This window comes from Bacillus safensis (assembly GCF_039619585.1).
Taxonomy (GTDB): domain Bacteria; phylum Bacillota; class Bacilli; order Bacillales; family Bacillaceae; genus Bacillus; species Bacillus safensis.
On sequence record NZ_CP154909.1, the window covers coordinates 3277434 to 3508119 of the forward strand.

Below are 230686 nucleotides of genomic sequence, written 5' to 3' on the forward strand. Positions count from 1 at the left end.
CAAATCTCTTTGAACACACAAAAAAATGCCTCATTTCTGAGGCACCTTTGCTTTATTTTTTAGCCATATACGTGTTGAGAAAACGATCGGCTGATTCGATTTGAATTCCTTTATAATAATGTTTCACGATGGCATCTACTTTTTTGCCAGCCTGCGCCATATAATGCGCACCATATTGACTCATGCCTACACCATGACCATATCCTTTTGTTGTAATGACAATCTGCTGGCCCTTGCGTTCCCATGTAAAGTCCGCTGAATGAAGGCCTAGTGATTCTCGAATGTCTCGGCCTGACAGTGTTTTACCGTTGATCACGGCTTTCGCTACTTGGTTTCCTGGTGTCCGTTCTACAATCTGTCCGACCTGAGCCTGCTGAGTGAGTGTCACACCTAATTTTTGCTGAAATTCACTGACCGAGATGGTTTTCTTATTTTGAAATTTTGGCGATTTTTCGTCCCATTTACTTGAGACACTTTTCAAATAAGGGATTTCGTTTTTCCAATAGGCTTCGGCATTTTCCGTTTTTCCGTTACTTGTTGAAAAGAATGAAGCATCAATTGGTTTCTCGTCATAAGTCAGCACTTTTCCTTGTGTGCTGGCGACAGCTTCCGTGACCTTTTTTAATTTCCAATTGTACGCTTTCCCCCAAATTTTCTTGAGTTCCTGTTTGTTTTTGTAAACTTGGAACATTTGGGTATCATCTACAAGAGAGCCCTTAGGTGATTTGACAGTCTTATCACTGATCATTTGTCTGACGATATACGTTCTTGCTGCGAGCGCCTGTGCCTTGAGTGCTTCCATTTCAAAATCAGCTGGCATTTCAGATGCTACGACACCGATCACATACTCTTCTAAGGGGATGTTTTCTACCTGCTGATGAGCAGAGCGATAGACGGGGATAGCGACGGGTGATTGCTTCAATTTGACTGAACCCTTTACTTCTTTTTTAACTGATGGTTCCGCTGCTACGTGCTGGCTGGCCGCCGGCTTCCCTTGGAACGTCGGCAACACAAGTAATGTTGGAATCATTAAAATGATGATGCATATTCCTGCGATTGTCCATATCATTGGTTTCATATTTGGCTGCCCCCATTTGTCATTGAATCTCTTTTATCCTATGGGCAGGGACAAGCTAATATGACAGCTTCTTTCATTTAGTGGACAAGTCTTTTATGAAAGCTATGGGCCTGTTCTTAGAATGGATTTTACTGTTCGTCTGTATGAATAAAATTTAAGATGGTTGGATACACTAATGATAAGCTTCGTGAAATGAGGCATTCTATGATTCTAAAAAAAAATCAGCATGCCCCAATGGACACACTGATTTATTTCATGATTAAGCGTTCAGATCTGATACAACTTGTTCTTGTGTCACATCTGCCGATTCATCGTTTACTCTTTCAATATCTGCACCGATTGCTGCAAGCTTTTGGTGGAAGTTCACATAACCACGGTCAATATGCTTCAACTCAGTGACACGTGTATGACCTTCTGCCACTAATCCAGCAAGTACAAGTGCTGCTCCCGCTCTTAAATCAGTCGCTGCCACTTCAGCACCTTGAAGTTGAACCGGCCCATTGATAATGACAGAGCGACCCTCAATTTTAATATCGCCATTCATGCGGCGGAATTCTTCAGCATGCATAAAGCGGTTTTCAAACACCGTTTCTGTGATCATGCTTGTTCCGTTCGCACGAAGCAATAGCGCCATCATCTGAGATTGCATATCCGTTGGGAACCCAGGATGCGGCATTGTTTTTAGATCGATTGGCTTGAGCTCAGATGGTCCAATGACTCTTAAACCTTCTTCTTCTTCAATGATCTGAATACCCATTTCTTCCATTTTTGCAACAAGTGATGTCATGTGCTCTGGCACTGCGCCTTTTACAAGAACATTTCCTTCTGTAATGGCTGCTGCCACCATGAAAGTACCTGCTTCAATTCTGTCAGGGATGATGTTGTGTTTTGCACCGTGAAGTGTTTCCACACCTTCGATTTTGATTGTACCAGTACCAGCACCGCGAACCTTACCGCCCATGGCATTGATGTAGTTTGCTAAATCAACAATTTCAGGTTCTTTTGCTACGTTTTCTAAAATCGTCGTTCCTTCAGCTAATGCTGCTGCCATGATGATGTTTTCAGTTGCCCCTACACTTGGGAAATCCAAATAGATTTTTGCACCTTTTAAACGGCCTTTTACTTCAGCCTCGATGAAACCATTACCTACTTGAATTTTAGCTCCCATTGCTTCAAAGCCTTTTAAATGCTGATCAATTGGTCTTGAACCAATCGCACAGCCTCCAGGTAATGCAACTCTTGCATGACCTGTTCTTGCTAAAAGTGGTCCCATGACAAGCACGGATGCTCGCATTTTACGGACATACTCAAACGGAGCCTCAGTTTCTAGTGCATGAGATGCATCAACTGATACTTCGTTATTTTCAAAATGTACTTCTGCTCCTAAATGACGTAACACTTCATTGATTGTATATACATCGGAGAGCGTAGGTACATCACAAATTACGCTTTTTTCTGTACTTGCTAACAAAGATGCAGCGATAACTGGTAAAACGGCATTTTTTGCGCCTTCTACTTTAACTGTGCCGTTTAACTTTTGACCGCCGCGGACGATGATTTTTTCCAAGGTCTTCCCCTCCGCGTCCCAAATTCTCTATATTAATATTCAGTCGTTACGATTGGTGTGCCAACCGTAATCGTATGATTTTCGTTCATTTCCGAACTTCTGATGGCAATTTGAACATTCATTTTATCATTTGAAGTCATAATGAACTGTTCCCACTTATCTGTGTAAGCGGAAAGCGACACAAAATTAGACTCAACGAGATACTCAACTGGTTTTGCTTGAAACTCATTTGCTAACATTTCAGCTTTTTTTTGCAAAACAACATCCATCATACCATTTACATGACCATCGAGACAAGTAAAAATTACAATTTTCTCTTGTAATATGCTTTTTGCATGACGTACGAACTGATCATATGTATGCTCCCAGGTATTCAGTGGGCGAGCACCTTTTTGCTCATATAATAAATACGACTTTTGATTTGATTTTGTGTCGGTCTTCACGAGTAAAATTTTCGATTCTGTATCATTTTTTTCATCTTTGTAAATTCCTGTGACTTTGGTGACATGTTGTTCTTTTTTTTCGGTCCACTCATACTGTCGTAGTTCGTCTTTCAAACGTTTCACTTTTTTTGAAAATTGTTCGGATGAAATATCTACATTTGTTTTGGCATGAAGGGTCCACCCATCGACTTCGATTTGCTGGTTTTTTAGACCTTCTGCTATTTGAGCAAGCGGAGAAGATTCTTCCGCACGAACGCCTTGAATCATCAGAACAAAAAAAAGAATAAACGCAAATAATGGCCAACCTTTCAAATACTTTCTCACTTGTCATTCCCCCTTGCTACAAGTGTTGCCGCAAGGAGGGCAATGCATACGTGGAAAAGTCAACAAAAGGCGAGCCTTTTGACCCTTCTTTTTACGTTCCCGCAGAAGGCCGTGACCAAACCTTTTATGTTAGAACATATAAGGAATTTGTCTCGAGAAATTTAAGTAATCAAGGAAGAAATTGCTGACCGCAGATGCGATAGCAATGGTAATGAGCATCATCAGCAGCCTTGCTTGAACGATTTTCCCTTTTTTAATGAGTGGATCAATATTTACAGCAAGCAGTGCCCACCATGTAACCGCGATAAAAAATAGGTGGATCACAATGCCCACGATTGCTTGTTGTCCTACGTCTTCCATACAGTTGAATCCTCCTTTTATTTATTTCTGTAAAGGAAAACTCCCTTTCATTATATCCTCGAAAATCGGAAAGATGAATCATTTGGAAAAAAGAGCTACATTTAGTGTAAATCCCCTCTTATCCTGATGCCAAGGAGATGATATACTGCGTGTGGAAGGAGCTGAACACATTGAAAGATTCTTTTCCTGACTTTGTTGATTTGTACGGAGAATTGGTTCCCTCATTTGATCATGAATGGGAGGCCATTGCTTTCTACTTTGATTATAGACAGACACAGCTAGAAGAATTAGCACAATTGTGTCATTTTCATAACATTTCTTTGGATTACTCTGAGGAAAGCCTGTATCAGTTAGAATCACTATACTTTGATGCATTGACCAAGCAGCTGTTCGCTGAGTGGAAAATGCCAATAGATGCATTAGAAGCGATGATGAGTGTGTATATAGGAGAGGTTGTCATCCGTCATCATTCAGATGCTGACTGGGTGGTGCGGCCTTATATGGATTCTCCGCACAAATATACGCTTGGCTTACGCAGAAACAATAAAACATGGCATTGTAGTACGCAATTTTGCGAGCACTTATATCTAGAAAAGCAAGCATCTCATCCTTATGTGTCGATGTATCAATCTCTCATGTCATCCTAAAAAAAATCCTTCTTATCACTGTGATAAGAAGGATTTTCTGTTTTATTTCCCTGCTACATTTAAACGGTTTAACGCCCGTTTTAATGCGAGTTCCGCCCGGCGTACATCACTTTCATTCGGGTGGTTCAAATGCTCTTCAGCACGCTGTTTCGCTGATTTAGCACGATCGACATCAACTTTGTCTGATGTTTCAGCGGCCTGAGCCAGAATTGTTACTTGTTCAGGGCGGACTTCAACAAATCCGCCACTTACTGCAACCAATTCAGTTGATCCACTATGTTTTAAGCGAACTGCACCGATTTTTAGCGGAGCAACCATTGGAACGTGGCCAGCTAAAATACCAAGCTCACCGCTTTCTGCTCTTACACTGACCATTTCCACATCCGCTTGATACACTGGGCCGTCGGGAGTAACGATATTGACTTGAACGGTCTTCATGCTTTTACCCTCCTAAGGACCAGATTAGGCCTCTACACCCATCTCTTTGGCTTTTTCAACCACTTCTTCAATGCGTCCAACTAAGCGGAATGCATCTTCTGGAAGGTGATCGTATTTACCAGATAAGATTTCCTTGAAGCCTTTAACAGTTTCTTTCAATGGCACATAAGAACCCTTTTGGCCAGTGAACTGCTCTGCTACGTGGAAGTTTTGAGATAGGAAGAATTGAACACGACGCGCTCTGTGTACCACAAGCTTATCGTCCTCAGATAATTCATCCATACCTAAAATGGCAATAATATCTTGCAGCTCTTTATAACGCTGTAATGTTTGCTGCACTTCACGCGCAATCGCATAATGCTCTTCGCCAACGATCTCAGGTGCAAGTGCACGAGATGTTGAAGCAAGAGGATCAACCGCTGGGTAAATACCCATTTCAGTCAGCTTACGCTCAAGGTTTGTCGTTGCATCAAGGTGAGCGAACGTCGTTGCAGGAGCTGGATCTGTATAGTCATCCGCAGGTACATAGATCGCTTGAATCGATGTAACCGATCCTACGTTTGTAGACGTGATACGTTCTTGCAGCTGACCCATTTCTGTTGCAAGTGTCGGCTGATAACCTACCGCTGAAGGCATACGTCCAAGAAGGGCTGATACTTCAGAACCTGCTTGTGTAAAGCGATAGATATTATCGATGAAGAACAATACGTCTTGACCTTGTTCATCACGGAAATGCTCTGCCATTGTCAAACCAGTTAGGGCAACACGCATACGTGCACCTGGCGGCTCGTTCATTTGACCGAAGACCATGGCTGTTTTTTCGATAACGCCAGAATCTTTCATTTCGTAGTAAAGGTCGTTTCCTTCACGTGTACGCTCTCCAACACCAGCGAATACAGAAATACCGCCGTGTTCTTGTGCGATGTTGTTGATCAATTCTTGAATCAGAACGGTTTTACCTACACCAGCTCCACCGAATAGACCGATCTTTCCACCTTTGATGTAAGGAGCAAGCAGGTCAACAACTTTGATACCTGTTTCAAGAATTTCAACTTCTGTAGAAAGTTGATCAAAAGAAGGCGCTTGTCTGTGGATTGGATCTCTTTGAGCTTCCACACCAAGTGGCTCATCTAAGTCAATGTTATCTCCCAGTACGTTGAATACACGTCCAAGTGTTACGTTACCAACTGGTACTGAAATTGGTTTTCCAAGGTCTACAGCTTCCATACCGCGCTTCACACCGTCTGTTGATGCCATCGCGATGGTTCTCACTGTATCATCACCTAAATGTAGTGCTACTTCTAAAGTTAAGTCGATATCAACTTCACTTTCGCTTTCCGCTTTATGCGAAACTTTGATCGCATTATAAATCTCAGGCAAGTGACCGTCTTCAAAACGAACGTCTACGACTGGTCCCATGATCTGACTGATGCGTCCTGTTTTCATTGCATTCCCTCCTGACAATTATTTCTATTCTAAGGCAGCTGCACCGCCGACAATTTCTGTAATCTCTTGTGTAATCGCTGCTTGACGAGCACGGTTGTAAGAGAGTGTCAGGCTGTCGATCAATTCTTTTGCGTTGTCTGTTGCACTCTTCATTGCTGTCATTCTTGCAGCATGTTCACTTGCTTTGCTGTCAAGAAGCGCACCGAAAATCAAACTCTCTGCATATTGAGGAAGGAGAACTTCAAGAATTTCTTCTTCAGAAGGCTCAAACTCATAAGATGCGGAACGTTTATTTGGTGTCGCTGCGGCCGAAAGGTCCGTTAGCGGCAATAATTTCTTCTCTGTTACTTCTTGTGAAATCGCACTGACAAAGTGGTTGTAGAACATGTAAAGTTCATCAAACGCTTCATCAGAGAACATTTGAACTGTACTGCTTGCTAATTCTTTAATATCAGCAAACGCTACTTCGTCTCCAAGCCCTGTTACTTCAGAAATAACTGGAATACCACGCTTTTTGAAGAAGTCGCGTCCGATTTTACCAATGACAATCACCGCATATTCATCAGCGGATTGATGACGAGATTGAATGGTTTGGTAAGCGGCACGCAAAATCGAGCTGTTAAAAGGTCCTGCAAGCCCTCGATCAGATGTAATAACGAGATACCCTGTTTTTTTGACAGGTCTTGAAAGAAGCATTGGGTGCTTAGCACTTGTTCCAGTTGCGATTGCAGCAACCACTTCCTGGATTTTCTCCATGTAAGGAACAAAAGACTTCGCATTGTTTTCAGCACGATTCAGTTTCGCAGCTGATACCATTTGCATCGCTTTTGTGATCTGACTCGATTTTTTCGTTGACGTGATCCTTGACTTTATATCGCGTAATGAGGCCAAAGATTTCACCACCTTTTTTCAGGAATCCGTGTTCATTTACGTGAAAAGAGAGAAAAAGAGAATCTTTTTCTCTCGGAAAGATTACTAATTAGTTGCTTGGTGCAAACGTACGTTTAAAGCCTTCGATTGCTGTCTTCCACTCTTCATCAGCAGGCATATTTCCTGTTTGAGAGATTGTGTCAAACAAGCCTTTATGGTTTTCTTCAATGTACAAGAATAACTCAGCTTCAAAACGTTTAACATCAGCAATGGCTACATCGTCTAAGTATCCTCTTGTTAGTGCGTAAAGAATCGCTACTTGTTTTTCAACTTTAAGCGGTTTGTTCAAGTCTTGTTTTAAGACTTCAACTGTTCTTGCACCACGGTTTAATTTCGCTTGAGTGGCTTGGTCTAGATCAGATCCAAACTGAGCGAATGCTTCAAGCTCACGATAAGAAGCAAGATCCAGACGAAGTGTACCTGCTACCTTTTTCATCGCTTTGATTTGTGCAGAACCACCTACACGGGATACAGACAATCCTGCGTTTACCGCTGGACGTACGCCTGAGAAGAAGAGGTCAGATTGTAAGAAAATCTGTCCATCTGTGATGGAAATAACGTTTGTTGGGATATATGCAGAGATATCGCCAGCCTGCGTTTCTACGAAAGGCAATGCTGTGATAGAACCGCCACCCTTTTCGTCACTAAGCTTCGCTGCACGTTCTAATAAACGAGAGTGAAGATAGAAAACATCACCAGGGAATGCCTCACGACCTGGAGGACGACGAAGCAATAATGAAAGCTCACGGTAAGCTGCCGCTTGTTTAGAAAGGTCATCATAGACAACAAGTACGTGCTTGCCGTTATACATGAATTCCTCACCCATCGTTACACCTGCATAAGGAGCAAGGTAAAGAAGTGGAGCCGGCTGTGATGCAGAAGCTGTGACAACGATTGTGTAGTCAAGCGCACCATGCTTACGAAGTGTTTCAACAACACCACGAACCGTAGATTCTTTTTGTCCGATCGCTACATAAATACAGATCATGTCTTGATCTTTTTGGTTTAGAATCGTATCGATTGCAACAGATGTTTTACCTGTTTGACGGTCACCAATGATCAATTCACGCTGTCCGCGGCCGATTGGAATCAAGGCATCAATTGCTTTAATTCCTGTTTGAAGCGGCTCATGTACAGATTTACGATCCATAACGCCAGGTGCTTCACTTTCGATTGGACGTGTTTTGCTTGTTAAGATTGGACCTAGTCCATCAACAGGCTGACCAAGCGGGTTCACAATACGACCGATTAACTCTTCACCTACTGGAACCTCCATGATACGACCTGTACGTTTTACATCGTCACCTTCGCGGATATCTTTGTAAGGTCCTAAAATAACGATACCTACGTTAGACTCCTCAAGGTTTTGAGCCATACCCATTACACCGTTAGAGAACTCAACCAGCTCTCCTGCCATAATGTTGTCAAGGCCATGTACACGCGCGATACCGTCCCCTACTTGAATGACTGTACCGACATCTTTTACTTCAATTTCTGATTGATAGTTTTGGATTTGCTGCTTTATCAGCGCGCTAATCTCTTCAGCTTTGATACTCACTAAGGTTTCACCCCTTCTAACGATTTTCGCCTGCAAGCTGACGTTCAATGCGGGAAAGCTTTCCGCTGACACTGCCGTCATAAATGCGGTTTCCGATACGGATTTTCACTCCGCCTATTAGATCCTTGTCAATCACATTTTCAACACGCAGTGATGTGACTCCGGCTTTTTTGGCAAATACTTCAGATAAAGATTGAATTTCAGCACCGCTCAGCGGTTTCACTGAATACACGACCGCATCGTCTATTTGTTTCGTACGGTTTGCTAGTTTCACAAACTCAGACGTCATTTCAGAGAAAATATTCGTGCGTCCGCGGTCAATCAGTAAATACATTGTGTGCAATACATAAGTAGAAACACCTTTGAAAGCTTCAGCAATCAACTGTTTCTTTTTGTCTGCTGTAATCTTTGGATGAACAAGGAAGTCATTGAGTTCTTGATCAGCCTTTAGAACTTTTTTGATCTCATTCAGCTCTTTTTCAGTTTCGTCTACTGCCGAAGAAGCAAGAACGATGTCAAAAAGAGCAGAAGCGTAACGCTTAGAGACAATAGTTACGCTCATCGGCTTTCACCTGCCTCTTTAAGGTACTCTTGAATCAATTTCTCTTGTGCCTGCTCATCAAGTTCTTTTTCAATCACTTTAGATGCAATCAGCACAGATAGTGATGCAACCTGCTCACGCAGTGCAGCCACAGCTTGTTCTTTTTCTTTCACGATTTCAGTTCTAGCAGACTCTTTCAAGCGCTCTGATTCTTGACGTGCTGCTTGAATGATCTCTTCTTTTTGTTTCTCACCAATCTTTTTCGCATTTTCGATGAGTGTATGTGATTCTTCGCGTGCTTCTTTCAATAAGACACGTTGTTCTTCAAGAAGCTTTTCAGCTTGAACGTGCTTTTCTTCAGCACTTGAGATTTCATTTCCTATATAATCTTCACGCTGCTTCATAATACCTAATAAAGGTTTAAGCGCAAATTTCTTTAAAAGTGCAAGCAAGATGAGCATAGCGATAAGCTGGAATAACATATCACCGGCGTTGAAGCTTAAGCCCCCTGCTCCTAAAACCACTGGTAACTGAGACATTTAGTACGGCAACTCCCTTCTTTAAATAATATGTTAAGAAACAAAACATAAAGGAATGGCGAAGTTTCGAACTAATCTGATCTTCGCCATTAAAATTCATATTAGAACGCTTCTCACATATTAACCAAAGAATGCCAAGAATGCGATAACGACAGCGATAATTGGAAGTGCCTCAACTAAAGCGACCCCGATGAACATAAGTGTTCTTAGTTCTCTACCAGCTTCTGGCTGACGAGCGATTCCTTCAACTGTTTTAGATACGATTAGACCGTTACCAATACCTGCTCCTAGTGCTCCTAAACCGATTGCAATTGCTGCTGCTATTAAATTCATTAAAAAGCTCCTCCTTTAAAATAACGTCCTTTTTGGACTCTCAATTTTTTAGTGTTCGTCGCTGACTTTATGGGAAATGTACACCATTGTCAGCATGGTGAAGATAAATGCCTGGATTGTTCCGACAAACAAACTGAATGCCTGCCATACAATCATCGGCACGATGGCACCTAATGTACCAACGATACCAAGCGCAATGTTTTGCGTGTAGAAATTGGTCGCAAGTCCTGCAAGTAACCCAAGAAGAATCTCTCCAGCGAAAATATTTCCGTAAAGACGCAAACCAAGTGTTAGCGTGTTTGCAAATTCTTCAATGATTTTCAGCGGCACTAAATATGGGATTGGCTTGAAGAAGTCTTTCGTATATTCCTTGACTCCTTTTGCCTTGACACCGTAGAAGTGTGTAAGTCCCATGACCATAATTGCTAGTGTCATTGTGATTGCAGGATCAGCAGTTGGTGATTTCCACCACAAGTTGTGATCGACCGTAATCGAGAACGGCAGTCCAAGCATGTTTGAAACAAATATGTACATGAGTAATGTAACGCCAAGCGCTAGAAATGGGGCTCCTGTTTTCATGTCCATCGAACTACCTATGATATTTCGAACAAAATCAACGATCCATTCCATGAAGTTCTGCGCCTTAGTCGGACGAATAGACAGAACACGAGTAGTCAGCACCGCTATGAGAAGAACGATGATACTAGCAATCGTAATCATGAGAACATTGGATAAGTTGAACGTTAACCCTAAAAATTCTGTAGTTTTTGAACTGTGACCCAAAGAGTATTCACCTCTCTTCCATAGTAGAACGTTTAAGTTGAATGAAGGAATCTATCATAATGACAGGATATATTGTCATTAATCCTATAACAACACCTGCCAGATGAACTTCATTAGGGTAACGCCAAGCAATCGCTACTGCGAGAATCGCGTTGGCCCACCTGGCTGTACTTCCCATTGAACGAATGGATTTTCCTTTTTTAACCGCTCGATCAAAAGCGTGCATTCTCCGTATAAGTAGGAATAAATTAAAGAAAGCAAAAATTGTGCCGATAATGAAACCAAGAAACAGTGGTTTAAAACCAGGCATGGCATAGCCAAACACAAAAATTGCCAATAGATAGAACATGTATTTACTCTGTCTGCGGAAAATCGCGTTTGGATCGTTCATTCATCTGACTCCCGATGAAAAGTATTGTAAAAAAGGTGATAAATGGTGATGAAAACTGCGTAGAAGACGCTTATGATAAGCCGTCCTATTCGAAAAAAATCAATCACCCATCGGTCTAATTGCACAATCAGACTTGAAATCTTTAGATCTATGGGATGCTGCTTCATTCGTTGATACAAACCCTGATTATTAAAGGGTTCACAATGAGGATTAGTAGAGTGCTATAGGCTATGAAAACCTTACCATAATACCCTCGTTTAGCATACAATAGCGTCTATGATGTGTCAATCGGTTGAAAGTTAAAAAACTTTTCTATAGTGATAGAGCACACAAAATGTTCACAATTTCATCAAACTTTAGGAGAGATGTGACAATCATTGAAAAAAACAGCCAATGTTCAGTATACATTGATTTTTCTAAGAACGGTATCAACCGTTTGTCATATATTTCAAAAAGCCCACATGCACGTTTGCATGTGGGCTTTTATTAAGACTTTCTTACTTCGTTCCGTACATACGGTCACCAGCATCACCAAGACCTGGGATGATGTAACCTTTTTCGTTTAGTTTCTCATCTAATGCTGCAATGTAGATATCAACATCTGGATGATGCTTTTGCATTTCCTCTACACCTTCAGGGGCAGCAATCAGACACATAAAGCGAATGTTTTTCGCACCGCGTTTTTTCAAGCTGTTTAACGCTTCGACTGCAGAGCCGCCAGTTGCAAGCATTGGGTCTACTACGATAAATTCACGTTCTTCCACATCAGATGGAAGCTTCACATAATATTCAACAGGCTTTAATGTTTTCGGATCACGGTATAAACCAACATGTCCCACTTTAGCAGCTGGAATGAGTTTCAAAATCCCGTCTACCATTCCAAGACCTGCTCTTAAAATTGGCACAACACCGAGTTTCTTCCCTGAGATCACGTTTGATTTCGCTACTTGTACAGGTGTTTCTACATCTACCTCTTCAAGCGGTAAATCTCTTGTGATTTCAAATGCCATTAATGTTGCGACTTCATCCACTAGCTCTCTAAATTCTTTAGTTCCTGTATGAACGTCACGAATATATGTAAGTTTGTGCTGAATAAGCGGGTGATCAAATACATAAACCTTTGCCATTGCTTGCTACAACTCCTTTTCTGTCATCTTCCGGTGAACTTTGCACACTTCCTACAATTCTACATAAAAAGACATCATCTTTCAATATGATTCGCAAATCCTACAAAAAAACCCACATGCCAAATATAGGCAAATGGGTCTGTTTTTTAATAATCTAATTCGTTATATAGAGGGAAACGGGCCGTAAGATCAGATACACGCTTTTTCGCCTCTTCTAATTTCGCTTCATCTTCATGATGCTTTAGCGCAAGTGCAATAATGGAACCGACTTCTTTCATCGCTTCTTGATCAAAACCGCGGCTTGTTACTGCTGCTGTACCTACACGTACACCACTTGTGACAAATGGTTTCTCTGGATCATAAGGAATTGCATTTTTGTTCACTGTAATACCGATTTCATCAAGAACGTTTTCTGCAATTTTTCCTGTGATGCCAAGAGAACGCAAGTCGATGAGAACAAGATGGTTATCTGTTCCGCCAGATACAAGCTGAATATCTTCAGATAAAAGAGTTTCAGCTAGTTGTTTTGCATTATCAATGACGTTTTGTGCATATGTTTTGAAATCTCCGTTCAATACTTCACCGAAAGAAACAGCTTTTGCAGAGATGACATGCATCAGTGGTCCACCTTGAATACCAGGGAAAATCGATTTGTCGATCTTTTTACCAAACTCTTCACGGCATAGAATCATTCCGCCGCGAGGTCCGCGTAATGTTTTGTGAGTTGTCGTTGTCACAAAATCTGCGTAAGGAACTGGATTTGGATGAAGACCTGCTGCAACAAGACCAGCAATGTGAGCCATGTCGACCATAAAGTAAGCACCGACTTCATCAGCAATCTCACGGAACTTTTTGAAATCAATTTGACGTGGGTATGCACTTGCACCCGCAACGATAAGTTTCGGCTTATGTTCACGTGCTTTTTCAAGTACATCTTGATAGTCGATATGCTGAGTTTCTTTATCTACACCATATTCTACAAAGTTGTACTGTACACCACTAAAGTTTACAGGGCTTCCGTGTGTTAAATGCCCGCCATGTGATAAGTTCATGCCCAGTACTGTATCGCCATGCTCAAGAATTGTAAAGTATACGGCCATGTTCGCTTGAGCACCTGAGTGAGGCTGTACGTTCACATACTCAGCGCCAAAAATTTCTTTTGCGCGGTCACGTGCGATATCTTCCACAACGTCTACATGTTCACAGCCGCCATAGTAGCGTTTACCAGGATAGCCCTCAGCGTATTTGTTAGTTAATACAGAGCCCTGTGCTTCCATGACTGCTTCGCTTACGAAGTTTTCTGATGCAATTAATTCGATTTTGTCCTGCTGGCGTTTCCGCTCTAGTTGAATTGCTTTGAATACTTGTGCGTCTTGCTCAGGTAAATGTTTCATCAGCGAAATCCTCTCCAATCTATTTCCATTCGATGTTTTCACCATCTCATTGTACACGGTTTTTGAGTAAAATGTAAAAGTTTTTTTTGGAAAATCGACTTCTTTTTTATGAAAACCCGAATATTCAAGTGGTAAAGCGTCTTCATCATTCAACATTATATTAGAAATATATCGAAGCTATGATCTTGTATAAACGGCTCGTTCTCCGCCAATCAGCTTCGGACGCGTTTTCGCAAAAGTCACATGTGCATGTCCTAATCGATGACGACTGAGGCGGACAGGTACAGCGACTCTCTTTAAGTGCATCCCAATTAACGTATCGCCGATATCAATTCCAGCATGTGCCTCAATGCATTCGACTAATACAGGATGTTCCATTTGCTGATAAGCATGAGCCGCCATCGAACCACCCGCCTTGCGGACAGGTACTGCAGCTACGATCTCCAGGTTAAAACGGAAAGCCGCTTCTTCTTCAACAACAAGGGCACGATTTAGATGTTCACAGCATTGAAAGGCGAGCTCGATGCCGGTCTCTCGTCTTAACTGATCCAATTCTTGATAGATAGAGGCAGCAATTTGCTCACTTCCTGCAGTACCAATATGCTCACCAGCCACTTCTGACGTACTGCAGCCAATGACTAAGATTTGCCCGGCACGCAATTCAACTGTTTGATGAAACTCTTTTAACATTTCAAGCCAATCTTGACCAATGTTCATGTTAAGCGCTCCTTATAGGTGCTTTTCTTCGTAATCAGCAATTTTGCCAATCCGCACAGCATGGCGTCCTGCTGTAAACTCTGTCGTCAGCCAAATGTGCGCAATCTCACGTGCTAATCCTGGCCCAATCACTCGCTCTCCCATCGCAAGAACGTTCGTATCATTATGTTCTCTCGTTGCTTTCGCACTAAATGTATCATGAGCCAATGCACAGCGAATTCCTTTTACTTTATTTGCTGAGATGCTCATGCCGATGCCTGTCCCACAAATTAAAATGCCGCGGTCGACTTCTCCGTTTGCCACCATATTGGCTACAGGGAAAGCATAATCTGGGTAGTCTACAGAACCTGATCCGCATTCACAACCCATATCAATGTATTCAATCTTCAATTCATCCATCAGTTGTTTGATTTCTTCACGAATATTCGTTCCGCCGTGATCGGATGCAATGGCTACTTTCATCGGGCAATTCCTCCTAAGGGTGAGTTGATCTGTTATGTCTTACATTCATTCTTTATTTACAGTTATATTTTAACCTCTGCCTAGTGATTTGCAAACAATAGCAGAAAAACCGTTGAGGCAACGGTTTTACAGGTTATCTATTATGATGATCTTTTTTCAGCTTCTCAGCAAGCTGATACAGTAAGGCTTCTAGTTCATCTCGTGTTTCCTGATAAACAGAAAGACTTCCTCCAAACGGATCGGATACATCGCCTTCTGTTCCTGTCGCAAATTCCTTTAAAGTGAAGACCTTGCCTTTTGCATGCGCATATTGCTCTGCAATCAACTGTTTATGCTGCATCGTCATCGTGAAGACGTAATGAGCTTCGCGCAGAAGATCCTCTGTCAATTTTGATGATGAGTGATTTAGTGGAATGCTTTTCTCAAATAATGCTTCGATCGCTTGAGGAGAAGCCTTTCCTTCATCGGAGGCAAAAATGCCCGCTGATTTTACAGTGACCTCTAAACCTTTTTCATCTGCAATTGAAGCAAAAAGGGCTTGAGCCATTGGACTTCTGCATGTATTTCCCGTACAAACAAATAAGATTTTCATCTTTCGCCCTCCTTTTCTTCTATTATATAGCATTTCATTCTACATGTTATGTAAGGAGATTGGCTAGAGCGGAAATAATAATTTGATACCAAAGGCTAGTAAAATGATTCCGCCAAGCGCGCCGCTATATGAACCAACCCATGACCGAACCTGTTTACCGAGTAATAATCCGAGCCATGTGAGGAGCATACTAAAAAAACCAAACAATAATATAGTCATCCACACCTGGGAACCGTAAATCCCAAGACTTAAACCAACGGAGAAGCTGTCTAGGCTTACACTTGTAGCAAAAAGAACGAGACCAGCCCCAACAGGTGCGATAAAGGGCTTATCCTCTTTGCGGATAGAAGCAACAATCATTTGCAGTCCCAGCACCAAAAGCAGCGCCCCGCCGATATAGGTGGCAAGTAGACCGAGCCATCCGGATAAGAGCTGACCTGTCAGCATGCCAAAAAGCGGCATAAACATATGAAATATCCCAATGACAAGTCCAATATAAATGATCTGGCGGAACCTCAGCTGAATCATCCCCATACCAAGTCCAACCGAAAAAGCATCCATCCCAAGTGCAAAAGCCATGATGCTGAGTGTCAGCAATTCGCCAGCTAGTTCGTTCATGTAAATCCCCCTTGGACACACATTCTTCTTTAACCTATGTTTGTCCAAGAAAGGTTAGAACTATTGGAACGAAGGGAGTGTACGCCCTCCTGCGGCTTTTTGCAGACGGTTCATAATGGCAGAACCAACTCCCTGCTCTGAGAAGGCTTCTGAAATAATCAAGTCTACATCTGTTTCATCAAATTGTCTCAGTACACGATAAAGGTTTGCAGCAACCGTTTCAGGTTTTTCTCTATATCCACAGCTGTACACAACATCTGCCGCAAACAGCGATTTCTTTTCTTCTGTTGTCAGCACTCCGACTTTTAGACCTTCAGCTTTGTATTTCTGAATGTGACGCTGCATGTCTTCATCACTTCCATGAAAGATATACATCTGGGCTTCAGGTGCATAATGTGTGTATTTCATTCCCGGCGATACAGGCGCTTCGTCCTTTTTTGTCAGCCCTGGGTCCACACTCACCGTCCCCACGACCTCTTCTAATGCTTCTTTTGTAATTCCGCCTGGTCTTAAAATCACTGGGGTCTCACCGGCACAGGATACAACCGTTGACTCAACGCCAATTCCAGTTGAACCGCCATCCACAATCCCAGCGATTCTCCCTTCGAGATCACTCGCTACATGGTCAGCTTGTGTTGGTGAAGGTTTTCCCGAACGATTGGCACTTGGTGCAGCAATTGGCAGACCAGCTGCTCGAATCAGCTCAAGCGCAATGGGATGGTCAGGCATTCTCACACCTACTGTGGATAAACCTGCTGTAACCTGCTTTGATAAAGTGCCCGGCTTACACGGAAGAACGATGGTTAAGGCGCCCGGCCAAAAGGCATCCATCAGCGCCTTCGCTTTTTCGCTTTCTATTTGTGCAAATTCGTGAAGCTGCTGAACCTCCGCAATGTGAACAATCAACGGATTATCACTCGGACGCCCTTTCGCTTCATAAATTTTCATAACGGCTTCTGTCTCTTTCGCATTTGCCCCGAGTCCGTAAACGGTCTCTGTCGGGAACGCAACCACTTCATTTTGCTGCAGCAGATCGGCCGCCTGTTTAATTTGTGGATAGTATGTGGATAAATCCTTTTCTACATCCACAGACCACCTTTTTGTATTTAACATCATACAAACTCCTTTTAAAAAAAGATAAAACTGTTGATATATCTCAATTATCCTTTTGAAAGTATAAAAGATGATGATCAATAAAACAAGCGTTGTCCACAATTTGTGGATAACGCTTGTTTAGTAGTGGATAAGTATGTGTATAAGTCCATCATTTTGTGATTAACTGCCTTTTTTTTGCAGGACCACAGCCTGTTCTTTCCCCAATGTCTCTTTTGCATGTGCTGAGCTCCATATGCTTTCTGGAATTTCCTCTAAAGGCGTAAAGCCCATTAATGCCAAAAAATCATGGGAAGCGGAATGGTTTGCGACGACATAAAAAGTATCCACACCCATTTTTTCACCGAGCGTTTGAACACTTTGGAACAAAGAGACAATGTGTCCCTGACCGAGCTTATCTGATATGACAAGAGACCGCAGCAATCCCTCTTGTTCATTGAGCTGTTCAAGACCTAAGCAGCCTGCCAGCTGACCATCCGCATCTTCCATCACTACAAATGCCGTTCGCTCCGCAAGCGTTACTCCGCCTTTTGCTTGTCCCTTTTCAAGAAAAGCATTGATCGCCGGGACATCTTGTTCTGTGGCTATTCTTAATTGATAATACATGCTTTCACCTCTTTTTGTTCTCTTACTTCAACTCTATGAGGCAAAAACCGATTTATACCTTTTTTAAGAGAAAAGACTAGAGACCCATTCAAACAAAAAGAACTTCACTTCACCTGTCTCTTCTTCCTCTTCTTTCACCACTTCATTAACAGACTCTTTCGTTTGCTGCGCTGTCACTTGTTTATCATCATCCCCTTCTGGTGAGGCGATGGCTTCTCCGTTTGAAAAATCGATAAAGCAGAGCGGCGGAAATAACACACACCACCAGTTGGCTCCGTCTCCTTCTCCAAGCGTAATTAAAATGGCTTCATATTTCCCAGCAGGGTAGACGAAATTTCCATAGAGCTTTGTTGGAAATGAAGCTTTTTGAAAACTGACCGATACGGATTGATCTATGTGCTGTTCCTTCAATTTCGCTTTAGCAATACGATTGATTTCTGGCAGCTTTGATCGAATGACACGTCTTGCTTCTTCAATGGATGTGAGGTCTTTCACCCACTCTGTCATACTCGCATTGACCTCGTCACGAATACTTCTTTTCACATCCTGATCGGCTGAACGATCACTATTTGCTAAAATGCGTAATCGAATCGCTTCATCTGGTATGACAACAGGCTGATTTGCAGAAGCAGCCGCTGTCTCCTCTCTGCCAAGATTTGCAAAAGCACCGCATAATAATAGAAACATATAAAGACAAATCATCGTTTTACTTTTCAACATTGTGTGTTCCCCCCACTTTTTCTCTTCGCTACAAACATTGTGTCCAGGAAACCCATCTCATAAACAGTCAAAATGATTTTTTTAATAGATTATGAGTCAAAAACAAAAAAGCCGTTCTCATTAAGAACGACTTTTGAGTGAGGATTGGTAGTCAGAAGGGTATAGTCTCCCATCCCAATCTCTGCTGATTTTTAAACCAGATTCTGTTTTGATGACAGTCATGGCTCCTTTTTTCTCGATTTCTTTTTTGACTTTTCCTTTTTGATCGATAAATTGGATCACCATTTCATAGTTAAATTCAATTCTGTCATCGCTTTCATCTGAAGGCGTAAACATAATTTTCTTCAGCTTGATTTGACAATCTTGATCCTTTGCCGCTTCTAATATGCTCGGGAACATGCTGTCTTGTGTATATTCTTGATATTCATGTTCGGTTAAATAAACCTTCAGCTTCTCTTTCATGTCAGATAGGTCATCCGTTCGATTCACTGTGTATTGTGCTTTTTTATAGCTTTCTCCAAATGCTGCTGCCTCTTTTTTAAAGCTCGGTTTACCACAAGCACTCACAATCAATAGTACACTGACGATGACCAACACCATCGCATACCTTTTGTTCACACCATTCGCTCCTTCAAAACAAATTTATGTAAAAAATCATGATTAGAATGTTCATTCTTCTATATATACGTTTCTCTTTTACCATAAGTTTCATCTTTACATAATAAAATAGTCCGGCTTTCTTCAGCCGGACTTTCCGTTTTGAATGTGTGCGCAAACAGCTCGATCTTTTCCGTTAATATCTTTGACGATACAGACATCCGCTTTAGGAAATGCCTGCTCAAGAAGCGCTGTGACATCTTGACCTTGCGTATGTCCAATTTCAAAGACAACAACTGCCTGAGCACTCAGCACGCCGGGAAGATCATGAACGAGACGCTGATAAAACCACAAGCCATCACGTCCGTCCGTCAGCGCATTCGCCGGCTCATGCTTTGTCACAACCTCAGACAAACTGTCCATTTCTTCCGCCGCAATGTAGGGTGGATTGGAAATAAATACGTCCACTTTCATGCCTTGAGCTATAACAGGTTCAAGTAAATCTCCATGTAAAAAATGAACGTCTGCACCGAGCGCTTGTTGATTCCGTTTTGCTACCGCAAGTGCTTCTTGCGAGATATCAGTCGCTGTGACAGATAGTGATTTTTTTTCAAGAGCCAGCGTAATCGCAATGGCCCCGCTTCCTGTGCCAACGTCAACTGCTTTGAGCGGCTGATCGGGCGGGAAAACGTCACCTACTAAATGGAGCGCCGCCAAAACAACTTCTTCCGTTTCAGGACGAGGGATGAGAACATGCTTGTTCACCTCGAAAGGACGTCCGTAAAAGAATTCAACTCCCGTTAAATGCTGAACAGGAACACCAGCCTTGTGCTGCGTCACAAATTTGCTGAACAGGTGATCTTGCTCCTCAGGCAGCGAATCATGAAAACGTGCAAGAAGCTCACTTCTGCTCCAGCCAAGTACATGCATCAAAAGAAGCTCTGCTGCATTTTGGTCTCTTCCAGCTTCCGTTAACAAAGAAGAAGCCCATTTAAGGGCTTCAAAAATTGTTCGCTCTTTATTTTGCATTTTGAAGCTTTCTTGCTTGGTCTTCCATAATTAATGCATCAATGACCTCGTCAAGTTTTCCTTCTAAAATTTGATCAAGCTTTTGAATCGTCAACCCGATACGGTGATCTGTTACACGGTTTTGCGGGAAGTTGTACGTACGGATACGCTCTGAACGATCCCCTGTTCCAACCGCAGATTTACGCGTTTGATCATATTCAGCCTGTGCTTCACGCTGGAATTTATCATAAATTCTCGCACGCAGTACTTTCATGGCTTTTTCTTTGTTTTTGATTTGCGACTTCTCATCCTGACAGGATACAACCACACCTGTTGGAAGGTGAGTTAATCGAACTGCAGACATGGTCGTATTGACACTTTGTCCGCCAGGTCCGCTAGATGTGAAAGTATCTACACGGATGTCTTTTTCATGGATATCAATTTCTACTTCTTCAGCCTCAGGCAATACAGCAACTGTCGCTGTTGATGTATGAATTCGTCCGCCTGATTCCGTTTCCGGAACACGCTGCACGCGGTGTGCGCCGTTTTCAAATTTCAGTTTGGAGTACGCGCCTTTCCCGCTGATCATAAAGATAATCTCTTTATAACCGCCTGTGCCTGTGACACTCGCTTCCATCACTTCCGTTTTCCAGCCTTGCATTTCAGCATAACGACTGTACATGCGGTAAAGGTTTCCGGCAAAAAGAGCAGCTTCTTCTCCACCCGCTGCACCACGAACCTCCACAATAACGTTTTTGTTGTCATTCGGATCTTTCGGGATCAGCAAGATTTTCAGCTCGTCTTCTAAACGTTCCGTTTCCTCTGTGAGCTCTGAAATTTCTTCTTTGACCATGTCGCGCATCTCGGCATCCAGCTTCTCTTCCAGCATTGCTTTCGCGTCATTCAGCTGGTCGTATGCCGCACGATATTGTCTATATACCTCAACAGTTTCTTGAATATCGGATTGCTCCTTTGAATATTCACGAAGCTTCGTAGGGTCGTTCACCACTTCAGGGTCACTTAAATATTCATTTAGCTTTTCATAGCGTTCTTCAATTGATTTTAAACGGTCTAACATGGTCTTCACCTCTGTTTTGTGCGTAACAGTCTAATTATAGTATAGCGGGGTATGACAGTCAAAAAAATTTCCAAAACAATTGATTTCCTGCAATTTTTCGCTAGAAAACACGATCTTTGGCGATTGGTTACTTGTTTTGTCTAACGTGAAGGAACAGGTCCTCCTTAAAGAGAATGGTACTTGTAATTGAAAAAAGGGAGGGCATTTGGTTTGAATACAAATGAGGTTGCAAAGGAAATTGGTGTTTCTTCAAAGACGATTCAGCGTTGGGTCAAACAGCTCAACATCCCTGTCGCCCGGAATGAACTTGGACATTATGAATTTCATGAAGACATTGTACAGCTGCTCAAAGAGGTCAAACACCAGATGAGTGAAGGTGTAATCCTCCAAGACATTCAACTGCCAATCCATAAGGAAACCGTCCGTCAATCAGCACCTGCTGCCCAAACTGATGTCTCCATACAACGGATTGAAGCATTAGAAAAACAGGTGAAAGAGCTTATTCAGCAGCAATTACACGTCAATAATGTAGAAGACCGCCTGCAAGAGCTTGAACGGAAATTGGCTAAAAAAGCAGATGAAGGTGTATCGTATCAGCTGCTTCAGCACCGCAGAGAAATTGAAGATTTATCCACTAAATTTGACCGCCTCACCGCAACCTTGAAACAACCATCACAAGTAGAAGAAAAAAAGGAAATCGCACACCCTGACATCAAAAAAAAGCGTGTACTCTTCCCTCTGTTTCATTCATTTCGTTAAGAAAGGCTGCCTCGTTTGGCAGCCTTTCTACTATATTATACGGTAAGTGCAATAATGATCGGTAATGTAATGAGTGACATGATGGCACTGATCACAAATGCGGATGCAGTTTCCGCCTCTTGTTTTTCAAATCGTGTTGCGATCATCGCTGCAACAGCTGAACCTGGGAAGGCAACAAGCAATACAGCTTTTGTAATTTCATCAGCCGAAAGACCCATAAGAACGGCAATGAAATACATAAGTAATGGTTGTACAGCTACTTTTAGCAATGCAATACTAAAGGCTGGCAAGCTTAATTTAATTTTGCGGATACCAACAGTGACACCGACTGCGAATAATGCCACACCTGATGTGACGCTGCCAATTTCCTCTAACATTTCATGTCCGATTGCAGGAAGTTTAAATCCTAAAAGAACAAGAATGATACTGGCTAACGGTGCAAGTGCAAGCGGCTCTGATAAACCGTGCAAAATTGCTTTTGTTGTCATTTTTAGGAAGCTTTCGCCTTCTTTGGCTTTTCCTTTTGTTTTTTCACCGACAGTTGATACAATTATTGCAATTGGATCAAGCAGTGCATTTACAACTATTCCGGTAATCGCAATCGGAATTGCAACCTCTTGAGCTCCAAATAAACTGCCCAAGACCGGAATCCCCATAAATGCAAAGGTCGGTTGTGCTGAGTTTAACGAGAAAACAGAAGAATCTGTTAAATCATATTTAAAAGCAAATTTCGTAACTAAAAGGATAATGATATAAAAACCAACGATTCCGAAAATCAATGCAACGAAAAATGGAATTTGACTATAGAATTTATCTTTTGGTGTTGACAGAATACTGGCGATAAAGTGCGCTGGTAAAGCATACTTTGTAACAAGTGTACTTACACCTTTTGCAGATTTAGCGTCATAGCTGCCGAAGTTCCCTGCGAACCAACCCAGCGCGATAACGAAAAAAATCGGTGCTAGGAGGATCAAAATATTTAAAAAGTCCATCTTACTCTTCCTCCTTAAATCCTTTACATGTTTCTTATTTATTGCGGCATTGCTTAGATTACCCGAAGCAATGCCGCGTTACACATTTTATTATGCTCTTACAATTTTTTTATATTCAGGAATCCACATTGCGTCTTTCACAGCTTGTTCGATGTTGTCAGGCGTTTTTCTTGCGACACCATCTTCAATTGCTGCTTTCGCTACTTCAACAGCCACATGAATTGACACTTCTTGCAATTTATCAATACTTGGAAGAAGACCAGCACCTGGTTTCTCATGATCAACCATTTCAGCAATTGCATTCGCAGAAGCAACGAACATGCCTTTTGTGATGATTTTTGATTCTGTTACGATTGAACCAAGACCAAGTCCAGGGAAAACGAACGCATTGTTTGATTGTCCGATTTCATGTTCAATTCCGTTATACTCAACGTTTTCGAACGGGCTTCCTGTTGCAACAAGCGCACGGCCGTCAGTCCATTTGAATAGATCCTCTGGCACAGCTTCAGCAAGCGGTGTTGGGTTAGACATTGGCATGATCACTGGACGCTCTGTATGAGCTGCCATTTCTTTAATGATTTCTTCAGTGAATGCGCCGCCTTGACCTGATGTACCAATAAGGATGGTCGGCTTCACCCTGCGAACAGTTTCAGCAAATGAGATTTGTCCTTTTTCATCGCGTGCCCAGCCTTCTACTTCATCAGAAGTACGCAGGTATGGTTTTTGGAAATCAAGCACTTCATCTTCAAATTGATCTGTTAGCAATCCTCTGTAGTCTAATGTCCAGAATGCATTGTTTGCTTCTTCTTCTGTTAGACCTTCAAGAACCATTGTGTCACGCATTTGATCTGCAATTCCGATACCAGCTGATCCAGCTCCGAAGATGACAACACGGTGATCTTTTAATTGAGTACCAGTTTTCTTGACAGCTGCAAGAACACCCGCTAAAGTAATGGCACCAGTACCTTGAATATCATCGTTGAACGTTAAGATGTTATCGTTGTATTTTTTCATGATGTTACGCGCATTTTTGTTTCCAAGGTCTTCCCAGTGAAGCAATGCTTTCGGGAAGAATTTAAGTGCTGCTTTCACATAAGCATCAATGAATTCTTCGTATTTTTCACCTTGTACACGTTTGTGATGGTTCCCAATGTATAATGGATCATTCAATAATTTTTCATTGTTTGTTCCAACATCTAATACAACTGGAATCACGCGGCTAGGATCAATACCTGCTGCAGCCGTGTAAACAGCTAATTTACCGATTGCGATGTTGATACCACCAACACCCCAGTCACCAATTCCAAGAATACTCTCAGAGTCAGTTGCAACGATGAGGTCAATATCTCCAGCAGTTGCGTGCAAGTTTTCAAATGCTTTCTCGATTCCGTCAATGTCGTCGATTGAAAGATAGACACCATGAGGTCTTCTGTATTCATGGCTGTATTCTTGAATCGCTTCACCAACAGTTGGTGTGTACACAACTGGAAGCATTTCACGAAGCTTTTCTGTTAGAAGCTTGTAGAACAATACTTCGTTACGGTTTTGCAAATCACTTAAGTATACGTTTTGACGAAGACGATCCGGCTGAGCTAGAAACTGCTTGTACGCTCTTTCCGCTTGCTGTTCTAAAGTTAGAACCGTTGGAGGAAGTAAGCCTTCTAGTCCAAGCTCTTGTCTTTCTTCTTCAGAGAAAGCAACGCCTTTGTTCAACGTTGGAATCGATAATACATCTTTACCTGTCAAAGTGGTTTCGAGGTACCCTTCTTTTGTTTTCTTCACGTTGTTCATCAAAAACTACCCTCTTTCTAAAATATAAATAAAGTGAACTATTAATCCAAAGAACGATTAAGGAGAAAAATCCTTAATCAAAAAAATTATGACAAGAAATCGAACTTTTCGTTTAAATGCTTTACACTACAGTTAGTCATTTTATGCCTGCTTATGACAAAACGCAAGCGTTGAAAATTAGATAATTTAATCGTAGTGTTATTTAATTTATTTAAGTACAAATGATGGGTGTTCAGCCAAAATCTCGAAAAACGAAACACAGCGGCATTTGCTATTTTTTATTTGTCAAGTGTTGTACCAACATCAAGTCTTGGTACTTCATGGTGATGTCTGCATCGTGCTTCGTATGATTCCTGCGCACCTACTAAAATAATAGGATCATCATAGGATGCGGGTTTACCGTCGATCAAGCGTTGTGTTCTACTCGCTGGGGAGCCGCATACCGAACAAACTGCTTGAAGTTTTGTTACAAGCTCTGCACATGCCATTAAATGCGGAACAACACCAAATGGCTCTCCTCTGAAGTCTTGATCCAGGCCTGCAACAATGACTCGGTAGCCTTGGTCAGCCAATTGAGTGACAATGTCAATGATTGTCTCATCAAAAAATTGCACCTCATCAATGCCAATGACATCGGTTCTTTCTGATATGTGCGTTATTATGTCTTTTGGTGAGGCTACTGCAATCCCATCTAATGATGAACCGTTATGTGACACAACTGAGCTTGTACTATATCGGTTATCAATTGCTGGTTTGAATATTTTTACTTCTTGTTTGGCAAAGGTGGCCCTTTTGGCTCTCCGAATCAATTCTTCCGACTTTCCAGAAAACATACTGCCGCAGATGACTTCAAGCCAACCGCTTTGTTTCATCACATACATAAGGTCTTCTCCCCCGTTTTAAAGTTCCATCAATCCACGTAAAAAAACAGGCAAGAACGGATTCCTGCCTGTTTATTGTATCTATTATTACTTAAGACCGTATTTTTTGTTAAAGCGGTCAACACGTCCATCAGCAGAAGCGAATTTTTGACGGCCTGTATAGAAAGGATGGCACTCAGAGCAAATCTCGATGCGTACCTCTTCTTTTACTGATCCAGTTTCAAACTCATTTCCACAAGCGCATTTGACTGTAGCTTTTTTGTAGTTAGGATGAATTCCTGTTTTCATCTACTGTCATCTCCTTCCGCCCTGAATCCAATTCGGAAACAGAGTTAATATCTCAGAAATAAATTCTGAAACGCACATGATAAAATTATAACAGTGTGAGTCTATGATTGCAAATGTATTTTTTCAGGGAAGCTATCTTCTTGATGCAGACATATTGGCTTGTTTCCATTCTTGCGTTAAAATATCGAAAAATTCTTGGTTTGTCTTTGTTTTTCTCATTTTGCGCATGAACTTCTCAGCGAAGTCAGGTGTATCTGACATCGATTTTCTCATCGCCCATAAACGATCAAGATGCTCTTTTGGCACAAGCAGTTCTTCTTTTCTCGTACCAGAACGGCGAATGTCGATCGCAGGGAAAATTCTTCTTTCGGCCAAAGAACGGTCCAAATGAAGCTCCATGTTTCCAGTTCCTTTAAACTCCTCATAAATCACGTCATCCATACGTGATCCTGTATCAACAAGTGCAGTGGCTAAAATCGTCAAGCTTCCGCCTTCTTCAATGTTACGCGCAGCACCAAAGAATCGTTTTGGACGATGGAAAGCCGCAGGATCAATACCGCCTGAAAGCGTTCGGCCGCTTGGCGGAATCACAAGGTTGTATGCACGAGCAAGCCTTGTGATGCTGTCCATTAAGATGATGACATCTTTCTTATGTTCAACAAGACGCATAGCACGCTCTAAGACAAGCTCTGCTACTTTAATGTGGTTTTCCGGTACTTCGTCAAAGGTTGAACTAACAACATCCCCTGCAACAGAACGTTCGATATCTGTTACTTCTTCTGGGCGTTCGTCAATCAAAAGGACAATCAGCTCTGCCTCTGGGTGATTTTCAGAAATGCTGTTGGCAATTTCTTTAAGCAAAATGGTTTTTCCAGCCTTAGGCGGTGCAACGATTAAACCACGCTGTCCAAATCCAACTGGCGCCATCATGTCCATAATTCTAGTAGACAGGTGGTTAGGCTGTGTTTCAAGAATCATTTGGCGGTCAGGAAATAGCGGTGTGAGTGCAGGAAAGTGAACACGTTCCTTTGCTGATTCTGGGTCGTCCCCATTTACCGCTTCTACATGAAGGAGGCCATAGTAGCGTTCATTTTCTTTTGGAGGTCGTACCTTTCCAGACACTTTATCTCCATTTCGTAAATCAAAGCGTCTGATTTGTGAAGCTGAAATATAAATGTCTTCAGAACTTGGGGAGTAGTTAATCGGTCTTAAGAAACCAAATCCCTCAGACTGAATAATTTCAAGAACCCCTTCCATAAATAAGAGATCCTCTTGCTCAGCGTTCGCCTTTAAGATGGCAAAAATTAATTCTTTTTTTGTTAGTTTGCTGTAATAAGAGATTTTGTATCGCTTTGCTAACTCATACAGCTCTTTTAATTTCATATTTTCCAAAGATGAAATCGAAACATCTTTCAATATGGACACCACACTTTTCTAGTCAATGTATTTCTTTACAAATGCATGACCATTGTATTTGATTAGCTTTTAATTCCGTTGTTGTTGGAATGACCTCGCTCTGATGGTAACGCTCCCACTCGTTTTATCGTGAAAGATAGGAACAATGTGAAATAGAGCTTTGTCAACATAGAGAAGGATAATGAGTATATCGTCATGATGCGGCAGTATTTAAACTTGTTGAAGCTTAAAAGAAGTAAATTCGCAGAAAATTTCGCAGCACTCTTTAGTTTTACCTCATTTGCAGAGAATATTCAACTTTTAAAAGAAAATGATATACATTTGACACCTATATGAAAAGCGGGTAATGAATACCCGCTTTCATATTACGGACGAATGACAAGATTCGGTTTTTTCTTTAAACTGTGTCTGCCGTCTACGAAACGAACCGTACCTGATTTCGCACGCATGACAACACTATGTGTTGTTCCAACAGAGCCTTTGAATTGAACACCTTTAAGTAATTCGCCGTCCGTTACACCTGTCGCTGCAAAAATGGCGTCATCTCCTTTTACGAGATCTTCCATTCTGAGGACTTTCCCAACATCCAGCCCCATTTTCTCACAGCGTCTGAGTTCTTCTTCACTTTGAGGAAGAAGCTTACCATGAATTTCGCCACCAAGTGCCTTTAACGCAACAGCAGAAAGGACACCCTCAGGCGCTCCGCCTGAACCAAATAGAATATCAACACCTGTGTGATCAAATGCTGTATTAATGGCTCCTGCAACGTCACCATCGTCGATCAGTTTAATTCTTGCTCCTGCTTCTCTCAGTTCAGCAATAATTTTCTCATGTCGATCTCTGTTTAAAATCGTTGCAACCACATCTTCAATATCTTTGTTTTTTGCTTTTGCAACAGCGCGAAGATTATCAATGACAGGCGCTTCAATGTCGATGCAGCCTACCGCTTCTGGACCTACTGCGATCTTATCCATGTACATATCAGGTGCATTCAGCAGGTTGCCATGATCTGCAACTGCAATAACAGCTAAGGCATTCCAGCCGCCGCTTGCCACAATGTTTGTTCCTTCTAATGGATCAACAGCGACATCCACGCGAGGTCCATATCCGTTCCCAAGCTTTTCCCCAATATAAAGCATTGGTGCTTCGTCCATTTCTCCTTCGCCAATGACCACTGTCCCCTTCATCGGAATGGTGTCAAATACATCACGCATTGCACTTGTTGCAGCATCATCCGCTTCGTCTTTTAATCCTCTTCCCATCCAACGGGCAGATTTTAATGCAGCTGCTTCTGTCACCCGTACTAGTTCCATCGATAAACTTCTTTCCATTTTTGTCCAAATCTCCTCTCACAGTCAAAGCCTTATGAATTTTGAAGTTCTTCTATTTCTTGGTCATTCAGCTTTTCACGCCAGATGGTTGCACCCAAGCCTTCAAGCTTCTTCTCAAGCAAACTATATCCTCTGTCTATATGTTCAAGCCCTGTGATTTCGGTCACACCGTCTGCCATTAACCCTGCGACAACAAGACAAGCGCCTGCACGCAGATCACTTGCTTTAACCTTTGCTCCTTGGAGCTGTGTTTGTCCGGTAATAATAGCAGATCTTCCTTCGACCTTCATGTTTGCACCCATTCGACGCAATTCGTCAATGTGCTTAAAGCGGGCTGAGTAGATCGTATCTGTGACCACACTCGTGCCTTTTGCTTTTGTTAACAGCGCCGTCATCGGCTGCTGAAGGTCAGTCGGAAAGCCCGGATACACAAGGGTTTTGATATCGACAGGCTTGAGTCCTTCGTTTCTGCCAACGATCAGCATCTGATCGTTGCTCGTTTCAATGGTGAACCCCATTTCTCTAAGTTTCGCCGTAATTGATTCTAAATGAGTTGGGATCACATTATCAAGTACAACTTCATCTCCCATCGCTGCACCAGCTATTAAAAATGTTCCTGCTTCGATGCGGTCAGGGATGATTGAATGCTTACAGCCATGAAGAGATTCTACACCTTCGATTCGAATGACATCGGTACCCGCACCTTTGATTTTGGCTCCCATGCTTGCAAGCAGTGTCGCTACATCAATAATTTCGGGTTCCTTTGCAGCATTTTCAATCACGGTTTTTCCTTCAGCCAGTACGGCTGCCAGCATGATGTTGATCGTCGCACCTACACTGACAACATCAAGATAAATCCGGGCTCCGACTAATTTTTCAGCACGCAAATAAATCGCACCCTGCTCGTTTGTCACCTCGGCTCCAAGTGCTTCAAAGCCTTTGATATGCTGATCGATCGGCCTAGGTCCTAAGTGGCATCCTCCTGGCAGTCCGATGACAGCCTGCTTAAATCTGCCCAGCATGGCGCCCATTAAATAATAGGATGCACGCAGTTTCTTCACTTTTCCATTAGGAAGCGGCATACTGATCATGGAAACAGGATTCACAACCATTTCACCTTTTTCAAAAGTGACCTTTCCGCCAATTTCTTCTAACAGATCTCGCAATGTGTCGATATCTGATATATGCGGAAGGCCTTCAATGGTTACTGGAGAATCAGCAAGAATCGTGGCAGGAATCAGTGCCACAGCACTATTTTTCGCACCACTAATATGTACGGTCCCGCGCAAGGGATCACCGCCGGCAATGTTTAACTTTTCCATATTTGTCTCCCTTCTTAAAGAAGATCACTGTTGGAGTTATACTGTTTGTGGATGTCGCGCTTTAAAAGGTCTTGTCCAAAATTTAGCCAATATCAAGAGAAAGAATACAGGTTAAACGAAATTTGTCGGAAGAAAAATAATCGAAGCTTTGCGAGGCTGTGATGTTCTCTTCTTTGCACAAAACATTTCTTAGCGTTTATAAGGAAAACTGCGGCAAACGAGAGACGATCCCGCCTGCCACAATCATTTATTTATTCCAGTCTGCTAAAAATTGCTCAATGCCTGCATCCGTTAATGGGTGTTTCGTCAGCTGCTTGATGACTTTCAGCGGCATTGTGCCGATATGAGCACCTCTAAGCGCAGCTTCTGTCACATGCTGCGGATGACGAATGGATGCAGCAATGATTTGTGTATCTAATCCATGAACATCAAAAATAGTTTTCACTTCGCTGATGAGATCAAGACCATTTTGGCCAATGTCATCTAAGCGGCCAAGGAATGGAGAAACATACGTCGCACCAGCTCTAGCTGCAAGAAGTGCCTGGTTTGCACTAAAAATCAATGTGACGTTTGTTTTAATTCCAAGGTCTGTTAATGCTTTGACAGCTTTAAGGCCATCTGTAGTCATTGGAATTTTGACTGTGATATTCGGTGCAATGGCAGCTAGCTCTTTTCCTTCTTCAATCATTTCCTCTGCTTTTAAGGAAATCACTTCTGCACTGACAGAACCTGATACCACGTCAGTGATTTCGCGAAGGCGGTCGTGGAATGAGACGTCCTTTTCTTTCGCTACTAAACTAGGGTTTGTTGTGACGCCTGCTAAAATGCCAAGCTCGTGCGCCTCTTTGATGTCTTCAATATTCGCTGTATCTACGAAAAATAACATAACTGTGCCACTCTCCTATCAATAAATTGTCTGAAATGTAAATTTGATTGCGCTTTCTCAAGATATGGAGAAAACCGCCTGTGACTCAGGCGGCTTTCGGTTCTCATCAAATTATGCTTGGTTAGAAGAACCAAATTCGCGCATTTTGCCGATAACAGTCGCTTTAATTGCGTCACGAGCTGGTCCAAGATATTTACGTGGATCATACTCTTCTGTTTTTGCAGCAAGTGTTTCGCGTACTGCTTTCGCAGAAGCAATTTGGTTTTCAGTGTTTACATTGATTTTTGCTGTACCAAGTGAAATTGCACGCTTGATGTCAGCAGTTGGGATACCTGTTCCGCCGTGAAGAACAAGTGGAAGACCAGTTGTTTTACCGATTTCTTCCATTTCAGCGAAACCAAGGTTTGGTTCACCTTTGTATGGACCATGTACTGAACCTAATGCAGGTGCAAGGCAGTCAATACCAGTGCGTTCTACAAGCTCTTGGCACTCTTTTGGATCAGCATAAATAACGCCTTCAGCGATGACGTCATCTTCTTGCCCACCAACAGTTCCAAGTTCAGCTTCTACAGACACACCATGGAAATGTGCAAGTTCAACGACTTTCGCAGTTGTTTCCACATTCTCATCGAATGGATGGTGAGAAGCATCGATCATGACAGAAGTAAATCCTGCATGAATCGCTTTTGCACAAGATTCAAAGCTTGAACCGTGATCTAAATGAATCGCAACAGGAACTGTTACATTATATTCTTCGATTAACGCTTTAACCATTGCGACAACTGTTTTGAAGCCGCCCATGTAGCGTCCTGCTCCTTCAGATACTCCTAAGATAACAGGAGATTTCTCTTCTTCAGCAGCTTGTAAAATCGCTTGCGTGAATTCTAAGTTATTTAAGTTAAACTGTCCAACAGCGTAACCTTTTTCCTTTGCGTCTTTCAACATTTCTGTCATTGAAACTAAAGGCATGATGAAAAATCCTCCCTATGTAGCTAATTTGCTTGCTAAAAAAAAGCTCTCCACCCTAGCATGACCAGAATTTCTCGCCATATGTAAACTTTCAAAGTCAGATCGCTTTCTTCTTCCTTTCTAGGATACCAATTATTCGACAAATCGGCAACAGAATGACTCGATTCAATCATTTCCATCTAGCCATTTGTTTCAAGCGGCAGGTATTCTTTGACAGCATCTCGGATTTCATCAATATCAAAAGGTTTAGCGAAGTGCGTCAATGCACCGAGTTCTTTGGATTCTTGGATCATATCTAATTCGCCATAGGCTGTCATAATAATGACACGGATGTCTTCATCAATTAATTTCATCCGTTTTAAAATTTCGATACCATCCATTCCGGGGATTTTCATATCAAGCAGGACAAGGTTCGGTCTATGGTTTTTCACAATATCTAATGCCTGTAGTCCATTGGCAGCTTGGAAGGTTTGATAGCCTTCTTTATGAAACACTTCATTCAATAATATTCTAATACCGTACTGATCATCGACAATTAAAATTTTCTCATTCATCTGTTACACCCCATTGCTTTCATTTTTCGCCATAAAAAGAGCTGTTGTTAAATAATTCTGTTTGATTTTCACATTTCCTTTATTTATAATAGTTTACTTTACGACATTTTCTGAGCATTTTTCCTAATATTCTCTTTATATTCTATTATAAAATGATCTGACCGAAGGAGGAAATGAGTCTTGTTAAAAATTTTTACGACCCAGTTATCAGGTATTTTTTCACGTATTGGAGAAAAACAGGCTGAAGCGATTGAGGACGGTGCACGCCTTCTTGCACAGGCTGTTGTCAGTGGACATGCCGTTTATTTTCACGGAAAGAATGAACTGGCTGCTGTCGCCCTAGAGGCATCTGAAAGCAAGGAGCCGTTTCCCGGTGCGAAGGTGCTGCCGCTCGATCAAAAGGAGCGCAGCTTACTTCATCCAAGTGACAGGGTGCTGCTATTTTATTCAGACCCAGAAGATCAAGAAATTCAATCTCTTGCAAAAGAACTGCACGAACAAGGTACGCCCGTTGTTGGTGTAGGGCCGGCACAAAAGGAGCCGTCTACGATTGAAGAGCATTGTGATGTCCACATTGATTTCCAGCTCAAGAAACCGCTTGTGCCCGCTGAAGATGGGACAAGGTTTGGTTATCCTGCTTTAATGACCTGCTTATACGTCTACCACGCTCTATCGTTTACTGTGAAGGAAATCGTTGAGGAATATGAATAAAAAAACTGCCGAGAAGTGATATTCTCGGCAGTTTTTTGTTTTATTTTGATTCAGATGCTTGGAGTGAAGCACCAACGAAATCTCTAAATAACGGCTGTGGTCTTGTTGGTCTTGAAACAAATTCTGGGTGGAACTGAGAAGCAAGGAACCAAGGGTGATCCTTCAGCTCAATAATTTCAACAAGACGTCCGTCTGGACTTGTACCTGAGAAGACAAAGCCTGCTGCTTCCATTTGCTGTCTGTATTCGTTATTAAACTCGTAGCGATGACGGTGGCGTTCGTAGACCACTTCGTCATTGTATGCAGCAAATGCTTTTGAGTCTTCATTTAATTTACAAGGGTATAGACCGAGACGAAGTGTTCCGCCTAGATCATCTACATCCTTCTGTTCTGGAAGAAGGTCAATGATTGGGAATGCTGTTTCAGGATCAATTTCCGCTGAATGAGCTCCCTCAAGGCCTAATACGTTTCTCGCGTATTCGATAGATGCCACTTGCATTCCTAAGCAGATTCCGAAGAATGGCACTTTGTTTTCACGGGCATATTGCGTAGCAATGATTTTCCCTTCTACTCCGCGGTCTCCGAAGCCTCCAGGAACAATAATACCGTCAACATCTTGTACGAAATCAGCGATATTCTCTGCTGTCACTTCTTCTGCATTGATCCATTTAATTTGAACATCTGCATCAAACGCATAACCAGCATGACGAAGTGATTCAACGACTGAAATATAAGCATCTTGCAGCTCAACATACTTCCCTACAAGACCAATTGTGACTTGTTTCGAAAGGTTTTGCACTTTATCAACAAGCGCTGTCCACTCTGTCATGTCCGCATCTTGGCAGTCAAGTTTCATATGTTCACATACTAGCTTGTCCAGCCCTTGTTTTTGTAAATCAAGCGGAATGGAGTATAGCGTGTCTGCATCCTGACATTCGATAACAGCTTTTGTATCAATATCACAGAATAGCGCAATTTTGTCTTTCATATCTTGCGTCATTGGCATTTCCGTTCTGACCACGATGACGTTTGGCTGAATACCAAGACTGCGAAGTTCTTTTACACTATGCTGTGTTGGTTTTGTTTTCAATTCACCCGCTGCACGGATGTAAGGAACAAGGGTACAATGAATGTACATCACGTTTTCACGGCCGATGTCACTCTTCATTTGACGAATGGCTTCAAGGAATGGAAGGGATTCGATATCTCCTACTGTCCCGCCGATTTCTGTAATGACCACATCTGCACCCGTTTCTTTTCCGGCACGGTACACGCGGTCTTTGATTTCATTTGTAATGTGGGGAATGACCTGTACTGTTCCACCTAAGTAATCACCGCGGCGCTCTTTCTTCAGAACAGTAGAATAGATTTTACCAGTTGTGACGTTGCTGTACTTGTTTAAGTTAATATCAATGAAACGCTCGTAGTGACCTAAGTCAAGGTCTGTTTCAGCACCATCATCTGTGACAAAAACCTCACCGTGCTGGTATGGACTCATTGTCCCTGGGTCTACGTTGATGTATGGATCGAATTTTTGAATGGTAACATCCATCCCTCTATTTTTCAGAAGGCGGCCTAACGATGCAGCCGTGATTCCTTTTCCAAGTGAGGAAACAACTCCTCCTGTTACAAAAATATACTTTGTCATTTCGTATGCTCCTCTCTTTTTTACCCTTGCATGTCTACACATGCACAGCTTCATCCTTTTTAGAGTGTATCCCTAAATCTCTTGAAAAATAAGAAAGCTCCCTTTCAAATAAATGAAAGGGAGCGTAAATGAACGTATCTTTACGTACTCTTTTTTAGAGAGCCCAAAATACATACTACATAGTTCGCTCTCGAAAGTCAAGACGGTTTTGTCCTGTTTTGAAGACCGGTTTGAGAGGGTTATTTGTCTTCCTCATCATCGTCTAAATCGTCTTCATCAATCTCCGTTAAGCCGTCATCATCTTCATCATCATCTTCGTCGAAGTCTTCAAGATCTTCTTCAATTTCTTCATCATCGTCTAGGTCGAGATCATCGTCGTCTTCAACAAGATCAAGATCTTCTTCAAGCTCGTCGATTTCTTCTTCCTCTTCGATCTCATCGAAGTCATCTTCAACGACAGCTGCTTTTGATTTTTTCTTTTTCGCTTTTGTTTTCACAGCTGGCTGAACTTCTTCTTCGATTTGATCAACTGGATACCAGCTGCGAAGTCCCCATCTCTGATCACCTAACGAAATAAAGCGGCCATCTATATTTAAGTCTGTATAAAATTGAGCAAGTCGATCATCAAGATCGGATTTTTGTATTCCTTGCAAACGGACAATTTCATCTATTAACTCGGAAAACGTAATTGGTGTTTTGCTGTCTCTGAAAATTTCATAAGCAAGTTCAACTAAAGACATTTGTTTGAGCTGTTCCTGTGAGTATTCTTTCAAACTCAAGGTCAGACACTCCCTTTCTATTACATGTATGTATCCATTTATCAGTGAAATAATAAGTACTTATACCTTATTCTTACGACAAACCATACCTCTCATTATAAACAAATTAGGGGAGTTTATGCCACCTTTATTGATGTTAATTTTTGATTTTTCTCACGAGTAGCGCCTTTTGGTCTTCCCCTGCGTGAAATTGGACTGTTTCTTGTATACGGCATGCTTTTGTTTGCTGTTCTATTCATTCTAAACGAAAAAATTGGAAAATTAGAGGCGGCACTGTTGAATGAATAAAATTTAGCTATCGTTTGAACAAAGTGATTGTCCATTCTTTATAAAACTTATAAAAAGGTACACGTCAATGGGTTAAGTTTACGTGTACCTATAACGGAAGCTTGTATTCAGTTCATCCTCTAATTATTATTCATTACAGTACAGCGACTATTTCTTTTCCTAGGGAAATTAAAGCATCTATAATAAATGGTGCCGCAAAGAGAATCGATGCTTTCCAATTCTCTTTTTTATATTGAAAAAAGAACAAGATCAACATTGCTCCTATAAGTGCCATGAAGATGTACAGCCATAAGCTATGTATTTGCAAGATCCCCATACATATTACATTAATAAACATAATGATAATTTTAGGAATCAGAGCATAAAACAAATGACTCTTAACCTCGGGAGCAAAGAGCATTAATAGGAATTTAGCGATGAGATATTGTACTAAGAGACTGATGGTGGTGAGAATTGTTGTAATGACAACAATTAGATTCAGCATCGTTTCATAGGACATATCCTCTAACAAAGCTCTTAAATCATCTAGTTTCGAAATGTAGCCATTCAATTCAATAGTAAAAGTAACGAAATAATAATTGGCCAGAATAAAAATGACCAATGATATCAGTGATGTCATTCTTGGACGTTGTTCCATAATAGCCTCCCATCTCCTATACTCATAATGCTTGAATGATCGTTTAAGCGCTTATTCACCATGCTATGGGAAACATAAATGATGGTGGAAATTTTTTCAATAGAAAGATTCACTAGCCTCTCAGATAGCATATCTATACTCTCTGAATCTAGAGATGACATGGTTTCATCAATTAGAATGGTTTTCCAATCTTTTACGAACAATAAAGATAATCCTACCTTCGCTTTCATACCTGTAGATGCTCTGCTATACGAACCATCTAGGTTACCATCAAAAAAATCATTCACAATACCCAATTGTTCTTCAGTCGGTACAATATGAAACGTATTCCACAGAATCTCTAGGTTTTCTCTAATTGTAAATGGGTGAATGCCAATTGGATCAACATTTAAATAAAGAGTCGATTCTTTGTTTATCTCAATATCTCCAGAGTATCTCTTATCTAGACCAGCTATCATTTTAAGGAGAGTGCTTTTACCTGCACCATTTCGCCCCACTAAATGAAAGAGACCTGATGGAACTGAAAAATTCACTTTATCTAGTATGATATTGTCTTTGAACTTCTTCGTACATTCTACAAATTCTAATCCCACTTGAATCCCCTTCTCTTTCATATAGAGTCTTCAATAAAACCATCTATGATTGTTAATGATAGAAAATAATAAAGAATCATACCCTTCAATAAAAGCAGCTATTATTAGGATGACTAACGATAGCAGATAATAAGGAATCATTTTTTTCATGACACCTAAAGCAGCTTTAATTGATTTCGTATAAATTAGTGTGAAAAGCACATACTGGCTTATTCCTTGATAAAACAACATATTCGGAAATTCTAATAGCCCATGAGGAATTAGTTTACCTAAAGCTTCTTGTGCTCCTAGCGTTCGAAAACCCATCGTAATGACGAAGGATGAACCTCCAAAATCCATTATTTGAAATATAGGCGACAACAAGAACCCCAGTAAGTACATGGCAAAGTTCGTTAAGTTATGTGTCAGGACTACAGACATAAATTCCTGGCCCGAACTTGGCGGTGCTGCTTCAAATAAATCTTTGTTGACTATATTCCCAAGATAAATCCCTGTACCTATCAGCAAAATACAGTAGATAGAGTAGTACCACAAAAAATATTTCAATCTTTTATGTATCATTTTCCTCCTCTTTTCATGAAGTGATTGTGAAAATTGTAATACATATGAGTAATAAAATCGGCAAGGATAGCTTCAGTAACTTATGTTCATAATCGTTGATTAATAGTTCTGTTTTTCTGAAATATACGACCCCAATAAAGATGATTAAAGGAAGCGATAACGTATTTTTTAGAATAATTGAGAAATCGGATGTGTTTATCATTACTCCGACAATTCCACACACACTGACAAAAATCAGTACAAGACATAGTAAATAAATCGTACTGGATTTAAATCTCTCGTACGGACTCACAATCAATGAAGCTTGCAGGGTCTCGACTCTTGCTTTATCAAGCACAATCTCTTCCTTTTTCGAACCTATTAGGATTTCTAAGATCGTGATAAAGTTTATATAGACCAAAATGAGTGCAGGCAGATTTTCTAGTTTCGTTAAGAAGGATTGAGCGAAATAAGTAAGCACTGATACTAATACGCCTATTAAGATCATTAATATCTTATTACTAGTGATATAAGATAAAAATAAATACAGAATATTTCCAGACCTATGTTGCTTATTCGCACTTTTTAGAAAGGAAAGTCCAGTTGTCAAAGGTATCCTATGAGAATTACTTATGTAAAAGTAAATAAGAAGAGCCTGTACTATTTGCAGTATCATCACTACTTCAAATACGGACGTTATGATATACCAAAATTGTAACAAAAGGAGTATTCTATTTATGATATTGAATAGACCAGACAATAATTGAGATGCAAAAGAAAGCATTACGACCACAAGAGCTAGTATCATAATGACATATTGTTTTTCTACTAGCAAAAAGGTTAAAGCGATGAAACAAGCAAAAAGTAATTGAACTGAATATCCTTTTTTTATCGTAAAGAATAAATGTTTCAACAACAATTGTTTAGAGATAAAGACCAAGCCTGGTTGCTGTCTTCTATACGGTAATACACAACGATTAATATTAGCTGTAGCTACAATATATATTGAAATAAAAATAAAGCTGTTTAGGTAAGTGCTGGGAATCTCATTCCGATAGAAAATCAAGGCTACCATAACAATGAAAGAAAAAAGAATCATCCCAATATAATTGAGATACCCCATTATACTTTGATCATATATTTTAAATAGCTTATTTATTTTATGCATAAGTCATTTTAAAAAGCAGCAGCCTTGGCTTTTCCTTGTTTTTTAAGTACAGCCAAAATAGCAGCAGCTACACCTGAACTAATGATCCCAACCCCAAAGAAAACGCCAACGCTCGTAATGACTGTCGCTACCGAAGAACCATTACTAACGACTAAAGATGCCATTGTACTTGCAAATAACAATAGTGAGATTAAGCCAAGTTTTTTTACTTTCATCATAAAATTACCTCCTAATTAATGTTTTATTACAATCCACAATGGGCATAAAACGTTAAATTAGCTTTTAAATCATTGTCTATTGAACGCCATTCCACCTGACTTTTGGAAAAAAAATCATCTCAATAAAGATTGAGATGATTTTTTTTTGAGATTAAAAAGCAGCAGCTTTTGCCTTTCCTTGCTTCTTAAGGATAGCTAAAATAGTAGCAGCTACACCTGAACTAATTGTTCCTACGCCAGTGAAAACACCAACGATTGTAATGACTGTCGCTACTGAGGACCAAGTATCTAAGAAATTAACTACTGTTGCCGCAGTTGCAGTACTAACACCAAGATTTGCTGCAATCAAAGAACCATTACCAATCACTAAAGCTACTAATGTTACCGCAAGAAGTGATAGCGATAATAAAGCATAAAACTTAGAATCTGTTGCTTTCGTCATAATATGACCTCCTTCGATTATTTACTACTTCTTTAGTCTAGCAAGAATTAAATTACATTTCAATATTTATTTGGAAAATTTGTAATATTTATTCAAGGTATTTATAATCACCTTTTATCAGAATTTACGTACATTTTCCATTTTTACAGGGCACTTATGTAATAGCATAAAATGCTCTGATTCCATATAATCTAGTCAGAATTTCTGATAATCACTGTCACACATTTCATATCTTCAGTGCTAATCTTAGAGACGGGTAAACTTTCATGATGACTTACTTAAGGAATATCACTTATATTTTTTTAAGAGATGATAGCTTTCTGCTTGTGGTTCTGCGATTATTACTGAGATATTCTTTAACAATCGGAACTCACTTTCGTTAAAGGCAGAGCCAAATTTCAAAAAAATCGCTGAAGATCATGTCATGGATGTAAAAGAGAGTTGATTTTATTTCGGATTCAAGAGAAATGAAATGATGTACAATCATACACATTGTCCTTATGGAGAAAAAAACCGTATCATGTATTTGGAATCGATTAATTTTTGGAAACATATCAGTTCCTAACATAGCTTTTGAAAAATTGTAACATATTAGAAAATGTGATAAACATACTATCCTCTAAAACACAACGTAAGTCCTTTTTTATTGGTGTCAAAAAAGAATAAAGTGGATTAAATTACCTAGTTAAAATGAATCAATTTCCTCAATACCAAAAAGTCGAGACACTCCTATTGAGCTGCCTCGACTTCGCTTTGATATCAAAATAGATACCTTTTATTCAAATCTTTATTTTTGAACGTATGACAAATCATACTAGCTACTTTCGCATTAAACATCTTTATAGTCATTTTTGTATTTTCTTTAATTACAGATAATCAGGCAAAAAAACTTTGTTCATTTATGTAGGTAGAATCATATTCATCATTTTAGAAATCCATTTAATTTAAAACACTTTCTACACACATTTATGAATGAGATGAATTTGTTATATATTTCTCAAGCATTTTAAGAGATGACTATCTCAATTTTTACTTATACTATATAATATTTCAAAAAATTAGATGGTGAAAACTAGAGTTTCTGAAGTAATGAAATGACTATTGCTATGGTCAATATAATACCTGCAAACATTAAAACAATTAATTTTCTACGGCTATTTTCTTTTTCATTGTGATCTTTCTTTGAAGACTTTGAAAGTTCTGCGGAAACCATGATCCATATCACTAAAGTTACAATTGCTAAGATGGTAGTAGTTGTGGTCATAATAACCTCCCATATTTATATTTCCTCAATTTTAACATAATGCCAATATAATATGGATCGAAACTGGAAATGATCTTAAATTCAGGAAAACCTGACTATTACCTTGTATGTAGGTAATAGCTATAAGATGAATGAAGTCTAATACTTTAGTAGTCATATTGACAATTCATATGTATCAATACTCACTACTTTATCAGTTACCAGTCACTCATACGTTAAAGCTCGTTCCCTGTTTCTGACATAATCCTAAGACAAAAAAGACCTTGGAGTATGCTAGTAATTAAACTTAATGAATCACACCCAAAAAACCACCTCACGTCAGGTGGTCTTTTTTGCTTCTACATATCTAGCAGTTTTCTTGAGATGACCAGGCGCTGGATTTCCTGAGTTCCTTCATAAATTTGAGTGATTTTCGCATCACGCATGTATCGTTCGACTGGGTAATCCTTTGTGTAGCCGTACCCGCCGAAGATTTGAACCGCTTCTGTCGTCACCTTCATCGCTGTATCACCAGCAAAGAGCTTGGACATGGCTGATTCCTTTCCATACGGGAGGCCTTTCGTTTCGAGCCATGCCGCCTGGTAAGTAAGCAGCCTTGATGCTTCAATCGCTGTTGCCATATCAGCCAGCTTAAAGGCGATCCCTTGCTGCTGAATGATTGGTTTGCCAAATTGTTTACGCTCCTTGGCATAATCAACCGCCGCATCAAGAGCGCCTTGCGCAATCCCAACCGCCTGTGCAGCAATGCCGTTTCTACCGCCATCGAGTGTCATCATGGCTATTTTGAAACCTTCTCCTTCTTGACCGAGCCGGTTCCTTTCATGAATTCGGCAATCTTCAAATCGAATTTCAGTTGTTGGCGAAGAACGTATGCCCAGTTTGCTTTCCTTTTTGCCAACGGAAAAACCAGGTGTCTCTTTTTCTACAATAAAAGCAGTTGTATTTCGAGACGAAGCTTCTTGGTCTGTTACGGCAAACACAATATAATAATCTGCAATGCCTCCATTTGTAATAAAAATTTTCGCCCCGTTCAGGACATATTCACTGCCTGCCTTGACGGCCGTTGTCTTCATCCCGCCTGCATCTGAACCAGAACCGCTCTCAGTGAGCGCATATGCTCCTATCTTCTGCCCTTCTGCAAGCGGCTTTAAGTAGTTCTCTTTTTGTTCCTTTGTTCCAAATGTATAGATTGGCCATGAAGCAAGAGATGTATGAGCGGACAGGGTGACACCTGTAGAGGCGCACACTCTTGAAAGCTCCTCAACTGCTATGACGTAGGCTAAATAGTCACTGCCGATTCCGCCCACGTCTTCCGGCCAAGGAATACCTGTTAAACCGAGCTCCGCCATTTTGCGAAAAATAGATGGATCATATGTCTCTGTTTCGTCTCGCTCTGCTGCTGTTGGCTCCACTTCATTTTTCGCAAAGTCTCTCACCATTTTTTGAATCATTTCATGTTCATCACTTAATTGGAACTGCATCGTGAGCCACCTCGTTTCATATTAGCTGTTTACAGATGACCAGCCTTTGAATTTCACTTGTTCCTTCATAGATTTCACAAATTTTCGCATCACGAAAGTAACGTTCTGCTTGATAGCGATTCGTATAACCATCCATGCCTAGCAAATGGATCGCTTCTGTACTGATCTCCACCGCCGTTTTTGACGCAAATAGCTTTGCCATTGATGCTTCCTTTGTGACCGGGTGATTTGCCTCTTTGAAAGAAGCCGCTTGATAGACAAGCAGTTTGGCCGCCTCAAGCTTCGCCGCCAAATCGCCCAGTCGAATGGTCGTTTCAAGACCTGCTGGATGCTTCTTTAAATAGACCACTGCCTCGGTTAAAGCGGCTTCTGCAATGCCAAGGCTTTGAGCCGCAATTCCGATTCTCCCTGCATTTAGGCTGGACATGGCAATTTGAAAGCCCTCTCCTTCTGCACCGAGCAGCTGATCTTTTGGAATCCGCACGCCATCAAAATGAAGCGTGACTGTTTTTGAACCGTGCAGTCCCATCTTTTTCTCATCTTTTCCAATCGTAAATCCCGGCGTATCTTTCTCGACAATGAACGCCGATATATTTTTTCTCGCAGAAGCCGGATTGGTCACTGCGAAAACAAGATACAGTTCTGCTTCCCCACCGCTTGTGATAAAGATTTTCGTCCCATTTAATACATAATCGCCGCCCATCCGCTCTGCTCTTAACTGAATACTGGAGGCATCTGATCCGGCCTTTGGTTCAGTCAGACAAAAGGCGCCCAGCTTCTCCCCGGATGCAAGCGGCGGCACATAAGTTTCTTTTTGTTCCTTCGTTCCAAAAGTCAAAATAGGCATCGTCACAACAGATGTATGAACGGACACAATGACACCGATGGTCGCACTCACTTTCGATAATTCATGGATTGCGATGATATACGTTGTAAAATCTGCTCCTAAGCCTTGATACGAAGCTGGTATTGGAATTCCTAGATAGCCTTGCCGTCCCATTTCACTTAAAAGGTTTTTTGGAAACCGGCCTTGTTCCATGGCTTCTACTTCAGGGAATATACGCTGGCGTGCAAATTCTGCTGTCTGTTCTCTCCAGAGACGCTGTTTATCCGTAAGCAAAACATCCATCTTGACTCCCCCTATGAGTGGTCGTGGTATGTGTAAAAACCTCTCTTTGTCTTTTTGCCCAGCCAGCCTGCATTCACGTATTTTTTCAAAAGAGGACAAGGCCGATATTTGCTGTCTCCAAGTCCCTCGTGAAGGGTATTCATAATAAATAAACATGTATCCAGTCCGATGAAATCAGCTAGACGAAGCGGCCCCATTGGATGATTCATCCCAAGTGTCATCACGTCATCAATGCTTTCTGCATCTGCTACGCCTTCATACAGGGTGTAAATGGCTTCATTGATCATTGGCATCAATATGCGATTTGATACAAACCCCGGGAAGTCTTCCACTTCAATTGGGGTTTTGTTTAATGTCTTCGCTGTTTCATAAACAACTTGATATGTGTCATCACTCGTTTGCAGTGCTCGAATGACTTCAACCAGTTTCATGACAGGAACCGGATTCATAAAATGCATGCCAATCACTTTCTCCGGTCTGCTCGTCACAGCTGCTAATTCTGTGATCGACAAGGAAGACGTGTTTGTCGCAAATATGGCCTCAGCCTCTGCAAATTGATCAAGTGTTTCAAAGATTTGTTTTTTCACACTCATTTGTTCTGATGCGGCTTCTATGACTAAATGAGCCTGTTGCATGTCTTTTAAATCTGTGGAAACGGCAAGCCGCTGCGTAATATCTCGGACTGCCTGATGTGCCAGCTTTCCTTTTTCTGCCCGCTTCGTCAGTTGTTTGGTCATGGAGGAAATCGCTCGATGAATCTGCTTTTCTGATACATCATGGAGCAGGACTGTATAGCCTGACTGAGCAAACACTTGGGCAATGCCTGATCCCATTTGACCAGCCCCAACGACCATAACGGTCTCTTCTATACTCATCAATAAACGCCTCCCTTTTCATCTACCTTTATCATGATGGCGTCTCCTTGCCCGCCTCCGCTGCAAATCGCCGAAATGCCAATGCCTCCGCCTCTTTGTCTTAATGCATGAATCAATGTCAATATGACGCGTGTTCCGCTTGCCCCAATCGGATGACCGAGTGCGACAGCCCCCCCGTTGATATTCATTTTCCGCCGGTCGATCCCGGTTATTTTTTCACATGCCAAAGCCACAGCTGAAAAGGCCTCATTGATTTCAAACAAATCAATATCCTCTAGGCGCTTTCCTGTTTTCTTTAAAAGCTTCTCGATGGCAAAGGCTGGTGTTTTCGGAAAATCCTTCGCCTCTACAGCAACCTGAGCATGACCGAGAACGACTGCCATTGGCTTTACGTCATGCCGTGCAGCATACGTGTCTTTCATTAAAAGGAGCGCACTTGCACCATCATTGACACCTGGTGCATTTCCAGCGGTGATGGTCCCCTTCTGATCAAAAACAGGCATGAGTTTAGACAGCCGTTCATATGACGTATCACGCCGCGGAGACTCATCTTCTGTGATCAGCCGTTCTCCCGTTTTTATTTTGACGGTGACGGGGGTGATTTCATGTTGAAAAAAGCCGTTTTTTTGCGCTTCGATGGCCCGTTCATGACTTCTGAGTGCCCACAGATCCTGCTCTTCCCGCGTGATGCCGAGCTCCTTTGCAGCCATACTTCCATACTCACCCATATGAACGCCTGTAAACGAACAGGTCAATCCATCTAAAATCATCGCATCTTGTACTGCAGCATCTCCCATTTTGTAGCCCCATCGCGCTTTTTTTAGCAGATAAGGAGCGTGAGACATAGATTCCATACCGCCCGCTGCGATGACCTCAGCATCTCCGGCTCGAATGCTTTGATCTGCTGCAGTCACACTGCGCATTCCGGATGCACAGACTTTATTGATGGTTTGTGTTGGAACAGACCAAGGAAGATCAGCATATCTTGCTGCTTGCCTTGAAGGAATCTGCCCTTGCCCTCCTTGTAACACACATCCCATGATGACCTCATCTATTTCATGAGAACCCGAAACTCTTTCCAGTGCAGCCTTGATCGCTATACCGCCTAGTTCTGCGGCAGTCAAACCACTGAGAGCACCGCCTAGTTTTCCAAATGGTGTTCTTGCTCCAGATACAATGACCGTCGTACTCATATATGCCCCTCCCCGTTTGTTACCGCTTACATATCATTTAGGCAGCTGATGAAACAGCGCCATGGATAAGCCGATGAACACCTATTCATCGGCCTGTCATGTTTACGACACCTGCTTTCCAGGCTCACCAAACACTGATTTTTCAAGAAGTTCGGCGACATCAAATGTGCCTACCTGCTCCTCTACTTCCTTCGCCTTCGTCCCATCTCCCAGCATCGTTAAGCAATAAGGACACCCTGAGCTGATGATGGACGGCTGTACCTGTAACGCCTGCTCCGTTCGTGCAGTGTTAATCCGGGTACCCGTCTCTTCTTCCATCCACATTAAGCCCCCGCCTGCTCCGCAGCACATACCAGTTTCACGATTGCGCTCCATTTCTTTCAGCGTCACACCAGGAATGGCTTTTAAAATGTCTCTTGGCGGGTCGTACACTTCATTATATCTGCCTAGGTAGCAAGAGTCGTGGAAGGTAATCACTTCGTTTACTTCATGTACAGGTGTTATTTTCCCTTCTTTCACTAACTCTGCCAGTAATTCTGTATGATGATACACTTCTGCCTCAAGCCCGAAGTCTGGATATTCATTTTTAAATAAGTTATAGGCGTGTGGATCAATCGTGACGATCTTTGTGACGCCGTTTTTCTGGAATTCTTCAATGTTTTTTGCAGCAAGCTCTTGGAATAAAAATTCGTTTCCGAGTCTTCTTGGTGTATCGCCTGAGTTTTTCTCTTTATTGCCTAGGATCGCAAAGGAGACCCCCGCTTCATTGAGTAGCTTCGCAAAGGCAAGCGCAATCTTTTGGCTTCGATTGTCATAAGCCCCCATTGAACCTACCCAGAATAAATAATCAAAGGTTTGCTCTGCTTTTTTCAGCTCTTTCACTGTCGGCACATGCACATCTTCTCTCAGTTCACGCCAATTTTCTCTTTCTTTCCGGTTCAGCCCCCACGGGTTCCCTTGGCGCTCAATGCTTGTCATGGCACGCTGTGCATCTGCGTCCATTTTTCCTTCCGTCAAGACAAGATATCTGCGCATATCAATAATCTTATCAACGTGTTCATTCATGACAGGGCATTGGTCTTCACAGTTTCGGCACGTCGTACATGCCCAGATTTCTTCTTCTGTAATGACCTCTCCAATAAGAGAAGGATGATATATCGAGCTGGCAGCCGACTCTTCCGCACCTGCTCCTCTCGCCTGCAATGCCAGCTGGTTTCCTGTTGTCTGCTTGAAGGCAAGCTGCGGGACCCAAGGTGTCTTTGATGTAATAGCGGCTCCTTTATTGGTTAAATGATCTCTTAACCTTAATATCAAATCCATCGGAGACAGCATCTTCCCTGTCCCTGTTGCCGGGCACATATTCGTGCAGCGCCCGCATTCCACACAAGCGTAAAGATCGATGAGCTGAGACTGACGGAAGTCTTCAATTTTTCCCACACCGAAGGTCTCTTGTGTCTCATCTTCAAAATCGATTTTTTGCAGTTTGCCTGGCGGGTCTAATCTGCTGACAAATACGTTCACAGGCCCTGCAATCAGATGGGCGTGCTTTGACTGCGGAACATATACTAAGAAGGTCAGCAAAATAAGAAGATGCACCCACCATGCGGCATAAAAAACAATCGCAGCCGCAAGAGGTGAAATTCCACCCAGCAAGAAAGCAATACCAGAAGCGATTGGCTCAGTTGGTGATAGAGAGTGTCCATGCCAGATGATGTTCATGCCGTTCCCAAGTAAGACTGTCAGCATTAAGCCGCCAATAAATAAGAGCACTAGACCCGATTTGAAGCCTCGTTTTAAACGGACAAGCTTCTCCACGTATCTTCTATGGAAAGCCCATACAACGGCCACTAAAATGAGAAGTGTGACCACCTCTTGGAAAAACGTAAAGACGCCGTACACCGGACCTAAAGGAAGCCCGCTGTCTGGAATAAGCCCCTTCAGAATAAAATCAAGGGCTCCGAACTGTACGAGGATAAATCCGTAGAAAAACAGCACATGAATGATGCCGCTCTTCTTGTCCTTTAACAGCTTCTTTTGCCCAAATACATTGACCCAAACACGCTCTAAACGTTTCTTCATGTCTTGTTGAAACTCTTCTTTTTTACCAAGACGAATATACGCCGCTCGTGTTCGAATGAGATAAACAAACAAATACACTGCGTAAGCGGTCACCGCCGCAAATGCGATCAAGTTGATGATTAAAAGGCTATTCATCTTGCTCCCCCTTTCATTCCCCAAAACCCACTTTGTTCCGTTTCCATGTTGTACCTCTATCATAAATAATGAATGAGTATTCAGTCAATATTTTTTACGCGTTTGGGTACACTATTGAAATATGCAAAAAAGGAGGAAGTTTCATGATCGCATTGATCATCCTACTCGTACTCATTGCCATCGTTTTGCTCGTGATGTTAGACCTTTATATGGGAAGGAAATATTTTTCTACTCACGCATTTGAACGGTCTTTTGACCAAACAAGCGGCGATGCTGCCTTTTATCATGATGGCGAACCATTTTTCGATCAGCTGCTTACCGATATACAGCAGGCCTCTTCTTCTATTCATATGATGTTCTTTATTGTAAAGAACGACAAGATTGGTCAAAGGGTCTTACAAGCATTGAAAGCCAAAGCGGAGCAAGGAGTTTCCGTCTTTTTGCTGACTGACCGATTAGGCTCTTATCCGTTTGATCAAAAGGCGATTGACATGCTAGAAAGAAGCGGCATTCAATTTTACTTTTTAAATAAGCCTCGTTTCCCTTTTTTGATTTACCGTCTAAACATGAGAAATCACCGTAAAATAACGGTGATTGATGGGAAAATTGGCTATATTGGCGGATTTAATATAGGTGATGAATATGTCGGGAAGAAAGGCCGATTTGGTATTTGGAAGGATTATCATTTGCGGATGACTGGACAGGTTGTCGCAGATCTCCAGCATGTGTTTCTGAATGATTTGTACCGTTCGTCTGGCATTCATCAGCTGCAATATGAGGTTTTCCCTGCATTGGAACCGGGAACATTACAATGCACAACACGCGCGACTGCTGGCTTTTCTTTAGAAGCTTTATTTCTCCAAGATATTCAGCAGGCGAGGAAACAGATCATCATCTGTACGCCTTATTTTATTCCATCAGCCCCTCTTCTGAAGGCGCTGCTTGATGCACGAAAGCGGGGCGTCACAGTTGAAATCATCATTCCAATGAAAGCGGATCATCCACTTGTCAAAGAGGCTGGCTTTCATTATTTGAAGGACCTCATTGCCTCTGGATGTCTTGTTTATCGTTTTTATAAAGGGTTTTATCATTCGAAAGCCATTTTGATAGATCACAGCCGCTGTATGATTAGTACCGCGAATTTTGATAAACGCAGCTTGTTTTTAAACGAAGAAGTAGATGTAGCCATTGATGATCCCGCTTTTACTGTACACGTAGAAGAAAAGATTCGGGAGCATATGGAGGTTTCTGAGATCCTGACAGAAGAAACATTGTCAAAGCGTCCGCTTTTCACTCGGCCGCTTGAGTGGGTTGCCGCCATGTTCTCTTATTTTTTATAAAGGAGATGACCTATGCGTTATCGATTTGGTTATGTATCCAATGCCGTCACCTTGTGGGAAGCTTCTCCTGCCAAGTCGCTGACCTTTGCAAGATACAGCAAGCTCGCTAAGGGAGAAAGAAAAGAGGCTTTATTGCGAACAACGAAGGCCAATCTCGTGAATACATTAAGAACGCTTTATTTCGCCATTGCTCATGATATCCCGCTTTACCGTTTTTCAAGCTCGATCGTCCCGCTCGCGACCCATCCAGAGGTGCGCTGGGACTTTGTGACACCTTTTCACAAAGAATTTCTTGAGATCGGCAAGCTGGTGAAACGGCACGGCTTACGGGTCAGCTTTCACCCCAATCAATTCACCCTGTTTACTAGCCCCAAACCTTCCATTACAGAAAATGCCGTCATCGATATGACGTACCATTATCAGATGCTTGAGGCGATGAAGCTCGATAAGGAAGGCTACATGAACATTCATGTAGGCGGGGCGTACGGCGATAAAGAATCGGCTCTTCAACGCTTTGATGAAAATATCAAACAGCTTCCAGCTCATATCAAAGCGAGAATGACACTTGAGAACGATGACAAAACATATACGTCGCTCGAAACGCTTGATGTATGTGAAAAGCATGACATTCCGTTTGTTTTTGATTACCATCATCACGTGGCAAATAAAGATGACGATGCCGCACTCGATGACATCCTGCCAAGAATGTTCGACACGTGGACAAGCACTGGCATTCCGCCCAAAATCCATTTGTCTTCACCAAAATCAGAAAAAGCTATACGCAGTCATGCAGATGGAGTAGGTATGAATTTTGTCTTACCGCTTTTTCAAGCATTAAAACCGTATGGCCGGGATGTAGATTTCATGATTGAAGCAAAATTAAAGGATCAGGCTCTGCTCCGTCTAGTCGAAGAGCTGTCTGCGATAAGGGGCAATCGGCGGACGGGCGGAGGAACCATTGAGTGGAAATCATAAAGAAAGGTTTACCTTTGTGCAAATGGGGGTAACAAAGCTATTGTGAGAAAGTAATTAACAGGAGGATATGAAGATGTCTCAAATCTATTCAATCCGAATCGCTGCGAAAGCGTTGAATTTACATAAGCTTATTTCTCTTTATGAAAAGTGCCAGCAGGCTCAGCATCGTATATATGTGTATTCTAAAAAAACAATGTGCAGCATTAAGAACATCGTAGAGCTTGAAACCTTCAGGCTCACTCATTTAGAGTCTGACTACTTAATTGTCGTAGAGGGGAAAAAAGCGCAAGATCTCCTTCAGCCGTTTGAAAAAGAGACGGTTTCATAAAGAAGAGCAGCCGCGGGCTGCTCTTTCAGATTGGTTGACAAAGGGCTAAAATGATGTTGATTTTAGCCCTTTGTCTTCTTTTCAGCGTGATAGAAAACCTTTGCAGCCTAGGAAGGACGAGTACCGGAGCGGAGCGAATTTGACATTCGTGAGCACCGGCACGCAGGCCTGACACAGAATGCGAGGGTTTGTCTACATGCTGGGAGAGCAGCCGCGGGCTGCTCTTTTGCTATATCCACTCTTTTGTTAACCAAACTTGTTTGGAGGATGCATCCATTTTCACTTGTGCCCCGATTGGCATCGTAAGCATTGGGTGCGTATGGGCACAGTCAAAATCAGCGATGAGTGGTCTTTTTGTCTCTCCGAGCACCTCAAGTAAAATCTCGTAAGGTTCTTTGCCCGTTCCTTCATCATTAAACAGCTCATGTTTTCCTAAAAGAATCCCTGATACCCGTTCAAACACTCCATTTACTTTCAATAAAGAGAAGTTCTTTTCTACAACTGACGCGGTTTTCATACAATCTTCAATGAGAAGGATGTCTCCGTTTTTCACCGCTGGCATGAATTCACTTCCCCATATGCCGTACATCGCATTCAAGTTTCCGCCGATCAATCTGCCTTCTGCCTGTCCCTCTATGGCGCACAGCCAATCATTCGGACGCTGTTTTTTGTCACGCGTCTTTTCTTCCCAATTGATTCGTTCATCTGTCCAAAAAGGCGGTTTTTCAATCTGATAAGGAAGGGTTTGTTGGGACATCAGGATGTCCTCAAATGACTGATATGTATTATTAACAAACGGTTCAAACTCGCCAAAAGAAGGAACAAGCGCAGGCCCGTAGAAAACAGGCAGGCCCGTTTTTTCGTACGACGCTAGTAGAATCGCTGTCGCATCTGAATAACCGATCATGATTTTCGGATGTTGTTTCAGCAGGTCAAAATCAAGATAAGGCAGCAAACTATTTGAATTCGTCCCGCCAATCATTGACATGATGCACGCCAAGTCCTCTCTAGCCATCAGCTCATTCAGCTCATCTGCTCGTTCTTGAATTGTACCTGAACGGTAGTAATCCTCTTTCCCTGTTAATGATCCTGGAACCACAATGAATCCTTTTTGCTCAAGCCACTTCTTCGCCCGCTCATACCTAAGAGGCGAGGTCGCTGATGCAGGACTAGAAGGTGAAAATATACCGATCTTATCGCCCTTTTGTAATCGCCGAAGCCCCTTCATTCCATCAGATCCTTCCTACACGCATTTTTTCTATCCTAACAAAAAAAGCCCTTTAACAAAAGAGCTCTCAGATTGTTGACAAAGGGCTAAAATGATCTTTATTTTAGCCCTTTGTCTTCTTTTCAGCGTGATAGAAAACCTTTGCAGCCCTAGGAAGGGCGAGTACCGGAGCGGAGCGAATTGGACATTCGTGAGCACCGGCACGCAGAACTGCGGGCGAATACGAGGGTTTGTCTACGCGCTGATCAATGACCAAACTGCGCTTCATGCAGTCTGCTGTATACGCCGCCCATTTGAATCAGGTCTTGGTGGCGGCCTTGTTCTTGGATGCCTTCCTCTGTCACGACGATGATACGGTCGGCGTGTTTAATTGTTGCCAGGCGGTGGGCAATGACGAGTGTTGTCCTGCCGACAGCCAGTTCGCTCAGTGCATCCTGTATAGCTTTTTCTGTTTCTGTATCAAGTGCTGATGTAGCTTCATCTAAAATAAGAATCGAAGGATTTTTTAGGAACATCCGCGCAATTGACAAGCGCTGCTTTTGACCGCCTGACAATTTGACGCCGCGCTCGCCTATCACCGTATTTAATCCTTCTGGGAAACGCTGAACGAGTTCCTCTAAATGCGCACGACGTACAGCCTCCCAAATCTCTGCATCGCTGGCTTCTAGGTTGCCGTACGCTATGTTTTCTCGAATGGTGCCTGAGAATAAAAAGACATCCTGCTGCACAATGCCGATCTGCTGTCTTAAAGAAGACAAGGTCATCGATTTTGTACTCACACCATCAATCGTAATCTCCCCTTTATCCACATCATAAAAACGTGGCAGCAAACTGCAAATCGTCGATTTCCCGGCTCCTGAAGGACCGACAAACGCAACAGTTTCTCCTTGTTTGATCTTCAAATCGATATCCTTTAACACATGGCTGTGCTCATCGTAGCCAAATGTCACGTTTCGATATTCAATTTCACCTTTTAGCCCGAATACATCACGAGCTCCCTCTGTATCCTTCACATCTGGCTCTGTTTCAAGTAAATCGACATAGCTTTTAAAGCCCGCAATTCCTTTCGGATACATTTCAATCACTGTGTTGATTTTATCAATCGGTCTGAATAAGACGTTTGTAATGAGAACAAACGCGATAAATCCACCTGCCGTTAATTGCCCTTGCAGAACAAACCATGTCCCTGCCAGAAGGACAAACAGTGTCACAAGACGGGTGAGAATGTAACTGATTGAGCCGTTGACCGACATGATTTTATATGAAAGAAGCTTCGCTTTTCGAAAGCGGTTGTTGTTTTCAGCAAAACGCTTTTTCTCGAAATGTTCGTTGGCAAAGGCTTGAACAAGACGAATGCCGCCAATATTGTTTTCAACCCTTGCATGAAAGTCTCCAATGTCATTGTTCAGCTGTGTAATCGCCTGCGTCATCTTCTTATTAAAATGAAGGGCGAGCCAGATGATGACAGGCATGATCAAGAAGGTTAAAATAGCAAGCTGCCAGTTAATCATCAGCATGACAGCAAAGGCGCCAAGAATCGTCATAATTGCAATAAACAAATCCTCAGGTCCGTGATGAGCCACCTCACCAATGTACATGAGGTCATTTGTCATCCGAGACATAAGCTTACCCGTTTTGTTGTTATCAAAGAACTTAAATGAGAGACGCTGAAAATGATCAAACAGCTTCTTCCTCATATCTGTTTCAATATTAATACCTAACATGTGCCCCCAGTACGACACAATAAACTGCATAACCGAGCTGAGTGCATAAATGATAAACAGAGCAAGTGCGGTCCAGGCAATGACCGTCCAATTCCCTGTTGGTAATAATGTATCAATGAAGTAGTTCACGATCAGCGGGAAACCAAGTTCCATTAATCCAACTGCGACAGCGCAAAAGAAATCTAAAAAGAACAGACCGCGATAGGGCCTGTAATAGGCGAAAAAGCGTTTTAGCATATGTAAAAGAACCTCATTTCCTCTATAATTGATAATCATTTTCAATTATAGAGGAATCCTCTTCAAAATACTAGATCAGGAAATGATTTCATTGACTGGAAATCCTCATAATACGCCAGAAAACAACCGGGCAAATGATTCCTTCAACCGCTCTTTTAAGCCTCTTTTATAAAAATGTACAGGACCCATTTGCTCACATTCCTTCATATCTTCCTCATAGTGGGCCATCAATTGCTCAATTGGCTTTTTCGCAGCTGTAAAGACATTGACCTCAAAATTGAGCTGAAAGCTTCTCATATCGACATTGGCGGTGCCGACAGAGGCGAGTTCTCCATCAGCAATCATCACCTTTTGATGCATAAACCCTTTTTGATAGTGATACACCTTGATGCCCTCTTTTAGAAGCTCAGAAAAATAGGATCTTGTGGCATATTGCGTGAGAAATCCGTCATTGATCTCCGGTACCATCACCCTCACATCCACCCCTCTTGTGGCAGCGATTTTGAGTGCAGTGCGAATCGATTCGTTTGGTACAAAGTAAGGTGTGGCAATCCAGACAAATTGTTTCGCATTAGAAATGAGAGCATCATATAAATCACTCATACTTTCTTTCATATCAGGTCCAGTTGGTACAACCTGAATGACATCATCGCCTGTCACAGAATGCGGCGTATGATACTTCGGATCATCAATTAATACTTCATCTGATACGTATTCCCAGTCGAGCATAAAAACGGAATGAAGGGTCTGAACAGCCTCACCCTTTAACATGGCATGCGTATCACGCCAAAAGCCAATCTTTTCATCCCGTCCTACGTATTCCTTGCCGACATTTAACCCGCCGACAAACCCTGTCTCTCCATCAATAATGACGATTTTCCGGTGATTTCGGAAATTGAATTTTTGATTAAAGAATCCATATTTTAAAGGTAGAAAAGGAGCGACCTTGACCCCTGCCTGCTTCAAGCGTTTAATATCTTTTCGCGAGAAGCGGATGCTGCCAGCCGCATCATATATGAAACGGACCTCTACCCCTTCTTTCACTTTTTCAATCAAAATCTCCATCATCCGGTGGCCGAGGAAATCGGATTTGAACATGTAATATTCAATATGAATGAACGATTTTGCCTTTTTTAACTCTTCAAAAATTCTGGGGAACGTCTCCTCCCCATTCTTTAAAATCTCCATATCACTATTTGTGTTCACATGCATACCTGTTGCTTTTTCTGTGTAATGAAAAAAAGCACGCTGATTATCGGTTAAACGTGACTCATTCGGCTTACTCTCAAGCTCAGAGATTCTGCGTAATTTCTCGCGGTTATACATTCTCTTTGATTTGAATAAATGACCCTTTACATAGAGCTGCCCTGAGAACAGATAGAACATATAGCCAATGATCGGGAAAAAAATGAGCACATATATCCATAACAACGTGTGCTGTGATGTACGGTTCTCCAGCATGAGTGAGATGATACTAAATAAAATAATGGCGATATAAATCGCTGCGTACAGCTGAACGCTCCACGCCGGCACAGTCCACCAATACACCACATATGCCCCGAATATCATAAAATATAAAAATAAAAATTCCAGTCTTCTCTTTTTCACATTCTCCGCCCTCATTCTGTCTTTTTCTCTTCCATACCCTTTGCACAGCTTGTATGAAACGCACGACCCATTCCTTTTTCCTAGCCTTTACAGACTTGAGCTATTTGATCCGATATAATGGAGAAATATGTGATGGAAAGGAAGATTTGTTTATGCATACACCCTCTCCTTTAAAAAAAGGTGGCCATATTCGTGTCATTGCCCCAAGCCGAAGTGCCAGCATTTTATCAAAAGAAGGAATTGCTCAAGCGAAAAAACGTTTAGAGTCTTTAGGTTTCACTGTCTCTTTTGGACAGCACTTGTTTGAATGTGACATTCATTCCTCATCGTCTATTGAACACCGCTTGTCTGATCTGCATGAGGCGTTCGCAGATGATGAGGTCGATGGTATTTTGACAGCCATCGGAGGCTTTAACTGCAATGAGCTTCTGCCTTATATTGATTACGACTTGATCCGTCAGCATCCTAAAGTCCTTTGCGGCTATAGTGACATCACTGCACTTGCAAACGCCATTACAGCGAAATGTGATATGGTGACATATTCTGGCCCCCATTTCTCAAGCTTTCAAATGGAGCAGGGACAGGAAGAGCAGACCGCCATGTTTCAAGCTTGTTTGATGAACGGCGGCGAACCGTTTGATGTGATTCCTTCGACAAAATGGAGTGATGACGCGTGGTATCTAGATCAAGCGAATAGGCAGTTTCATCCGACGAAATGGAACATATATCAGGAAGGAACAACTGAAGGCACCTTGTTTGGCGGAAATCTTTGTACACTGAACTTACTGCAAGGGACATCGTTTATGCCGAATGTAAAGGATGCGATCTTATTTGTCGAGGATGATGATCTGGTATTCCCTGAAATGTTCGCCAGAGACCTTACCTCCCTCTTGCAGCATGCAGAAACACTCAAAGGGTTGATCATCGGGCGCTTTCAGAAGAAATCCAACATGACAGAGGAACACTTAAGATTCATCCTAGATAAGCATCCAATGCTCAAACACATCCCTGTGATTTACGATGTCGATATCGGACATACACAGCCAGTCTTCACCTTGCCGATTGGTGGAAACGTTCAACTAGAGTGTACAAATGGAGACGTGAAGCTGCGCATTCATTCATAACTTAAGGCCAAAAAGCACCCGAATAGGCGGTGCTTTTTTCTATGCCACCATCTTTTTTAAAGTTTTTTTAGAAAAAGTGATCCAACCCTTCATTCCCTTCGTTAAGTAGATGTAAAAAGAAAAGAGAGGAGGCAAAAATATGTTTTCTGATGTACTTAGCCAATTATTTGATTCTATTTCTAACATTATTAATACACTTGGATAATTTTTAAAACCCGCTATCCTCAAGAGATAGCGGGTTTTTACATGTTTTGAGTGGATGACATGTTGTTCCATTAAATAAATCTAGAACAATGCCTTCTATGAGCATGTTTCTGTTAAGTTATTTAAACAAACCTAATTGGATGCTATAATCTATTAAAGGAATATATTAACTATTTAAGGAGATATAATGAAAAAACGTTTGATTGGTTTGTTTTTTATTACTCTTTGTATTCTTGGATTAAGTTCCACTCCAAATCGTCTCACTCTTTCTGAAGAAGAATTAGATCAAAAGGTAGCACAAGTATTAGACTCGTTATGGAAAGAGCATGACTTGTTACATTATCAAATCGTTAAGACAGATCCCACAATTTCCATAGGCATCAATACTTCAAAAGATATAGCAGGTTTGCAGTCTGTATTAGAAAAGAAACTTCCTAAACAAGCATTAGAGAATTATGAAATTGAGATTTTCCAGAGAAATAAAAATGATATAAACGTTGAATGACAAAAACCCACTCCTGTTCCGAGTGGGTTTCTGCGTGTTCTTACATCTTTTCCGGAGCCGATACACCAATTAGTTTTAATGCATTAGCGAGCGTGATTTGTGTTGCTTTCATGAGTGAAAGACGTGCTGTTGTTTTTGTTTCATTTTCTGCGTCAATGACCTTCTCGGCATTGTAGAAGCTGTGAAGGGCTGATGCAAGGTCATAAATATAGTTCGTCACGCGGTGCGGAATACGCTTTTCAGCTGCTTCTGCTACAACTTCTGGGAAGCTGCCAATGATTTTCAGAAGATCGTATTCTTTTTCCGATTGAATGTGAGAGAAATCGGCTTTTTCAAGGTTCGGTTCATAGCCTTTTTCTTCACCTTGACGAAGCATGCTGCAAATTCTCGCATGTGCATATTGTGCATAGTACACAGGGTTTTCGTTAGACGTAGAAATCGCTAAATCTAGGTCAAAGTCCATATGTGTCGCCGCACTTCTCATCGCAAAGAAATAACGAGTCGCATCTAAGCCGACTTCTTCAATCAGATCACGCATTGTGACGGCTTTTCCTGTACGTTTACTCATCTTCATCTTTTCGCCGTTTTTGTAAAGATGCACAAGCTGGATGATTTCTACTTCAAGCTTGTCAGCTGGATATCCAAGTGCTTGGATCGCCGCTTTCATCCGAGGAATATAGCCGTGATGGTCCGCTCCCCAAATGTTAATGAGCTGGTCAAAGCCTCTGTCCAATTTGTCTTTATGATATGCGATATCTGGAAGCAGGTAAGTGAAGCTGCCGTCTTTTTTAATCAGCACACGGTCCTTGTCATCACCAAAATCAGTTGAACGCAGCCATGTTGCGCCGTCTTCTTCAAAGACATAGCCTTTTTCACGAAGTGTTTCCAGCGCTGGTTCGATTTTTCCGTTTTCATATAAAGAAGTTTCTGAATACCATACATCAAATGGCACACGGAAATTCTCAAGGTCTACACGTAATTTTTCTAATTCGTATTTCAAGCCGTATTCGCGGAAGAACTTCATCCGCTCTTCTTCCGGCTCATGCACGAAACGGTCACCAAATTCATCCGCAAGCTTTTGTCCGATGCCTTTGATGTCTTCTCCTCTGTAGCCGTCTTCAGGCATTTCTTTTTCAAGACCGAGTGCCTCAAAATAACGTACTTCTACAGATAAAGCGAGGTTATTGATTTGATTTCCTGCATCGTTGATATAGTATTCACGGCTCACATCGAACCCTGCTTTATCAAGGATGTTGCAAAGGGAATCTCCTACAGCTGCACCGCGGGCATGTCCAAGGTGTAGGTCACCTGTTGGGTTGGCTGAGACGAATTCGACTTGCACCTTTTGACCGCCGCCTGTATTCGTTTCGCCATAAGCTTCTTTTGCCTCAAGAACAGCTGGAATGAGCTTTGTTAAATACTGATTGTTCATATAAAAGTTAATGAATCCTGGACCTGCGATATCCAGTTTTTCAATGGAAGCTTTCCCTTTATCAAACGCATTGACGATGTCCTCTGCGATTTGACGAGGTGCTTTTTTCGCAATGCGGGCAAGCTGCATCGCCATGTTGGTAGAGTAATCACCGTGAGTTTTGTCTTTCGGCACTTCTAAAAGGACATCTGGCACCTGGCTTTCATCGGCAAGTCCTGCTTTGACGACTGCCGCTATGATTTCTTCTTTTAACGCATCTTTGACCTGTTCTGCGATATTCATGAACGTAAATCCTCCTTATACGAAATCGATAATGTATGTAAATGCTTTTGATCTTCTCCTGTCAGCATATCGTACGTAATGTGCAGCAGCCCCTTGTCCACATCGAGATCAATACCATGTGTGTGCACATCTAGCTGAAGTGTACCGAATGGCATCGTGTAATGTGTGACGGTCGTTTCTCCAATGAGAAAGCGCTGCTTCATTTGAATAGCCCCTGATCTCATCACAAAAATTTCTTTTTCACTCATTTTCACAACGGTTTTTACTTGACCCATTTCATGTTCTTCATGGTAAGTGAGATACGTTTTGTCATTCTTCTCTTGGTACGTTCCAGTCGTGCGGAATTCGATCGTTTCAGCCGGCTCCGTCTCTGGTTTCATCACTGACTTTACATGAATTGAAATTTGGTTTTGTGTCATTTTGCACTTCCTTTGCTAAGACCCGTTTAACTAAAATAGTATACCATAATCATGATCGCCTATCATACCATCATTTCTCTTCTTCACGGCGATTAAACTTCGTTTTTCATCTTCAGCCATCCCTTTAGAAAAAAAGAAAAATACAACTGACCACTACGACAAGTCCAGCCTTTACACCTAAGTCTTTTCTTTTCATTAAGTAAAAAAGAGCCTGTATGCCTGAACTTGCCAAAAATGCCTGAAAAAAATCAAATGGTGCAATTTGATCCTTTTTAAAAACCACCTGCATGAATAACGCAATGGCCGTCAGATAGAAAAAGCCTCGATCGTGAAACAGCCCCAGCATCTCTTCCTTTGCTTCCTTCTTTGAAGCAAAAACAGGCGGATCAGCTGCGAGTTCTCGTTTCAATGTGAGAAAGCCTGCCCCTAACACACATAAAGCGAGGAACACCATCAATATTGACGAAAACATGAGCTCCCTCCTTTATTTTTTGACCAATGTAAAAAAAAGAGCTTGTCCACATGAGATGACAAGCTCCTCTATCAACTGATTATTTCACAAACCCAAGCAGCATTTCGCGTAAAAGCTTACTCGCTGTATTCGCTGTTTGGTCAGAGTGATCATATACAGGTGCTACCTCGACAAGGTCTGCCCCAACGACTTGGACGTCAGATCCTGCAATCGCATGAATGGATGCAAGCAGCTCTTTTGATGTAATACCGCCAGCATCTACCGTTCCTGTACCAGGTGCATGTGCTGGGTCAAGTACATCAATATCGATCGTCACATATACTGGACGCCCTTTTAGCTTTGGCAATACTTGCTTCAATGGCTCGAGTACTTCAAATTTAGAAATGTGCATACCCGCTTCTTTTGCCCATTCAAATTCTTCTTTCATCCCAGAACGGATGCCGAAAGAGAATACATTTTCAGGTCCAATCAGTCCTGCAACTTTACGAATCGGTGTTGAATGTGAAAGCGGCTCACCCTCATATTCCTCACGAAGATCCGTATGTGCGTCCATATGGATGATGGCCAAATCAGGGTATTTCTTATACATCGCACGGAAAACCGGCCAAGACACAAGATGCTCGCCGCCCATTCCTAATGGAAACTTCCCTTTTTCTAAAATGCTGTCGACATACTCTTCAATTAAATCTAAGCTCTTTTGTGCATTCCCAAAAGGAAGTGGGATGTCACCCGCATCAAAGAATGGCACCTCATGCAGCTCACGATCTAAATAAGGGCTGTATTCCTCTAAACCGATCGATACTTCACGAATGCGGTTCGGACCGAAACGTGAACCTGGGCGGTAACTGACTGTCCAGTCCATCGGCATGCCGTATAAAATGACCTTTGCATCTTCCCATGTCGGATGACTTCCAATAAACACTTTTCCTGAATAAGCCTCGTCGAATCTCATGCAAGATTCCTCCTTTTACGCTTCAAAAAATGCGCAAACCGTCATTTGCGCATGTCCATTTCGCTTGATTTATTTGATTAAGTCGCTCACAAATTTCGGCAGAACGAATGCCGCTTTGTGCAATTCTTTTGTGTAATATTTCGTCTCAATATCAAAGAAACGGCTGTCTTCTACAGCAAGTGGATCATATTTTTTTGAACCGATGGTGAATGTCCAAAGACCGCTTGGATACGTTGGAATATTCGCTGTGTAAAGCTTCGTAATAGGGAAAATTTCTTTTACATCACGCTGTACATTTGTAATCAGCTCAGGTGTGAACCAAGGGTTGTCCGTTTGTGCAACGAAAATACCGTCTTCTTTCAGTGCTTTTGCGATTCCTGCGTAAAATCCTTTAGAGAACAGGTTCACAGCTGGTCCAACTGGCTCAGTAGAGTCAACCATGATGACATCATACTCGTTGTCAGCTTCAGCAATGTGCATAAAACCGTCTCCGACTTTGACATCTACACGAGGATCGTCTAGTTTTCCAGCAATAGAAGGAAGGAATTTCTTCGAGTATTCGATGACCTTTCCGTCAATATCAACAAGTGTCGCTTTTTTCACACTTGGGTGTTTGAGGATCTCACGAATGACACCGCCATCTCCTCCACCTACGACAAGAACATTTTCCGGTTTTGGATGAGTGAAAAGAGGAACATGTGCCACCATTTCGTGGTATACAAACTCATCTTTCTCAGATGTCATCACCATGCCGTCTAAAAACAGCATATTGCCAAACTCTTCTGTTTCCACCATTTCTAAATGCTGAAAGTCTGTTTGTTCTGTGTGAAGGGTTTTGTTCACCTTCAATGTAATACCAAAATTCTTCGTTTGCTTCTCTGTATACCAAAGTTCGCTCATTGTTCATCTTCCTCTCATCCATTAATAAACAAACATCTATTGTTAGCGCCTTTTATCGGCTTTGACTATATCGATTGTCCAAGAAAAAAGTATAGTGGATTCATATCAAATTGTAAAGAACCGCATGAGTTCTCTTCATTTTTTAAAGCGCTCCTGCAATCGCTTGTTTAAAACGGTTTTCTTTGTTCCATACTGATAAAAAACCGTCAAAATGGGGGCTTTGCATGGACACAATCATGAGTAATAAAAAAATCCGCATGACCGTGAAAACGATTCGAGCCTGTTTTTTTATCGGCTTGCTTGCTTTTCTATTTGCAGGTACCGTCTTTTTGACGATTCTATTAATAGCTAAATGGCAAGGTGCCCCTTCTGTTCAAGTTCCCCAATCCACGACCATTTATGCAGCCGATGGCTCAAAGCTTGGAGAATCCAGCTTTGGAGAAAAGAGATATTGGGTGCCATTAAAGGAGATGTCTCCTCATATCAGACAGGCAGTTGTCGCTGTTGAAGATAAAACCTTTTATGAGCATCATGGCTTTGATGTGAAACGGATGGCAGGTGCTGCGGTGGCCGATATTCGTGCCATGGCTAAGGTGCAAGGTGCCAGCACGATCACCCAGCAATATGCACGAAATCTGTATTTAGATCATGATAAAACGTGGAAGCGGAAGTGGAATGAAGCCTTTTACACGATTCGTTTAGAACAAAACTATACAAAAGATGAGATTTTAGAAGGATACTTGAACACCATTTATTATGGTCACGGAGCGTACGGTGTGGAAGCAGCGTCCCGTCTGTATTTCGGGAAAAAAGCAAAGAACTTAACCCTCGCTGAATCTGCCCTGCTTGCCGGTATCCCAAAGGGGCCTTCTCTCTATTCCCCTTATGTGAATGAGGAGAAAGCCGGCGCAAGAAAGAATATGATTTTGAGACAAATGCACGAGGATGGCATGATTACGAAAAAAGCAGCCGATGACGCTGCGAAAGAAAAGCTGTCCTATCGCCCTTTGCAAAAGAAGCAACTGCAAGCAAAGCAAGCCCCGTATTTTTATGACGATGTGATTCGAGAGTTGAAACAAAGCTTGGGGTTAACTGAGGAACAAATTGAAACCTATGGGCTTCATATCCAAACGACTCTCAATCCAGTATTACAGAAAATTGCAGAAAAGACGTTAAAAAATACGATGAATTCCAAATCAGAAATCCAAATCGGCTTTGCCGCCATCCATCCTCAAACAGGGCATGTACTTGCCCTCATAGGCGGGAGAGATTATGAGAAAAGTCCATTCAATCGGGTGACACAAGCAAAAAGGCAACCCGGTTCAACCATGAAACCCCTTCTTTATTACATTGCCTTGCAAAACGGGTTTACACCCGCAACCGTCATGCGCAGTGAGGAAACGGTGTTTGAACTGGACGATCAAGGCAGCGATGCCGCTTATTCACCAAGCAATTATCACGGCTATTACGCCAATGACGGCATTACAATGCTTCAAGCTTTAGCACTGTCTGATAATATTTACGCTGTAAAGACCCATCTATTTTTAGGAATGGAACAGCTTGTACGTGCAGGCAAGACATTTGGAATCAAGGAGAAACTAGATCAAGTACCCTCTCTTGCCCTGGGCACGTCTCCTGTGAAACCCATTGAAATGACCAATGCTTACGCCATGCTGGTCAATGGCGGAAAACGCGTCAAACCAACCTTTATTACGAAAGTAACCGACGCAAAAGGTAATGTGCTTTTTGAAGAGAAACAAAAACGAGAACAAATCCTCGATGAAAAAGCAGCATTTGTCACCACCGACATGATGTCAGGCATGTTCAATGATCAATTAAACGGCTATACAAGTGTCACTGGCCGCACCATTATAAAGGACCTTACAAGAACATACGGAGGAAAGTCTGGGACTACAGGCGCCGACAGCTGGATGATCGGCTTCTCTCCCCAGCTCGTCACAGGTGTATGGACAGGCTATGATAAAGACCGCACCATTGACTCAGTCGAAGAAACGGCCTATGCGAAAAAAATATGGGCTTCCTTTATGGAATCAGCTCTCTCGAAGCAGCCAGCCTCTTCCTTCATGCCGCCAGACGGTGTCAAAGGGGTATATATCAATCCAAAAACCGGCGACCTCGCAGGTCCAGGATGTGAATCAAAGGTATTCACCTATTTTATAGAAGGAACGGAGCCGACAGGTGTCTGCTATGGTGCTGAGGACAAAGCCTCTGAGCAGGAACCAGTTCAAGATCAAAAGCCAAAGAAATGGTGGGAAAAGTGGCTGAAACGTTAAAAAAGACATGAAAAACCCCGAGATCTGCATCTCGGGATTCTCCATGTCCTAGCTTTAACACCAGTTTACTCAAAAACCGGAGAGAATTGGTAGCCATCCGCCAATCTTCACAAAAATTTCACAATTATTCAGGGACAGCCAATCCTTCTTTTAATTCATCTGTTGATGCGTCCCAGAGCGCTTGATTATGACCTTTTAAGAAATCAGCCAGCACCTTTTTGGATACGTCATCCATATGACTAACGACAATTTTTCGCTTCATCGATTTATCCATTAAATTCACATGCTCTGGAAGTGACTTATACCCGCGGCGGATCGAACGGTCAACGGTCATTTCACAAGCCGTCACACCTGCATAATAAGGCCCTTCTTCTCTGCGGTCAATCGTCACCCATACAAGCCAATACGGTTTTCCGTTCGGCACCTCTTCTTTTGTTTTCAAAAATTTAATTCCTTTTTCGACGGCACTTCTTGCATGCATGGCACCAATATCAATGACAGCTTCCTTTTCCTCTACATCAATGATGACTGGCGAGATATTATCAAGGCTGAGTGCACCTGCCCCAAAGCCTCCATGTCCGTCGGTTGCATCTGTTTTTTTAATGATGTTAAAACCAATTGGTTTTTTCTTTTTACCTTCCATTTATTAAACCTCCTAAAGCAGCGGCTTCAAAATAAGATTAAACCAGTGTATGATTTGATCCCGCATTCCGATCAATGGACCAAACACAAACTGTCCCAGCGGTGTGATCACGAATATGAGAAAAATAATGATCCCATATTGTTCAAATTGCGTCATTTTCGCCCGGATACGGGGGCTGACGACGTCCTCAATAATCCGATACCCATCCAGCGGCGGAAGTGGTAATAAGTTAAATAGGAACAAGATGACGTTTAAGTTAATAAAGATTAAAAAGAAATTATCGACTCCCGGCTCAAAGCGCATAATCCACTCCCCGCCAAATTTCTGAAGAAGCACATACACAAAAAAGCCCAAAAACGCCAGCACTAAGTTACTTAATGGCCCAGCAATGGAGACACAAATCCCTGCTAAGCGCGGTTTTTTAAAATGGTAACGATTCACCGGTACAGGTCTCGCCCAGCCAAACCCGGCCACAAAGATCAAAATAGTCCCGAATACATCGAGATGCTTCAGTGGATTTAACGTCAGTCTCCCTTGATTCTTAGCCGTCGGGTCTCCGAATCGGTACGCAACATATGCATGCGCCAGCTCGTGCATCGTAAATGCAACAACAAGCGTAATGGCGACATATGGAATAAGTTCTAATGGATAAACAAGAAATTGGTTCAAAGGCATGAATCCCTCTTTCTTTCTATACAATGATTTACTTCATTCAGTATACTATAAGAAGTCCCTTAAACTAAAGGGAAGCGTAGCATTAAAGGAAAAAGGAGGTTTTCGCCATGCCGATTGTCACCGTTCAAATGCTTGAAGGAAGAACAGACGAGCAGAAAAGAGCTCTTGTGGAGAAAGTCACTGATGCCGTTGTAGAAACAACAGGCGCAGGTGCAGAAAAAGTCTCTGTTATTATTGAAGAAATGAAAAAAGAACACTATGCCGTAGCAGGAAAGCGAATGAGCGATCTGTAAGCATATAAAAAGGACAAACACTCAATGTGTTTGTCCTTTTGTCTGCATTCTTATCTGTACCACGCTTTATTACGGTTCACTTGATTTTTATGAGCCGCATCGAAGAAATCGACTGTGTAAGAATAATCATAATTCATTAGGCAGACAATGCCGCTTCCTTGAGGGTCGTGCGGTAAGCCAAAGTTATGACCGTATTCATGCGTAGCCGCTTTTGCAGTGTTCGCTGTTCCTTGATCAAGGTTAACGGCGAATGCACTTCCGCTTGGTGCACTATTGTAAACATAAGCGATTCCGCCAGCATCAAAGTTTGGATTTGCTGTAAATCCAGTGACAAAGTCATATCCTCTGCCATCAAAGCTGCGCGCAAGGTTAGACAAAATTTGCTCTGCATTTGAACCCGAAGACGTCCATGATCCTACTGCTTGTACGACAAAGTCCACATCATGATCACGGTTAAACGTGACATCTGCTTGCTCGATGATGCTGACAATCCGTGTTTGCCAGTCACTATATTTCGCACGATACTGCGCATCAGCGACAGCATAAACAGTGACCTTCTGACTGCCTGTGCTTGCCTTTGTTGAAATTGAATCTCCTGTATTGGCCTTAAAGGTTCTTGAGCCTACCTGCTTACCAGACTCATCTAATACCTTTGTTGTCACATCTCGTTCAATTGGAGGTGCTGTCTTCAAATCTTTAAAATCCTTTGCTTTTGGCAACCCCTCACTAATATGGGTTTCGAACGGCGCATGACCATGATCATGCCCATGACCTGCACTCGCTACTGGTGCTGAAGCTGAACTTACCCCCGGTAACAAACTACCTACCAATAAAAATGACAAAAAGACTGAACGCTTTTTCATTCCTATCCCTCCTTTGTTTTTCACAAGGTTATATATTCACTGAAAATTCACCATTTTCCTTCTATTCAGTCAAAAACAGGGAATTAGATGCACAGGAAGAAAGTCGAATTACGTCATTTTCACTAATTTTTCGGATATTTTGACACACATTTCATCGAAAAATAGCGCTTTTGGTCTGGGTCATTTACTTAGTAAACACTCATGTTTTTAAGAAATAATATCATGGACCTAATGTCACATCTGAAAGAACCAAAAAATGATATTAGAAAAGATAAAGTCACACTTTACTGATACCAATTATACTTCTCTGCGGTTCTGCCTTATGATGAAGAACATAAAACATTGCTACCTCAAAAACGGAAGGGACGATCGGCATGTCTGGAAAAAAGCACATACAATTTGGATTAATGTTACATGGCCCAGGGGGTCACATGAATGCATGGAAGGATAAATCGGTGCCAGCAGATGCAAGTGTTAACATTGATTATTATCAAGAGATGACCAAAAAAGCGGAATCAGCGGGTTTCCGTTTTGTCTTTGTGGCAGATGGCTTATATATTCATGAACATTCGATTCCTCATTTCTTAAACCGATTTGAACCATTAACCATCTTATCTGCACTTGCCACAGTCACGAAACAGATTGGACTTGTGGGTACTGTATCCACTTCATACAGTGAGCCCTTTACCATTGCCAGGCAATTTGCTTCCTTGGACAAATTAAGTAAAGGCCGGGCAGGCTGGAATGTTGTGACTTCCCCATTAGAGGGCTCTGCTGAAAATCACATCATCCGTTCGCACCCAAGCCACTCACTTCGATATGAAATTGCAGAAGAGTATTTACATGTAGTGAACGGGCTTTGGAGCTCATGGGAAGAAGATGCTTTTGTAAGAGATCGATCAACAGGTGTCTTCTTCGACCGAGATAAATTGCACACCTTAAACCATCATGGCAAACACTTTTCTGTCAAAGGTCCTTTAAATATTGAGCGCTCTGAACAAGGGCAGCCCGTTATTTTCCAAGCAGGCGCTTCAGAGGCAGGAAAAGATCTAGCCGCAAAAGAAGCAGACGCTGTATTTACAAATGCCGATTCACTTGAAAAGGCAAAAGCCTATTACCGCAACGTGAAAAATAGAGCAGCAGCGCTTGGAAGAAAACCATCCGAGATCAAAATATTCCCTGGCATCCACCCGATTACAGGGAGAACGGTCGAAGAAGCAGAAGAAAAATATGAAGCCATTAAACATCTAGTCTCTATTGAAGAAGCTCTGCATTATCTCGGCCGATTCTTTGACCATTTGGACTTCAGTCAATTCCCGCTTGATGAACCTTTTCCGGATATAGGTGACGCTGGGTCAAACAGCTTCCAATCCACAACAGAGTCCATTAAGAAAATGGCCAAAGATCAAAACCTGACCTTAAGAGAAGTCGCTTTACAAGTGACCACACCAAAAAGTGCCTTTTTCGGCACTTACGAACAAGTAGCTGACAAATTAATTCAATGGATCGAAGAGGACGCCGCAGATGGATTTATTTTTGGCGCTCCAATTTTAGCAAGCGGTTTATCCGAATGGACGGAGCACGTCATTCCGATATTAGTCGAAAGAGGATATTACGACCCAAATTATCCAGCTCATACCCTTCGCGAAAACTTAGGTCTGCCGATGAAGAAGAATCAGTTTCTGAAACAAACAGTAAAATAAATTTAAAAGAGGGGCTAGCATAAAGGCTAACCCCTCTTTTTATGACGGTTGGTGCTGATGCAATCGACTTTCAATGAGATCAATAAACTGGAGCACAGCTCTTCCAGGCGTATCATTTGTTTTCCTCAATAGACCAACTGGCGGGGAAACTTGAATGCCCTTTATTTCTAATACCTTCGTACCCGGGAGTGTAAAAGAATGAGCCGTTCGTGTAAACAGAGATACTCCTAAGCCCGCCTGAACATAGTGTTTATGGGACATGCTGCTAGTAATCTCTAATTTCTTGTAATTTGTCCCAATGACATCAACGATTTGTTGTTCAATTTGGATACGGATGGGGCAATTGTGAGGTGTGAATAGTATAGTCTCATTTTCTAAATCAGTTACCTCTACGACATCTTTTTCCGCCAATCGATGGGAGGACGGAACCAGCAGAACAATATCATCTTGAAAAAGCGGCTTATAGCTATTTTCCATCGAAGCTTCTGGTGCACCGCAAATCGCAAAATCAATCTCATCATGCGAAAGCAAGGAACTCAGGGTATTCGCATCTGCTACTTGTACCGAAAATTCTACATTCGGAAACCTTTCCTTGAATTCTGCAAGGAGCGCCGGGAATTCTAAACTGGCAGTAGGCTCAGAAACACCGATGCGAATGAATCCCGCAATGCCCACTTCTAAATCTTGAAGCGTTTTCGTCAGTTTCTCATATTCATTGAGTAAAGAATTGGCTCTTTCATAAAAAAGCTGTCCTGAAGCTGTTAACTTTAAGGTCTTCCCTCTCTCTAGAAGCTTCTCTCCAATTTCCTCTTCTAAATGTTTGATGTGCAAGGTAATGGTTGGCTGAGAATAATTCAGTGCTTCTGCTGCTTTTAAAAAATTCCCATATTTCACAATGGTAGCAAAGGTGCGGATCGCACGAATCTCCATAAAACCCCTCTTTTCTCTATATTTTAAATAACTGAATCGTGTATTTATGATTACTAATTATACTTTTCAATTGGTTTGCCTTATTATAATTTATATTATCAACTATTCCAAGTTGTTTAGAAGGAATTATGTGAAATGGAGGAGACGAATTGACGAAAGTAACGATTATAGCAGGCGGACATTCCGTCCAATCTCGATTAACCGGTGTTTTGCATCATGTTCAGCAGCATTTAACGATCAATGGAATCAATGTACATATCATTCAAGTTCACCAGCTGCCTAGCAGCGCACTAATACGTGCGGACTTTTCAAACGAAGAGGTTGTCAAGGCCATTGAACTTGTGAATGAGAGTGACGGTGTCATTGTGTTAACGCCTGTCTACAAAGCGTCATTTTCTGGTATTTTAAAAACGTTTTTAGATTTACTTCCACAGAAAGCGTTACAAGGAAAACCCGTCCTTCCGTTTGTTTTAGGAGGAACCTACGGCCACCTGCTCGTCATTGAATATGCTCTTAAACCGATTATTCATCAACTTGGTGCAACGGTTGTGCAATCTGGCGTGTATGTCGTGGATCAACAGGTCACAAAGCAGGAGTCAGGTGATTACTTACTTGATTCAGATGCCACAAACAGGTTAAACCTCGCATTATCTCAATATCAAAGTCTGATAGGAGGAACAGCCAATGTCGTTCACCCTTAGTATTCTTGATCAAAGCCTTGTCGGTGAAAACGAGAACGCAGAGACGGGCATTCAGCATACTGTCAGATTGGCTGAAGCAGCGGATCAGCTTGGCTATCACAGGTTTTGGGTGTCTGAACATCACAATAACCCTCAAGTAGCAGGTTCTTCCCCTGAAGCTCTTGCCGGCTACCTCTTAGCAAAAACAAACAACATACGAATTGGGTCTGGCGGTGTCATGCTTCAGCATTACAGCCCGTTTAAAGTGGCTGAAACATTTCACGTCCTCGCATCATTAGCGCCTGGAAGAGTCGATTTAGGTGTTGGGAAAGCGCCTGGAGGACTGAACCTATCGACACAAGCTCTTCAGGAAGATTATCAGGCGTCACGGAAGGATTTTTCTCAAAAATTAGTGGATCTCAAAACTTATCTGACAGAACACACAAATGAATTGAATGCTCAGCCCATCCCTCGTTTATCACCTGACATGTTCCTTTTAGGGGGAAGTATAGAGAGCGCTGAATTTGCAGCAAAACTTGGTATCTCCTTTGTCTTTGCCTTCTTTATTAATGGAGATGAAGCCTTATTAAAAGAAGCAAGAGAGACCTTTCAAACATATCAGAAAGCGGGCTCCCGCCAGCAATTCCTTCTTGCTATCACCGTTTCTGTAGCCGATGATCCCGAACAAGCACTCTCACATATCAAACAAAAGGAAACAGTAAAGGTCTCCTTTTCTGATGGAAGAAAACTGAATGTCACATCGTTAGAGGATGCAGAAAAACTGGTGAAAGAAACGGAGAAGGAACAGTACAACATTCACGTACAAAAAACCGGTTATACCGCTGGCACAAAAGAAACCGTTCATCACAGGCTGACTGAGCTAGCCAAGTCATACGATATCAATGAATTCATCGTGCTGTCGCCGATCGTAAATATTGATGAAAGGATCACGTCTATCACTTTATTAAAAGAAGCACTTGATCAAGAACAAACAAATCAAAAACCAATCAATCAAGAGGTGAACGTCTAATGTCAAACAATCAAAAAATCATATTATGGAGCAAAAATGGATGCAGTTATTGCAAGGACATTCAATCCTACTTCAACGATCAGCAGATCCCTTTTTCAACGATTGATGTCACAGAACATGATGATTACAGAAACATTTTAGAAGCAAAATACGGTGTCCGCTATGTGCCTGTAGTTGAGATCAGTCATGATCCCCACGTGTATCAAGCATTGCTGAATCCAGATATCGAGACTTTAAAAAAAGCATTAATCTGACATTACATTTTGAATGGAGGTTTGTCATGAGTCGAGATATTTTTCGCATCGCTACCGAAGAAGATGCGCCAGCTTTTTTAGAATTGCTGTCCAGTGCATTTAAACCGCTTGGGGAAATGGGCATCGATTGGCCATCCTCGAACGCCACACTTGAAATGGTCACAGAAAACATTACAAAGTCCGCTGCCGTTGTATTAGAACGAGACGGACGGCTCATATCCACCATCACCATACGTTTTCCTTGGGAGAGCACTGAGCCGGTCTCAGGCTATCCATTTGTCTGGTGGTTTGCGACAGCTCCTGATTTAGCCGGTCAAGGGATTGGAAATAAGCTGCTCGATTATGTAGAAAACACCTTGCTCCGGCAGACATATAAAGCGCCTGCTTATACACTAGGCACTTCTGGCCGGAAACACCCTTGGCTTTTAGAGATGTACGAACGAAAAGGATATACAAAATATATTGAACGCGAGGCTGAAAATGGAGATTTAGGTGTTTTGATGTATAAAGTGCTTATCCCTGAACGCTTTGATCCAGCCATTCTAGGGGCACCACCCGCAGAAGAAAAAGTCGAAACGACTTCTACATAGGAGGTGATTCAACGTGGGTGAGTTTTTCAAATGGGAGTATGTGGTCACACTTTTTCCTAAAGTATTATCAGCCCTTCCAACGACCTTGCTGATTGTTTTATTTGCCACTTTGATTGGCAGCTTTCTTGGATTCATCCTTGCTTATTTTCGAATTGAGCGCATTCCTGTTCTGCATCAACTCAGTGCAGTCTATGTCTCATTTATTCGCGGAACGCCTATCCTGGTTCAAATGTTTATTGTCTTTTATGGTCTGCCAGGTGTGCTCGCAGCAATTGGCCTTGATATCTCCATGTGGAACAAATTGATCTTTCTTTATATTACATATGGACTCAATACAGCTGCCTACTTTTCAGAAATATTCCGATCAGCCTTATCAAGTGTCCCAGCATCTCAATATGAAGCGGCTGCCTCAATTGGGCTGACGAAATGGCAGATTTATAGAAGAACGCTCATTCCTCAAGCAGGAAGAATTGCGCTCCCGAATATCGGCGTGGCCATTGTGAACTTATTACAAAACACCTCCCTCGCCTTTACACTAGGCGTGATGGATATTATAGGAAAGGTCCAAACATTAGGGGCTTTATACTATCGCGTATTAGAAGGATACTTTATTGCTGCCGTCATTTTTATTATGTTAAGTATGCTGCTGGAAAAAGCGTTTGATCTATTGGAAAAACGGATCAATACACCGAAAACGAGAAAACAGCGTCAGACGACATTCGTTTCCTTAAAAAGACCTGAAACGGCCTTCACTGTCGAAAAGCGTGCGAAGTAAAACGAGGAGGATTTCACATGAAAAATAACAAACGATTCAAAAAACATTACATCATCGGTCTGCTTACACTTGGTTCATTGCTGCTTGCTGCCTGCGGAAATACAGAACAATCGAATGAAGTCAAAGCAGAAGCAGCGAATAATGATCCAGATGCGAAAGAAATCATCGTTGGCACAGGGAACGCTTATCAGCCTTTTGTTTACTTAGATGAAAACGGTCAACTAACAGGCTATGAGAAGGCTGTATTAGATGAAGTGGATCAGCTGCTTCCACAATATAAGTTTAAATATGAATCCTTCGAATTTAAAAATATTCTGCCCGCTTTAGATGCTGGTAAAGTAGATCTCGCTGCCCATCAATATGAAATCAATGATGAGCGCCAGAAGAAATATCTATTTGGAAAAGTTGGCTACACAGATTATACAAGCTATGTGGTTGTTGATAAAGCATCCGGTCATGATTTTCAAAGCCTTGACGATTTGGCTGGACACAAAGTGCACACCTCTACAGGAAGTAATTTCGCTTATCTTCTAGAGCAATATAACAAAAAGCATGATCGGAAAATTGACATTGTCTACGGAGATGGCGGGAATGAAATTCTCGTCAAAAACCTTCAAAATGGCACAGTCGATGCGGCATTGCTCACAAAGTATGACGTCAACAAATTAAACAAACAATTCAATGCCAATCTAGTCACCTCTGGAAAGCCTGTAAACGTATCTAAAACATATTATCTATATCAAAAAAACAATACAAAACTTCAAAAAGACATTGATCAAGCATTACAAAAACTGATCGATAACGGCAAGCTCGCTGAATTGTCTAAGAAAATATTGGGCGGAGACTTTACTACATCATAAGAAAGGAGCGATCTGAGTGGATTTTGATGTTGCCTTTATGCTGCAGGCCTTTTTAGCCGCACTTCATTATTTGCCAACGACGCTGTTATTAGGCTTTCTCCCGTTATTATTTGGCTCAGTCTTTGGATTTGGTATTGCCCTTATCCGTTTTTATCAGGTGCCTGTATTGTCTCCATTGTTCAAATGGTTTGTGGCTATTTTTAAAGCAATTCCTGTTGTCCTCATTCTGCTCGTATCTTATCTTCTTTTTTCTGATTCGCTGGATCGTTTGGCTGCATCTTTTTCTCTTCAGATTCGTTTCAGTGATTTGGACAGACGATGGATTGCCATTTTCGCCCTTACTTTATATGCCGTAAGCGGGTTATCTGAAATATTTCGAAGCTCTCTTGCATCTATTCCAAAGGGGCAATTCGATGCTGCTCTATCCGTTGGTTTTACCAGTAAACAGATCTTACGAAGGGTCATTATACCGCAAGTCTTTCCCATCGCCCTTCCACTTTTGAACAACATGCTGATCAGTTTAATCAAAGCCTCTTCTCTCGTCTCAATGGTGTCTGTGGTCGATATTTTAAACGGAGCTTTAATCAAAGCCAATGTGAACTATCGTTATCTTGAAGCCTACATCGCCGTTGCTCTGATTTACTGGGCACTGTGTGCCTCTATCGAAGCCATTACAGCCTTATACGAGAAATATGGACACAAAAACAAAAGGAGACGATTGGCATGATTGACATCAAACAGGTGCATAAAGCGTTCGGTAAAAACCAGATTCTGAGAGGAATTGATTTAACGGTAGAAAGAGGCGAAGTGGTCGTCATTTTAGGTCCGAGCGGTTCTGGGAAATCAACCTTTCTGCGATGCTTGAATTTTCTTGAGCGTGCGGATCAAGGAGAAATCAGCATTGATCACACGACCGTCAAGTTCAATCAAGCAAGGCCCAAAGACATTCTCGCACTTCGCAGAAAAACCGCTATGGTCTTTCAGCAATACGATCTATTTCTTCATAAAACAGCAATTGAAAACGTCATGGAAGGTTTAGTCATTGCCCGTAAACAACCGAAAGATCAAGCCTATGACACAGCTCTCCAATTACTCACAAAGGTCGGACTACTGGAGAAAAAGGATGCCTATCCGCATCAATTATCTGGCGGTCAGCAGCAGCGCGTCGGCATTGCACGGGCACTGGCTTTAAATCCAGAAGTCATTTTGTTCGACGAACCGACCTCTGCATTAGATCCAGAACTTGTAGGAGAAACGCTTGATGTCATTAAACAGGTAGCACAAACCGGTGTCACCATGATCATCGTCACCCACGAGATGAGCTTTGCCTATGATATTGCCGACAGGGTCATTTTCATGGAGGATGGGGTCATCGTCGAATCAGGTACGCCGGAAGAAGTCTTTGAACAGACGAAAGAAGAACGTACAAAACAATTTTTAGCGAGATTCTCTTATCACCATTCATAAAATACAAGTCGATCCATGCGGTCGGCTTGTTTCTGCGCAAAATAAAAACCAGTCTGTTCTAGCCATGAGCCATCACACACTGGTTCTTCTCATTAGTTCAATTCCTTCAACTGATCAATATAAGCAAGGGCCGCCTCAAATTCTTCGTCCGTATAGCGCTGCTTGCTTTTAATGGTGAAGACCTTTTCCTTCACCTCATCTTCTGGCAGGTTATCAAAATATAAAATCGTTGAGACAAGCTCTAGGAAACGGGATGATTGCTCGTTCATCTGCTGCGTCAGCGCTTTGAGGTCAGGCATGTCCACTTCACACTGATCGAGAAACTCTTTCCCATTGTCCGTCAGCGAATAGCGATATTGATAGTATCCGCCCTTTTTTTCCTTCATTTCGTCCAAGAATCCAAGGTTGCACAGCTCTTCAATTCTGAGCGTCAACTCCTCTGAATAGGGGCCATAAAAATGAAAATCGTATTTCTCGTAAAAAGGCAAATCTAGCTTTTTTGCTATGTAAATCATCTTTTGCAGCTTCTTCCGACCAACGATTTCCCCTGATTCAGAGAATACCTTCATCAACTTTGCATGCTCTTTCAACAAATTCCCGACATCTCCTTTTTCAGTACTTCCTTATCCCAAACCAAGCAGCTTCATGATCGCCTTCTTTTCTTCAGCTTTTTCCGACATATCTACAATTAAGTCCATCGGGAAATAAAGTTTATGATCGGTTCTTCGTTTACCGGAAATGGCGTCAACAATATCTGACTGTCTCGACAGTTCTTTAATATGACCGCTTTGCGTCAAAAGGTGGATCGGCAGCCTCTCTTCTTCCTCCCCTGGTCTGTAGAAGTCATAGGGCAAGTCAGAGGAAGAGTCGACCACTAAATAATAGTCAGGATCAATTCCTGCCTCCTTGAACAAGGCGGTCAGCTTGAAATATTTCGTCATTTCTTCATTTGGATTAAACTCTGTATATTGGAACAATCGGCGGTTCATAAAACGGCGGCACAAATCAGCCAGCACGTGATCTTCTTCATCTTCCCACGCCTGAAAATAAAATAAGACAATGGATTCATCCAGCTTAATATAGTCCTCTGTGGTGACATTCCCCTCAAAGATTGAATAAAAGTGAACGGGGGCATGTGTGAAAATATAACCCGTTTCATGCAGCTCTTTTGCACGGTGAAGAATTTTCGTTAAAATGACTTCCGCACTGCGTGTCACTGGGTGGAAATAGACTTGCCAGTACATTTGATAGCGGCTCATAATATAATCTTCAACCGCATGCATCCCGCTCTGCTTCATCACAATCTGATCTTCTCTCGGGCGCATCACACGTAAAATACGTTCCATATCAAAGTGGCCGTAGCTGACGCCTGTATAGTAAGCATCACGCTGCAAATAGTCCATTCGGTCGGCATCAATTTGACTTGAGATCAAACTGACCACCTGCTTGTTTTGATACGTTTTGGCAATGACTTCAGCCACATGCTTCGGGAAATCATCACTCACCCGGCGGAGCACTTCATTGACTTCCGTCTGCCCTAAAATAATATCTCTTGTAAACGATTCATGGTCTAAGTGGAAGACCTTTTCAAAGGAATGAGAAAATGGACCATGTCCGAGGTCATGAAGCAAGGCTGCACTAAGTACAAGCTCGCGCTCCCCTTCATCCCATTCAGGCCGCCCTTTAAACACATCATCCACAATTCGTCTCACAATCTCGTATACACCGAGTGAATGATTGAATCGGCTGTGTTCTGCACCATGAAACGTCAAATAAGTAGTTCCTAGCTGTTTAATTCGTCTCAGGCGCTGAAACTCTCTTGTTCCTATTAAATCCCATATTAATGCATCCCTTACGTGAACATAACGGTGTACAGGATCTTTAAATACCTTTTCCTCAGATAATTTCCCTTTTGGATACGCCATCGTTTCGTCCCTCTTTTTTTAAGACGTGTTTCTATTATATCGGGTAACTTTTCCCGAAAACATCCTTGAATTTGCTGGTGAATGTGTTCTCAAAGATTGCACGGACGTAAAAAGCCCGACCTGACAGGGACGGACCTCTTTTTAGGTCGACTGAACACATTCAGTGACATTTATTTGACTTTTTTTTGAACCTTTTCAAGTAATTCATCTTCTGTTGGTGCGGATAATGGGCGATTGTTCACAAACGCAAAAGCCTTTTTTCGTCCTGGACCACAATAGGATTGACAGCCGATCTCAATTTTTGCATCAGGGTCAACCGATTTGAGTCGAGGCAATAACGTCTTTAGGTTCGTCGCATCACAATCGTCACATACGCGAAACTCATTAGCCATGGTCTTACGCTTCCTTTCAATGATGATACTTCATTCTTCTATATGAAACAGTTGGACAGCCAATCGTGAATAATATACCACCCAACATTGTACATCGAAGCGGCTGGACTTGCAAGACGCTTTGCCGCACCAATCCCGTGCTTACATAAAAGCTAGTATTTTCCACTATCCTTTTAGCAAACTTGTATAAACCTTCTTGAACTTGGCTAATCTAATACCATCAAATCTTATGGGGGTTTAAACACATGTCAAAACAAAGACAAGATGCTTGGTCAGAGGAAAATGATCTCCTCCTGGCAGAAACCGTCTTACGTCACGTCAGAGAGGGCAGCACGCAGCTAAATGCGTTTGAAGAAGTTGGAGACAAGCTGAACCGCACCTCAGCGGCATGCGGATTTAGATGGAACGCTGTCGTCAGACATCAATATGAAAAAGCGTTGGCACTTGCCAAAAAACAGCGAAAACAACGGATGCGCGCTCTTGGCAATGGCCAGCCAGCGAAAAAACGATTACTTTATCAGCCGCAAGTAGAAGAAACGGTTACTCAAGAGGAATTCTCACAGGAATTGGAGCCAGCAAAGGAAGAAACATTTGCACCAGCAGCTGAAACGGCTGAACAGCTTCAGTTTGTGGATCAAAGCTACAATGAAGAGTTAGCTAGTTTATCACATTTATTGTCACAGGCTGCTCCTGCCCCAAATACCGCAGAGAAAAAGCCGGAAGCAAATCCCTTTAGGCAGCATCAAGAATTAACCATCGACGATATCATTGATTTCTTACGCCGTTATGAAGGCGATGGTCAGCAATCCACTGCCTTACGTATGGAAAACAGCCGCTTAAAACGAGAAAACAATGAGCTTTCTCATAAAGTCTCGCAGCTAGAAGCTGAAGTGAAGAAGCTTGAAAAGGATCAGCTCACGATTCAAGAAGATTATGAAACACTCGTCAAAATCATGAACCGTGCAAGAAAACTAGTTTTATTTGAAGAGGACGATAGTGCCGCACCAACCTTTAAAATGGACCGGAACGGCAACCTCGAAAAAATGGCAGAATAACAAAAAGTGCTCCCCGCCTCGGGAAGCACTTTTTAAATGCCCAAAAATAGCATCACACTAAAAAGGACATTGATCAAAAACACAAACATAAAAATATACCTGACCTGCCTTACTTGAAAATCACCAAACATAAAAATATAAAGACCTGCAATGCCAAGTGTCAGGACAGGCTGAAGAAATGGCACTAAAAGCGAAATGCCGTAGCCGGCTCCCATGATGACAGGAAGCCATAATAAATAGAGGTAACCGCCGTTTTTGGACTTCAAGAAACCACTCCCTCTCTTTCTTCTATCTGCTTGATTTCAGGCTGAACAAACTTGAGTCCGGCCATTGTGCGGCCGCGTTTTTGTGATGTCCAGACTGCAATCGCCGGCTGATCTGTGAGAGATTCTGTGTCAATGGTGATCAGCACTTTCTCATGTAATTCAATTGAAGCTTCAGACTCGATTTTGCACCCAGATACACTAATATCATGTATGTTCACCGGCACCTTCTCTTCTAACCGGCCCTCATAGGACAGCGTGCCTGTCACGCTTTGCAACGGTCTTCTCACCCATTTGCGCCGCAAGGCCCTTGGTACTTTTTCCGTTTCTCTTATAAAGCGGAGAAATGTCCGAACAGCATAGGATTTTTTCTCACGATCCGTTATCGATACATGCTCTCGTGTGAATAAGAAACGGATCAATGATAGGTACTCTGATTTTTCTGTATCAGTAAAAGCAACACCAACCATCAGCTTGTCTCCATCTGGATGGCTCCAAACCACATCACACGCCACACTTTGATCCTCTGAAAAAAACAATTGCATTTGTCCTTGATTAAAAGAAGAAGCTTGATCCAATGGAATGGATAGACGCGCACCTGAATCACTCATGTCTAGTAGAAAACAAGCAATCGATTCATCTTGACGATCAGAACAGAGATGCCCCTCTTTTTCTATGGCAAACCGCTCTGATTTTCGATAACGCGGACGATCAAACGCCACAATCAGTGCCATGAATAGACCTGCACCGTTATAAAGCACCCAAAAAATATTAATCAACGTGAGATCAGCATTCATCGTCCCATTTACCTTCATATCGTATCCTATTTTCACAAGGACAAGCAATGAGAGCAGCAAGAAGATCAAATGAGGAATCATCGTTTTCAAATGAAAATGTCTCTTGTCCGTTTGAATTCCCTTCGGCGTGACAAGGAATTCAACCCTCTTCTTCAAAAACAGCTCACTTAAAGCTACACCAGCCAAGTGGAATGCCATAGAGCTTTCGTAAATATGACTCCAAAACATACTTCTTTTTTGATTCGACACCAGTTTAAACGCTAAATACGAACTAAAGAACGCCGGCAGCCAAAACATGAAAATGGACTGGAAATCGGCCCAGAAACTTTGAATACCAAACAATAAAAACAATATTGGTGTAAGAATGTAAATCATTTTAAACAAACCGTTAAACCAATACACAATGCCATCTAAATAAAGAACTCGCTGCATAAGCGTTAAGCCGCGAACCTTCAATGGATTAAACTTACGGGCGCACTGAATGTTCCCTCTCGACCACCGGTCTCTCTGCTTTAACAAATCAAGCCAGCTTTCAGGTGCCAGACCGACGGCTAATACTTCTCCGACAGACACAGATTTGAACTTCCCTTGGAGAAGCATTCCGGTCGCCATGTCTTCTGTAATCACTCCAGTAGCAAATCCGCCAATTTCCTCTAAGGCCGTTCTTCTAAATACAGTATTACTCCCGACATACATCACCGCATTGAACCGATCCTTACCAGCTTGGAGGGTTTGCATGAAGAAGTCCTGTTCATTTGGAATTCGATCCTTCGAGAACATATTATATTGGAAAGGGTCTTCGTTATAAAACGCCTGTGGAACTTGAACAAACGCAGTCGCTCCATCATGAAAGTAAGGCACTGTCTTTTCTAAAAAGGCAGGAAGGGGGACCATATCAGCATCAAGTGTGAGAATCAGTTCCCCATTCGTTTGAGACATCGCATGGTTTAAATTACCCGCCTTAGCAAACTTGTTATCTGTTCTTGTCAGATAATGAACGCCAAACTCAGATGCAAGCTGCTCCACAGACTCCCTCTTGCCATCATCACATAAATAAATGTGGACGCTGCCTTTTGGATAAGACAGATTCAAACAGCCTGCAACAGTGCGTTTCAGCACTTCAATCGGTTCATTATATGTAGCTATGAAAATATCAACTGTTGGCAGTCTGTCAAGATCACTGATCGTGACTTGTTTCCGATTTGAAGGCTTCCAAACAAGTGTATAAAACACAAGCAGCTGTAAAAATCCAATGCATTCACAGGCAACAAGCAAGATGCCCATTATTATATTAAATGTACCTTCATGCGGCAGTGTAAAAAAGAGACGCCAGCAAATATAGGAGGATTTGTTAACACACAGAGCACAATGATGATTTTTTTAACAGTAGAGGCAAGCGGCTGAATACGATACATCACATACAACACAGACAAAACACAAAGCATAAACAGCGGGTAATACGTGGTGAATATTGACAACAAATTTACCTTCTTTCTTACGCCATAAATGACTATCACATATAAAATTCCATAACAAAGGAGGGGATTTTTTCATCACATTGCCCCTCCAAATCTATTCAAGTAACCAAATCAATATATTATTTCCACAATGTATCTAACTGATTTGAATAAAAATCAATCACTTTTCGATAACTTAAAATAGCAGGATCTTTTGTCGTTTCAGTTAAACAGTTCAGTAATATTTCCATCGCTTTGCTATGTTCCTTTAAATTATACAAAGTATGGCATAGAACGTTTGAATGGCTTTGTTGTCCGGATAAGTTTCCATCCCTTTTAGGAATATCTGTTTTGACTTTTCATATTCTCCTAAAGTTCTGTATGTACTTCCTAACCCTAGTAAAGCGTCTTCTAGTTCTTCTGAAGACAATCCTAACTCAATGGCCCTTTCATAAAAAAGACAGCCTGCCTTTCCTCTCCTAACAAGTCATAACTTCAGGCACATTGATAATGAATAGAGGCATCGTCTGGATACTCTTCTGCAAGATGAGACAGCATTTCCTTTGATTCTTGAAGATGTCCACTTTTTCGAAGTTCAATGGCTTTTTCAAGCTTTGTTTCCATCACTTCACCTCTACTCTTTTCAAGATAAAAAGACTGATATTTACGAAAACACCTTTTCATTCCGTTCAATCATCCGCGTCATGTTTTTCTCAAATTCCAGCTGTTCTTCTGCGTTCAGGCCCGAGGCTGTCAGCTGATCACTAAGCTTTTGAAGCTCCTCTAGTAATAAACGCATAAGAAGTGTACAATCAATCGATTCACCGATTAATTCTGATAAGGATGCCATCGTATCCGGCTGTATATCAGGAAATACTGCCTTCACTTCTTGCCGTTTATCCTTTAAGGCGGCGTCATAAAAACGGCGGATCAAGTCGGCACGTTCACGCCCGCTTCCATCTGCACACAAATAAATTTGCACAGCGACCCCACCGCGTAATCTACGCTGAGAAATGCCTGCAAATTTCTTTCCATTGATACTTAAATCGTAGCTGCCTGGACAATAAGAGCCGACTATTTCATAGGCTTCAATGTCCACATCATACATCGACAGCATCCGGCGGATCAATTCCACCATCGCATCATACCCGCGGTCAATATCAATGCCCTTCTTTTGTTCCGCAAAAATTAAAGACACATTCAGTACACCTTCATCTAGCACCACAGCAAGACCCCCTGAGTTGCGCACAATCACACGATATCCCTCTTCCTCAAGCAGCTTTACGCCATCTTGGAGAAATGGAAGTCTTGTATCCTGAATCCCAAGCACAATCGTATTGTGATGCACCCAAGAACGGGCTGTCGCTGGTGAGAGGCCCTTCCCCACCGACGCGCAAAGCGTATCATCCATCGCAAAAGATTGCTTCGGGTCCACATAGAGACCAAGACTCGACTGATCGATGATTCGCCATTTTGGCTGTGTCAGTAACTCAATAGGTTCATTTTTCATCTCCTGCATATCCTCTCGTTCATAAACTGTGTTTATTATACCATGGGATGAATGGGGGAGAATGCAAAAAAGCTCCATAACATTTGGCGTCACAGATCGTTTCAGTTGGATGATTTGGTTTTCTTGTTCTTGCTTTTCATGTTGAAATATACAGAGAAAACTAAAACGATGGGTATCACAACTACGAGACAAACAGTGATCCATGTATTCCAAGGCAATGTGATCATCTCCTTTACTGGATTACGCTTCTATGTTACAGCCCTCACTCACCCATTTCAGAAAGTTGTCGGTCAGGAGCTCTGCATGCTGAGGGTCCATTACACCAGCATCCACGATCCATACCTTTTTCTCCTCTTCAGCCAGCCGCATGAGAAATACTTGCCCGCCGCCATCGTCGCCAATCGCCACATAGCCGCTTGCATATTGTCGAGCCTCCCATGTTGCATTGCGTTCCGCAATGTCCTCCGTACCGTATAGAAGCACCTCACCGCCAACGGAACATCCATTTGTCTGTTTCAGCAGTTCCTTATAAACATGGGGCAGCAGCATGTTTAGCTGGGATTCTGCCTCTTTGATCTGTATGTCACTTGCTGGTTTATTCACGTGCAGATGTGGGATTTGAGGTAAATTGAGCATTTTAAGAGCCTCCTCTATTTTAAGTTGCTGATTTTTTCATCACCCTTTTATACAAACGAAGGAGCATTTTTAAAAGAAAATAGAAAATGACCACGTCAAGTATAAAACCCCACACTAGAAATTCAAAAGTATGATGTCCGTGCAGAACTAGTCAATCAATAGGGAAACCGCGATAATCAGCATCTGAGTAAGAAACTCCTCTCAGCAAAGCTGTTCCTATAACAATCAGAACACTGACACTTAATAGCCAGTTGGATGTTTTTTTGCTTTTGTTTTGTTCATGTTCCATAGGCATTCCTTTCTCTGTTTTGCTGCCCGATACAAGACTTGATTCCAGTACTACAGACAACCGTCCTATCTATGACAGCATTTCTTTAAGCAAACTCTCTGCTTTATGTAATTCATCTAGAAAGGGGTTTAGATAGTCATTATAACTATCCAAATAAGCTCTCACCCCGCCAATGATCAAAATTTTTTGGAGATCTTCATTGTTCTGAATGATCCTTTGTGCATTTTTATATCTTTTGTATATTAATTGGAGAACACCTTGATGGATTTCTTGTGGATATTCTTTTTCTAAGATGTTGATGACGGTTTGGATTTGTTTTATTAGTTCTTGTTTTTTGTCCATAAAACTCTCCTATTTCAATTTTTTTAAGTGGCTGAATTTTAGGACATAGGTAAATGTGATATCTAAGTTATTATTACTTGGATATATTAAAGACCCTTTCTTGAAAAGGGTCTTATGCGTTTTTCGTTACTCTTTTTCTAAAGATCCATTAATATAACCATTAACTGATTGAATGAGGCCGACGTCTCCTTTAATTGTTGCTGTGACCTCCCCTGTAATAGTAATTTCAATTAAATCTTGGTCATTTTTATTTATTTCAATGTTCCCTCTATATGTATCTGAAAATGTTTTTATTTCTAAAGAATGGATATCAAAAATGTCTACCTCAAGAGAAATCGAATTGTAACCTAATTGATCCCATTTTTTTGGAGGATTTTCCGCATAATACGGCATATCAAAATGCAAAGTCACTTTTCTACCTTCCTCTTTAATATGGATACCTTCAATTCGTATATTTTCTAAGTTGGGAACCTCTTTGTATAGACTTTTTAAAAAGAAGTTTTCCTCTAATTTTTCAAACCACATAATATCACCTCTAATTATTTTTTAAATGGATAATGCTCTTTAGTCCCTGGGACTTTTCCTGTTCTAGGATTATCAAAGGGTCGTACATTGAAGTGGGGCCCTTGTCCACCTTTTTTATGACCTGCACTATGATCTTGTATAATAATTTTTTGACCCTTGTTATTAGTATATAGATACTCTTTAGTCCAAATAATTTTACCATAGTCGTCTTTTATTACACGCCCACCTTCATGAGGAGCGGTTCGCATCTCTACACGCCGAATTGATTCAGGATGTTGAGATCTTAAAATGCCAGCATCCTTTTTGGCTTCATTAAGAGCACCATGTCTGCTAGGAAGTTTCACTATGCTCTTAGAGCCTTTACCAGCCTTTGGAACCTTCTTAGCTACTTTCTCCCCTTTAATAATCTTAAAAACATATTTCCCCACTTTAACAATGTTGGTGCTTGGAACCATGTACACCCCTGATACCAAACGATCCATATCCGCGACTTTATCACCTGTTATCGGATCTCTTCCTGTAATAACCCGAATCGCGTCGTTTATTCCTGTAAATTCAACCGCTGTATTTAAGATATTTTGGGGTTGATCGCCTGTTTTTACATCAGACATCGGTTTAACGCTCTCAATCGTTACTTTGTTTTTTTCTGATATTCGTAACCGATACAGCATTCCGTCTCGCATGACATCAACCGTTTTGGCATGTTCGAAGTTGATCTCTTTGTACTCATTTATGTTGTATACTTTTCCATTTAAGGTCAAGGTGGTTTGATTGATTTTACTAGACGGCGTTTCCCGAACAACCGTCTCCACATTCGCGTGTTGTTTCTCTTTCAGTTTCTTCAGCATGATCATCATTGGATTGTCTTTTGGGTTGTCTATTTTATCCTTCAATCCACTGATGGTGCTGCTTACTTTTTCTTCTTTTTCATCTTTGAAAATAGATCCCTTTTGATAGCTCGTGATGTCGATTTTTGGGCCGGTGAACATGGGACTTAAGGTATCGATGTATTGCTTCATTGTTTGAAGGGAGCTTTTGGTTTCATGTAAAGCACTTGTCTGCTCCCGGTCAAATGCATGAAGCAGACCAATGGTTCTTGAGGTCTCGAGCCATGCCTTTTGATAGTTTTGCTGAAAAGCTGATTCATCTACATTTGGTAAATGAACAATATGACCAACTCTGCCAATGGCGTGGTTTACCTCTGATACGATTTCAGAAATTGTTCGTTCAGCTTTTTTTAAGCCTTGATCAAGATCATGTTCGATAAATGCTTGTGAGATAAATCCGTGCTCATTTGATTCTAATGCGTGAAGAGCCTGCTTTGTGTTTTTTAATGCAGCGCTATATTCCTCAATGACGACCTGAAAGAATTGCAGGAAGGGAATATGGCATTCTGTATAAAAGGCGCGGATGGCTTGTCCCGCCTCTCCCTTTAGTGCGCCATCGAGTGAGATGATGTGATTGATTTGTTTTTCTAGGGAGCTGATTTGCTGCGACTGCTGCTTTAACGCATTCAGCGTTTGATCTATTCCGTTTATTTGCGCAAAGGCGTCAAGGGTTTTCATTGCGTTCTCCTTTATTTTCTTTTACTGCTGAAAGCAAGCGCCTTGTCCGTTTCAATCATGGTGTTCACCGCTTGTTCTGTTTGTACAAGCTGTTTCTGAAGAATGCCTATATAGGATGTACTTAATTCGTTCAGCTGCTGATTGATCTCTTCTATTGTGTCTGCCGTCAGGAGCTGATTTCTCCCTTTGATGGTTGTTGGAAGGGCTGTATTCATTTGAGAGCCTGATTGTTTTGCATGCTGTAATACTCGTTTGACCTGACTGGCATCTATTTTAATTTCTCTCGTCATTTGACTACCCTCTTTTTTCTTCCAGTTGTTTCTGCTTTTCTTTCTCTATTTTTCTTTCAACCGAATGAATTTCATGTTCTAACGAATGGATCTCCGATGTGAAATCATTGATTTTTTCATCGATTCGATTTAATAGATTGGTTAGCTGTACACCTTTTATTTCCTGACTGGCGGAAGCCATTTCATCTCGAATGTCATCAAACGTGTCTGCCAAATGGCCAAACCATGTATGTGATGTCAGATCTGGATGAGTGATTTTCTTGCTGGCATCTGACAGAGCCGATTTTGCCTCTTTGATTTCTTTGCGGCACATGTTGAGTTCGATGATTTGTTCTTTTTTGATAGATATATCTGCCTTTAATGAATACAAGGCTGCTTTATAACCGATGATTGCTCCAGATATGGTCAAACACCTCTATCCCTTAAATAGTCCTCCGTTATGTTACCATTTACTAGCACAAGAGGCATATGATTGAAAGTAAATTTACCAAAAAATGAATCGTACGTATTGGGTTTTAATACCTATTTCTCGCGCGCAAAAAAGCTGGATTCATTTACTGAATCCAGCTTCTTATTGCTTATTTGAGCGATTCACCTGCTGATGCAGATGGATGATCGCTAAATGAGGTGTCTTTCTTTTCAGGAATATAATGGAGAGAGAAACCAACAAGACTGAAAAAGGCACTTAACACCAATGTTGGGTTTTTGAATAGGTTCGTACTTGCAATGATCATGTCTCCCTTTTGCAAAAGAATCCCTAGTATTTGACCGAATACCAACAGGGCTCCTGACGTTAAGAACAGGACAAGCAGCACTTTAAATAAAAATTCCATCAATGCTCTCATGTGTTTCTCCTTTCTATACTGGAAGTATTCCCATTCCGATGAGCCAGCCAATTCCTACGATCGGCAGCATATAGTAGAGAATCAGCGGTATAAACGTTTTCTCCGGTCTGGCTCCTGCAAGACCAGAAGCAATGAAAATCGATCCTGATGCCGGCGGGGAAGCGCCTTCTGTTGATGAAAAAGCAAGAATGGCAACAACAGCCACAACTGGATCCACTCCGACTGAGACTAAAGCTGAAAATGAGACAAGTCCAACAGCTGTTAATGTGGCTGTAGAAGATAATGGCCCAGCCACTAGCGTGACAAGAATTCCCACAATGAGCACCATGAGCCATTTCGGAATGGTAAGTACTGATGTGATTTGCGTCAAATCTTCTGCCAATCCTAATTCAGCAAGCACCTGACTCGCAGCAACAGCAAACAGCATCAAGGCACCGATCGTTGTAAACTTAGGAATGGCCGACTTGAAAAACTGAGACCAATCTAGTGCAGACGCCTTTTTTCTTCCAATTGTTAAACTAATCAACATCATGAGAATCGGAATCCACGTAATTAAAGAAATTTGATCCATTGCCTCTGGTCCGATGTTTGGATTACTTTTTAAGTAGTTTGCCAGCGGACCAATTGTGATAATGATAGGAATCAAGGCACCGAAAAAAATAAAGATCGACTTCCACCCTTGTTTCACTGCTTCCCTAAAAGGAAGAATATCATCTGGCGGCATGGCCTGAATTTTATTCTTTTTCACCAGGATATACACCAAAATAAATCGGTATACGACTTGATACAGTCCTCCTATTAAAAGCGCAATATATAAATCCCCCTCAGATACAAGGGCTGCAATTGGTGCAAACCCCAGCATGATAAACATTGAAGAGTTCGGAGGCAGTGCCGCCCCAAGTCCGCCATTCCCTGCTAAAATGGTCGCTGTATGGGTTCGGCTCCAGCCTGATTTAATCATCCAAGAGGCTGTGATAGAGCCAGTGGCCGCTGTGTTTGCAGAATTTGAACCTGAAAGAGCACCTAAGACTGCTGAACCTAACGTACTCATATAAGCCGCTCCACCAGGAAGTTTCCCTACAACCGAATTTAAGATTCGCAAGAGTGCATGAATTAATTCCAGCTTTTCGATTAAATAGGCCATGAATACAAATGCAACAGCTGCATAGAGCACCTCATATGTGGATGCAAATTTTAATCCATCCCAGAAAAGTCTTAATGCATCCAATCCGCCAAATAATGTGGTTGCAATAAAGCCTAATAGCATGGCTTCCCCCATATTCCGCTTCACGACGACATTCCATATAATGATGACAGCTATGAATACAATCAACGCAATAAAACCCATATCGTTTTTTCGCCTCCCCTTCGTTCAATAAAACGCTTACAATTTATTTCCCCTGCTGCATCACGTCAATGACTTCTTCCCAGCTGGCCGGCTTTTTCCCATTAAACCGTTCAACGAATTGAAAGTCTGCTAATCTCTCAAGCTTTTGTTGTGCTGCCCGAGACATACTGGCATCAACCTCTGCTTCATCTAGCATGTCAATAGAGCCAAGAAGCTCGATCGCTCGTCTTTTCGCATGAAGTGCACTCCCTGTCACAAGACGATTCATGGTCTCTTCAAAACTTTTGCTATCCATTGTATCGCTTAGTGAAGAAATCACTTGATGTTCCACGTTATATTTTTTTGAAATTTCCAAAAATTCAATCATGAGACCAACGATCCCCTTCATATAAACGCTTCTGATCAGTTTCAAGGCCGAAGCATCTCCTGGCTGGTCACTGATTTTTTTAATATTCATGCCATAAGCATTCATTACTTTCATGAATTGGTCAGTTCCACTGCCGCTTGCCGTGATCGGAACCTTGTGTTTGTTGACTGGAAGAGGCCCTAGCATGGCAGCATCTACGAATAGAGCTTTTTGCTTTTCAACTTCGTTTGCCACTTGTTTTTTGATGTCTGGTGTTGATGCCGACACATCCACATATACTTGATTCTCTTTCAAACTTCCCGATACGAATTGGGCCACTTCTAAAGTTTTATTCGCTGGCACAGCAGCAATCACAATATCAGATTTCTCAACGACTTCGCTAATACTGCTGGTTAATTGAACTCCTGTCTGCGATGCTTTTTCCTTCAACGCGCCAGCCAATTTCTCGTTTTGTAATAGTACATCATACGCATAAAATTGATCTAATCCTTCTGTTTTCAATCCCGTTGACAGCTCATATGCTGCTTCTCCATATCCGATAAAGCCTATCTTCATCTTAGATTCCCCTATCCCTGAAATTTTTTCAATCTGCCTTCCAGCCATGCCGGTGCTAAAAGGCTGATGTCTTGCTTTCCATCGTTCATATACTGTTGAATCGTTTTTAATCTTTGATTTTCATACGCTTGTTTCTCTTCCGCTAGTGTCAGCAGGTGTTCCACCTTTTCCTTTGGAACGATGACGACTCCATCATCGTCAGCAATGACCAAGTCACCTGGTGCTACTTTGACACCGCCGCACGAGATGATTTGATTCAATTCCCCAGGACCATCTTTAAAAGGTCCATTTGGCATAAACCCCTTACTGTAGATCGGAAAAGCCAGTTCCTCTAAAGCGAGTTTATCGCGAACAAGCCCGTCAATCACGATTCCTTCTATTCCTACAGCCTTTGCTACACCTGCCATCAATTCCCCTAAATATGCATGGCCCTTATGGTCTTTTCCATCAACAATCAGTACATCTCCTTCTTTCGCAGAGTAGATCGCTTGATGAAGAAATAAATTATCCCCTGGCCGTAAGCTGACGGTAAAAGCTGTACCTGCTACATTCATGCCTCTTGCAACTGGTTTGATTTGATGATCCATCGCGCCGGTGCATCCCATCACGTCTGACAGCAAGGTCGAGTTAAGCTTTCTTGCCCGATCTATAAGATCATTTGACACGAATTGAACAGTACTCATAGTTTCCATCATCCCCTTTTAGTTATATTCATTACATTTAATCTAATTAAAGTAATATTCATTACTTTTGTGATACGATCATACCATCTCGATTTTATTTAGTAAAGCGCTTTCAAAAAAACCCAAATTAAAAAAATGAGTCACCACACGACTAATGTGTTGTGTGATAACTCATTTTCGTTAACATATGATTGATTTGATCTAAACGTGGTTTTGTTCTTTCAGGATCATTAATGGCTAAGGCACTTAAAATATAATCTACGATAAAGATAGCAGATACGACAGAGTTATGAGAGCTCACACTTGCTGAGGAACATGGCAATACATATTGTGCATACTTTGTTAGTGGAGAGCTGTAGCTGTCTGTAATTAAAAGCACTTCCACCCCATATGACTTCGCTGCCTCCAGCAAATCCTTCATACGCTTTGCATAGCGGGGATAGCTGACCGCTATAATGAAATCATCAGATTGAAAATGAACGAGATCATCCACCCAGTCACTTTTGTCTGCATCAATATATTGACAGTTCCCCAACAGCCGATTGATTCCGAGTGACAGATACTCGCCGACAGGTCTTCCGCTTCGAACACTTGTACACAGAACCTGGCGGGAGCTGGCTATTTTTTCAACAATATGCTGAAAGGTTTCTTCCGTGATATTGTCTAAAGCGTACTGGATATTTTGAAATTGCAGCTCAACATGATTATGCAGGAGCTTACTTTTATTTGAATGTTTGAGGTTCGCTTCAAGTCTCGTTTGAGGGGCAGCTTTATGCTTCATATTTGATTGAAGCTCTTTTTGAAGCTCGGAGAAACCGGAATACCCTACAGCAGCAGAGAATCTCATGATGGTCGCTGTACTCGTCCCTACTTTTGACGCCAATTTATCTACAGTTAAAAACGCAACCTCCATTGGATTTTGCACGATATAATCTGCAATTCTCCTTTGTGCCTCGGTTAATCCTGCGACCTTATGCTGAAGCTTATGTATTAAATCGTCCATTATAGCACCTGCCCATTCTATCGGCTTTATCTACGATCAAAATTTTTTCTTTTCCCCCCTATATTGTACACATTTGTCATCAAAAAAACAGCCAGCACGAATCTATCGTACTGGCTGCCTTTGTCGAGATCATTATAGTGCTTGAGCTGCTGTGATAAGCGCAAGGTTGTAAACGTCTTCGGCATTACAGCCTCTTGATAGATCGTTTACTGGCTGGTTTAAACCTTGAAGGATAGGACCTACAGCTTCAAAGTTACCTAAGCGCTGTGCAATTTTGTAGCCAATGTTTCCAGCTTCGAGGCTAGGGAAAACAAATACGCTGGCGTCGCCTTTGATGACGGAATCTGGCGCTTTTTTCGCTGCTACTGAAGGAACGAAAGCTGCATCGAATTGGAATTCTCCATCAAGTACAAGCTCAGGTGCCTTTTCTTTTGCAATGCGAACTGCTTCAGATACTTTTTCTGTTTCGTCTGATTTTGCTGAGCCTTTTGTAGAGAAGCTAAGCATTGCCACACGTGGCTCGATATCAAACATTTTTGCTGTGTTTGCACTTTCGATCGCAATTTCAGCTAGATCTTGGCTGTCTGGTGCAATGTTGATTGCGCAATCAGCAAACACATATTGCTCTTCGCCGCGAGCCATGATGAAGACGCCAGATGTTTTCTTTACGCCTTCTTTTGTTTTAATGATTTGAAGTGCTGGACGCACTGTGTCAGCAGTTGAGTGTGCCGCACCGCTCACAAGTCCGTCTGCAAGACCTTTATACACAAGCATTGTACCGAAGTAGTTTTCATCTAGTAATGCTTTTCTGGCTTGCTCTTCTGTTGCTTTGCCTTTACGTCTTTCTACGAAAGCTTGTACAAGCTCTTCAAAACCTTCATATGTATGAGGATCATACACGTCAACACCATCAAGTGTAAGACCTAATTCTTTTGCTTTAGCTTCAACTTCTTGTTTTTTTCCTACCACAATTGGCTGCAATACTTTGCCATCTGCTAATTTTTGAACGGCTGTTAGAATGCGTTCGTCCATTCCCTCAGGAAAAACGATCTTTACTCCTTTACCTGCAACCTTTTCCTGAACTGTTGAAAAAATATCTGCCACTTCAATACCCTCCTTGATTTTACAAAAAAAGCGTTCTCTTTTAAGCATACTCTTCTTCTACCTAAATTCAAACTACCAACTTATATTATAGCGCTTACAAATTAAATTCTTATTTTTCAAACTAATTTAATCAATTTTGATAAAAGCTGTTTTCCTCGTTCAAGTTTTGATCACATCTCCATTTGGACAAACTATGTTATAGTTGGAACAGATGGAAAACTGTTAATAGGAGTGAAAGAAATGAGCGAACAACATACAACAAATGAAGCAGCTCAAACACTAGATGGCTGGTATGCACTGCATGATTTTAGAACAATTGACTGGACAGCTTGGAAGCTGCTGACAAGTGATGAGCGCCAAGCCATCATTCATGAATTCACAGGTCTATTGGAAAAATGGAAAACAGCTGAGCATGATAAGGCTGGGAGCCAAACAATCTATAGTATTGTCGGCCAAAAAGCAGATATTATGCTCATGATTTTACGTCCGACAATGGAAGAACTAGGTGAAATTGAACTCGAATTCAACAAGACACGGCTAGCAGAGTTTACGATTCCAGCTTATTCTTATGTTTCAGTTGTTGAGCTCAGCAACTACTTAGCAGGAGGCGGCGATGGCGGAGATCCTTATGAGAACCCGCATGTACGTGCTCGCTTATATCCAGAGCTTCCTTCTTCTCAATACGTGTGCTTCTATCCAATGGATAAAAGACGTTCTGGCAATGACAACTGGTACATGCTTTCCATGGATGAGCGTAAATCTCTTATGAGAAGCCACGGCTTAATTGGCCGAAGCTATGCTGGGAAAGTAAAACAGATCATTACAGGTTCTGTTGGTTTTGATGATTATGAGTGGGGCGTTACCCTTTTCTCTGATGATGTGCTTCAATTTAAAAAATTGGTTTATGAAATGCGCTTTGATGAAGTCAGTGCACGCTACGGCGAATTTGGTTCCTTCTTTGTTGGAAACCGATTAGCAAACGAGCAGCTGGCGTCTTATTTCCATGTATGATAAACCCTTAAGGCTTCGGATCTCTCCGAAGCTTTTTTATGTATTTGTTTAGAAAGGTGATCACATCTTCATTTTCAGGATAAGTAAGAAACAAAACTAAACTCATGGCCCACAACAATGCAGTTAGGATGAACATCATTTTATTTCTTTAGCCTGCTTTCAATAAATTGAAGTGTGTCGGCTGCTATTCTATTTCTAGATAGTACAATTCCAGCATGCCCACAACTGTATACGTGCCTTTTAGGTTGATCCCAGCTATTCCACAGAGTATCAGCATCGTTTATGTCGATATACATGTCATATTTTCCTGATATTAAGAGTACATTTTCTTTTTCTACGAGAAGTTTTGCTTTACTAGGGTTCATAATATCCCAAGCTTTGTCGAGTTCTTCATACGTTGTCCCATGTTCCTCCAGATCTCTTCGTATATACTTCCCAGGAAGAGTGTTCCAGATGGAATGCGCAATATTGTTCGCATAAAAAACTGATACAATAATATTCACGTCTTTCTCGACTGTTGCTAATAAGTTTGTTAGCCACCCTCCTAAACTAATACCAACTACGATTATGTCCCCACCTTCATTTTCCTTGATCCATTTAATCAGCCCTCTAAGTTCAACAATAGCTTGCTGGGAGGATTGCACGGTTCGACTTATATTGGCGCTAATCATGTGTTCACCAGAATATGTTGAATTTTGTGGTTCCCTATCGAAATGATAAGGCAGCGTGTAGTAATACATATTCCAATCATAATTTTTAACAATTTTATCGTGAAAAATCTTCTTGATTCTGTCGTATGAATCCATTCTCCATCCATGTACAAAGATTACATTAGGCTTGTGCTTTGACTCTTTTCGTAAAAACACTTCCACCGAAACCTTGTCATTCTTATCTTCACCAGATTTGATGCTAGAATGAAAAGAAAATATTCCACTTTTTAAGTTTGCTGTATGGTTATCGATATGAAATTGTAAATCAATTGGCTGAGCACTAAAAAAACGATCCCTGTTACCTACGTCAATAGGCAAATGATTATAGTGACTTTCTTTGCTTCTTGTTCTGTGCATATCCATTAATGCTGCGTAATCTATTACCTTTAAAAGCTTCAAAAGAATTAACTCCTTTAATCTCAAATTATTACTATACGAATATTTCAGCATAAAAAGCTGAAAAGAATACAAAGGGCTAAAATAAAAATCATTTTAGCCCTTTGTCAACAATCTGAAACTTTTTATTTCACCACGGTCATTTCTGGCTCTTCTATTGGTTTCACACGTTCCTGAATTGGATGGGAAAAAGAGTGCTCTGACAAGACAATATGGGAGACGGTTTTTGTAAATCCAGATACTTCTTGAATAAAGGCTTCAATTTCTTCAAGAGAAGAAACTGACAGCTTAATGAAAAAGCAAGACTGACCTGCCACTCGATAAGCAAAAAAGGCGCGTGGATGCTCATTCATAAAAGCCACAAAACGCTGATACTCCCCATTTAACACCGTAACTTCCAGCAGGCAGTCAATCAGAAGCCCTAATTTTTTATAATTGACCTGAACAGAATACCCTTCGATAATCCCTGCATCCTCTAATTTACGCACTCTTTCTGCTACCGCAGGTGCTGATAAATTCACTCGTTTGGACAATTCCCTCATGGATAAGCGGGCATCTTCTCTCAATTCATTTAAAATATGCACATCTACATCGGTGATTTTCATTCGTACCTCTCCTATCCAAAAATCGTTCCATTTGAAAAGTATTTGATGATAATACTTATGATATGAAATGTAAAATAAAACTAAATAATGGTAGAATTTATTTTAACGGAATTGAATGAAAAAGCAAGTATGGAGGGATTACTTGATGAAAGAATCTTTAGACAGCCAGGCTTCTAAAACATTTCCCATCACACTTGCCATCGCACTCACACTTGGCGTTTTTGCTGCGGGATCGGAAGAGCTGGTGATTTCACCACTTCTGCCTGATTTATCAAACTCCTTTCAGCACTCTCTTGATATTCTCGCTCTTTCCATCAGCATTTATGGGTTAGCTGTGCTGGTTGGAGCTCCGCTGCTCGTTCCTTTAGGGGACCGGTATTCAAGAGAGCTGTGTTTGATTATTGGGCTGTCTTTCTTTTTGATTGGCACAGTGATGTGTGCTGCTGCCCCAAATTTGGCCGTGTTTTTTGCAGGCCGTGCTATTTCTGGGCTGGCGACTGGTGTATTTGTGCCAACAGCCTACGCTCTTGTGGGCGACCGGGTTCCATACGAGTATCGCGGCAAAGTGATGGGACTCATTGTATCGAGCTGGTCTCTTTCTCTTGTCCTTGGTGTGCCCATTGGCGCCTTTATCGGTCAAAGTTTGAACTGGCGCTGGACATTTTGGATTTTCGCCATGATGAGTCTCGTTGTCCTGCTGCTCGTCATCCTTGAATCTCGAAAACAAGTCGCCACAGCTGCTTCGAAGGCACCTCAAACTAGGGAGAAATCAGGCTCTTTATGGGGGGCTTTAAAAATCGACCGAGTCCCTGTCTATTTGACCGTGACATTTTGTAACATGCTTGGATTTTATGGCATGTACTCATTTTTAGGGGCTTACCTGCAAAGTCTGTTTTCCGGAGGGCAATCAACAGCTGGACTTCTGATCATGGCTTATGGTGTTGGCTTTTCCATGAGTATGTTTACTGGGAAATTAGCAGATTGGTTTGGCAAAACACGTTCACTTTTCTTTGTGCTGGGCGGCATTACGCTTGTTCTTGCCTTACTTCCTTATGCACCGTTCTCATGGACATTGCTCATTTTTGCTTTATTTATTTGGGGTGCCATGCAAAGTTTATCTGTCACGCTTTTGAGCACCGTCCTGAGCGACTGCTCCCAAACCCACCGAGGCAAAGTGATGGCTTTTTACAGCCTTGCTTCCAATCTTGCCGTAATGCTTGGATCAGCTTTGATGGGACCTGTTTATGTCCATTTCGGCTATCATACAGTAGGGCTTGTATGTGCACTCATTACGCTTGTTGGTTTTCTCATCAGCTTCGTCAGCTATAAACGTGAAAAAAACTTACAGCAGAAACATAAAAACACATTTGAAACGTGAGCTCATTTCACTGCACATCTTGATATGTGCAGTTTTTTAGATCAATTTTTAATATCATCATAAAATACATTTTTTATAAATTTTGTTGACAATTACCAATTTTATTTTTTATAATCTAGTAAAAATTTGAAAAAGATTGGATGGTAAGGTAAACATGATCTTAAAGAATGATGTTTTTCATTTCAAAGAAGAGCCCATCGTTTCACCTAAGATGTTTACAGTCAATACATTAGGCCCTAAGGGGACAAGCAGTGAATATGCAGCAAAACATTTCATCTCTCATTCCACCACTACACTCGGCACTCATACGAAACTATCCCTTTACGACACATTCGAAACTTGCATTGAACATACTCTCTCTAACGCACTCCAATACACTCTCGTTCCACACGCATACGAAGGAATTAAACACTTCTACATGAGACCTGACCTGCAGCTTTTACAAATATTCAGATGTGACACGCCCATGTATGGTTTGGCTGTCAGACCAGATTTCCCCTTTCAAGAACAAATGCTTCACCATTTAAAAATTGTTTCTCATCCTGCACCTGTGAATTTGATTCAATATTTTATTCATCAAAATGCTGAATTTGAGCTTGTCAATTCTACAAGTACAGCCGCACAAAAGGTAAGAGACGGCGAATTTGATTTCGCTTTAACCAATGAGGTGGCTAGAGCTACATACGGCCTCACCTTCATTCGAACATTTAAAAGCATTCCTATGAGCTGGTCTATATTCGGAAAAGGAGAGATGTAACATGACAACTGAACAAAAGGTGCAAGAATTATATTTTCCTCAAGCGAAAAAACGAGAATGGGATAATGGTGTCATCCAATATTCTACTGCCAGAGGCGATACGGAAGTGTTAATTTCATACGTCCCTCCTCACACGATCATCGAACCTCACGAGCATCCAGAAGCACAAATCGGCATCGTATTAAAAGGTGAGCTTCAAATGACGGTCGGCCAATCGACCCAATTGCTCACTCCATTAGAATCAGCCTATATTGCACCACCATTCGTTCCTCACGGCGCATCGAATCTGACAGATGAAGAAGTGATCGCCATTGATATTAAGAGATTGAAAGATGGCGAGGAATATACGGCTCCTCCTACTTATTTCTTAGATATTTTCAAAACGCGTGATTTACTTCCTGGCATGGAAGTGACCTTCTTTGTGGAGGACTGGATGGAGCTTATGATTGCCAACATTCCGGGAAATGGCGGGGAAATGCCTTTTCATAAGCACCGTAATGAACAAATCGGGATTTGCATTAGCGGTGGGTACGATATGACGATTGAAGGCTTTACAGAAAAGATGGAATTTGGCACGACCTACTTCTGTGATCCAAAAGAAGATCATGGCGCCATTAATCCAAAGCCAGAAGCATCAAAGTCTATTAATCTCTTCTTCCCTCCACGCTATAACCGCTTAAAGCCAAAAGCGTCTAAGGTGAAGAAATGAACATTGCCGGAAAAGTCGTCCTGATTACAGGAGGTGCGTCTGGGATTGGGCTTGCCGCCGTCAAGCTTTTCCTTGAGCACGAAGCAAAAGTAGCAGTGGCTGATATCAATGAAGATAGCGGTAAACAACTCATTGAATCATTGCCTCATGAACATGCTGCGTTTTTCAAAACAGATATTACGAATGAGTCTGACTGTCAAAAAACCGTTCAATCCGTGCTGAGCCAATTCGGGACAATTGATGTTTTGATTAACAATGCAGGCATCGAAATTGTCTCACCTATTCACGAGATGGCACTGGAGGATTGGAACCACATTCTACAGGTCAACCTGACTGGTGTATTTCTTATGAGTAAGCATACATTGCCGCATATGCTTGAAAAGAAAAGCGGAAGTATTATTAATACTGGATCTGTCGGAGGTCTCGTTGGCTGGCCTGACATTCCTGCATACAACGCAACAAAGGGCGGTGTCATCCAGCTCACCAAATCGATGGCGATCGACTATGCCGCTCATCAAATCAGGGTGAATTGTATCGCACCAGGCATCATTGATACGCCATTAAATGAAAAATCCTTTTTAGACAATCATTCAGAAAGTCTTGAGGTTGTTAAAAAGGAAAAAGCAAAGGTGAATCCCTTGCTTCGTCTCGGAAAACCTGAAGAAATTGCGGGCGTGATGCTGTTTCTCGCCTCTGATCTATCCAGCTATATGACTGGAAGTGTTGTCACAGCAGATGGCGGATACACCGCTAGATAAAAAGGAGTGCTTTCATTGAGTAAAAAAACCGTACTTGTCATTGCTGACTTAGGAGGATGCCCGCCCCATATGTTTTATGAAAGCGTGGCGGCATCTTATCATATCGTTTCTTATATCCCTAGACCTTTTGCCATTACAAAGCGTCACGCTGAACTAATCGAAAAATACTCCATTGCCGTCATCAAAGATCGTGATTATTTTGAGACACACCCTTCTTTTGAACACCCTGATTCTATTTACTGGGCACATGATGATTATCTGAAATCAGAGGAAGAGGTAGTGGATGACCTAGTCCGTGTGGCTTCCTTTTTCAAAGCTGATGCCATCACCACCAATAATGAATTATTCATTGCACCAATGGCAAAAGCTGCTGAGCGGCTGGGGCTGCGCGGCGCTGGGGTAAAAGCAGCTGAAATGGCACGTGATAAAAGCCAAATGAGGGCTGCATTCAACGCTGCTGGTGTCAAAGCGGTGAAAACTCAGCCTGTCACGACTTTAGCTGATTTCCAGCAAGCTATTGAACATATCGGGACACCGCTTATTTTAAAGCCTACATATTTAGCAAGCTCCATTGGCGTGACCCTTTTTCATGACAGAGCCAGCAGTGATGATCTCTTTTTAAACGTACAATCCTACTTGCAAACGATTCCCGTCCCAAACGCTGTGACATATGAAGCACCATTTGTCGCTGAAACGTATTTAGAGGGTGCTTACGAGGATTGGTATCAGGAGGATGGCTATTCTGATTATGTCAGTGTAGAAGGGTTAGTCGTGGAGGGAGAATATATCCCTTTTGTCATACATGACAAGACCCCTCAAATCGGTTTTACAGAAACGGCTCATATTACTCCCTCGATCCTAGACAATGAAGCCCAGCAAATCATTATTGAGGCAGCTAAGAAGGCAAATGAAGGGCTGGGCCTTGAAAACTGTGCGACCCATACAGAGATCAAGCTCATGAAAAATCGAGAAGCAGGACTGATCGAATCCGCAGCTAGATTTGCTGGCTGGAATATGATTCCGAATATCAAAAAAGTGTTTGGGGTGGATATGGCCAAGCTGCTGATCGATGTATTAGTCGATGGAAAAAAAGCGGAGCTGCCAAAAGAGCTGCTTTCTGGACATACGCATTATATAGCAGACTGCCATTTATACCCTCAGCATTTCAAAGAAAGCGGACACATACCGGCAGAGGCCACACACATCACCATTGATCATATCCATATTCCGCAGGATGCTTTAGTTGGAGATACTGTGATCGTCAGTGGATCTGGCCCGTCCAAAGGCACCTTTGTCGATCTATCTTTATTTGAAGCCTTTAATGGCATCGTGTCGCTTGAGTTAAAAGGGTCATCCTCACAGGATGTTGCAGCATCCATCCGCAACTTACAGAAACAAGCTGCCCTTCATTTAATGGATGAATTAGTCAAGGGATAGAAAGAGAGGGTAACGTGGTGGAGATCTTACCATCTAACATGATTAAACGGCTGCCAGAACAGAAATTTGGAACCGTATTTGAGAAAATTGCGCAAAAAGCACAAAACGGAGCGAACATCATAAACCTTGGTCAGGGAAATCCCGATCTTCCTACTCCTGCACATATCGTAAGCGCCCTTCAAGAGGCGGCAGGCACTTTGCAATTTCAGCAATATGCACCTTTCAGAGGCTTCGACTTTTTCAAGCAAGCCATTGCAGATTTCTACAAAAAGGAGTTCGGCCCTGAGATAGACCCACAGAAAGAGGTTGCTCTTTTCAATGGAGGGAAAACAGGCCTTTATGTCATGAGTCAGTGTCTGCTTGACCCTGGGGACGTTGCCCTCGTTCCAGATCCAGGCTACCCAGAATATCATTCTGGGATCTTGATGGCAGACGCAAAGCCCTACTGCATCAAACTTGAATCGAAAAATGGCTATTTGCCGAATCTCTCTTCAATTGATCCGGAGGTACTCAAAAAGGCAAAGGTTCTTTTCTTAAATTATCCGAATAACCCAACAGGTGCTGTGGCAAATGATGCATTTTTTGAAGAGGCTGCTGATTTTGCATCAGCTCACGGACTGCATGTCATTCATGATTTTGCCTATGGTTCATTTCATTATGAACAAAAACCCGTAAGCTTTCTAAACGCTCCTCTTGGGAAAAGCGTAGGAGTGGAATTATATTCTCTATCCAAAACATTTAATATGGCAGGATGGAGAGTCGCTTTTGCTGTAGGTAATGAGGATATCATCCAAGCCATTAACGCCTTCCAAGATCATGTGTTTGTTAGTATGTATGGCGGATTTCAACAAGCTGCAACTGTCGCCTTGCAAAGTGATGACCGTCACATACAATCATTAAAAGAGGTCTACCTTGAACGAATTCACTTTTTCATCCGTCAGGCAGAAAAGCAGCTAGGATGGTCCATCGAACGTCCAGCTGGCGCCTTTTATTTATGGGCTCCAATCCCTGATGATTTTGAACATTCTCATGAATTTGCTGACTATTTACTCGAACATACTGATGTCGTTGTCACGCCGGGGGGTGTGTTTGGAGCACATGGTAGGCGTCATGTCCGCATCTCAATGGTTGCTCCAATTGAACAGCTTGCCCTGTTTATCGACCGGCTTCGCATCCTTCCAATTCGCTTTAATCAAAAAACCCGCATATAGCGGGTTTTTGATGTCATATACTTTTCATCGAACCACCATCGACGGATATTTGTTGTCCTGTAAGATAGGAGGCTTCCTCTGATGCGATAAAAGCGGCCAATGAAGCCATTTCACTCGCTGACCCCACTCTTTTCATTGGAATTCCTGACGCTACAGCCTGTACAGCTTCTTCCCGTGAAAATGCCTGTTTACGCATCATGTTTCCGATAAATTGTTCATACCGATCTGTAGCTATAAATCCCGGGTTTAAACAATTCACTGTGATCCCTGAAGGTGCAAGCTGTGTGGCAGCATTTTTACTAGCATTAATAATCGCTGCATTCATCATACTGTTCGTAAACATTTGGTCGCCAGGCTCCTTCCATAGGTTCCCGACAATTTGAATGATCCGGCCATATTCATGTCGTTTCATCATCGCTGCCGCACGCTTCATCGTATCAATGTACGCAATGGCTTTTTGAGAAAATGCTGCCATCATCTGCTCGCTTTCACATGAATCAAAGGTATCCGGCTTCCCCCCTGGAATGTTATTAATCAACACATCCAGTCTGCCAAACTCTTTTTCTATTTTCGTAAAAGCCTCAGCCCTCACTCCTTCATCTGACATGTCCCCACAGAAAAGAGCCACCGGCTCCTTTGTTTCTGCCATACGCCCAATGTGCTGCTGCGCTTCTTCTAGTGAGGATTGATTTCTAGAATTGATGATGATCTTTACATTGTCTTGAGCGGCAAGCTTTACGGCGATGGCCTTTCCAATCCCTGTACTTGCTCCTGTTACAAACGCAATTCTTTTAGACAAACTCATCCACATCCCTTTTCTTATCAGCTTAGTACATATACATAAAATGACACATATAGAATGTATTTCAACAAAAAAAGACCTTTCTCCTGCGAAAGGCCCCCCGTTCTCTATTTAAATGTCGTTTCCCAATTAAACCCGATCGTTTCGTCATTCCAGTCGATTCGCTTTTCATCTGGGTTATTCGGGTCATACGATTCTGTTGTGAAATACACAATTTGCAGCGGTGTCTCACCTAGTACACGATAGCCATGCGCGACACCCTTTGGGATAAGAAGCAGCATCGGATTGTCTTCCCCCATATAATACACATCGGTTTGCCCCTTTGTGGAAGAGTCCTCACGCAAATCATATAACACGACCTGCGCATGACCTGCAGGGAAGAACCAAACGTCGTCTTGTTTTTCATGATAATGAAAGGCTTTGATCACGCCCGGAAAGCTTTTCGACCATGATGCCTGACCAAAGCGTTTCAGCATCGGTTCATCATCTCGAATGAGCTCTGCAAAAAAGCCGCGGTCATCACAATGTTTCATGAGTTTTTTCGTTTGAACACCATCAATCATGCTGTTGCCATCTCCCTTCTTTCTGCAAATATTCGTGGAGTGCATCCTTCCAATGCCTCGGATGCCATCCTGTGGCTTCAATCGCTTGAAGGTCTAAGACAGAATAGGCTGGGCGAGGCGTTTGGAAGCCGTACTCTTCCGTTGAAATCGGCTCAATTGTGGCGGACAGGCCGCTTTTCATCACAATTTCTGACGCAAAATCAAACCAGGAACAGCTTTCTCGATTACTGACATGATACACGCCTGCCTTCTGATCAAACAAATGAATCAAGGCCTCAGCTGCATCCTTTGTATAAGTAGGAGACCCTATTTGATCGTTCACAATGCGCAAATGATCCTTCGTTTCAGCGAGCCGAAGAATGGTATTCACAAAGTTATGCCCCTCATGTCCATAAAGCCACGAGGTACGAATGATTTTCACTTCATCTGACACAAGCTGAATCAATTCCTCACCAAGCTTTTTACTCTTTCCATAAATGGTTTGAGGATCTGCTTGTGCATCGATTTGGTAAGGGGTGTCCGCCTGCCCGTCAAACACATAATCTGTACTGACATGTAACACATCAGCGCCTGCGCGCTTTGCTTCCAGGGCTGTATAGTAGGCGCCAATGCCATTCACAAGATACGCCTTTTCGGTTTCTGTTTCACATTGATCAACAGATGTATAGGCTGCTGCACTGACAACAATATCAGGCTGATAGTGTCTCATCGCATGTCTAACTGCCTGCTGGTCTGTGATATTGAGCATGTTCCTCGTTAAGGCAATGACGGTCATGTCTTTTTCTTTGAGCTGTCTGCTCAATTCTTTCCCTAATTGGCCGCCTGCACCGGTGATTAAAACTTTCATCCGTCACCCTTCTTCGCTCTGATCGTATTTGGTTCGATACCAATTGATCGTTTTTTCGATACCTTCTTCAAATGACGTCTCCTGCGTCCAGCCGAGCTCGCCTTTTAGCTTACTTGCATCAATGGCATACCGTCTGTCATGTCCTTTTCGGTCTTGAATAAACGCAATTTGATCATGACTGATTCCAAGCTGCGATAGAATCGTTTTGGTTAAATCAAGATTTGTTTTCTCATTGCCGCCGCCAATATTGTATACCTGCCCGGCTGTGCCTTTTTCGAGTACCTGCTTCACAGCTCTCGCATGGTCCTCTACATACAGCCAATCGCGAATTTGCTGGCCGTCTCCATAAATCGGGATTTTCTCTCCATTGACTGCTTTTCTAATAATGGTCGGTATTAATTTTTCCTCATGCTGATACGGTCCGTAATTGTTGCTGCATCGTGTAATCATCGCGGGTAATTGGTAAGTGTGGATAAAGGATTTTACAAGCAGGTCTGAACTCGCCTTGCTTGCTGAATAAGGATTGTTCGGTGAGAGTGGTGTTTGTTCTGTGAAAGCAGGATCATCTGGCTCCAAATCTCCATATACTTCATCTGTTGAAATATGAATGAGCTTTTTCGCCTTTCCTTTTAAAACAGCTTCAAGCATACGATACGTTCCAAGGACATTTGTTTGAATAAAAGGCTCTGCCGATTCAATGCTGCGATCAACATGCGATTCTGCCGCAAAATGAATGATCGCATCATAGACTTCGTCAAATGCTTGATCCAGCTCATGCTGAAGGGTAATATCCCCTTGGATAAACCGAAAATGTGACAACTTTAATAATTCATCCATCTCGTCTGGATGACTGGCATATGTTAATTTATCAAAAACGGTGAGCCTGACATTTGTATCCTGAAGCAGCAGCTTCACAAAATTCAGTCCGATAAAACCCGCTCCGCCTGTAATTAAATAAGACTTCGTCATTCGGATCCCTCTTTTTTCTTCATCGTTTCAAACATTTTCGCAGATGCTTCGTGGAGAGATTCATGTGTTCCTGCATCAATCCACCACCCTTTTAACATATCATAGGTCAGCTGGCTATTTGAGATATAGAGATTGTTCACGTCTGTAATCTCTAATTCGCCTCGATCTGACGGCGAGATTCTCTCAATATATTGAAAGACTTCTTGATCATAAAAATAGATGCCCGTGACGCAGTAGAATGAGCGCGGATGCTCCGGCTTTTCCTCTATTGATAAAATCTGTTGACGGGCGGCATCAATTTCTGCAATGCCAAATCGCTTTGGATCTGCCACTTCTTTCAACAGAACCTTGGCTCCTCTATCTTGCTGCTGAAAAGCTTCAACAAAAGGGTTTAGCGAATCCTCAAATACATTATCACCAAGCATCAGCACAAACTTCTCCCCTTTGACAAAGGGCTTTGCATAGGATAAGCCGTCTGATATCCCAGACGCTTCAGGCTGTACCTGATATACGATGTTCATCCCCAATTCCTGATCGCTTTCAAGCAGTTTTTGAAACAACGGGATTTGTTCTTCTTGTGATATAACCATCACATCTAAAATCCCTGCTTCCTTCAATTTGAACAATGACCAATAAATCATTGGATATGGACCAACCGGCAATAAATGTTTATTGAAAATCTTCGTTAAAGGCGCCAGTCGTGATCCCTTTCCTCCTGCTAAAATAACTCCTTTCACATCTACACATCCTTATAGTCTTTTTGGTGATGATTCATGAGGTGTATAAGAATGTTTTTCACTCGTTCAATTCCTTTTCCATCAATGAGTGTCCGTCCATTAAGATGGATGCTCCTGCGGAGAAAGTAGCTGCTGGACAGTCTTTCCACAGCACACCATATATCTTTTTCATCCACAAGTTCACCTAATCCAAGATGGTGGCACGCTCCCTTTTGTGCAAAACGAGCGGCTGTCACTGCTTGATGGTCGACTTGTGAAAGAACAATACTGGGCACTCCGATACAAACTGCCTCGTATAATGTCATCCCGCCAGCAACTATTGCCAGATCAGCTTCCGAGAGACGCGCAGGTAATTGATCTGTATGACGAATGAATTGAATATGCTCAGCCTCTATTTGTTCTTCAATGCGGGAGGCTTTTCCTGTAACTGCTAAAATGTGTAAGTGGTCCGCTTCGAGGATTGCTGATACAGCCTTTAATAACAATCCACGCGGGTCACTGCCCCCAAGGCTGATGACCACCTTTTTGCATTCTTTTCGAACCTCATATGTGTCTTTTAATCGGCTTATCTCTTGATCTAACAATAAATAAGGTGTTCCATAAAAATATTCTGTCCCATCTACTTGCATGTACTTTTCGTCCAGACCGCCATAAATGCCGTTCACGACAGCATCGGCAAGCTGACAAGCTTCTGCTCTTTTTTCTTCGAATAAGACCAGCCTGGCAGAGCTGGAGGATGCTTTGACTAATTGAAGAAATTGGAGGTCACAATCAAGTACATCAATCAGCAGAAGATCTGGATTCAGCTCTTTTATGTCCTGCTCCATCTGAAGGAATGCCTTCGACTCCTGCACCAAATGAACGTGCCAATCTGGACCTGAGAGCATTTCTACACAGATCTGTTCATTTGTATAGAAAGATATGTCGTTTCCTTCTTGAAACAGTTGATTTGCCAGCCGTTTCATTCTGACGACATGACCCATCCCTCTTAAAAACCCACCATACACAACAATCATGATTTTCTTGTTCATTCAGCATCCTTCTGTTTCACAAATTGATTCAACCGAACAATATCAGGGTCTTGTTCGCAAATGGTGATGAGTTCAGCCGTAGGCACAGCAATGGAGCCGCCAGCTTTCTCTAGTAAACGGGTCGCAAACACATAATCTTCTTCTGTATCAATCGTGAATCGATAAGCAGGATATGCAAGTTCTTTGGGCGGTGTGAATAATTGCAGGTGAAATTGCTCTGGATGCTTTCTGATATAGAGCGTGACATGCTCACGCTCTGGCTGCGTAAGGGGAAAATTGTCGATTTCACTTAAAATCTGTGCGTCGATCATTTCCCCGGAAATACCGAGTGGCGTTCCAGCCGTATACGTGTAATCAGCCTTCTCTTGTCTATGTTTTTCAAGCATTTTCGACAAAAGGACTGGATCTATAAATGGGTTATCTCCTGTTAAACGCACAATGGTTTGCGGTTCAAAATGACGGACAATCTGCGCAAATCGCTGCAGTACATCCGCCTCACTGCCACGAAATACTTTATAGCCCTTTGATAAACAATAATGAGCCAGCAGATCATCTTCTGCCTCAACTGTTGTGGCGATCATGAGGTTCTGCGTTTTGTGATTGTAATGAGCTGATTGCTTTACTCGTTCAACAATCAGGTCGATCAGCGCCATACCGCCGATCGGTTTCATTACCTTTTTTGGCAGCCTTGTTGAGCCCATTCTCGCCTGTATGACAAAAAGGACATCATTGATCATTTGGCGTCTCCTGCATGAGTACATCTTTCCACGAAACCCCTGTATGGGCTGGGATATCTCTGACAGCCTTTGTGCCAAGTAAAACCGCCATATACCTTGGATGCAGACCTTGGCTTTTTTGTCCTGGACGTAACACGGCTAGATTTTCTGCGGTCAATGTCTCGCCTTTCGCAATGCCTTTTGTCGTAAAAATGCCTCGATACGCAAATTCACGAATCTTGCCTTCAATAGCTGTTGTCGTTTTATAAGAACTGCCAAGGAGCTCTTCTGGCACTGAATGAGTGTCAGCCTCTGTTAGATTCCGCTGCTTTTCTGCCGCTCGAATATGCTGAACCATTTCCTTCAATTCTTCAGGATCAAGAGCAAAGGAATGATCAGCCCCAGGTAACGTTTTATCGACTGTAAAGTGCTTTTCAATGATTGCTGCCCCAAGCTTCACAGCGGCCACAGGCGCTTCAGTTGGATGCTCACTATGATCAGAAAAGCCAATGACTGCCTCGGGAAATGCCGCAGCTAAGGTTTGAAGCACGCGGAGATTCGTGTAAGCTCTAGGTGCTGGATACTTTGCTACGCAATGCATGATAGCGACCTGCTGATTGTGCTCGCTTGTAATCGCCTCATATGCTTCATGGACATCCGAAATGGTTGCCCCGGCTGTTGAGAATATGATGGGCTTTTGAAAAGATGCCGTGTGACGCATAAGAGGCAAATGATTGATTTCATAGGATGCCAGCTTGAAAGCCGGCGGATCGGTTTGATTCAATAGATCCGCGGATTCTTCGTCACACACTGTGCTTAAAAATATCAGACCTTTTTCCGCGCAACGTGACAATAACACCGGGAGCCATTCTGGCGGCAGCTCCATTTGTTCCACTAAAGAAAAAATAGACACCTCTTCCCCTTTGGCTGTTTCGTACAAACCCGGTTCCTTTTGATACATCCGATCAGCTTGAAACATTTGAAACTTCACCGCATCGGCACCTGCTTCCTTTGCCACATCAATTAAAGCAAGCGCCTGATCCAGCTTTCCATCATGGTTAATGCCTGCCTCTGCAATGATAAAGACAGGCGCGCCATCCCCTACTTTGCGATCTCCGATATAGAAATGCGCCATCTTACCTCTCTCCTTTTTTCGGCCACACATGGTAATACAAGAAGGCATTTTTTGTTCTAAAGCCCAGCTTTTCGTACAGCTGAATCGCGGTTGTGTTATGCATCTGAGTTCCGGCAGACATAAACCGATGCCCTCTCTCATGAGAGGCGTTAATCATCGCCATCACGAGCTTTTTTCCGATCCCTTTTCCTTGTGCATCCGCTCTAATGGACAATAAATCAAGTACCAGTTCATCGCCCTTTGTCACCCCTTGAATCAAACCAATGACTTCATCGTTCACCTTTGCTGCGAGATTGATATCTGCACGTCCGAGTAAATTGTTTCTCATCCATTCCTGAAAAAAATGCTGGACGGCATTCTGATCTAAAAAAGGATCAAGTGCATACCGGCTTTTCACAAAAGCCTGATGAGCAAGTGACACCGCCTCATCGTAATCCTTTTCATCCGGCAGACTGATGACCACATCTTCACCTGTAGGTGGCATCTCCATTTGAACAGGCGGCGCCTCAAGACGAGTGAGACCGCCCACATAGTACACATGTGACAGCCTTTGGACGATGCGGTTTTTTTCAAGATCAGACGCTTCAAGACGTAAAAAGAAAAAATCGCATTTTTCTGTTCTCATCCAATTGATGAAACGCTCCATCAATTCTTGAAAAGCAGACGCTGTCTCCGCTTCGACAAACTTCACATGAAAAATATGCTGATGAAAAATGCCGCTTTCCCATTTTGACCATTCATATAACAGGACTGCCTTTAGCTGTGCGCCATTAACAAGAGCAAATTGCTTGAAGCCGTTCATTTGTTCCGCTTGTTGACCGTATTTCTCCAGCCAAGAAGCCAGCACCTGATCATCTACAGCATGAACGACCTTCATGATAATGCCTTCTGTTCTTTTAAAATAGACAACACCGCTGTGATAACATCCTGCACATCTTCATCTGTCATACTTGGATAGAGCGGCAGTGAGAGCGTCTGCTTGTAGTATGCAAGTGACTCAGGAAAATCCTCCGGTGAATAGTGATATGTTTCTTGATAGTATGGATGCAAGTGAACAGGGATAAAGTGAACACTCGTGCCGATTTTATATTCCTTTTGCAGCTGATCAATCAGTTCATCACGCGTGATAAATGCTTCTTTTGGATTCACTTGCAGTACATACAAATGCCATGCATGTCTTCCTTCTTGATGCACAGGCGGCAGGATCAGACCCGCTTCTTTTTGAAAAGCCTGATTGTATGCTTTTGCAATCTGTTCTCTCCGCGCCTGCATGTCATCTAGTCGGCTTAGTTGAACAAGCCCTATCGATGCCTGCACGTCAAACATGTTCATTTTATAGCCTGGTTCCTCGACCTCGTAATACCACGTTCCTTTTTCTCCATAACGATTCCACGCTCCCTTGCTCATCCCATGGAGCGCTAGTCTTCTAATCCGAGCCGCAAGCGCATCATCATTTGTTGTCAGCATGCCGCCTTCACCAGTCGCTAGGTTTTTCGTTGCATAAAAGCTAAAAGCGGTCGCATCACCAATGGATCCAACGGGCTGACCGTGATACGTTGTGTAAAGAGCGTGGGCAGCATCTTCAAGTACAAATAGATCATACTTTTTGGCAATGGCTAAAATCCGGTCCATATCGCACGATTGACCGGCAAAGTGAACAGGAACAATTGCTTTTGTGTGTGGTGTAATCGCCGCTTCTAGTTTCTCTGCATCAAGGTTGAGTGTCGCTGGATCAATATCGACAAATACAGGCGCTGCTCCCGTATGGATAATCGTATTGGCTGTTGCGCAGAATGTCAGAGGGGTTGTAATCACCTCATCCCCAGCCCTAATCCCTCTTGCCTTTAACGCTAAAAATAAAGCAGCCGTACATGAATTGACAGCGATCGCATGTTTTGCACCTGTCAGCTGCTGAAATTCTTCTTCAAACTGTCTTACTTTTGGTCCAGTTGACAGCCAGCCGGACTTTAATGTTCCAATGACTTCATCAATTTCTTCCTGCTGAATGAAAGGCAAAGCATAAGGAAGAAATTGTGCTCTCTTTTTTCCCATATCGCTTGCACACCCCTATCTTCATCTCTGAAAATCCACACCGGTTTTTGTTTTGAGCAGAGAAAGCAGAACATCGATAGATCGCGCATGCGGATAATGTTGTTTAATGAACTGAGCTCCTTGCTGCTTTGCCAGTTTCATCTCTTGTTCATCCGACAAAATACGAATGGCTTTCTCAGCTAGTTCAACAGGGTTTTCCATATGATAGCTGCCAAGCGACTCGTAATATGGGTATCTTCTGCCTTCTGTCGTTTTCCCGATCAGCACACTCTTTTCAAAAAGCATCGCTTCAAGACCAACTGTTGATGTGAGCGTAATCACGATATCCACATATGGCAGCAGGTCATACAGGTCAATTTCTTTTTTAATCAATTTCACATGATTTCCCGCTCGTTCAATAGACACATAGTCATTTAATCGATTTCGAGCAATTTCCCAAGGATGCGGCTTCATGATCAGCTGAATGTCTTTCCGTTTGGCGATCGTTTTAAGAACATCGCCATAAAAGGCTTCAGAAAACGGCTGCGTTGCCACAAGCACGGTCTTTTTAGCCGGACTGAAGTTCAATTTACGAAAAATGAGATCCTGTTGAAGCGGCGTTCGCTCCTTCACCAAATCAAACCTCGGATGACCTGTGATTTCCACCTGTTCCGGCTGACAGCCTTTATCTACATACCAGTCCTTTTCATATTTTCCAAATACCCCATGGCAAGTCGTGAAAATTGGTAAAAAGGCTTCGTCTCCCATAAGCGCACCGTGCTGAAGACAGATACTCGTAAGCTGGCGTTTAACTGTTTGCAAAGCGAGTACGCGGCTGTAAGCATCCTCCGTCGTTCCAACAATGACAGCTGCAATCGGCTGCATTTGAAATAGCATTTCTATTTGGTCAATGACATCAATAAATTGCACAATGTCCTTCCGCAGCTTTTCTCTAAAAAAGACATTGCCAAAGACAGGGTGGTGAGCGTAAGGTTTAAGGAGAGCATTTGCTTTTTCAATATATTCAGCGTGGGCTTCTTTATTAACCTCTCCGGCTAATTCCGGCTTACTGATCACGGGTAATCCATAATAATCCGCCTTCTTCCAGCGAGCGAGCACCACCGTTTGGTTTGGATGGAACCGCGTGTAATTTTGTTCCGTAAAACGCAGGTGTTCAAAGTGAAGCAATACCTTTCCATTCGCCGGACGATAAGCCACACGCTTGATCTGCTGCTTATGCTGATCAAAAAATGGCTGAATCTCTTCCGGTAATGGACAAGCGGTTGTCAGTTCTTGACCGAATGCTTCATCTTCCATGCGTTCCCTCACTTCAGGACTGATATATTGATAAAAATTACTGATCAACCCAAGAGGAATTTGCTTGTAGGACAAATCCTTCATCAGATTCACATACTCAAAGTACACCTGCCAATAATGATGAATATAGTGCGACACTTCAGGTCACCTCCCATGTTTTTGTTTTAATATACTGCGAAGCTCCCAGCAGGTAGACTGCTCGGGAAGTGCTTGAATAAAGGCACTTTTCTCTTCTTCTGCCAGCTGATAATGAATGGACTGTTCTGTGATGTAATTTGTATCTAATATTTCATCAAAGGGATAGAACGGATAAAAATGATTTAACCGAAAAAAGAAACGGGCATCCCCTATCCGATAAAAATGCGGACTCTCGTCCCAGTAAGACCCAAATTCAGCATGAATTTTTGATAAAATGGATGCACGATGTACGACCGAGCAATGATCTATGGCACAGGGGGCATTCCATTGCACTGTTTGCGCCGGCCGAATCGTTTCCTTCACTGGCTCTTTTTTGCTATTTAAATAGATCACTTTAGAACTAGAATAGACAATCTCTTTACCTGGATGGGCATCTAGATAATGAGTGAGCTTCTCTAAACGGTCCGGGGCGTAGACATTGTCATCTGTGGCATAGGAAATATACTCGCCCTTTGCCAGTTCTAATGCTTGATTAATCAGCACGGCGTAGCGAGTTTTCGCTGTTCTCTCTTCCAGCGTTTTGACACCGCTTTGGATAAAGTGAACGCGGGGATCTTTGCGAAACGGTTCAATAGCAGCAAGGGTTTTTTCGTTTGATCCATCATCCATGATAAAAAGTTCAAAGTCTGACAGCGTCTGCTGCAGGACCGCTTCAATCGATCTGCCGACGTAAGCCGCCTTGTTGTAGCTCGTCATAATGACAGTTACTTTTGTCAAAGTTTTCACCTCGGTCTCTTTCAAACTATGTTTATCATATGTGTCTCCTCTTAAAGAGACTGTAGAGTGACCTATTTTTTATAAAATTGTATTTTTTTATTGATCTATCTTTGAAAAATGCGAAATTTTTGGTAATATAAGTAATCATTTGTGTGTATTAAAGGAGTAAAGAACATTGGAAGCTATGAAGAATGATCACTCCCAAGAAGAGGAAGTAAAAGGATTTTTTCGATTTTTTAAAATTTTTGTCGCGACAAAAACGATTATTCGCTCATATCAACATTCCAATATTCCCATTTGGCTGATGATGCTCCTTGCAAGTATCGCCGGTACGGGCTGGATCTATGAAGGGTATTTTAGCGAGTATATGGGCAATCATATTCCATTCCCTTTTATTCTGTTACAAGGAGCGGGATATGGTATTTTGGCAGGCAATATGATTCTATTTTTCGGTGTCCTCCTGATTAAATGGTTAGGCCGTCTCTTTTTCGACTGTCAAACGGCATATCGAGATATACTCAAAGCCTGCACATTGACGGTCTTTTTCCCTTCTGCTTTATTTTCACTGACTTGGATTTTCACTGTTGGGATGCTCGGTCCGTATACGTTTGTTAAAATCTCACCATATTTAGATCAGCATTATGAAGTATGGTATTATCTCGATCTTTTAACTCTTACGGATGTATATGCAAAGACGTGGATATTTGGAATGGCAATTTTAGGCATTGTCGCTGTGATGAAGCTCAGATTATGGCAAGCCTTCATCATTGTGATCACACCGCTCGCCGCGTTTTTTCTCATCACGACACTTTTATTTGATATTCAGCACGCTGTAAACTGGATCATGTAAAAAGGACGAGTACCGATAGAATACGAGGGATTGTCTTCACGCTGAGGAATTGCATAGCAGTTCCTTTTTTTCGTTCAATGTACATATTCTCCCCTCCTGTCTCATAGTGTGAAAGAGAGAAAGAATGCTATGGAAACAACAGGTGCTTTAGCGCCTTCTGTTTAGAACACCATGAGGAAAGAGGAGGAACGTTATGAAATTGAAAAATCAATTTGGGCAAGGTTCGGGTTTCGAAGGTCAAGATTTCCGCCAGCAACAATATGGAGCAAATCCGTATCCTGCGCAGCAGATGGGTTATTCAGTCCCTCCCCAAACGCAGGGTCAAATGCAGCAGGGGTTTTCGCCAATGCCGTCTACCGGCACTTCACAAGGAGGCCAAGGAACGCAGGGCGGCGGTCAGCCATATCAAATTCCTTCTGGACCGGTTTATCAGCAGAATGTCACCGGGCAGCTGCCTATTGAGCAGTCCTATATTGAAAATATTTTACGATTGAACCGCGGCAAGGTAGCCACGATTTATATGACATTTGAGGCGAGCAAGGAATGGAATTCGAAGATTTTTAGAGGCGTCATTGAAGCTGCAGGACGTGACCACATTATCATTAGTGATAATAAGACAGGAACACGATACTTACTATTAACGATCTATCTTGATTACATTACTTTTGATGGGGAAATTCAATACGACTATCCATACTCCATGTCTACGTATTCTCCGAGATAACGTCAAGCATGGCAAAAGCAAGGCTCAGGTGCCCTTGCTTTTTTCTTTTGTCTAGGTTTTTGTCACACCTCTAGGGCGCTGTTCATAAGATGCCTAGTAGTTTTTATCAAAAGCCTAGAGGTGACATCAATGACTGTTGAGCTGGATTATACATCACCAAATGTCAAATTTTCATACGATCTGAATCAAAGCCCCCTTGTGAAATTCGATCAGCATAACCTGATTAATGTGTTAGGAAAAAAACAATTAAACTCGTTGGATCAAGTGTCCCTGCTGGATATATATTTGAGTAAAAGCAAAGTCGTAGAGCCTCATTATCATCAAAATGCCGCAGAGCTTGTTTATTGTATAGCCGGTTCTGCTGCCGTATCGATGCTGAATCCATTTACAAAAAAACTGCACACCTACACCATCACACCTGGACAGGTGGCAAACGTGCCTCAAGGCTGGTGGCACTATGAAGTCGCTCTCCAAGACAGAACTCATTTGTTAGCCATTTTTAACGCATCTACACCTGAAGTGATCCTAGGCTCAGACCTTCTCACCCTCACCCCTTCTCACATCATGGCCCATACTTATTGCATGAACGAAACACAGTGGAAGCAGGCGATAAAGCCTGTGAAACCAAGTGTGTTTATCGGACCATTTTGCCACCGGGAGGAAGAGTCTCAAACGCATCCTGTCCCTCCATCTCACTACGTCCCATATTATCAAGCACCGCCCAACTATACCCCTTACTGGAGTTAAGAAAAAAACCGATGCCCCTATGAGAGCATCGGTTTATTGGCTTATAAATTTTTTGCTGCTGCAATGACAAGCATGATCCAAGAGGCGATAAATGCTACTCCGCCAATAGGAGTAATGGCACCTAGAATCTTCACCTGCGTCAATGCCAGCACATAAAGGCTTCCTGAGAAGAAAAGGATGCCTGCAAGCATCACCCAGCCAGCGGCAGGAACCAAGGAGACACCTGACAGCTTATCTGCAAGAAAAGCGACAACAAATAAGCCAATGGCATGGAACATTTGATATTGAACACCTTTATTCCATATTTCTATATATTTTTCAGGGATTTTCCCTTCTAGACCGTGCGCACCGAAGGCTCCAAGTCCAACAGCAAGCATGGCGTTAATAGCACCTAAAATGAAAAATAGTTTCATTCGTCATTCTCCTTATCTCGTCAATTATATTTATCATAGCGCGGGTGAAGGGCGACATTCAACTTTCCCTTTACGTTGACACGAGATTGTCGGATTTCTTTTTCTTTCGTAACAAGACTTGGTCGACCACGATCGCAATGAGTGTACCTAGAACAAGACCGTTGCTTAATAATGAAATGAGCACAGGATGCATGCCTTTCAAGGCCCCCTGAGGCACAAACATCGCCCCTACGCCTGCTAAAACAGCAATCCCAAGAACAAAGCGAATCCGCGGGACTTCTTCTTTCTCATACTGATCAAACTCCGACATCGCAATCCCAATCATAGAAGAGAAGACCACAAAGTTTACAGCAAGCCCCACAGGTGATGGCAATGCAGAGAAAAAGCTCATGAGCAGCGGGAATAAACTAATGAGTACAATGAGCAGACTTCCTATGAAAAATGGCTTTCTCGATGGAATTTTCGTTGTCTGGATAAATCCTGCTGCCCCCGAAATAGGTACAGGCGCAATCGCCCCGATCAGCCCGCTTAATAAATGACCAAATGCTGCGACAAAACCAGCAGGACGTGCTCTTTTCCGCTCACGCAGTTCACCAAATGCCTTCACTGAGCTTTCCACAATTCGAATACTTGCCAGCATGTTCACAATGAGTAAAATCGTTATAAAAAAGGACGTGACAAGCAATCCGCTGTCAAAGACCGGCATACCGAATGGAAACAGCTTCGGAAACTCGATGATTTGTTCTGGAATTCGAACCGGCTTCGCCAATCCGAGTAGAGCGAATAACAGCCATCCGCCTGCAAGGGCGAATAACACAGAAAACTGCCTCAAGTAATGCCATTTTGAGCGGCTGATCATGAAGGTGAGGATAATAATCAAGATCGATAAGCAAAAGACAAGCCCGTCCACCTGATTTCCCCGATAACCGATGCCCATCAGCCCTTTCATGATTGGCTGACTTAGCTGCACAACAAGCAGCAGCAGGTAAATGCCTGTGACGACTGGCGTAAATAAAGACGCGAGCCAATTGATGATTTTAAATAAACTAAAAATAAAAAAGAAAACAGCACTAAAAATTAAAGCCCCTTGTAATGCTTGCAGGGTTTCAGGATACGTCGCAAAGATTGTACCTGTCATGCCGGCATAAAGGGTATACACACCCCACCAAAGCCCTGCTGGACTTTCATTGATCGGCAGCATATGGCCGCATAAACACTGCACCATCGCCACCAGACCAAGTGAAAAGAAAGTACTTTGAATCAGCTCCGCCGATTGCACTTGGTTCAATTCAAATGCTTGTGCAATCGCAATTGGTACGGCAATAGAAGCTGCGATAAAAAATGCCATCCACTGAATGGCGCCCAAAAATAGTTTCAAACCGATCACCTTCCCTTTGTCGTGACAAGACCATTAAAAATCAAAAATAGAGTCGCCGTTCCCGTCCTTCTCTTTTTGACCCTCATCATTTTGCTGAAATTTCTTCGCACCACTTGTGCCCATGAGTTTCTCAAGCATGGCTTGATCTGTAGTCACAGATGGCGCTGATGGTGTATGTATCGATGGAGGTGGTGAGATGGCCGGCGACTGCGGCATTTGCACCTTTGATGGTGCGTCGAGAATGACATCACATAGTGAAGAAATGGCCGCTACTTGACGTTTCACCTCTTCATCATTTCCACTTTGCTTTGCTTTTTGAACCGCTTCCTCCATTTTTTGAAGCAGGCTTGATATATGAATATTCAAGGGTAGACCCTCCAATCTAAAAAAATCTCTTTTCAACATTATTTTACCAAATGAACAAACCAAATGGGTTCATTTTTTCAAAGCAGTGCGCTCACGACTCTCTTATTTGACCCGTCATCTTCATTCACACATAATAAAAGAAACAAAATCGTCTATGAAGGGATTGAATAATGGACAAGCTTACTGCTCTATTTCAGAAACAAAAAGTCTTTCAGAAGCCGGCGGTTCAAGAACGCATCCGCATTCTTCAAGATTTAAAAGCAGCAATCAAACAGCATGAAAAGGATATATTACAGGCCTTAGCCCATGATTTACATAAATCCGAACAGGAAGCCTATACAACAGAGATTGGGATGGTGTATGAAGAAATCAATCATACCATCAAGCACCTTCACAAATGGGCGAAGCCAACTCGCGTGAAAACACCGCTGACTCATATCGGATCAAAAAGCATGATTATCAAGGAACCTTATGGAACTGTGCTCATCATTGCTCCTTGGAACTATCCTTTCCAATTGGCCCTTTCTCCATTAGTCGGTGCGATTTCTGCGGGAAATGCCGTGATTTTAAAGCCGTCTGAGCTGACGCCGGCAGTCTCACAAGTGATCAGCACTATCATCAAACGTGTATTTCAAGAAGACCATGCGGCTGTCGTAGAGGGCGGTGTTGAAGTCAGTACAGAACTGCTGAAACTGCCCTTTGATTATATCTTCTTTACTGGAAGTGTGGCAGTTGGCAAAGTCGTCATGGAAGCCGCCGCAAAGCATTTGACCCCTGTCACACTTGAGCTTGGCGGAAAAAGTCCCAGCATCGTCATGCCTGATGCCGACATCAAGCTAGCAGCGAAGCGGATCACCTTTGGAAAGTTCACCAATGCAGGGCAAACCTGCATTGCTCCAGACTATTTGCTCGTTCATGAATCCATCAAAGAGGAACTTTTGCGAGAAATGACAGCCTGTATCCGTGACTTTTATGGTGAACATCCCGAAACGCATCCGCACTTTGGAAAAAATGTCAGCCAGCGTCACTTTGACAGGCTTACACAATTTCTCTCAAATGGATCGATCGTCACAGGTGGACAGTGCAATGAACAGGAGCTCAAAATCGCTCCGACCATTTTAGACAACATCACATGGGAAGATCCTGTCATGCAGGAGGAAATTTTCGGACCGATTCTGCCTGTCATGACCTTTGATTCTCTGCATGAGGCAGTTCATATGATCAAAGCAAGGCCGAAGCCGCTTGCGCTTTACTTATTTACAACAAATAAAGAAACAGAATCCTATATTCTAGACAACCTCTCATTTGGCGGAGGATGTATCAATGACACGCTTATGCATGTCGCTACCCCTTACCTGCCATTCGGAGGCGTCGGCGAAAGCGGCATGGGGCGATATCACGGGAAGGAAAGCTTCTTTACTTTTACGCATGAAAAAAGCGTCCTGCGGCAAACCAATCGCTTCGATTTTTCCTTCCGTTATCCAAATGCGAAAAACGGACTCGACTTGGTCCGCAAATTTTTAAAATAAACAGGACGAAGGGGCTCTCCCCTCGTCCTATTTTCATTCAATATCCTTGATACACCAATTGATTTCTTCAATCCCCATTTGCTTTAAATACGCGTTTACCTTTGAAAACGGCCGGCTGCCAAAAAAGCCGTTTCTTGCAGAAAAAGGACTTGGATGAGGTGACTCAATGATGAAATGCTTGTTTTGATCAATGCGTTCTTTCTTGTTTTGAGCATGTCTTCCCCATAACACAAAAACGACAGGCTGCTCACGTTGATTCAGCACATCAATCACGCGGTCTGACACACGTTCCCAGCCCTTGCCTTTATGAGAATTCGCCTCGCCCCTTCTCACAGTCAGCACAGTGTTTAACAGCAGCACACCCTGCTCTGCCCAGCTGACAAGTGAGCCGTGGTTTGGAACAGGACAGCCAAGATCATCCTTTAGCTCCTGAAAAATATTTCTCAAAGATGGCGGATGTTTGACGCCCGGCTGAACAGAAAAGCTTAATCCATGTGCCTGCCCTGGGCCATGATAAGGGTCTTGTCCTAAAATCACCACTTTGACCTTTTCATATGACGTCAAATGAAGAGCACGATACACGTCATCTGGTTTTGGAAAAACGGTCTGCGTGCGATATTCTTCCTTCATCCATTCACGTAATTCCTGATAATACGGCTGTTCAAATTCACTTTTCATCACAGCCCACCAGCTATCATTTAAAAATGGCTTCATTGTGATTTTCCTCCTTCTACTTGCTGCGCTAGTCTGGAGATCATCGGTTTTCCATCCCACACAATCTCACTCTCTGATTCTCTTTTTTTCATCGCTGGTTCTTCTAATAATATCGCAAAGTTCGCTGTCGGCAGATCGCCCAGTTCATGCTTTTCACTTAAATCATCTAAGTAGTTCTTCCTTGTTTCACCAAGATCACTAGACTGATTTCCACCGCCGTCAAAAAACGCATAGATCACGCTCGCCGCTGGCACTCGTTTGACTCGGGCATGCTGTGATACACGCAAAAAGAAGTCCCAGTCCCAATAATGATGCATCGCTGGATCAAAATAGCCAATCTCATCGTGTATACAGCGTTTGTACATACTGCCCGAAGGAACATATGTAGAAAAGACACGCATATCCTCAATATCCGCTGTATAAGCAAACAAACGCCTCGACAGCGGGAAACGGGTCGCGCCTTTTTCTTCAAATGATACAATTTCTGCATCAGAAAAGACAAAATCGGCATCTTCCAGCGCCTTGCTCATACGTTCGATATGACAAGGTGTGAAGTAATCATCGTCGTCACTCAGCATGATGACGTCTCCTGTCAGCTCCCGCACCCCCACATTTCTGGCATTTACATGCTGGACATTCTCATCTAAATGAATCAAGCGGATCGGAAGCTCAGGGTAAAGTTCCTGAATGATGTCGACTCGCTCTCCTGCATCATTGACGACAACAATTTCAAAAGGCTGTACGGTTTGTCTTGTAATGGATTCAAGCAGCTCACACAGTGCGCTGAGCCGGTTATGTGTCACAATTAATAAGGAAATCTTCATATGCAGCTTACTCCTTTAATAGATTCGTCTTTTTCCATTAAAACATAAATTGACTATCTTCTCATGATATAAAAGGCGGTTTGATTTGAGGGGAAAATGGGAATTTTTGATGAAAAGGAGTGATCATGATGGAATATATCACGGTGGAAAATAGTAAAGAAGCAAAACAGACCATTGACCACATTCATTCATCGGGTTCATCAAAAGACGCTGTTTTTGTTTTTGCGTACGACCCAGAACGCTCTGATACCGTAACGGAGTATACAGATGCCAAAAGCATGACTGCGGTCGATCAAGGGATTTTGGATCAAGTCGCCAATGTCATTCGCACCCGGGATGATGAACTGATGGCCAAAATGATGTCAGCTGGGGCCGATCAAGAGTTAGCTTTAACCCTTTTAGATGAACTGAAAAAAGGAAAATTGGTGATTTGTAAAAGGTAAGAAAGAGAGGCGTTCCGATGAGAGGAACGCTTTTTTATGCCGTTTCATTGTGATAAATGGAAAAGCTGATTATAATAAGGGATAGAACAGTAACTGTTACACATCACATTGGAGGTTCAGCAACTATGTCTATGAATAAAGCACTCACCATCGCAGGTTCGGATTCAAGCGGCGGTGCAGGTATCCAAGCAGATTTAAAAACGTTTCAAGAAAAAAACGTCTACGGGATGACAGCTTTAACCGTTGTCGTTGCAATGGACCCTCATAATCATTGGGATCATCAGGTGTTTCCAATTGATACGGCGACAATTCGCGCGCAGCTCTCTACCATTGTAGAAGGTATTGGTGTAGATGCGCTGAAAACGGGTATGCTTCCAACCGTCGACGTGATTGAGCTTGCAGCTGACACCATCAAAACATATGACCTAAAAAATGTCGTCATTGATCCTGTCATGGTTTGTAAGGGTGCGAACGAAGTCCTTTACCCAGAGCACGCGGAAGCATTGCGTGAAAAGCTCACGCCACTGGCAACCGTTATCACACCTAATCTTTTCGAAGCAGGTCAATTAAGCGGAATCGGCGAGATCAAAACGATCGAACAAATGGAAGAAGCAGCAAAACGCATTCACGAACTTGGTGCAAAGTATGTGGTTATCACTGGAGGCGGTAAGCTCAGCGAAGACAAAGCCATCGATTTGCTTTATGATGGACAAACCTTCGAACGCCTTGAAACAGATAAAATCGACACAGAATACACACACGGCGCAGGCTGCACATTCTCAGCAGCAGTCACAGCTGAACTAGCGAATGGATCAGACGTGAAAGAAGCCATTTATGCAGCAAAAGAATTCATCACGGCTGCCATTAAAGGCTCTTTCCAGCTAAACGAATACATCGGACCAACAAAGCATTCTGCTCATCGTTTTGACAAATAAAACAGAAAAAACCGATTCGCCTTGTTAGGAGGTGAATCGGTTTTTGTTTATCGAAAGCTTCGTCTCTGTGCAAACAGCCAATCTGTTAAGCCTGGCGTCTCATAAGCAGGCGTCCATGATGCATGGTCATATCCATACTTGCTTGCATACTCCGTATAAAGCGGCTGGCCGCCAGCTTTTTGAATAGCTTGAATTGTATTTCTCGCATAGCTGATAGGGATAATGGAATCATCCTCTGCATGAAATGCCCATATTGGCTTGCTCGCTAAAATTCCCGCCTTGCTCGGATCTGCACCCCCAGCAATAGGAATCATCGCTGCAAACAAACGAGGATATGTGATGTTCAACTGGTACGTGCCAAATCCACCTTGTGATAAACCCGTCGCATAAATTCTTTTCTGGTCAATCTGATAAGAAGTTAACACATGCTGAAGGACATCATAAGCTTTGTGTAAATCTGGTGAAAATTGAAACACATTCGTCAGATCAATTTCATTTTGCACATTTCTTGTTAATGCAAAGCCTCCATCGACAGCATTTCGCGCCTGAGGTGCAAGTACATACGAAGGATGTTTCTTTTGAACTTCAGGAGAAGCCCATAAAACTGCACCATCATTCGCAAGTAACTGCTTTTGATTGTCTGTTCCCCTCTCCCCGCCTCCATGTAAGAAGAGGACTAAAGGATAGGCTTTACCCCTCTTATGATTTTTCGGAATGTACAACCGATAAGGCATTCCTTGATATTCAAAAGATAAAAAAGATGATGCGATATCCTCTCGTGTGACAAAACGATAATTGTACGTAGACGTAGCAAGTCGATGCCTATTTTTGTAAGCGCTTACTTTTAAAGTCGTATCAGTTTCGATATGAATGGGCTTTTTGTATAACTGACTTTGAGTTGTCGGCTGGCTGCCATCTGTTGTGTAATAAAGAGAAGCTTTTTGAACGTGAGAATGCAGAGCTACCTCTTGTAAACGATAATATTGACCAGACGGGACTGAAGCAGTTGACGCAGCAGATGACGTATGATTTCGGGCAGAAGAAACGGAAGGAAAAAGAAAACTCATAGAAAACAGGACAATAATAAAGGTGATCAGGCATTTCTTGGTTGTATAGTTCATATCGTTCCTCCTGTACATGCTCAGATGAAATTTTTATTTATTATTGATCATGACAACACAAATGTCAACGCTTTCATTTAAATTTCTGAATAATCTTATTGAATAAAAAAAGCGTACCCGCTTCCGAGTACACTCTTTTATCCATACATGAACGCCTATTTTTGCTGATCGGACTCTTTCGCCATTTTTCGAATAAAGGCTTCAATGGATTCAACAAATAAAGCATATTCTTTCATTTGTTTATACGTATCTGACAGCTTCTCTTTCACTTCTTCCTGCTCTAAAGAAGGTTCACCGAGAATAGATTGAACTTGAATGAGCAATTCCTTATATTCTTCACGTTTATCTTCAACATGATCTGCCATTGTCTCCAAGCGTTTTCTAGTCGTCGGCTGCTGTTTTGAATTCAAGTAAACAACCCCTTTTTGTCCTACCGCATTTGGATAAACGTCAGCCTCAGCTGTATATATTTTAAAATGATACCATAATTCCACCTGTTATCATATATGTAAAACGTCATCAAACCGCTTTAGGCCACCCTTGTATATACACGCTATAGGCTCTAAGATACAGGCTGATCTCACTAGAAAAAAGCAGATCAACGACCTGCTTCTTTTTGTAAATGCCATGTCTTCAATGTCAGCTTTGTTTCATTTCTTCCACTGATGGAGATCGATTTATTTCCCGGGGAAGGAAAGTAACGTGCAGTAAAAACTTCTCGGCCTCCGTTTACAAAAATCTCAATCGACGATGCATCAATAAAGATATGAAGATCGTGTAATTCCTCTATTGCTGCTTCACGAACTTCCTTTGATCGATCTTCAAATCGATCCCGCTCTAATGTCAGCTTTCCTTCCTCTTTATCATAGATGATGCGTGCAGCTGCACGGATACAGCATTCAAACCCTTTTTGTGTGTCAATTTGATCAATGAATACCTCTGCGCTCGTAATATCATCTACAGGGATGGAATGAACAGAACGTTTAATGTGAAAAACATGCTCTTGTTCATTGGTCCGCATGGATTGAAGTTCACTTACTGGTTTTTGAATCAGATGTCCGTCATCATCTAAACGGAGCTCTCTCGGGATCGTGAGGCAGTGTATCCATTGATAAGAAATCGTCGGATGATGTTCTTCTCCTTGATCAGGTACCCCCATCCACCCGATTAAAAGTCGTCTGCCTGATTCGTCTAGAAAGGTTTGCTGCGCATAGAAGTCAAAGCCGCGGTCCAGCTCCTCAAACGCTCCGTGTGTATATTGATAGGAATGATCATCCAATGTGCCAACAAAATAGCCTGATTGATGTGTGTTGTGATATTTTAAGCCATCCGGCTTGAGTCCTTGCGGTGACACAATCAATACATCCCGGCCGTCTAATTCAAACAGGTCTGGACACTCCCACATATAGCCGAAATTGTCTAAACCATTCTTTCCGCTGCCTGCAATCGTGCCTTGAAACGTCCAATTCTCTAACGTATCAGAGGTAAATAAGACAAGGTGTCCTTTGAGGTCTAAGCTTTGTGCACCAAGGACCATGTACCACTGGCCATTTCGCTTCCATACCTTTGGATCTCGAAAATGGGCGGTGAATCCTTCCGGCAGCGTCGCCACGACACCTTTTTTGTGAAAGTGAATACCGTCCTCTGAAACAGCTAAACATTGATACGTCTCACGGTTCCCTTGTTCATCCCGAACGTTTCCAGTGTACATCACATGCATCTGCCCATCGTTTATAAATGCACTGCCAGAATAACAGCCGTTTTGATCAAACCAATCACTTGGGGCAAGAGCGGCTTCTTCGTGCTGCCAATTGACTAGATCTGTCGATGTATAATGCCCCCAGAATTTTGCACCATGCCCCGTTTTGAATGGCTGCCACTGATAAAAGACGTGGTAAATTCCTTTCCACTGAATCAGTCCATTCGGGTCATTTAAAAGACCGACTGGCGGCATCAAATGAAAATGCTGCCGGTACACATCCTTTTTGACCAAATGCTCATAGTTTCGAATACGGTCTGCTACCTTTTGACGAAGTGCTGCGTCAGTTGTTGTCATGACTGTGACCACTCCTTGATTATTTTTCGACTTCTTTTATTTTAAAAATGATAGTGAGAATAAATGAAACAGCAACAGCGATTAACATACCAATCACATAATTGACCACATTCTGAACACCGAATGGTGCTGCAATCGCAATCATCGGAATGCCTGTTAAACCATAAGCATTGGCTGCTACCTTCGTGAAAACTACAAATGCCCCGCCCAATGCTCCTCCAATCATCGCCGCAATAAATGGTTGACGATAGCGGAGGTTTACACCGAATATAACAGGCTCAGTAATTCCTAAAAAAGCAGAGAAGGCAGCAGGAAGGGCAATTTCTTTTGTTTTTGCACGCTTGGCTAAGAAAAAAACAGCCAATCCTGCCCCGCCTTGCGCGACATTGGACATTGCCCAGATTGGCAGCAAATAGTTACGCCCAATATCATTCAGCAACCCTGCCTCAATCGCATGGAAGCTATGGTGAACCCCTGTGAGCACAATCAAAGAGTAAGCACCGCCGAAAATGAGTCCTGCTAAGAACCCTGCATGGTCATAAATAAATGTCAGTGCATTCGAAATGCCTGTACCAAGCATTCTTCCAAGCGGTCCAACTGCAATAAATGTCACAAATCCAGTGACAATCACCGTCACAAATGGGGTCACAAGTAAATCAATACTGTTCGGAACGACTTTTCTTAAATTCTTCTCAACAAGGCACATGATATATACGGTCAATAACACTGGAATAACCGTCCCTTGGTAACCAAGAAGAGCAATATCAATATTGAATAAATGCATATATTCAGGTTTTGCTTCCGTCAATCCCCACGGATTAAGCAGATTCGGGTGAATCATAATTCCCCCAATGACAGCCCCTAAATACGGATTTCCGCCAAACTCTTTCGCTGCACTGACCCCAATTAAAATCGGCAAAATGATAAAGGCTGCACTTGAGAACATATCAAGCATTTGGAAGATCGCAGAGCTTGGATCAGCCCATTTGAAGGCTTTCATCATACCTAAGAGACCCATTAACAAACCGCTTGCCACAATTGCTGGAATGATTGGTACAAAAATATTCGATAACGTCTTTGCAAAACGCGCAAGTGGATTCATTTTTTGTTTCACTGCTTCATCATGGCTGACAGGCTTTTGTTTCTCGTCGCCAGTCTCAAGACCAGTCTCACGAGCAAATGGTTCATATACTTTGTTGACAGATCCCGTTCCAAAAATGACTTGAAATTGTCCTGAACTTGAGAAAGCCCCTTTTACACCTTCAAGTTCTTCAATGGCCTCTTTGTCAATCAAATCCTCATTTTTCACCACCAATCTGAGTCTTGTTGCACAATGCGTAGCACTGATGACATTTTCTTTTCCGCCTAACAGTTTTGTTAATTCTTTGGCTGTTTTTTGATAATCCATGAAGTTTCCTCCTTTTTTAAAGCAAAAAAGACCTAAAATTCACCAACGAGTAAAGGACATACACGTCCCCTCGTTACGCAAATTTTAGGTCTTGCCTGCCTGACAGTCACAATCCCGCGGTATCAAATTTTGATTACGCTTTCATCATAGTATAAGACTGTGACATGCGTCAACCTCTTTTTTCAAATCCAATGACCCATGTACACTAATAAGAGTAGTGTGCATAAAAAAAAGCCTGCATGCAGGCACATCATTTTAAACCAATTCGGCTTCCTGCAGACGCTGGACATGCAGCGTGATGTAGCCGATCTCCGATTCAGGGAGATGAAGTCCATATTCATCTTTTAACAAATCAGCAAGTCCAAGTGCACACCGGTACGCTGTATCATATTTTGTTTGGATAAAAATCAGCATGTCTTCGTCCATGATTTGAAATGCCTCATTTGATTCCAACCTGCCTAATGCATACCTCAAATGTGTCACAAGCCGCTGATAGGAAATACTATCCTCATCAATTGAATGCTGAAAATATCTTTCAATATGCTCGATCATTTCTTTAATCATCGTTGTATATTTCACGGTCTTTTTCATGGACTCCGTATTCATTTTGGCCGTATGAATATGAAGTGCCACATATCCTGCCTCATCGTCCGGCAGTTCAACCCCAAGCCGCTCCTTTACATAACGAATGGCATACTTTCCAATCTCATATTCCTGCTTATATAAGACTTTGATCTCACCAAGCAATTTATTATATAACACAATGCCTTTTTGAAGGCGTTCAATGGCGAAGGACAAATGATCAGTCAGTGATATGTGAATGTGATCACTGAGCGGCATCATGAGTTTCCCCTCTGCATAACTGATGATATGCTCTGCTACCTCAATATGCGCTTCTGGCAATGTGGCAAGAATTTGTTTGAATTTCTCATTTTCTTCACGCACAACAAAGATTTTCTCTATTTTTTGAAGAGGAACGACGTCATTTTTCCCCTTCTGAAAAGCAATTCCGGGTCCCATCACAATTTTCTCCTGATCGCCCTCCTTCACAATCACTGCGTTGTTATTCAATATTTTATATATCTTCAAGGGGTATCCTCTCCCAGCAGATAACATTTCTTATGTGGGATTTTACCCTGTTTCACTTTTTCTGTAAAGGTAAGAGCGGACCAGCACGCGCCTCTCGCATCGTCTTCTCTTCAAGCATCATCAGACTTTGAGTAAACCGCTTCTCTATCCTGCGTTTCTTCTTATGTTCTTCTGCCAGTTTCTCCAGCTCTCTCTCTTTCACTACTTCAAAGAATCCAGCATCCGCCGCGGCCGCCTGAAACCCTTGCTGTTTCATCATCACACCAGGGTTCACAAGCACATTCATCATAAAACCAAACCATACGCTCAACCAGCTTTTTAATTTCTTCACTGAACATCCCTCCGCTTTTCTTAGAATCTAGCAGCTCTAGCAAAACAACTGCTCCTATCATATCCCGAGAAAAAAGAGAGGTTTGTCACAATCTGGGTGAAAAAACCAACTAGTTTTCAGAAGTTTTGTTGAAAAGTGCAGAAGATCATCATGTGCCTGGATGTTTCAATGAAAATTTTATGCACACGCTATCCCAAAGATAAGCACACCTTATCAACAGGGTTTATCCACATATCAACACCCTCTTACTAGATTTTGTGTATGTAAATTTTTTATTTTCCATATATGTATCTGAATAATTGAGTTATCAACAGACATTTGTGAATAAGTGCGACTTTATAAACAAAATAGTTCTTTATAACTATGTAAAATAAGACCATTTTAGTAAAGGAATTGTTTTCAACGTATTGAATACTTAATAACGGGCAGTGAATCTTTCCTATTTATCCACAAAAAGAAAGGCTATCTCCCTAAAAACACAGCTAGAAAGGGGAAAATAAATGAAAAAGGTAATATCTCGTTCTTCTGTTCTTTTGTTCTCCACTATTTTTATTTTATCCACATTCTTTACCGGTCAACAGGCTGCTGCTGCTCCATCTAACAAAAAGATGGAACTAGAAAAAGCAGAAATCTTCGGTGAAATCAATGTCAACTCGAAAAAACAAACCACTGTCATTGTTGAATTAAAGGAAAAATCCTTAGTTGAAGCCGAGCAAGAAGGCGAATCACAAACAAAGGCCTCCCTCAAAAAATCTCGAACAAAAGTAAAGAACGCAGCACTCAAAGAGGTAGATAAAGCGAGTGTTCGTCAAGAATATGAAAAAGTTTTCTCTGGTTTCTCTATGAAACTTCCTGCAAACGAAATCCCGAAGCTGCTCGCAGTGGATGGAGTAAAAGCCGTTTATCCGGATGTTACATATAAAACCGATGAAGTGAAAAAAGAAAGCATCCAGCTTCCAAACGAAGATGTCTCCCCGCTTATGGATAAAAGCGCTCCATTTATCGGTGCACCAAAAGCATGGGATGCCGGCTATTCTGGAAAAGGGGTCAAAGTCGCAGTCATTGATACTGGAGTAGACTATACCCACCCTGATTTAAAAGGAAACTTCGGTTTATACAAAGGCTATGATTTTGTTGATAATGATTATTCTCCGCAAGAGACACCTAAAGGAGATCCTAGAGGCGAATCCACAGATCACGGCACACACGTGGCAGGAACGATTGCGGCAAATGGACAAATTAAAGGGGTCGCAAAGGATGCCACGCTTCTTGCATACCGTGTACTTGGACCAGGTGGATCTGGAACAACTGAGAACGTTCTTGCAGGCATCGACCGGGCTGTTACTGACGGAGCAGATGTCATGAACCTCTCTCTTGGAAACAGTGTCAATAACCCTGATTATGCAACGAGCATTGCACTTGATTGGGCCATGTCTGAAGGCGTTGTCGCTGTTACTTCGAATGGAAACAGCGGTCCGAACAGCTGGACAGTCGGTTCTCCCGGCACGTCAAGAGAGGCCATTTCTGTCGGAGCAACTCAGCTTCCGTACAGCCTTTACAATGTGAAATTCCCGAACTATTCTACTGCAAAAGTCATGGGCTACTACCAAGAGAGTGATTTAAAAGCGCTTGACCAAAAACAAGTCACACTCGTCCAAGCAGGAATCGGTGACGAAAAGGCGTTTGAAGACATCGATGTGAAAGGAAAGGTGGCCGTAATTGAACGTGGTGCCATTGCTTTTGTGGATAAAGTCGACAATGCAAAAGCCGCTGGTGCAATCGGCGTTGTGATGTATAACAATACCGATGGAGAAATCCCAGTCGACGTACCAGGACTCGCACTTCCTACGATTAAGCTGTCAAAAGCTGAAGGAACAGCGCTTATTAAAGCCATTGAGGCTGGAAACGATACAACGGCTTTCTCCATTCAATTTGTCAAGGAACTTAGTGAGCAAGTCGCTGACTTCTCATCCCGCGGACCGGTTGTGGATACGTGGATGATTAAGCCTGATCTATCAGCACCTGGCGTCAGCATTGTGAGTACGATCCCAACGCATGATCCTTCTCAGCCTTACGGATATGGGTCTAAGCAAGGAACAAGTATGGCATCTCCGCATGTGGCAGGAGTTGCAGCGATCATCAAACAAGCAAAACCATCGTACTCAACTGAACAAATCAAAGCATTGCTGATGAATACAGCAGAAAAACTGTTTGACGCAAATGGCAGCCCATTCCCTCATAACACACAAGGAACAGGCAGCGTTCGAATCATGGAATCACTTCAGGCGTCTTCTATCGTTTCTGATGCGAGCTATTCTTACGGCACTTTCTTAAAGGAAAAAGGCGTTCAAATCAAAACGAAAAAATTTAAGGTAGAAAACCTTTCAAAAGCACCGAAAACGTATACCATTGATTACAAATTCAATGGCAGCGGCATTAGTACAAACGGAACGAAAAAAATCACCGTCAAAGGGAATTCCACTGGATCCTTTACTTCCGCAGTACAGGTGAATTACGGAAAAACCAAAAAAGGGACGTACCAAGGCAGCATAACCCTTCGCGAAAATGGCAGAAAGATCACAGAAATCCCTACTTTATTGATTGTGAAAGAGCCTGATTATCCGCGCGTCACTTCTGTTTCCGTAGAGCCGGACAATCGTGCTGGAAGCTATGTCATTAGCAGCTACCTGCCTGGCGGTGCTGAGAACCTTGCATTCCTTGTCTACTCGACCGATGGAGAGTATTTAGGTGAAGCTGGTGTTTATCAACATGTTGATAAAGGAGAGCACCGCGTAAAATGGAATGGCACAATCAATCAAGGCCAGAAGCTTGAAGCTGGTGAGTATACAATGCTTGCGTATGCAAGCTTGAAAGGAAAATCAGATACCGTACAAACGAAGGAAGCTTTCGAAATTTACCCTGAATAAATGTGAATCACAAGAAAAGCCTTGTATGAGCGGATAAGCTCATCAAGGCTTTTCGATCATATATGGAGGAAAGAGAAACTCATGTTGATATTGCTATGGATCGTTTCTTTTTTTACTGCTTTTTTCCTGACGATCACCTTGGTTTATTTTCTAACCTTTTTACATACGAAGCAGCCTCGTCCTTTTCATCAAGCATGCGAGCTGTCTGTTTATACTTCCTGTATCTACCCGCTCAGCCTGCTCGTGTCAGCCGCCTTCTTCCTCACCATGATGCTCCTTTTCCCCTTGTACTGGCTCCGCAGGCGATAAATATACATACGTTATGCATCAAAGGCTTCTTTTAATAAACGATACGATGTGAGCCGGTCTTGCATGTGATGTGTGATGGTCACAGCGATCAATTCATCTGTCCGATAAGCCTTCGCGAGTGCGGTCAGCTGCTCTTTCACAGATGCTGGCGTTCCAACGACCATCCTTTGACGATTAGCAGCCACTCGTTTTTGTTCATATGGACTGTAGGAATACGACTGTACCTCTTCATATGAAGGAAAGCCTTCAAGATTCAGCCCTTGTTCATTGGCAAGTAAAGATAAATCTAAGCTGACAGCCAGTTTTTCTGCCTGCTCCTCTGTTTCGGCACATAAAACAAAGACTGCCAGACTGACACGCGGCTTTTCACCGAATACTGAAGGTTCAAATCGATTGATATATTGCTCCACAGAATCTTCTCCGCCTTCACCATTAATAAAAAGAGCAAACGTGTAGCCTGCACCTGCTTTCGCCGCAAGCCTTGCACTCCCGCCAGAGGAACCGAGCATCCATACTTCTGGCGCGGTCTCAACCTTCGGAGAAGCGGTCAAATGAGGCAGCGGGTAAAATTCATCCGCTAGATCATGTAAATACACCTTCAATTCCTCTACCTGCTCAGGATATTGGTCGCCTAGACGCTTTCGCTCACCATGATGAAGGGCAATGGAAGAAATGGGCATACCACCAGGGGCACGTCCAATCCCAAGATCGATTCTGCCGGGAGCCAGCGCTTCGAGAACCCTGAAGTTCTCTGCTACTTTATAGGCACTGTAGTGGGGAAGCATGACGCCGCCAGAGCCAATGCGGATGTGCGACGTAACGGCTGATAAATGGCCGAGAAGCACCTCTGGACTCGATCCTGCAAGCCGGTTTGAAAAATGATGCTCTGATACCCAAAAACGGTGATAGCCCCACTTCTCCGCTTGCTTCGCCAGTTCAACCGTCTGCTTCAGTGCTTCAGCAGGTGTTGCGTCTCCAATCAAAGGAGATTGATCCAGTATACTTAATTTCATTATGCTGCACCTCTTACAGAAATCCCCCTCTCTTAAATGGAAAGGGGGATGTCTTATTTATTTTCGATTAAAGCCCTTCTCTTTCACAAATTCTCCAAGGAAGGCACGCTTTGGCTGACTAAAGCCCCGCAGCATCTGCTCAGACCAAGTATCTTTTCTCTCACCGTTTGTTCGTTCTTCATAATATGCCGAAATACGATCATCGTATTCTTTTAAATAACGATCCACATGCGCTTCATCTTGCTGATATGAATTTTCATGATAGATGAGTTCAACTGGCAGCCGTTCCTTTTGAGACGACTGGTTAGCTGGATGACCAACAGCCAGACCGAATAACGGCAGCACATAAGATGGCGTTTCAAGCACTTCAGAGACTTCTCTCAGCTGATTACGCAGTCCGCCAATATAGCAGATCCCAAGTCCCATTGATTCTGCAGCAACACTGACATTTTGTGCAGCCAATGCCGCATCGATGACGCTAATGAGAAAGGCTTCCGTGTTCTCAAACGCCTCCTGATGATTCTTCCCTGCTCTTTTTGCAATATGATCATGGCGTTTCAAGTCTGCACAGAAGACAAAGAAATGCCCATTCTTCTCAACATAAGGCTGATTCCCAGCCAGTTCAGCAAGCTTGGCCTTCTTCTCCTGATCTGTCACCCCAATAATACTATACGCCTGTACATAGCTTGATGTCGAAGCAGCCTGTGCACTTTTAATCAGTGTCAGCACCTCTTCTTCTGTCAAACGCTCGTCTGTAAACGAACGGATGGATCGATGATTTAATATGGCTTCTATCGTTTTGTTCAATTCGAAGACCTCCTTCACTTCTTCTATCATAAGGCAAAGACATAGGGCTTTTCAAAAATGAAAACTCGCATAAAAAAAGACAGCCTATACTTAGACTGCCCTTACCCGTTTTATTTAAATAAATAACTTTGATATTTCGTTAATTGAACGCTTGCGTTATAGGCGATCCCGAATCCAATGAGAACGGACAAGACAGAGCTTCCTCCAAAGCTGATAAATAAGAGTGGAATCCCTGTTACAGGCATCACGCCTATGTTCATGCCAATGTTCTGGAACGTATGAATTACAATCAATGCTGTATATCCTACGCAGAAGAATGACGCAAATCGGCTATAAGGATGGATACGGTCAATCAGTACGACAAGCCGGTAAATCAAGAAGAAGAACATGATCACAACAAACGCACAGCCGATAAAGCCAAAGGCTTCACCTATAATGGAGAAAATCATATCCGTTTGTGCTTCAGGAACGTAGACCTTTAAGTTTTTAATGCCATTCCCAAAAATCTGCCCTGCACCAATGGCCATAATCGCCTGCTCTACTTGATATTTATCAGATCCAGATGCATCCTGCGTCTGTGCTTGGTTGGCTGTTGAAGAACTATCAGGCAGCCAAGCGGTGATCCGGTTGATCTGGTACTGCTGGATGCCTATTGTTTTCGCAAAATCAGGGAATAAGATGATCACAGCTAAAACAGAGGCAACTAAAAGCACAACCACTGAACCGATGAGAGAGATCAGTTTCCAATTGATCCCTGATAAAAACACCATCACCACAACAATAAACATACAAACAGCCGCAGTCCCTGCATCCTGCAAGAAGATCAGTCCAACTGGTACAGCTGCCACCCCGGCAATTTTTAATAGAAGGAAAATATCATCCTCTAATGTCCGCTTTCCTCTAGGTGTAGACTTTCCAATGACAGATGCAAGCATCATAATCAAACCAATTTTCATGAACTCTGAAGGCTGAAATGTCCCTATTCCAGGTAACACAAACCAGCTTTTTGCACCATTTTTGATTGGAGCAAAATCATGACCTCCGATTTGTGCAGGAGCAACCTTCAGAAAAAGCAACAGCAGTATGCCGCCTATAAAAATATAGAGACTTAGCTTCTCTAATTGCTCCAAATCAAAGTAATTTATGGCAACAATACATATAACTCCGACCATGTAGTAAATAATCTGTCTGGTCCATGCATTAGATCCGTACTGCCCAAATTGACCCGCAGCATAAATCGCAATGACACTGATGGCAAAGAAGGCTAAAAATATAAAAATCAAATCTCCTTGATAGTAAGGAGATGTATTCTGCTTGTTCATGAACTAACCACCCTTATTACAAAACATAAAAGCCCTTATTTATATTAGATTGAAATTTTCACAAAATCAACTCACCTTAAATATGACGGAAGATACATCCGAAAGGTTCCATTCAATTTTCAAAAAATGAAATACTTTTCATCCTAACAATAGGAAAAAATCCCTCTATACACTTTTCATTCAATCGATCTCAAGTCCTTTAAAAAGTTTATTTTACAGATTTTAAGGGGAAAATTCAATGACCTATGTGGCGATATGACAAGTAAACATCAGATGAGATAAGCTGCACTGAGGAACAAAACCATTTTGTATGGAATAAGGCCCATTTTCCAATTATTACGTTTACTTCAAAGTCAATTGTGGTATAATACTTGTAACAAAATGTTCACAATATCTCCTAAAAACAGACACAATTGCATCCTGACCTCTCATTTGATTTGAACATCAACTTACAAAGGAGTTGGATACGATGGATATGTTCTTTGCGTACCTATGTATAGCAACGGCTACACCCCTGTTTTTATGGCTGGAAAACAGAAAGATTGCATTAGCATCTATTCCACCCATTATGATTATGTGGATTTTCTTCGGTCTTTACATGACAAGCAGTTTATCTCCAGCAGGACATACCTTCATGATCGCATTCTTTGCCATTAACGTGATTTTGGCTCACATTGCAGCGTTCCTCATCTACGGACTTCCATTCATTCGCAAAAGATTCAGCAGCAGATAGATATCGCCCAACTATTGGAAGCGTTATCACCATCATGATAAAAACCACTCACCTTCAAGAGATGAGTGGTTTTTTTATTATTTCTCTGAATGCTCAGACTGCTTTGGCGCAGACGGTGAATAACCGTCTTTACTGTTCTCTCCGTGGCTGTAGTGAGCCGCAAAGATCCAAACAGATCCGATGACGAAGATAATCGCACAGAACAGACCAAACAAAGTATTTCCGACTTGAACAGTTCCGTTCTCGCTCTCTGTCATGTGCATAAACATGAACAGCTGCAAGAATGCTTGAATGAACGCAAAACCAAAGATAATCCATAGTTTTGCGGAACTGCCAATTTCAGCTCCAATCGCAATCCAGAATGCTAAGACTGTCAGCACAATAGATAGGATAAAGCCAACTACGTGTTTCCAAGGGAAGTGTTCGTGCTCTGCTGAGGAATGTGTTTTTCCAGCCATATCACAAAAGCCCCCCTAATCCGATCAAGTAAACAGCTGTGAAGATGAAAATCCATACAACATCAAGGAAATGCCAGTATAGACTTGAGATGAAAATCTTCGCTGCTGTTTGTGGAGTTAATCCACGTTTTTTAATTTGGAACAAGATCCCGGTAATCCAGAAGATACCGATCGATACGTGCAGTCCGTGAGTTCCTAAAAGTACAAAGAATGCAGACCAGTACGCACTTGTATGGATGCTCGCACCCTCATGTACATAATGGAAGAACTCAAAAATCTCGAATCCAACGAAGCCTGCACCTAGAAGCAGTGTGAGAATCGTCCAAATGACAACCCCTTTTGTACTTCCACGGCGCATTTCATGAACAGCAATCCCGCATGTAAATGAACTAACCAATAGCAGGAATGTCATGATCAATACAAGCTTCATATCAAACAGCTCAGCTGGTAAAACGCCGCCAGCTGTTCTGCCATGTAGAACAAAGTAGGTCGCAAAAAGTGTTGAGAATAACACGATTTCCGCGCCAAGGAATATCCAGAAACCAAGGATGTTTAAACGTCCGGTTTCAGAGCGATATTCAAGCGGTGCATTTGCATAGCTGCTATCATTATGTCCCATTACTTCTGCGCCTCCTTATTCTTTTTCTCTGTTTCAATGACTTCTTCAACAGGAATATAGTAGCCATCGTCATATTCGAATGAACGTAAAATCATCGTTGCGAATACACCGATTAAGCCAATAACGCCAATCCAGTACCATTCAAATACAAGACCGAATGCACCAAGTCCAAAGAATGCAGACATGATCAGCGGTCTGCCTGAATTGTGCGGCATGTGAATTTTCTTGAATTCTTTTTCAGGATGAACGTCCACATTGTTTTGCTTCCAATGATGGAATGCATCTGGTGTTGTCACTTCTGGAAGTGCTGCAAAGTTATAATGCGGCGGAATTGCAGAAGATGTCGCCCAGTCAAGTGTACGTCCTTCTCCCCAGCTGTCTCCAGACACTTCACGTTTTGAATGTCTCCAGCTGTAGTAAATGTTGTAGCAAAGGATGATGAATCCGATACCCATCATAAATGCACCAATTGTTGAAATAAAGTTTAGTGCAGTCCAGCCATCTTCTGGTCCATACGTATAGATACGTCTTGGCATTCCTTGCAGTCCTAGGAAGTACTGCGGGAAGAAACAGATGTTAAATCCGATCATGAATACCCAGAAGAACCATTTGCCGATTCTTTCGTTTAACTTGTAACCAAACATTTTTGGATACCAGAAAACAAGACCAGCAAAACAAGCAAATACAGTACCTGCGATTAATACATAGTGGAAGTGGGATACAAGGAAGTACGTGTTATGGTACTGGTAATCCGCAGCTGCCATCGCAAGCATAACCCCAGTTACACCACCGATTACGAAGTTTGGGATGAAACCAAGTGCCCAAAGCATTGGTGATGTAAAGCTGATACGGCCTCGATACATCGTAAAGAGCCAGTTAAAGATTTTCACACCTGTTGGTACAGAAATCGCCATTGTTGTAATCGAGAAGAATGAGTTAACCGCTGCACTGTTCCCCATTGTAAAGAAGTGGTGAACCCACACAAGGAAACTAAGAACAGAGATTGCCACAATCGAGACAACCATCGCTTTGTAACCAAACAACTGCTTTCTTGAGAACGTCGCAAAGATTTCTGAGAAAATACCGAAAGCCGGCAGGATAACAATATATACCTCAGGATGTCCCCAAATCCAGAATAGGTTCGCCCAAAGCATCGGCATACCGCCTGCTTCGAGTGTAAAGAATGCAGAACCGAATAAACGATCAAATGTCATAAGTGCTAAAGCAACTGTTAGTACAGGGAATGCAAACACGATGATGACAGACGTAATCAATGTTGTCCATGTAAACATTGGCATACGCATAAGTGTCATACCTTTAGTACGCATTTTTAAGATGGTCACCATGAAGTTAATACCTGTCATAAGTGTACCAATACCTGCAATTTGGAGCCCGAGCAAGTAGTAGTTCTGTCCAGGTCCTGGTGAGAAATCATTTCCGGCGAGCGGCATGTAACTCGTCCAGCCTGCACTTGGTGATCCTCCAATAACGAAGGAAATGTTGAACAGCATTGCTCCGACCATGAATGTCCAGAAGCTAAGGTTGTTCAAATAAGGGAATGCAACGTCACGTGCACCAATTTGAAGAGGAACAACGACGTTGATTAAACCAATTAAAAATGGCATCGCCATGAATAGAATCATGATCGTACCATGCGTTGTAAAGATTTCATTATAGTGGTTTGAATCTAAAAACGTATTATTAGGAAGCGCCAGCTGCGCGCGCATCATCAGTCCGTCTACCCCACCGCGGAAGAACATAATCACAGCAGCAAGGATATACATGATTCCAAGCTTTTTATGATCAACTGATGTCAGCCATTCTTTCCAGAGCCATTTCCACTTTTTAAAGTAGGTTAAAACAAACACGATGGCAATGGAGGTAAGAGCGATAGAAATTTGCGCACCAAGAATTAATGGGTCTCCAGTTACAAAAAACTCATCCCATTTTAAATGCATAACGGCCTCCTCCTTTCCTTAGTCAGTTTATTCATTATCTAGTTTTCTTTTATAGTTCTTCACATTCTCGAAAGGATCTGTTTTGGAATGCGGAGAAACTGATTGGTAACCTAAACGTTTGCGTGCTTGGAGTGCGTATTCAGAATCCTCTCCATGCTTCGCAAAGGATAAATGTGTTGATGAGAATGTCTGCACATCTGCAGCATCAGGAAGCATCAAGTAGTCATACGTTTTCTTCGTTAACTTCGGTGCTTCTTTCTTCGTTTTGTTTACCCATTTATCATAGTCAGACTGCGTCATCGCATTGACTTTGAATTTTTGCTGAGCAAAGCCCTCGCCTGTGAAGTTGGCGTTTCTTCCTTGGTATGTGCCTACTTCATCAGCTTGAAGATATTGTTCCATTTCCATTCCAGCCATCGCATACTTCTCCCCGCCTAGCTGAGGAATCCATAGTGATGCCATTGTATCAGCGGAAGTGATTTTGAATAAAATCGGCTGATCTTTTGGAATGTTTAAGTAGTTCACTGTCTCAATATTTTCCTCTGGATAGCTAAAGATCCATTTCCAATCAACAGCTGTCGCATAAACGACAAGTGGATCTTTATGGCTTGTTGCTTGAGGTGCCTCTTCCAAAGAGTAAATTGTTTTTACAGTTGGAATCGAAAGAGCAGCAACGATTAATATTGGGATCACTGTCCAGACAACTTCTAGAAGCGTATTCCCGTGTATTTCTGGGTTATAAGAGGCGTTTCCAACGTCCTTACGCTCACGGTATTTAACCAAAATGATGGTAAACATTACAAATACCGCACCAACGATAAAGAGCATGAATCCGATAGATAAAAGGATTAAGTCTTTTTGTTGTGCTGCGACTGGTCCTTTAGGATCTAAAACAGCGATATTGCTGCAACCTCCTAATACAAAAACACTCACGAGCATCGCTAATAAAAGCATAGGTTTAATGGCTCTGAACAAGAAGATCACCATCCTTCCTTAAATAATGTATAAATTGCTGAATAATTGTGAAAAGCCATCTGCCTTCGAAAACTTTTCTTCCCTTTGTAATGCTATCAAAATCTGTTAGAGTTAGCTTCCCTTTTTTCAAAAGTTCATTTATTTTTCAACAGATTTCTTTTAAAATGTCATAAATTCGACATAAATTTATATTATTGCACACACAATAAATTTCTAGGATTTTGAAAAGTTGAGAGTTGAAGGCAAAGGACAAACAATCAAGAACTTTGTCAAATTTAGGTTTACCACAATAAAAAAGTTTGGTCAAATTTCAATTTAACTTAATGAAATTTTATCTAGGTAAACAATTTCAAAATAGGTATCCCCACATTTAACAAAAACCTTACTTATTTTAACGCAAGTTGACAAGAAAAGAAAGTATCGATCCTCTGACTATGCGCGTTAAGAATTGGCAATTATGATGAATATGTGGAATCCCGCTAAATGACTTCCAGCAAAAAACCGGCTCAGCGCCGGCATTCTGCAATTATTCATCTCTTACTAAAATGTCAGGGCGTCTATAGATGTCCCCTTCATGCTCAACATCAATGTATGTCCACTTGCCTGTATAGGTTAAAAAGCGGTTCCCCTCTTTCTCTACGACCATCGTATCCTCTGATTTCAATCCAGGCAATGAAGGATTCCAAGTAAAGACTTGATGCAGCTGAATTTCTTCCTTCGATGAGGGAACTGCAATGATTTCTCTAGATACAAAGCCCGTCTTTCCCCCTTGATGAAGCTTTTTCCAGCTATCAGGGAAGCCCTCTTTTTCATACTGAGCAATACCTGCTTTCAATACATCTCCCAATGTCTTACCAGGGCGCGTGGCAGCATTCATGACCGTGTCAATTCGTGCAAGCCGATCTTTGTTCTCTTCAAGCTCCTTTGGAAGCTGACCGAAGTAAACAGACCTTGTGACATTCGCCACGAGTCCATGCCGTTCAGCGCAAAGAACAACAAGCGCATGCTTTTGAAGTTTTTTGTCTGTCGGAATTGGATGACGGTATTGATGAATCCGATCATCTGTTGCTACAAGCAGCACTTCAATCGTCATTCCCTGCGCGATCGCTTTTTGAGCCGCAAGCGAAGCGATTTCGTGCTCCGTCTGTTCTGGAACGATTTCTTTACAAACACTCTCTACAATGACCGCTGTTTCATGACAAAGCGTTTCATATTGGCGGAGCTGTGATGCGGAAAGAATGGATCGGACTTGCGACAAATCCGGCTCAATCCATTCGAATCCATCCATTTGAATGTCTGACCCGATCCGTTTGTCTTTTGTGAGTGTTTGAATGTGTGCCGTATCTTCCTCAAACCAATCCATCGTCACCACTTGAAAGGGGTGATCGATATACGCCATCTCTTCTTCAATGATCCGCTTTTCTTCCATTTGATTCACTATGAGGACGATGTCGTCTTTTAACACAAGCAGCTTGCACACGCCCTCTGGTGTATTTAACACGATGTGATTTCTTCTCCCTCCTGTCAGCCAGGAGAAGTTATTACGCTTTTGAATCAAGACACCGTCGAGCTGTTTTTCTTCCATTATTGTTCTTACTTGTTCAATCATCTAATCACCTGCCTATATGAGTGTATGAATGAAACGTTTAAAAGCTGTTTTCCCTTGCTCGGTTCTTTTAAACACACCCGCCTGTGAGAGAATACGAGAAAAAATCATACCGACTTCTTTTTGTAAAATAGCTTCTGTATTGTCCTCTGTAAAGGTATTCTCTTCAAGCAGACGCTTTGCCCATGTTTCGTGTTTCGTGATAGCAGGGCGGGCTTTGATTTCTTCAAGGGGGTTTTTGGATAACAGCGCTTCTTTTAATTGACTTAATTCCTCTGCTAATCTACCAGGAAGAACTGCAAGACCCATCACTTCAATTAATCCGATATTCTCTTTTTTAATATGATGGACTTCTTCGTGCGGATGGAAAATTCCGTCCGGGTGCTGCTTGTTTGTACGATTATTACGCAGCACTAGATCTAATTCATAGTCATCTCCATGTCGGCGTGCAATTGGTGTAATGGTATTATGCGGCGTCTCTCCTGTATGAGCTAGCAGCTCCACTTCTTCATCTGAATACATTTTCCACTCGTTTAAGATAAAGTCAGCGGCGTCTGCAAGCGTCTGCCTATCGCTGCTTCGAAGGCGGATCACAGACATCGGCCATTTCACAATCCCGGCCCTCACATTCGGAAAGGCACTCAGAGAAAAAACATCTTCAAGTTTCGCTTTTGCCATCGGAAATTCATGCGCACCGCCCTGAAAATGGTCATGACTTAATATACTGCCCCCGACAATCGGAAGGTCGGCGTTCGATCCGATGAAATAGTGCGGGTATATATATATGAAAGAAAGCAATCGTTCAAAGGTCTTTTTGGTGATGCTCATCGGCTCATGTTCGCCTTTGAACACAATGCAGTGCTCGTTGTAGTACACATAAGGTGAAAATTGTAGAAACCAAGATTCATCTGTGAGTGTCACAGGAATAATCCGGTGATTCTGTCTCGCTGGATGGTTGATGCGCCCCCCAAACCCAACGTTTTCTTTACAAAGGAGACAAAGAGGATATTGTTTTTGACTAAGCTTTTTGGCTTCAGCGATTGCTTTTGGGTCCTTTTCCGGCTTTGATAGATTGATTGTGATCTCCAGCACGCCATCATCTGTTGGTGTAAACCACTGCACATTTTTGGCGATTCTGCCTGTATGAATATAGTGTGCGTGCTGCTGCATTTCATAGAACCAGCTTGTAGCAGCCTCTGGCCCTTCATGCTGGCGCTTCTCTTCAAACTTTGCGTAGATGACACTTGGAGGCGCCACCAAGCATCCCATGATTTTCGCATCTAGTAAATCGCGATACGTATCCGTCCCCTCAGGGATAAGGCCAGTCTCAACTGCCCAATCCAGCATCGGCATTAAGATGTCTTCAAGCTCCGCCTCCCCTGAGACTGTCCTTGGCTCAGCTTCATCCAGCTCAAGCACCTCAAGCAGCCGATTTCTCGTATACTCGATATCTAGTCGTGTGATCAGCTCTTGATTGATCCCGTATTGAATCAGCTGTTCCAGTTTTTCAAAAATATCAACCGCCATTCTCTCTGTCCCCTCTCTTGCCTGCCTGTTATGCGTTATTTACTTTGGTAGCCGTCTGGATGCTTCTGAAACCAATCCCACGCACTTTGAATGATGGTGTGAAGGTCAGCATATTGAGGTGTCCACCCTAATTCTTGCAGCGCTTTTTCAGAAGAAGCAATCAGCTTTGCTGGATCCCCCGCACGTCTGTAAGCGACCTGTGCTGGGATCGCATGCCCCGTGACGTTTCTAACAGCATCTACTACCTGCTTCACGGAGAAACCAGTGCCATTCCCTAAGTTGTATGTTGCACTTCCTTTTCCAGCGCGCAGACGATCAACAGCTAAAATGTGCGCGTCTACTAAATCCATGACATGAATGTAATCCCTAATACACGTGCCATCCTCTGTCTCATAATCATCACCGTAAATCATGATCTGATCTCGTTTTCCTAAAGCCACTTGCAGAATGATCGGAATGAGATGTGTTTCAGGCTGATGATCCTCTCCGACAAGTCCTTCTGTATGAGCGCCAGCTACATTAAAGTAGCGAAGCACGACGTATTTCATTCCATATGCCTGCTCAGACCACTTCAGCATTTTTTCAATGGCTAGTTTCGTTTCTCCATAAGGATTGGTTGGATTCGTCTCATCCGTTTCAACAATCGGCACTCGCTTTGGTTCACCATATGTGGCAGCGGTTGAAGAGAAAACGATGTGTTTCACATCAAATTCATTCATCACCTGAAGTAAGGCTGTTGCTCCTCCAACGTTGTTGTCATAGTACTTTAGCGGGTCTGTTACACTCTCGCCGACAAGTGAATCTGCGGCAAAGTGCATCACCGCTTCTATTGGATGTGTTTTGAAAACCTGTCTTAAAAAATCTTGATCTCGTAAATCTCCCTCCTCTAAAACAGCTCCCTCCAAAACGGCTTCTTTGTGGCCGGTCTGCAAATTATCCACTACTACCACTTGTTCACCTTTCGCTAAAAGAGCCGCTACCGCATGGCTGCCAATGTACCCTGCTCCCCCGCACACTAAAATTGTCATTACACTTCCTCCTTCGTGAGTTCTCTTGCGCCGCCTCCAATTCCAGCTGTGTAAAAAGAGGCTTGAATGCCTGTCTTCTCTTGATAAATCGCACCCGTTTCTTTTATAAATGATGCCAGCTGCTTTTCTTTCACAATATTGATCGTGCAGCCGCCGAAACCCGCGCCCGTCATACGAGAGCCTATCGTTCCAGGATGGAGCCAAGCGGCTTCTGCCAGTGTATCTAGTTCAAATCCAGTCACTTCATAATCATTCTTTAAAGAGAGATGAGAAGCCTTCATAAGCGCACCTATTTCTTCCATTTTATCATCTTTCAGAAATTTGACTGCTTTTATGGTCCGCTCGTTTTCTGTCACTACGTGTCTTGCACGTTTGCGGCATGTTTCATCCTGAATCAAATGGGCATGCTCGGCAAATTCATCTGCCGTGAGCTCACATAAGTGGGCAAGATCGATTTCTTCTCGTAAATCGTTTAAAGCTGATTGACACTCTGACCGGCGTTCATTGTATTTGGAGTCTGCCAGTGTCCGCTTTTTGTTTGTATTGGCAATGACAAGCGCCAGTCCCTCTTGCCGAAACGGACTGTATTGAAAATCAAGGGTATCGCAATTAAGCAAAATGGCGTGATCTTCTTTTCCAAGACCAATTGAAAACTGATCCATGATGCCGCAATTGACGCCAATAAATTCATTTTCTGCACGCTGCGAAAGGAGGGCAAGACGGGCATTTGAAACGCCGAATGAATGCCATTCATTGATGCAGACGGCGGTGACAAGCTCAATCGAGGCAGAGGAAGACAGGCCTGCGCCATTGGGAATATTGCCGCCGTATACAATGTCAAAGCCTTCTTCTATCTTCATCCCTGCTTCAATAAACTGATGGAACACGCCCTTTGGATAATTCGCCCAGCCATCCGACTCTAAGTAAGCGATTTCAAAAAGGTCGAATTCTTTCACACCATCGCCATCAAAGTTCAAGGAATACATTCTCACGCGGCCATCTGACCGCTTTGCACATGCTGCATATGTACCGAGAGTGAGCGCACAAGGGAATACATGACCTCCATTGTAATCTGTATGTTCACCAATCAAGTTCACTCTTCCCGGGGCAAAAAAATAGCGAAGTTCTTCTTCTTTATCCCCAAATTGCTGGTGAAATGCCGTGCGTAACATATCGATCATATCCATTCCCCTTTTCTCATCTGATACTCTTATTTTAGTTGCCTGAACTGCGTAAGTTCAATGGTAAAAAAATCGTTAAAAAATACCCTTTTTTTGCTGTGAATGGTACGATGTGATATGAGGTGTAACATGATTCAAAATAGAAAAAGGTTGTTTTTTGCTGTGAAGGAGGTTTTCCAATTTGAAGAAGGAAGCATTTGCATTTCGTTTTCACCATTCTGATGTTACATTGCCGGCACAAATATGGTCTGTTGGCTGGGAGGTTCAATCATCTTCGTTATACAGCTGGAATGGCGTGGAGCGGAAGGATCAGGGCAAGTGCATCTTTCAGCTCACACTGTCTGGACACGGCATGATTGAAATCGGACAGAAGCGGTTCAAAGTCTTGCCAGGGCAGGCCTTTCTTGTGAAAAGTCCAAGTGCCTATCAATATTATTTTCCAGAGGACAGTGAGCATTGGGAATTTCTCTATTTGACGCTTTATGGGGAAGCCTGTGATCTTTGCTTTGACCAATTTATAGATCAAGGAAAGCAGGTCATGCGTTTTCATCCTCATTCCAAACCGATCCGCCTGCTGAAGAAAATTTATGATGAAGCCAGTGAAAGACGGATTACCAATCCATTTGAGGGGTCTAGCCTTGCTTATCAATTTGTCATGGAACTGTATTCATATTTGCCAAAGCTTGAGGGACAAATGGAAAAATGGCCTGAGCCCATCGTCCAAGCGGCCTTGTTTGCCAGCCATCATTTTCACGAGGAAATTGGCCCAGACGATATGGCAGCTGCGGCACGTTTATCCAAAAGTCATTTTACGAGGGAATTCAAAAAGGCCACTGGCTTCACACCTATTCATTACTTAACCAATATCCGGTTAGAGAAGGCGGAAACATTATTAAAAACAACGAAATACTCAATTGAAGAAATCGCCATACAGTGCGGCTACCGAAATGCGAATTACTTGAATAAAGTCTTTCGAAAGAAAATCGGCATGTCTCCAAAGCAACTGCGGGAAACAAGCGATGCATAATAAAAAGCAGCCGCTTCATCATTGGCTGCTTCTTTTACGATTTTGACAGATCAACATGAATTCTTCCTTGTTTTAAAACAATCGTCATTTGCGTATCAGGGGTCATTAAGTTTTCTAAAATGTCCGTTGCCGTTTGAAGCGCAATGTCCATTCGGTTGATCTTTTCCTTTTCTTGTTCCGAAAACGCTTCTGGATGTGCGGTCATTTCTTTGACTAGCCTCAGCACTTGTTCATGCTGCTTTTCTGTTTGTTGATATATGGCATCATATAAGTCGTCTGGCCTGCTGCTCATTTCACATCACCTATCTTTTTTATGTGTTAAATCGCATCTTCTTTTGTTTTCTTGAAGACGAACCACTTACTGGCGACATAATTGACCACCACAATCACAAAGTTGACGAGAATTTTTGCGACGGTTTCATTGAGCGCCATTTGGCTCACAAATAAAATCATCAGCCCCAGATCTACACCTAGAGACATGAGACGGACACTAAAAAATGAAGAAAGCTCACGCATGAGGCTTTTTGTGTCACGAGCCTTTTGCTTGAAGACATACTTCTTATTGGTGATATAAGCAAAGAGAACAGCAAATACCCATGAAACAACCGTAGCTGTTTTGTAATCCATGGAAAACATCTCAACGAATAAATAGAAGCTGACGATATTGACAATGGTTGTACACACACCCATCACAAGATACATGACAACTTCTTGATACTTTTGAAAAAGGCTATACATGTCTTTCTTCATTCCTTCTTGGTGGTTTCTGTTTCTTTTAGAATACCATCTTGAGAAGAACTTCCCAAACGAACAATATGTATGTCCTGAAAAGATGAAATTTGTTCTACTCGATGGCAAATGTCAACGCAATTGGTTTATATGAGTCAAATGTTTTAGGTCTTTATCATTATTTTAATTTATAATCTTTCAACTGACTTTACAATTGTTTATTATTAGAAGTAAGATTTCAATATTTATGGGTTTTTTAGTCATTTTTTTAGGGACGTGGTAGGTGATAGATTTTACAAAATAGGTTAAATGTCATCATTTTTCGACAAAATTTATTTTGCGCTGTTTTCAACCACACGTACAGTTACTAGACGGTTTGTTCAAGTCATTGGTTGCAGTGAATATGTCTTATTGAACTGGAGGATATTATGGATACGCAAGTGAAAAGAAGAGTTGACGAAGAGTGGGTTTATTTGATTCAGGAAGCGAAAAAAATTGGACTAGGCATCGAAGAAATACAAGCTTTTTTAACATCCAACGGTGATCAGAAGATGATAAACAAACCGTAAATCAACGCCGTTATCCTTTGTCTTTCAGACTGCTTTGGCTATAAGTTCTGACCTGTCAATTGACCTTTTGAAAATCCTTTCATGACGATACGCTACAATAATTGAACACCTCTCCATACCAATCCCTTCCACTCAATGGGGTTCTGTCTTTCTATATTAGGAGGACAGTCCGTTTCCTGTTCTTTATATGATTCCTTTTTAGCCGCCATTCATGAAAATTGTCCTTCTCTCGTTATAAAACCAAGCTGTCCACCCATATATTAAGCATGAAAACAACGAGAAAGCAGAAAGGTGGGTAGAGCGTGAGTTCAGATTCCCTTTCGTATTATCACCAAAAAAAGGATCAGTATTATCATGGGGTAAACCCGGTCATCGTCAGCCGTATCCGCGCGGAATGGACGTCTTTGTTGGATATCGGATGCGGCACAGGCAAGCTTGGAAAAGTCCTGAAACAAAAGGGCCGGACCATTTATGGCATTGAGTCATTTGAAGATGCAGCAAAAGAGGCGGAACAAGAGCTGGATCATGTTCTCTGCGGAAATATTGAACAACTGGCTCTCCCTTATCAACATGAACAATTTGACTGCATGATTTTCGGAGACGTCCTCGAGCATTTATTGGACCCTTGGGCCGTTTTAAAAAAGGTGAAACCCTTCCTTAAAAAAGAGGGTGCCATCCTGTCATCTATTCCAAATATCGGCCACATTTCAACGGTTTTAGAATTACTAGCCGGCAGATTTACTTATACAGATGCAGGGTTAATGGATCAAACACATTTACGTTTCTTCACCCTTCACGAAATTCATGCACTCTTTCATTCAGCGGGTTTTCGCATTCGCGAATTCGAGGCCATTCGCGTACAGCATCCTTCCTATGCAAGCGTGTTGAATGATCTACATGAATTACTCATGAAACACGGCATTCGTTCTGATTTCCACAAGTCTGCTACAGCCTATCAATATGTGGTCGAGGCGGTTCCATTCAATGAGTAATCCCACCATCCTGTTTGTTTTATGTGTGAATGATGAATCGATGTTTCAGGCTTGCTTCCGGCAGCTCGCTTCACTTCCGGCTCCTCATGGATACCATGTGGAGGTCTTACCAATCAGACATGCATCAAGTATGACCTCTGCATACAATGAAGCCATCACTCATCCAGCTCAGTTTAAAATTTATCTTCATCAGGATACCTTGATTGTCAAACAGCATATGCTGCTTGAACTCATCCCGCTTTTTTTACAAAATCCATCACTTGGCATGGTTGGAGTGATTGGAGCAGAAAGCGTGCCTGACAATGGAATTTGGTGGGAGAGTTCTGATTGCAGGGGAAAAGTCATTGAATATCGTCACGACACCTATCAGCTGCTTTCGTTTGAAAGAGGCCGTCAGCAGCCCGAAGCGCAAGATTATATCAAAGCTGCGGCCATTGATGGTCTTTTCATGGCGACGCAGTATGATGTGAAGTGGCGTGAGGATCTCTTTGATGGCTTTCATTTTTATGATGTTTCGCAGTCCTTTGAATTCACTCAGAAGGGCTATGAAGTTGGGATTGCAAGACAAGAAGAGCCTTGGTGTATTCATAAATGCGGAGATCATTTTGATGCGGAAACATATGAAAAAGCGAGACAAACATTTCTTGCAAATTATCGATAGAAAGCACCCTTTTCGGGTGCCCAGAATGTAGAGAAACTCATGTTTTTCTACATTCTTTTTTATTTTCCACGTCATGATGTTAGGTGAGAATGGGTCTTTTGGTGCTTTTAAGATCTTGTGCAGCTTTCAAGAAAAGGACACGGAGCACATGCTTTCGGATCTGATTTGTAGAACCGATAACCTTTCCGGGAAAATAAAGCTGTCGAGATTTTCTCGACAGCCTGACAGACCCTAAAGGTCTGTTTGATTCATCAAGTAGATAATCTAGAATCACGTGTTCCAAAACGAATATCCGGATTTACACTAGAACGGGTTCCATTCCTCACAGCAAAATCGTTATCATGTTGAGATAAAGTTATAAGAGGGAAATCTTGAGTAGTAACGCTACTGCCTGTAGCATTTCTTACTGTCAGATCAGTTGATTCTGGAGAAGTAGCATTTCTTGAATTCACATCAAAATCGACAGATGATAATGAGATCACACCTAGCAATGCTGAAGCACTCAAAAAACCAGTAAGAACCGTTTTAAAATTCATATGAACAGTCGCCCCTTTGGATTTGTTTTCGGGCGTACATCACTTTTTCGTACATTTTTACAGATTCATCCATACGCCCATTCTCATTATAGTACCGAGCCGCTTCGAGCGCTAGGTCTTCTATGTATGGATAACCCCTCTCGTTCTCTAATTTTTCCAACGAGCTCAAGACCTCACTTAGGTTTGCTGTTTTTAAAAATAAATTTTCCAATACCATCAGCAACGATAAAAACAGATCATTTTTTCTATTCTTCGCTTCTTCCAAGCCTCTTTTGAAAAATCTTTCTCCCTCAATAAATTCCTTTTGACTCAAATGAAATAAAGATAATTCATAATAAACCAAAAGCAACTCTGTAGCATGAATAGGCTCTCCTTCAAGAATAACCTGATTAAAATAAGCTAGTGCCCTATTAAAATCACCTAATCCTTTATAACAACAACCAATATTAAATAATGACTTCACAATCATTGGCTTATTAGAAATTGCCTTAGATCTTTCTAAAGCTGACAATAAATGAGGAAGCGCCTTTTCTCTGCATTCAAAATCAATGAAATTACCTGCCATAACAGTTAGACAATTAATTTCTCGAATCATATAAAGTGAATTGCTCTTATGTGCCTTATAGGTATCATAAGAAAGACCAACGTAATACATAGACACGTGTGTCTGTTTCATGTGATAAAACACTTCTGATAATTTGTAGTAAAATTCCGCTCTTTCTAACTCATCCCCTACTTGCTCCAGGCGCTTTTCCGCGCGCTTATAGAACACAATAGCTCTAATAAACTTACCATTTTTGAATTCATACATTCCTTGAAAAAAATTAAAATAGTATTCAAGAATGGCTGACATCTTCTTTCCTTGTCCTTCTACAGCTTTCAAGTAATCAGATTTTTCAAGTGGTTCTTTAGAAGGCTGCACATAGTCTGTCATCAATTGGTGACGGAACTCCATCAGCTGAAAATAAAGAACCGCCTGTTCATCTTCTTCCATGACATCTATATCTTTTCTAATCTCTTCCCTTAGCATCTGGGCCTCTTTAACATTGAATCTTTTTATATGCTTATACCATTCATTTATCTTGATCGCTACAACTGGAGACGGTATAGACGCCATCTACAATCCCCCCTAGAAAACCAATTTTTAATAAATGTTAGCACAATAATTCCTAATAAAATCCTATTTTTACATTAATATGTAAAATTTTCGGCATGACGCAAACACTTTGTAAGCAAGTAGGACACAAGACATATCAATCTTTAGATGCTATCGCAGCAGTTAACGCATTTAAATCCCATATAAGCGTTCTTGAAGCATCACACTATGGAAATACCCGAGCATAAATAAAGGTGCTTAGAAACGAATATGAACGCTCTTGGTGGTTTGAAATAGGCGCTATGTTTTTTAAGAAACAAAAAAACAGGCTCTTTAGCCTGTTCTTTATTATCCAGTGATGACCATATTGATGAATGGGACACTCAGTAAAAAGAAAACAACGGCAAAAACAACTTTTTAACCCATCTCTTTTTTATCATATAAACAGCAAAATAAGAAGCATCAATTAACATCATCAATACTGGTATTACAGTCATCATAAATTCTCCTCCCAAATAAAAGAACCTATATTGCGGTCACCGCAACCCAAAAAGAAACTTTCCATCAAATTACCAATTATCAAGAAATAAATGGTAGCATGAAAATATATCAAAGAAAGTGAGTGATTCTTATAAGTCCATGACTCCTATGCCTCATTATGCAACCATTTTTTTGACTCTCTTATGATTCCCCAAAATAGGAATCTGTATAGAATTACAATCAAGAAAAAAGTATAAACAAACTCAAAGGGAGAGAATGGTTCATAATCAATTATGTATGCATTAATAAACACTATTATCAAAGAAAACAATTCCATCAAAGAATCTATAAATCTGTTTTCTTTGAACACGTCCCTTGTCTTTTTGAAATTAAAGATGTCTTTAATTTCCCCGCTGGAAAGTCCTTTGATCAAACCTAGACCTATAAAATACACCCCAAAAGAAAACTCATAGGACAAATTAAAAATGTGTGTGATTACACAATAAATCAAAGTGAATAAGAATAAATACATTTTATTACTCTCCTTAACCTCTAAGTATTCCACCCCAATAGAAGGAAATATCATGTATGCGTTACCCCAAAAAACAAATAGGAGTGGTACGTATGTTTAAAAAATTTCTAGTAATGTTATGTGTGCTTACTATTACATTTGGTTTCTCTTCTCCAATGATTAGTCATGCCAGTCAAGGTAATAATAAGACCCCTCCAGTCAGTGTAGATAAAAAACAATTGGAATTAGCAGAGAAACTATCTAATTACTTCGAATTAGATAAGGATGGAAATACTCATTTTACAGCTGATAAAGAAACCCTTATGGAAATGGGAATTTCAGAACACGACAGTCAACTAATGACTTCTATGAAATCAGAAGAATTTAGCTTTGAAGAGAATGAGAAAAAAGGTGACATGCAGGCTTATGGTTTTGTAGGTCTACACCTCAAATTAGGACCGAAAGTTAGAAGCATGAACGCCATAGTAGCAGGTGGATTTGCAGCCGGATATATCGGTTGGTACACAAGCAAAATTGCTGCTGCTGGACCATGGGGTGCCGGAGCCGCCGCGGCTATTACTGCTGGAACTTCTGGTGCGGTTGCATGGGCAGTTAAAAACAAATATAAGAAAGTTGATGTAGGCGTAAATATTATGTTTGTCGACTTAGCATATACTGTAAAAATACCTTAAAAATTACTGTTAAGCAACAATAAATAAAAAAAGCAGGCTCCAGTAAGAGCCTGCTTACTTTTAATATAAGACTTCAACACAAAATTTTTGAAATTCCTGAAAATATTTTGGTTCTGCATTAATAGTGGTAAGCGTATAGAAAGTGTTGCAGCGTGCAGACGATCGGTAAGCCCTCTCATTCTTCTCCTCGTAAAACAACCCTTTTTACATAAAAAAAGAAGCCATTTACGGCTTCTTGTGTTGAATTTCACTTTTCCATTATTTTATATCCGAAATCTATAAGGCACAGTTGAAAACCTCTCTGGAATGAATTTTTATCATCTTTATCTAACATACCATCCTTGTATGTTTCAATTAAGCTTTCAGCACGCGACTGTTCCATCGGCGTGTACCGGCACTAATTTATATTCCATAATACGATTTTCTCCTTGATCCTCGACTTCAAAACACCCTTTTTATAAAGCTATTTAATTGTTCAACAAGTATTGTGCCAACGTCTTTCGAGACATATACCTCTAAATTTTCTCCAGGTGTCAGGTCGTTCATTTTTAATTGTTTCACACTGATCTAAAACAGTATCATATATTTTTTCTACTCGATCTTTGCTTCAAGTCTTCAACTCACGCATAATAAATTCAAACTCAATTTCAGTTATAGAAAAATCCTCATAGCAGCAGTTATAACACCCCTTTTGACATGGAGGAATATTACCTGTTGATTTTTGATAATCTTCTATTTTTCGTTCGTACTTTCTGTATGTCTGGATAAGCCGAGCAGCTCTTGATTCAGGATGAATGTCACTATGACACTTTTTATATTTCTTCCCGCTACCACAGAAACACGGGTCATTTCTTGAGATTGTCTTAACCATTGCCTTCCCCCTACAACAACAGGATCAACCCATTAATTACCTAAACAATTTTATCATATATTACCAAAAAAATGCCGTCTTGCATCTACAAGACGGTCAGTCACCTTTCTAGATTTCACTCTTCCAAAGATGCTATTTCGTCTAATAGAATTTTTGCCCCTTCTCGACTTAACACAATACCTCAAGATAAAGTCATGTTTTGATCAGGCTCAGCACCCTTTTCGGGTTCCTTTTTTATGATATACTGTCATAAACAGCCAGATCGTCTCATATGCATTGGAGTACCTTGTCCCTAATTCGTACAAAGGAGGAAACAATGGCAGACAAAAAAGTTCATTATAAGAAGGTTGCCGCTTCAGAGGATTTTCGAAAACTTCTTGAGGAAAAACGCAGATTTATCGTACCGATGACGATTTTCTTTTTTCTCTTTTACTTTTCACTTCCGGTTGCTACATCCTACTTCACCTTTTTGAACACGCCGGCAATTGGCGCGATCTCATGGGCTTGGTTATTCGCCCTCACACAATTTGTTATGACCTGGGTTTTATGTGGACTTTATGCGAAAAAAGCAGCTAAGTTCGACAATTATGTAAGCGCTTTAAAAAATGAATCAAGAGGTGATGACGAATGAGCATGACCGCTTTTATTTTGTTCGTTGCGATCGTAGGGCTCACATTGGTCATCACATATTTTGCTGCGAAAAAAACTAGCAATGCGAGTGATTTTTACACAGCAGGCGGAGGTCTGACTGGGTTTCAAAACGGCCTTGCCATTGCTGGAGACTATATGTCTGCTGCATCATTTTTAGGGATTGCTGGCATGATCGCGTTAAACGGATTTGACGGCTTTTTCTATAGCATTGGTTTTCTAGTAGCGTACCTTGTCGTTCTTTACGTTGTGGCTGAACCGCTTCGAAATCTGGGGAAATATACGATGGCCGATATGATCGCTGCACGGTTTAAGCGCCCTGCCATTCGAGGGGTTGCCGCCTTTAATACCATTACAGTCTCTACTTTTTATATGATTGCACAGCTTGTTGGGGCAGGTGCATTAATCAAACTGCTTCTTGGCATTGATTACTGGATTGCGGTACTGATCGTGGGTGTCCTGATGACCATTTATGTCGTGTTTGGCGGCATGATTGCGACCAGCTGGGTACAGATCACAAAGGCTGTGCTTCTCATGCTTGGGACGTTAATTATTTCTCTGCTTGTGTTTGCAAAGTTTGATTTTAGTCTGCTGAAGATGTTTGAACAGATGAAAACAGCGACCCCGCTCGGTGGGGCATTTCTTCACCCGGGAAATAAATATGATGTGCCTTTAGAGACACTATCTTTGAACCTTGCTTTAGTGCTTGGGACAGCAGGTTTGCCGCACATTTTGATCCGATTTTATACGGTCAAAGATGCCATTTCTGCGCGTAAATCTGTTCTATCCGCTACGTGGATCATCGGGATCTTTTATTTAATGACGGTTTTCCTTGGCTTCGGCGCGGCTGCATTTGTGGGAACAGAAGCGATCACAGCAGCAGATGCAGCAGGAAATATGGCCGCTCCACTGCTCGCCCAAGCTCTTGGAGGAGATTTGTTATTTGCCTTTGTTTCCGCTATTGCCTTTGCGACTATTTTGGCGGTGGTAACGGGTCTCGTCCTATCCGCCGCGTCTGCCTTTGCGCATGATTTTTATAGTCAGATTATCCGCAAAGGAAAAGCGAGTGAACGGGAGCAGGTGAAGGCGGCACGTTTTGCTTCCATCGGCGTGGCGATCCTCTCTATCATTCTTGCATTATTTGCCCAGTCCTTAAACGTCGCTTTTCTTGTGTCTCTTGCCTTCGCAGTGGCAGCAAGTGCGAATTTACCTTTGATTATCTTCACTGTTTTTTGGAAACGATTTAACTCTACGGGTGCCATCGCAGGAAGCTTAACAGGTCTTCTGAGCGCACTGATTATCGTCTCGCTCAGTCCAAGCGTCTGGGACCCATCGGGAGCAGCCATCTTCACAGGAGATCCGCTCATCCCGCTGTCGAACCCTGGGATTATCTCGATTCCACTCGGATTTCTTGCCGCTTACTTAGGCACGATATTCTCGTCTGAAAAGGCAGATGAAGACACCTTTACGGAAATTCAAGTAAAGGCACATACAGGCATGCATATGGATACTGATTCATAAGGAAAAGCCGGCTGCTCAACCGGCTTTTTTTTAATAGCGCTGGAATAACTCTGGGTTTTTCGGAACGTTTTCTAAATAAACGATCTTCCCTTGGTCGTCCAGCTCTGCGATATCAATTCCTTCTGCTGTATAGACACGGCCATCCGAAAGCTTTCCGCAAACGGCCCAGTTTGTTTCATACTTTCCATCTTCTCTTTTATTCCACCCATCCCACATATGCTTAATGTCATCATGTACGTGGAAAAATGTATTCAAAAATTGTGTGAACGCTTGGATCCCAGGCTTTTTGGCGCCATTTAAGACAATCATGACATCGTCAGAAAACAATGCCAGCAATTCATCCATCTGCTCCTGCCCTTTTCCTGCTTCATCGTATCGACGAAAATACGTATCGAGCACTTCCATGTTCATTCTCCTTTATTTACCTGTCATTTCGAAAATAATCGAACTATATGATTGTACACAATTGTATAGCTCCTGTCTAATTTACCCGGCATAAGAAAAGACATGAATTGATTTAATCCATGTCTCCTTCAGATTAAAGAGATGCTTTTTTTGCTGCAACAAGTGATTTCAGCTCTTCTGCTGCTTTTTTAGGATCGGCGCTCTGGCTAATAGCACTAATGATGCTTATACCGTCTGCCCCAGCTTGTATCACTGGTGCTGCGTTGTCGTATGTGATCCCTCCGATACCTACAATCGGAATTTGAAGGCCATGACGGCGGACTTCAGTGATCAAAGACACACCCTGGACACTGCGTGTATCCTTTTTCGTTTCCGTTGGATAGACTGGGCCCATCCCGACATAATCTGCTCCGTCCTTCATGGCTTGTTTTACTTCATCTAGGTTATGCGTCGATACGCCTAATATTTTATTCCCGATCCTTTCTCTGACGCCTTTTGCATTTGTGTCTTCCTGTCCAACATGAACGCCATCTGCATCTAGATCAATCGCTAGCTGTACATCATCATTCACAATAAAAGGAACATTTGCTTCTTGGCAAAGCGCTTGAATTTGACGAGCCAATTGTTTCTTCTCTTCACCCTGCAAGGCTTTTTCACCCTTTTCACGAAATTGAAACATGGTGATTCCGCCTTGAATGGCCTCTTTCACAACATCAAGCGGCTGCCTCGTTGTATTCGCTGTGCCCATAATAAAATAAACCGATAATTGCTGTTTGATTTGCTGTTGATCAGCCTTTGTCATGTGAAACTCCCCCTATTTTCCCTAGTGTCAGCACATCATCGCCGGTTGTGTGTGATAGTGCGTTTAAGAATTCCATTTGAAAAGTTCCCGGTCCTTTATCCATTGCGTGCAGAGCTGCCCTTTCAGCGGCGACACCATAAAACATCAATGCAGCTGCCGACGCATGAAGCGGCTGTTCACCCGCTGCACAAAATGCTCCGATGACAGACGTCAGCAAACAGCCAGTTCCCGTCACCTTCGTGAGCCATTCATGTCCATTATGAATAGACAGCACCTCATCTCCATCTGACACCACATCGACTTTTCCTGTGATTACCACTATTGTCTGAAGTGCAATAGACGCTTGTTTGGCTAATGCCGATACATCTCCATTCGCCGCTTTCGCATCAACGCCTTTTGACTCCCAGCCATCCACTCCAAGTAAATGAGCCACTTCAGCAGCATTTCCTCTGACAACGGTGATTTTCACTTTCTCTAACAGCTGTTGAGCAGCATTCGTTCGAAGCGTTGTCGCACCGACGCCGACAGGATCTAACAAAACAGGTACACCTTTTTCATTGGCGGCTTGTCCAGCGAGTATCATCGCTTCCACCGTTTCCTTAGTCAATGTGCCAATATTCAGCACTAGTGCATCCGCTAATTGCGCCATTTCAGCCACTTCTTCTTTGGCGTTTGCCATGACTGGCGAAGCACCTAAAGCAAGCAGTCCATTCGCTGTAAAATTCGTCACAACTTGATTGGTGATATTATGAACGAGTGGATTTTTTTCTCGAACCTTCTCCAATAAATGAGACGCGCAGCTTGTTTTCATCCGTATCGTCCTCCCTTTTACTCTGCATCCCACACGTAGGATTTCGTATGCTTTAACCATTCTCTTGCCGCAAACGACAAATAGCGGTCCTTTCGCCAAATGACACCTAAATGCCACGGGATCGACGGGTTTAGGGAAATGACCTTTACCTTTTCGGGATCAAGATCACGGCAGATTCGTTCTGGCAGAAGTCCAATCCCTAAGTTTTCAGCTACCATTTCACTAATGAAATCCCACTGAGACGTTTCATAAATGACATTTGGCCGAAATCCCGCATTCATACATTCATTCAAAATCCGGCTGTGCAGAACAAAATCTTCTCTAAAGAAAATAAAAGACTCTTCCCTTAAATCAGCTAAATGTACTTCCTCACGACCAGCCATCGGATGGGATGGATGCGTCACGAGCTTCATGTTCTCTTTAATAATGGTGTACGTATGAAAAATTTTATCATTTGCAGGCAGAACAATGACACCAATATCTAACGACCCATCCTCGACCCCTTCCTCTACTTTAATGGAGCCGTGCTCAACTAATTGAAATGTGACATCTGGATATTGCTGGCGGAATTCCCCCATGACATTCGGGAAGAAACTTGACCCAATCATCGGCGGCAGTCCGATTCGAATATGCCCTTTTTTCACATTCATTAAATCATTTAATTCGCTCGTTAAATTCTGAAATGACTGTGTAATTTCACTCGCCTGTGTATACATGGTTTGGCCAGCATCTGTCATTTCAACCTGCCGGCCATTTCGGTAAAACAACTGCACCCCCAGCTCATCCTCCAGGTTTTTGACCATCTTAGAAATGGTCGGCTGCGATACGTAAAGAGACTGCGATGCTTTCGTGAAGCTCTTTAATCTTGCCACTTCTAAGAAATATGTTAAATGTCTGATGTCCACATGCTTCATCCTTCCTATAGACAAAAGGAATAATTACTATTCGATATATGTATTTTACCTATAACTGAACGTGCTGTACACTTTAAAGTAAGCTCATCAATTGGAACGTTGTCATGTTTTTGTGAAACACTGAACAATTTATATAGAAAAAGGAGTGAACAGAAAGTGAAATTGCTCAAAACGCCGCTGATTGCTGCCCTTCAGATTATGGTCTTGTTTATTTTTGCGAAATTCATGAATGTGCTGGCGGCCTTTTTGCATTTAAGAATTCCGGGCACGATCTTAGGCATTCTTGTCATTTTCTTATTACTTCATTTTAAGATCATTCAATTAAAATGGATAGAACTTGGCGCCGTATGGCTGCTCGGAGAACTGCTGCTTTTCTTTATTCCATCAGCAGTTGGTGTCATTGATTATGGAAAACTGCTTTCTCAATCTGGCACAAGTATTGTCCTTGTCGTCTTAATTAGTACGTTTGTGGTCATGCTCTCAACTGGTATCATGACGCAAATGATTGCAAAACGAAAGGAGCGGAAAAAACTATGTTAGTTGGCGGACTATTTCTGATTTTAACAGTTCTTTTATATCTCGGATCAAAAGCGGTGTACAAACGGCATCCGAAGGTCTATGTCTCACCGTTACTTGTCACTCCGCTTGTCCTTGTCGTCTTGCTGTTAATCGTCAACATTCCTTACGATGCTTACAATCAAGGAGGGAAATGGCTCACGAATATGCTGCAGCCTGCGACTGTTGCTTTTGCCATTCCTTTATATAAGTATTTTCATATCCTGAAGAAGCATGCAGTGGAAATTATTTTGAATGTGGCTTGCGGCTCTGTCATTGCGATCTTATCAACGGCTTTTATCGCCAAGTTGTTTCATCTGGACACAGGCCTTATTGAGAGCCTTGTCCCAAGATCGGTTACAACACCTGTAGCGATGAGTGTGTCAGAGATGATCGGCGGCATGCCGTCCGTTACGGCCGTGTTTGTCATTTTAACCGCATTGTTTGGATCGATTATCGGTCCAATGGTGATCCGTTACTTCCGCATCGATAATGACATTGCCATGGGCGTCCTGCTTGGAACGGGTGCACACGGGGCAGGAACATCGAAGGCTTTTGAAATGAGCTCCGTCTCAGGAACGATCTCAAGTGTATCGATGATTATTTCAGCCATTATTACATTATGTGCAGCGCCTATCCTTATGTCGTTTGCCTTATAGAAAAAAGCCATTCCTTATCGGAAATGGCTTTTTCTTATGCTTGTATGAAGACAACCTTTAAATAGTTTCCTTCGGGATAATTCTTCGTTGTACGGAAATCCTCAGGAAGGGTATATTCTTCAAGTATCCGATAGGTTTGCCCTGCTTCTTTAAAAGCCTGCGCAATAAACCCTTTAAATTTCTTCATGCCAAATGCACTGCTATTCGTTGATGCCACAATGACGCCGTTCTCAGCTGTAATTTGGATGGCTTCTTTTAATAGCTTCTTATAATCCTTCGCCGCACTGAATGTGTGCTTTTTCGTTCGTGCAAAGGAAGGCGGGTCTAAGATGACGAGATCATAGGTCCAGCCTTTTTTCGCTGCAAACGGAAAATATTTAAAGACATCCATGACTTTGATATCCTGCCCGTCCACATCAATACCATTGACTTCAAACTGCTCAGATGTTTTTTTCAAGCTGCGGTTTGCAACATCCACACTTGTCGTACGGCTCGCTCCGCCAAGCGCAGCTGCCACTGAGAAAGCACCTGTGTAAGAAAATGTATTGAGCACAGTCTTTCCTTTTGCATAACGATCTCGGATCGCTTTTCTCACATGACGCTGATCAAGGAAGATACCCGTCATCGCGCCATCATTTAAGTAAACCGCCACGTTCATGCCGTTTTCTTTCACGATGAGAGGAAATTCACCTTTCTCTCCCTTCACAAAATCATCATCTTCTATATACTGTCCAGATGTATCAAATCGTTTCTTTTCATAAATGCCTTTATAGTCTGGGTATACGTGCTCAAGTGCAGCCAATACATATTCCTTTAATGTATAGACTCCTTCGCTATACCATTGGATGAGGTAGAATCCGTCATAATAATCAATCGTGACGCCGCCAATTCCATCACCCTCTCCGTTCAACACACGGAAAGCAGTCGTCTGAGCATCACGAAATAAATGCGTTCTGCTTTTCGCTGCCTGCTCAAGCCTAGAGACAAAAAAAGCTTGATCTATTTTTTCGTTCGCATCAAAGGTTAGGACCCAGCCGATACCTTTATTTTGTACACCATAATACCCTTTTCCTAAAAAAGTGCCCCGCTCATCCACCCATTCAATGAGCTCGCCTTCCCGTACACCGTTCACATGCGATACTGCATCTTTGGAAATGAGCGGATATCCCTTTTTCACTTGTTCCGCAAATGTTTGTTTTAATGAGATTTTTTTCATTTGTGTCATCCTTATCCTAAATTGACTCTCTCTATCCTACCATATGAATGTATACGTTACTTCTATTATGATAAGATGAGGAGAAAATTATCAACATGACATAGAGGAGGCACTTCGTTTGACGACATTACGCTTAGATCATACAGGTATTATGGTTTCGAATATTGATCAGTCCATTGATTTTTATGAAAAAGTGGTGGGCATGAAATTAAAGGACCGCATCACTCATACAAATGGAGTGATTGAGCTTGCCTTTCTCGGTTTTAAAGATGAAACCGAAACGGAAATTGAGCTCATCCAAGGCTACAGCAGTGACCTGCCATCTGAAGGGAAGGTCCATCATCTCGCTTTCACAACAGACAATATTCATGCTGAATTCAATCGTATTCAAAAGCTGCAAATTGAATTAATTGATGAAGAAATCACGACATTACCAAATGGATATTGCTACTTCTTTTTTAGAGGACCAGACCAAGAATGGATCGAATTCTTCCAGCGCTAATATTTCCTAGGAAATGGGGCCGCTAAATCTCTCCCATTTATTCATAAAGAAAAGAGTAAGAGCATATACATGCCCTTACTCTTTTTTATAACACTTTACTAAGAAATGATTTTGTACGCTCATGCTGCGGGTTCCCAAAGAGAGCTTCCGGTTTGTCTTCCTCAACAATATATCCGCCATCCATAAAGATGACACGATCTCCTACTTCTCTTGCAAAGCCCATTTCGTGTGTGACCACAATCATTGTCATGCCTTCGACAGCTAATTGTTTCATTACAGCTAATACATCCCCTACGACCTCAGGATCAAGAGCTGATGTCGGCTCATCGAATAATAGTACTTTCGGATCCATTGCCAACGCTCTTGCAATGGCTACACGCTGTTTTTGTCCACCAGATAATTGGTTAGGATAGCTTTGAGCTTTGTCTTTTAAGCCGACTTTTTCAAGCAAGTCTAACGCTTTTTCGACTGCTGCCTTCTTCTCGATACCTTTTACCTTGATCGGTGCAATCGTGATATTTTCTAAAACGGTTTTATGAGGGAATAAATTAAAGTGCTGAAACACCATGCCTACTTCTTGCCTTACTTTATTGATATTCACCTTTGGGTCTGTAATCGTGTGCCCGTGGACAACGACTTCTCCAGCCGTGATATCTTCTAATTTATTGAGGCATCTTAGAAACGTGCTTTTCCCTGATCCAGAAGGACCTATGACACACACGACTTCCTTTTCCTCGATGACTGCATTAATATCCTTTAACACTTCGTGATCGCCAAAGGATTTCTTTAAGTTTTTCACCGTAATCATACTCATTTGATATCAAATCTCCTTTCTGCGTAGCTAGCCAGTAGAGAAAGTAAATAAATGATCACGAAATAAATGACACCGACAATCAGCCAGACATTCAAAGGATCAAATGTAGCCGATGCTTGAACTTGCCCTCGCTGCATAATATCGGCAATTCCGATAATAGATAAGAGAGATGTATCCTTCAAGCTGATGATGGCCTGGTTTGTAATCGCTGGGAGCATGCGGCGGAATGCCTGCGGTAGGACGATAAAGCGCATGTTTTGCCCCCCTGTAAAGCCTAAAGAGCGCGCAGCTTCTGTTTGTCCTTTATCAATAGACTGAATCCCTGCACGAATAATTTCTGAGAAATAAGCCCCTGCATTAATCGCTACTGTAATAATCCCTGCGGGCACTCGATCAAGCGAAATGAATTCAAGTGTATTCAAACCAAAATAAATGAAGAATAGCTGTACGATAAATGGTGTGCCTCGAATGGCATTCACAAAGACGAGTGCGATGAAATTTAAGATTTTAAATGGTGACAGACGGAATAATGCCACAATTAAACCGATGATAAACCCTAAAATGATGGCAACAACAAAGATATATAAAGTGGTTTGCAAACCATCCATTAAATACGGAAATGCATTAATAATTGTATCCATGTTTCTCCCTCCCTAATTCACATACGGCTGACACATAAAGAAAGCGCGCTCGGAGCGCGCCTCGCTTGTGTTATGACTTCAAATATTTATCAATAATTTTGTCATATTCACCGTTTTTCTTTAGGTTCTCAAGGCCTTTATTGATCTTCTTCAATAGGTCTTGGTTTTTCCCCTTCATGACAGAGATACCATACTGGTCTCCATTCAAGCGGTCTCCAACTGTTTTCAATTTTAAATCTTGTTGTGCGATCGCATACGTAATGACAGGATAATCCTCAATTAAGGCATCTGCATTTCCGTTTGATACTTCCTGGAACATAGATGGGCTGTCATTAAATTGAACGACTTCATACCCATATTTATTAGCGTTATCAGCTGCGAACTTGGCACCAGTCGTTCCGTTTTTAACAGCTAGCTTTTTCCCCTTTAAATCATTAATAGATTTGATGCTGCTGTCCTTTTTCACAACAACTGTCAGTCCAGCGTCGAAGTAAGGATCTGAGAAATCTACTTTCTTCTTACGCTCATCTGTAATACTCATCCCGCCCATTCCAACATCAAGCTGTCCTGCCTGCATCGCTGGAATGATACCTGAGAAGTCCATGGCTTCAAGCTTCACTTTGAAACCTTGGTCTTTCGCGATTGCATTAATTAAATCAACGTCTATCCCTTCATATTTACCGCCCTTTTCAAATTCAAATGGCGGATAAGTTGTATCTATCCCGATTTTATATGTGCCTTTGCCTTCTCCCGAACCACTGTCCGATTTTGATCCACAGGCTGCCATGAAAAGCACAACAATTAGTCCCATGATCAATAACATCGATTTCTTCATAAAACACGACCCCCATTGTCAGTTTTGTCTAAATATTCGCAATAACAATAATACTATACCACGCTAAAGCTATAGTGTGTGATATTTTTTATCAATACCAAAGATCCATACAATTCTAGATCAATAGTCTCTTTAAATTTTACTTTTTTGCGAATAACTCATTTTATTCTAAAAGAAGAGTCATCCACAATTATAATGTGAGATAATCTCACAAAAAAACGAGGCAGCGCCTTGATAAATGATGTTTCTCCCTTGCATACGAAAGCAAACTCAACAACTTGCTTCCTCTCTATATTGATATTGTAATATATTTTTCCCAAAACCCTCTTTTTACCCGAAAAAATGTAAGCGTATACAAGAGAGCAGTGTCTCCCTATTTCTTTCACTACTGGTTGAATTTACATCAAAAAACATGTTTTACAAACTGCACGAGAGAGCTTAAAATATAAGAAGATACTGGAATATGGGAAGTTGATTCAGAAGAACGGATATTGATAGATGAAGAAAGGAGGATAAGAATTGGCAGAAGCAGGTGTTTTGTCGTCCGTTGATGTAGCGAATATGCTCAATGATTGGTATGTCATGATGAAAAAAAGAGAGATACAAGGTGCCATCCAGTTAAAAGAAGACATTCTTCAAGCGTTTGATCGGATGGAAGAAAATCAAGACGTCTTACTTTACTATCAACTGCTAGAGTACCGTTTTAAAGATCTAATAGAAGATACAGCTTCATTAGATCATAGTCTTTTTGTTGATGAAAATGCCATCCGTACGGATGATATGCTCAGTTATTATTTCTATTTCTTTAAAGGGATGTATGAAATGCGCAGAGGCAATCAGGATACGGCATTTCACCATTTAAAATTGGCCGAGGATAAATTAGATCTCGTGCACGATGACATTGAAAAAGCCGAATTTCATTATAAAACAGGGTGTCTTTATTATAATATTAGGTCCACGCTTCTCTCCATCCACCACTTAAAGGTGGCTTCATCTATTTACGACGCAGATCCATGTTATGTGAAAAAATCAATCAGCTGTCAAATGATGCTTGCTTTGAATTATGCGGATCAGTCGAAATATGATGAGGCAGAATCGCTGTTCGAAGAAGTGATTCATTCACTAGAACAGATGGAAGATCCAGATTTACTTGGACATGCTTATTGCAATGCAGCCTTTATTAAAAGTCTAAGAAATGAATACAGTGAAGCTGTGCCGCTCCTAGAAAAGGCTTTAATGATAGAATCATTCGAAACTTCTTCTCCAGGCGGCTATTTACTTGCCATGTACGCCTACACAAAAGCACTTTTTAAGCTGAAAAAGCTAGGTTTGTTCCACTATTATGTACAGCTTTCACTTCAAAAAGCAGAAAATTTAAAACAACGAAACATTTCACTTAAATTATCCATTTTAGAAACACTTATGATTCAGCCAGACAACATGATTGAGCAAATCAAGGCTTATTGCGATCAATTAGAAACAATGAATTTCCTTGTTGACCTTGAAGCTATTTGTCAGGATGCAGCAGCTTACTTAACGGATCTTGGGCTTCATGAAGAATCCTCTTATTTTAAAAACAAGGCGTTGTCCTTGAAAACTTGTTAAGAAAATGGAGTGATGTATGATGAAGAAATGGCTCATCACAAGTGCGATTTTAACCCTCTTGATAACAGGTGTTTCTGTTGGTACTTCCATTCAAAAAGACAGCCAATCTGCACAAATTCAAGATATTATTCAAAAGAGAGACCGTGGAACCAATCCTTAATATGAAAAAAAGCAGCTGTGATCAAAACAGCTGCTTTTTGATGTGCTAATCAATTTCTCGTTTAATATTCTGCATTTTTTCATCTAAGTAATGGGCAATATCTGCGGCTTCCTTCAGTTCATCAGTCAGCTGATGAGGAACATCGTTTTGCAGTTTATAATAGATTTTATGCTCTAGACTCGCCCAAAAATCCATCGCAATGGTCCGCACCTGAATCTCAACCTTCACATGCTCCACACGATTTGTTAAGTAGACAGGTATCTCAACAATTAAATGAAGGCTTCTGTAGCCATTTGGTTTCGGATGTTGAATGTAGTCCTTCACTTCAAGGATCTTTAAATCCTCTCTTTGCCTCAATACATCCATAATGTTATAGATATCTTGAATAAAAGAACAGATGATGCGGACACCTGCAATATCATGGATATGCTCCTTGGCACATTGTGTCGTGATGTCGCATCCTTTTCTTGCTAGTTTATTCACTATGCTTTCAAAGGATTTAATTCGTGATTTTGTATGCTCTATTGGGTTGTGTCCATGGATTAAATTATACTCCTGGCTGATAATTGAAAACTTTGTATCCATTTCATCTAACGCAAATTTATATACTAATAGTTCATTTTTCCAGTCTTCCATGACATTTTTCAAATCTTCTACATGAGTTGCTGACATATTCATTTTCTTTTTGTCATCTCCTTTTGGGAAACGGCAGCTGCACCGCTTTCCGTTTACTAGACGGAGAGAGGACTCGAATGGTTTTAAAAAATACGCAGTTAGCCTCGTTGTTTGTAATATGTCAGCGCCAGTGCAAGGGCCAGCACAGAGCCTTTCACAATATCCATTGCATAATAAGGGACAGACATCATCACAAGCCCATTTTGTAAAATACCAATGAGTACAGCCCCGATAAAAGTGCCAAATGCGTTTGGCTTACCTGCTCCCATAACGGAAAAGCCGATAAAAGCAGCCGCTACTCCATCCATTAAATATGGTGCACCCGCATTAATTTCTGCTGTCATCACCCTTGATGCAAGTACGATACCGCCGATCGCTGCAAATAACGCAGAAAGCAGATAGGCCGCAATTTTGTATTTGTTCACATGTATGCCAGACAAACGAGCCGCTTCCTTATTCCCACCGATGATGTACATGAATCGGCCGTGCTTTGTGTAGGTCATGAAAACATGCGCAAATAGTACAATGGCAGCCATAATAAGAATGATATATGGCACCTGTCCAATTTTGCTGAAAAAGGCAGGAATCGTTCCCGTTGAGAACGTGCCATCGGGAAGCACCATATTTTCAGAAATAGTCGCCCCTTTCGTATACGTTTGAGCCAGTCCTTGAATGATAAACATCATGGCTAATGTCATGAGCATATCTGGAATTTTCATTTTGACGATCATCCATGCATTTATCAATCCAACAATGATAGAAGCCGCTAGTGCAGAGAGGATTGCAATCAGTGGGTTTTGCGAGAACCATACGAACATAGAAATGACAATCGCATTTGATAGCGTAGCGACTGATCCAACTGATAAATCAAAGCCGTTTACTGCCAATGAGATAGTTAAGCCCACCGCAATGATGGTCACAATTGAGATAGACCGTAGAATATTGATGATATTTCCTGATTGCAAAAACGCTGGATTCGCTGCCGCAAATACCACAATCAACACGACAATGGTTAAGATCGTCCCATATCGATAAAAGAAATCAAACAGATGAAAGGATGGCCGCTGTTTTTTGATTTGCTGCACAGGGGCTGGAATTTGTTGTTCGCTCATGATTGTCCTCCTGTTGAATGATATAAAAGCTCCTCTTCAGTCGTCGGTGCGGTCATTTCCCGGGCAATGCTGCCATCATATAACACGTATACTCGGTCAGCGATACCTGCAATCTCTGACAGCTCACTCGACGCATAAATCACAGATTTTCCGCGGGCGGCAAGCTCTGCAATCAAAGTGAAAATATCTTTTTTCGCTCCAACGTCTACACCTTTGGTTGGTTCATCAAAGAGATACACATCTGCCTCAGCCAGCAGCCATTTTCCGATAGCAACCTTCTGCTGATTTCCACCCGATAGGTGCTTCACCTTTGCTTCAAGCGACGGCGTTTTGACACCAAGTCGTTTGACGATTTCGTCTGCTTCCCGCTTTTCCTTCGAACGATGTAAGAAGCTGAATATCCGTGAAAATGAGTGAAGACTTGCAGCCGTTAAGTTCCACCCCACGCTCTCTTCGGTCAGGATCCCTTCTTTTCTCCGCTCTTCCGGCACAAGTGCCATTCCAGCTCTCACCGCTTGATGAGGCGATGTGATGCGGATGGTTTGACCATGAAGCTGCACGGTCCCCGTCTTTTTTTCTTCTGAGGCACCAAAAAGGGCTTTGCACAATTCTGTTTTACCAGCACCGACAAGTCCTGCGATCCCGAGAATTTCTCCTTTTTTGACATAAAAGTGAATGTTGTTTAATTTATGTTGATCGTTTAGCTCTTTCACTTCAAGCACAATAGGTGCATCTTTCAGTGGCCTGCGAGACGGGAATTGCTCCTCTAATGGTGCGCCTAGCATTTCTTCAATGACCTGCTGCGGATTTGTGTCTTTGACAAGGTGAGCTGTGACATCCGTTCCATTTCGCATCACAGTCAATTCATCACAGATGGTGAAAATTTCAGGCATGCGGTGAGAAATAAACACGATCCCCTTCCCATTCTGTTTCAACCGATCAATCATTGAGAATAATTTACTTGTTTCTGCATGACTAAGCGGAGCCGTTGGTTCATCTAAGATTAAAATGCTGCATTTAATGGAAACGGCCTTGGCAATGAGCACCAACTGTTTTTCGGCAAGGGTCAGATCGCTGACAAGTCGTTTTGTGGAGATGTCGATGTCCATTTCTTTTAATAGTTGAGCCGCCTTGCGATGCAGCTCTTTCCAACTGACAAATGTTTTTTTCTCAATCTCATGCATCATCATATTCTCACCAACACTTAAGTAGGGAACAAGCGCCGTATCCACTTCTTGGTGGACCGTCTGCACACCATATGAGGATGCATCCTTTGGGGTTTGAATGGATGCCGCCTGGCCATTGATGTAGATGGTCCCGTCGAAGTGGGAATGAGCGCCAGAAAGAACCTTCATTAACGTTGACTTCCCAGCACCATTTGCTCCAATCAGTGCATGGACCGTCCCTTTTTTTAATGTGAAATTCACTTGATCTAACGCTTTGACCCCTGGGAATTCAATTGAAATATTCTTCATACGAACAAGCGGCGCTGTCATAGGTGTCCTCCTTCTCTTGATATCATCTGAAAAACGAAACACCCTCTATGAAAAGAGAGTGCACGTCGTTTATTTTGCATAATGCTTCTTCAAAGTCTTCATCCAATCTTCCTCAAAAGCAGTCGATGAACCGAATCCCTTCACTTCGTCTGCAAGATTGACCATGTTAATGGCTTTTCCTGCTTGTTGAAGCTGCTTTTGCGAGATGAGAGAGGCCTCAAGGTCATAGGAAGACGGTGTTTTCTCACCAGCTATTTTCTTCGCAAGAATCCTCACGTCGACTGCGCCGATGAGCTTCGGATCAACCGCTGCTGTATACTTCCACGGACTGTCCTTCGCCGTCATTGCTTGAAGATCCGCATTTGATACATCAATCCCATAAATCTTCACTTCTGTTCTTCCTGCTTCTTTTAACGCTCTTGCTGCCCCAATGGCAAAGGCATCCCATGTGGCAAAAATAGCGTCCAGCTTGCCCTTTGGATACTTATTCAGCATGGCCGCTACTGCATTTTGCGTTTGAACAGACGTATCAGAGGAGGCAATACCAAAGCGGTCAAGCTCCTTAATTCCTGAATGTTGTTTAAGCGTTTCTTGATAGACCTTATTTCGTCTCACCATTGGCGGGAATCCATCTACCCACAGGTACGCAATATTTGCTTTTCCTTTAAAATCAGACACGAGCGCATCTAATGATTTTTTCGCTAATTGTTCGTCATCTTGAGACGTCACTGTGACCCCTTTGATGTCCTTCAGCTTAGGATTCGAATCAAACGCTACAACTGGAATGCCTTTCGCTGTGATCTTTTTCACATCAGCGACTGTCGCCTCGTCGTCCCCGTGAGAGATGATAAAACCGTCATAATTTTCTTCAAGCGCCTGAGAGATGGCATCATGGAACTTCGCTGTATCTCCATTTGCGGTGTAGACATCTACCGTAAAGCCGAGTGCTTCACCTTCTGCCTTGGTTCCAGCTAAAAATTGAGCTGTATGATCGTCTCCTCCAATTTTGCGGATGACTTTAATTTTTGCTCCCTGTCCCTTTGCAAATCGCTTCGGTACATTGTCAAAAGAGACTTTTTCGTTCGTATTTGCCTTTGAGCCTGCACTTGATCCAGTGCCGCAGCCTGTTAATAGGATGGTTAATGCCGTTAATAAGACAAGACATGATGTAAAATGCTTACGCTTCATTGCTGTTCCTCCTCAAGTTGTTTTGATTTTTCACATCGGAAAACTAGGTAAAAAAGTGGAAATACGCCTGTAAAACAGGCATTTGATTTGAAAAAAGAGACGAAAAAAAGCCTCTCTTGGAAAGAGAGGCTTGATCACCGTTGCATGAAACATGTATCGGGAAGTCTTCCTCTCTTATCTGTCAAAGCTGTAACAGCTTTGCAGGAATTAGCACCAATTTCTAAAATAGAAACGGTTGCCGGGCGTCATAGGGCCAGTCCCTCTGCCTCTCTTGATAAGAGATCCGTTATGAAATTTGTTTTCGTTGAAATGTCTTCTTTACTTTAATGTGATGTCACATCAATGTCAATGACTTTTTTGAAATTTTCTAAAATATCATCAGTTTCCGATGATTTTCTTCGCAGGTGATGATTTCTTCAGACGGAAATCATATTTTTTCTCATTCACAAATTGCGGGTTAAGATGTGCTGATCCTTTATCTTGACCGCTTTTAGAGAGATACGTTTTGTAGCCTTCCAGCCATTTCCCGTGCCATACCCACTGTGATGCTTTTGCACCTTTGCGGTCATCATAAACGTTCTTCTGGAAGGTATTCTTTTGGTTCACTGGATAAAGATTCACGACTAAATAATGCGAGGCACTAGCGGTCATGATATTATTCGTGATTCGATTGTTCACTGCTTGATACTGCATCAGCAATTGACCGCCTTCTAAACCGGCTGTGTCATTTTTGTACAAAGTATTATGTGAGATCGTCGTATTGGTTGTACCGCCACGCTTCTTATCATAGCCGCCAATAGAAATGCCTGTATAACGGTTCAAATACACTTGATTGTGTTCGATGCGGATGCGGTCCGCCATTTTTCCTTTATGTTCGCTTGTGACTTCAATCCCTAAGTCATTGTGATGTGAGATGTTATGATCGATCACAATGTCTTTTCCGCCATCGACATAAATTCCGCCAGCAGAAATGTCGCTGCCATAGGCCGGGTTCCCTGCACTCGTAATCTCATATACTTTGTTTCTTGAGACGACACCGTTTCTGACTTGATCATACTTTTTAGAGGGTGCCACGTTCTCAAATCCAATTAAATCAATGCCAATATTATCAGTGTGCCGGACCGTATTATGTGTCACACGGAACTTTTTCACGTTCCCATTTAGCACAAGCGCTTCACTGAAGCCCAGCTTTAATTTTTCAACGGTATTTCCTTTGATTTCAATGTCTTCAATCGCTGCTGGAGCTTTTGTCCCATAGACAGCAATTCCATGTGCATTTCCATTTTCATGTTTCGTCTGAATATCATACACTCGGTTATTAAGCAGTTTGACGCCTTTGCCGCTTCCTTTGATGAAAATACCAACTGGTGTTAAATCTTCTTTATTCGTCTTAAGATGTCCTACAGTCAGGCCTTTGAGGGTGATGTAGCTCTTTTGATCGATCGTGACAAGACCGCCATCGGCTTGATTTCCTTTAAGGGAAGCCCCGCTAATCACAGGTTTTTCTTTTCCATAAGCTTGAAAGACAACGGGTGCTTTCTTTGTTCCTGAATGGCGGACAATCAATTTTTCTTTGTATGTACCGCCTCTCATGTAAATGGTTGCCCCAGCCTTCGCCATACTTGCTGCTTTTTTCAGCGTGCGGAAAGGTTTTTGCTTTGTTCCCGGGTTTTTGTCGCTTCCGTTTACCGCTACGTAATAGGCTGTGCTTTGCTTAGCGCCAGCCTCATCTGTCATCGCTTGACAGCCAAAGCTGATGACGGTCATGAATAAAATGAGTAAAATGCCTGGTATCGCTCGTTTCATCTTGTTGTTTGCTCCTTTCCCTTCTCTCCTTCCTTTATCGGTTAAAAAAAAGAGGATTAAAATATGACGATGTCCCTTGCAATGTACTAGTCAAAAGGTGTATGGTTGAAAGAATATCTTACAGGAAAACCATTCGTTTTTAAATTGTCAGATTAATCAGTTAATAACGCATTTGGATTTTATTTCTTTTTTTAAAAGGGGTGACATGAGCCAAACTGACAGCAGAGAGAAGGAAAGCGCTTTAACAGATTTTTCTTGTCTGAATTACAGAAAACCTATTGCTAATATTTTGTGAAGGTATAGAATAGAATCATAATTATTTCATATTATTAGAATTTTCAAATAATCAAACAGCAAGGAGATTTACAATGCCAAAACAACCCATCCGCGTTGAACTTAGTTCAACAAAAAAACCAAAACCTCAATCTGATCAACTTGAATTCGGAAAAATCTTCACAGATCACATGTTTGTGATGGATTATTCAGTTGATAAAGGCTGGTACGATCCAAGAATTATCCCTTATCAAGCCATTCCAATGGACCCAGCGTCGATGGTCTACCATTATGGTCAATCTGTTTTTGAAGGCTTGAAAGCTTATGTTTCTGAGGATCAAAAAATTCTCTTATTCCGTCCGGAAAAAAACATGGAACGCTTAAACAGATCCAATGACCGCCTGTGTATTCCGCAAATTGATACAGAAACAGTATTAGAGGGCTTAAATGAACTCATTCGTATTGATAAGGATTGGGTACCTGATGCAGAGGGAACTTCCTTGTATATTCGTCCATTCATTATTTCCACTGAGCCGTATTTAGGCGTTGCACCGTCTAGCACGTATAAGCTGCTCATTATCTTATCTCCTGTGGGATCATACTATAAAGAAGGCATTCATCCGGTTAAAATTGCAGTTGAAAATGAGTTTGTCCGTGCCGTTAAGGGTGGAACAGGAAATGCCAAAACAGCTGGAAACTATGCCTCAAGCCTTAAAGCACAGCAGGTTGCTGAAACGAAAGGATTTTCACAGGTTCTTTGGCTTGATGGGGTCGAGAAAAAATACATTGAAGAAGTCGGCAGCATGAATATCTTCTTTAAAATCAATGGCGAAATCGTGACGCCTGAATTGAACGGCAGCATTTTAGAAGGCATCACACGCAACTCTGTGCTTGAACTGTTAAAGCATTGGGGAATTCCAGTAACAGAGCGCAAAATTTCAATTGATGAGTTAATTGAAGCACATCAATCTGGCGAGCTTGAAGAAATTTTCGGAACTGGAACGGCAGCCGTGATCTCTCCTGTCGGGGAATTAATTTATCATGATCAGCCATATGTGATCCAAAATGGTCAAACAGGCGAAGTATCGAAGAAATTGTACGAAGCCATTACTGGCATCCAAAAAGGGACACAGCCAGACATCTTTGGCTGGACAGTTGAAGTTGACTCAGTCGTCAAGCAAGCATAGCATATAAAAAGAACCTTTCAATCATGAAGGGTTCTTTTTTGTTTATTTACCTCTCTTTTATCCCTTATAATGGGAAATACACATGAATAAGGGGAGTGATGGTATGTTTTTTACTTATCTACTAGCATTCTTTGGAATCTGCATCGGATCGATGATCGTCGCCACTGGTTTCGACGATTCACCTTTCCTCACCCGGTTTTTATTTAAGGCTCTTGGAATCTCTATCCTTGCCCTTTCCATCTCTTTTGTAAAGGTCCGACGAAAGAAGTTACAGAAACAAAAGCGAAATAGACTTAGTTGACCCGTCTCTTCCCATCAAATCGTGCACCAAAACAAGACCGATACCCCAACAATCGCCCCTGCGTATATCCACTGTTTCCTTTTGATGCTCCGCTTTTTTTCGATCAGTAAAAAGATCTCTGGCAAAAAGATGATCATGATTTCTAGGATAAAGACAAGATAATAAACAAGCGGCATTGGCTGGAAATCAAATTTTCTTGCATCTCCTCCAATCGTTGCAAAATACATCAACAGATTGGTCACGGGAATGGTAAAACAAACGAGCAGGCGGAGAACATAGGTCCACACATATTCCTTATGCCGAATGAGGCCAACAAATGAAGCAATAAGGCCATACAAAAACAAGATCACTGTACCATAACTCATGACAGGCTGTACGACAAATCCGTAAAACATTAAACCAATTGCAACCATATTCCAACAGTCCTTTCTTTGAAGCCATACATGCTGTTTTTTCTAATCATACACTTCTTTCTCCAGTTTCCATATGGGGCAATCAAAAAAATGACCCCATTAAAGGGGCCATTATGTGTTAAGCATTGACTGATTTGAAGAATTGCGGTAAATGCTCACGATGCGCTTCGAGCATTTCGTCTAAAATTTGCTTTGCAATGTCGTCAGATGGGACGAGCGGGTTGATGGTCATCGCCACAAGAGCCGTCTCGTAATCTCCAGTCACAGCCGCTTCTGCTGCCACACGCTCGAATGATTTGATTTGTTGAACGAGTCCTCTTACAGCTACAGGCAGATCACCTATCGCGATTGGTTTTGGTCCGTCCTTCGTAATGATACAGTTTACTTCAACCGCTGATTCAGCCGGAATGCTGGCAATCGCCCCTCTGTTCACTGTATTGACTGGTTGAATGTCGTGCTTATCATTATAGATGGAGCTGATTAAGTTACAGGCCGCATCGCTGTAATAGGCCCCGCCTCTTTTTTCGAGCTGTGGTGGTTTAATCGACAAATCAGGATCTTTATAAAGCTCAAATAATTCCTGCTCGACCTGCTGCACAACCTCTGCTCGTGTTCCTTTCTCTTGAGCCGCCTTTTGCTCTTCTTCCAGCATATCTTTCGTTTTATAGTAATAGCGGTGATACGGACATGGGATGACCCCTAATCCTTTCACAAAAGAAGGCTCCCAGTTTTTCGCTTCAATGTTTTTCATGGACCACTGGCTGTTTGGATTTCCTAGTTCATCAAGCACTTGATCCATAATGCTGACCCCGTCTAAATATACGTCTAATCCATAGACCATGTGATTGAGACCGGCAAACTGTACCTCGATGCGTTCAACGTCCACATCAAGCGCTTTGGCAATCCCCATTTTGATCCCAATCGGCACATTGCATAGACCGACCACTTTTTTTAGATTCGTGTAGCGTAAAACAGCTTCTGTGACCATGCCGGCTGGATTTGTAAAGTTCACAAGCCATGCGTCTGGGCAAAGCTCTTCCATATCCTTCACAATGTCTAGAATGACTGGGATGGTCCGAAGGCCTTTAAATAAACCGCCTGGTCCGTTCGTTTCCTGACCGATGACGCCGTATTTAAGCGGTATTCTCTCATCCTTTGCCCGTGCTTCCAGCAGTCCTACACGAAATTGTGTCGTCACAAAATCTGCGTCCTTCAAGGCCTCCCGGCGATCAAGAGTCAGGTGTACCTCAATCGGCAGACCTGCTTTTTCAACCATACGTTTCGCCAGAGCGCCTACGATGTTTAACTTTTCCTGACCCGCTTCAATATCCACAAGCCATAATTCTTTTACAGGCAATTCTTGATATCGTTTAATAAACCCTTCGACGAGCTCAGGCGTATAGCTCGATCCACCGCCTATTGTGACAATTTTGATTCCTTCTTTCATGAATTGACACCTCCGAGTTGCTTCATTTTTTCATGGAGCTCGATGATTTCTGCTGCGAGCTCCTTGACGGTCATTGCGTTCATGAGATGATCCTGCGCATGAATCATTAAGAGACTAATTTCCGTCTTTTCGCCCCTGATTTCTCCTTGGATCAGCTCTGTCTGTGCGTGATGCGCCTCATTTAACGCGTCTTGTGCGTCCTGCAATTTTTGCTTCGCCTCATCAAAGTTTCCTTGTTTTGCACATGTAATGGCCTCCATCGCGGAGCTTCTGCCATTTCCGCCGTGCAGGATGAGTTGAAACACAATTTGTTCCATTTCCATCGGCTGCATCCCCCTTGTTCCCTCTATTACATGCTGACGACATTTTCATCAGTTGATGCTTTTGTTTCTAGCTCACTTTCTTCTTTCAATTTCTGCTTATCCCACATTCTAAAGAATGGGTAGTATAGAGCAAATGACAGCGCAAGGTTAATCAGCTGCATGACAGCACCAGAGATTTTGCCTCCTGTGGCGAGATAGCCTGAAATGATTGGCGGCATGGTCCATGGGACAGCAATCCCGGCTGGTTTTGCCACAAGCCCTGTGCTCATTCCGATATATGTGGTGATGATCATCATGATTGGCGTAAGGATAAACGGAATGAGGAGCATTGGGTTCATGACAATCGGCATTCCAAAAATGATTGGTTCGTTGATGTTAAAGATGGCTGGCCCAATGGCAAGGCGGCCAAGCTGTTTCATTTGTTTACTTCTGGCGCGTAAGATCATGGTCAGCACCAAAGCAAGCGTTGCTCCGCTTCCGCCGACGTTGATGAAGATTTCAAAGAACTGCGCTGTGAAAATATTCGGCAGTACTTCTCCTGCTTGGAATGCAAGACGGTTCTCATCCATTGCACCGAGCCAAATTGGCCCCATGACGCCGCCGACAATGGTTGCTCCGTGAATACCACATGCCCAGAGGAGCATTTGCACACCCATCGCAACGATACTGCCGCCTAAGCTGCCACCAAGAATCGATAGCGGTGTGCCAATTAAGACCGTGATGATATTATGAATACTCTCAAAAGGTGTCATCTCAATCACAAGTCTAGCGACCCAGATCAGGGTGATGACCACAAAACCTGGAATAAGTGCAATAAACGATTTACTGACTGCTGGCGGTACACCATCAGGCATTTTGATAACAATGTTCCGCTGTACAATGAAGCGGTAAATTTCGGTTGAAAGCATGGCAATAATCATGGCAACGAATAAACCTTTACTGCCCATCAGTGTGACAGGAATTCCCCCGCCAACTAAGATAGCTTCTGTTGAGCCTTCAGGTGTGAAAGGTACTTGATATGGTGTAGCCAAAAGGAAAGCCGCAACAGCGATCGCACCAGATGATAGCGCATCAACGGCATACTTTTCAGCAAGCCTGTAAGCAATCCCGAAGGTCGCAACAAGTGCCATAATGTCAAAGGTTGCATTAACAGGATAGGATAGTTTCGTGGCCCATTCTGCTCCGAAGATACTTGCCATAAAATCGCTGTATCCTGGAATCGGAAGGTTGGCTAAAATGAGAAACAGTGAACCGACAATAATGAGAGGCATCGTTAAAACAATTCCGTCACGCAATGCTTGTAAATGTCTTTGAGCGGCAATCTTCCCTGCAAACGGCATGACCTTCTCTTCTAGAAATCGGTTGAATCCATTCATCCCCTCCGCCCCCTTTATCCGTTCACTAACTGTTCAGCAGATTTTAAAACCTCAGCGCCATTACAAACGCCATAATGCACAGTATTAATCACGTCTACTGGGATTCCTTTTTCTTCTCCGAGCTTTTTCATTTGTGGTAATAAATATCGAACCTGAGGTCCTAATAAAAGCACATCGGCTTGATCAATATGATTTTTCGCAGAATCTCCTGATACTGCCCAAATACGATATTCTTTTCCTTGTTCTTGTGCGCTTTTCTCCATTTTTGTGACAAGTAAGCTTGTGGACATACCTGCTGCGCAAACCAATAAGATGTTCATGTGTAAACGCCCCCTTTTCAAAGTGTGAAGCTATTCTTTACACTTTCATCATATTATGAAACCGCTTTCATAAACACCCATACTTTTTCCTTTAGGAAGCGGAAAAAGTTAATATCACACAGTTAGTTCTTGTACGAAGGAACCTTTTTATACATGATATCAAGCATGTCTTCAAATGTATCACAGGCGATCAGATGCTGAATGAATTTCACATTATGCACAAGCTCTCCCAGCAGGCGGTACATGCCTTTTAAATCTTTGGCATTCTCTTTTTCGACACAAAGCAGGCAGACAAATTGAACCTTTTTCTCTCCCCAAATGATTGGTTTTTCTAATGTACATATCGCCCAAAACGTCTCATCTGTCAGCGGCGTCATCGGGTGCGGAATCGCTGTATAATGTCCGAAAGAGGTTGGGGCAGCCTCTTCTCTTTCCATGACAGATGGTGTGAGTTCAGCTGGCGCTAAGCCCATATCGATGACTTTTTGCGTTAAAAAGGTGATGACCTCTTCCTTTGTTTGAAAGGCGCGTTTTGTAAAAACCAATTCCTTTTTCATATATTGAGAGGCCAATGTCACCCTTGTTTCACTCGTCAGAGCTTCTTCAATTTTTAAAAAATCACTGCCTCCCAATATGGTGTTCACTTGAATGACTGGAACCGGTAAATCCATATGAATTGGGATCGTTGTAATAATCAAATCCAGGGCATGCAAAGAGACATGCGGCAGCGAATATAGCTCTGCTGTTCCTAAAATGGTCAGCTTTGACCCAAATTGTGACCGCAAACGATCCTGCAGCAGCCTTGCACTCCCTGCACCAGACGCACAGACAATAAGACACCGCTTCGGCGGGATCTCCATTTTCCTCCGCTCTAAAGCCGCACCAAAGTGAAGCGCCATATATCCGATTTCGTTCTCATGAATACTCAGCCCTTCCTCTTCTTCAAGGACCCTGCTGGCGATAATCCCCGCTTCAAAAGCAAGGGGATACCCCGCTTTTATTTCATCAAGCATCGGATTTCTTAAGTTCATTCCATATTTACATCGGTTGATGGCAGGCTTTAAGTGCAGACTGAGTCCAATCATTAGTTCCGTATCACCGGCTAAATCAAGCTGCAGTTTTTGATCAATGGCCTTCAGCATGAGCTGTACAAGCCGGCTCGTTTCATCATCTACAATTTGTTTTTGACCGTTCGAGGAAAAGGACTGTACCATTTTGGCTGTTCCTAGCAAATGAATGGTGATATAGACAATTTCCTCTTGTGGAAATGAGACATCCAGCAGCCCTTCAAGACGCTCCACCATTTTTTTAGCGACCTTATATTCCTTTGCCCGCGGAATTTCGCTGATTTCCTCTGGAAGAACAGATACATAGTTTCCGTGTCTAATTCGTTTGCAGGCAATGGCGACATGAACGATTAAATTATTCATGCAAATGTCTGATAGATTCATACCTTCCTCATTGATATAATTGATCATTGTTTTCTGAATCAATTCGAGTTCATGCTTTGGCAAAATAGTAACAGCTGTGTTCAGCATCGTTTGATAAGAACGACGTTCATTGAATAAATATTCTGACATACAATAACGGATTTTCATCTCTGATCCCTTGATTCGGCAGCCTTTGCTAGGCTTCGCTTCCAGCTTCAGATCAAAGGGCTCCAGCTTACGTTTGACCGATTTCACATCGTTGCTCATCGTTGATTTACTAATAAACAGCTGCTCCTGTAAATCCTCCAGCTTCACATAGGATTCTGCCAAAAGAAGCCTTTTTAAAATAAACCGAACACGCTCCTCTGGCAGCACAGCAAGCGGCTCTTCCTGCTCGACCTCCTCCTTCATAAAACGGCGAAAGGCATTCTCATCGTTGATCAGCAGCTCATAACCAGCTCCTCTAACAGCTGTTACAGCCGCTTGGTAAGGGGCAAGGCGGTCGTTCAGTTCCTTTATGTCTGTACGAATGGTGCGGCTTGTCACTTGTAAACTGGCAGAAAGTGCAGCGCTGGTGAGCGGGGTCTCAGCTGCCATGAGCTGACTTAAGATGTGCGCCAGTCTTTTACTCAGCATCAGATCGGCCTCCTTATGTAGGGGTGGAGAATCTGCCTTGTCTGGACAGGTTGTATCCGCTTGCAGTTCTCTTCATTACTCATATTCTACTGAAAAGAAATAAAAATTGCCAACTCATTTATATGACAAATGCCCCTATTTATACAACTAACCATATCTAATGTCCTATGAATCTTTTTGAAAGATACTTGAGAAAACCACGAAAAAAAGGCGTACACCTTCGTGTATCCGCCTTCTTTATGAAGAGATCAGCTCGGTAAAGACAACCAATCTTTTTTCATGCGTACCTGCTGCATGATCAAAGGTCCCTGTACAAGTGATTAAATTGAGATTCCGTGTAAAGGCGTATCCAAAAAACGCATTGGGCTTCTCTTCACGCGGATAGCTTCTTACTTTTATGACTTCAAAGCTTCGCTTTTTTCCTGATGAGGACGTGACGACCACCTTGTCTCCCTTTTTTAGCTCCTTTAATCGATAAAAAACCGATGGCCCCCATTTATTATCTACATGGCCATTCATGACGGCATTCCCTTTATCTCCCGGCTTTGGACCATCTTCAAACCAAGCGGTGTTGTCTGTATCCTGAGGAACACCCATACTGCCATCATTTGATAAAGATGTTTTCTCCACTTTTGCTTTGACATCAATAGCGGGAATGGCGATTTCAGCTGGTACAATGCCAGACGGCTCGTCTTTTAATGTATCGTGTGAGTGGTTCTGTTTCTCAGCTTGATGTGTAGTCATTTCCTTAGAAGCAGATATGTTTTTTGAGGATGACGAATCATCCTTTGACGGTGATGAACAGCCTGTGATGATGAGAAACGAAAGAATACTGAGCAGCCAATTCTTCATCTAAGCCGGCCTCCTTTTGAAGAAAGGAACGGCACGATTGTGCACGTTCCCATCTGTCTTTATGAGTTAGAATTTGATGCCTTACGGCGAATGAGGAAAAATGCACTGCCTGCTAGAATTAAACTTGCGATCATACCCGCAAATGCTTCATAGGACATGCCTAAAGGACCGGCTGTGCCTCCCATACCTGTTTTCGGCATTTCATTAGGCATATTGGATTTGAACAGCTCAGGATGCTGATCAACAATCGCTGCTGCGACATCCTGACCAACCATGAACATATGACCATAAGCCTCTCTCACTGTCGGATAAAGCTGATCATATTCGCCATTATGGTAAGACGTATATGTTTTGATCAGCTCATCAATATGTGTTTTCAAACCAGCCTCTAAATCAGCTGCCTTTAAACGTCCATCTGTCGCTTGATCTAGGAATTTCGCTTGCTTCATTCGATACGCATCTAAATCTTTGACAGCCTTTTCTTTTGCTTGTTGATTCCCTGATGCATCCGCTTTGACATAATCAACTAAATAGCCGATATGGCTTGACCAAATGTCTTTGAATTGTTTGCCTGCATCCTTACCATAAACAGATGCAATCGCAGCAGATAAATCATTTGTGTTTTCATTTAAAGCCGCTGCTGCCTGCTTAAAGTCCTTACTGCCATCATTTCCTTTTTGCATGGCAACTACCGCGAGTGCCAAATGCTCTGAGAACAAGTAGTTTAAATCTTCACGAAGATCCGCTGCTGGTGTATCCACTGACTTTTGATCAAATTTCCCAGGAAATTGATCTGTGATGGCCCATGACACGCCTTTTCCTACCTCAAACATATGATGAATGGATTTTCTAACCGTTTCATAGGTCGTATCAAAATCCTTTTCAGTATAGCTGTCAAACGCTTTTAGCAGTTCATTCACATGCATCTTCAAGCCTTCTTCAAGCTCACTTGCTTTCAGTCTGCCGTCTGTTGCTTGATCGAGCATATCGGCTTGTTTCATTCGATATTGATCAAGCTGCTTCATCGCTTTCTTTTTACCTGCATTATCTTTTTTCGCTGTGGCTTGTACATAGTCAACAAAGTAGCCGATATGACTTGACCAAATGTCCTTGAATTGTTTGCCTGCTTTTTTTCCATATACAGAGGCAATTGCATCTGATAAGTCATTCGTGTTGTCATTTAAAGCCGCCGCTGCTTGATCGAAGTCTTTACTGCCGTCAATTCCTTTTTGCATTGTGATCACTGCTAAATAGGCATGCTCTGAAAACAGCTGATCTAGTGCTGCTCGAAGATCTGTGGCTTTATTTGACACCTCTTGTGACGAAGACGTCTTCTTCGCCTCCCCATGCATATGCCCTTCATGTGCACTTGCGATATGAGCCGCTGGGAATAATAACGCTGCGCTCAGTGGAATGGTTAACATTGCTTTCTTCATGTTCATCTTTTATTTCCTCCTCTTTCCGTTTGTTATGTACTTAACGGAGAGAGGGAGAAAATAGATCATTCGATTCTATTATTTTTTTCTTACAACACAGGCTCTGTATGTTTGCATAAAAAAAAGCCGGATTATCCGGCTGATACGTTACGACGTTTAGATGCTTTTCGCTCTTTATATATTTTTCTCACCACTGGATAAATCACAGGTGCCCATTTGACAATTTGTTTCAGCCATTTTTTCATTTCTCCCGCGCCTCCTTATTGTCATTCTTAAAGGACGATTCCCCATCTTGTCATGAAATAAACAGGTGCGGGAGAGCAGGAGTTAAATCACGCCTTGTGCGATCATGGCATCTGCCACCTTACGAAATCCTGCAATATTTGCTCCAACCATGATGTTTCCTGAGTGTCCATATTCGTCTGCTGTCTCTGTACACTGACGATAAATAGACTGCATCATTTGTTTCAGCTGAGCATCTACTTCTTCAAATGTCCAAGATATTCTTGCACTGTTTTGTGCCATTTCCAATGCTGATACACCTACACCGCCAGCATTCGCTGCTTTTGCCGGCGCAAACAAAATACGATTCTCTTCAAATACTTTGACCGCCTTAAGAGTGGATGGCATATTGGCTCCTTCTCCTACAGCGATGACACCATTTGCCACAAGCTGCTGTGCATGCGCCTCTGATATTTCATTTTGTGTTGCACATGGCAGCGCAATATCACAAGGAACGGACCAAATTTGTTCGCAATCTTCAATTAATTCAGCATGCGGGTGAATGTCTATGTATGCCCCAATCCGCTGATTCTCGACTTCCTTGAGCTGTTTGATCGTCTCAAGTGAAATCCCTTGAGGATCATAAATCGCTCCGCTTGAATCACTGCAAGCCACAACCTTACCGCCTAATTCGATTACCTTTTCCATTGCATAGATAGACACATTTCCTGAGCCCGACACAACAACAGAACGTCCCTCAAATTGGAGCCCATGTGCTTTCAGCATTTCCTCCATGAAGTACACCAGTCCGTAGCCTGTCGCCTCTTTTCTCGCTAAGCTGCCTCCGAATCCAGGGCTTTTCCCCGTGAGTACACCCGCTTCATAAGCACCGCGCATTTTCTTGTACTGTCCGAACATATAGCCAATTTCGCGTGCTCCTACACCAATATCACCTGCTGGCACATCTTGATCAGGTCCAATATATCGGCCGAGTTCACTCATAAAGCTTTGAACGAAACGCATGATTTCTCCATCAGACTTCCCTTTAGGATCAAAATCCGATCCGCCTTTCCCTCCGCCAATCGGCATACCAGTCAGTGCGTTTTTAAAGATTTGTTCAAACCCTAAAAACTTGATAATGCTTGCATTGACGGTTGGATGGAAACGAATGCCTCCTTTATAAGGACCAATGGCACTATTAAATTGAACCCTAAACCCTCGATTGACTTGTACTTTGCCCTCATCGTCTACCCATGGCACTCGAAATACCACAAGCCGCTCAGGCTCAATGAGCCGTTCTAAAATGCCTTGTTTTTCATACTCTGGATGCTTCGCAAAAACTGGGACGAGTGATTCCAGAATTTCTTTTACGGCTTGCTGGAACTCCTCCTCGCCAGGATTTCGTTTTTCCACCTCTTCTAACACACGGTGGATGTAGCTTTGTGCTGTTTGTGCTGCTCGATCTAAGGTCAACATGTCGCATCTGCCTCCTTGTAGATATCTCCACACATTTAATTGTTAGATTTTCTAACGCATATTGAGATTAATTTAACACCAATTGTAAAATCTGATCAATATTGATAACAGATGAAAATGATGCCGAATTGAGATAGATCAAGCAGCCGCAGCGATTGTTTTTAAAAATAAGCGCTCAAGGAATGACTAATGTGCTAGAAACGAACGAGCGGATATTTCTCGTCCCGTTTTCTTTGACAAATACATGAATCATGATGAATTTCTAGCTGGTTTTCCATTGAAAAAAGGGTCAAAAGTTTGATCGGATGCACTCAATCTTTTCGGGGCTTCCCGCCTCTTTTTCGATCAGGTAACACGACACAAAGCCAATATAAAATAGAAGACGATGGAAAGTTAATGAGACCGACAATGCCCCAAAACCACTTGTAACGCCCTCTTTTCTTTGCATCTATAAATAAAAGAAAGCCCTGTGCAAACAATAACGGCAAGACGCACAATAAGATGATCATTTCCGACTGACTCATACGGAAGACCCTCCTTTGATATGTTGATATTCCTTGTAGCCAACAACAAAGCAGATGGGGACGCTCACTATTTGGAGAAGAATGAAGATGATAGGCAAATGGGTAATGGCAGCTGCAAAGAGTGCTAGAATGGTCAAACTGATCAAAACGTATGCCAGCACTTCTTGTTTAAAACGCCTTTTCTCTTTTTCCTTCGCCTGTTTCAGCATCATCATGACAGCCTGCTCACTTGGCTTTTCCACTTCAATTTGTTCGTCTAGCTGCTTGAGCTCTTCTTTTAAACGTTCGGTCAAACGATCTTCCTTCATAAATCCCACTCCTTTCGAATTTTCTTTAATCCATGATGAACCCTCGATTTCACAGTGCCTTCTCTCATTCCAAGCATTGAAGCCATTTCTGGGTAGGTAAATCCATAATAATAGTGCAGAATAATCGGTGCTCTCTCCTGAGCCTTTAATTCATTTAAAGCATCCCACATGTCATGCCATGTGTTCCCCTTTTGCTGAATGTCCCATTTAAAGCGGCGTATGGCTTCCTGATTCGCTTTTCCTTCTCTCATTTGTTCACGTTTTCTTTTCTTCTGGTGATCTAAAAATTGCCTAGATGCAATCGAAATAAGCCAGGTTGAAAATAAGGCATCTCCTCTAAATGAAGAAAGTTTCATATACGCTTTCAGCATCGTTTCTTGCATGATTTCCTCTGCCAGCTCTTGTTGAAGGGTCAGCTTCAACATATATCGGTAAAGAAAGGAATAATGATGCCGATAAAGGGCTGTAAACGCGGCATCATCTCCCTGTTTTGCCCGCTGAATCAATAATGTCTCTTCTGTCTGCTCCAAGCACGCCCCTCCTTCCTTTTCTTCTCTTACTCATAAGACGACACGGATGACAATATCGTTTAAATTAGACCTTATTTTTTAGCATTCCTTCTATGATTCTCGTTTTATATCCAATTTTTTCTTATGTAATGATTATGGCATCCCTTCTTCTCTAACAAAATGATGCGTTTATAATCATCTTGATTTTCTACCAAACGGAGAGCCTCCTCTCCATAATCAAGATGTCATCCTCATACCTATCGACAATGGTCCTTATCTCATGAAGATGAAAATGAAATAATCATTGGCTTAGCTTCCTAGAAAATCATGGAATACGCTGCGCCTATCCTTAGCCGATGATACCTTTTTGCATGCTATGCTCATCCTACATTCCGAAAGAAGCAATGCTTGTGAAGGAAGGAGGAGTGGTTGAATCACAGCTTATTTTGGAAACGTTTTCATTAAAATAAAATAGAATGGAGATGTTGAGTTTGAAAAGAAAAATTCCAATGTTAGCCGGTGTATTAGCTGTTGGTCTCGTCACTTCATTATTTGCACCAAACGGGGAGGCAAAGGCAGCAGCCAAATATCCAGAAAGCCCTTCTATTATGGCCAACTTTAATCAACAAGGCTTCTCCACATTAAATGGCGGCACAACAGGCGGTGAAGGCGGTAAAACCGTCACAGTCAAAACTGGAAATGAACTATTGGCTGCCCTCAAAAATAAAGGAACAAACGAAAAATTAAAAATTGTTGTAGACGGGACCATTACCCCTTCTAATACATCAGCCAATAAAATCGATGTGAAAGATACAAATAATGTCTCGATCGTCGGTAAAGGGACGAACGGCGAATTGAATGGAATTGGCATTAAAGTATGGCGTGCCAATAACATCATCATCCGCAACTTGAAAATCCACCACAGCAAAATCGGTGACAAGGATGCCATCGGGATCGAAGGCGGTTCTAAAAACATATGGGTCGATCATAATGAATTGTACAACACATTGAATTCCGGGAAGGATGATTACGATGGTTTATTTGATGTAAAAAATGACTCTGACTACATTACCTTCTCGTGGAACTATGTACATGACAGCTGGAAAACAATGCTCATGGGCAGCTCCGATAACGATAACTACAATCGAAAAATTACGTTCCACAACAACCGCTTTGAAAACCTAAACTCTCGTGTACCGTCTATGCGCTTCGGGGAAGGACATGTCTATAACAACTATTATAAAAACATCCTCACAACAGCGATTAACTCACGTATGGGCGCGAAAATGAGAATTGAACACAACGTATTTGAAAACACCACAAATGCCATTGGAAGCTGGGACAGCCGTCAAGTTGGTACATGGCATGTCATCAACAACTCGTATATTAACAGCACAGGCAGTCTGCCAACGTCTTCAACAGGTACGTATAACCCTCCTTATAACTACTCTTTGCTTAACGTGAACAATGTGAAATCAGAAGTGATATCAAATGCAGGTGTTGGTAAAGTAAACCCTTAAACCACAAAACGTTCGGGCAGAGATTTCCTGTCCGAACGTTTTTGTCATTTCATCCATTTATATTGTAGAAAACGGGCGATCCATTTCATACAGCTTTTGATAACGCTTGTTTTCTTTTAGTAACTCCTGATGCTGACCCTGCATCTCAATGCGTCCGTCTTCAATAAACATGATGCGGTCACACGCCTCACAGCCAGTCAGATGATGGGTGATCCAAATAACTGTTTTCCCTTTTAACACACGGAAGATGGTTTCAAGCAATTCACGCTCTGTCCGTGGATCAAGCCCGACGGTGGGTTCATCTAATACAACAACCGGCGTGTCCTGAAGCAAAATTCGAGCTAACGCCATACGCTGTCTTTCTCCACCTGAAAATCGAACCCCTGTCTCCTGAACACCTGTGTGATAACCTTCTGGCAAAGACTCGATGTCATCATGCAGCTGCACTTGTCTAGCTGCTTCTTTTACCTGCTCTTCTGTTGCCTCTGGAGATCCTAAACGAATATTGTTTAAAACAGACGTATCGAATAAATATGGCTGTTGATTCAGCACAGATACATAGGCAGACACCTTCTCTTGAATGCTTTGAACCGGTTTTCCTTGAATGCTGACAGCCCCTTGATTTGGAACAACTGCCCCTTCTAACAATTTCAAAATGGTCGATTTTCCTGCACCGCTTTTTCCTAAAAGCGCGAGTGATTCCCCTTGCTTCAGAGAAAAGGACAGGTCTTGAAGGACATATTGATGCGTGTCATACCGAAAGGACACTTGATCAAAACAGACAGCTTCATCGTGAGAAAGGGCTGATTGATCCACTGCCTTGCTCTCAGCTTCTCCTTCATATGACTGCTTTTCATAATGATGTAATCTGCTGACAGCATGCTGATAGACGGGAATATCACCTGCCGCATCTGACAGCGGAAGAAAGGCTTCTGTTAATGGAAACAGCACAAGTACAAAGGCTGCAATCAGTGTGTGTGACATGGATCCTGACTGAACAACCGAGCCGCTCCAATACACAACAAGCACGACAGCCCCTCCAATCAAGAGCTGTGCCAAAAATTGACGCACGCGGATAAATCGGTGTTTGGCTGCTTCAAGCGCTAACAGCTGTGCTTCTTTCTGTTCATATCTATCCACAAAATCTTTCTGCCTGCCGCTGAACAGCCAGTCACTAACGCCCATGACTGCATCTGTTAAATGGCTGTACAGTTCATTTCTGCCTTTTTTCATTTGAATTTGTCTTGCCCGGTTCACAAGCACTGTGACGTATGGGAAAACGAATACGAGAAGTGCCATATAAAGCAGCATCAGTCCAGCATAAGGCCATGAGAAAAGGCCAAGTGCTCCAATGGATGCGGCATATAAAAGCAGTGCACCGATGGATGGAAAGATGGTTTTTAAATAGGCATCCTGCAATCTCTCCACATCATCTGACAAGAGACCAAGCATTTCACCTGTCCCAAGCTTAGTCTGTTTGGCACTTCGTTCAGCCATGTCATAGAGGCGTACACGCATTTTTTCAATCATTGTCAAAATGAGCTGATGGCTTGCCAGCCTTTCTGCGTAGCGGGCAGCAGAGCGCGAAATACCAAAGGTACGTACAGCCACAATTGGGACGTAGACCATGAGTATATTCTCAGGTCTTGTCGCAGCCTTTGAAATGAGAAATCCCGACGTGTACATCAGCATAGAAGCAGAGAATACCGCAATGGCTCCTAAAAATAAAACCAAGGCAAACAGCTTTTGATTCTCCTTGATATAAGGTATAAACCAGCCTTTACTGACCATGTGTGACCGCCCCCATTTGCTCCTGTACCAATTGATAATACACGCCTTTTCTTTGCATTAATGATTCATGTGTCCCCATTTCTGCGACGGTTCCTTGATCCATGACAATGATTTCATCCATGTCCGGCATCCAATGGAGTCTGTGTGTCGCTAAGAACACAAGTTTATGTTCAAACAGTGGAAGCATTGTTTTCTTCAGTTCATACTCTGTTTCAATATCGAGATGCGCCGTTGGTTCATCTAACAGCATAATGGACCGCTGGCCCAGAACAGTTCGAGCAAGCGCAATTCTTTGCGCCTGTCCTCCGCTTAGCTCTCTTCCCTGTTCTCCAATGACTTCGTCCAATCCGTTTGGCAGCTGCGTAACCAGCTGAGATAAGCCAGCTTCATGCACCGCTCTTTCCACTTCTTCCTCTGTTGCATTTGGTTCATAAAAACGAATGTTTTCTCTTAATGTCATGTGAAATAAATAGGGGTGCTGCGGCATATAGACAACTTCCTTTTGCCATTCGTTCATCTGTAAATGACCAAGCGGCTGGCCGTTTAGCGTGATTTGACCCGAAGACGGCTCAACAAAACCGCCGAGGACATCGGTTAGTGTCGATTTCCCTGAACCACTGGCACCAATGATGCCGATTTTTTTCTTCCCTTTGACAGTGAGATCCACATCCTGAATGGAATAAGGGGCATGTTCATCATGCTGAACACAAACATCCTGCAGGGTGAGCACGGATTGTTCATCCCACTTATTCAGCTGCACAGATTGTGTCTCCTGGGCGCGGAAGCCTTTTTCTTCTAGAATGACCTGCATGGCTTCATTCGCTTCTTTTCCATTTAACGTCGCATGATAATCATTTCCCACTTCACGTACCGGCAGAAAATACTCCGGCGCCAGCATAAGCGCCGTCAAAGCCGGAAATAACAGAAGCTCTCCTTCAATTAAACGTAAGCCAAGAAAAACAGCGACGGTTGCAATTGATAGCATGGAAAAGAAATCGAGGGCAAACGATGACAGAAAGGCGACCTTCAGTGTACTCATGGTCGCTTTTCGATATCGCTTTGACACCTCCGCAATATGACGGGAGTGTTTTTTGCTGATACCTAAGTAACGCAGCGTCTCAAGGCCCCGGAGAGAGTCAGTAAAATGATTGGATAATTTCTCATACGATCTCCATTGTTTGGCCGCTTTACGCTGAGCAACAAGGCCTAGCAAAATCATAAAAATAATTAAAATTGGCAGCGTCACAATTAAAATGACGGCTGATGTTTCATCTAATGTCCACACATAGATAAGGACCATCGCCGGAATCACTGCCATGTTCACCATTTTCGGCAAAAACAGCTGTAAATACTGACGGTATTGAGCAATTCCTTCCATTGCTAATGTGACAAGCTTTCCTGTCCCTTTTTTCTTTGCGAAGGCAGGCCCTAATCGAAAGAGTTGGTCTAACAGCTGCTTTCTGACGTCTGCTCCAATTCGGGAAGAGTAGGTAAACATGACCTTCTCCCGAATCAAGGTGAGACCGTGCCGCACAACAAAGGCAGCAAGAAACAGCATGACATAAGGCGTTGCCTGCGAGAGGCTTTTCCCGTCAAACAGCGTTGTAATGGCATGTGCCAGCCACTGTGCTTGGAAAATAATACTTGCTCCTTGGATGAGTGACACAATACCTAAGAGGGCAAGAAGCCCTCTCATTCCTTTTAATTGAAGCAAACGTTTATCCATTAGTAGGTCATTGGCTCCTTACCGCTTACACGTTTACGGAAGACGTAATAGCTCCAAATTTGATACCCAAGCACAAAGGGCAGCAAAGAAACAGCAACAATCGTCATGACCGTCAGTGAATAAGATCCAGATGCAGCGTTTTGAATTGTGAGATCAAATGAATGACTGATTGAACTAATCATGACGCGCGGGAACAATGCAGTGAACAGCATGGACACCGTCACCATGATGCCTGCGCCTGTGAATAAGAAAGTCCAGCCATCACGTTCTTTTCTCATCAAAACAAGGGCAGCTACATAACAAACCACAATCAGCACAGTTAATGGAATGGTGATGATCGGGCGTACAGTATAAATATCTGTTTCAATGATGGACACACCGACAAATATAACAAGAACAGGGAGTGCAATGAGCAGGACACGCTGGCCCAGTTTTCTTGCACGATCTCTTAAGTCACCCTCTGTACGAAGTGTGACAAAAATCAAGCCATGCAGCAGGCAAAGAACCGTCACAGCTAACCCGCCGATCACTGAGTAAAGATTCACAAAGTCCGTAAATCCAGCGTACATGTTCATGTCTTGATCAATTGGCATCCCGCGTAAAATACTCGTGAATAACACACCGAGCAAAAACGGCGGAAGCAGACTGCCAAAGAAGATCACCCAGTCCCACGCCTTAATCCAAGAGGCTTTCTCAACCTTCCCTCGGAATTCAAAGGCGACTCCGCGCCCAATGAGCGCTAAGAGGAGCACCGCAAACGGAATATAGTATCCGCTGAACATCGTGGCATACCAGTGAGGAAATGCAGCGAAAATAGCGCCGCCAGCTGTAATCAGCCAGACCTCATTCGCATCCCAGAAAGGACCAATCGTATTGATTAAAATTCGGCGCTCGTGCGCGTCCTTTCCAAGCAGCTGCATGGACATCCCGACACCAAAATCAAATCCTTCTAAGAAGAAAAATCCAACAAACAATACTGCGACAAGAATAAACCAAATCTCGTTAAGATATACCATGATATGCGCCTCCATCAAATGGATCTGTAGACAGGTCCGTTTCATCCTTTTGATCTGTATCCTCTTCAGAATGTGCACCTTTTTTAATTTCTCGAATGAATAAGTAGGCAAGCAAAATGGCAAGAATCAGATACATCACCGTAAAGCTAATGACTGAGAATAACAGCATGCCATACGATACGTTCGGTGAAATCGATTGAGCTGTCGTCATCATACCAAAGACAGTCCACGGCTGACGCCCAATTTCAGTCATGATCCAGCCGGCTGAGTTCGCAATAAACGGGAACGCGATCATCCCTACCATGAAGCGTAAAAACCATTTGTTCGTTTCTAGTTTCTTTCTAAAGCTCAAATATAAGCCAATCATACTAGCAAAAATCATCAGCATTCCGGCACCGACCATGATTCTAAAGCTCCAGAATGTTGTTTTCACTGGCGGAATGTAGTCTCCAGGACCAAACTTGGCTTCATATTCTTTTTGAAGTGTCAGCATGCCTGGAACATCTCCACTGAACTTCTGATACGCCAAATAACTTAAAGCAAACGGAATATTGATCTCCGCAGAGTTTTCTTTTTTATTTGTGTCAATGTTGGCAAATAGTGTCCAAGCTGCTGGATCTCCACTATCCTTCCAAAGGGCTTCACTTGCTGCCATCTTCATTGGCTGTGATTTCATTAAGTGCTTCGCTTGATCATGTCCAGAAAACGCTACACCTAAGCCAGAAATTAAAGCGAGGACCATCGCAATCTGGAATGATTTTTTGAAAAAGGCGATTTCTTGTTTTTTGATCATTTTATAGGCACTAACTCCTGCAATAAAGAAAGCTCCTGTTGCCAGTGCACCAAATAGAACGTGCGGAAACTCAACCCAAAGCTGCGGGTTCGTCACAAGAGCGCCAAAATCATTCATTTCTGCACGGCCATTTTTAATGGCAAATCCAACTGGCTCCTGCATAAATGAGTTAGCGAGTAAAATCCAAAATGCCGAAAAGATCGTACCAAGGGAAACAAGCCAAATGCACAATAAATGAATCTTCTTCGGCAGACGATCCCAGCCGAATATCCAAAGTCCAATAAATGTAGATTCAAGGAAAAAGGCCAAAAGTGCTTCAATGGCAAGCGGTGCACCAAAGACATCACCGACAAACCTTGAATAATCTGACCAGTTCATCCCAAACTGGAATTCCTGCAGAATCCCTGTTACCACACCTACTGCAAAGTTAAGTAAGAACAGGTGACCCCAAAACTTCGCCATCTTTTTATAGATGTCTTTTTTCTTGACGACATAAAGGGTCTGCATCAATGCGACGATAAACACCAAACCTATTGACATAGGAACAAAAATAAAATGAAATAATGTCGTTGAAGCAAATTGAAATCTTGCTAAAAACAGCTCACTCACAGCCTTACATCCTCCCTTACTTTCACATGCCGAACGATTCATGCTCACCACTTCACAAAATATTCACCATTTGTTCAATGTTTCACAAATAAAAGTCCATTTGAAATGGTTCGCTAGGTGAAATTTTACTCTTGATTTTCATTCGGTTAGTTATTTATACCTGTACTTTACACCCATACGCTTCAAAAATAAAGTAAATTTTACCTAAAAATTGGATGGTATTGTGTCAGTTGTTTGAATACTTTGTCAAAAATATGTGACGGAAAATAAAAAATCGCAAAAAAACAGCGCTGCATGTGGGCCGCAGCGCTGTTTTTCTTTTTAGGCTTTTTTCTGTAAAGCAGGTCTTGTCACTTGGACTTCATAGTACGTAATTTTGTTTTTTAATAGGCCTTCAGGTTTCGCTTTTCCGTGAGCGTGTGCATCTCCAAATGCCTGAGATTTTGTCCAGTTCACAAAGTCTTCTTTTCGATTCCAGCGGGTATGAATGGTCACCTCATCGTAATCAGTTGTCTGCTGCGTGACCCAGACTTCCATGCCTAAAAATCCTTCCATGAATTCTACTTGTCCCTGCTTGTTAAAACGCTTAACAAGGTGGTCTGCACTGCCTTTTTCTACTCTAACCTGGTTGTTTACAATGATCATGTTTGGTTCATCTCCCTTTTGTTGTTGGATCGAAGCGATTGGGATAATGAGCGGATGCTCTCCATCTAGGTGAACCTCTGCCTGAATCCCAAATACCTCTTTGAAAAAGTTTTCTGTTAATACTTCCTTTGGTGTCCCTATTTGGTAAACCTGACCACGCTTCATCGCAATCAGGCGGTCACAATATTTTGCTGCCTGCTGCAGGTCATGAAGTACCATTAAAATGGTGATTCCATGTGTTTCATTCAGCTGTTTGAGCAGCTCTAGTAAATCAAGCTGGTGCGCAATATCTAAGTAAGTGGTAGGCTCATCCAGAATAATCGTCTCTGTCTTCTGAGCCAGTGCCATTGCAATATACGCCTTTTGCCTTTCTCCGCCTGACAATGTATGCAGCATCCTGTTTTCATTCACGCGGCTATTTGTCACATCAAGCGCCCACTCTACCGCTTCCTGATCTGTCTTCGAGCTCTTTTTCCAGATCGAACGATGCGGACTGCGTCCAAGTGCGACCAGCTCACGTACTGTCATCGATGGGATCGCCGTTCTCGTCTGCATCAGAACGGCGATTTCCTGTGCAATCTCCTGTGCTGTCATTTCTTTTTGCGGTATATCGTGAATATAAATCATGCCGCTTTCAATCGACGTAAGACGTGCGGCTGCTTTAATAAACGTCGACTTCCCTGAACCATTTGGTCCAATAATGCCTGTTACACTTCCTTTAGGCACAGCTGCTGAAATAGAAGACAGCCGAAAGCCTCCTTGACTGAGGCTCACGTCATCCATCGCAATCACATCCAACTTAACCCCTCCCTTTCTTTTTTAATAAATAGAGGAAGAAAGGTGCACCGATACAGGCAAGCAGGATACCAACAGGCAGTTCAACCGGTGTAAACCATACCCGTGCTGCTGTATCAGCAAAGACCACAAGTACGCCGCCGCCAAGCATTGAGATCGGCAGCAGGTACCGGTAGTCATCTCCAATTAAAAGGCGGATAAAATGAGGGACGACAAGACCGACAAATCCAATTAATCCGCTCACGCTTACAGCTGCACCCGCCAAAAGCGCCGCCAGTGCAATTAAGAAAAATCGGGTTCGCTCGACTCTAAGTCCGAGCAGCTGCGCTGACTCATCACCAAGCAAAAGAAGATTTGCCGGCTTGATCGCAAAAAAACAAAGACACAATCCAGCAATCGCATAAGGTGACACAAAGCTCAGATGATGCCAGCTCCGTCCATTTAATCCTCCTGATAAAAAAGGCAGAACAGCCTGCACACGCTCACTATAAAGCACCATAAATCCATTCATGACCGCACCAAGCAGGGCATTAACTGCCACTCCCGCCAGAATCAATTTCAGTGGTGAAACCCCTTGATCAAACGACAACATATACACAACAAGTGCCGCTAATAAAGCCCCTAGGAAGGCAGCCGCTGGAAGCAGATAAGTGAATTGCGGAAACACAATCATGCTGAGTACAGCAGCTAACCCGCCGCCGGCGGTCACACCGATGATCCCGGGGTCAGCGAGTGGATTTCGGACGACTCCTTGTAAAATGGCCCCTGATGCTGCGAGACAGGCCCCGACGATGAAACCTATGAGAACGCGCGGCAGGCGTAAATCCATGACGATTTTTTCATGGACTGGCTGGCCTGATCCCGTCAAAGCAGCGATTAAATCTGGCAGCGATAATTGAACAGAACCTAAGGCAAGCCCTAAACAAATGCCCACACCTAGCGAAAGAAGCAGTCCCGGTATCAGCCATCTTCGTCTCGACTGTCTTTTTTGAAAATCTAACTCTGCATTCATCTTCATGATGACAATCGCTTCAATCTCTTCTCTAGTTCATCTATCGCCTTTATGACGTCTGCGCCTGGATTCGTCCCGAATAGATCACTAGGCAGAACCTCCACTCGGCCATTCTTGACAGCAGATACATCGTGCCATGCTGCATTCTGTTTCATTTCACTCATAAAACCTGCTTTCACATCTTCAGGATTGCTGTGTGTCATGAGCAGAATGAGATCAGGATCGGCTTCGATCACCTTTTCTGCATTGATTTGGGCGTATTGTGGGAATTTTTCGAGTGCCGGTTCATTCTCAGCGATGTTTGCACCCCCTGCGATATGCAGTAAATCTCCGCTTAAGGATTGAGGAAGCGCCGCCATATATGTGCCGGGTGCCCCGTACACAACGAGTGTTTTCACTTTTTTCTCAGGCTGCTTGACCTGCTTTTTCCGCTCTTCAATTTGATCATTGAGTGCTTTAGCCTGTTGCTGTTTCCCAAGTAACTCCCCAAATAACGTCATTTGACGCTGGATGTCCTTCACTGAATTGGCGCTTGTCAAAAGAAGCTGTGAACCAATTCCTTCTATTGTAGAGATGTCCTTGCTGTTTAATTGTTCATTTCCAAGCACAACATCAGGCTTTAAGCTTGTGATCAGCTCTACATCAAATTGATGCGTTGTGCCAATCGTTTGTACGGACTTTGCCTTTTGTAAGCTGTCTGGTAACTCGGCAGTTGGCCGGCCGACCACCTCACCGCCTAAAGCATACACAATACTCATGTCCCCAGACGACAAAGCGACGATACGCTGAGGGGATTCATCAAACGACAGCGTTCTTCCGGTAAAATCCTTTATCTTCAGTGCTCCTTGCCCGCTCCCTTTCTCTACAGGTGCTGCCTGACTGCATCCGCCGAGGAGAAGCATCAAGACGAGTCCCGCCAAGATCACATGTGAAAATTTCAACCGCCTGTCTCTCCTTTTCTAGTAAACTTTCTTTAGCTTTGCCTGTACCACGAGACGCCCGTTTTTAGGTGCAAGCACATGATCACAGGTCGATAAGGTGAGGATGAGGTCATCTGTGGACACGTCTGTCTTCGTTTGATAGATTGATTTCTTCCGCACAGCTTGCAAGTAGTGCGCATATTCGCCAAGATCTTGAAAATCGGTTTGAATATAGTCGAAGTCAACCGTCGTTTCATACACAGCAAAAATCTCCGCTTCATAGCTTTGATACAGCGTATCGTACTGAAATGTCCGGTGCTCTTGGAAGAAATCTTTTTTTAGATAGTTTGTGAGTCCAGCGAACATGGATCCATCCCTCATCCGATGGCCGTACACGACTGTATTTGGGCTTTCATGCAGGACATCATTACGATAATCCATAAAGATACTGCCTGCCCGGGTGTCTTTTTTTAAATAATTGCGAGTTAAGTAGAATGCATTATCACGAGATTGAACAATCGGATACTGAATCATCGTGTCCTTCATATTGATCCAGCCGACAATATCCTCATTCACCTTCCGCAGCTCATCAAATGACGAACGGATCTTTCCCGGCTCCCGTTTTTCAGTCATTTCTTCTTGATGTCCATACATCGTTTGGGCCTTTGCAAGCACCTGGCGATTTTGATAATAACCGAAAAGTTCGAAGCCGATGGCTGTACCGCTATAAATAAACACTCCTAAACAAACAATCGTCAGCATCCGCTGCCAGAGCCGTTTTCCTCGTTTCACACTGTCTCACCTGCTTTTTGCACAGCTTATATACCAACAGGCACAATATACATCCCTGTTTCTGCATCCTGTCTAATCGTGACGGACACATCATAAATGTGACGCACGTTTTCCTCTGTTAACACATCGTTTGGCTGTCCTTCACTGATAACCTGTCCATCCTTCATCGCTATGATGATATCGCTATAGCGGACAGCCTGATTCATGTCGTGCAGCACCATGACAATCGTTAATCCATGCACGGCATTCAGTTCACGGATCAGCTCAAGAATGTCAAATTGATAGTAAATATCCAAATAAGTTGTCGGTTCATCTAAGAAAAGGATTGGTGTTTTTTGCGCAAGCGCCATCGCAATCCATACACGCTGCCGCTCTCCACCTGACAGAGAGGCGAGCGGCACCTTTCGTTTGTCCGTTAGCTTTGTACTGGACAGCGCCCACTCTATGGCTCTCTCATCCTCTTCCTTGTCTCCTCCGCGCATCGTCTGGTACGGCGTTCTGCCGAATGCCACGACCCGTTCGATCGTTAAATCAAGCGGCGCTTCATTTTGCTGATGGACGACAGCGAGCTTTTTTGCCAGCTCCTTTGGCTTGAACGTATTCAGCGTTTGCCCGTCTAAGTGAATTTGCCCTTTATTTGGACAATGATTATTCGCCATTAAGGAAAGCAGTGTGGATTTTCCCGAGCCATTTGGACCGATAATGGTTGTGATTTTCCCCTTTTCAATCTGTGTTGTGACCGATTGAACAATGTCCTTCTGCTGATCATATGAGAATGACACCTCACGAATGTCCATGGAGACGGTCCCCCCTTCTTAATAAAAAGATCAGAAACGGCCCGCCTATCACGGCCATGATCGTAGAAGCAGGAATCTCATTTGGCGCCACAAGCGTCCTGCCGAGCGTATCAGCCGTTAAAATAAGCAAAGCCCCGCTTAACGCAGAAAATGGAATCAGTACCCGGTGATCCGAGCCGACAAGCCTTCTTGAAATGTGCGGAATGAGCAAGCCGACAAAGGCTATCACGCCCGCTACTGCAGCTGTCACCGCCGCAAGTAAAACGGCTGTGATGGAAATCAAAAGGCGCATTCTGGTCACACGCAATCCTAAATTTTTCGCTGTCTTGTCCTGAAGAGCCAGGAGGTTGCACCATCTGCTGAAGAAGAGTGCAACGACAAGGCCGGCGACACCATAGACACCGATTAAACGGACATCTCCCCACGTTTTCATCGTGAGATTCGACTGCCCTGACTGATTAATTGTGATATTGAAATAGCTGCAAATGGTCACAAATGCTTCAGCCATCCCAGTAAACATGGCATTGATGGCGATCCCAACCAAGATCATGCGGATCGGGCTTAAACCACCCTTCCAAGACAGAACGTACACGAGGAAACACGCAATAGCCCCGCCTAAAACCGAAAATAAAGGAGAGTAGAAATAAAATTGAGGAAGCGCTGTAATCGCCATTAATGAAAAGAAGCTGGCTCCTGATGAAATGCCAATGACGCCGGCATCAGCTAACGGATTCCTCATGACCGACTGCAGCAGTACACCGGAGACAGATAAGGCGGCCCCTGTAAACATCGCGATAAGCATGCGGGGAATTCTCAAATCTTTAATGATTTCTACCTGTGCATGTTGACCGGTGATGAGCCCTTCTAATAATTCAAATGGGGTGACATGAATGCTCCCAGTAATGGCTGAATAAATAAATACGCAGACCAGTAAGAGACTGACTATCAGAAATAAAATCCCTGTTTTTTTCATCTTGAACGTCCTTTTATCATTAAGATTCGCCGCTTATGACGGATACAACATACGAGTCAATTCATCTAATGCTTCTGCTGCCTTTAAATTGCCTGTTGTCCCGAATAAGCTTTCTTCGAGGTCATACACCCGGTCTTGTTTGACCGCATTGAAATGTTTCCAGATGTCATTTGTTTTGAATTCTTCATCAAACATTTGGACGACTTCGTCTGGCATCCCATGTGCGGCCCGGAGAATGATATCTGGATTGGCTTTTTGTAAATATTCCGTATTGGATGCCAAATACTCCATTTTCTCGCCTTTGACAATATTCTTTCCTCCTGCGATACGCACAAGATCACCAATATATGAATTCTCTGTCGCCACCAAATAACTGCCTGGCACACCAAGCAAAATCAGAACGGACGGCTTGCGTTTTCCTTTCGTTCTCTCTTGAATGTCTTTCTTTTTTTGCTCAAACTCAGACACAATGCGTTCAGCCTGCTTCTTTCTGTCATACTGATCTCCAAGCTTCGTGATGGCCTTCTCCATGTCAGCCATGCTCTCGAGATTTAGGTATGTGGCAGGGACACCTGCTTGCTGAAAGGGTGTCTCTAAATCATATTGAAGGGTTGTGACAGAAAGGACATCTGTCGGTTGAAGTGATTGGATGATTTCCATGTCCGGGCTCATTGGGTTACCGACTTCCGGCAGTCCTTTGTAACGAGCTGGCAAAGATTTTTGACTTGTTGGCACCCCGACAAGATCCACCTCTAAAGCATCCATGATCTCCGCAGCAGCTACAGTCGTTGCTACAATGCGCTCACTTGATTCAGCGCTTTTTTTGCCTTTTGCTGAGCTTTCAGCTGACTGTGAGCAGCCCGATAAGATCATGCACACACTGAAGGCAGCGATCAAGGTACATAATATTCGATGCTTCAAAAATAGAAGCCTCCTTTCGAAAAAAGAGAGTGGATGCGCCAGCATAAATGGCGCATCTCACATAAAATAAACAGTCTATCTTGTCCGTGTTTGATATTTTCTGACGAGTACCAATAACGAACCGCCGAATAAAAGAATATACACCCAAAGAAGAGAGGTATCTCCCGTTTTCGGATTCAGCTGTCCAGACTCAGATTTGGTTTGATCATCTGATGGCGTAAATGTCATCTGCTCCGCACCCGTTTCCTCAGGTACTGCATTCTCAAGTTGATTCGTTGGAGAATCGTGATCATTTGGATTTTTGATAAAGCCGATACTCTCATCGTCTCCAATGACCGTTGAAATTCCGCTTCCCTCACCGAGAGCGATTCCTTTTGTGTCATAGACGAGTTTGACATCGTACTGCTCATGGTAGTTCGCAGCTGGAATATCAATTTTTACGCGTGCAGCCTGAGCTCCACTTAAACTTTTTGCTTCATATTGAATGACGCGTGTATCTGCTTTTTGATCTGTCTTCGCGACAAGTGTCTCCTCAAACTTTCCGCCTGTTCCTACTTGGAATGACGTGATCGCTGAGCTGTTCTTCACTGTATATGAAACGAAATGGCGGCCATTTTTTACAACCAGTGTCGCAGGACTCACAACGTAATCGTTCATACGAGAAAGCTCATCCTTGTCTGCTTTCTTCATTGAGAAAGGAAGCTTGTATACACCATCTTTTAGCTGAGCCGTCTCTTGATTTGCTTCGCCGTTATTTGTTTCTGTTGTTGGTGTGTTTGGTTTTGGTGTTTCTGGTGCAGCTGGTGTTTCTTCCTCTACCACCTGCCCGTCCTTCACTGGAGCGATACTCTTTGAATCAAATTGAAAACGAATATCGTAGGTTTGGTCATAGTTAGCGGCTGCTACTACAATGTGTACTTTTCCTTTTACCGCTTTTTTCAAATCATCTACATCAAATGAAACCACTCTTGTGTTCTTTGCTTCATCCTTGCTGACTGTTTTGGCTTCTTGATAAGAACCGTCTTTCTCTGTTTTCAAAGAAGCGACAGACTTATGGTCCTTCACCGTAAAGGAAATGGTTTGCTTTCCATTTTTGACAGTTAAGGATGCAGGATGTGAGAAGTAATCACTCATTCGAGATGCCTCATCCGTATCCCCTTTTAGTACACTGTAATTAATACGATATACGCCATCTTTTAATTGATTTTGCGCGGAATCATCTGGTTTTGTGCCATTGTTATTACCTGGTTTTGTCGGTTGATCGTCTGGCTTTGTACCATTTTGATCATCCGGTTTTGTTTCGTTATCGTCTGGCTTTGTACCGTTTTGGTCATCCGGTTTTGTTTCGTTATCGTCTGGCTTTGTACCGTTTTGGTCATCCGGTTTTGTTTCGTTATCATCTGGTTTTGCAGGCGTAACGAGTGTGAGGCTGCTTTGATCGAATGCAAGCTGTACGTCATATGCTTCGTCATAAATAAAGCCGCCTAAATCCCAGTAAATTTTCACCCAGCCGTTTAATTTCGCTGATAAGTCGTCGACATTAAATTTGATCACACGTGTATTGGCTGTTTCGTCCTCACTGACCGTTTCAGTGGTAACGAGAGCACCATTTTGTTCGACCTTGAAATCTGTTATTTCTTTGCTTTGCTTCAGTGTGACATAGGCTGTTTTCTTGCCATTTTCCACAATCAGCTTAGCTGGCTTTTCTGTATAAGTATCCATCATGGACGCTTCTGTGCTGCCATTTTTTAAAACGGTGAATCCAACTGTGTATTCACCATCAACGAATGATGCCGCTTGAGCTGTTCCTTGAGGAATCTGAAACGCAGTCAACAAACTGAATAAAACGAGCAGAATGGCTGCCTTTAGATGAAAAAGACGTTTCAAATGGTGACACTTCCTTCCGTTAATGCTTGATGATCCACTTTCTTGCTAAAAACCCGCCTGAACATAAGACAAGCACAAGGAGCCACCCTGTCTGGCTTGTATCACCAGTTTGAGGATTTTCTTCTTGTTTCGTTGTGGATGAATCAGCTTTGTTCGTTGATTCTTTTGATGGCTGCTGACTTTCTGCTGCACCCGCTGATTGATTTGCATTGTTAGACGAAAGTGACTTGATGCTGCTTTCATCGAATTTCAGCTGAATGGTGTAATCATGATCATAATCAGCAGATTTCACAGTGACATGAATTTTTGACTTGATTGGTTTAGACAAGCTTTGAGCTTGGAACTGAACGAGCCTTGTATTGGCTTTTTTATTTGTTGAGAGAACGGTTGTATCGACATAGCCGCCATTTCCCGGTACTTTAAATTCCGTTACCCAGCTGCTATTTTTAATTGTCATTTGTATTGTCAGGTTCCCATTTTTCGCTATCACTTTTGCTGGTTTTAGCCAGTAATCATTTGCCATTGAGACCGCATTTCCTTCAGCTTTTAGCACTGTATAATTGACGGAGTATGTACCATCCTTTAATGCGGCAGCCTGTGCGTTTGAAAAAGGCAGCATAAGTGCCAGTAAAAAAACCGCCATGAAGACTGACAGCCTCATTCTTTTTTTCATCAAGCGAATTTCCTCCCTTTCTATTGAACAGATGCCGCATCAAACTTGAGGCGAATGTCGTAATTGCCTGTATATCCGATAGCCGGTACAGTCACACTCACTTTTGCTGGTACGGTCTCAGTCAGGCTGTTCACATTGAATTCTACTGTTCTCTTATTAGCAGCTGTATTTGTACTGATCACCTTCGCATCTTTATAGACACCTTGATCGAGCGTTTTAAAGCTTGTGATCCAAGAACTATTCGTTAACGTGACTTGCGCTTTGATTTTTCCATCCTTTACGACAAGCTTGGCTGGTTTTTCGAAATACGTATTCGCTGTTGAAGTCGAATCGCTATCAGCTTTCCATACCACATATTGCGCTGAATATTGACCATCTGCTAAGCCAGCTGCTGAGGCTGAGCTAACAGGAGCTAGAGCAAATAATAGAACAAAACTAAGGAATAATAATACGGGTGACGTTGAACGAATGACTTTCATGTGAGCCCTCCTAAATGATATTGATAATTATTCTCAATAGACAATAAAAAAAATAACCTTCATAAGTGCTGGAACACACTTATAGATGATTATGATAATCATTATCAATTGAGTTGAAAAAATAAATCTTTGCTTCCAAAAAGTCAAAGATGTCTGTTTCTAAATGATGGAATGATACGTGTTTTAGGCAATCTGTCCCATTCATAATACCATGGCATAACCTCCATTCCATTACAGGGAAAAGAACCCTCTTCTCCTTGATATTATATAATGGGTGAAATAATTGTCAATATCATTTTTCATACTATTGTCTTAGTTTTCTGGAAAATCACCAAAAAAAATTTCGATCAGACACACTGATCGAAATCGATTAAGAAGGAACATGTTCCTCTATTTTGCTGTTTTTACGATCTAAAGACCAAGCATACATTTCACGAATAATCGGTTCAATTTTCTTCCCTTGCACTGTTAATTCGTATTCTATCCGCACTGGAATGTCGGGATATACTTTTTTCTCAACAAGTCCCTCAGCTTCTAAATCCTTCAGCCTTTCTGATAGTAATCTTCCGCTGATGTTCATTTCATTTTCAAGCTGACAAAAACGCTTAGGCCCTGTCAGAAGCTGATTGATGATGAGAATGACCCACTTCTTGCCTAGAATCTCCATGGCATCTGTAATTGGGCAGCCATCTACTTGAGCCATATCTTACTCCCTCCTGCTTTTTTCTCTTTTTTTCATTATAACACAATTAATTACTTGAAATAAGTCACTAACTATTATATAGTTTAGTTACTAAAAGTAACAAGGTATTCATTTTTTATAGATTTTCAAAAACATTTGAACATGCCGATGCATATATCATGAAGGAGATGACCGAGCTTGAAGACAATTGAGCAGCTAAGGTTGGGTGTGACAGAATTACATGTATCCAGCTTTGATCGTTCTTTACCTTTTTATACAGACATTTTAGGATTTACTATATTAGAAAAAACAGATTCCACGGTGACACTTGGCAGCAATGCAAAGGAACCGATTCTTTTGTTAAAAGAAGATGCACAGCTCAAAGAGAAGCCTGATCATGAGCCAGGACTTTATCATTTTGCTGTTTTATTACCTACCAGAAAAAACCTGGGCACATGGCTGGCACATGTGATCAAAAAAGGCTATCCTTTAATTGGAGCAAGCGATCACTTTTTCAGTGAAGCCATTTATTTAAGTGATCCTGACGGCATTGGCGTAGAAATTTATGCTGACCGTCCTCAGCACATTTGGGTAGGTGAGCATGGAGAACTGAAAGGTGGCGGAAATGCACCGCTTGATGGAGATGGTCTCCTTCAGGAAGCCGCTGATACCACATGGGAAGGACTCCCTGCGGGTACAGTGATGGGACACTTGCATTTCCATCTCAACCCAGAAGAAGCAGATTCCTTTTATGTCCATACGCTCGGTTTTCATATCCGAATGGCTCCACCAGCAAGCGTATTTATCGCTGCTGGTGTGTACCACCACCACCTTGCCTTTAATGCATGGGGACGCGGACGAAAAGGAGCCATTGATCCACGTTTTTCAGGAATTAGAAGCTATACACTGGTTTTCCCAGAAGAAGCAGACAGACAATCCGTCATCGAACGCCTGACAAAAGCAGGCACTCAAGTCAACACGACAGGAAAAAGCAGCGAATTTGTTGATCCATTTGGCGTTCTCGTTCGTTTACAGATTGAAGAAACAGACTAAAAAGAAGGTGCAGAATATGGACAAACACACAGAGCTTAAAACAGCCATATTAAAAGATAAAATCAAACGAGTACAGCAAGAAGACGGGTATATATATATCACTGGACCCATTAAACTGCCAGTGAATTTAGACGGCAGAACTGTCATGTTCAACTGGTATTCATGGTTAAAAGACGATGGAAAAGAGCCATTGACAGATGAAGCTTTAATTGAAAGCCTCTCGTCCCGCCAGCTTGCTGATCATCAGCAGTCAAGCGTTCTAGTATACGGGGATTTTGAGCAAGCTGACGAAGCCCTTATCCGCATGCATTCCATTTGCCACACTGGCGATATTTTCGGAAGCAAGCGCTGCGACTGCGGATTCCAATTGAAGCAGTCTATGCGAATGATCGAGGACAATGGGGCAGGAGCCTTGTTTTACTTAGCCAATCATGAAGGCCGCGGCATTGGTCTTTTCAGTAAAGCCATGGCTTATATTCTTCAAGAAAACGGCTACGATACAGTAGAAGCGAACGAAGCACTTGGTTTTGAAGATGACACACGTCAATATGAAGAAGCCATTGCCGTTCTTCAAACACTTCGTACAAAGCCAGTCAGACTCATTACCAATAATCCGAAAAAGACAGATGCGATCAGCCATGCAGGCTTATCTCTTTCTGGACGCATTCCGCTTTGGGGAGATGTCTCTGAATTTAACGAAAAATATTTGCAGACAAAAATCAACCGCTCAGGTCACATGAAGGCGGAGCAAGAGGTGCGTACGATTGCCACATCATGAGCGATATATGAAGCTAGCCCTTGATAATGCACGGGCAATGAAAGGTCAGACATCTCCGAACCCGCTCGTCGGGGCTGTGATTGTGCGAGAGAATGAAATTGTTGGAGTCGGTGCTCATATGAAAGCCGGTGAACCACATGCTGAAATTCATGCACTCAACATGGCCGGAGACAAAGCAAAAGGAGCCACTATTTATGTGACCCTCGAGCCTTGTTCCCACCATGGACGCACAGGCCCTTGCGCGGAAGCACTTGTAAAAGCCGGCGTCGAAACTGTTGTCGTGGCAGCACTTGATCCGAATCCGCTTGTCGCTGGCCGCGGGATTGCCATTTTACAAGACGCAGGCATTCAAGTCATCACGGGCGTACTTGAACAAGAATCCATTCTGATGAATGAAGTATTTAATCACTTTATTACAAAAAAAACACCTTTTGTGACGCTCAAAGCAGGCATTACCTTAGATGGAAAAATCGCCTCTGCCACGTCTGACAGCAAGTGGATTACATCTGAGACATCCCGTTATGACGCTCACCATATCCGCAGTATCAATGATGCGATTTTGGTCGGTGCTCAAACCGTCATTCACGATGATCCTTCATTAACTGCCCGGATTCCAAATGGGAATAATCCGATTCGAATTGTCTTAGACTCTAAGCTATCAACACCACTGACAGCAAAGATCGTCACGGATCAGATGGCACCTACATGGATCTTTACAACAAAGCAAGCCGATAAGGAAAAACGAGCGGCTTTAGAAGAAGCTGGCGTCCGTGTCTTCATGACAGACAGCGACACGCGGGTGCCCCTGAAAGAAGTGCTTCAAGTGCTGGGAGAAAAAAATATCTCCTCTCTCATGATTGAAGGCGGCGGCCAGATTAACGCCTCATTCTTAGAGCAGCAGCTTGTAGATAAACTCGTCATCTATATGGCGCCTAAGCTCATTGGAGGACGACTTTCCCCTTCCTTTTTCGGAGGCGAAGGCATACGCCTCATGAGTGATGCCATTGAACTGGATCAACTCACCGTGGAACCACTCGGAAAAGATATTAAAATAACGGGCTATCCCGTTTATCAATAACAAACAGGCTGTCGAGATTTCCTCGACAGCCTTCTTTTTGTCTTCTAGTCTCTTCTCTCTAAAAACTCAATTCGATTCCCAAAAGGATCTTCTACATAAAACCGATTGGCTCCCTCCAATGGCTCATCTTCTTTTATACTAATCTGATGCTTCAATAATACCTCTTTTAATTCCGATAGGCTCTTTACAAGAAAAGCTGGATGAGCTTTCTTTGCAGCTTGAAAATGTTCCTGAATGCCAATGTGAAGCTGATGATGACCGCATTGGAACCAGACACCTCCACGTTTAGCTAGATTACTAGGCTTAGGTATTTCTTTCATCCCTAAAATTTTGCCAAAAAACAAACGAGCTTTCTCTTCACTGCCTTTTGGGGCAGCTAGTTGAACATGGTCGATTCCAAAAAAGTTTGACATATTTCTTCTCCCTTTCTTTTCTCAATTGGTTTTTCTATGTAGGGTTTCTTAAGTTTTGCGTTGCTGAGCAATATTTGATTCTTACTTCATTGGCGGGCTTGATACTTTGAGTCTTTCATTGAGGTGTTTCTTACGATGTAGGGTTTGAATGACAATTTTAAAAAACAGAACTCCCCTGGTAATGAAAGTTCTGTCTATCTAAGTGTCTCTTATAATAACAGTTGAAACCAAGACATATCATGTCAAGGTGTATGGGCGGTGATTCATTTTGGTGAAACTTGTCGAAAAATGTTTCATGTGAAACATTGATCGTTACTTCCCTTCTACCAGCCTGCCAAAGCTTTCTGGTGAAAGTCCCGGTGAAATACGGACGCGGTGCAATGACATCATGCCTTGTTCCTTCTTCGCATGTCCTGGTTCAGTGGTGACAGCCATTTGATATCCGGCTTCCTTCGCCAGCTTCAACGTCTCTTCATTATAGCGCCCGACAGGATAGCTGACCATTCTCGTACGCTGAGAAAATCGCTGATCGAAGAATGTCTTTGATCCTTTTAACTCCTCTTCCTGCTGCTGCTTTGATAATCGATTGAGCTCTAAATGATGAATCGTATGACTCTCAATCGATATCCCATGTGCCATCATCTCGTCCATTTGCTCATCCGTTAAGTGATTTGGACGGCCAATGGATTGCTCAATCATGAAAATCGTTGCTTTCATTTCATACTGCTTTAAAATCGGAAATGCCTTTGTATAGTTATCCGTATATCCGTCATCAAATGTGATGAGAACATACTTTTCACTTGGTATCGAATTGGTCGTGAGAACTTGATATGCCTCTTTTGGCGACAGTGTGACATAGTTATTGTCCTTCAGCCATTTCATATGAGATGCAAATTCGCTTTTTGGCACACGTAACGAGTTGCCGCTTGAGATACTGTGATACATCAAAATCGGAAGCTCGACCGGCTCCTTTTGCTTGATCCAGTTTTTTGTCTCTATCACTGCCGTTTCTTTTTTCTGCTGAATGTCTTTTGTTTGTAATGGACCCTTTTCCTCTTTGATGACTTGCTGGCTTCCTCCCGCCTGCTCCTTCATTCCCATACAGCCCGAAATGAGCAGCAGCATAAGACCAATCGTCATCAGCATACATGTTTTCTTCATTCACCAATCCTGCTTTCTCTTTATCTACCGAATGATTATAACAGAAATTGGTTATTCATTGACAACTATTTTGACAGGGTATTCATTTTTTTACACATTTCGATCATTTCGATGGCGAGCAGATGAATGGTCTCTGTTGTGAGCATTTGATCTTCTGCGTGTATGAGCAGTAAAGAAAAAGGAAGCTGTTCACCTGCCGCTTCTTTTTGAATCAGCGACAGATGCAGGTTGTGGATGCTTCGAAACGCTTCCTCCCCTTTTTCGATCAACTGCTGCGCTTTTTCAAAATCATCCGCTCTTGCTAGACGAATCGCTTCTACATAATGACTTCTTGCCTCGCCTGCATGGGCAATGATTTGAAAGGCTGCTCCCTGCATTTCCTCTAATACCGTCATCTGCTTCTCCTCCAATTATTCAAGATTCATTTGCTAGTTTCAGTGCATGCTCTAGAATTTTTTCTCCGTTTGCTGTTCCGTATAATCTTACATTGACGACATCGACAGGTATTTGATAGGGTGCCGCCGTTTTTTCAGCTGCTTTTTTCATAAAGCTTACTTGCGGTCCAAGTAAAATCGCCTGTACATCCTCTCCATGCTCTTCTAGTTCATCTGCAATGGCTCCTTCAGGTATAGCATAAATATAGTAATCCAGCCCTTTAGCTTCTGCGGCAGCCTTCATTTTGGACACCACAATAGACGTTGACATTCCTGCTGCACAAGCGAGAATGATTCGTTTCATTTCTCATCACTCCTATTGATAAATGACTTCTGTTTCAACCTGCAGTTCCCTTGTTTTGATTAACGTCTGGTACCAATACGCAGATGCTTTCAGCTGACGATTTCGTTCATTCTCCAGCTGGATTTCGACTAATCCGTAGCGGTTTTTAAAGGCATTCATCGGTGAGACATTGTCTGTAAATGCCCAAAGCATATAGCCTGTGCAATTTGATCCTTCTGCTTTCGCTTGAAGTGCCCGCTTCAAATGCTGGCTGATAAATGAAATGCGATACTGATCATCAATGATACCGTCTTCTGTTTTAAACCGTTCTTCCTTTTCTACACCCATGCCATTTTCGGCCACAAACCACTCAATATTTCCGTATTCTTCTTTTATTCTCATCCCCATATCATAGACAATCTTCGGGTAGATTTCCCAGCCTCTGAAAGGATTCATTTTTCTTCCTGGAAGCTCAAACATATCGTAATAATAGGATGGATGAAAAGGCGTCCCTTCGTTCCAAGCCTTACTCGGTGCCTTGACACGATGCGGATAGTACAAGTTAAGCCCAACAACATCCACCGTATGATTCTTGATGATCTGAAGCTCTTCCTCTGTGGAATCGAAAAGAATATCATGCTTTTTCAACACATCGATCAGTTCCTCTGGATACTCCCCTTTGATGGAAGGATCTAGGAACACTCGATTAAAAAACAAGTCATACATACGTGCCGCTTCTTGGTCATGGGGAGCAGACGATCTTGCATACGTCACTTCTGGATTGAGAATCACGCCGATTTTGGCTCCTGCCGATTCCTTCAACCCCATCTCCTGAAACAGCTTCACCACTTTTGCTGTTGCCAGCGCTTTATGATAGTTCCACTGCATCCATTTCTTCGTATTTTGCTCAAACGGATATCGTATCGCATCTAGATAAACACGTGTCTGAACAACAATCGGTTCATTAAAACTAAACCAATGCTTGACTCGGTCTCCGTAGCGCTCAAACACCTTTTCTGCATAGAGAACAAACAGCTCGACAACATGCTTTGATGACCATCCGCCGTACTTCTCAAGCAAAACGGCAGGAAGTTCATAGTGCTCTAAGCAAAACATTGGTTCTACACCTGCTGCGATTAATTCATTGATCAGATCATCAATGTAACGAGCATAGGCCTCATCTACTATCCCATTCTCGTAATCTATGAGAAACCTCGACCAATTGATCGATGTCCTGTAATGTGTCAGCCCAATCTCTTTCATTAAGGCTACATCTTCAGGGTAGCGCTCGTAAAAGTTTGTCGCACCAGCAGGACCATAGCCTTCGTGCCACACGTGATATCCTTCCTTATACCATAAGTCGATGTACGAGTCCTGATGCGCCCGCTTTCCCTTCCATCCCTCGGTCTGCCAAGCAGAAGCCGCAGCACCTAGGATAAAATCACTTGGAATCTCAATTCTGTTCATGTCGCCGCCTCCCTTTTCTTCGTCTGAATGTTTATTCTGAATCTGGTGCCGCTTCTGGCTTGCGGTTAGACAAGAGTACAAACGGTAAATAGATGAAAACAGCAACCACAATACAGATAAGCTGTGTAATGACAGCGCCCATACTGCCAGCGGTGGACAGCCATGCATTCACAAGCGGCGGTGTCGTCCACGGGACCATCACGACCGCTTTTCCAGCGAATCCTGTAGCCGTCGCAATATAACCAATCGTACCTGTCACAAGCGGCGTGACGATAAATGGAATCGCCATCACAGGGTTTAGCATCACAGGTAATCCAAAAATAACGGGTTCATTGATGTTGAACAGTCCGGGTCCTGATGAGAGCTTGGCAATACTTCGCATCTCTTCCCTTCTCCCAGCAATAAAAATCGCAACCAAAAGACCAATGGTCACACCTGAACCACCGATGCTCATATACACATCCCAAAACGGCATCGTGATGATATTCGGTATCTCTTTTCCCTCTTGAAATGCTGTCATATTCACTGCAATCGATCCTAATAAGAGCGGCTCCCGGATCGGCTTAATCATCTGGTTGCCATGGATGCCGATCACCCAGAAAAATTGCGCCACAAACATCAACGTTAAAATCCCAGGCAGCCCCTGTACAACACTTTCTAACGGACGCTGCACCACGTTATACACTGCTTCATGCAAATAAATGCCTGTCACACGATGAAATGCAAATCCGAATGAACTAATGATTGTAATTGTAATGATCGATGGGAAAAGTGACGAAAATGATGTTGCCACATTCGACGGAACCGAATCCGGCATCTTGATTTGCAGCCATTTCACCTCGGTCAGCTTACAAAAAATCTCCACAGATACGATCGCAATGATCATCCCTAAAAATAAGCTTTTTGGATCAGAAAATTGTCTTGCCAACACGTCAACAACCTCACGCATCGATCCATCGACTTCAAGAAGAAGTGTCGTTGGAATAACAGATATAAATGAAATCAATGCCATCAATCCTGGGAACAGAGACTTGTGACCGTTGATTTTCCCAAGCTCAATCCCAATGAGGAACACAGCCCCAATGGTTAAAAAGTTCAGCGTGGCATAATTGATTGCCTTCATAATAGGCTGAAGCTCTGCTAAAAACCTGAATATCTCAAAATGAGCAAGCCCTGTCTCCGGGCTCATGATCATATTCGCCACCAGTACAGCAAAAGCTCCTGTAATGATGATCGGCATCAGTGTGACAAATGCCTGTTTAATCGCCATAATATATTTCTGGTTGGTGATGCGATAAGCCACATGCCCCATGACATCTGCCGCTTTCTCCTTGAAGCTCATGATCCGTCTCCCCCTTTGCAAAAACTCGTGATCATCCTCCTTTTTGATGATATTTTAAAAGCGCTTTCATTAACATCTAATCTTTTTCCTCACAGATGCGGAAATGGGTGCCGCGTTTTTTCATTTGAATGCTCCAATACTTGAAGCGCAGCTGTCAGTTCTTCAAATGAAGCAGCTTTGATGAGTTGTTCCACCACTTCCTTCCGTTCTGTCAGCCGCACAAGAAATTGATAAAGCGACTGTAATTCTTTTTGATACGTCTTCTGGATGCTTAACAAGCATACGACTTGTACTCGATCTTCTCCCCACAGTACCGGCTTTTTCAACGTACAGATCGCACAAAACGTGTCATCTGTTGCCGGTTTAATTGGATGAGGAATCGCAACCAAATGACCGAAAGATGTGGGTGATACTTGCTCTCTTTCTAGCAATAATTGTTCAAACTCGTCTGGGATTCGATGCTGCTCCTTTAGCACGTTCACAAAAAATTGAAGAACCTCTTCCCTTGAATGGAGATCTTGCTGAAAAAATGTCAGCGCCGGACTCACATACCGCAAAACTCCTGTATCCTGTGAATTTTGCACAAATCGTTTCAGCCGCACAATATCATCGTCACTTAGAATCGTATGTACATCAATGACTGGCACCGGCAATGTATTTTGAAGCGGAATGGTACTAATAATAAAATCAATGCTTCTTAAATCATACAAAGGAAGTTCCCCGACACTTGCAGTTCCAGCGATCTCCAGCCTTCCGTTAAAAGCTGCCGTGAGTTTATGAAGAAGAAGCTGGCTGCTGGCGACACCCGTCGCACACACAATAAGACATGTCTTTCTTACATGCTGTGATTTTGTCCGCTCGATTGCAGCCCCAATATGAAGCGCCAAATATCCGATTTCATCCTCAGGAATTTCAACACCCTCTTTTTCCTTCAGCCATCTGCCCATATAAACACCCGCCTCAAACGCAATGGGATAATGCCTTTTAATGTCTGGTAAATAAGGATTTCGGATGTTCATATCGTATCTAAAGCGATGAATAGCAGAACGCAAATGAAGACTTAAACCAACGATCAGCTCCTTATCAAACTGAATATCAAGTGACATGTGCTCTTCTACATAAGCAAGCAATTGGTGAGTGAAACGAAAATGGTCTTCGTCCAGCAGATGAAATAGCGTATGGCCAGCCTCTCCATATGCCATCATCTTTGCTCCCATTAAGTGAATCGCAATGTACGCCATTTCAGATAACGGAAAATCAATCGCTAATACGCGGCGAATATCTTCTGCCATTTGTTGAGCTACCTGAAAAACTGGCTGCACTTGAATTTCTTTCAATTCCGCTTCTGGCATCTTGACCAGCTTTTTTTCTTCAATTCGTTTGCATGCGATGGCAATGTGGGTCACTAAATTACTTAAACCGATTTCTGATAGATGAAGTCCGGTAGCTTTTGTACGTGAACGCACGATGTCCTGAATCAATTGATACGTTTCTTCAGGTAACAGTGCAGCATTCGCATGCTCCTGCTGAAACACATGCTCTGCCATACAATATCTTAATTTCATTTCATCGCCTGTCAGACGAAGGCCATATTTAGGCCGGTGCGATATAGAAAGTCCATGCAATGAAAACAAGTGCCTGACAGCTTTCAAATCATTTTTCACTGTAGATTCACTCACAAATAATTCCTCTGCCAATCCCTCTAATTTGATATAGTCTTCTGACAGAAGCAGCCTTTTTAATAGATAAGCCACACGGTCCTCAGGCTGATTGGGAATGGACGGTTCCTTTTTCTCATTCCTTTCTCTCAGTGAAGTTTTCAAAAATGTACGAAATGCTCCATAATCTTCAACGCTCAATGTATACCCTGCCCCGCGTTTAATATGCAGTGCGGCACCATGTTCTTCTAAGATCATTTTAAGCGCTTTCATATCTGTGCGGATGGTTCGTGATGTGACTCCGATCACACGGGCAATTTCTTCACTTGTCAGTTCCTGCTCCGCTTGCATCAATCGTTTCAGAAGCTCCTCCTGACGTAGAGATAGCATGGGCTCTCCTCCCTTGGCATTTACTTTTGCCTATCATCATAAACGAAAATAGAACTCTTTGCCCAGTATTTCTTTCAAATCGGGAACCTAGATATGGCTCATTCGTATGAATATGAAACTAGAGGAGGGATGCTTTTATGTTTGTTGTCATTATCATATTAGCTTTTTTAGGAGCCATCATTGCCAGCTTGTTCGCATCAAATGATAAACGTGCATCTGCTAAGCGTTCTGCACATCATAGCTCAACGACGAGCACTTATACTGATTCGTATACCCATCACGCTTCTGAAGCCTCCTGTGGGAGTGATTCAGGTGACAGCGGCGGTGGTGGATGTGACTAAACAAAAAAACAGCCGCCTTTTAAGAGACGGCTGTTTCGTTTATGGTTTTAAAGAGCTTTCCAGCCCCGTTCAATCAAATGTTTAACATCCTTTGCAAAATCCTCGCCCTTTTCCATCACGTCCTGAGCTCTTCCTGCAAAGTTACTGGCAACAGCCAGCTCCATTTTTTTCAATTCAAAGTGTAAGATTTTCTGATCAATCTCTGTTATATATTTTTCATATTCATTGTTGACGACGTCGTGCATCACGCTGTAAGCATCTTTCCGGTGGCGATGAAAGTCGGTTCCTCTCTCGCCTTTCCATGACGAATCTAGTGCAGGCTTCTTAATTTCTTTGATATCTGACTGGGCAAGATCTTGTTCTGTTTGAATATTGCTTTTGGCTGTCTTTAACCGAGAGATCATTTCGTCAAATTCTGCACGTTTGTTCTCAATTCCCATATGCAGATGGTGCAGCATCTCGGATAAACTCATGTCATCCACCTCTATCTGACCTCATACGAAAGCATGGCGTGAGCGCCTTTGGAAACCACCGAATCACATGATTTTTCCAATCCTGACATTTCTATCGTTTTGCTTTCATTAAGTATAGTATAAGGCGAAAAGCCTCAGCCTTAAATAGGGAAAAGGTGTCCTTTTAGTGACGCGTTTGGAAGAAAAACGGAATAATACAAGGTCTTACACCCCTGATTTAATATGAGTCTTTAAGACTATAATTATACACCGCGTTAATTGTACCTATAAATAAAAGCGAGTGTGCTGATTATTTTGCAGCAATCGCTTCGTCTTGTTCTTTTAATGTTTTCACGTTAGAACGTGTATCCTGAACATTTTTAATTAAGGCTTCTTTAAAGCTTGAGACCATTTCGCTCACTTCTCTTTCACGTGCCGTCCACTTAGTTACAAATTCAAGGCTGTTTTCACCCGCTTTATCTGCTGCTTTTTTCATCGCTAAAGCTTCTACGGCTTGGGAGACTTCATCTAGTTTATCCATGACTGTTTGGTAGTTTAACTTAATTTGTCCCATTGTGATTTCCTCCAGATTTGTTCAGCATGACGCTCTCTTACAAGCTGCTCCATGCTTTTGAGATCAAGCGTTTTGCGTCCTCTACTGCGTCTTCTCCTTTTTCAGCAAGACGTGCGGCGTCTCCAGCTAAGGAACTGGCAAAGGATAACGCAGCTTGTTCTGCTTCTAATGTACTGATTTTGAATTCGATACGGCTCACGTAGCGTGGGTATTGATCGTTCACGATTGTTTGCAGCGCATCATGTGCTTCATTTCGGTCTGTTTTGAAATCCTGGCTTCGCTCACCTTTCCAAGAGGTCCCAAGCTTTGGCTGCTTGATTTGCTTTAAATCTGTTTCTGCCGCATCTTGTTCACGTTCAACCTTGCTTTTCGCCTTTTTGAGTCGAGCAATTTTCTCTTCAATTTCTGCTTTTTTATTTGAAATGCCACCGTTAAGGGCAGACAGCATATCCGATAAGCTCATATGGGTTCCTCCTCCTGTCCAAAAATAAAAACGCTGCTTAGAGTCCCTCTAAACGAGCGTAAGGTGAATAGCACTTTTTCCAATATTGTTATTATAAGGTTCAAAGACTCATGTTTGAATAGGGATTTGTGCCCTTTTTATGGGATAAATATGCTTTCATTCTGCTTTACACCACCCCTTTCGACCTCTTTTATTGGAGGTCTAAATTCCTGTTCGTTTGCTATATGCCACATATAGTCTCACAGTCCTAGGACAAACAAAGCCGCCCCCGTTCAGGAGCGGCTTTTGCAAACGGCTTATGAGGCCGATTCTTCTCTTTCTTGTTGATCTTTCACGTACCAAATGAATTTACCCGTATATCCGTAAATGATCGCAAGACCAATGGCGACAAAGCTTAACCACATAAATGGTAAATAAGAGAATGTCGATACGCCAAGAATTCCTGCCATGTAAATACCGTTATCTGACCATGGAACCATACCAGACGTAAGCGTACCACCGACCTCAGAGTTTCTGGATAAAACTCGTCTGTCTAACTTTAATTTATCGTAGCTCTTTTCCATAATTTTTGGTGTAAGGATTAACGATACATACATCGCACAGCCAAAGATATTGGCGAAGAACGCAACAACGAGTGTAGACAGCGTTACATTCCCTGCATTATGTAATTTTTTCTCAAATGTCGCGACGATAACTTTTAATACGCCTAAATATTCAAGTACTCCACCGAAGCCAAGTCCCAGGATAATAACCACTAGAGACCCTAACATATTAACGATACCACCGCGGTTTAACAATGTATTTAAGAATTCTACATCTGAATTAATAGAGAAACCATTATAAGCTGTACCAAGTGCATCGGCTGGATTCATTCCTTGGAATGCCATTGCCCAAACTGCGCCAAGAAGCGCACCAATCGCAATAACAGGCATTGAAGGCTTTTTCAAGACAAGTAATAGCACAACAATAAGCGCCGGAATGATCATCCAAATATTAATCGTGAATGTATCTTGCAGTGCTTGTTTCAAAAACTCTACTTTTCCTTGATCAATATTTTTTCCGCCATACATAAACCCGGTAATTGTAAACATAATAGCAGTTATGACAAATGCAGGTATGGATAAGACCATCATTGCTCTAACATGTGCGAGCACGTCCACTTTTGAAAGTGAGGAAGCAAGCACAGTACTATCAGATAAAGGAGATAACTTATCGCCAAAATAAGCTCCAGATAAAACAGCACCAGCCACGATAGGTAATGGAATTCCCAAACCTTCACCAATCGCTATCATGGCAATACCTGCGGTTCCAACTGTCCCCCATGATGTTCCTGTAGCAACAGACATAATGGAACAGATAATCAGTGTAGCTAGTAAGAAAATATTAGGATGAATAAATTCCAGTCCATAATAAATTAATGTGGGTACCACTCCGCCGGCAATCCATGTTCCAACAAGTGCACCTACAGCAATTAAAATCAAAACAGCCTCTAGACCATTCGATATCCCTTTTGTAATGGCGTTTTGAAGATCTTTGTATGAATGCCCCAATCGAATACCTAAAGCAATAACCATAAACCATGAGATAAACAATGCTAACTGAATATCTAATTTGAAGTAAAGAGTAAAAGATAAAACAATCGCTAAAAACAAGCCAAGTACAGCTACGACTTCTAAAATAGATGGTAGACGTGGTGATTTCAATGTTGTTTCCTCCCTTTGTGCGTGCGTTAAGCGTTTTCAAAATATTGTGAAAAAAGTGTGTCAATTCGAAAGAAAGTGAATTGCCTGTTTTTCTCTTTTTCACAGGCAATTCCACATATTAATAAAATAAAATTTTTGATATTATTATCGCTCTAGGAGCTCTGCACCTGCAATGCCAGGCTTTGTCATCTCGAATGGATTTAAGATAATATCAAGTTCTTCTTCCGTTAAAACATCGTACTGCAAGCAAAGATCTCTGATCGATTGTCCTGTTAAAATGGCTTCTCTTGCAATTCTAGCGGCTGCTTCATAGCCTAAGTGAGGGTTCACGGCAGTGATCACGCCTGCACTTTTTTCTACATATTCTTTCAAACGTATTTCATTTGCTTCAATGTCCGCTAAGCAATGATCTGTGAATGAACGGAATCCGTTATTCATTATACTAATAGATTGAAGCAAGTTAAAGACCAGAACTGGCTCCATCACATTTAACTCAAGCTGTCCTGCTTCAGAAGCAAGACAGATCGTGTGGTCGTTCCCAATGACCTGGAATGCGATTTGGTTAATGAGCTCAGCCATGACTGGATTGACTTTCCCAGGCATGATGGAAGATCCAGGCTGGCGGGCTGGCAATGCGATTTCAGCAAGACCTGCGCGCGGACCAGATGCCATTAAGCGAAGGTCATTGGCAATCTTAGACATGTTCATCATACATACTTTTAAAGCGGCGGATACTTCTGTGTAAGCATCTGTATTTTGCGTTGCATCCACGAGATGCTCTGCGCCTACAAGAGGAAGACCAGATATATCAGCGAGCTTCTTCACCACGATTTCAATATAACGAGGATCTGCGTTTAAGCCTGTCCCAACTGCTGTTGCACCCATATTGACTTCATATAAATGCTGTTTTGATTGGTTGATCCGCTTAATATCACGGCTCAGCACGCGGCTGTAAGCTTCAAATTCCTGTCCCAAACGGATTGGAACAGCATCCTGAAGGTGCGTACGTCCCATTTTGATCACATGATCGAATTCTTTCGCTTTCTTTTGAAAGACGTCCTGCATGACTTGCATCGTTTCAAGCAGAATATCTAACTGCTTGAGCACAGCAATGTGGATCGCCGTTGGGAATGAATCATTCGTTGATTGCGACATGTTCACATGTGTGTTTGGGCTTAAATGGATGTATTCTCCCTTTTGATGTCCCATGATTTCTAGTGCTCTGTTTCCAATCACTTCATTGGCATTCATATTCATGGACGTTCCTGCGCCGCCTTGAATTGGGTCGACAATAAAGTACTCGTGCAGCTTGCCTTCAATGACTTCATCAGACGCTTGAACGATGGCATTTCCAATTCCCTCATATAAACGTCCAACTTCCATATTGGCTTGAGCTGCTGCTTTTTTCACGATGGCAAAGGCTCTGATTAGTTCCTCGTGCATCCGATATCCTGTAATCGGGAAATTCTCTTTTGCACGAAGGGTTTGAACCCCATAATACACGTCTGCTGGAATTTCTTTTTCACCAAGAAAATCCTTCTCATAGCGATAAGTTGCTTGAACCATCTCTTATGACCTGCTTTCTATAGAATAGTTAAATCACTAAATCTTCTGCGATTGGCGTTTCCATAATCTTTTTGACTTCTCTTGGATCTGTTGTTTTGCCTAGTGCCCACATCAGTTTCGGCACGATAGCTTCTGTATTCATATTTCTTGAACGTGCCACCAATTCTTGATTGATCTTGCGTCCTACCTCATACACACTCATATCTTCTCCTTCTTCAAGACACTGAGTGGTGATGACAACAGAAATGCCTTCTTCCAGCAATTCGTTAATCTTTTCTAAAAGGTTTCTTCCTTCGAAAGGAATTCCGCCGCTGCCGTAGCTTTCAATGACAACCCCTTTGTACATGCTTTTGACTGCATCTAAAAACTCGGGCTTCAGGCCTGGGTGCAATTTTAACAGACACACATCTGTGTTCAAGGATGCATCTAATTTAAGCGGTTTCATTGGTGTTCTTTTTACTTTGCTATTGTATTCAATTTGATGGTTTTCAATTGATGCAATATATGGGTAGTTAATACTTTCAAATGCATCGTAGCTTTTCGTTCTTAGTTTGATCGCACGTGTTCCTTGGATGACCCTGCCATCAAACACGACATACACCCCGCCAACACCGTCACATGCAAAGCGAATCGCATCTGTGATGTTTTTCTTCGCATCTGTTTTCTTAAAAGTAATCGGAATTTGTGAACCTGTAATCACGATCGGTTTATCAGGATTTTGCAGCATATAAGACAGCGCTGCTGATGTATAGGCCATTGTATCGGTTCCATGAGTAACGACAAACCCATCATACTGATCATAATTCTCATAAATGGCTGTTGCGATATCAACCCAGTATTCAGGCTGCATATTTGTACTATCTATACTCATTAGGGACTTTGTGTCCATTGTATATTCTGCATTAATTTCGTTTAAATAGCTCAAAAGATCCTCAGCTTTAACACCTGGAGCTAAACCATTTTCACTCTCTACAGATGCAATCGTCCCACCAGTCGTTAAAAGCAATAATTTCTTCAACAGGTCCACCTCTTTCGTAAAATTACTTCGTTTGTCACACATATTATAAGCTAGCTTGTGCTATTCTATAATATACGCTTTACGCGTACCTTCATTGCCATTATAGTCACATAACGCGAATTAATCAAGAAATTGTTACGCATAACGCGTACATTCTATGTCAAAATATGATATACTGTTGTTGTAAATAAAGGAGCGTTCATGTATGATACTCGATCGTTTAACCACCCTTAGAAAAAAGAAAAAATGGTCTCTCCAGCATACGGCAGATCGCCTAGGTATCGCCAAAAGCACCTATGCCGGTTACGAATCTGGGTACCGACGACCTTCGCTTGAAGCAGTGAAGCTGCTGGCTGATTTGTATGATACGTCCATTGATTTTTTACTTGGTAGAACGGACGAGCCAGAGATACAACGCAAAATCTCTGATATCAAAATTGAACTGACGGAAGCAAAAGAAGGAACCATTTATGTAGACGGCGTTCCCCTAAATGAAGAAGAAATCAAACAGCTTGTTGCCTTTATTCGGGCGAAAAACACTCTAAAAGTATAAACACAGAAAAGAGAGGCACCTTATAAACAGATGCCTCTCTTTCCTTTTGCAATCTCAATATGGAGAAGACAGCTGGCTTAATTCCTCTAGCCGCCGCTTCGCTTCTTCTTTATTAAACGAACTATAATAGCGATAGTTCTCCTCATCTAAGATGCGGTAATGCTGACTAAGTACATTTTGCTGAAGGCGAAACGTGCCTTTTTTGACAGACGTCCTCCACCAAACCTTGCCGCCAATCGTACGCTCTACTGATAGATGTAATTCATCATGTGCCACAACTTCCAAAATCTCGAGCGGGTCATCCCCCAGGGTGCCTTTCAAAATGTCACTATCTCTGAATAATGCACATACGGCCGCGGATTGCGTCCAGTTGAGACGCAGCCTGTTTTTTTCAACCTGCTGTAGATGCCGTTTCGATAGACCAAGTACCTCCGCCATACGATCCTGCGTATAATCCTTTTCTTTTCGAATCCGTGTCATTTGTTCTGTGACGAGGTCGATTACCATCTCTTTATCCATCTCTCATCACCTCTTTCGAGTGTTCAGTCTTTACTGACATCATACACGATTTCTTCGAAAAAGTGGCGTCTCATCCTATGGAATTCTGACAAAAACAGCTTAGTCGGTCTTCTCTTCTCCTTGGCCATGCTGCTGTCTCCAATTTTCTTGGGCTGTCTGATGTAAATATGGATAGATCTCCTGTTTGACGGTCTGCTCAAATACTTCTTCATCTAAAATGCTGTACGCCGGAATTTTGATCAATTTCCCATCTACTTTCCGAATGAGCACATCCATGAAAAGAAATCCTCTTATACTGTAACGATGCCTGCGCATGTCGATTGATTGAATATCTTGAAAAGGAATCGTTCGCTCCCGGTGCAGCACAGCGCCATTCTCTCCGCGCTGAATGCGAAAAATCACATTTCCCCTCTTCGTAAAAGCAGGCAAAATCATCAAAAAGGAGATCCAGCCATAGACAATACCTAATAGTCCGCCTAAAAATAAAAACAATGTATAGTTCGATTCAAATGTAAGAGCTTCTGAAAATAACCAAATACCGATGATACCGAAGCCGCCCGTTGCTAAGAATGCCCATACTCTTAAAAAAGGTCTGCTCCTTACTTCTATTACTTCACTTGGATTCAAGTGTCATTCTCCTTTTCTCCATTAGAATATAGAACGTAACCCGTCTCGATGAGCCGTCTCAATGCGAAATTGATTTTCTTTTATTCCTGATACAAGCCACGATTGGTTCTCACCTGGAATCACAAATAGCATGGACTCCACATCAGGCGTATTATTTTTGTCATAGACGACCTTCATGAGGGAGTCCATCTTTCCTTTTCTCGTCTGTACATCAGAAACAAATGCCTTCACGAGCTCTTGATTCTCCGCTTTATTCAGAAAGGATGGCCACTCATTTTTCGCTTCGCTTGCCTGTTCTAATAGCATTTCAAATTCCTCTGCCTGCAGGCTGATGACAGGTTCAGGGTGATCATTCATCTGTATGTTGAAAAAGGCTGTCACTTGCTCCTCTGCCTGCTGATCGCCGTCCAGTTTGCGAATCTGATGTACTTGTTGATCATAAAGCGTATGATGCGCATATACACCCGCTTGTGTTGTGTGAAAAGAGGTGCTGACTTCTTCATCTAAATCTCCAAATCTAGACGCCTTGATCGTGTGGGAGGCATCATTCATCGCCTGGATGAAATGACGGTATTCCGTTTTATAACGGTATTGTCTGTTTCGAAATTCCAGTACACCTTTTGCGAGCAAAGAGCGGCACGCAATTTCAAATAAAAAACCCAAGCGCTCGTCCTCTACTTCAGGATAATAAGCCTCCTTTAAGGACATACCTTGTTCAAAATAGCCTTCACTGTAAAAACTAAAGATGAGTTCCTCAATACTTAGACTTAGCTGATCCAACTTGATCTCTCCTTATCCAAAAGAAAATGCACCCTTAAAGAAATCGCCTGCACCCTTTATGAGCGAATCTGCGGTTTCTTTTGTTTTTTCTATCCCTTTATGTATCACTTGATTTGCCTGATCAATGGTATCATTCACTGCTTTCACACCTTGACCCGCCAGTTCGAATGCTTTTTTCCCTTTATCCACGACTGCATGAATCGGGTCCTTTAATTTCACTGCCATCTGTTCAGCAAAACCGGATGTCAGCTTGGCGACTTTTTCTCCAATAAATCCACCTACTGCTGAACCAATGGCTCCGCCAACAACGGTTCCAATCGGACCTGCAAAGCTGCCAAGAGCACCGCCGACAACGGCACCTGCGACAGAACCGCCAGCGATAAAGACCGTATTGTTCACTGCATTTCCAACAGCCTTTGCATTTTCACGCTTAAGAACTTCTGGCTGATCGCCGAATTCTGCATAGTTCTCGGCAATTTTCAATCCACAGCCAACCGTCTCAGTTGCACCAGTGACAACTGTTGCAATGATGGCATTTCCTTTCGCAAATCTTGCACCATTTTTCAGAACAGACTTAATAGCAGCCGTGTCCTTCCAATTAATACTTCCTTTTGTAAAATCACGAACACTGTTTGTGAACGCAACTGTATCGTCAGGATAAAATTTTGTGAATTTCTTATGAACCAAGTCAGCCATCGGCCAGTTCGATCGTTTTAATAATTCTTTTTTACTCAGCCAAATCCTTGCTAACCGGTCAAATCTCGTTCCTTCTACCCGGCTGGTCAGATCAAGCAGCAGCTTTGAATGCTGCGCTGCATATCGGCCATTCTCTTTAATGAAAGTCGTCATTCCAAGCCCGTAATATTTCGCCTGCATCATCACGATACCAGCTAAGCTCGTGAGTGTACCATATTGATCATAAATACTGTACAATTTCCGCAATATATCATCTGCTTCGACCATTTTATCCGTTGCATGACGAATGGCAATATCATCACTGCTCAATTTGCTGATTAATGCCTGTCCTGCTCCCCATGCATCCCCGACACCAGAAAAACAGCTTCTATACCGAGGATCGCAGCCTAAAATCAGCCCGTCCAGTTCACTATGTAAATCGCGGTGCTTCGTTTCAATGGCTGACAGCTCGCCTACAAAATCATTCGCCAGCCCAGTCAGCTGATCTGGATCAACCACAATGTCACGTGCCATCACATCATCTCCCTTCTCGGTTTCTTTCTCTCCGTTCTTCTCGTCTCTTTCGCTCAAGCTCTTCCATTCTGGCAATTTCAGCTTTACGCTCCTCAATTTTGACCGCTGCATCCCGCAGTTCCTGACTTGTTTCAAGCAAATCTTTTTCAAATTGATCGTAGCGTGCCGTTGTTTCTTCAAAGCTTTGATCAAATTTATCCCTTGCTTCTCCCTGCCAGCCTGATCCTACTGCCTTCAGCCGATTTTCCAGCAGCTGCTTGGACTGCCGAATCTCATCAGCCGCTTCCTGAAACTTTTGAGCGAGTGCCAGCGTTTGACTAGAATCCAACTTTCGCACCCCTTTCTCCCAATTTAACGTACAAATGGATGATTTTATATGTCCTCATTATAAATAAAAAGACACCCAAAAAAATCACCCTAAAGAACCATTCAGCACATTACCTAATGAAAGTAGGCCTTTTTCCTCTCTAATTGCCAGAGAAAGCCTTTCTTGTTATGAAGCGCATTCAAGACGTGATAAAATGGACGTATTCTACAAAAGGAGTGACGTATAGATGAAAGAGGAAATGATTCAGCGTTTCACAAGTTATGTGAAGGTAGATACGCAGTCGGATGCAGAAAAGGAAAGCTGCCCATCTACTGAAGGACAATTGAATCTGGCGAGACAGCTTGTTGAAGAAATGAAATCCATTGGAATTCAAGAAGTGACTATGGATGAAAACGGCTATGTCATGGGTACAATCCCTTCTAACACAGACAAAGATGTGCCGACCATTGGCTTTCTGGCTCATATTGACACAGCCACTGACTTCACCGGCAAAAATGTAAAACCGCAGCTTCATGAGAACTATCAAGGCGGCGACATTACCTTAAATGAAGATCTACATATCGTTTTATCTCCACAACAGTTTCCAAATTTACAAAAGTACCAAGGACATACACTGATCACTACAGATGGCACAACCCTGCTTGGTGCAGATAACAAAGCTGGTATCGCAGAAATTATGACCGCTATGCATTACCTCATCGAACACCCAGACATCAAGCATGGAAAAATCCGTGTCGCTTTTACGCCAGATGAAGAGATTGGCAGAGGGCCGCACAAGTTTGATGTTGATGCCTTTGGCGCTTCCTATGCGTACACAATTGACGGCGGACCGCTTGGCGAGTTGCAATATGAAAGCTTCAACGCAGCAGGCGCGAAAGTATCCATTAAAGGAAACAACGTCCACCCAGGAACAGCAAAGGACAAAATGGTCAGTGCTGCGAAAATTGGGATGCTCTTTCACAATAAACTTCCTTCTGAAGAATCTCCAGAATATACAGAAGGCTACGAAGGCTTTTTCCACCTGACGAAATTTGTAGGGGAAGTAGAAGAGGCTGAGCTGCAATATATTATCCGTGATTTTGATAAAGAGAAATTCAACAATCGCAAGGCCCTGTTTGAAAAAATAGCAAATGACTTAAAAGCCACATACGGAGAAAACAGCATCACCCTCAGCATTCAGGATCAATATTATAATATGAGAGAAAAAATTGAGCCGGTAAAACATATTGTAGACATTGCTCATGAAGCCATGGAAAATCGCTCAGTAACACCGGTCATTGAACCAATTCGCGGCGGCACAGATGGCTCCCAGCTTTCATATAAAGGTCTTCCAACGCCAAACATCTTTACCGGCGGTGAAAACTTCCACGGTAAATATGAATTTATTTCCGTTGAAAACATGGTGAAAGCAACCGAAGTTATCGTTGAAATTGCCCGTTTATTTGAAGAAAAAGCATAGACATGTTTAAAACCGTTCCTGTTCGGGAACGGTTTTTTAATAAAAGTTTACAATTTTCTGAAACTTTTATGACACTTATTCGTACTAATAGAGACAACCCCAGAAAAAATTCTTCTTGACGAGTGAAATAACTGGAAATATAATAGTTAAAAACAACCAGTATTTTAGACCTAAAATAGCAGATCGAATGAACCTTAAGAACTAAACCGTTTCTGCTGCTTATTTTCAGTTATAAACATCACTCACCCTGTCTACACTTAAAGAATAGGATGAATTGGAGGAATGTCATATGATGATTTTATTGATTATCGCTTCACTTTGCTGCTACTTACTATTCTCTTTCAAAAAAGATAACCGCACCCAAAAAAGAAAAAGCGCAGAGCTTTCGGAGTTTGAAATCTTTCGTATGCGCCGCCACTACAACGGAAAACGCCGTCACCCACTAAACGATGCACCTAAACAAGTATAAATCCAAATAAAAGAGCCTCATGAGGGGCTCTTTTTCGTTTGCATAAACAGCAAAAAACGACCAGATTCAGTGGTCGTTTTTCTTTTTATTTATATACCTTCGCAGGCACTTGAATCATAGGAATTCCAACATAATAAGGTGAAATTTCATATGGCTGGAAGACAACAGCAATTCCCTTTTTCGTGAAGTAATACTGCGTGTTGTAGTTGATTTCAATGTCGCTTTTTTTCAAGTTCGCGTAGAATTTGCTTTTATGTTTCTTTGTGTAGTTATAAATATAATCTCTTACTTTCGTACGCTTTTTCTTTGTTTTCACAACGTCTGTCAAGAACAGCTGCTTTGTTTTTTTCTTTGTTAACACATAGTTCATGCTGGAAACCATTGTGTCTCCGTGCGCTCCACCGTTATACATGTAATCATAGTTTAAGATACTCAGTTTCTTACCATTGTTAAATTTCGTTTTATACGTTCTCTCATACGTGACCTTCCCGTAGCCTTCCTTTTTCGCTTCGTCCTTTAAAAACAAGTACGTAGAATAAGAGAAGGCAATATCTTCTTTTAAATCACGATTGATGGTTTTCATATGCGCCTTGCTTAGGTTTTTCACCTGTGCATATTTGAACGTTTTTTTCTTTTTATAATAGTGTGTGCTTACTTTTGCTTTTTTTGCTTGTTTGGCATCCGCAGATCCAACTGGCGCAAACAAGGAAACAATCAGTGAGAAAATGAGCAGGCTGATCGTTAGGCCTTTTTTCATTGTCATAGTAAAAACCCCCATTTTTGTCTATTACCAGATGAGTATACCATGACAAAAGAACCAAAAGAAGTATTTTTTCCATATTATTCTTCATTTTTCCACATCGGGTTTGTTTACCGTTTTCATAAGTTCCTGTATGCTTAATGTAGAATGCTAGATGAAGTGTGGTGTTTATCATAGAAGAGAATATTTTTAGTCACATTCGGACGACGTTTCATAGTTTGTCCCCAACCCAGAAAAAGATTGCCAATTACATTTTACAAAATCCTCAGAAAGTTGTGCTTCATTCTATAAGTGCACTCGCTGCTGAATGCAGCACAAGTGAAACGACGATCTTTCGGTTTCTAAGGAAAATTGGCTATGAATCGTATCAAGTGTTTCGTGTCCATGTTGCACAGGATATTGCGACCAATACCCCTCAATCCATATACGGCGAGATCGAGGCAACCGATAGTGTCGCTGACATTAAACATAAGGTCATAGAGTTAACAACAAACTCTATTCAAGATATGAAGCATATTCTAGAGGATCATGCCGTCACGCAATTCATTGAACACATGAAACAGGCACATAAAACCGTCTTTTTTGGAGCAGGTGCGTCCAGCTTTATTGCTGGAGATGCTTATCATAAGTTCCTGCAGCTTGGTTTTGAAGTGAGCCTATGCAGTGATCCGCATATGATGAATATGATTGCAACACACGCCATGGAACACGATTTTATCGTCGCAATCTCCCATTCAGGAGAGAGCAGAGAAATTCTTGACGCCGTACAGTTTGCAAAAGAAAAAGGGGCAAAGGTTGCTTCTATCACCAGCTATCCGAAATCTGAGCTCGCAAAGCAGTCTGACTTTCATCTGCTTAGTTCTTCCAGAGAGACAACCTATCGATCGGACTCCATGATCTCCCGTATCAACCAGCTTGTGATCATTGATGTACTATACGTCGCCGCTGTTTTAGAGCTAGGATCAAATGCCATTGAAAACGTGAAACGATCTCGATTAGCTGTAGCTAAAAATAAAACATAAACGCAAAAGACCGGAGTTGATTCCGGTCTTTTTTTGTGACTTTTATCATATTTTCCGTTGACACGTTCCTATCACGTCATGTACATTAAATGAACAATAGTTTATTTCCTACTATCAAATTTAAAGGATAGTATATATACTAACAATAAGAAAAGAAAGCGCTTTTTGTAAGGGTTTTCTATATAGGAGGCAGACAACGTGACAAAGAAGATTGGATTCATTGGACTAGGTATTATGGGAAAACCTATGGCACTCAATCTATTAAAAGCTGGTCATGCTTTGACAGTTTTTGACCTAAATGAGGAAGCGGTTCGATCGTTACAAGAAGCCGGAGCAAAAGGTGCTGTTTCAGCAGCTGAGGCAGCTTCTGAAAGCGATATCATCATCACAATGCTTCCTAAAGGAGAGCATGTAGAGGCAGTCGTTTCAGGTGATCAAGGCATTTTAACGACAGCTGCACCTGGCACTGTCATCGTAGATATGAGCTCAATTTCTCCTGTCACCTCCAGGGCTTTAGCTGCTCTTGCCAAACAGCATCAGGTGGAATTTATCGATGCACCTGTCAGCGGCGGAGAACCGAAGGCAATAGACGGAACACTTGCCATCATGGCTGGCGGCGAAGAATCCATCTTTGAGCAAGTAAAGGATGTCCTGCTTGCAATGGGCACTGAAGTCGTATTAGTTGGGGCAAATGGCAGCGGGACAACAGCGAAGCTTGCCAATCAAATCATCGTCAACTTAAATATTGCGGCCATGTCCGAGGCGCTCGTTCTAGCTGCTAAATCAGGCATTGCCATTGACAAAATGTATGAAGCCATCCGCGGCGGACTGGCAGGGAGCGCTGTTCTCGATGCAAAGGTCCCTCTCATCTTAGAACGAAATTTTGAACCTGGCGGACGCATCGACATCAACTTGAAGGATTTAACCAACGTCATGGAAACGGCTCATGATATCGGTGTTCCTCTCCCGCTTTCTAGTCAGCTGCTTGAAATCTTCCACGCCCTCAAAGCGGACGGGAAATCCGGGCTTGATCATGGAGGCATCGTTCAATATTACGAAAAAATGGCTCATGTCGAAGTAAAGAAAGGATGAGATGGTCATGAAGCAAAGCACTGACATACTAAATGCCATTCCGAAAGCAGATTCAAAGGCCATTCAATCAGCATACGAACAAGCACTGAGCAGCTTTCGTCATAAAGTCATTGTATTAGACGATGATCCAACAGGGATTCAAACCGTACATGGCATCTCTGTTTTCACCGATTGGTCAGAAGAAAGCATTGAGGCTGGTTTTCTTGAAGACAGCCGCATGTTCTTTATTTTGACCAATTCACGCAGTATGACTGAGAAAGAAACTGCCGCTGCGCACAAAACAATCGCAGCAACCATTGTAAAGGTGGCTGAACGTCTTAATCAGGACTTCGTCATTGTCAGCCGAGGGGATTCTACTCTTCGCGGACACTTTCCGCTTGAAACTGAAGTACTCAAAACGACCATTGAACAGCAAAGCTCCCGCCAGTTCGATGGTGAAATCCTTCTTCCTTTTTTCCAAGAAGGTGGACGCTTTACGATCGACAATATTCATTACGTACAGGAAGGACACGAATTAATTCCTGCTGGTGACACAGAATTTGCAAGAGACCGTACATTCGGCTTTCAATCTTCTCATCTTGGAGAATGGATTGAAGAAAAGTCAGAAGGAATGTTCACAAAAGAGAACACTACCTACATTTCGTTAGCTGATCTGCGGGCTTTACGCATTGATCAAATCAAACAGCAGCTCATGAGTGTCAAGGATTTCAAAAAGGTGGTTGTAAACGCGGTGGACTATGATGATGTCAAAGTCTTTGTCACCGCTCTCATTGAAGCCATTCAAGCAGGACAGCAGCTGATGTTCAGAAGTGCGGCGGCGCTCACAAAAGTACTTGGCGGTATAGGGGATCAAGCCTTATTAACAAGAGATGCCTTGATCCAAGAAGAAAGCCCGCATGGTGGTCTCATTATGATCGGTTCTCATGTGAAAAAAACAACAGAACAATTAAAAGCGCTGCAACAAGATAAAGAGATAGCTTTTATTGAATTTAATACCCACCTCGTATTAGAGCCTGATGCCTTTCGCGAAGAAATTGACCGTGTCATTCAGCAAACTGAAGCACTGTTGGCAGCAGGTCAATCTGTAGCTGTTTATACAAGAAGAGAACGGCTTGATCTTGGGGATGATCGCCAAGAGGAAGAATTAAAGCTCTCTGTACAGATTAGTGATGCTGTGACAAGTATTGTCCAGCGTCTCACCATTCGTCCTAAGTATCTTATTGCCAAAGGTGGAATTACCTCCAGCGATATTGGAACAAGAGGACTTAGCGTGAAACGTGCGACCGTGGCAGGTCAAATCAAACCAGGGATCCCCGTTTGGCAAACAGGAGAAGAAAGCAAATTCCCTTTCATGTCTTATGTGATTTTCCCGGGAAATGTTGGGTCAAAGGATACGTTAAAAGAAGCTGTAGACATACTTGAAGGATAAGGCATAGGGGGTGTTTGCGCCCCTTATGCACCACAAAGGAGGAAAGATCATGTCGTTAGTGTTTATAGGACTTGGCGTTTTGTTATTGCTTTTACTCATGGTTGTCTTTAAGTTAAACGCTTTCATATCTTTGATTATTGTCTCTTTAATTGTTGCTGTGTTAGAAGGGATGACACCACTAGAAGCGATCGCTTCCGTCGAAAAAGGACTTGGCAGTACGCTCGGGCATCTCGCACTCGTTCTCGGTTTTGGTGCGATGCTTGGGAAATTGATGGCTGATTCTGGCGGAGCTCAGCGGATCGCGATGACACTCATTGACCGATTTGGCATCGGAAAAATCCAATGGGCGACGATGCTGACTGGATTTGTGATTGGAATTGCTCTATTTTATGAAACCGGATTCATTATCTTAATTCCATTAGTCTTTACGATCGCTCAGGCTGCAAGACTTCCTGTGCTGTATGTGGGGATGCCGCTCGTCGCTGCACTCATCACCACACATGGCTTCCTCCCCCCTCACCCAGGACCGACTGCCATTGCAAATGTCTTTCAGGCAAACATGGGACAAACCTTATTGGTTGGGATTATTTTAGCGATTCCTGCTGTTTTAGTAGGCGGACTTCTGTTTACGAAACTATTTAAAAAAGATCAGTTGCACGCACATATTCCAAAGAACTTATTTAATCCAAAGGAATTCACAGAAGAAGAAATGCCTAGCTTCGGCATTAGCATTTTCACCGCTGTTCTGCCTGTATTGCTTATGACATTTAGAGCATTTCTAGAAATTTTCTTCCCATCCTCTCCATTGCTGCCAACTGCTGAGTTTTTAGGCGAACCGGCGATTGCACTATTAATCTCAGTGCTGCTTGCCATCTACACGTTTGGGCTTGGAAGAGGAAAGAGCATGCAGGAAGTGATGAAGTCCATCACGGATTCTATCGGCTCTATTGCTATGATTCTATTAATTATTGCAGGCGGCGGTGCCTTTAAACAAGTGCTCATTGATAGCGGCGTCGATCAATACATTGCAGGGATCATGCAAGGAAGCACACTTTCTCCCCTGCTTCTGACTTGGCTCATTGCTGCTGTCCTTCGTGTCTCTTTAGGATCAGCCACTGTCGCCGGTCTCACGGCGGCTGGCATTTCTGCACCACTGATTGGCCTGACGGGTGTCAGCCCTGAATTAATGGTGATCGCAACAGGTGCGGGAAGTATTACATTCTCTCATGTGAATGATGCGGGTTTCTGGATTTATAAAGAATACTTTAACCTATCAATGGCTCAAACCTTTAAAACGTGGACATTGATGGTCACCGTGCTTTCACTTGTCGGACTTGCTGGTGTTCTTGTCGCTGATTTGTTCATGTAGGAAATTAAATTGTAAAAACCATTGACTTTTCCTCGAAAAGGTTGAATAATTGTGTTTATTAAGAAAATTGAATCAAAAGGTAACCTTATTAAGAGTGGTGGAGGGACTGGCCCTGTGAAACCCGGCAACCGCTGTTCCTAGGAACAGAATGGTGCTAATTCCTTAAGCAAGCAAATGCTTGTTTGAAGATAAGGCAGAGTTCTCACAGTATATGATGCTCTTCCTTATCTAAGGAAGAGCTTTTTTATTTGATTTTTTAACCTGAGGAAAGAAGGGATTCAGCATGACACAAGTACAAACCATTGGAAAGAAAACAACGAAACCGCCATTCCGCGCAGATCAAGTAGGAAGTTTACTTCGTTCAGAGCGCATCAAGGAAGCACGCAAGCAAAAAGCAGACGGTACGCTGACAGCAGAGCAGCTCCGACAAATTGAAAACGAAGAAATTACACGTATTGTAGAGAAGCAAAAAGAAATTGGGTTAGAGGTTGTCACAGATGGTGAATTCAGACGTGCATGGTGGCATTTTGACTTTCTTGAAGGACTCGATGGAGTTGAAGGATTTGAAGCAGATCAAGGCATTCAATTCCATAACACAACGACAAAAGCTAGAGGTATCAAGGTAACAGGCAAGATCGATTTTACAGATCATCCAATGCTGGAGGATTATCGTTTCCTTCACAGCATCGCTGGTGATCATACGGCTAAAATGACGATTCCAAGTCCGAATATGCTCTTTTTCCGTGGAAAGCTTGAAGAAGGAGTGTATGACAGCTTAGAGGAATTTCACCATGATGTGGCACAAGCGTATAAGAAAGCCATCCGTGCTTTTTATGATGCAGGCTGCCGCTACTTGCAGCTGGATGATACGGCATGGGCAGTGTTCTTTTCTGAAAAAGGCCATGAACAAATCAAAGCCTTTGGCCGTGAAGAAGATGAACTTCGTGAATCGTTTGCGAAGACAATCAATGAAGCTGTTGCCGACCGCCCAGAGGATTTGGTGATCACGATGCACATTTGCCGCGGTAACTTTAAATCAACTTGGGCAGCTGAAGGTGGTTACGAAGCAGCGGCAGAAACTATTTTTGCCGGCTTAGATCTTGATGGTCTCTTTTTAGAGTTTGACGACGATCGTTCTGGCGGATTTGAGCCCCTTCGATATGTGAAGAACCCAAACCTTCAAATCGTACTAGGCCTTGTCACTTCAAAATACGGAGAGCTTGAGCCAGTTGAACAGATTAAAAAACGCATTGAGGAAGCGGCTCAATATGTGGACATTAACCAAATTTGTTTGAGTCCACAATGCGGATTCGCCTCAACAGAGGAAGGCAACCTGTTAACAGAAGAGCAGCAATGGGAAAAGCTGCGTCATGTGATTGAGATTGCTGATCAAGTGTGGACTTCGTAGTCCCTCAGAGAAGAAAAAAAGACAAACCGCAGTATGGCGGTTTGTCTTTTTCTTTTATGCATCCAAATGTTCACCATTTGTCGCAATCACTTGTTCATACCAATCGAAGCTTTTCTTTTTCTTTCGATCTAATGTACCGTTTCCTTCATTATCACGGTCAACATAAATGAAGCCGTAGCGTTTTTTCATTTCAGCCGTTGATGCGCTGACAAGGTCAATTGGGCCCCAGCTTGTATAACCGATCAGGTCAACTCCGTCTGCAATCGCTTCTCTCGCCTCTAGCAAATGGCTTCTGAGGTAATCAATTCGGTAATCGTCTTGAATGGATCCGTCTTCTTCTACTTGATCGACAGCACCCAATCCATTTTCTACGATAAACAATGGCTTTTGGTAGCGGTCATACAGCTGATTCAGTGTTGTACGAAGTCCTTTCGGATCAATTTGCCAGCCCCAATCACTTGCTTCTAGATAAGGGTTTTTCACACCTTCAAATAAGTTACCGCCAGTCACTTGTCCAAGAATCTCTGGATCTGTACTTGTCACAAAGCTCATATAATAGCTGAAGCCAATATAGTCCACTGTATGGTTTCTTAAAATATCTTCGTCCCCTTCTTGGAACTCGATGTTGATGTCATTTTCAAGGAAATAACGTTTCATGTAACCTGGGTAATAACCTCTTGCCTGTACATCTGAGAAGAATAATGTTTTACGGTCTTGCTCAATTGCAGCAAACATATCTTCTGGTCTTGAGCTGTACGGATAAGTTGTCATCGCTGCAATCATACAGCCGATTTTCGCATCAGGAATGATTTCGTGTCCTGCTTTGACAGCCAAAGCACTTGCAACAAATTGGTGATGCGCTGCTTGATATTGAATGCTTTTCTCGTCATCACCCTCTTCAAATACAAGTCCGCCGCCAGTGAAAGGCGCATGTAATACAACGTTGATTTCA

243 protein-coding genes, 1 pseudogene and 2 riboswitches (1 of these 246 running past the window's edge) are annotated in these 230686 nt (G+C 42.4%); of the genes and pseudogenes, 61 read left to right on the top strand and 183 right to left on the bottom strand.

The window, feature by feature from the left end:
• Positions 1–52 precede the first annotated feature (52 nt).
• The 4 genes from spoIID to AAYR28_RS16870 form a co-directional block, all read right to left on the bottom strand.
• Complete coding sequence (gene spoIID / locus AAYR28_RS16855) at positions 53–1078, bottom strand: stage II sporulation protein D (protein WP_024426338.1); 1026 nt, start codon at positions 1076–1078, stop codon at positions 53–55.
• Positions 1079–1337: 259 nt separating this feature from the next.
• Positions 1338–2645 (bottom strand): UDP-N-acetylglucosamine 1-carboxyvinyltransferase, encoded by a 1308-nt coding sequence (murA, locus tag AAYR28_RS16860; RefSeq protein WP_024423722.1) that lies wholly within the window; start codon positions 2643–2645, stop codon positions 1338–1340.
• A gap of 32 nt (positions 2646–2677) precedes the next feature.
• A complete protein-coding gene (locus AAYR28_RS16865) occupies positions 2678–3412 on the bottom strand; it encodes a YwmB family TATA-box binding protein (RefSeq protein WP_024423723.1) in 735 nt (244 codons plus the stop codon).
• A 129-nt stretch (positions 3413–3541) separates the two neighbouring features.
• Positions 3542–3772, bottom strand: a complete 231-nt coding sequence (locus AAYR28_RS16870) for a DUF1146 family protein (protein ID WP_024423724.1) — start codon at positions 3770–3772, stop codon at positions 3542–3544.
• A 170-nt stretch (positions 3773–3942) separates the two neighbouring features.
• Between AAYR28_RS16870 and AAYR28_RS16875 the strand changes: the two genes are divergently transcribed.
• The gene (locus tag AAYR28_RS16875) at positions 3943–4419 is read left to right on the top strand and encodes a hypothetical protein (RefSeq protein ID WP_024426339.1); all 477 of its coding nucleotides are present in this window, start codon (positions 3943–3945) and stop codon (positions 4417–4419) included.
• Between the two features lie 42 nt (positions 4420–4461).
• On the opposite strand, the gene AAYR28_RS16880 is transcribed toward AAYR28_RS16875, so the two are convergent.
• The 21 genes from AAYR28_RS16880 to prfA form a co-directional block, all read right to left on the bottom strand.
• The gene (locus tag AAYR28_RS16880; RefSeq protein ID WP_003214592.1) at positions 4462–4857 is read right to left on the bottom strand and encodes a F0F1 ATP synthase subunit epsilon; all 396 of its coding nucleotides are present in this window, start codon (positions 4855–4857) and stop codon (positions 4462–4464) included.
• A gap of 24 nt (positions 4858–4881) precedes the next feature.
• Positions 4882–6303, bottom strand: a complete 1422-nt coding sequence (gene atpD, locus AAYR28_RS16885) for a F0F1 ATP synthase subunit beta (RefSeq protein WP_008354929.1) — start codon at positions 6301–6303, stop codon at positions 4882–4884.
• Between the two features lie 24 nt (positions 6304–6327).
• The gene (locus AAYR28_RS16890; RefSeq protein ID WP_024423727.1) at positions 6328–7194 is read right to left on the bottom strand and encodes a F0F1 ATP synthase subunit gamma; all 867 of its coding nucleotides are present in this window, start codon (positions 7192–7194) and stop codon (positions 6328–6330) included.
• Between the two features lie 88 nt (positions 7195–7282).
• Complete coding sequence (gene atpA, locus AAYR28_RS16895) at positions 7283–8791, bottom strand: F0F1 ATP synthase subunit alpha (RefSeq protein WP_024423728.1); 1509 nt, start codon at positions 8789–8791, stop codon at positions 7283–7285.
• Between the two features lie 16 nt (positions 8792–8807).
• On the bottom strand, positions 8808–9353 hold the full coding sequence (locus AAYR28_RS16900; RefSeq protein ID WP_024426340.1) for a F0F1 ATP synthase subunit delta: 546 nt from the start codon (positions 9351–9353) through the stop codon (positions 8808–8810).
• Positions 9350–9871, bottom strand: a complete 522-nt coding sequence (gene atpF / locus AAYR28_RS16905) for a F0F1 ATP synthase subunit B (protein WP_034281220.1) — start codon at positions 9869–9871, stop codon at positions 9350–9352. The genes AAYR28_RS16900 and atpF overlap by 4 nt, the downstream gene beginning before the upstream one ends.
• A gap of 120 nt (positions 9872–9991) precedes the next feature.
• The gene (gene atpE, locus AAYR28_RS16910) at positions 9992–10204 is read right to left on the bottom strand and encodes a F0F1 ATP synthase subunit C (RefSeq protein WP_003214968.1); all 213 of its coding nucleotides are present in this window, start codon (positions 10202–10204) and stop codon (positions 9992–9994) included.
• Between the two features lie 48 nt (positions 10205–10252).
• Entirely contained in the window at positions 10253–10987 is a 735-nt protein-coding gene (atpB, locus tag AAYR28_RS16915) for a F0F1 ATP synthase subunit A (RefSeq protein WP_024423730.1), read from the bottom strand.
• Positions 10988–10994: 7 nt separating this feature from the next.
• Positions 10995–11378 (bottom strand): ATP synthase subunit I, encoded by a 384-nt coding sequence (locus tag AAYR28_RS16920; RefSeq protein WP_024423731.1) that lies wholly within the window; start codon positions 11376–11378, stop codon positions 10995–10997.
• Positions 11379–11875: 497 nt separating this feature from the next.
• The gene (gene upp, locus AAYR28_RS16925; protein ID WP_003214553.1) at positions 11876–12505 is read right to left on the bottom strand and encodes a uracil phosphoribosyltransferase; all 630 of its coding nucleotides are present in this window, start codon (positions 12503–12505) and stop codon (positions 11876–11878) included.
• A gap of 146 nt (positions 12506–12651) precedes the next feature.
• Positions 12652–13899: a serine hydroxymethyltransferase gene (gene glyA / locus AAYR28_RS16930; RefSeq protein WP_034281450.1), complete on the bottom strand. Its 1248-nt coding sequence runs from the start codon at positions 13897–13899 to the stop codon at positions 12652–12654.
• 177 nt (positions 13900–14076) lie between these two features.
• Complete coding sequence (locus AAYR28_RS16935; protein ID WP_034281221.1) at positions 14077–14616, bottom strand: TIGR01440 family protein; 540 nt, start codon at positions 14614–14616, stop codon at positions 14077–14079.
• Positions 14617–14628: 12 nt separating this feature from the next.
• Positions 14629–15078 carry a ribose 5-phosphate isomerase B gene (gene rpiB, locus AAYR28_RS16940; RefSeq protein ID WP_003214714.1) on the bottom strand — a complete coding sequence of 150 codons (450 nt, stop codon included), beginning with the start codon at positions 15076–15078 and terminating at the stop codon, positions 14629–14631.
• Positions 15079–15211: 133 nt separating this feature from the next.
• The gene (locus tag AAYR28_RS16945) at positions 15212–15670 is read right to left on the bottom strand and encodes a low molecular weight protein arginine phosphatase (protein ID WP_024423734.1); all 459 of its coding nucleotides are present in this window, start codon (positions 15668–15670) and stop codon (positions 15212–15214) included.
• A 63-nt stretch (positions 15671–15733) separates the two neighbouring features.
• Positions 15734–16288 (bottom strand): manganese efflux pump MntP family protein, encoded by a 555-nt coding sequence (locus AAYR28_RS16950; protein ID WP_024423735.1) that lies wholly within the window; start codon positions 16286–16288, stop codon positions 15734–15736.
• Between the two features lie 60 nt (positions 16289–16348).
• The gene (locus AAYR28_RS16955; RefSeq protein ID WP_120207866.1) at positions 16349–17401 is read right to left on the bottom strand and encodes an L-threonylcarbamoyladenylate synthase; all 1053 of its coding nucleotides are present in this window, start codon (positions 17399–17401) and stop codon (positions 16349–16351) included.
• Positions 17402–17563: 162 nt separating this feature from the next.
• Positions 17564–18007, bottom strand: coding sequence for a GNAT family N-acetyltransferase (locus tag AAYR28_RS16960; protein WP_061110189.1), 444 nt, complete (start codon positions 18005–18007; stop codon positions 17564–17566).
• 63 nt (positions 18008–18070) lie between these two features.
• On the bottom strand, positions 18071–18724 hold the full coding sequence (gene spoIIR / locus AAYR28_RS16965; protein WP_229137102.1) for a stage II sporulation protein R: 654 nt from the start codon (positions 18722–18724) through the stop codon (positions 18071–18073).
• A gap of 123 nt (positions 18725–18847) precedes the next feature.
• Positions 18848–19327 (bottom strand): hypothetical protein, encoded by a 480-nt coding sequence (locus AAYR28_RS16970; protein WP_024423739.1) that lies wholly within the window; start codon positions 19325–19327, stop codon positions 18848–18850.
• 141 nt (positions 19328–19468) lie between these two features.
• On the bottom strand, positions 19469–20353 hold the full coding sequence (prmC, locus tag AAYR28_RS16975; RefSeq protein ID WP_120207868.1) for a peptide chain release factor N(5)-glutamine methyltransferase: 885 nt from the start codon (positions 20351–20353) through the stop codon (positions 19469–19471).
• On the bottom strand, positions 20343–21410 hold the full coding sequence (gene prfA / locus AAYR28_RS16980; protein ID WP_034281226.1) for a peptide chain release factor 1: 1068 nt from the start codon (positions 21408–21410) through the stop codon (positions 20343–20345). The genes prmC and prfA overlap by 11 nt, the downstream gene beginning before the upstream one ends.
• A gap of 210 nt (positions 21411–21620) precedes the next feature.
• On the opposite strand from prfA, the gene racA reads away from it, so the two are divergent.
• Positions 21621–22169: a chromosome-anchoring protein RacA gene (gene racA / locus AAYR28_RS16985; RefSeq protein ID WP_061110192.1), complete on the top strand. Its 549-nt coding sequence runs from the start codon at positions 21621–21623 to the stop codon at positions 22167–22169.
• 35 nt (positions 22170–22204) lie between these two features.
• Here racA and AAYR28_RS16990 read toward each other — a convergent pair whose 3' ends face one another.
• The 10 genes from AAYR28_RS16990 to AAYR28_RS17035 all read right to left on the bottom strand — a co-directional run bounded on the left by AAYR28_RS16990 (position 22205) and on the right by AAYR28_RS17035 (position 32599).
• Positions 22205–23161: an AEC family transporter gene (locus tag AAYR28_RS16990; protein ID WP_024423743.1), complete on the bottom strand. Its 957-nt coding sequence runs from the start codon at positions 23159–23161 to the stop codon at positions 22205–22207.
• Positions 23162–23251: 90 nt separating this feature from the next.
• Positions 23252–24952 carry an oxaloacetate-decarboxylating malate dehydrogenase gene (gene malS, locus AAYR28_RS16995; RefSeq protein ID WP_024423744.1) on the bottom strand — a complete coding sequence of 567 codons (1701 nt, stop codon included), beginning with the start codon at positions 24950–24952 and terminating at the stop codon, positions 23252–23254.
• A gap of 278 nt (positions 24953–25230) precedes the next feature.
• Positions 25231–25833, bottom strand: coding sequence for a thymidine kinase (locus AAYR28_RS17000; RefSeq protein ID WP_024423745.1), 603 nt, complete (start codon positions 25831–25833; stop codon positions 25231–25233).
• 87 nt (positions 25834–25920) lie between these two features.
• Positions 25921–26121 carry a 50S ribosomal protein L31 gene (rpmE, locus tag AAYR28_RS17005; RefSeq protein ID WP_003215407.1) on the bottom strand — a complete coding sequence of 67 codons (201 nt, stop codon included), beginning with the start codon at positions 26119–26121 and terminating at the stop codon, positions 25921–25923.
• Between the two features lie 132 nt (positions 26122–26253).
• Complete coding sequence (gene rho, locus AAYR28_RS17010; protein ID WP_008354975.1) at positions 26254–27537, bottom strand: transcription termination factor Rho; 1284 nt, start codon at positions 27535–27537, stop codon at positions 26254–26256.
• Positions 27538–27902: 365 nt separating this feature from the next.
• On the bottom strand, positions 27903–28868 hold the full coding sequence (gene glpX, locus AAYR28_RS17015) for a class II fructose-bisphosphatase (RefSeq protein WP_012011567.1): 966 nt from the start codon (positions 28866–28868) through the stop codon (positions 27903–27905).
• Between the two features lie 32 nt (positions 28869–28900).
• Positions 28901–30190, bottom strand: a complete 1290-nt coding sequence (locus AAYR28_RS17020) for a UDP-N-acetylglucosamine 1-carboxyvinyltransferase (protein WP_024423746.1) — start codon at positions 30188–30190, stop codon at positions 28901–28903.
• A gap of 247 nt (positions 30191–30437) precedes the next feature.
• Complete coding sequence (gene fsa / locus AAYR28_RS17025) at positions 30438–31076, bottom strand: fructose-6-phosphate aldolase (protein ID WP_024426351.1); 639 nt, start codon at positions 31074–31076, stop codon at positions 30438–30440.
• 111 nt (positions 31077–31187) lie between these two features.
• Complete coding sequence (locus tag AAYR28_RS17030; protein WP_024423748.1) at positions 31188–32045, bottom strand: class II fructose-bisphosphate aldolase; 858 nt, start codon at positions 32043–32045, stop codon at positions 31188–31190.
• Positions 32046–32224: 179 nt separating this feature from the next.
• A complete protein-coding gene (locus tag AAYR28_RS17035) occupies positions 32225–32599 on the bottom strand; it encodes a response regulator (protein WP_003214681.1) in 375 nt (124 codons plus the stop codon).
• Between the two features lie 180 nt (positions 32600–32779).
• Between AAYR28_RS17035 and AAYR28_RS17040 the strand changes: the two genes are divergently transcribed.
• A complete protein-coding gene (locus AAYR28_RS17040) occupies positions 32780–33310 on the top strand; it encodes a DUF2529 domain-containing protein (protein WP_046312941.1) in 531 nt (176 codons plus the stop codon).
• A gap of 40 nt (positions 33311–33350) precedes the next feature.
• Here AAYR28_RS17040 and pyrG read toward each other — a convergent pair whose 3' ends face one another.
• From pyrG to AAYR28_RS17110, 14 genes are all read right to left on the bottom strand, one after another.
• Positions 33351–34958: a glutamine hydrolyzing CTP synthase gene (gene pyrG, locus AAYR28_RS17045; protein WP_024423750.1), complete on the bottom strand. Its 1608-nt coding sequence runs from the start codon at positions 34956–34958 to the stop codon at positions 33351–33353.
• 239 nt (positions 34959–35197) lie between these two features.
• Positions 35198–35737 (bottom strand): DNA-directed RNA polymerase subunit delta, encoded by a 540-nt coding sequence (gene rpoE / locus AAYR28_RS17050; protein WP_024423751.1) that lies wholly within the window; start codon positions 35735–35737, stop codon positions 35198–35200.
• A gap of 421 nt (positions 35738–36158) precedes the next feature.
• Positions 36159–36662 carry a hypothetical protein gene (locus AAYR28_RS17055; RefSeq protein ID WP_025093880.1) on the bottom strand — a complete coding sequence of 168 codons (504 nt, stop codon included), beginning with the start codon at positions 36660–36662 and terminating at the stop codon, positions 36159–36161.
• Positions 36641–37255, bottom strand: coding sequence for an ATP-binding cassette domain-containing protein (locus AAYR28_RS17060; protein WP_025093879.1), 615 nt, complete (start codon positions 37253–37255; stop codon positions 36641–36643). The genes AAYR28_RS17055 and AAYR28_RS17060 overlap by 22 nt, the downstream gene beginning before the upstream one ends.
• Positions 37256–37285: 30 nt before the next feature.
• Positions 37286–37816, bottom strand: coding sequence for a stage II sporulation protein M (locus AAYR28_RS17065; RefSeq protein ID WP_025093878.1), 531 nt, complete (start codon positions 37814–37816; stop codon positions 37286–37288).
• A 13-nt stretch (positions 37817–37829) separates the two neighbouring features.
• Positions 37830–38276 carry a hypothetical protein gene (locus tag AAYR28_RS17070; RefSeq protein WP_236626615.1) on the bottom strand — a complete coding sequence of 149 codons (447 nt, stop codon included), beginning with the start codon at positions 38274–38276 and terminating at the stop codon, positions 37830–37832.
• Between the two features lie 695 nt (positions 38277–38971).
• Positions 38972–39181 (bottom strand): uberolysin/carnocyclin family circular bacteriocin, encoded by a 210-nt coding sequence (locus AAYR28_RS17075; protein WP_025093876.1) that lies wholly within the window; start codon positions 39179–39181, stop codon positions 38972–38974.
• Positions 39182–39332: 151 nt separating this feature from the next.
• Positions 39333–39623: an uberolysin/carnocyclin family circular bacteriocin gene (locus AAYR28_RS17080; RefSeq protein ID WP_025093875.1), complete on the bottom strand. Its 291-nt coding sequence runs from the start codon at positions 39621–39623 to the stop codon at positions 39333–39335.
• Positions 39624–40695: 1072 nt separating this feature from the next.
• The gene (locus AAYR28_RS17085) at positions 40696–40887 is read right to left on the bottom strand and encodes a hypothetical protein (RefSeq protein ID WP_025093874.1); all 192 of its coding nucleotides are present in this window, start codon (positions 40885–40887) and stop codon (positions 40696–40698) included.
• Positions 40888–41225: 338 nt separating this feature from the next.
• A complete protein-coding gene (locus AAYR28_RS17090; protein ID WP_073207733.1) occupies positions 41226–42368 on the bottom strand; it encodes an acyl-CoA dehydrogenase in 1143 nt (380 codons plus the stop codon).
• A gap of 16 nt (positions 42369–42384) precedes the next feature.
• Positions 42385–43497, bottom strand: a complete 1113-nt coding sequence (locus tag AAYR28_RS17095; RefSeq protein WP_120207870.1) for an acyl-CoA dehydrogenase family protein — start codon at positions 43495–43497, stop codon at positions 42385–42387.
• An 11-nt stretch (positions 43498–43508) separates the two neighbouring features.
• Positions 43509–44372, bottom strand: coding sequence for a 3-hydroxybutyryl-CoA dehydrogenase (locus AAYR28_RS17100; protein WP_024423755.1), 864 nt, complete (start codon positions 44370–44372; stop codon positions 43509–43511).
• On the bottom strand, positions 44372–45565 hold the full coding sequence (locus AAYR28_RS17105) for an acetyl-CoA C-acetyltransferase (RefSeq protein ID WP_120207872.1): 1194 nt from the start codon (positions 45563–45565) through the stop codon (positions 44372–44374). Before AAYR28_RS17105 ends, AAYR28_RS17100 begins: the two co-directional genes overlap by 1 nt.
• 102 nt (positions 45566–45667) lie before the next feature.
• Positions 45668–47779, bottom strand: a complete 2112-nt coding sequence (locus AAYR28_RS17110) for a heterodisulfide reductase-related iron-sulfur binding cluster (protein WP_024426357.1) — start codon at positions 47777–47779, stop codon at positions 45668–45670.
• A 143-nt stretch (positions 47780–47922) separates the two neighbouring features.
• Between AAYR28_RS17110 and cls (AAYR28_RS17115) the strand changes: the two genes are divergently transcribed.
• The 3 genes from cls (AAYR28_RS17115) to AAYR28_RS17125 all read left to right on the top strand — a co-directional run bounded on the left by cls (AAYR28_RS17115) (position 47923) and on the right by AAYR28_RS17125 (position 50422).
• Positions 47923–49119 carry a cardiolipin synthase gene (gene cls, locus AAYR28_RS17115; RefSeq protein WP_120207874.1) on the top strand — a complete coding sequence of 399 codons (1197 nt, stop codon included), beginning with the start codon at positions 47923–47925 and terminating at the stop codon, positions 49117–49119.
• A gap of 12 nt (positions 49120–49131) precedes the next feature.
• A complete protein-coding gene (uvsE, locus tag AAYR28_RS17120) occupies positions 49132–50094 on the top strand; it encodes a UV DNA damage repair endonuclease UvsE (protein ID WP_120207876.1) in 963 nt (320 codons plus the stop codon).
• Between the two features lie 73 nt (positions 50095–50167).
• On the top strand, positions 50168–50422 hold the full coding sequence (locus AAYR28_RS17125) for a hypothetical protein (protein WP_024423759.1): 255 nt from the start codon (positions 50168–50170) through the stop codon (positions 50420–50422).
• Positions 50423–50651: 229 nt separating this feature from the next.
• On the opposite strand, the gene AAYR28_RS17130 is transcribed toward AAYR28_RS17125, so the two are convergent.
• The 3 genes from AAYR28_RS17130 to cls (AAYR28_RS17140) form a co-directional block, all read right to left on the bottom strand.
• The gene (locus tag AAYR28_RS17130; protein ID WP_120207878.1) at positions 50652–51650 is read right to left on the bottom strand and encodes a S66 family peptidase; all 999 of its coding nucleotides are present in this window, start codon (positions 51648–51650) and stop codon (positions 50652–50654) included.
• Positions 51651–51895: 245 nt separating this feature from the next.
• Positions 51896–53611 (bottom strand): ABC transporter ATP-binding protein, encoded by a 1716-nt coding sequence (locus AAYR28_RS17135; protein WP_024426361.1) that lies wholly within the window; start codon positions 53609–53611, stop codon positions 51896–51898.
• A gap of 105 nt (positions 53612–53716) precedes the next feature.
• On the bottom strand, positions 53717–55234 hold the full coding sequence (gene cls / locus AAYR28_RS17140; RefSeq protein ID WP_263479664.1) for a cardiolipin synthase: 1518 nt from the start codon (positions 55232–55234) through the stop codon (positions 53717–53719).
• Positions 55235–55371: 137 nt separating this feature from the next.
• On the opposite strand from cls (AAYR28_RS17140), the gene AAYR28_RS17145 reads away from it, so the two are divergent.
• Positions 55372–56343: a S66 family peptidase gene (locus AAYR28_RS17145; RefSeq protein ID WP_268423108.1), complete on the top strand. Its 972-nt coding sequence runs from the start codon at positions 55372–55374 to the stop codon at positions 56341–56343.
• A gap of 391 nt (positions 56344–56734) precedes the next feature.
• Complete coding sequence (locus AAYR28_RS17150; protein WP_098677159.1) at positions 56735–57052, top strand: hypothetical protein; 318 nt, start codon at positions 56735–56737, stop codon at positions 57050–57052.
• Between the two features lie 40 nt (positions 57053–57092).
• On the opposite strand, the gene argS is transcribed toward AAYR28_RS17150, so the two are convergent.
• The 5 genes from argS to speE all read right to left on the bottom strand — a co-directional run bounded on the left by argS (position 57093) and on the right by speE (position 61509).
• Complete coding sequence (argS, locus tag AAYR28_RS17155; RefSeq protein ID WP_024426363.1) at positions 57093–58766, bottom strand: arginine--tRNA ligase; 1674 nt, start codon at positions 58764–58766, stop codon at positions 57093–57095.
• Positions 58763–59185, bottom strand: a complete 423-nt coding sequence (locus tag AAYR28_RS17160) for a DUF1934 domain-containing protein (protein WP_003215400.1) — start codon at positions 59183–59185, stop codon at positions 58763–58765. Before AAYR28_RS17160 ends, argS begins: the two co-directional genes overlap by 4 nt.
• Positions 59186–59309: 124 nt before the next feature.
• Positions 59310–59657, bottom strand: a complete 348-nt coding sequence (locus AAYR28_RS17165; protein WP_034621833.1) for a hypothetical protein — start codon at positions 59655–59657, stop codon at positions 59310–59312.
• Positions 59658–59736: 79 nt separating this feature from the next.
• Positions 59737–60609 (bottom strand): agmatinase, encoded by an 873-nt coding sequence (gene speB, locus AAYR28_RS17170; RefSeq protein WP_024423766.1) that lies wholly within the window; start codon positions 60607–60609, stop codon positions 59737–59739.
• Positions 60610–60678: 69 nt separating this feature from the next.
• Positions 60679–61509, bottom strand: coding sequence for a spermidine synthase (gene speE, locus AAYR28_RS17175; RefSeq protein ID WP_024423767.1), 831 nt, complete (start codon positions 61507–61509; stop codon positions 60679–60681).
• A gap of 224 nt (positions 61510–61733) precedes the next feature.
• On the opposite strand from speE, the gene AAYR28_RS17180 reads away from it, so the two are divergent.
• Positions 61734–63803, top strand: a complete 2070-nt coding sequence (locus AAYR28_RS17180) for a transglycosylase domain-containing protein (protein ID WP_120207882.1) — start codon at positions 61734–61736, stop codon at positions 63801–63803.
• 124 nt (positions 63804–63927) lie between these two features.
• On the opposite strand, the gene AAYR28_RS17185 is transcribed toward AAYR28_RS17180, so the two are convergent.
• Positions 63928–64446 (bottom strand): YwhD family protein, encoded by a 519-nt coding sequence (locus tag AAYR28_RS17185; RefSeq protein WP_024423769.1) that lies wholly within the window; start codon positions 64444–64446, stop codon positions 63928–63930.
• 12 nt (positions 64447–64458) lie between these two features.
• Positions 64459–65115: a site-2 protease family protein gene (locus tag AAYR28_RS17190; protein WP_024423770.1), complete on the bottom strand. Its 657-nt coding sequence runs from the start codon at positions 65113–65115 to the stop codon at positions 64459–64461.
• A gap of 113 nt (positions 65116–65228) precedes the next feature.
• Between AAYR28_RS17190 and AAYR28_RS17195 the strand changes: the two genes are divergently transcribed.
• A complete protein-coding gene (locus tag AAYR28_RS17195) occupies positions 65229–65414 on the top strand; it encodes a 2-hydroxymuconate tautomerase (protein ID WP_003214939.1) in 186 nt (61 codons plus the stop codon).
• A 50-nt stretch (positions 65415–65464) separates the two neighbouring features.
• Here the strand turns inward: AAYR28_RS17195 and AAYR28_RS17200 are convergent, their stop codons facing one another.
• A complete protein-coding gene (locus AAYR28_RS17200; RefSeq protein WP_025093861.1) occupies positions 65465–66277 on the bottom strand; it encodes a zinc-dependent metalloprotease in 813 nt (270 codons plus the stop codon).
• Between the two features lie 374 nt (positions 66278–66651).
• Here AAYR28_RS17200 and AAYR28_RS17205 point away from each other — a divergent pair, with 374 nt between their 5' ends.
• Positions 66652–67980 carry an LLM class flavin-dependent oxidoreductase gene (locus AAYR28_RS17205; RefSeq protein WP_345808888.1) on the top strand — a complete coding sequence of 443 codons (1329 nt, stop codon included), beginning with the start codon at positions 66652–66654 and terminating at the stop codon, positions 67978–67980.
• Positions 67981–68019: 39 nt separating this feature from the next.
• Here the strand turns inward: AAYR28_RS17205 and AAYR28_RS17210 are convergent, their stop codons facing one another.
• On the bottom strand, positions 68020–68910 hold the full coding sequence (locus AAYR28_RS17210) for a LysR family transcriptional regulator (RefSeq protein ID WP_025093859.1): 891 nt from the start codon (positions 68908–68910) through the stop codon (positions 68020–68022).
• Between the two features lie 149 nt (positions 68911–69059).
• Between AAYR28_RS17210 and ssuE the strand changes: the two genes are divergently transcribed.
• Genes ssuE through AAYR28_RS17250 form a run of 8 tightly spaced genes read left to right on the top strand, consistent with a single transcriptional unit; the run spans position 69060 to position 74566 of the window.
• Complete coding sequence (gene ssuE / locus AAYR28_RS17215; protein WP_120207886.1) at positions 69060–69611, top strand: NADPH-dependent FMN reductase; 552 nt, start codon at positions 69060–69062, stop codon at positions 69609–69611.
• The gene (locus AAYR28_RS17220; protein WP_120207887.1) at positions 69595–70620 is read left to right on the top strand and encodes an LLM class flavin-dependent oxidoreductase; all 1026 of its coding nucleotides are present in this window, start codon (positions 69595–69597) and stop codon (positions 70618–70620) included. Before ssuE ends, AAYR28_RS17220 begins: the two co-directional genes overlap by 17 nt.
• Positions 70620–70874: a glutaredoxin family protein gene (locus AAYR28_RS17225; RefSeq protein WP_025093857.1), complete on the top strand. Its 255-nt coding sequence runs from the start codon at positions 70620–70622 to the stop codon at positions 70872–70874. The genes AAYR28_RS17220 and AAYR28_RS17225 overlap by 1 nt, the downstream gene beginning before the upstream one ends.
• Before the next feature lie 26 nt (positions 70875–70900).
• Positions 70901–71464: a GNAT family N-acetyltransferase gene (locus tag AAYR28_RS17230; protein WP_120207889.1), complete on the top strand. Its 564-nt coding sequence runs from the start codon at positions 70901–70903 to the stop codon at positions 71462–71464.
• A gap of 13 nt (positions 71465–71477) precedes the next feature.
• Positions 71478–72239, top strand: coding sequence for an amino acid ABC transporter permease (locus AAYR28_RS17235; protein ID WP_024426374.1), 762 nt, complete (start codon positions 71478–71480; stop codon positions 72237–72239).
• A gap of 17 nt (positions 72240–72256) precedes the next feature.
• Positions 72257–73099, top strand: a complete 843-nt coding sequence (locus tag AAYR28_RS17240) for a transporter substrate-binding domain-containing protein (protein ID WP_024426375.1) — start codon at positions 72257–72259, stop codon at positions 73097–73099.
• 16 nt (positions 73100–73115) lie between these two features.
• Positions 73116–73826: an ABC transporter permease subunit gene (locus tag AAYR28_RS17245; RefSeq protein WP_120207891.1), complete on the top strand. Its 711-nt coding sequence runs from the start codon at positions 73116–73118 to the stop codon at positions 73824–73826.
• The gene (locus AAYR28_RS17250; RefSeq protein ID WP_048237688.1) at positions 73823–74566 is read left to right on the top strand and encodes an amino acid ABC transporter ATP-binding protein; all 744 of its coding nucleotides are present in this window, start codon (positions 73823–73825) and stop codon (positions 74564–74566) included. Before AAYR28_RS17245 ends, AAYR28_RS17250 begins: the two co-directional genes overlap by 4 nt.
• A 92-nt stretch (positions 74567–74658) precedes the next feature.
• Here AAYR28_RS17250 and AAYR28_RS17255 read toward each other — a convergent pair whose 3' ends face one another.
• The 3 genes from AAYR28_RS17255 to AAYR28_RS17265 all read right to left on the bottom strand — a co-directional run bounded on the left by AAYR28_RS17255 (position 74659) and on the right by AAYR28_RS17265 (position 76883).
• The gene (locus AAYR28_RS17255) at positions 74659–75159 is read right to left on the bottom strand and encodes a YwgA family protein (protein ID WP_024426378.1); all 501 of its coding nucleotides are present in this window, start codon (positions 75157–75159) and stop codon (positions 74659–74661) included.
• 30 nt (positions 75160–75189) lie between these two features.
• Positions 75190–76491 carry an HD domain-containing protein gene (locus tag AAYR28_RS17260; RefSeq protein WP_007497716.1) on the bottom strand — a complete coding sequence of 434 codons (1302 nt, stop codon included), beginning with the start codon at positions 76489–76491 and terminating at the stop codon, positions 75190–75192.
• A gap of 170 nt (positions 76492–76661) precedes the next feature.
• Positions 76662–76883: a DUF1450 domain-containing protein gene (locus tag AAYR28_RS17265; protein WP_003215259.1), complete on the bottom strand. Its 222-nt coding sequence runs from the start codon at positions 76881–76883 to the stop codon at positions 76662–76664.
• 245 nt (positions 76884–77128) lie between these two features.
• Between AAYR28_RS17265 and AAYR28_RS17270 the strand changes: the two genes are divergently transcribed.
• Complete coding sequence (locus AAYR28_RS17270) at positions 77129–77938, top strand: RsfA family transcriptional regulator (protein WP_024423774.1); 810 nt, start codon at positions 77129–77131, stop codon at positions 77936–77938.
• 32 nt (positions 77939–77970) lie between these two features.
• Here AAYR28_RS17270 and AAYR28_RS17275 read toward each other — a convergent pair whose 3' ends face one another.
• From AAYR28_RS17275 to pta, 17 genes and pseudogenes are all read right to left on the bottom strand, one after another.
• Positions 77971–78204, bottom strand: a complete 234-nt coding sequence (locus AAYR28_RS17275) for a DUF5970 family protein (protein ID WP_024426379.1) — start codon at positions 78202–78204, stop codon at positions 77971–77973.
• Positions 78201–80282, bottom strand: a complete 2082-nt coding sequence (locus AAYR28_RS17280; RefSeq protein WP_259455913.1) for a glycosyltransferase — start codon at positions 80280–80282, stop codon at positions 78201–78203. The genes AAYR28_RS17275 and AAYR28_RS17280 overlap by 4 nt, the downstream gene beginning before the upstream one ends.
• 2 nt (positions 80283–80284) lie before the next feature.
• Positions 80285–80476 (bottom strand): hypothetical protein, encoded by a 192-nt coding sequence (locus tag AAYR28_RS17285; protein ID WP_259455914.1) that lies wholly within the window; start codon positions 80474–80476, stop codon positions 80285–80287.
• Positions 80477–80595: 119 nt separating this feature from the next.
• Positions 80596–81079, bottom strand: a pseudogene (locus AAYR28_RS17290) (tetratricopeptide repeat protein).
• Positions 81080–81119: 40 nt separating this feature from the next.
• On the bottom strand, positions 81120–81965 hold the full coding sequence (locus AAYR28_RS17295) for a lipoate--protein ligase family protein (RefSeq protein ID WP_034281256.1): 846 nt from the start codon (positions 81963–81965) through the stop codon (positions 81120–81122).
• 240 nt (positions 81966–82205) lie between these two features.
• The gene (locus AAYR28_RS17300; protein ID WP_259455923.1) at positions 82206–82619 is read right to left on the bottom strand and encodes an SMI1/KNR4 family protein; all 414 of its coding nucleotides are present in this window, start codon (positions 82617–82619) and stop codon (positions 82206–82208) included.
• Positions 82620–82959: 340 nt separating this feature from the next.
• Positions 82960–83232, bottom strand: coding sequence for a hypothetical protein (locus AAYR28_RS17305; protein ID WP_120207893.1), 273 nt, complete (start codon positions 83230–83232; stop codon positions 82960–82962).
• Between the two features lie 126 nt (positions 83233–83358).
• Positions 83359–83757 carry an Imm50 family immunity protein gene (locus tag AAYR28_RS17310; protein WP_061110209.1) on the bottom strand — a complete coding sequence of 133 codons (399 nt, stop codon included), beginning with the start codon at positions 83755–83757 and terminating at the stop codon, positions 83359–83361.
• Between the two features lie 14 nt (positions 83758–83771).
• Positions 83772–85322 (bottom strand): T7SS effector LXG polymorphic toxin, encoded by a 1551-nt coding sequence (locus AAYR28_RS17315; protein WP_220726136.1) that lies wholly within the window; start codon positions 85320–85322, stop codon positions 83772–83774.
• 11 nt (positions 85323–85333) lie between these two features.
• Complete coding sequence (locus AAYR28_RS17320) at positions 85334–85612, bottom strand: YwqI/YxiC family protein (RefSeq protein ID WP_120207895.1); 279 nt, start codon at positions 85610–85612, stop codon at positions 85334–85336.
• Positions 85613–85616: 4 nt separating this feature from the next.
• Positions 85617–86015, bottom strand: coding sequence for a YwqH-like family protein (locus AAYR28_RS17325; protein ID WP_120208044.1), 399 nt, complete (start codon positions 86013–86015; stop codon positions 85617–85619).
• Positions 86016–86190: 175 nt separating this feature from the next.
• The gene (locus AAYR28_RS17330; protein ID WP_041115477.1) at positions 86191–86457 is read right to left on the bottom strand and encodes a hypothetical protein; all 267 of its coding nucleotides are present in this window, start codon (positions 86455–86457) and stop codon (positions 86191–86193) included.
• A 13-nt stretch (positions 86458–86470) separates the two neighbouring features.
• Positions 86471–87805 carry a TRAP transporter large permease subunit gene (locus AAYR28_RS17335; RefSeq protein WP_048237701.1) on the bottom strand — a complete coding sequence of 445 codons (1335 nt, stop codon included), beginning with the start codon at positions 87803–87805 and terminating at the stop codon, positions 86471–86473.
• A gap of 43 nt (positions 87806–87848) precedes the next feature.
• Complete coding sequence (locus AAYR28_RS17340; protein ID WP_120207897.1) at positions 87849–88727, bottom strand: NAD(P)-dependent oxidoreductase; 879 nt, start codon at positions 88725–88727, stop codon at positions 87849–87851.
• A gap of 11 nt (positions 88728–88738) precedes the next feature.
• Positions 88739–89410, bottom strand: coding sequence for an RraA family protein (locus AAYR28_RS17345; protein ID WP_120207899.1), 672 nt, complete (start codon positions 89408–89410; stop codon positions 88739–88741).
• A gap of 151 nt (positions 89411–89561) precedes the next feature.
• The gene (locus AAYR28_RS17350) at positions 89562–90413 is read right to left on the bottom strand and encodes a MurR/RpiR family transcriptional regulator (RefSeq protein ID WP_041115469.1); all 852 of its coding nucleotides are present in this window, start codon (positions 90411–90413) and stop codon (positions 89562–89564) included.
• A 132-nt stretch (positions 90414–90545) separates the two neighbouring features.
• Positions 90546–91517, bottom strand: coding sequence for a phosphate acetyltransferase (gene pta, locus AAYR28_RS17355; RefSeq protein WP_024423792.1), 972 nt, complete (start codon positions 91515–91517; stop codon positions 90546–90548).
• A gap of 240 nt (positions 91518–91757) precedes the next feature.
• Between pta and hemQ the strand changes: the two genes are divergently transcribed.
• Positions 91758–92528 (top strand): hydrogen peroxide-dependent heme synthase, encoded by a 771-nt coding sequence (gene hemQ / locus AAYR28_RS17360; protein ID WP_034281267.1) that lies wholly within the window; start codon positions 91758–91760, stop codon positions 92526–92528.
• A 140-nt stretch (positions 92529–92668) separates the two neighbouring features.
• On the opposite strand, the gene AAYR28_RS17365 is transcribed toward hemQ, so the two are convergent.
• Positions 92669–93637, bottom strand: a complete 969-nt coding sequence (locus tag AAYR28_RS17365) for an alpha/beta fold hydrolase (protein ID WP_120207901.1) — start codon at positions 93635–93637, stop codon at positions 92669–92671.
• Positions 93638–93759: 122 nt separating this feature from the next.
• Entirely contained in the window at positions 93760–94239 is a 480-nt protein-coding gene (locus AAYR28_RS17370) for an Lrp/AsnC family transcriptional regulator (RefSeq protein WP_034281269.1), read from the bottom strand.
• Between the two features lie 145 nt (positions 94240–94384).
• Between AAYR28_RS17370 and AAYR28_RS17375 the strand changes: the two genes are divergently transcribed.
• From AAYR28_RS17375 to AAYR28_RS17400, 6 genes are all read left to right on the top strand, one after another.
• Positions 94385–95617, top strand: coding sequence for an MFS transporter (locus AAYR28_RS17375; protein ID WP_120207903.1), 1233 nt, complete (start codon positions 94385–94387; stop codon positions 95615–95617).
• A gap of 154 nt (positions 95618–95771) precedes the next feature.
• Positions 95772–96374, top strand: coding sequence for a bacilysin biosynthesis protein BacA (locus AAYR28_RS17380; RefSeq protein ID WP_024423797.1), 603 nt, complete (start codon positions 95772–95774; stop codon positions 96372–96374).
• Between the two features lies 1 nt (position 96375).
• Entirely contained in the window at positions 96376–97083 is a 708-nt protein-coding gene (locus AAYR28_RS17385; RefSeq protein ID WP_101676572.1) for a cupin domain-containing protein, read from the top strand.
• A complete protein-coding gene (locus AAYR28_RS17390; protein ID WP_120207905.1) occupies positions 97080–97841 on the top strand; it encodes a glucose 1-dehydrogenase in 762 nt (253 codons plus the stop codon). Before AAYR28_RS17385 ends, AAYR28_RS17390 begins: the two co-directional genes overlap by 4 nt.
• 15 nt (positions 97842–97856) lie before the next feature.
• Positions 97857–99278 carry an ATP-grasp domain-containing protein gene (locus tag AAYR28_RS17395; RefSeq protein WP_120207906.1) on the top strand — a complete coding sequence of 474 codons (1422 nt, stop codon included), beginning with the start codon at positions 97857–97859 and terminating at the stop codon, positions 99276–99278.
• A gap of 17 nt (positions 99279–99295) precedes the next feature.
• Complete coding sequence (locus AAYR28_RS17400; RefSeq protein ID WP_183002025.1) at positions 99296–100489, top strand: pyridoxal phosphate-dependent aminotransferase; 1194 nt, start codon at positions 99296–99298, stop codon at positions 100487–100489.
• A gap of 13 nt (positions 100490–100502) precedes the next feature.
• Here the strand turns inward: AAYR28_RS17400 and AAYR28_RS17405 are convergent, their stop codons facing one another.
• The 12 genes from AAYR28_RS17405 to AAYR28_RS17460 form a co-directional block, all read right to left on the bottom strand.
• Complete coding sequence (locus tag AAYR28_RS17405; RefSeq protein WP_276205270.1) at positions 100503–101294, bottom strand: SDR family oxidoreductase; 792 nt, start codon at positions 101292–101294, stop codon at positions 100503–100505.
• A gap of 104 nt (positions 101295–101398) precedes the next feature.
• A complete protein-coding gene (locus AAYR28_RS17410) occupies positions 101399–101854 on the bottom strand; it encodes a dTDP-4-dehydrorhamnose 3,5-epimerase family protein (protein ID WP_070326143.1) in 456 nt (151 codons plus the stop codon).
• Positions 101847–102701 carry a dTDP-4-dehydrorhamnose reductase gene (gene rfbD, locus AAYR28_RS17415; protein ID WP_065214907.1) on the bottom strand — a complete coding sequence of 285 codons (855 nt, stop codon included), beginning with the start codon at positions 102699–102701 and terminating at the stop codon, positions 101847–101849. The genes AAYR28_RS17410 and rfbD overlap by 8 nt, the downstream gene beginning before the upstream one ends.
• A gap of 3 nt (positions 102702–102704) precedes the next feature.
• The gene (gene rfbB, locus AAYR28_RS17420; protein ID WP_065214908.1) at positions 102705–103670 is read right to left on the bottom strand and encodes a dTDP-glucose 4,6-dehydratase; all 966 of its coding nucleotides are present in this window, start codon (positions 103668–103670) and stop codon (positions 102705–102707) included.
• Entirely contained in the window at positions 103667–104407 is a 741-nt protein-coding gene (locus AAYR28_RS17425) for a sugar phosphate nucleotidyltransferase (RefSeq protein WP_070326144.1), read from the bottom strand. Before AAYR28_RS17425 ends, rfbB begins: the two co-directional genes overlap by 4 nt.
• Before the next feature lie 2 nt (positions 104408–104409).
• Positions 104410–105438 (bottom strand): PseG/SpsG family protein, encoded by a 1029-nt coding sequence (locus AAYR28_RS17430; RefSeq protein WP_120207910.1) that lies wholly within the window; start codon positions 105436–105438, stop codon positions 104410–104412.
• Entirely contained in the window at positions 105435–106175 is a 741-nt protein-coding gene (locus tag AAYR28_RS17435; RefSeq protein ID WP_120207912.1) for a cytidylyltransferase domain-containing protein, read from the bottom strand. The genes AAYR28_RS17430 and AAYR28_RS17435 overlap by 4 nt, the downstream gene beginning before the upstream one ends.
• Positions 106165–107289, bottom strand: coding sequence for an N-acetylneuraminate synthase family protein (locus AAYR28_RS17440; RefSeq protein WP_070326146.1), 1125 nt, complete (start codon positions 107287–107289; stop codon positions 106165–106167). The genes AAYR28_RS17435 and AAYR28_RS17440 overlap by 11 nt, the downstream gene beginning before the upstream one ends.
• 1 nt (position 107290) lies before the next feature.
• A complete protein-coding gene (locus AAYR28_RS17445) occupies positions 107291–108166 on the bottom strand; it encodes a GNAT family N-acetyltransferase (protein WP_120207914.1) in 876 nt (291 codons plus the stop codon).
• Positions 108163–109341, bottom strand: coding sequence for a DegT/DnrJ/EryC1/StrS family aminotransferase (locus AAYR28_RS17450; RefSeq protein ID WP_041115442.1), 1179 nt, complete (start codon positions 109339–109341; stop codon positions 108163–108165). Before AAYR28_RS17450 ends, AAYR28_RS17445 begins: the two co-directional genes overlap by 4 nt.
• Before the next feature lie 21 nt (positions 109342–109362).
• Entirely contained in the window at positions 109363–110775 is a 1413-nt protein-coding gene (locus AAYR28_RS17455; RefSeq protein ID WP_254001480.1) for a CDP-glycerol glycerophosphotransferase family protein, read from the bottom strand.
• 6 nt (positions 110776–110781) lie between these two features.
• Positions 110782–111552 (bottom strand): glycosyltransferase family 2 protein, encoded by a 771-nt coding sequence (locus AAYR28_RS17460; RefSeq protein WP_041115894.1) that lies wholly within the window; start codon positions 111550–111552, stop codon positions 110782–110784.
• 184 nt (positions 111553–111736) lie between these two features.
• Here AAYR28_RS17460 and AAYR28_RS17465 point away from each other — a divergent pair, with 184 nt between their 5' ends.
• From AAYR28_RS17465 to AAYR28_RS17475, 3 genes are all read left to right on the top strand, one after another.
• On the top strand, positions 111737–112402 hold the full coding sequence (locus AAYR28_RS17465; protein WP_231122812.1) for a hypothetical protein: 666 nt from the start codon (positions 111737–111739) through the stop codon (positions 112400–112402).
• 193 nt (positions 112403–112595) lie between these two features.
• Positions 112596–113126, top strand: coding sequence for a spore coat protein GerQ (gerQ, locus tag AAYR28_RS17470; protein WP_024426405.1), 531 nt, complete (start codon positions 112596–112598; stop codon positions 113124–113126).
• A gap of 129 nt (positions 113127–113255) precedes the next feature.
• Positions 113256–113873: a cupin domain-containing protein gene (locus tag AAYR28_RS17475; protein WP_024423814.1), complete on the top strand. Its 618-nt coding sequence runs from the start codon at positions 113256–113258 to the stop codon at positions 113871–113873.
• Between the two features lie 41 nt (positions 113874–113914).
• Here the strand turns inward: AAYR28_RS17475 and AAYR28_RS17480 are convergent, their stop codons facing one another.
• The 3 genes from AAYR28_RS17480 to AAYR28_RS17490 form a co-directional block, all read right to left on the bottom strand.
• On the bottom strand, positions 113915–114286 hold the full coding sequence (locus AAYR28_RS17480; protein ID WP_025093833.1) for a DUF423 domain-containing protein: 372 nt from the start codon (positions 114284–114286) through the stop codon (positions 113915–113917).
• 70 nt (positions 114287–114356) lie between these two features.
• Entirely contained in the window at positions 114357–115664 is a 1308-nt protein-coding gene (locus tag AAYR28_RS17485; protein WP_041115438.1) for a purine/pyrimidine permease, read from the bottom strand.
• A 33-nt stretch (positions 115665–115697) separates the two neighbouring features.
• Positions 115698–116030, bottom strand: a complete 333-nt coding sequence (locus AAYR28_RS17490; RefSeq protein ID WP_034281287.1) for a YwdI family protein — start codon at positions 116028–116030, stop codon at positions 115698–115700.
• A gap of 170 nt (positions 116031–116200) precedes the next feature.
• Here AAYR28_RS17490 and AAYR28_RS17495 point away from each other — a divergent pair, with 170 nt between their 5' ends.
• Complete coding sequence (locus AAYR28_RS17495) at positions 116201–117559, top strand: aldehyde dehydrogenase (RefSeq protein WP_120207917.1); 1359 nt, start codon at positions 116201–116203, stop codon at positions 117557–117559.
• A gap of 33 nt (positions 117560–117592) precedes the next feature.
• Here AAYR28_RS17495 and AAYR28_RS17500 read toward each other — a convergent pair whose 3' ends face one another.
• Entirely contained in the window at positions 117593–118273 is a 681-nt protein-coding gene (locus AAYR28_RS17500; protein ID WP_120207919.1) for a uracil-DNA glycosylase, read from the bottom strand.
• On the bottom strand, positions 118270–119097 hold the full coding sequence (locus AAYR28_RS17505; RefSeq protein WP_120207921.1) for a glycosyltransferase family 2 protein: 828 nt from the start codon (positions 119095–119097) through the stop codon (positions 118270–118272). The genes AAYR28_RS17500 and AAYR28_RS17505 overlap by 4 nt, the downstream gene beginning before the upstream one ends.
• 128 nt (positions 119098–119225) lie before the next feature.
• Between AAYR28_RS17505 and AAYR28_RS17510 the strand changes: the two genes are divergently transcribed.
• Both AAYR28_RS17510 and AAYR28_RS17515 read left to right on the top strand, forming a co-directional pair.
• Positions 119226–119540: a general stress protein gene (locus AAYR28_RS17510; RefSeq protein WP_041115434.1), complete on the top strand. Its 315-nt coding sequence runs from the start codon at positions 119226–119228 to the stop codon at positions 119538–119540.
• A 125-nt stretch (positions 119541–119665) separates the two neighbouring features.
• Positions 119666–120475: a bifunctional hydroxymethylpyrimidine kinase/phosphomethylpyrimidine kinase gene (locus AAYR28_RS17515; protein ID WP_024426411.1), complete on the top strand. Its 810-nt coding sequence runs from the start codon at positions 119666–119668 to the stop codon at positions 120473–120475.
• Between the two features lie 47 nt (positions 120476–120522).
• On the opposite strand, the gene AAYR28_RS17520 is transcribed toward AAYR28_RS17515, so the two are convergent.
• The 6 genes from AAYR28_RS17520 to AAYR28_RS17545 all read right to left on the bottom strand — a co-directional run bounded on the left by AAYR28_RS17520 (position 120523) and on the right by AAYR28_RS17545 (position 126480).
• Entirely contained in the window at positions 120523–121596 is a 1074-nt protein-coding gene (locus AAYR28_RS17520) for a chitobiase/beta-hexosaminidase C-terminal domain-containing protein (protein ID WP_120207923.1), read from the bottom strand.
• Between the two features lie 155 nt (positions 121597–121751).
• Positions 121752–122006, bottom strand: a complete 255-nt coding sequence (locus tag AAYR28_RS17525) for a hypothetical protein (protein WP_024423823.1) — start codon at positions 122004–122006, stop codon at positions 121752–121754.
• A gap of 188 nt (positions 122007–122194) precedes the next feature.
• Entirely contained in the window at positions 122195–123652 is a 1458-nt protein-coding gene (locus AAYR28_RS17530; RefSeq protein WP_070326153.1) for a sucrose-6-phosphate hydrolase, read from the bottom strand.
• 19 nt (positions 123653–123671) lie between these two features.
• Entirely contained in the window at positions 123672–125060 is a 1389-nt protein-coding gene (locus AAYR28_RS17535) for a sucrose-specific PTS transporter subunit IIBC (RefSeq protein ID WP_034281296.1), read from the bottom strand.
• A gap of 255 nt (positions 125061–125315) precedes the next feature.
• On the bottom strand, positions 125316–126149 hold the full coding sequence (locus AAYR28_RS17540) for a PRD domain-containing protein (RefSeq protein ID WP_034281297.1): 834 nt from the start codon (positions 126147–126149) through the stop codon (positions 125316–125318).
• A gap of 52 nt (positions 126150–126201) precedes the next feature.
• The gene (locus AAYR28_RS17545) at positions 126202–126480 is read right to left on the bottom strand and encodes a hypothetical protein (protein WP_034281298.1); all 279 of its coding nucleotides are present in this window, start codon (positions 126478–126480) and stop codon (positions 126202–126204) included.
• A gap of 500 nt (positions 126481–126980) precedes the next feature.
• Here AAYR28_RS17545 and AAYR28_RS17550 point away from each other — a divergent pair, with 500 nt between their 5' ends.
• Complete coding sequence (locus AAYR28_RS17550; protein ID WP_098677124.1) at positions 126981–129407, top strand: S8 family peptidase; 2427 nt, start codon at positions 126981–126983, stop codon at positions 129405–129407.
• 320 nt (positions 129408–129727) lie between these two features.
• Here the strand turns inward: AAYR28_RS17550 and AAYR28_RS17555 are convergent, their stop codons facing one another.
• The 3 genes from AAYR28_RS17555 to AAYR28_RS17565 form a co-directional block, all read right to left on the bottom strand.
• Entirely contained in the window at positions 129728–130729 is a 1002-nt protein-coding gene (locus tag AAYR28_RS17555; protein WP_120207925.1) for an LLM class flavin-dependent oxidoreductase, read from the bottom strand.
• Between the two features lie 57 nt (positions 130730–130786).
• Complete coding sequence (gene nfsA / locus AAYR28_RS17560; RefSeq protein ID WP_098677123.1) at positions 130787–131536, bottom strand: oxygen-insensitive NADPH nitroreductase; 750 nt, start codon at positions 131534–131536, stop codon at positions 130787–130789.
• A 110-nt stretch (positions 131537–131646) separates the two neighbouring features.
• Positions 131647–132858 (bottom strand): FtsW/RodA/SpoVE family cell cycle protein, encoded by a 1212-nt coding sequence (locus AAYR28_RS17565; RefSeq protein ID WP_041115417.1) that lies wholly within the window; start codon positions 132856–132858, stop codon positions 131647–131649.
• Between the two features lie 469 nt (positions 132859–133327).
• On the opposite strand from AAYR28_RS17565, the gene AAYR28_RS17570 reads away from it, so the two are divergent.
• Positions 133328–133591, top strand: coding sequence for a spore morphogenesis/germination protein YwcE (locus AAYR28_RS17570; protein WP_008345491.1), 264 nt, complete (start codon positions 133328–133330; stop codon positions 133589–133591).
• A 77-nt stretch (positions 133592–133668) separates the two neighbouring features.
• Here the strand turns inward: AAYR28_RS17570 and qoxD are convergent, their stop codons facing one another.
• From qoxD to AAYR28_RS17610, 8 genes are all read right to left on the bottom strand, one after another.
• On the bottom strand, positions 133669–134049 hold the full coding sequence (qoxD, locus tag AAYR28_RS17575; RefSeq protein WP_012011667.1) for a cytochrome aa3 quinol oxidase subunit IV: 381 nt from the start codon (positions 134047–134049) through the stop codon (positions 133669–133671).
• A gap of 1 nt (position 134050) precedes the next feature.
• Positions 134051–134668: a cytochrome aa3 quinol oxidase subunit III gene (qoxC, locus tag AAYR28_RS17580; protein WP_039182371.1), complete on the bottom strand. Its 618-nt coding sequence runs from the start codon at positions 134666–134668 to the stop codon at positions 134051–134053.
• Positions 134668–136626, bottom strand: a complete 1959-nt coding sequence (qoxB, locus tag AAYR28_RS17585) for a cytochrome aa3 quinol oxidase subunit I (RefSeq protein ID WP_024423835.1) — start codon at positions 136624–136626, stop codon at positions 134668–134670. Before qoxB ends, qoxC begins: the two co-directional genes overlap by 1 nt.
• 27 nt (positions 136627–136653) lie before the next feature.
• Complete coding sequence (gene qoxA / locus AAYR28_RS17590; protein ID WP_345808987.1) at positions 136654–137610, bottom strand: cytochrome aa3 quinol oxidase subunit II; 957 nt, start codon at positions 137608–137610, stop codon at positions 136654–136656.
• 517 nt (positions 137611–138127) lie between these two features.
• Positions 138128–139210, bottom strand: a complete 1083-nt coding sequence (locus AAYR28_RS17595; RefSeq protein WP_345808889.1) for a M24 family metallopeptidase — start codon at positions 139208–139210, stop codon at positions 138128–138130.
• A 12-nt stretch (positions 139211–139222) separates the two neighbouring features.
• Entirely contained in the window at positions 139223–140734 is a 1512-nt protein-coding gene (galT, locus tag AAYR28_RS17600) for a UDP-glucose--hexose-1-phosphate uridylyltransferase (protein WP_345808890.1), read from the bottom strand.
• A gap of 35 nt (positions 140735–140769) precedes the next feature.
• Positions 140770–141762 carry a UDP-glucose 4-epimerase GalE gene (galE, locus tag AAYR28_RS17605; protein WP_120207929.1) on the bottom strand — a complete coding sequence of 331 codons (993 nt, stop codon included), beginning with the start codon at positions 141760–141762 and terminating at the stop codon, positions 140770–140772.
• Positions 141762–142943, bottom strand: a complete 1182-nt coding sequence (locus AAYR28_RS17610) for a galactokinase (RefSeq protein WP_375153289.1) — start codon at positions 142941–142943, stop codon at positions 141762–141764. The genes galE and AAYR28_RS17610 overlap by 1 nt, the downstream gene beginning before the upstream one ends.
• Before the next feature lie 181 nt (positions 142944–143124).
• Here AAYR28_RS17610 and AAYR28_RS17615 point away from each other — a divergent pair, with 181 nt between their 5' ends.
• Positions 143125–143970: an AraC family transcriptional regulator gene (locus tag AAYR28_RS17615; protein WP_024423841.1), complete on the top strand. Its 846-nt coding sequence runs from the start codon at positions 143125–143127 to the stop codon at positions 143968–143970.
• 34 nt (positions 143971–144004) lie between these two features.
• Here the strand turns inward: AAYR28_RS17615 and AAYR28_RS17620 are convergent, their stop codons facing one another.
• Positions 144005–144262, bottom strand: coding sequence for a hypothetical protein (locus AAYR28_RS17620; RefSeq protein ID WP_034281308.1), 258 nt, complete (start codon positions 144260–144262; stop codon positions 144005–144007).
• A gap of 26 nt (positions 144263–144288) precedes the next feature.
• Entirely contained in the window at positions 144289–144672 is a 384-nt protein-coding gene (locus AAYR28_RS17625) for a GtrA family protein (protein WP_012011676.1), read from the bottom strand.
• 455 nt (positions 144673–145127) lie between these two features.
• Here AAYR28_RS17625 and AAYR28_RS17630 point away from each other — a divergent pair, with 455 nt between their 5' ends.
• The 3 genes from AAYR28_RS17630 to AAYR28_RS17640 all read left to right on the top strand — a co-directional run bounded on the left by AAYR28_RS17630 (position 145128) and on the right by AAYR28_RS17640 (position 146921).
• Positions 145128–145268, top strand: a complete 141-nt coding sequence (locus tag AAYR28_RS17630; RefSeq protein WP_008345506.1) for an anti-repressor SinI family protein — start codon at positions 145128–145130, stop codon at positions 145266–145268.
• Between the two features lie 302 nt (positions 145269–145570).
• Complete coding sequence (locus AAYR28_RS17635; RefSeq protein WP_065214925.1) at positions 145571–146260, top strand: class I SAM-dependent methyltransferase; 690 nt, start codon at positions 145571–145573, stop codon at positions 146258–146260.
• The gene (locus AAYR28_RS17640) at positions 146253–146921 is read left to right on the top strand and encodes a glycosyltransferase family protein (protein WP_065214926.1); all 669 of its coding nucleotides are present in this window, start codon (positions 146253–146255) and stop codon (positions 146919–146921) included. The genes AAYR28_RS17635 and AAYR28_RS17640 overlap by 8 nt, the downstream gene beginning before the upstream one ends.
• Positions 146922–147172: 251 nt before the next feature.
• Here AAYR28_RS17640 and AAYR28_RS17645 read toward each other — a convergent pair whose 3' ends face one another.
• Entirely contained in the window at positions 147173–147457 is a 285-nt protein-coding gene (locus AAYR28_RS17645) for a hypothetical protein (RefSeq protein WP_041115399.1), read from the bottom strand.
• Positions 147447–148574 carry a Rap family tetratricopeptide repeat protein gene (locus AAYR28_RS17650; protein ID WP_120207933.1) on the bottom strand — a complete coding sequence of 376 codons (1128 nt, stop codon included), beginning with the start codon at positions 148572–148574 and terminating at the stop codon, positions 147447–147449. Before AAYR28_RS17650 ends, AAYR28_RS17645 begins: the two co-directional genes overlap by 11 nt.
• 1083 nt (positions 148575–149657) lie before the next feature.
• On the opposite strand from AAYR28_RS17650, the gene AAYR28_RS17655 reads away from it, so the two are divergent.
• The gene (locus AAYR28_RS17655; RefSeq protein WP_141545653.1) at positions 149658–150236 is read left to right on the top strand and encodes a hypothetical protein; all 579 of its coding nucleotides are present in this window, start codon (positions 149658–149660) and stop codon (positions 150234–150236) included.
• A 607-nt stretch (positions 150237–150843) separates the two neighbouring features.
• Here the strand turns inward: AAYR28_RS17655 and AAYR28_RS17660 are convergent.
• Positions 150844–151107: an SEC-C metal-binding domain-containing protein gene (locus AAYR28_RS17660; RefSeq protein WP_051627325.1), complete on the bottom strand. Its 264-nt coding sequence runs from the start codon at positions 151105–151107 to the stop codon at positions 150844–150846.
• A gap of 316 nt (positions 151108–151423) precedes the next feature.
• Between AAYR28_RS17660 and AAYR28_RS17665 the strand changes: the two genes are divergently transcribed.
• Positions 151424–151738 (top strand): DUF485 domain-containing protein, encoded by a 315-nt coding sequence (locus AAYR28_RS17665; protein ID WP_034281315.1) that lies wholly within the window; start codon positions 151424–151426, stop codon positions 151736–151738.
• Positions 151735–153276 carry a solute symporter family protein gene (locus tag AAYR28_RS17670; RefSeq protein ID WP_041115397.1) on the top strand — a complete coding sequence of 514 codons (1542 nt, stop codon included), beginning with the start codon at positions 151735–151737 and terminating at the stop codon, positions 153274–153276. The genes AAYR28_RS17665 and AAYR28_RS17670 overlap by 4 nt, the downstream gene beginning before the upstream one ends.
• Before the next feature lie 30 nt (positions 153277–153306).
• On the opposite strand, the gene AAYR28_RS17675 is transcribed toward AAYR28_RS17670, so the two are convergent.
• From AAYR28_RS17675 to cidR, 4 genes are all read right to left on the bottom strand, one after another.
• Complete coding sequence (locus AAYR28_RS17675; RefSeq protein ID WP_098677116.1) at positions 153307–153681, bottom strand: nuclear transport factor 2 family protein; 375 nt, start codon at positions 153679–153681, stop codon at positions 153307–153309.
• Positions 153682–153814: 133 nt separating this feature from the next.
• Entirely contained in the window at positions 153815–154483 is a 669-nt protein-coding gene (thiE, locus tag AAYR28_RS17680) for a thiamine phosphate synthase (protein ID WP_120207935.1), read from the bottom strand.
• Positions 154470–155294, bottom strand: a complete 825-nt coding sequence (gene thiM / locus AAYR28_RS17685; protein WP_120207937.1) for a hydroxyethylthiazole kinase — start codon at positions 155292–155294, stop codon at positions 154470–154472. Before thiM ends, thiE begins: the two co-directional genes overlap by 14 nt.
• Positions 155295–155311: 17 nt before the next feature.
• Positions 155312–156199, bottom strand: coding sequence for a cidABC operon transcriptional activator CidR (gene cidR, locus AAYR28_RS17690; protein ID WP_039182411.1), 888 nt, complete (start codon positions 156197–156199; stop codon positions 155312–155314).
• A gap of 165 nt (positions 156200–156364) precedes the next feature.
• Here cidR and AAYR28_RS17695 point away from each other — a divergent pair, with 165 nt between their 5' ends.
• The gene (locus AAYR28_RS17695; protein ID WP_080701177.1) at positions 156365–156748 is read left to right on the top strand and encodes a CidA/LrgA family holin-like protein; all 384 of its coding nucleotides are present in this window, start codon (positions 156365–156367) and stop codon (positions 156746–156748) included.
• Positions 156742–157422 carry a CidB/LrgB family autolysis modulator gene (locus AAYR28_RS17700; RefSeq protein ID WP_024423852.1) on the top strand — a complete coding sequence of 227 codons (681 nt, stop codon included), beginning with the start codon at positions 156742–156744 and terminating at the stop codon, positions 157420–157422. The genes AAYR28_RS17695 and AAYR28_RS17700 overlap by 7 nt, the downstream gene beginning before the upstream one ends.
• Before the next feature lie 34 nt (positions 157423–157456).
• On the opposite strand, the gene AAYR28_RS17705 is transcribed toward AAYR28_RS17700, so the two are convergent.
• Positions 157457–158638 carry a class I SAM-dependent rRNA methyltransferase gene (locus AAYR28_RS17705; RefSeq protein WP_065214931.1) on the bottom strand — a complete coding sequence of 394 codons (1182 nt, stop codon included), beginning with the start codon at positions 158636–158638 and terminating at the stop codon, positions 157457–157459.
• 118 nt (positions 158639–158756) lie between these two features.
• Between AAYR28_RS17705 and AAYR28_RS17710 the strand changes: the two genes are divergently transcribed.
• Positions 158757–159140 carry a VOC family protein gene (locus AAYR28_RS17710; RefSeq protein ID WP_024423854.1) on the top strand — a complete coding sequence of 128 codons (384 nt, stop codon included), beginning with the start codon at positions 158757–158759 and terminating at the stop codon, positions 159138–159140.
• A gap of 85 nt (positions 159141–159225) precedes the next feature.
• Here AAYR28_RS17710 and AAYR28_RS17715 read toward each other — a convergent pair whose 3' ends face one another.
• The 3 genes from AAYR28_RS17715 to AAYR28_RS17725 form a co-directional block, all read right to left on the bottom strand.
• Positions 159226–159954 carry an amino acid ABC transporter ATP-binding protein gene (locus AAYR28_RS17715; RefSeq protein ID WP_034281322.1) on the bottom strand — a complete coding sequence of 243 codons (729 nt, stop codon included), beginning with the start codon at positions 159952–159954 and terminating at the stop codon, positions 159226–159228.
• A complete protein-coding gene (locus AAYR28_RS17720; RefSeq protein WP_024423856.1) occupies positions 159951–160595 on the bottom strand; it encodes an amino acid ABC transporter permease in 645 nt (214 codons plus the stop codon). Before AAYR28_RS17720 ends, AAYR28_RS17715 begins: the two co-directional genes overlap by 4 nt.
• A 70-nt stretch (positions 160596–160665) precedes the next feature.
• Positions 160666–161430 carry a transporter substrate-binding domain-containing protein gene (locus AAYR28_RS17725; RefSeq protein ID WP_120207939.1) on the bottom strand — a complete coding sequence of 255 codons (765 nt, stop codon included), beginning with the start codon at positions 161428–161430 and terminating at the stop codon, positions 160666–160668.
• A 519-nt stretch (positions 161431–161949) separates the two neighbouring features.
• On the opposite strand from AAYR28_RS17725, the gene AAYR28_RS17730 reads away from it, so the two are divergent.
• Both AAYR28_RS17730 and AAYR28_RS17735 read left to right on the top strand, forming a co-directional pair.
• Entirely contained in the window at positions 161950–163035 is a 1086-nt protein-coding gene (locus AAYR28_RS17730) for a Rap family tetratricopeptide repeat protein (RefSeq protein ID WP_120207941.1), read from the top strand.
• A 19-nt stretch (positions 163036–163054) separates the two neighbouring features.
• Complete coding sequence (locus tag AAYR28_RS17735) at positions 163055–163195, top strand: hypothetical protein (RefSeq protein WP_183002026.1); 141 nt, start codon at positions 163055–163057, stop codon at positions 163193–163195.
• 45 nt (positions 163196–163240) lie between these two features.
• Here the strand turns inward: AAYR28_RS17735 and AAYR28_RS17740 are convergent, their stop codons facing one another.
• The 5 genes from AAYR28_RS17740 to AAYR28_RS17760 form a co-directional block, all read right to left on the bottom strand.
• Positions 163241–163873: a GTP pyrophosphokinase gene (locus tag AAYR28_RS17740; RefSeq protein ID WP_025093809.1), complete on the bottom strand. Its 633-nt coding sequence runs from the start codon at positions 163871–163873 to the stop codon at positions 163241–163243.
• 95 nt (positions 163874–163968) lie between these two features.
• Positions 163969–164982, bottom strand: coding sequence for an ABC transporter permease (locus AAYR28_RS17745; protein ID WP_061110245.1), 1014 nt, complete (start codon positions 164980–164982; stop codon positions 163969–163971).
• Positions 164979–166478: a sugar ABC transporter ATP-binding protein gene (locus AAYR28_RS17750; RefSeq protein ID WP_061110246.1), complete on the bottom strand. Its 1500-nt coding sequence runs from the start codon at positions 166476–166478 to the stop codon at positions 164979–164981. The genes AAYR28_RS17745 and AAYR28_RS17750 overlap by 4 nt, the downstream gene beginning before the upstream one ends.
• Positions 166479–166547: 69 nt before the next feature.
• On the bottom strand, positions 166548–167666 hold the full coding sequence (locus AAYR28_RS17755) for a sugar ABC transporter substrate-binding protein (protein ID WP_061110247.1): 1119 nt from the start codon (positions 167664–167666) through the stop codon (positions 166548–166550).
• A gap of 171 nt (positions 167667–167837) precedes the next feature.
• Positions 167838–167947, bottom strand: a riboswitch (SAM riboswitch).
• 97 nt (positions 167948–168044) lie between these two features.
• Positions 168045–169472 (bottom strand): right-handed parallel beta-helix repeat-containing protein, encoded by a 1428-nt coding sequence (locus tag AAYR28_RS17760; protein ID WP_345808891.1) that lies wholly within the window; start codon positions 169470–169472, stop codon positions 168045–168047.
• Positions 169473–169840: 368 nt separating this feature from the next.
• On the opposite strand from AAYR28_RS17760, the gene AAYR28_RS17765 reads away from it, so the two are divergent.
• Positions 169841–170932, top strand: coding sequence for a branched-chain amino acid aminotransferase (locus tag AAYR28_RS17765; RefSeq protein ID WP_024426445.1), 1092 nt, complete (start codon positions 169841–169843; stop codon positions 170930–170932).
• Positions 170933–171247: 315 nt separating this feature from the next.
• Here AAYR28_RS17765 and AAYR28_RS17770 read toward each other — a convergent pair whose 3' ends face one another.
• The 13 genes from AAYR28_RS17770 to sigY form a co-directional block, all read right to left on the bottom strand.
• Complete coding sequence (locus AAYR28_RS17770; RefSeq protein ID WP_211043693.1) at positions 171248–171646, bottom strand: hypothetical protein; 399 nt, start codon at positions 171644–171646, stop codon at positions 171248–171250.
• 118 nt (positions 171647–171764) lie between these two features.
• Positions 171765–173093: a 6-phospho-beta-glucosidase gene (locus AAYR28_RS17775; protein ID WP_041118210.1), complete on the bottom strand. Its 1329-nt coding sequence runs from the start codon at positions 173091–173093 to the stop codon at positions 171765–171767.
• Positions 173090–173416: a PTS lactose/cellobiose transporter subunit IIA gene (locus AAYR28_RS17780; RefSeq protein ID WP_025093804.1), complete on the bottom strand. Its 327-nt coding sequence runs from the start codon at positions 173414–173416 to the stop codon at positions 173090–173092. The genes AAYR28_RS17775 and AAYR28_RS17780 overlap by 4 nt, the downstream gene beginning before the upstream one ends.
• A gap of 26 nt (positions 173417–173442) precedes the next feature.
• Positions 173443–174792: a PTS cellobiose transporter subunit IIC gene (celB, locus tag AAYR28_RS17785; RefSeq protein WP_024423868.1), complete on the bottom strand. Its 1350-nt coding sequence runs from the start codon at positions 174790–174792 to the stop codon at positions 173443–173445.
• 14 nt (positions 174793–174806) lie between these two features.
• Positions 174807–175112: a PTS sugar transporter subunit IIB gene (locus tag AAYR28_RS17790; RefSeq protein WP_024423869.1), complete on the bottom strand. Its 306-nt coding sequence runs from the start codon at positions 175110–175112 to the stop codon at positions 174807–174809.
• 122 nt (positions 175113–175234) lie between these two features.
• Complete coding sequence (locus AAYR28_RS17795) at positions 175235–177178, bottom strand: BglG family transcription antiterminator (RefSeq protein WP_345808892.1); 1944 nt, start codon at positions 177176–177178, stop codon at positions 175235–175237.
• A 237-nt stretch (positions 177179–177415) separates the two neighbouring features.
• Entirely contained in the window at positions 177416–178030 is a 615-nt protein-coding gene (locus tag AAYR28_RS17800) for a class F sortase (RefSeq protein WP_267527868.1), read from the bottom strand.
• Positions 178031–178089: 59 nt separating this feature from the next.
• On the bottom strand, positions 178090–179472 hold the full coding sequence (locus AAYR28_RS17805) for a copper amine oxidase (RefSeq protein ID WP_267527869.1): 1383 nt from the start codon (positions 179470–179472) through the stop codon (positions 178090–178092).
• A 125-nt stretch (positions 179473–179597) separates the two neighbouring features.
• Positions 179598–179711, bottom strand: a complete 114-nt coding sequence (locus AAYR28_RS17810) for a hypothetical protein (protein ID WP_223250414.1) — start codon at positions 179709–179711, stop codon at positions 179598–179600.
• Between the two features lie 82 nt (positions 179712–179793).
• Positions 179794–181164 carry an NADP-specific glutamate dehydrogenase gene (gene gdhA / locus AAYR28_RS17815; protein ID WP_024423873.1) on the bottom strand — a complete coding sequence of 457 codons (1371 nt, stop codon included), beginning with the start codon at positions 181162–181164 and terminating at the stop codon, positions 179794–179796.
• 311 nt (positions 181165–181475) lie between these two features.
• A complete protein-coding gene (locus AAYR28_RS17820; protein ID WP_034281335.1) occupies positions 181476–181688 on the bottom strand; it encodes a hypothetical protein in 213 nt (70 codons plus the stop codon).
• Entirely contained in the window at positions 181685–181996 is a 312-nt protein-coding gene (locus AAYR28_RS17825; RefSeq protein ID WP_081125063.1) for a YxlC family protein, read from the bottom strand. Before AAYR28_RS17825 ends, AAYR28_RS17820 begins: the two co-directional genes overlap by 4 nt.
• Positions 181993–182526: an RNA polymerase sigma factor SigY gene (gene sigY, locus AAYR28_RS17830; protein WP_267527870.1), complete on the bottom strand. Its 534-nt coding sequence runs from the start codon at positions 182524–182526 to the stop codon at positions 181993–181995. Before sigY ends, AAYR28_RS17825 begins: the two co-directional genes overlap by 4 nt.
• A 461-nt stretch (positions 182527–182987) precedes the next feature.
• Between sigY and AAYR28_RS17835 the strand changes: the two genes are divergently transcribed.
• Entirely contained in the window at positions 182988–184025 is a 1038-nt protein-coding gene (locus AAYR28_RS17835) for a pectate lyase family protein (RefSeq protein WP_034281462.1), read from the top strand.
• Between the two features lie 57 nt (positions 184026–184082).
• Here the strand turns inward: AAYR28_RS17835 and cydC are convergent, their stop codons facing one another.
• From cydC to AAYR28_RS17910, 15 genes are all read right to left on the bottom strand, one after another.
• Positions 184083–185816: a thiol reductant ABC exporter subunit CydC gene (gene cydC, locus AAYR28_RS17840; protein ID WP_267527871.1), complete on the bottom strand. Its 1734-nt coding sequence runs from the start codon at positions 185814–185816 to the stop codon at positions 184083–184085.
• Entirely contained in the window at positions 185806–187542 is a 1737-nt protein-coding gene (gene cydD / locus AAYR28_RS17845) for a thiol reductant ABC exporter subunit CydD (RefSeq protein WP_065214943.1), read from the bottom strand. Before cydD ends, cydC begins: the two co-directional genes overlap by 11 nt.
• A complete protein-coding gene (cydB, locus tag AAYR28_RS17850) occupies positions 187542–188558 on the bottom strand; it encodes a cytochrome d ubiquinol oxidase subunit II (RefSeq protein ID WP_070326179.1) in 1017 nt (338 codons plus the stop codon). Before cydB ends, cydD begins: the two co-directional genes overlap by 1 nt.
• Positions 188545–189960: a cytochrome ubiquinol oxidase subunit I gene (locus tag AAYR28_RS17855; protein WP_041118224.1), complete on the bottom strand. Its 1416-nt coding sequence runs from the start codon at positions 189958–189960 to the stop codon at positions 188545–188547. The genes cydB and AAYR28_RS17855 overlap by 14 nt, the downstream gene beginning before the upstream one ends.
• A gap of 321 nt (positions 189961–190281) precedes the next feature.
• Positions 190282–191397 (bottom strand): heme oxygenase, encoded by a 1116-nt coding sequence (gene isdG, locus AAYR28_RS17860; protein ID WP_269199621.1) that lies wholly within the window; start codon positions 191395–191397, stop codon positions 190282–190284.
• Positions 191398–191404: 7 nt separating this feature from the next.
• Entirely contained in the window at positions 191405–192418 is a 1014-nt protein-coding gene (locus AAYR28_RS17865; protein WP_061110257.1) for a FecCD family ABC transporter permease, read from the bottom strand.
• Positions 192415–193353 (bottom strand): ABC transporter substrate-binding protein, encoded by a 939-nt coding sequence (locus tag AAYR28_RS17870; protein WP_065214945.1) that lies wholly within the window; start codon positions 193351–193353, stop codon positions 192415–192417. Before AAYR28_RS17870 ends, AAYR28_RS17865 begins: the two co-directional genes overlap by 4 nt.
• Before the next feature lie 18 nt (positions 193354–193371).
• On the bottom strand, positions 193372–194124 hold the full coding sequence (gene srtB, locus AAYR28_RS17875) for a class B sortase (RefSeq protein WP_065214946.1): 753 nt from the start codon (positions 194122–194124) through the stop codon (positions 193372–193374).
• 26 nt (positions 194125–194150) lie between these two features.
• Positions 194151–194921 (bottom strand): ABC transporter ATP-binding protein, encoded by a 771-nt coding sequence (locus tag AAYR28_RS17880; RefSeq protein WP_120207958.1) that lies wholly within the window; start codon positions 194919–194921, stop codon positions 194151–194153.
• Positions 194908–195894, bottom strand: coding sequence for a FecCD family ABC transporter permease (locus AAYR28_RS17885; protein ID WP_041118234.1), 987 nt, complete (start codon positions 195892–195894; stop codon positions 194908–194910). The genes AAYR28_RS17880 and AAYR28_RS17885 overlap by 14 nt, the downstream gene beginning before the upstream one ends.
• Positions 195895–195927: 33 nt before the next feature.
• A complete protein-coding gene (gene isdE / locus AAYR28_RS17890) occupies positions 195928–196767 on the bottom strand; it encodes a heme ABC transporter substrate-binding protein IsdE (RefSeq protein ID WP_375153291.1) in 840 nt (279 codons plus the stop codon).
• 123 nt (positions 196768–196890) lie between these two features.
• On the bottom strand, positions 196891–198702 hold the full coding sequence (locus AAYR28_RS17895; RefSeq protein ID WP_120207962.1) for an NEAT domain-containing protein: 1812 nt from the start codon (positions 198700–198702) through the stop codon (positions 196891–196893).
• Between the two features lie 19 nt (positions 198703–198721).
• Positions 198722–199375: a heme uptake protein IsdC gene (gene isdC / locus AAYR28_RS17900; RefSeq protein ID WP_046312772.1), complete on the bottom strand. Its 654-nt coding sequence runs from the start codon at positions 199373–199375 to the stop codon at positions 198722–198724.
• 20 nt (positions 199376–199395) lie between these two features.
• On the bottom strand, positions 199396–199854 hold the full coding sequence (locus AAYR28_RS17905; RefSeq protein ID WP_120207964.1) for an NEAT domain-containing protein: 459 nt from the start codon (positions 199852–199854) through the stop codon (positions 199396–199398).
• Positions 199855–200224: 370 nt separating this feature from the next.
• Positions 200225–200557 carry a winged helix-turn-helix transcriptional regulator gene (locus AAYR28_RS17910; protein ID WP_024427514.1) on the bottom strand — a complete coding sequence of 111 codons (333 nt, stop codon included), beginning with the start codon at positions 200555–200557 and terminating at the stop codon, positions 200225–200227.
• A gap of 177 nt (positions 200558–200734) precedes the next feature.
• Between AAYR28_RS17910 and AAYR28_RS17915 the strand changes: the two genes are divergently transcribed.
• From AAYR28_RS17915 to ribD, 3 genes are read left to right on the top strand one after another with little or no spacing between them, the layout of a single operon-like run.
• Positions 200735–201589 carry a VOC family protein gene (locus AAYR28_RS17915; protein ID WP_345808893.1) on the top strand — a complete coding sequence of 285 codons (855 nt, stop codon included), beginning with the start codon at positions 200735–200737 and terminating at the stop codon, positions 201587–201589.
• Between the two features lie 16 nt (positions 201590–201605).
• Complete coding sequence (locus AAYR28_RS17920; RefSeq protein WP_041118240.1) at positions 201606–202367, top strand: GTP cyclohydrolase II; 762 nt, start codon at positions 201606–201608, stop codon at positions 202365–202367.
• On the top strand, positions 202354–203445 hold the full coding sequence (ribD, locus tag AAYR28_RS17925) for a bifunctional diaminohydroxyphosphoribosylaminopyrimidine deaminase/5-amino-6-(5-phosphoribosylamino)uracil reductase RibD (RefSeq protein WP_120207966.1): 1092 nt from the start codon (positions 202354–202356) through the stop codon (positions 203443–203445). Before AAYR28_RS17920 ends, ribD begins: the two co-directional genes overlap by 14 nt.
• 44 nt (positions 203446–203489) lie before the next feature.
• Here the strand turns inward: ribD and AAYR28_RS17930 are convergent, their stop codons facing one another.
• The 7 genes from AAYR28_RS17930 to AAYR28_RS17960 all read right to left on the bottom strand — a co-directional run bounded on the left by AAYR28_RS17930 (position 203490) and on the right by AAYR28_RS17960 (position 210593).
• The gene (locus AAYR28_RS17930) at positions 203490–203858 is read right to left on the bottom strand and encodes a VOC family protein (RefSeq protein ID WP_120207968.1); all 369 of its coding nucleotides are present in this window, start codon (positions 203856–203858) and stop codon (positions 203490–203492) included.
• Positions 203859–204170: 312 nt separating this feature from the next.
• Complete coding sequence (locus AAYR28_RS17935; RefSeq protein WP_120207969.1) at positions 204171–205019, bottom strand: polysaccharide deacetylase family protein; 849 nt, start codon at positions 205017–205019, stop codon at positions 204171–204173.
• A 65-nt stretch (positions 205020–205084) separates the two neighbouring features.
• On the bottom strand, positions 205085–205414 hold the full coding sequence (locus AAYR28_RS17940) for a PTS lactose/cellobiose transporter subunit IIA (RefSeq protein WP_024423898.1): 330 nt from the start codon (positions 205412–205414) through the stop codon (positions 205085–205087).
• 19 nt (positions 205415–205433) lie between these two features.
• Positions 205434–205757 carry a PTS sugar transporter subunit IIB gene (locus AAYR28_RS17945; RefSeq protein ID WP_024423899.1) on the bottom strand — a complete coding sequence of 108 codons (324 nt, stop codon included), beginning with the start codon at positions 205755–205757 and terminating at the stop codon, positions 205434–205436.
• A gap of 12 nt (positions 205758–205769) precedes the next feature.
• Positions 205770–207203, bottom strand: a complete 1434-nt coding sequence (locus tag AAYR28_RS17950) for a glycoside hydrolase family 1 protein (protein ID WP_041118248.1) — start codon at positions 207201–207203, stop codon at positions 205770–205772.
• 31 nt (positions 207204–207234) lie between these two features.
• A complete protein-coding gene (locus AAYR28_RS17955) occupies positions 207235–208545 on the bottom strand; it encodes a PTS sugar transporter subunit IIC (RefSeq protein WP_024423901.1) in 1311 nt (436 codons plus the stop codon).
• Between the two features lie 89 nt (positions 208546–208634).
• The gene (locus AAYR28_RS17960; protein ID WP_120207971.1) at positions 208635–210593 is read right to left on the bottom strand and encodes a BglG family transcription antiterminator; all 1959 of its coding nucleotides are present in this window, start codon (positions 210591–210593) and stop codon (positions 208635–208637) included.
• 137 nt (positions 210594–210730) lie between these two features.
• On the opposite strand from AAYR28_RS17960, the gene AAYR28_RS17965 reads away from it, so the two are divergent.
• On the top strand, positions 210731–210934 hold the full coding sequence (locus AAYR28_RS17965) for a hypothetical protein (RefSeq protein WP_024427523.1): 204 nt from the start codon (positions 210731–210733) through the stop codon (positions 210932–210934).
• Between the two features lie 47 nt (positions 210935–210981).
• On the opposite strand, the gene AAYR28_RS17970 is transcribed toward AAYR28_RS17965, so the two are convergent.
• The 6 genes from AAYR28_RS17970 to AAYR28_RS17995 form a co-directional block, all read right to left on the bottom strand.
• Entirely contained in the window at positions 210982–211407 is a 426-nt protein-coding gene (locus AAYR28_RS17970; RefSeq protein ID WP_120207973.1) for a YwqH-like family protein, read from the bottom strand.
• 289 nt (positions 211408–211696) lie between these two features.
• Positions 211697–211960, bottom strand: a complete 264-nt coding sequence (locus tag AAYR28_RS17975) for a YwqI/YxiC family protein (protein ID WP_034281361.1) — start codon at positions 211958–211960, stop codon at positions 211697–211699.
• A gap of 37 nt (positions 211961–211997) precedes the next feature.
• On the bottom strand, positions 211998–212423 hold the full coding sequence (locus AAYR28_RS17980) for a YwqH-like family protein (protein WP_024423906.1): 426 nt from the start codon (positions 212421–212423) through the stop codon (positions 211998–212000).
• Positions 212424–212719: 296 nt separating this feature from the next.
• The gene (gene nhaC / locus AAYR28_RS17985) at positions 212720–214126 is read right to left on the bottom strand and encodes a Na+/H+ antiporter NhaC (RefSeq protein ID WP_034281362.1); all 1407 of its coding nucleotides are present in this window, start codon (positions 214124–214126) and stop codon (positions 212720–212722) included.
• 144 nt (positions 214127–214270) lie between these two features.
• Complete coding sequence (aspA, locus tag AAYR28_RS17990) at positions 214271–215692, bottom strand: aspartate ammonia-lyase (protein ID WP_024423908.1); 1422 nt, start codon at positions 215690–215692, stop codon at positions 214271–214273.
• Positions 215693–215720: 28 nt separating this feature from the next.
• Positions 215721–216710 carry an asparaginase gene (locus AAYR28_RS17995; RefSeq protein WP_024427527.1) on the bottom strand — a complete coding sequence of 330 codons (990 nt, stop codon included), beginning with the start codon at positions 216708–216710 and terminating at the stop codon, positions 215721–215723.
• 205 nt (positions 216711–216915) lie between these two features.
• On the opposite strand from AAYR28_RS17995, the gene AAYR28_RS18000 reads away from it, so the two are divergent.
• Complete coding sequence (locus AAYR28_RS18000) at positions 216916–217263, top strand: helix-turn-helix domain-containing protein (RefSeq protein WP_065214960.1); 348 nt, start codon at positions 216916–216918, stop codon at positions 217261–217263.
• A 54-nt stretch (positions 217264–217317) separates the two neighbouring features.
• On the opposite strand, the gene AAYR28_RS18005 is transcribed toward AAYR28_RS18000, so the two are convergent.
• The 5 genes from AAYR28_RS18005 to AAYR28_RS18025 all read right to left on the bottom strand — a co-directional run bounded on the left by AAYR28_RS18005 (position 217318) and on the right by AAYR28_RS18025 (position 220726).
• Complete coding sequence (locus AAYR28_RS18005; RefSeq protein WP_120207975.1) at positions 217318–217782, bottom strand: helix-turn-helix domain-containing protein; 465 nt, start codon at positions 217780–217782, stop codon at positions 217318–217320.
• Positions 217783–217881: 99 nt separating this feature from the next.
• Positions 217882–218409 (bottom strand): YfjD family protein, encoded by a 528-nt coding sequence (locus AAYR28_RS18010; RefSeq protein WP_046312740.1) that lies wholly within the window; start codon positions 218407–218409, stop codon positions 217882–217884.
• A 21-nt stretch (positions 218410–218430) separates the two neighbouring features.
• Complete coding sequence (locus tag AAYR28_RS18015; protein ID WP_034281364.1) at positions 218431–219189, bottom strand: hypothetical protein; 759 nt, start codon at positions 219187–219189, stop codon at positions 218431–218433.
• A gap of 12 nt (positions 219190–219201) precedes the next feature.
• Positions 219202–220398, bottom strand: coding sequence for a DUF6861 domain-containing protein (locus AAYR28_RS18020; protein WP_024427531.1), 1197 nt, complete (start codon positions 220396–220398; stop codon positions 219202–219204).
• A gap of 4 nt (positions 220399–220402) precedes the next feature.
• Positions 220403–220726 carry a WXG100 family type VII secretion target gene (locus tag AAYR28_RS18025; protein ID WP_024427532.1) on the bottom strand — a complete coding sequence of 108 codons (324 nt, stop codon included), beginning with the start codon at positions 220724–220726 and terminating at the stop codon, positions 220403–220405.
• Between the two features lie 226 nt (positions 220727–220952).
• On the opposite strand from AAYR28_RS18025, the gene pepT reads away from it, so the two are divergent.
• A complete protein-coding gene (gene pepT, locus AAYR28_RS18030) occupies positions 220953–222185 on the top strand; it encodes a peptidase T (protein ID WP_065214962.1) in 1233 nt (410 codons plus the stop codon).
• A 289-nt stretch (positions 222186–222474) separates the two neighbouring features.
• Positions 222475–222654 (top strand): hypothetical protein, encoded by a 180-nt coding sequence (locus tag AAYR28_RS18035; RefSeq protein ID WP_008345664.1) that lies wholly within the window; start codon positions 222475–222477, stop codon positions 222652–222654.
• A gap of 85 nt (positions 222655–222739) precedes the next feature.
• On the opposite strand, the gene AAYR28_RS18040 is transcribed toward AAYR28_RS18035, so the two are convergent.
• Positions 222740–223417, bottom strand: a complete 678-nt coding sequence (locus AAYR28_RS18040) for a DUF3298 and DUF4163 domain-containing protein (protein WP_041118266.1) — start codon at positions 223415–223417, stop codon at positions 222740–222742.
• A gap of 161 nt (positions 223418–223578) precedes the next feature.
• Between AAYR28_RS18040 and AAYR28_RS18045 the strand changes: the two genes are divergently transcribed.
• From AAYR28_RS18045 to AAYR28_RS18065, 5 genes are all read left to right on the top strand, one after another.
• The gene (locus AAYR28_RS18045) at positions 223579–224436 is read left to right on the top strand and encodes a MurR/RpiR family transcriptional regulator (RefSeq protein ID WP_170825854.1); all 858 of its coding nucleotides are present in this window, start codon (positions 223579–223581) and stop codon (positions 224434–224436) included.
• A gap of 198 nt (positions 224437–224634) precedes the next feature.
• Positions 224635–225528 carry a 2-hydroxy-3-oxopropionate reductase gene (gene garR, locus AAYR28_RS18050; protein ID WP_065214963.1) on the top strand — a complete coding sequence of 298 codons (894 nt, stop codon included), beginning with the start codon at positions 224635–224637 and terminating at the stop codon, positions 225526–225528.
• 7 nt (positions 225529–225535) lie between these two features.
• Complete coding sequence (locus AAYR28_RS18055; RefSeq protein WP_065215055.1) at positions 225536–226957, top strand: four-carbon acid sugar kinase family protein; 1422 nt, start codon at positions 225536–225538, stop codon at positions 226955–226957.
• 49 nt (positions 226958–227006) lie between these two features.
• Positions 227007–228326 carry a gluconate:H+ symporter gene (locus tag AAYR28_RS18060; RefSeq protein ID WP_070326192.1) on the top strand — a complete coding sequence of 440 codons (1320 nt, stop codon included), beginning with the start codon at positions 227007–227009 and terminating at the stop codon, positions 228324–228326.
• A gap of 82 nt (positions 228327–228408) precedes the next feature.
• A riboswitch (SAM riboswitch) is annotated at positions 228409–228521 on the top strand.
• Positions 228522–228609: 88 nt separating this feature from the next.
• Positions 228610–229734, top strand: coding sequence for a 5-methyltetrahydropteroyltriglutamate--homocysteine S-methyltransferase (locus AAYR28_RS18065; RefSeq protein WP_034281370.1), 1125 nt, complete (start codon positions 228610–228612; stop codon positions 229732–229734).
• Positions 229735–229788: 54 nt separating this feature from the next.
• Here AAYR28_RS18065 and AAYR28_RS18070 read toward each other — a convergent pair whose 3' ends face one another.
• On the bottom strand, positions 229789–230686 hold the 3' portion of the coding sequence (locus AAYR28_RS18070) for a glycoside hydrolase family 1 protein (protein WP_111926977.1). 521 nt of this gene lie beyond the right edge of the window; 898 of the gene's 1419 nt are visible here — the last part of the coding sequence; its start codon lies beyond the right edge, outside the window — the gene reads right to left on this strand; its stop codon occupies positions 229789–229791.

Coding starts and splice junctions, on each gene's coding strand:
- spoIID (WP_024426338.1), bottom strand. CDS start 1,078: ATGAAACCAATGATATGGACAATCGCAGGAATATGCATCATCATTTTA.
- AAYR28_RS16870 (WP_024423724.1), bottom strand. CDS start 3,772: ATGGAAGACGTAGGACAACAAGCAATCGTGGGCATTGTGATCCACCTA.
- AAYR28_RS16880 (WP_003214592.1), bottom strand. CDS start 4,857: ATGAAGACCGTTCAAGTCAATATCGTTACTCCCGACGGCCCAGTGTAT.
- atpD (WP_008354929.1), bottom strand. CDS start 6,303: ATGAAAACAGGACGCATCAGTCAGATCATGGGACCAGTCGTAGACGTT.
- AAYR28_RS16900 (WP_024426340.1), bottom strand. CDS start 9,353: ATGAGCGTAACTATTGTCTCTAAGCGTTACGCTTCTGCTCTTTTTGAC.
- atpF (WP_034281220.1), bottom strand. CDS start 9,871: ATGTCTCAGTTACCAGTGGTTTTAGGAGCAGGGGGCTTAAGCTTCAAC.
- atpE (WP_003214968.1), bottom strand. CDS start 10,204: ATGAATTTAATAGCAGCAGCAATTGCAATCGGTTTAGGAGCACTAGGA.
- AAYR28_RS16920 (WP_024423731.1), bottom strand. CDS start 11,378: ATGAACGATCCAAACGCGATTTTCCGCAGACAGAGTAAATACATGTTC.
- upp (WP_003214553.1), bottom strand. CDS start 12,505: ATGGCAAAGGTTTATGTATTTGATCACCCGCTTATTCAGCACAAACTT.
- glyA (WP_034281450.1), bottom strand. CDS start 13,899: ATGAAACATTTACCTGAGCAAGACGCACAAGTATTCAAAGCAATTCAA.
- AAYR28_RS16935 (WP_034281221.1), bottom strand. CDS start 14,616: ATGAACATTGGTCAAGATTGGCTTGAAATGTTAAAAGAGTTTCATCAA.
- rpiB (WP_003214714.1), bottom strand. CDS start 15,078: ATGAAAGTAGCCATTGCATCCGATCACGGCGGAACGAATATTCGTGAA.
- AAYR28_RS16945 (WP_024423734.1), bottom strand. CDS start 15,670: ATGAAAATCTTATTTGTTTGTACGGGAAATACATGCAGAAGTCCAATG.
- AAYR28_RS16950 (WP_024423735.1), bottom strand. CDS start 16,288: ATGAACGAACTAGCTGGCGAATTGCTGACACTCAGCATCATGGCTTTT.
- AAYR28_RS16955 (WP_120207866.1), bottom strand. CDS start 17,401: ATGTTAAATACAAAAAGGTGGTCTGTGGATGTAGAAAAGGATTTATCC.
- AAYR28_RS16960 (WP_061110189.1), bottom strand. CDS start 18,007: ATGTATTATCAATTAAGAATAGCCACAGAACAAGATGTCCCGGCGATC.
- AAYR28_RS16970 (WP_024423739.1), bottom strand. CDS start 19,327: ATGGTGTTGGTCATCGTCAGTGTACTATTGATTGTGAGTGCTTGTGGT.
- prmC (WP_120207868.1), bottom strand. CDS start 20,353: ATGCAAAATAAAGAGCGAACAATTTTTGAAGCCCTTAAATGGGCTTCT.
- prfA (WP_034281226.1), bottom strand. CDS start 21,410: ATGTTAGACCGTTTAAAATCAATTGAAGAACGCTATGAAAAGCTAAAT.
- AAYR28_RS16990 (WP_024423743.1), bottom strand. CDS start 23,161: ATGGACTTTTTAAATATTTTGATCCTCCTAGCACCGATTTTTTTCGTT.
- malS (WP_024423744.1), bottom strand. CDS start 24,952: ATGAACAACGTGAAGAAAACAAAAGAAGGGTACCTCGAAACCACTTTG.
- AAYR28_RS17000 (WP_024423745.1), bottom strand. CDS start 25,833: ATGTATGTGATGAAACAAAGCGGTTGGCTTGAAGTCATCTGCGGCAGT.
- rpmE (WP_003215407.1), bottom strand. CDS start 26,121: ATGAAAACAGGAATTCATCCTAACTACAAAAAAGCTACAGTCAAATGC.
- glpX (WP_012011567.1), bottom strand. CDS start 28,868: ATGGAAAGAAGTTTATCGATGGAACTAGTACGGGTGACAGAAGCAGCT.
- AAYR28_RS17020 (WP_024423746.1), bottom strand. CDS start 30,190: ATGGAAAAGTTAAACATTGCCGGCGGTGATCCCTTGCGCGGGACCGTA.
- fsa (WP_024426351.1), bottom strand. CDS start 31,076: ATGTTATTTTTCGTAGATACAGCGAATATTGAAGACATCAAAGAGGCG.
- AAYR28_RS17030 (WP_024423748.1), bottom strand. CDS start 32,045: ATGCCTTTAGTTTCAATGACAGAAATGTTGAAAGACGCAAAGGAAAAA.
- AAYR28_RS17035 (WP_003214681.1), bottom strand. CDS start 32,599: ATGAATGAGAAAATTTTAATTGTCGATGATCAGTACGGTATTAGAATA.
- pyrG (WP_024423750.1), bottom strand. CDS start 34,958: ATGACAAAGTATATTTTTGTAACAGGAGGAGTTGTTTCCTCACTTGGA.
- AAYR28_RS17055 (WP_025093880.1), bottom strand. CDS start 36,662: ATGGAACAACGTCCAAGAATGACATCACTGATATCATTGGTCATTTTT.
- AAYR28_RS17065 (WP_025093878.1), bottom strand. CDS start 37,816: ATGATACATAAAAGATTGAAATATTTTTTGTGGTACTACTCTATCTAC.
- AAYR28_RS17075 (WP_025093876.1), bottom strand. CDS start 39,181: ATGATGAAAGTAAAAAAACTTGGCTTAATCTCACTATTGTTATTTGCA.
- AAYR28_RS17080 (WP_025093875.1), bottom strand. CDS start 39,623: ATGACGAAAGCAACAGATTCTAAGTTTTATGCTTTATTATCGCTATCA.
- AAYR28_RS17085 (WP_025093874.1), bottom strand. CDS start 40,887: ATGACCACAACTACTACCATCTTAGCAATTGTAACTTTAGTGATATGG.
- AAYR28_RS17090 (WP_073207733.1), bottom strand. CDS start 42,368: ATGCAGTTCCAATTAAGTGATGAACATGAAATGATTCAAAAAATGGTG.
- AAYR28_RS17095 (WP_120207870.1), bottom strand. CDS start 43,497: ATGGATGTTTTGCTTACGGATAAACAGCGTCTCTGGAGAGAACAGACA.
- AAYR28_RS17100 (WP_024423755.1), bottom strand. CDS start 44,372: ATGAGTATAGAAGAGACCGTTATGGTCGTTGGGGCTGGTCAAATGGGA.
- AAYR28_RS17105 (WP_120207872.1), bottom strand. CDS start 45,565: ATGAGTACGACGGTCATTGTATCTGGAGCAAGAACACCATTTGGAAAA.
- AAYR28_RS17110 (WP_024426357.1), bottom strand. CDS start 47,779: ATGAATAGCCTTTTAATCATCAACTTGATCGCATTTGCGGCGGTGACC.
- cls (WP_120207874.1), top strand. CDS start 47,923: ATGATCGCATTGATCATCCTACTCGTACTCATTGCCATCGTTTTGCTC.
- uvsE (WP_120207876.1), top strand. CDS start 49,132: ATGCGTTATCGATTTGGTTATGTATCCAATGCCGTCACCTTGTGGGAA.
- AAYR28_RS17125 (WP_024423759.1), top strand. CDS start 50,168: ATGTCTCAAATCTATTCAATCCGAATCGCTGCGAAAGCGTTGAATTTA.
- AAYR28_RS17130 (WP_120207878.1), bottom strand. CDS start 51,650: ATGAAGGGGCTTCGGCGATTACAAAAGGGCGATAAGATCGGTATATTT.
- AAYR28_RS17135 (WP_024426361.1), bottom strand. CDS start 53,611: ATGCTAAAACGCTTTTTCGCCTATTACAGGCCCTATCGCGGTCTGTTC.
- cls (WP_263479664.1), bottom strand. CDS start 55,234: ATGAGGGCGGAGAATGTGAAAAAGAGAAGACTGGAATTTTTATTTTTA.
- AAYR28_RS17145 (WP_268423108.1), top strand. CDS start 55,372: ATGCATACACCCTCTCCTTTAAAAAAAGGTGGCCATATTCGTGTCATT.
- AAYR28_RS17150 (WP_098677159.1), top strand. CDS start 56,735: ATGAAAAAACGTTTGATTGGTTTGTTTTTTATTACTCTTTGTATTCTT.
- argS (WP_024426363.1), bottom strand. CDS start 58,766: ATGAATATCGCAGAACAGGTCAAAGATGCGTTAAAAGAAGAAATCATA.
- AAYR28_RS17160 (WP_003215400.1), bottom strand. CDS start 59,185: ATGACACAAAACCAAATTTCAATTCATGTAAAGTCAGTGATGAAACCA.
- AAYR28_RS17165 (WP_034621833.1), bottom strand. CDS start 59,657: ATGTTTTCGTCAATATTGATGGTGTTCCTCGCTTTATGTGTGTTAGGG.
- speB (WP_024423766.1), bottom strand. CDS start 60,609: ATGAGATTCGACGAGGCTTATTCAGGAAAAGTGTTTATTGGAAGTCAT.
- speE (WP_024423767.1), bottom strand. CDS start 61,509: ATGAGCGAACTTTGGTATACAGAGAAGCAAACGAAGAATTTTGGTATT.
- AAYR28_RS17180 (WP_120207882.1), top strand. CDS start 61,734: ATGGACACAATCATGAGTAATAAAAAAATCCGCATGACCGTGAAAACG.
- AAYR28_RS17185 (WP_024423769.1), bottom strand. CDS start 64,446: ATGGAAGGTAAAAAGAAAAAACCAATTGGTTTTAACATCATTAAAAAA.
- AAYR28_RS17195 (WP_003214939.1), top strand. CDS start 65,229: ATGCCGATTGTCACCGTTCAAATGCTTGAAGGAAGAACAGACGAGCAG.
- AAYR28_RS17200 (WP_025093861.1), bottom strand. CDS start 66,277: ATGAAAAAGCGTTCAGTCTTTTTGTCATTTTTATTGGTAGGTAGTTTG.
- AAYR28_RS17205 (WP_345808888.1), top strand. CDS start 66,652: ATGTCTGGAAAAAAGCACATACAATTTGGATTAATGTTACATGGCCCA.
- AAYR28_RS17210 (WP_025093859.1), bottom strand. CDS start 68,910: ATGGAGATTCGTGCGATCCGCACCTTTGCTACCATTGTGAAATATGGG.
- AAYR28_RS17220 (WP_120207887.1), top strand. CDS start 69,595: ATGTCGTTCACCCTTAGTATTCTTGATCAAAGCCTTGTCGGTGAAAAC.
- AAYR28_RS17225 (WP_025093857.1), top strand. CDS start 70,620: ATGTCAAACAATCAAAAAATCATATTATGGAGCAAAAATGGATGCAGT.
- AAYR28_RS17230 (WP_120207889.1), top strand. CDS start 70,901: ATGAGTCGAGATATTTTTCGCATCGCTACCGAAGAAGATGCGCCAGCT.
- AAYR28_RS17240 (WP_024426375.1), top strand. CDS start 72,257: ATGAAAAATAACAAACGATTCAAAAAACATTACATCATCGGTCTGCTT.
- AAYR28_RS17250 (WP_048237688.1), top strand. CDS start 73,823: ATGATTGACATCAAACAGGTGCATAAAGCGTTCGGTAAAAACCAGATT.
- AAYR28_RS17260 (WP_007497716.1), bottom strand. CDS start 76,491: ATGGCGTATCCAAAAGGGAAATTATCTGAGGAAAAGGTATTTAAAGAT.
- AAYR28_RS17265 (WP_003215259.1), bottom strand. CDS start 76,883: ATGGCTAATGAGTTTCGCGTATGTGACGATTGTGATGCGACGAACCTA.
- AAYR28_RS17270 (WP_024423774.1), top strand. CDS start 77,129: ATGTCAAAACAAAGACAAGATGCTTGGTCAGAGGAAAATGATCTCCTC.
- AAYR28_RS17280 (WP_259455913.1), bottom strand. CDS start 80,282: ATGGGCATCTTGCTTGTTGCCTGTGAATGCATTGGATTTTTACAGCTG.
- AAYR28_RS17295 (WP_034281256.1), bottom strand. CDS start 81,965: ATGAAAAATGAACCTATTGAGTTACTGACACAGCCAAAATGGCGAATC.
- AAYR28_RS17305 (WP_120207893.1), bottom strand. CDS start 83,232: ATGGACAAAAAACAAGAACTAATAAAACAAATCCAAACCGTCATCAAC.
- AAYR28_RS17310 (WP_061110209.1), bottom strand. CDS start 83,757: ATGTGGTTTGAAAAATTAGAGGAAAACTTCTTTTTAAAAAGTCTATAC.
- AAYR28_RS17315 (WP_220726136.1), bottom strand. CDS start 85,322: ATGAAAACCCTTGACGCCTTTGCGCAAATAAACGGAATAGATCAAACG.
- AAYR28_RS17320 (WP_120207895.1), bottom strand. CDS start 85,612: ATGACGAGAGAAATTAAAATAGATGCCAGTCAGGTCAAACGAGTATTA.
- AAYR28_RS17330 (WP_041115477.1), bottom strand. CDS start 86,457: ATGAGAGCATTGATGGAATTTTTATTTAAAGTGCTGCTTGTCCTGTTC.
- AAYR28_RS17335 (WP_048237701.1), bottom strand. CDS start 87,805: ATGGGTTTTATTGCGTTGATTGTATTCATAGCTGTCATCATTATATGG.
- AAYR28_RS17340 (WP_120207897.1), bottom strand. CDS start 88,727: ATGAAGATAGGCTTTATCGGATATGGAGAAGCAGCATATGAGCTGTCA.
- AAYR28_RS17345 (WP_120207899.1), bottom strand. CDS start 89,410: ATGAGTACTGTTCAATTCGTGTCAAATGATCTTATAGATCGGGCAAGA.
- AAYR28_RS17350 (WP_041115469.1), bottom strand. CDS start 90,413: ATGGACGATTTAATACATAAGCTTCAGCATAAGGTCGCAGGATTAACC.
- hemQ (WP_034281267.1), top strand. CDS start 91,758: ATGAGCGAACAACATACAACAAATGAAGCAGCTCAAACACTAGATGGC.
- AAYR28_RS17370 (WP_034281269.1), bottom strand. CDS start 94,239: ATGAAAATCACCGATGTAGATGTGCATATTTTAAATGAATTGAGAGAA.
- AAYR28_RS17375 (WP_120207903.1), top strand. CDS start 94,385: ATGAAAGAATCTTTAGACAGCCAGGCTTCTAAAACATTTCCCATCACA.
- AAYR28_RS17380 (WP_024423797.1), top strand. CDS start 95,772: ATGATCTTAAAGAATGATGTTTTTCATTTCAAAGAAGAGCCCATCGTT.
- AAYR28_RS17385 (WP_101676572.1), top strand. CDS start 96,376: ATGACAACTGAACAAAAGGTGCAAGAATTATATTTTCCTCAAGCGAAA.
- AAYR28_RS17390 (WP_120207905.1), top strand. CDS start 97,080: ATGAACATTGCCGGAAAAGTCGTCCTGATTACAGGAGGTGCGTCTGGG.
- AAYR28_RS17405 (WP_276205270.1), bottom strand. CDS start 101,294: ATGAGTTTGTCTAAAAGAATTGCGTTTGTAACAGGAGCAAGTACAGGG.
- AAYR28_RS17410 (WP_070326143.1), bottom strand. CDS start 101,854: ATGATTGATGGTGTTCAAACGAAAAAACTCATGAAACATTGTGATGAC.
- rfbD (WP_065214907.1), bottom strand. CDS start 102,701: ATGAAAGTTTTAATCACCGGTGCAGGCGGCCAATTAGGGAAAGAATTG.
- rfbB (WP_065214908.1), bottom strand. CDS start 103,670: ATGACGAAGTCTTATTTAATTACAGGCGGAGCGGGTTTTATCGGACTG.
- AAYR28_RS17430 (WP_120207910.1), bottom strand. CDS start 105,438: ATGAACAAGAAAATCATGATTGTTGTGTATGGTGGGTTTTTAAGAGGG.
- AAYR28_RS17435 (WP_120207912.1), bottom strand. CDS start 106,175: ATGATCAATGATGTCCTTTTTGTCATACAGGCGAGAATGGGCTCAACA.
- AAYR28_RS17440 (WP_070326146.1), bottom strand. CDS start 107,289: ATGGCGCATTTCTATATCGGAGATCGCAAAGTAGGGGATGGCGCGCCT.
- AAYR28_RS17445 (WP_120207914.1), bottom strand. CDS start 108,166: ATGAAGGTCGTTCATGCTGTAGATGATCAGGTGCTGGCTTCTTGGCTG.
- AAYR28_RS17450 (WP_041115442.1), bottom strand. CDS start 109,341: ATGGGAAAAAAGAGAGCACAATTTCTTCCTTATGCTTTGCCTTTCATT.
- AAYR28_RS17465 (WP_231122812.1), top strand. CDS start 111,737: ATGAAGAATGATCACTCCCAAGAAGAGGAAGTAAAAGGATTTTTTCGA.
- gerQ (WP_024426405.1), top strand. CDS start 112,596: ATGAAATTGAAAAATCAATTTGGGCAAGGTTCGGGTTTCGAAGGTCAA.
- AAYR28_RS17475 (WP_024423814.1), top strand. CDS start 113,256: ATGACTGTTGAGCTGGATTATACATCACCAAATGTCAAATTTTCATAC.
- AAYR28_RS17480 (WP_025093833.1), bottom strand. CDS start 114,286: ATGAAACTATTTTTCATTTTAGGTGCTATTAACGCCATGCTTGCTGTT.
- AAYR28_RS17495 (WP_120207917.1), top strand. CDS start 116,201: ATGGACAAGCTTACTGCTCTATTTCAGAAACAAAAAGTCTTTCAGAAG.
- AAYR28_RS17500 (WP_120207919.1), bottom strand. CDS start 118,273: ATGAAGCCATTTTTAAATGATAGCTGGTGGGCTGTGATGAAAAGTGAA.
- AAYR28_RS17505 (WP_120207921.1), bottom strand. CDS start 119,097: ATGAAGATTTCCTTATTAATTGTGACACATAACCGGCTCAGCGCACTG.
- AAYR28_RS17510 (WP_041115434.1), top strand. CDS start 119,226: ATGGAATATATCACGGTGGAAAATAGTAAAGAAGCAAAACAGACCATT.
- AAYR28_RS17515 (WP_024426411.1), top strand. CDS start 119,666: ATGTCTATGAATAAAGCACTCACCATCGCAGGTTCGGATTCAAGCGGC.
- AAYR28_RS17520 (WP_120207923.1), bottom strand. CDS start 121,596: ATGAACTATACAACCAAGAAATGCCTGATCACCTTTATTATTGTCCTG.
- AAYR28_RS17530 (WP_070326153.1), bottom strand. CDS start 123,652: ATGACAACAACTGACGCAGCACTTCGTCAAAAGGTAGCAGACCGTATT.
- AAYR28_RS17535 (WP_034281296.1), bottom strand. CDS start 125,060: ATGGATTATCAAAAAACAGCCAAAGAATTAACAAAACTGTTAGGCGGA.
- AAYR28_RS17550 (WP_098677124.1), top strand. CDS start 126,981: ATGAAAAAGGTAATATCTCGTTCTTCTGTTCTTTTGTTCTCCACTATT.
- AAYR28_RS17555 (WP_120207925.1), bottom strand. CDS start 130,729: ATGAAATTAAGTATACTGGATCAATCTCCTTTGATTGGAGACGCAACA.
- AAYR28_RS17565 (WP_041115417.1), bottom strand. CDS start 132,858: ATGAACAAGCAGAATACATCTCCTTACTATCAAGGAGATTTGATTTTT.
- AAYR28_RS17570 (WP_008345491.1), top strand. CDS start 133,328: ATGGATATGTTCTTTGCGTACCTATGTATAGCAACGGCTACACCCCTG.
- qoxD (WP_012011667.1), bottom strand. CDS start 134,049: ATGGCTGGAAAAACACATTCCTCAGCAGAGCACGAACACTTCCCTTGG.
- qoxC (WP_039182371.1), bottom strand. CDS start 134,668: ATGGGACATAATGATAGCAGCTATGCAAATGCACCGCTTGAATATCGC.
- qoxB (WP_024423835.1), bottom strand. CDS start 136,626: ATGCATTTAAAATGGGATGAGTTTTTTGTAACTGGAGACCCATTAATT.
- AAYR28_RS17595 (WP_345808889.1), bottom strand. CDS start 139,210: ATGATTGAACAAGTAAGAACAATAATGGAAGAAAAACAGCTCGACGGT.
- galT (WP_345808890.1), bottom strand. CDS start 140,734: ATGGCGGTTGATATTTTTGAAAAACTGGAACAGCTGATTCAATACGGG.
- galE (WP_120207929.1), bottom strand. CDS start 141,762: ATGACAATTTTAGTGTGCGGGGGAGCAGGGTACATTGGCAGCCATGCG.
- AAYR28_RS17610 (WP_375153289.1), bottom strand. CDS start 142,943: ATGATCGATATGTTACGCACGGCATTTCACCAGCAATTTGGGGATAAA.
- AAYR28_RS17620 (WP_034281308.1), bottom strand. CDS start 144,262: ATGAGCAGCAGGCCAGACGACTTATATGATGCCATATATCAACAAACA.
- AAYR28_RS17625 (WP_012011676.1), bottom strand. CDS start 144,672: ATGTATCTTGTGATGGGTGTGTGTACAACCATTGTCAATATCGTCAGC.
- AAYR28_RS17630 (WP_008345506.1), top strand. CDS start 145,128: ATGGATACGCAAGTGAAAAGAAGAGTTGACGAAGAGTGGGTTTATTTG.
- AAYR28_RS17640 (WP_065214926.1), top strand. CDS start 146,253: ATGAGTAATCCCACCATCCTGTTTGTTTTATGTGTGAATGATGAATCG.
- AAYR28_RS17645 (WP_041115399.1), bottom strand. CDS start 147,457: ATGAATTTTAAAACGGTTCTTACTGGTTTTTTGAGTGCTTCAGCATTG.
- AAYR28_RS17650 (WP_120207933.1), bottom strand. CDS start 148,574: ATGGCGTCTATACCGTCTCCAGTTGTAGCGATCAAGATAAATGAATGG.
- AAYR28_RS17655 (WP_141545653.1), top strand. CDS start 149,658: ATGTTTAAAAAATTTCTAGTAATGTTATGTGTGCTTACTATTACATTT.
- AAYR28_RS17660 (WP_051627325.1), bottom strand. CDS start 151,107: ATGGTTAAGACAATCTCAAGAAATGACCCGTGTTTCTGTGGTAGCGGG.
- AAYR28_RS17665 (WP_034281315.1), top strand. CDS start 151,424: ATGGCAGACAAAAAAGTTCATTATAAGAAGGTTGCCGCTTCAGAGGAT.
- AAYR28_RS17670 (WP_041115397.1), top strand. CDS start 151,735: ATGAGCATGACCGCTTTTATTTTGTTCGTTGCGATCGTAGGGCTCACA.
- AAYR28_RS17675 (WP_098677116.1), bottom strand. CDS start 153,681: ATGGAAGTGCTCGATACGTATTTTCGTCGATACGATGAAGCAGGAAAA.
- thiE (WP_120207935.1), bottom strand. CDS start 154,483: ATGACAAAGGCTGATCAACAGCAAATCAAACAGCAATTATCGGTTTAT.
- thiM (WP_120207937.1), bottom strand. CDS start 155,294: ATGAAAACAAGCTGCGCGTCTCATTTATTGGAGAAGGTTCGAGAAAAA.
- AAYR28_RS17700 (WP_024423852.1), top strand. CDS start 156,742: ATGTTAGTTGGCGGACTATTTCTGATTTTAACAGTTCTTTTATATCTC.
- AAYR28_RS17705 (WP_065214931.1), bottom strand. CDS start 158,638: ATGAAAAAAATCTCATTAAAACAAACATTTGCGGAACAAGTGAAAAAG.
- AAYR28_RS17715 (WP_034281322.1), bottom strand. CDS start 159,954: ATGAGTATGATTACGGTGAAAAACTTAAAGAAATCCTTTGGCGATCAC.
- AAYR28_RS17720 (WP_024423856.1), bottom strand. CDS start 160,595: ATGGATACAATTATTAATGCATTTCCGTATTTAATGGATGGTTTGCAA.
- AAYR28_RS17725 (WP_120207939.1), bottom strand. CDS start 161,430: ATGAAGAAATCGATGTTATTGATCATGGGACTAATTGTTGTGCTTTTC.
- AAYR28_RS17735 (WP_183002026.1), top strand. CDS start 163,055: ATGAAGAAATGGCTCATCACAAGTGCGATTTTAACCCTCTTGATAACA.
- AAYR28_RS17740 (WP_025093809.1), bottom strand. CDS start 163,873: ATGAATATGTCAGCAACTCATGTAGAAGATTTGAAAAATGTCATGGAA.
- AAYR28_RS17745 (WP_061110245.1), bottom strand. CDS start 164,982: ATGAGCGAACAACAAATTCCAGCCCCTGTGCAGCAAATCAAAAAACAG.
- AAYR28_RS17750 (WP_061110246.1), bottom strand. CDS start 166,478: ATGACAGCGCCGCTTGTTCGTATGAAGAATATTTCAATTGAATTCCCA.
- AAYR28_RS17755 (WP_061110247.1), bottom strand. CDS start 167,666: ATGAAGCGTAAGCATTTTACATCATGTCTTGTCTTATTAACGGCATTA.
- AAYR28_RS17760 (WP_345808891.1), bottom strand. CDS start 169,472: ATGAAACGAGCGATACCAGGCATTTTACTCATTTTATTCATGACCGTC.
- AAYR28_RS17765 (WP_024426445.1), top strand. CDS start 169,841: ATGCCAAAACAACCCATCCGCGTTGAACTTAGTTCAACAAAAAAACCA.
- AAYR28_RS17770 (WP_211043693.1), bottom strand. CDS start 171,646: ATGGTTGCAATTGGTTTAATGTTTTACGGATTTGTCGTACAGCCTGTC.
- AAYR28_RS17775 (WP_041118210.1), bottom strand. CDS start 173,093: ATGAAAGAAGGAATCAAAATTGTCACAATAGGCGGTGGATCGAGCTAT.
- AAYR28_RS17780 (WP_025093804.1), bottom strand. CDS start 173,416: ATGGAAATGGAACAAATTGTGTTTCAACTCATCCTGCACGGCGGAAAT.
- celB (WP_024423868.1), bottom strand. CDS start 174,792: ATGAATGGATTCAACCGATTTCTAGAAGAGAAGGTCATGCCGTTTGCA.
- AAYR28_RS17790 (WP_024423869.1), bottom strand. CDS start 175,112: ATGAACATCTTATTGGTTTGCGCAGCAGGTATGTCCACAAGCTTACTT.
- AAYR28_RS17795 (WP_345808892.1), bottom strand. CDS start 177,178: ATGCTGAGTAAAAGACTGGCGCACATCTTAAGTCAGCTCATGGCAGCT.
- AAYR28_RS17800 (WP_267527868.1), bottom strand. CDS start 178,030: ATGAAGAATTGGCTGCTCAGTATTCTTTCGTTTCTCATCATCACAGGC.
- AAYR28_RS17805 (WP_267527869.1), bottom strand. CDS start 179,472: ATGAACATGAAGAAAGCAATGTTAACCATTCCACTGAGCGCAGCGTTA.
- AAYR28_RS17810 (WP_223250414.1), bottom strand. CDS start 179,711: ATGAAAAAATGGCTGAAACAAATTGTCAAATGGGCACCTGTGATTTAT.
- gdhA (WP_024423873.1), bottom strand. CDS start 181,164: ATGTTGACCTTAGATCGAGCAGCACAAACAGCACAAAGCTACATCCAC.
- AAYR28_RS17820 (WP_034281335.1), bottom strand. CDS start 181,688: ATGAGTCAGTCGGAAATGATCATCTTATTGTGCGTCTTGCCGTTATTG.
- AAYR28_RS17825 (WP_081125063.1), bottom strand. CDS start 181,996: ATGAAGGAAGATCGTTTGACCGAACGTTTAAAAGAAGAGCTCAAGCAG.
- AAYR28_RS17835 (WP_034281462.1), top strand. CDS start 182,988: ATGTTGAGTTTGAAAAGAAAAATTCCAATGTTAGCCGGTGTATTAGCT.
- cydC (WP_267527871.1), bottom strand. CDS start 185,816: ATGGTCAGTAAAGGCTGGTTTATACCTTATATCAAGGAGAATCAAAAG.
- cydD (WP_065214943.1), bottom strand. CDS start 187,542: ATGGATAAACGTTTGCTTCAATTAAAAGGAATGAGAGGGCTTCTTGCC.
- cydB (WP_070326179.1), bottom strand. CDS start 188,558: ATGGTATATCTTAACGAGATTTGGTTTATTCTTGTCGCAGTATTGTTT.
- AAYR28_RS17865 (WP_061110257.1), bottom strand. CDS start 192,418: ATGAAGATGAATGCAGAGTTAGATTTTCAAAAAAGACAGTCGAGACGA.
- AAYR28_RS17880 (WP_120207958.1), bottom strand. CDS start 194,921: ATGGACATTCGTGAGGTGTCATTCTCATATGATCAGCAGAAGGACATT.
- AAYR28_RS17885 (WP_041118234.1), bottom strand. CDS start 195,894: ATGAAAAAAACAGGGATTTTATTTCTGATAGTCAGTCTCTTACTGGTC.
- isdE (WP_375153291.1), bottom strand. CDS start 196,767: ATGATCTTATCGGGCTGCTCACAGTCAGCTGAAAGCTCAGCAAAAGGC.
- isdC (WP_046312772.1), bottom strand. CDS start 199,375: ATGAAAAAAAGAATGAGGCTGTCAGTCTTCATGGCGGTTTTTTTACTG.
- AAYR28_RS17905 (WP_120207964.1), bottom strand. CDS start 199,854: ATGAAAGTCATTCGTTCAACGTCACCCGTATTATTATTCCTTAGTTTT.
- AAYR28_RS17910 (WP_024427514.1), bottom strand. CDS start 200,557: ATGGCTCAAGTAGATGGCTGCCCAATTACAGATGCCATGGAGATTCTA.
- AAYR28_RS17920 (WP_041118240.1), top strand. CDS start 201,606: ATGGACAAACACACAGAGCTTAAAACAGCCATATTAAAAGATAAAATC.
- AAYR28_RS17930 (WP_120207968.1), bottom strand. CDS start 203,858: ATGTCAAACTTTTTTGGAATCGACCATGTTCAACTAGCTGCCCCAAAA.
- AAYR28_RS17935 (WP_120207969.1), bottom strand. CDS start 205,019: ATGAAGAAAACATGTATGCTGATGACGATTGGTCTTATGCTGCTGCTC.
- AAYR28_RS17940 (WP_024423898.1), bottom strand. CDS start 205,414: ATGACGGTATTAGAGGAAATGCAGGGAGCAGCCTTTCAAATCATTGCC.
- AAYR28_RS17945 (WP_024423899.1), bottom strand. CDS start 205,757: ATGAAACGAATCATTCTCGCTTGTGCAGCAGGAATGTCAACGTCTATT.
- AAYR28_RS17950 (WP_041118248.1), bottom strand. CDS start 207,203: ATGAACAGAATTGAGATTCCAAGTGATTTTATCCTAGGTGCTGCGGCT.
- AAYR28_RS17955 (WP_024423901.1), bottom strand. CDS start 208,545: ATGAGCTTCAAGGAGAAAGCGGCAGATGTCATGGGGCATGTGGCTTAT.
- AAYR28_RS17960 (WP_120207971.1), bottom strand. CDS start 210,593: ATGCTATCTCTACGTCAGGAGGAGCTTCTGAAACGATTGATGCAAGCG.
- AAYR28_RS17965 (WP_024427523.1), top strand. CDS start 210,731: ATGTTTGTTGTCATTATCATATTAGCTTTTTTAGGAGCCATCATTGCC.
- AAYR28_RS17970 (WP_120207973.1), bottom strand. CDS start 211,407: ATGAGTTTATCCGAGATGCTGCACCATCTGCATATGGGAATTGAGAAC.
- AAYR28_RS17975 (WP_034281361.1), bottom strand. CDS start 211,960: ATGGGACAAATTAAGTTAAACTACCAAACAGTCATGGATAAACTAGAT.
- AAYR28_RS17980 (WP_024423906.1), bottom strand. CDS start 212,423: ATGAGCTTATCGGATATGCTGTCTGCCCTTAACGGTGGCATTTCAAAT.
- aspA (WP_024423908.1), bottom strand. CDS start 215,692: ATGGTTCAAGCAACTTATCGCTATGAGAAGGATTTTCTTGGTGAAAAA.
- AAYR28_RS18000 (WP_065214960.1), top strand. CDS start 216,916: ATGATACTCGATCGTTTAACCACCCTTAGAAAAAAGAAAAAATGGTCT.
- AAYR28_RS18005 (WP_120207975.1), bottom strand. CDS start 217,782: ATGGATAAAGAGATGGTAATCGACCTCGTCACAGAACAAATGACACGG.
- AAYR28_RS18020 (WP_024427531.1), bottom strand. CDS start 220,398: ATGGCACGTGACATTGTGGTTGATCCAGATCAGCTGACTGGGCTGGCG.
- pepT (WP_065214962.1), top strand. CDS start 220,953: ATGAAAGAGGAAATGATTCAGCGTTTCACAAGTTATGTGAAGGTAGAT.
- AAYR28_RS18035 (WP_008345664.1), top strand. CDS start 222,475: ATGATGATTTTATTGATTATCGCTTCACTTTGCTGCTACTTACTATTC.
- AAYR28_RS18040 (WP_041118266.1), bottom strand. CDS start 223,417: ATGACAATGAAAAAAGGCCTAACGATCAGCCTGCTCATTTTCTCACTG.
- AAYR28_RS18055 (WP_065215055.1), top strand. CDS start 225,536: ATGAAGCAAAGCACTGACATACTAAATGCCATTCCGAAAGCAGATTCA.
- AAYR28_RS18060 (WP_070326192.1), top strand. CDS start 227,007: ATGTCGTTAGTGTTTATAGGACTTGGCGTTTTGTTATTGCTTTTACTC.
- AAYR28_RS18065 (WP_034281370.1), top strand. CDS start 228,610: ATGACACAAGTACAAACCATTGGAAAGAAAACAACGAAACCGCCATTC.